We start from the raw sequence: 230,221 nt of genomic DNA on the forward strand, positions 1-230,221 counted from the left end.
CGGTCAGCCCGGCCGCCGACAGTCCGGCGCCCGACACCGACACCGACACGGGCACCGCCGACGACGAAGCGGACGCGGCGGACGAGGAGACCGACGCACCCGACGAGGAGGACGAGGCCGAGAACGACGTCCGGGACCGCCCACACCGGGCGTCCGGCGCCCGCGACGAACCCGAACCCGAACCAGAAGCGGCGGAGGTCGAAGCGGACGAGCCCGAAACGGTCGTCGATGACACCGACGCCCCGCTCGCCGACGACGCACCCGAACCCGCCCCCGCACCCGAGCCTGCTCCTGTTGCCGAGGCGGACGAGGCGTCGGACGAGGCTCCGGCGTCGGCCACGGTGCCGCTGTCGGGCATCGCGGCCCCGCAGCCGGCGCCTACCCACGCCCCCGACGCGCCCGCCGAATCGGCGTTGTGGATGACGGTGACCGGGGCCGCGGTGCGCCGCGAGTCCGACACACCGGCGTCGTCGCCGACCGCCGCACTGCACTCGACACTGCTGACCCCGGCCGAGGTCATCCGGCGCCTGGCCGAGATCCTGCTCCCGGGCGCTCCTACCGACCTCGTGGCCACCGACACCCGCGCCTACGTCGCGCACTCCGGCAGCCGCTCCATCACGATCATCGACACCGTCGGCGGCAGGGTGGTGCAGACCGTCTCGCTGCGTTCGGCACCGAGCGCGCTGGCGATCGCCCCGAACGGCACCCGCCTCTACGTCTCGCACGCCGAGGCCGGCACGGTCTCGGTGATCAGCACCGCGACCAATTCGGTGGTCAGGACGATCCGCGTCGGAGCCGCCCCGACCGGCATCGCGGTGAGCCGCGGCGGTTCCCGGCTGTACGTCGTCAACGGCGACGACGGCACGGTCTCGAAGATCAGCACGCTCACCAACAGGGTCGTCGGCACCGTTTACGGTGTCGGCAAAGGTGTTTCGACGATCGCAGTCAGTCCGGACGGCACGACGGTCTACACCCTCAGCAGCACCACCGGCGAGGTGTCGGCGTTCTCCTCCGCGGCGCTGTTCGCCAAGAAGGTCACCGCGGTCACGCCAGGAGCGCCCGGGATCGCGTTCAGCGCCGACGGTTCCCGGGTGTTCGTGGCCGACGCGGCAGGCAGCGTGCAGGTGGTCGACGCCGCGACACGTCAGCTGGTCGACAGCATCGCCGTGGCCACCGGTGCGCCGTTCGACCTCGCGGTCAGCCCGGACGGCGCGACGCTGCTGGTGGCCCGCGCCGGCGACGGCAAGCTCTCGGTGTTCGACATCGCGAGCGGCACCGAGCGCACCTCGGTCATCGCCGACCCGTACCAGATCACCGGTCCGCCGATGATCACCGTGAGCCCGGACGGCACCCAGCTCTACTGGACCGACTCCGGCAGCGGCCGCATGCAGGTGATCGCGCTGGTCGCCCCCAACGGCAGCCCGACGGCCCAGACGCCGGTCGTCAACTCCCCCAACGCTTCCGGTGTGGTCACCGGTTCGGTGGTCGTCACCGACCCCGAGGGCGCCCCACTGTCCTACAGCGTCAGCGGCCCCGGCAAGGGCAGTGTCACCGTCAGCCGCGCAGCCGACGGCACGTTCGTGTTCACCTACACGCCCACCAAGGCCGCCCGGCACGCCGCCGCCGAGGTGACCGCCACCGCCGCAGCCCGGGTCGACACGTTCACCCTCACGTTCAGCGACGGCCTGCGCGGTACGGTCGCTGTGCCGGTCACCGTGACGATCGCGCCGGCCAACGCGGCGCCGACCGCCACCGCGAGGTCCAGCGTGTCCTGGCTCAGCGCCAAGGTGTACGGCACTGTTACCGCCAAGGATGCCGACAGGGACACGCTGTCCTTCACCGCCTCCCCCACCGCCAAGGGCGGGACCGTCACGATCGGCGCCGACGGCAAGTTCACCTACACCCCCACCGCGGCGGCCCGGCACGCCGCGGCGAACGCCGGCGCCACCCAGGCCGACAAGCAGGACACCTTCACCGTGCTCGTCGACGACGGCCACGGGGGGCTCACCTCGCTCACGGTGACCGTGAAGGTCGAGCCGGGCAACGCCTCTCCGAAAGCCACGGTGCGAACCAATGCGTCGTGGTTCAGCGCCAAGGTGTACGGCACCGTCTCAGCCAGAGACGCCGACAAGGACGCGCTGACGTACTCCGCCTCGGCCACCGACAAGAACGGCGTGGTCACGATGGACGCCCGCGGCCGGTTCACCTACACCCCCACCGACGCGGCCCGGCACGCCGCCGCGTCCGCCGCGGCGACCGACGCCGACCGACAGGACACCTTCGACGTCGTCGTCGACGACGGCCACGGTGGTATCACCCGATTGGCGGTCACGGTGACGATCAAGCCGCTCAACGCGGCGCCGACCCGCGCGTCGGTCGGTGACATGTTCACCAACCCGAACACCGGTCTGACGACGGGCAGGATCACCGCAGTCGATACCGACGGTGACACGCTGAGCTACCAGGTCGCCCCGAACACCGGCAAGGGGTTCGTCACCGTCGGTGCCGATGGCACCTTCAGCTACGTCCCGACCGACCAGGCCCGCGCCGCGGCGGCCAAGCGGTTCGCCCCGTCCTGGGACAGGACCGACCGGTTCCGGGTGACGGTCGACGACGGCCACGGCGGCACCAAGACGCTGACCGTGCGGGTCGCCATCGCCCCCGCCGGGTACACCAACCAGGCCCCAGCGAACGGCAGATACACACTGGCTCAACCAGATCCGGTCAGCGGCAAGGTCACCGGCATCGTGACCGCCACCGACCCGGAACGCGACGCCGTGGTCTTCGTCGGCGCAGGCGACGCAGGCAAGGGCACCGTGATCGTCGACCGGGCGGGCGGTTTCGTCTACACCCCGGGCGACGAAGCGCGGCGCCGGGCCGGCGCCGCCGACGCCACAGCGGCCGACAAGCAGGACATGTTCACCGTCCTGGCGCTGGACACCCACGGTGACGGGACGGCCATCTCGGTGGTCGTGCCAATCGTCGGTGTGCCCACCGTCTAGTCCAGGGCGAGATCCTTACGGAACCGGCGCATCCCGTCGATCTTGTCGGTCAGGGATGCGTCGGGACCGGTGTAGAACATCCACGGCATGGTGATGATCCCGGTGATGCCGCCGGCCTGCGCGCGGTCGTAGTGCTCGGGGGTGAACGCGTCCGTCAGCGGGGTGATCACCTCGAAACCGTCCATGCCGAGCCCGTTCTCGGCCCGCAGCCGGCGCAGCGCGGCGACCCGCTCCAGCGCCTTGTCGGTGGTGATCAGGTCGCCGATCCAGCCGTCGTGGCGGGCGGCGCGGCGCAGGGCGATGTCGGACAGACCGCCGACGTAGACCGGGATGGGTGGCGGGCTGGGCTCCATCTCCAGTTTCGGCGCGGTGTAGAACTCGCCGGCGAACTCCGTCCAGCCGGGTGACCACAATGCCTTCATCAGCTCGAGCATCTCGTCGGTGCGCTTGCCCCGGCGCTCGAACCGCTGTCCCAGCAGCTCGAATTCCTCACGGCACCAACCCACTCCGATGCCCAGTTCCAGGCGGCCGCCGGCCAGCACCGCCGCGGTGCCGATCGCCTTGGCCGCCGAGTACGGGTCCCGCATCGCGGGCAGGTACACCGTGGTGACGAACCGCAGCCGCGTGGTCACCAGCGCGACCGCGCCGATCATCACCCACGGGTCCGGCCAGTCGGTGAACGATTCCCAGCGCCGCTTGCCGTTCCTGGTGTACGGGTACGGGGTCTGCAGCGTCTCCAGGTTGACCACATGGTCCGGGATCGCCATCCCGTCATATCCCAGGTCGTCTGCGGCCCTGGCGATCTCGACGGCCTCCCGGGTGTCCAGGAACGCCGTGCTCACATAGAACCTCATCCGGCGTCACGCGCCCACGCGGGCACGATGAACACCCCGTCGGCCTCGACGGTCGCACCGTCGGCGTCCATCAGGTATCCGCGGGCGTAGGTCTTGGTCCCCTCCGAGCGCTCGACGAACGCCTCGGCGCGCAACGGGCCCAGCGGCGTGCCACGCAGGTAACGCAGGTTGATCGTCCCGGTGAACCTGGGTTTGGTCAGGCCGTCGCTGGCCACCTCGCCGAGCATCTGGTCGAGCACCAGCGCGCAGATACCGCCGTGCACCCACCCCGGCGGTCCTTCATACGCGGGCCCCAGGGTGAACTCACTCCAGCACTTGCCGTCCGCCTCGTGTTCGATGAGCATCGGCGGGGCGATCGCGTTGCGCAGGCCCACAGCCGGATTGGCCCATGCGACGGGCCTGCCGGTCTCGGCGTGCCGCAGCGTCGCCCTGCCCACCCGCTGCCGGTCCCGCAGCAGCGCGGACGCCGTCTCCAGGTGCGTCAGCGCCTGCCGCACGGTGTCGTCGTCGACCTCGGTGTGGATTCCCACGTCGATCAGCGTCCGCAGCGCATCGATCAGCGGCTCGTAGCTCGCCCGCTGTCGTTCGAACTCCTCGGTGCTGATCGCCTCGAATGTGAAATCCACCAACCGTCTCCGCCCCGTTGTCGGCTCAGGCCCCGAACACCCGGAGCACCACCGCTTTGGCCCGTCTCGTCACCCGCAGGTAGTTGTCCAGGAACTCGTTTCCGCCGTCGCCGCCCGGCCAGCCCGCGGCCACCGCGACCGCGTTGAGCAGTTTGCCAGGTCCGGGCAGCTGATCGGTGGGTTTGCCGCGCACCAGCACCAGCGCGTTGCGGGCCCTGGTCGCGGTCAGCCACGCCTCGCGCAGCAGCTCGATGTCTCCCTCGGCGATCAGTTCGGCCGCGCCGATCGCGTTCAGCGTCTCCAGCGTCGAGGTGGTGTGCAGCGCCGGGATCTTGTGCGCGAACCGCAATTGCAGCAGCTGCACCGTCCACTCGATGTCGGTCAGCCCGCCGCGCCCCAGCTTGGTGTTGGTCTTCGGGTCGGCTCCGCGGGGCAGCCGTTCGGCGTCCACCCGCGCCTTGATCCGACGGATCTCCCGGACCGTCTCCGGCGACACCCCGCCCTCCGGATAGCGGGTCTTGTCGATCATCAGCAGGAACCGCTCCCCCAGCTCCATGTCGCCGGCCACCCGGTGCGCCCGCAGCAGCGCCTGGATCTCCCAGGGCTGCGCCCACTGCGCGTAGTAGGCCCGGTAGGACGCCAGCGTCCGCACCAGCGGCCCGCTGCGCCCTTCGGGCCGCAGGTTCGCATCGACCTCCAGCGGAGGGTCCGCTCCCGGGGTGCCCAGCCGGGCCCGCACCTGCTCGGCGACGGTGACCGACCACTTCACCGCGGTCGACTCCTCGAAGCCGTCGTTGGGATCGCACACGAACAGCACGTCGGCATCCGAGCCGTAGCCGAGTTCAGCGCCGCCGAGTCGGCCCATCCCGATGACCGCGATGCGCGCCGGCGCCTTGCCTTGCGGCGCGTTGGCGCGGATGACGGCGTCGAGCGCGGCCTGCAGCACGGCCACCCACATCTGGGTCAGCTGCTCGCACACCGCGGTCACGTCCAACATCCCGAGCAGGTCGGCCGACGCGATGCGGGCGAGCTCCCGCCGCCGCAGCGAGCGGGCGGCGGCGATCGCCCGCGCCGGGTCGGTGTGCCGTGCCGCGGAGGCGACCAGTGACCGGGCCACGCCCTCGGTGTCGACGTCGCACAGCTTCGGTCCGTTCGGCCCGTCGGCGTAGAGCCGGATCACCTCGGGCGCGCGCATCAGCAGTTCCGGCACGTAGGCGGAGGTGCCGAGAATGCGCATCAGCCGCTTGGCGACCGCGCCTTCGTCGCGCAGCGTCGCCAGATACCAGCGCTGCTCGGCGAGTTCGTCGCTGATCCGCCGGTAGGCCAGCAGGCCCGCGTCGGGATCGGGGGTGTCGGACAGCCAGTCCAGCAGCGTCGGCAACAGCACCTGCTGCACCCGGCCGCGGCGCCCCGAGCTGCTGGTGAGCGCCGCCAGATGGGTCAGCGCGCTCTGTGGGCCCTCGTAGCCCAGCGCGGCGAGCTGGCGCTCGGCGGCGTCGGTGCTCATGCCGTCCGAAAGACCAAGGGAGGCTTGCCCCACCGATTCCAGCAGGGGTTGATAGAACAGCTTGGCGTGCAACCGCGACACCCGGTGGTTCTGTCGCTTGAGCTCCTCGCGCAGCACCCCGAGCGCGTCATGCCGCCCGTCGGGGCGCATGTGCGCCGCGCGGGCCAGCCAGCGCATCGACTCCTCGTCGTCGGCCTCGGGCAGCATGTGGGTGCGTTTGAGCCGCTGCAACTGGAGCCGGTGTTCGAGCAGCCGCAGGAATTCGTAGGACGCGGTCATGTTCGCGGCGTCGTCGCGGCCGATGTACCCACCGTCGCCGAGCGCGGCCAGCGCGTTCACCGTCGACGCGACGTGCAGTGACTCGTCGCCGCGGCCGTGCACGAGCTGCAGCAGCTGCACCGCGAACTCGACGTCGCGCAATCCGCCGGTGCCGAGTTTGATCTCCCGGGTCCGGACCCCGGCGGGCACGAGTTCCTCGACGCGCCTGCGCATCGCCTGCACCTCGGGCACGAAGTCCTCACGCTCGCACGCCGTCCACACCATCGGCATCAGCGCCTCGACGTAGCGCCGGCCCAGCTCCATATCGCCGGCGGCCGGGCGCGCCTTGAGCAGTGCCTGGAACTCCCACGTCTTGGCCCACCGCTCGTAGTAGGCGATGTGCGAGTCCAGAGTGCGGACCAGCTGTCCCTGCTTGCCTTCGGGCCGCAGCGCGGCGTCCACCTCGAAGAACGCCTCGGAGGCCAGCCGCATCATCTCGCCTGCGATCCTGGTGGCCAGCGCCAGGCTGCTGTGCGAGCCGTCGTCGGTCACGAAGATCACGTCGACGTCGCTGACGTAGTTGAGTTCCCGCGCACCGCATTTGCCCATGGCGATGACGGTCAGCGCCGGCGGGGTCCGGTCGCCGCACACCGCCGCGGTCACCACCCGCAGCGCCGCGGCCAGCGCGGCGTCGGCGAGATCGGACAGGTGTTCCCCGACCACGGTGAACGGCAGCACCGGCTCGTTCTCCACGGTCGAGGCGACGTCGAGGGCGGCCAGGACGAGCAGCCGGTCGCGGTACAGGGTGCGCAGCGGCGGGATGGCGGCGGTGGCGCCCTCTGTCTGGTCGGCCCGCTCGGCGAACATGTCCCGCAGTTCCTGGCCGGACGGCAGTGTGACGTTGCCCGCCAACAGATGCCACGAGTCGGGGTTGGCGATCAGGTGGTCGCCGAGCGCCAGCGACGACCCGAGCACGGCGAACAGCCGGCCCCGCAGGCTGCGGTCGTGCAGCAGCGCCTTGTCGAGTTCGGCCCACCCGGACCCGAGCGCCTCCGACAGTCGGACTATCGCCTTCAGCGCCGTGTCGGCGTCGGGGGCACGCGACAGCGACCACAGCAGTTCGACATGGGCGTCGGTGTTCCACCCGAGCTGGTCCAGATCGGCCTGCGCCGTGGGCTCGACGAGGCCGAGCCTTCCGACGCCGGGCAGCCGGGGTCGCTGCGTCGCGGGTTTGGCCACGCCATCAAGGTAGCGCGCGGGGACTCCCGTCAGAGCGACAGGTAGTTCTTCAGTTCGAACGGCGTGACATGGCTGCGGTAGTTCTCCCATTCGGCGCGCTTGTTGCGCAGGAAGAAGTCGAACACGTGCTCGCCGAGCGCCTCGGCGACCAGCTCGGAGTTCTCCATCTCCGACAGGGCGACGCCGAGGCTGCCGGGCAGCTCCTTGTAGCCCATGGCGCGGCGTTCCTCGGGGGTGAGGCTCCAGACGTTGTCCTCGGCCTCGGGGCCCAGCACGTAGTTCTTCTCGATGCCGCGCAGGCCGGCGGCCAGCAGCACCGCGAACGTCAGGTACGGGTTGCAGGCCGAGTCGGGGCTGCGCACCTCCACCCGCCGCGACGACACCTTGTGCGGGGTGTACATCGGGACGCGGACCAGCGCGGAGCGGTTGGCCGCACCCCAGGAGGCCGCCGTCGGCGCCTCGCCGCCGTGCACCAGCCGTTTGTAGGAGTTCACCCACTGGTTGGTGACGGCGCTGATCTCGTTGGCGTGCTCGAGAATTCCTGCGATGAAGGACTTTCCGACTTCGGACAGCTGGAGCGGGTCGTCGGGGCTGTGGAAGGCGTTGGAGTCGCCCTCGAACAGGCTCATGTGGGTGTGCATCGCCGAGCCGGGATGCTCGGCGAACGGCTTGGGCATGAACGACGCGCGCACGCCGTCACCGAGCGCGACCTCCTTGACGAGGTAGCGGAACGTCATCACGTTGTCGGCCATGGACAGCGCGTCGGCGTAGCGCAGGTCGATCTCCTGCTGGCCGGGTGCGCCCTCGTGGTGGCTGAACTCGACCGAGATGCCCATCTGCTCGAGGGCGTCGATCGCGTGGCGGCGGAAGTTGGGCGCCGAGTCGTGCACCGCCTGGTCGAAGTAGCCGCCGTTGTCGGCCGGAGTCGGCGGGGTGCCGTCGTCGGGGCCGGGCTTGAGGAGGAAGAACTCGATCTCCGGGTGCACGTAGCAGGAGAATCCGAGATCGCCGGCCTTGGACAGCTGGCGGCGCAGCACGTGGCGCGAGTCCGCCCAGGACGGTGACCCGTCGGGCATGGTGATGTCGCAGAACATCCGCGCCGAGTGGTGCTTGCCGGAGCTGTCGGCCCACGGCAGCACCTGGAACGTGGACGGGTCGGGGCGGGCGACCATGTCGGCTTCGGAGACCCGGGCGAACCCCTCGATGGAGGAGCCGTCGAACCCGATGCCCTCTTCGAAGGCGCCTTCGAGTTCGGCGGGCGCGATCGCGACCGACTTCAGGTATCCGAGCACATCGGTGAACCACAGCCGGACGAAGCGGATGTCGCGTTCCTCCAGCGTGCGCAGCACGAATTCCTTCTGCCGATCCATGCCCGAAGCCTAGGTTCCGGCTGTTAATTCTGTGTTACGGCGCTGCTAGCAGCGCAATCCGGCCGGTGGGAGCGTGGACTCGACGAAGAACTCGACCGCGGCGGTGTCGACGCACGCATCGCCGTTGAACACCACGGTGTGCTGGGTGCCCTCGAAGGTGATCAGCCGGGCGTCCAGCTGCCGGGCCAGGTTCACCCCGGCCTGATACGGCGTGGCCGGGTCTCCGGTCGTGGTCACCACCAGCACCTTGCCCGCCCCCGGCGACGTGGCGGTGCCGACCACCGAGGTCGGCGGCACCGGCCACATCGCGCACGTGTCGCGCGGCGCGTAGCCGGTGAACTGGCCGTAGGACAGGAACGGCGCGATCTCCCGGGAGCGCCGGTCGGCCTCCACCCATGTCGCGGAGTCGGCCGGGAACACCGCGTCGACGCAGCGGATCGCGTTGAACGCGTCCTGCCGGTTCTTGTAGTGGCCGTTGCGGTCACGCTGCTGGTAGTCGTCGGCGAGCAGCAGCAGGTCGCCCGGATCGGTGCCGCGCTGCAGGCCGAGCAGGCCGCTGGTCAGGTAGGGCCAGTAACGCTGGCCGTACAGGCTGCTGACGGTGCCGGTCATCGCGTCCTGATAGCTCAGCCCGCGCGGGTCGGTGGTGGCGGCGGGACGGGCGACCAGCGGGTCGACCAGTTGGTGGAAGCGAGTGACGAACTGTGCCGGGTCGGTGCCCAGCGGGCAGCCCGCCGATCGCGCGCAGTCCGTGGCGTACCGGTTGAACGCCTCCTGGAATCCGGCCATCTGGTTGTGGCTCTCCGAGATCGGATCCAGGCTGATGTCCACGGCGCCGTCGAGGACCATTGCGCGGACCCGCTCCGGGTAGCGCGACGCGTAGACCGCGCCGAGCTGGGTGCCGTACGAGAACCCCAGATAGCTGATCTGGTCCTCGCCGAGCGCGGCGCGCACCACGTCCATGTCCCGGGCGGCGCTCGCGGTGCCGACGCCGGCGAGGAAGTCGGCGCCCATCCGGTTCAGGCACTGCGCGGCGAAGTCGCGCCGCACCTGTTCGATGTGGGCGACCCCGGCCGGGCTGTAGTCGGCCATGGGCTCGGCGCGGTAGGCGTCGAACTCGGCGTCGGTGCGGCAGCGCAGCTGCGGAGTCGAGTACCCGACGCCGCGCGGGTCGATGCCGACGAGGTCGAAGCGCCGGCCGATCTCGGAGCCGGCCAGCGCCGCGCCCATCGAGGCGACGGTGTCGACGGCCGACGCGCCGGGCCCGCCGGGGTTGACGACGAGCGCGCCGATGCGCGGACCCGACGCCGGAACTTTGATGACCGCCAACTGCGCCTGTGGCCCATCGGGTTTCGCATAGTCGACGGGCACCGCCACGGTGCCGCACTGGGCGGCCGGGATCCGGGAGGTGTCGGGAACCCAGGTCGAGCACGAAGTCCACACCGGCGCAGCGGAGTACGGCTGCGCCGAATCGACGGGTGCGGCTGCCGCCGACGGGCTCAGAACCCCCGCTGCCACGGCCAGCGCTGCGGTCAACCGGGCGGCACGCAACATGGCAGCCATCGTCGCACGGCGGCCGGGCAACGTCTGCCTCAGCGGCGCAACGGTGACCGTGCCGTTATCAGCACCTGACGTCGGGGCCAGGCACGGTCACGTCGACGAGGTAGCGGGTGGCGATCTCGTCGATGCACGAATCGCCTTGCAGCGCAACGGTGTGCTGGGTGCCTTCGAAGGTCACCAACGTGCCGTCGAGCTGACGGGCCAGGTCGACTCCGGCCTGGTACGGGGTGGCCGGATCGTTGGTGGTCGAGATGACCAGGATCGGCGGCAGACCGTCGACGTCGAGCTCGTGCGGTGTGCTCGTCGGCGGTATCGGCCAGTACCCGCACGTCGTCATCGGGGCCAACCCGGTGAACTCGCCGTAGGCCATGAACGGCGCGGCCTCGCGGACCCGGCGGTCCTGTTCGACCAGGGTGGCGCGGTCGGTGATCGCCGGCTTGTCGACGCAGTTGACCGCGATGCGTGAGTCGGTGCCGTTGTTGTAATGCCCCTGGGCGTCGCGGCCCATGTACAGGTCGGCCAGCGCGAGCATGGTGTCGCCGCGACCCTTCTTGATCTCGGTGAGCGCCTGGGTCAGGTGGCGCCACAGCCCCGGCGAGTACAGCGGCAGGATGGTGCCGACGACGGCGTCGTTGTAGCTGAGACCGCGCGGATCGGTGGTGTCGGCCGGCTTGTCGACCAGCGGCCACACCAAGGAGTGGTACACCTCGACGGCCTTGTCCGGGTCGGTGCCCAGCGGGCAGTCGGGGTCGATGGCGCAGTCGGTGGCGTAGTCGTCGAACGCCTGCTGGAACGCCGCGGCCTGACGCACGTCGGCCTCGACCGGGTCGGCGTTGGGGTCGATCGCGCCGTCGAGCACCATCGCGCGCACGTTCTGCGGGTAGGTCTCGGCGTAGCCGGCCCCGATGCGGGTGCCGTACGAGTAGCCCAGGAACGTCAGCTTCTCGTCGCCGAGCGCGGCCCGCAGCGCGTCGAGGTCCTTGACCACGCTCTCGGTGCCCACGTTGCCGAGGAATTCCAGGCCCATCTTGTCGACGCAGCGCTGGACGAAGTCCTTGGTGAGCTTCTCCAGGTGCGCCACCCCCTCCGGGGTGTACTCGACGACGTTGTCGGCACGCAGCCGGTCGTGGTCGGCGTCGCTGTTGCACCACACCGCGGGCGTGGACTCGGCGACACCGCGCGGATCGAACCCGACCAGGTCGAACCGCTGCCGCACCTCTTCGGGCAGCGTCGCCGACATCACGGCGGCCGCTTCCTTGCCGGACTTTCCGGGGCCTCCTGGGTTGATGATCAGCGAGCCGATCTTGTCGCCGCTTGCTTTGATCCGCAGCAGCGCGATCTGGGCCACGTCACCGTCGGGGTCGTCCCAGTCGACCGGCACCGAGAGCATGCCGCACTCGGCACCGGGCGGGATCCGCAGTTGATCGGACGGGCCCGGGTCGCAGGGTCCCCATTCGACGGGTGAGCCGGGCGGGGGCACCGCGATCAGCGCCTGCCCGGACACCACCTGGCTGCAACCGCCGGCGAGCAGCACGGTCAGCGTCAGGAGGAGGCCGGATCGCGCGGCCCCGGGCTTGAGCGTCATGGCACCACATGCTGCCATGACCTGGCGTCCCCGCTGGCACGGCGCGTGCGGCGGGGCACTACCGGGTCGCGTCCAGCAGCTCGCGCAGCGCGACGTCGAACGCGTCGGCCATGTCCCACAGGTCGGGCACCAGCTCGGGGCACGACACGATGCCGACGTCGAGATTGCCCGACAGTGACATCACGGTCATGTTCAGTCCGGAGCCGTGGAAGATCGGCCCGAGCGGGTACATCGCCCCGACCTCGCAGCCGAGCATGTACAGCGGGCCCTGTGGGCCGGGCACGTTGGAGATCACCAGGTTGTGCACCGGTCGCGCGCCGCTGAGCCTGCTGCTGGCGTACACCCGCATCGCGGCCCCGAACACCGCGGGCGCGGCGAACTGGGTCCAGTCCTGCAGCAGGGTCGCGGCAATCGCCGAACTATGCTGTTTGGCAACAGAATTGGCTTCCGCGATGGCCTTGAGCCGGGCCACCGGGTCGTCGATGCTGGTCTCCAGGCGGGAGAACATGCCCGACACCTGGTTGCGGCCGGGACGGTCGGACTTGTCGTGCACCGAGACCGGCACCATCGCCACCAGTGAGCTCTCGGGCAGCTCGCCGCGCTCGAGCAGGAACGTGCGCAGCACGCCGGACACCAGTGCCATCACCACGTCGTTGACCTTGACGCCGAAGTGGTTCTTCACCGTCTTGATGTCCTCGAGGTCCAGCTGCGCGAACGCGACATTGCGGCGCCCGGTCACGTTGGCGTTGAACGCGGTCTTGGGCGCGGCGAACGGCGGCGCCATGGTGCGGCCGTTGCGGGCGCGCCGGACGGTGTCGACCACCGTCGACACCGTGTTGGGCAGCACGTTGGCCAGCTTCAGCGGTCTCGTCGCGAACCGCAGCGCGCCGCTGACGGCGATCTCCAGTTCGGTGCCGCCGCCGGGCCCGTCGACCGGATCGGGCGGCGGCGCGTCGGCCTCGGTGGTGCACAGCTTCGACATCAGGTTCGCCCCCGTCACGCCGTCGACCGCGCAGTGGTGCACCTTGGTGAGCACGGCGATGCGGCCGCCCGCGTGCGCGTCGGTGCCCGCGACGTTCTCGATCACCCACATCTCCCACAGCGGACGCGACCGGTCGAGGGTCAGCGAGGCGATGTGGCCACAGATCTCGGCGAGCTCCGCGCGGCCGCCCGGCGCGGGCAGGCCGATTCGGTGTAGGTGGCGGTTGACGTCAAAGTCCTTGTCCTCCACCCAGACTGGGTGATCCAGATTGAACCTGCTGTCGGCGAGGCGCTCCCGGAACTCGGGCATGGCCTTGATGCACAGCTCCAGGCCGTCGCGCAGCCGGTCGAAGGTGTAGCCGCCCGGCATCGTGGAAGTGTCGAGTTCCAGGATCGAGCACACGTGCAGAGGCTGGTCTGCGGTTTCGAGGTACAGGAAGCTGGCGTCGAGTCCGCTGAGCCGTTGCATGCCGCAGATCGTATGCCGGGGCGCGACGGGTGTGAGGTAATCCACTTAACACGCCGTTCAACTTCCGGTGACACAGTGGCAGACTGGGCGGGTCAGCGAAACCCGGGGACCCGGATGGGCCACGAGGATTCACAACGACTCGCCCATTGGGGGACAACGATGTCTGAACAGCCTGTGTACGGTGCTGTCGCCGAGACGCCCAAGCGCGTGAAGGTCCGCACCCACCATCTGCACAAGTGGAAGGCCGAAGGCCACAAGTGGGCCATGCTGACCGCGTACGACTACTCCACCGCCGCGATCTTCGACGAGGCTCAGATCCCGGTGCTCCTGGTCGGCGACTCCGCCGCCAATGTCGTCTACGGCTACGACACCACCGTCCCGGTGACGCTCGACGAGCTGATCCCGCTGGTGCGTGGTGTCGTCCGGGGCGCACCGCACGCGCTGGTCGTCGCCGATCTGCCGTTCGGAAGTTACGAGGCCGGGGCACAACAGGCGCTGGCCACCGCGACGCGGATGCTCAAGGAGACCGGCGCGCACGCCGTCAAGCTGGAGGGCGGTGAGCGCGTGGCCGAGCAGATCGCCGCGATCAGCGCCGCCGGCATCCCGGTGATGGCGCACATCGGCTTCACCCCGCAGAGCGTCAACGGCCTCGGCGGTTTCCGGGTCCAGGGCCGCGGGGACGCGGCCGAGCAGACCATCCACGACGCGATCGCCGTCCAGGAGGCCGGCGCGTTCGCCGTGGTGATGGAGATGGTGCCGGCAGAGCTGGCCACCCAGATCACCGGCAAGCTGACGATCCCCACCGTCGGGATCGGCGCCGGACCGAACTGCGATGCGCAGGTTCTGGTGTGGCAGGACATGGCAGGCATGACCTCGGGCAGGACGGCGAAGTTCGTCAAGCGCTTCGGCGGGGTCGGCGACGAGTTGCGCCGAGCCGCCGCCGACTACGCCCACGAAGTCGCCACGGGCGTGTTCCCCGCCGAGGAGCACTCCTTCTAGCGCGGACCGAACTCCGGCTTGCGCTTGGACAGGAACGCATCGACACCTTCGCGCCCGTCGGCGGATTCGGCGCGCGCCGCGATCAGCCGCGCCTCCAGTTCCATCTGCTGCTCCAGGCCGTTGCCGAAGGTGTCCGACAGCAGCGCCTTGACCCCGCCGTTGGATCCGGCCGAGGTGCGCGCCATCTGCTCGGCGAGCTCGTCGGCGCGCACCCTGAGCTGATCGTCGGCGACGACCTCGCCGACCAGACCCCACTGCGAGGCCTCCTGCGCCGTCAGCGTGCGGTTGGTCAGCATCAGCTGCTTGGTCTTGGCGGTGCCGATGAGTCGCGGCAGGTGGTAGGACGCGCCGCCGTCGGGGCTCAGCCCGACGCGGGTGTAGGCCATCGTGAACGACGCTGATTCTGCGGCCAGCACCAGGTCACCGGCGACTGCCAGCGAGAAGCCGGCACCGGCGGCCGTGCCGTTGACCGCGGTGATCAGCACCGCGTCCATCCGCGCCAGTGTCGAGATAGCCCGGTGCAGGTCGTCGGCGACGCCCTTGACGTGCGCTCCCCTGCTGGGCGCGGACGCGAAGTCCTTCAGATCACCACCGGCGCAGAAGAACCGGCCCGCCCCGGTGAGGACGACGACCTTGGTGGCCGGGCTGTCGCAGCGAGCCGCCGCGACGGCCAGTTCGCGCGTCATCGCACCGTTCATGCCGTTCGCCGCATCCGGGCGGTTCAGCGTGATGCGAGCGATCGAACCGGTCTGTTCGAAGGTGATGGTCTGGAATTCGGTCACCCTCGGACTGTAGCGGTTACAGTTTGCCTTCCAGGTACTCGGCCCGGCAGGCCCGGCGCGCCAGCTTCCCGCTCGTCGTTCGTGGAATCACGCCCGCCGCAACCAGTTTGATCTCCTTGAGCGGCAGCGCGTGCTTGCGCGACACCGCGGCGCGGATCGCCTCCCGGATGGGGCCGGCCTCGGCGCGGCCCGCCCCGGGCGCACGTTCGGCGACGATGACGACCTCTTCGCGGCCGTCGCCGGGCACCGAGAACGCCGCGACGAACCCGGTACGCACGGCGGACGAGGCCTCGGCGACCGTGGCCTCGATGTCCTGCGGGTAGTGGTTGCGCCCGTCCACGATCACCAGGTCCTTGACGCGGCCGGTGATGTAGAGCTGGCCATCGAGGTAGACCCCGAGGTCGCCGGTGCGCAGCCACAGCGCGTCCTCGGCGCAGCCCTCGGCGTGGCTGTGGTAGAGCACGCGGGACTGCAGCTTGTTCTGGAAGGTCAGTTCGGTCTCTTCGCGCCGGCCCCAGTAGCCGCGGCCGATGTTGTCGCCGTGCAGCCAGATCTCCCCGACGCGGCCGTCGGGCAGTTCGGCGTCGGTGGCCGGGTCGACGATCACGGCCCACTGGCTGCGGGCGACGGCGCCACACGGCACCTGCGCCAGCGCGTTGGGGTGGTCGGCGTCGACGCGCACCGCGTTGCCCAGGGACAGTTCGGCGCGGTCCAGGAAGGTCGGCACGGGTCGCGCCCCGGGACCGGTGGTGGACACGAACAGCGTGGCCTCGGCCATCCCGTAGGACGGTTTGACCGCGGCATCGGACAGGCCGTAGGGCGCGAACGCGGCGTGGAACTTGTCGATCGAGGCCACGTTGACCGGCTCGGACCCGTTGATCAGACCCGCGACGTTACTGAGGTCCAGCGTGTCCCCCGCCGGCGGCAGACCGCGCTGGGCCGCCAGTTCGAACGCGAAGTTCGGTGCCGCGGCGAAGGTGGGGGTATCGGACGCGCCGAGCTCCTTGATCCACCGGTACGGGCGGCGCACGAACGCCACCGGCGACATCAGGTTGAGGTGCCCGCCGCACAGCGCCGGGAACATGATCATCAGCAGCCCCATGTCGTGGAACAGCGGGAGCCAGCTGACGCTGCGGATGTTCGGTTCCAGGCCGACGGAGTCGGCCATCTGGACGACGTTGGTGCAGGCCGAGCGGTGGGTGATCTCGACGCCGGCCGGCGCCCGGGTGGAACCGGACGTGTACTGCAGGTAGGCGACGTCGTCGGTGCGCAACGGTGCGGGGACGAACCCCGTACCGACGCTGTCGGGCACCGCGTCGGTGGCGATGATCCTGGGCCGGCGGTCGCGAGGCAGCTTGCGCAGGAAGTCCCGGACGGACGCCGCGGCCGCCGTCGTGGTCAGGACCACCGTCGGCTCGGCGTCGCCGAGCACCGCGTCGAGCCGGTCGGCGTGGCCGGGAAGTTCGGGGGCGAACAGCGGGACCGCGATGGAGCCCGCCATGATCGCCGAGAAGAACGCGACGACGTAGTCGACGCCCTGCGGCGCGAGCACGGCGACCCGGTCTCCGGGTTCGGTCACCTGACGTAGTCGGGCGCCGACGGCGTGCAGCCGGGTCCGCAGCTCCCTCCAGCTCAGCTCGACCGTGCGATCGCGGTCGAAATCGAGATACCGGTAGGCGGGGGTATCACCGAATTCCTCGACGTTGCGGTCGATGAACGCGGTCAGCGTGACGCCGGCCGGGATAGCTATGTTGCCTTCGCGGTCGATGTAGTCGTCGAGCCGCACCACTGGACTCATAAGAGCATCCTAAGAGAACGATCATGAAATGCGCGCACCTACCCTCAGGCGCGCCGAAAGAGATTTTTCACCGACCCCCGCACTCCGGCTTGCGCGTCACCTCGGTGTGGCACGCTGTGGTCCCGCGAACCACCTCAGAGACAGGGTGAAAATGTCGGCCAAATCGCCCGAAACCTCCAGGTACACCGAGACCGAGCGCAAATTCGACGTGGTGCAGGACACCGTCTCGCCGTCCTTCGGCGGGCTGTCGGCGGTCGGCCGGGTGGAGCGCTCACCATCACAGTCACTCGATGCTGTGTACTTCGACACATCGGAACGCGACCTGGCGCGGAACAAGATCACGCTGCGCCGGCGGACGGGCGGCCCGGACGCGGCATGGCATCTGAAGTTGCCGGCGGGGCCCGACAGCCGCACCGAGGTGCACGCCCCGCTCGCCGAGGACGGCTCGGACGAGACCGACGTACCGGAGAGCCTGCGCGACATCGTGCTCGCGATCGTGCGGGACCGGCCGCTGGCACCGGTCGCACGAATCAGCACGACCCGCAACGTCGAACTCCTCTACGGGCCGGACGGCGCCGCGCTGGCCGAGTTCTGCGACGACCAGGTCACGGCGTCGGCGGTCGGCGGCGAGGAACAGCACTGGCGCGAGTGGGAACTCGAGCTGCACGCGGGCACCTCCGCCGACGTGTTCGACCGGCTGACGAACCGGCTCCTCGATGCCGGGGCCGTGCCCGCCGGGCATGGCTCGAAGCTGGCGCGGGTGCTCGCGTCGTCTGATGCCGCCGACGCCCCGGCAGCCGCCGCGACGCCGGCCGACCCGGCCCGGCGTGCGGTGTCCGAGCACCTGGCCGAGCTGATCACCTGGGATCGGGCCGTGCGGGCCGATGCGTGGGATTCGGTGCATCAGATGCGGGTGGCGACGCGCAAGATCCGCAGCCTGCTGCAGTCCTCGGAGGGTTCGTTCGACCTCGAGGGCCGGGAATGGGTCCTCGACGAGTTGCGTGAGCTGGCCGGCGTGCTGGGCGTCGCCCGCGATGCCGAGGTGCTCGCCGAGCGTTACGGGCGGGCCCTCGACGAGCTTCCCGAGGCGAACGTGCGCGGTCCGGTACGCGAACGGCTCGTCGCGGGCGCCGAGAAGCGTTATCGGACGGGGTGGAAGCGGTCGCTGACGGCGATGCGCTCGCCGCGCTATTTCCGGCTGCTCGACGCGCTGGAGGAACTGGTCGCCGAGGACGGCCCGCGATCCGGCCGGGGCGGCGGGAATGCCGAGCTGACGATCGACTCGGCCTACACGCGGGTCCGTAAGGCGGCCAAGGCGGCTCGTCGCGCCACCGACGGCGATTCCGATCCCGACGAGGCGCTGCACCGCATCCGTAAACGGGCCAAGCAGCTGCGCTACACCGCCGCGGCGACCGGGCAGACCAAGGTGGCCCACCGGGCCAAGGCGATCCAGTCCCTGCTCGGCGACCACCAGGACAGTGTGGTCAGCCGGGCGCATCTGAGCCGGCAGGCGCTGGTGGCGTACGCCGCGGGCGAGGACACCTTCACCTACGGGCTGCTGTACCAGCAGGAGGACGACCTCGCCCGCCGCTGCGAGGAGCAGCTCGAGGACGCCCTGCGGCAGCTGGAGAAGGCCGTGGGCCAGTCCTGATCTGGGGCGGATGAGCTGGCCTGTAAGCCGGATTCTGTTCCTCGCCACCGCATGCGGCAGCGAGGCGGCGACCATCCATCTGGACACACCGTTGCCGGGTGCCTCGAGCGGCCTACCCGCAGGCTCGGGCGAGCAACCCTCGAACGCCTGCGCGGCCGCAACCAGGTTGCGGCCTTCTTGGCCTTGCTTCGGGTGGGGTTTACCAAGCCACCCCGGTCACCCGGGATGCTGGTGCGCTCTTACCGCACCTTTTCACCCTTACCGCCCCGGCGCCCGGAGGCACTGGGGTGGCGGTCTGTTTTCTGTGGCACTTTCCCGCGAGTCACCTCGGATTGCCGTTAGCAATCACCCTGCTCTGTGAAGTCCGGACTTTCCTCGACACCGTCGGTGCCGCGGCCGCCCAGCCAGCTCATCCGCCCTAACAAGGTACCGGTCGCGGGGCCATACTGTGACCATGGCTCAGGTTCCGCCTGCCCGCTACCTGATGCGGGCCAAGGATCTGGTGGACGCGCGCTATTCCGAACCGATCACCGTCGACGACCTTGCCGCCGCCGCCGGGCTGTCCCGGGCCCACTTCAGCCGGATGTTCACCAGGACCTTCGGCGAGTCGCCGCGGGCGTACCTGCAGACTCGCCGGCTGGAGCGCGCGGCGGCGCTGTTGCGCCACACCGACAGGTCGGTGGCCGACATCTGCGTGATGGTGGGCCTGCAGAGCGTGGGCTCCTTCACAACGAGCTTCGCCCGCACCTACGGCCTGCCGCCCGCGGCCTACCGCGCATCGATGCCGCCCGCGGCGATCCACGCGAGGATCCCGAGCTGCATCCTGCGGCGCGACACCCGAAAGACAGCACACGGGGAGAAGACGCCCGCACCGGCGCCGTCGTAGCGTCGGGGTCATGATCAAGATCGCCAGCGCCCACTTGTGGGTACACGACCAGGAAGTCGCACTGAAGTTCTGGACCGAGAAGGTGGGTTTGGAAGTGCGCCAGGATGTTTCGCTGCCCGACGGGGACACCCCTTTCCGGTGGCTGACCGTCGGACCGCCCGGCCAGGACGACGTGTCGATCGTGCTGATGGCCGTGCCCGGTGAACCCGTCATGGACGAGTCGACCAGGAAGCAGGTGCTCGACATCACCGCGAAAGGGTTCGCCGGCACCATCTTCTTGACCACCGAGGACTGCCGCGCCAGCTACGAAGACCTGAAGGCGCGCGGCGTCGAGTTCACCGAGGAGCCCCATGAGATGCCCTACGGCATCGACTGCGGGTTCCGGGACCCGTCGGGCAACAGCGTGCGCTTGACCCAGCTCGCCCCGGTCCCGCTGGGCTCTTAGGCGGCGTCGAAGGTGACGAGGTCGATGCTGAGTCGGCCTTCGGCCAGGCTGAGCCGTCGTCGTACCGGCGGCCCGGGCAGTGGGGGTGCGATCGAGGTGTAGGTCGCCCCGGTCGGCGTGACGTACTCGGCCCGATGCTCACCGTTGTCCTCACTGGTGCTGACCTGCCAGCCCGGCGCTTCCTTGGCGTAGTTGCACGCCTCGCACAACCCCAGCCCGTTGCCCGCACTCGTCGGCCCGCCGTCGCGGGCTGGTACGGCGTGGTCGTGGTGGCGGATCGGGGCATTGCAATACGGCGTGCGACACGTCCGATCGCGGCGCTGCAACAACAACGCCAACCCTTTCGGAAACTTCCGGGCCTTCGATTCCATCGCCACCAACTGCCCCGATTCCGGATGCCGATACAGCCGCCGCAGGGTGGCCTTCGGCTCGGCATCCGCAGCCGCATCCCCGGTCAACGCCCGGCAGAACCCGGCCGGGACCGGGCCGTAGCCGTCGAGCCAACCCAGCTCGTCATCGTCACCAGCCAACGTGGTGTCGGCCATCACCAGGCTCAATGCCACCGGCACCGGCCCGTCCGCAGGGTGACCGGTCACCCGCGCATACACCGTCTCAGCCATCACCTGACCCCGCGGCCGCTCGTCAAAGGTGGTGTCGGCGGCCCGTTTACACGCCGCATACAACCCCACCCCCTTCGCCAAGGGCAGCCGCACACTGACACACACCATGGTGTCCGACACCGGCCGCACACTGACCGCGCAATCAGCCACCGCCGCCCGCCCGCGCGCCACCACCGCCGCCGCGTCCAGCCGGGCGGCGATCTTCTTGGCCTCCGCCTCGACCCGGTTGTTCCCCCACCCCGCCAACCTGACGACATCACCGCACAGTTCGGCATCCAACTCCCGCCGCTGCGCCACCGACAAACACGCCGATTCCCGCACGATCAACGTGGCCCGCCACTCCGAGAGCGCCCCACACGCCAACGCGGCCAACGTGCACGGCATCTCGTCCACCAACGCCTGCGCGAACCCCAGATGCCGCCCGCCGCACACCGGGGCGTCATGGCGAGCCAACGCCACCTCCGCACCCAGACCACGCCCGCGCTTGGCGGCCGGCACCCCGGCCGCCTCCTCGGCCGCGTGCCGTTTGGCCGCCCACAACGCCGTCGCCCGCGCCTGCGCCGCCGCAGCCGCGGACTTCAGCGCCTCCAACCGCTCGACGGCCGCCCGCAACTCGGCCTCACCCGAAGCCTCCGAAACATCGAACAAACTTTCGAACATGCACCCGACGCTACCCCGCACCTCCGACAGAACCGCGCCGCAGAACGATCAGATTGTCGATCAGCGGCGCCTGCTTACCGTCCGGCCCCACCGCGTCACGAGTCACCGCCTCGGCCCGCACCTGATCCCACGGCCCCTCACCGAGGTCGATGGACGCAAGTACCTCGTCGACGCTCGGGAACACGTGGTCCTGCACATGCTGCGGAGCCCACGGCGGCGCCGCTCCGTGATCGACCACCACCAGCAGACCACCCGGCTCGACCGCGCGTGCCGCGGCGGCGAAGATCCGCTCCCGGTCCAGGTGCACCATCGATTGCAGGAACTGCGCCGAGACCAGGTCGAAGGTGCCCTCGGGGAACGACTCCGACAGATCCATCTGCACGAGCCGGACCCGGTCGGCGAGCCCGCGCTCCTTCGCCGCCGCGGCGGCCCGCCCGAGCGCGGTCTCGGAGATGTCGACTCCGACCACCTGCCAGCCGTGTTCGGCCAGCCACACCGTGTCACCGCCCTCGCCGCACCCCAGATCCAGGGCCCGGCCAGGCGGCACCTGTGCGGCGACCTCGGCCAGCCACGGGTTCACCCGCCCGCTCCAGATCCGATCCCGCTCGGCGTACCGGCCCTCCCAGTGCTGTTTGACCTCAGATGTCATCGCTCCTCCAAGAAACTCGCCACCACTGATGCTGCCGCCGCCGACCCTGCCGCGATCGCGGCCGCCACCTGCGGTACCTGCGCGCTTGCGTCGCCGGCTGCGAACACGCCGGGAACCGATGTCCGGAACAACCCGTCGACTTCGATCGCGTCGGCCGAAAGCGGCCCCGGCGCAGCCAGCTCCACGCCCAGCTTGCCCGCAAGGGCACTGCGCTGGTGCAGCGTCGTGGCGACCAGCAAGCCTGCACGCGCCATGTCGGTGCCGTCGGCGAACACCACCGCGTCCAGTTCACCACCTGCCGAGGCCACCGACGCGACAACGCGCTCGTCCACCGCCACCCCGGCATCGGCCAGCGTCGACCGGTGCGCATCGGTGAGCGCGGCCGGACCTCCGGTCAGCAGCACGACGTCGTCACTCCACCCGCGCAGCAGCGTCGCCATGTGCACGCCGCGGTCCCCGTCCGCCAGTACGGCGAGCGGCCTGTCGCGCACCTCCCAGCCATGGCAGAACGGGCAGTGGAACACCGACCTTCCCCACAGCTCCGCAATCCCGGGAACCGATGCGAACTCGTAGCGCATCCCGGTCGCCAGCAGCGCGCTCCTGGTCTGCACGGCGCTGCCGTCAGCCAGTTCCACCGTGAAGCCGCCGTCTGTCGCCGCGCCGGTCACCACCTCACCGTCGCGCACCTCGACGCTCGGATAGCCGGCCAGTTCGAGCCGTCCCCTGGCGTACAGCTGCGCCGGCGGCACCCCGTCGAAGCCCAGCAGCCCGCCGATTCCCGGTGCTGCCAGGTTGCTCTGCTCACCGGCGTCGACGAGTAGCGTGTGCCGCCTGGCCCTGCCGAGCACCAGCGCGGCGCTCAGCCCGGCCGCGCCACCGCCGACGACCACGCAATCCCATATTTTCTCCATGACACGACCTTGCACCCACCCCGGAGTACCTGCCAAGGTGAATTGCCATGGAGGCAAATGACGAGAGTGTGGACGTCCGGGTGCGACGACGCCTGCGGGATCTGCGGCTGCAGCGCGGAATGACGCTGGAGGACGTGGCAACCCGGTCGAATATCGACATCTCCACGTTGAGCCGGCTCGAATCCGGCAAGCGCCGACTGGCGCTGGATCACCTGCCGCGGCTGGCGTCCGCGCTGTCGGTCAGCACCGACGAACTGCTGCGCGCCCCCGAGGTCGAGGATCCGCGGGTGCGCGGCGCGTCGCACACGCACAACCAGATCACGTTCTGGCCGTTGACCGGACAGGGACCCGCGGGCGGACTGCACGCGTACAAGATCCGGGTCAGCGCACGCAGGCGCACCCCGCCGGCCGAACTGCCGGTCCATGAGGGCCACGACTGGATGTACGTGCTGTCCGGGCAGCTGCGGCTGATCCTCGGTGACCGTGACTTCACGATCAAACCCGGTGAGGCCGTGGAGTTCTCGACGTGGAACCCACACTGGTTCGGCGTCGTCGACGGACCGGTGGAGGCCATCGCGCTGTTCGGCCTACACGGTGAGCGCGTGCACATGCACGGCGATCACAGATAGGCGGTCTGATTGACCAGTCGCACCGACGCGGCGCCGTCGGGGTAGAACTCGGCGATCGACAGTGACGCCAGATCCAGATGCAGCCGGTACAGGATCGCCGGGCCCGCATCGAGGGCTATCCGCAGCAGCGTCTTGATCGGCGTCACATGGGACACCACCAGGATCGTCTTGCCGCCATGCTCGGTGACGAGCCGCTGCAGCGCCCTGGACACCCGGGCCGCGACGGCGTCGAAGCTCTCCCCGTCCGGCGGCGGAACCGAGGTGTCGCGCAGCCACCGCCGGTGCAGCTCCGGGTCACGTTCGGAGGCCTCCGAGAACGTGAGCCCTTCCCAGGCACCGAAATCCGTCTCGATCAGGTCCTCGTCCACCTCGACGTCCAGTCCGAGCACCTTGGCCGAGGCCGCGGCGGTGTCGTGGGCACGTTGCAGCGGCGAGGACACGACGACGTCGATGCCGCCCTTGCCGCCCAGATAGCGCGCCGCCGCGTCGGCCTGCCGGGCGCCGAGTTCGGTCAACTCGGGGTTGCCGCGGCCGGAGTATCGGCGTTCCACCGACAGCCCGGTCTGACCGTGCCGCAGCAGCAGCAGCCGGGTCGGCGCACCCTGGGCACCGGTCCAGCCGGCCGGGTTGGCAACGACTTCGGTTCTGGCTGCCGGCATTTCGCCGCCGGCCGCCGCATCCATCGCCTCGTTGGCGAGCCGGTCGGCGTGACTGTTCTGCGCGCGTGGAATCCACGCGTAGCTGACCTTCTGGAACCTGCGCGCGAGGTCACTCGCCTGCTGGTGCAGCGGAGCCAGATCCGGGTGCTTGACCCGCCAGCGCCCCGACATCTGCTCGACCACCAGCTTCGAGTCCATGTACACCTCGACCTCGGTGGCGCCGAGGTCGTCGGCGGCGCCGAGACCGGCGACGAGGCCGCGGTATTCGGCCACGTTGTTGGTGGCCCTGCCGATCGACTCCGCGGCCTCGGCGAGCACCGCACCGCGGTCCGCCGACCACACCACCGCGCCGAAGCCCGCGGGACCCGGGTTACCGCGCGACCCGCCGTCGGCTTCGACGATCACCTTCATGCGCGGGATGCCTTGACGCGCAGCAGGATCGCCGAGCACTCAGGGCAACGCAGCACCTCGTCCTCGGCGGCTGCGGCGATCCTCGCGGACTCCCCCTGGTCGATCTCGATCCGGCACGCACCGCACCGGCGGCCCTGCAGCACACCGGCGCCCACACCGCCGCGGGCGCGTTGACGTTCGTAGAGCGTGCCGAGTTCGTCGTCGATCGAGGCGACCAGTTCGCCGCGCCGGGCCGCAGCCTGGTCCTTGGCCTGGGTCAGCTCCTGTCGGGCCAGGTCGCATGCCCGCACCGCGTCGTCCCACGCACTCTGCAGCTCCGCCGCCGCGGCCTGCTCACGCGCCAGCTGATCGGAGAGGTCCTCGCGGCGCTGCATGACCTCCAGCTGGGCGTCCTCCAGGCTGGACTGTCGGCGCTGCAGCGTCTCGAGTTCGTGCTGCAGGTCGGCGAGCTGCTTGGGGTCGACGGTGCCGCCGTCCAGCAGCGCCCGGTCGCGGTCCTCGCGCTGGCGCACGCCGTCGATCTCGGTGTCGAACTTCGCGATCTGCGCGTCGATGTCGTCCAGCGCGATCTGCAGCGCGCCCAGGCGGTCGGCGACCTCGCGGTGGGCGGCCTGGGCCGTCTCGACCGCCTTCTGCTCCGGCAGGTTCTTGGTCCGATGCTCGAGCCGGCTCAGCTCGGCGTCGATCTCGGCCAGCTGGGCGAGCAACTGCTGTTGTGCCACTGAGGCTTTCACGTCAACATCCCTCGACATTCCATGGATCGGTACGCACGTCGGACACCGTGACAGGCAGCGACGCGCCGAAGTGGTTGCGCAGCAACGCTGCGGCTTGATGGCACCAGGGGAACTCGGTGGCCCAATGAGCGGCGTCGACCAGCGCGACGTCGGAGGCGCGCCGGTGTTCGTCGGCGGGGTGGTGGCGCAGATCGGCGGTGACGTAGGCCTGCACCCCGGCGGACGCCACCTCGGCGAGCAGCGAGTCCCCGGCGCCGCCGCACACCGCGACGCGGGACACGGTCGCGTCGGGATCGCCCGACGCGCGCACGCCCCACGTCGTGCTGGGCAGCCCGCCGCGGACCCGGGACACGAACGCCGACAGCGGTTCGGGTTCGGGCAGGGTCGCGATCCGGCCCAGACCGACGTCGCCGGCCGGGGTCTGCAACGCGACCACGTCGAATGCGGGCTCCTCATAGGGATGGGCGGCGCGCAGCCCGGCGTACACCGCGCTGCGGCGGGCGGCCGGGGCCACCATCTCCACCCTGTCCTCGGTGACGTGCTCGACCGTGCCCACCGAACCGATCGCCGGTGCGGCGCCGTCGCCGGGCAGGAACTGACCCGTCCCGGTCACGCTCCAGCTGCACTGCGAGTAGTCACCGAGCTGCCCGGCGCCTGCGACGAACATCGCCGACCGGACCGCGTCGGCGTTCTCGGCCGGCACGAACACCACCCACTTGTCCAGCGCAGGCCCCGCCGGCACCGGCGAGAGGACGTCGCAGACCTCGAGACCGAGCGCGTCGGCGAGTGCGTCGGACACTCCCGGCGAGGCGCTGTCGGCGTTGGTGTGCGCGGTGAACAGCGCGCGGCCGGTGCGGATCAGCGAGTGGATCAGCGCGCCCTTGGCGGTGTCCACCGCCACCGAGTCCACCCCGCGCAACAGCAGCGGATGGTGCGCCAGCAGCAGCCCGCCGTCGGGCACCCCGGCAGCCACCTCGGCGGTGGCGTCGACGGCCACGGTGACCGCGGTCACCGGTTCGGCCGGGTCTCCGCAAACAAGGCCAACGGAGTCCCAGCTCTGCGCCAGGCGGGCAGGGTAGGCCGCTTCGAGCACGTCGATGATGTCGACCAGCCGGACACTTGCCACAGCACGACACTAGTGCGCGCGAAGTCACCCGGAACCGAGCGGCACCCCCGGCCCGGGCTCAGGGACAATGGACGCGTGACAGACATGCTGGACGGCACCCGCCGCGTCGCCCCCGTGCGGCGGGGCGACCTGGTGATCTTCGACCTCGACGGCACCCTGACCGATTCGGCCGAGGGCATCGTCGCCAGCTTCCGTCACGCGCTGGACGCCGTCGGTGCGGACGTCCCGGACGGTGACCTGGTCAGCATGATCGTCGGGCCCCCGATGCCCGACACGTTGCGCAGGCTGGGCCTCGGCGACCGGGCCGACACCGCGATCGCGGCCTACCGCGCGGACTACGTCAGCCGGGGCTGGTCGATGAACCGGCCGTTCGAGGGCATCCCGGCGCTGCTGACCGATCTGCAGGCCGCCGGGGTGCGGCTGGCGGTGGCGACGTCCAAGGTCGAGCCGACCGCGCAGCGCATCCTCGCCCACTTCGGCCTGGACACCTGCTTCGAGGTGATCGCAGGCGCGAGCCCGGACGGCACCCGGTCCGCAAAGGCCGACGTGGTGGCGCGGGCGCTGGAGCACCTGGCTCCGCTGCCCGAACGGGTGGTGATGATCGGCGACCGGTTCCACGACGTGGAGGGGGCCGCGGTGCACGGCATCGGCACGATCGTCGTGGGCTGGGGCTACGGCCACCGCGACTTCGCCGACGGCGACGGTGGCGCGCTGGCGCATGTGAGCGACGTCGACGCGCTGCGCGAGGTGCTCGGTGTCTGAGCTGCTGCACGTCACGTTCGTGTGCTCGGGCAACATCTGCCGGAGCCCGATGGCGGAGAAGATGTTCGCCCACCAGATCGGTGAGCGCGGGCTGGCCGGCGTCGTCCGGGTGACCAGCGCGGGCACCGGGCACTGGCACGAGGGCGAGCCCGCCGACCGCCGCGCCGGCCACGTCCTGCGCGAGCACGGCTACCCGACGGCCCACCGGGCGGCCGAGCTCACCGACGACCACCTGTCCGCCGATCTCGTGGTGGCGCTGGGGCGTAACCATCTGCGGTTTCTGCAGCACGCCGGGGTGCCCGCCGAGCGGCTGCGGATGCTGCGCTCCTTCGACCCGAGATCGGGTGCGCACGTCCCCGACGTCGAGGATCCCTATTACGGCACCCAGGACGACTTCGAGGACGTGTTCGCGGTGATCGACGCCGCGCTGCCCGGGCTGCACCGGTGGGTGGACGAGCAGTTGGCCGACCGGGAAAAGGCGGGCTGATCATGCGCCGGTGGGCATTCCTGTTCCGGCCCCAGTGGCTGGCGCTGTTCGTCGTCGTCCTCGCGTTCGCGTATCTGTGCTTCACCGTGCTCGCGCCGTGGCAGCTCGGCAAGAACACCAAGACGACCCGGGAGAACGCCCAGATCGCCCGGTCCCTGGACGCCGAGCCGGTGCCGGTGAGCAGCGTGCTGCCCCACCAGGATTCGGCCGCCCCGGAGGAGCAGTGGCAGCAGGTCACCGCGACCGGCCGCTATCTGCCCGAGGCCGAGGTGCTGGCCCGGCTGCGGCTGATCGACGGTGACCCCGCGTTCGAGGTGCTGGTGCCGTTCGCCGTGGACGGCGGGCCGACGGTGCTGGTCGACCGTGGCTATGTGAAGCCGATCGAGGGTTCGAAGGTGCCGGAGTTCGACGCTCCCCCGACGGGGACGGTGACGATCACCGGACGGCTGCGTGATACCGAAGGTGTGGCCAGGGACAAGACGCCGTTCGAAGCCGACGGCGTGACGCAGGTGTACTCGATCAACATCCCGCAGATCTCCGAGCTCACCGGGGTGCCGCTGGCGGGTTCGTATCTGCAACTCAATGCCGACCAGCCCGGCGGGCTCGGGGTGATCCCGCTCCCCCATCTCGACTCGGGCCCGTTCCTGTCCTACGGCATCCAGTGGATCGCGTTCGGCATCATCGCCCCGATCGGCGTCGGCTACTTCGTGTACTCCGAGATCAAGGTCCGCCGGCGGGAGAAGGCGCTCGCCGAGGCCGAGGCCGAACACGCCGGCGACGAGCCCATCCCGCTCACCACCGAGCAGAAACTCGCCGACCGCTACGGCAAGCGACGCTGACGGCCACCGCCGCCGCCAGCACCTGCACCGCCCGCGACAAGCGGACCGCCCGGGCCAGGTCGTCGACGTCCGGGTCGCGGCCGTCGCCGAGGGTCGGCCGGATCTCCAGTTCGTGGGCATACTGCGTCGGCCCGCCGAGCCGCACCCCGAGCGCGCCGGCGAACGACGCCTCGGCGACACCGGCGTTGGGGCTGGGGTGTTTGGCCGCGTCCCGGCGCCACGCCCGCCAGGCCGCGGCGGGCGAGCCGCCGACCACCGGGGCGCACACCACCACCAGAAGACCCGTCACCCGCGCCGGGACCAGGTTGACCAGGTCGTCGAATCTGGCTGCCGCCCAGCCGAACCGCGCGTAACGCGGGGACCGGTTGCCGATCATCGCGTCAAGCGTGTTCGCGGCGCGATAAACCAGCACGCCCGGCGTGCCGGCCAGCGCCCCCCACACCAGCGGACCGATCTGGGCGTCCGCGGTGTTCTCGGCGATCGACTCCAGCGCCGCGCGGGTCAGTCCGGCGGTGTCGAGCACCGACGGGTCCCGCCCGCAGAGGGACGGCAGCAGCGCACGCGCCCCGTCGACGTCGCCGGCGGCCAGCAGCCCGGCCATCTGCTCCCCGGTGCGGCTCAGCGTGGTGCCGCCGGCGGCGGCGAACGTCGCGGCGGCCATACATCCGGCCTCGGCCCACCCGCCGCGCCGCCGCGCGAGGCGTTCGACCGCGGCGCCGCCTGCGCCTGCGGCCACCAGCAGCGCGGCGGTGTGCAGCACCCCGGCGTCGCGGCTGTCGGCGTAGGTGCGACGCTCCAAAGCCGCTGCACCGCTTCCGAACAGCGCCACCGGGTGACCGCGGCGGGGATCACCGAACACCGCATCGGCCATGACTCCGGCGACCAGGCCGATACCGCGAGCAAACATGACGGCAGCGTCTCACAGCCCGAATGACCCGAGTCCGCCAGGTCGCGATGACACACTGTGCCGGTGACTGAACTGATCTTGACCGCGAGGACCATCATCACGATGGACGACGGCGCTCCGCGCGCGCAGGCCGTCGCCGTGTCCGGGGACCGGATCGTCGCGGTGGGCAGTGTCGACAACTGCCGCCGTGCACTGCCCGACGCCGTGGTCGTCGACACCGGCGCGGCGGTGCTGGCCCCGGGATTCGTTGAGCCGCATGGTCATCCACTGATCAGCGGGGTGGCCACGCAGGCGCCCGCACGTTCGGTGGCGCCGTGGGACTGCCCCAGCTGGGCCGACGTGCAGCGGGTGTTCGCCGACGCGCTGGCCACCGGCGAACCCGACACCCCGCTGTGGTTCGCCGGTTACGACGCGCTGCTGCACGGTCATCCGGCACCCGACGCCGACGAACTCGACCGGATCTTCGGCGACCGCGTCGCCGTGGTCACCGACAACTCCGGACACGGCGTGTATTTCAACTCCGCGCTGATCCGCAGCTACGGCTGGGATGCCGAGCCACCCGCCGACCCGGTGGCCTCGCACTTCGGCCGCCGCCCGGACGGCTCGCTGAACGGCCAGGGATTCGAGCTGCCGGTGGTGTCCGCGGTGACGATGCCGCTGATCGCGAAGATGGGCGACCCCCTCGTGTCCGCTGCGAGCTATTTCGCGCTGATGGCGCGCGGCGGCTACACCTCGACCTCGGACATGACCTACGACCCGAAGTTCGCCGCAGGGTACGAGGCGCTCGCCGCGGCGCCGTCGTGCCCGCTGCGGATCAGCATGTGGGAGGTGTCGACCACCGACACCTATTGGCAGACCGCCGAGTTCGCGGCCGGGGAGTCCTGGCTGACGAAGGCCGGTGTCAAGCTCTGGACCGACGGCTCGCCGTGGGTCGGCAACATCGCGATCTCGTTCCCGTACCTGGACACCGAGGCCACCCGCACCGCCGGGATCGACCCGGCCACTGCGGGCGGCGCAGGCTCGATGAACTACAGCCGAGCGCAGCTCGACGCGATCCTGGACCGCGCCGCGCAGGCTGGCAGATGGCCTTCCACGCCAACGGCGACCTGGCGCTCGATCTCGCGCTGGACGCCTACGAGGACGCACTGACCCGGCACCACCTGCTGGGCACCGACCACCGCTGGCGGTTGGAGCACTGCGGAGCCGGCACCCGCGCGCATTTCGATCGGGCGGCCCGGCTCGGCGTGCACGTGTCCCTGGCCCCGTTCCAGTACTACTACTGGGGAGATCTGCTCGACGGCGCGATGTTCGAGCCGGCACACGGGGCGCGGTGGGCGGCGTTCGGCGACGCTGTCGCCTCCGGGGCGTGCGTGTCGCTGCACAACGACGGGTCGGTGTCGCCGCCGACGCCGGTGATCAACGTCGCCACCGCCGTCACCCGGCGCACGCGCAACGGCGGTGTGCACCGGCCCGACCAGGCGATCACGCTGGATCAGGCGTGGCGTGCGCAGACCCTCGACGCCGCCCGCACCTTGGGCCGGGACCATCTCGTCGGATCGATCGAGGTCGGCAAGCTGGCCGACTTCGTCGAGCTCAGCGCCGACCCGTGGACCGTCGACCCGCACGAGCTGATCGACGCCGTGCAGGTGACCGGGACCTGGCTGGGCGGGCGCCGGATCGACCTCGACGAATTCCTCGCCGCGGTGGGCGGCGCCGACAACAGCGGGCACGCCCATCTGGCCGAGCGGGACACCAAGGCGTGCTGCTGAAAGAAAGCCGTCAGATTACGGCCGGGCCCCCACCGGGTACTTCTGCGGTCATGTTGGCCAAGATCACCTCCACCGCAACCCAGGTCGTCGAGGGGCTCGGCGGTCTCGTCGGCGTCCGCGCCGGCACCGAAGAGCCGATGTACGTGCAGGAAGCGACCCTCGGCGCCATCGAGATCAGGCGCTACGGGCCGCGTATCGCGGCGCAGACCACCGTCGTCGGCGACGAGGAGATGGCCCGCAGCGCCGGATTCCGCAGGCTCGCCGGGTACATCTTCGGCGGCAACCACCGCAAGACCGAGATCGCGATGACTGCGCCGGTGGCCCAGCAGAACGACAAGATCGCGATGACGGCCCCGGTCGCGCAGACCCGCGACGCCGACGGCCAGTCGGTGATCCGGTTCTTCATGCCGTCGAAGTGGTCGATGGAACTGCTGCCGCAGCCCGACGACGAACGCGTCGAACTGGTCGAGGTACCGAGCGAGACGTATGCGGTGCTGCGCTTCACCGGCGACCGCAGCCCGCAGGCTGTAGGGGCCAGGAGCGACGAACTGCTCGACGGTCTCCGCGGAAGCGGGTACACCCCGCAGGGGCCGGTGGCGTGGTTCTACGACCCGCCGTGGACGCTGCCGTTCCGCCGCCGCAATGAGGTGGCGGTCGAGGTGAGCACGTCCGAAGCGGCCAGGCTGACCCGGATAACCTTGTGCGCGCGGCGAGTTGGCCGCGCGTCGAACGTGTGTTCTAATGCACCGATGAGCGTAGACACCCTGCCGACCGAAGCCCCGATCGACGCCGCTGTCGAGACCGTAGACGCCACTGTCGAGACCGTAGACGCCACTGTCGAGGAGAAGCCCCGCAAGACCCCCGCCAAGCGGGGGCCGGGCAGGAAGACCAAGTCCCTGGAACTGACCATCACGGTCACCGGGTCCGCGGACGGCGATTGGCGCGCGGAACTCAAGCAGGGCAGCACCTTCCTGGTCCGCGACGTCGCCGTAGCCGCTGCCGCCGTGTCCCGCGCAGCCAGGGAACTGCACGAGGATCTGTCCACCCCGATCGACGCAATCATCGAAGAGGCCCGCTCGCAGCAGGCCGCCCGGGTGCTCGCCCTCGAAGCCGAACTGGAAGCCGCGCGCAGGGCTCTGGCCGACCTCGACTGAGGTCAGCGAATACTGCCGTCCTGCGCGTCGACCCTGACCTCGATGGTCGAACCGTCGGCATGCACCAGATCGATCTTCCACACCACCTGGGCGCCGTCGCTGTCGATCTCGAGCTCGTCGAGCAACGTGTCGGGCTCCCGCTCGGCCGCGGTCTGCAACGCGCGCGCCGCGTCCACGGCTGCCGCCTCTGCCCGCCGCGCGTCGTCGTCGGCACCGTCGTCCGGAGCCGACGAGATCACCCGCGTTCCGGCCGCGTCGACGACGACATCGACGGATTGCCCGTTGGACGCCACCGTCACCTCGAACACGCGCTGACCGTCGCGTGTCTCGACCTGCACGTCGTAGGGGCGTCCGTTCGGCACGGCGGCAGCGGACGCCCGCAGCGCCTCTTGTGCGGCCGGCACCGGAAGCCCGGGGCCGGCGGGGCCGGCGGCAGTCCTGAGGCCCCGGTAGGTGCCGGGCTCGCAGGGGTCGTGGTCGGCGCGGAGGTCGTGCCCGTCACCGTCGTCTCGGTCACTGTCGTCTCGGTGACCGTCGACTCGGCCGGCGCGTTCCCGTTCTGCCCGCATCCGGCAAGGGTGCAGACGAGGACGCCCGCGCCGATGCCGGCCAGAATCTCGCTACTGAGTGTCATGGTTCGCGGCTACCCGAGCGGGTCTCCGACAAACCAAACGTGTGGTGGGCGCGGACGGTATCGAACCGCCGACCGCTGGTGTGTAAAACCAGAGCTCTACCACTGAGCTACGCGCCCGATCCCGGGCAGGCTACACGGCAGTGCGGCCCGACCGGAAATTCGTCTAATCGGTGTTCAGCGCGCCGAGCGCCTGCGTCCACACCGCCTGATCCCTGGCCTCGCCGGGCTCCTTGCATTCGGCGAACCGGATGATGCCGTCGCGGTCGATGACGAACGTGCCCCGGTTGGGAAACCCGGACACGTCGTTGAAGACCCCGTAGGCCTGGCTGACCGCGCCGTGCGGCCAGAAGTCCGACAGCACCGGGAACGGGTAACCGCGGTCTTTCGCCCACACCTTGTGCGTCGGCGACGGCCCCACCGACACGGTCAGCGTCGCGGTCTCGTCGTTGACGAAATCGCCGATGTTGTCCCGGATCTCGTCGAGCTCACGCTGACAGACACCGGTGAACGCCAGCGGGAAGAACACCAGCACCACGTTCTTGGCGCCGCGGAACCCCCTCAGCGTCACCGGCTGATTGTTCTGGTCCTTGAGCGTGAAATCCGGCGCGGGCTCGCCGACGGACAGCACTTTCCTGCGCCTATCGCTGCTTGGTGATGGCCTTGGCCTTCGGCTGGACCAGACGACTGGCGATCCAGTCGCCCAGATTCGCCGACGACGTCTGCATCAGCCCCGCGGTGGGCGCCGACTCGGCGATCTCCGCGGGCTGCACATGTCCCGGCTTCCCCGTCTTCGGGGTGACGACCCAGATGACGCCGTCCTCGGCGAGCGGGGTGATGGCGTCCATCAACGTGTCGACGAGGTCACCGTCGCCGTCGCGCCACCACAGCAGCACCACGTCGACGACTTCGTCGGCGTCCTCGTCGAGAAGGTCACCGCCGCTCTCGTCCTCGATGTCGGCTCGGATGTCGTCGTCGGCGTCTTCGTCCCAGCCCAACTCCTGCACAACCTGGTCTTTTTGGATGCCCAGCTTTCGGGCGTAGTTCGGGGGGTCACCCGCCGACACCACGGTCGGTCCTCCTTCAGCCGTATTTGCGCACGTGCGCTCGATCACTTCGGAGTCCTATCGTCGCATGCCCAGCGCAGACAGCAAGCCATCTAGCGGCAGGTTTCACCGATAGGCCGCGTCACAGCGGTCCAGGGCGGTGGTCTTGGCGTCGTTCAACCGCTCGATCGCGGTGTTGAATTCGTCGGTCGAGTAGTTCCCCGCGATCGCCGTGGCCACCCCCCGCGATGCATCGACCCAGCTGGTGAGAGCGTCGCGCAGTTCCGCCGTGAGCGGGTCAGAGATGCTGCCCGCCACCAGGTCGGCGCTGTGATTGAGGGCATCGACGGCAGGTGCGGCGGTGCGTCCGATGTCGGCGGCGTTGTTGAAGGCCTCGACGTAGGTGTTGACCGCGCCGATCGCCTCGGCGCTGCTGGAACTCATCGCCTCGCACGAGGTGCGGACGGCCTCGACGGTCATCGAGGCCTGTCGTTCGGATTCGCGGGCGCTGGAGCTGGCCGCGGCCTCCTCCCGGGACGCCGACACCGACGCCCGGTACAGCGGCGCCTCCCCGTCGGCCACCGAGGCGTCGCCGTCGGTGACGCTGGTGCACCCGACCGCGATCATCGCCAGCACGGCGAACGCGCCGGTCACCGACGCGGCGAGCCGCACGCTGCGGACGCCCCACCGACCGATCAGCACGGTCTGCAGACGTTACCGGGTCGGTTGCCGGTCCACCCGGCACTTTCCCCGGTTGGTGACGCCTGCCCACCCGCTAGTGCGTATCGGGCAGGATTAGACAAGGATGGACGAGACGCGCGCGCGGGACGCAAGGTAACCCACCGAGCCGAAGCGGGCGTGTTTGACCGCCTAACAAGGAGCGGAAGTTGACCACCGAGTTCGTGCGCCAGGACCTGGCCCAAAACTCCGGCAGCACAGCAGAACCCGACCGGGTTCGCGTGATCAGAGAAGGCGTCGCCTCGTACCTGCCGGACATCGACCCTGAAGAGACCGGCGAGTGGCTGGAGTCGTTCGACGACCTGCTCGACCGCTCCGGACCCGCCCGGGCCCGCTACCTGCTGCTGCGGATGCTGGAACGCGCCGGCGAGCAGCGCGTCGCGCTCCCGGCGCTGACGTCCACCGACTACGTCAACACGATCCCGACCGAGCTGGAACCGTGGTTCCCCGGCGACGAGGACGTCGAGCGCCGCTACCGGGCCTGGATCCGGTGGAACGCCGCGATCATGGTGCACCGCGCGCAGCGGCCCGGAGTCGGTGTGGGTGGCCATATTTCGACCTACGCGTCGTCGGCGGCGCTCTACGAGGTCGGCTTCAACCACTTCTTCCGCGGTAAGAGCCATCCCGGCGGCGGCGACCAGATCTTCATCCAGGGCCACGCCTCCCCCGGCATCTACGCCCGCGCCTACCTCGAGGGCCGGCTGACCGCCGACCAGCTCGACGGGTTCCGCCAGGAGCACAGCCATCCCGGCGGCGGCATCCCGTCCTATCCGCACCCCCGGCTGATGCCCGATTTCTGGGAGTTCCCGACGGTGTCGATGGGCCTGGGCCCGATGAACGCCATCTACCAGGCGCGGTTCAACCACTACCTGCAGGACCGGGGCATCAAGGACACGTCCAAGCAGCACGTGTGGGCGTTCCTCGGCGACGGCGAGATGGACGAGCCGGAGAGCCGCGGCCTGGCACATGTCGCCGCGCTCGAAGGACTGGACAACCTGACCTTCGTGGTGAACTGCAACCTGCAGCGCCTCGACGGCCCGGTCCGTGGCAACGGCAAGATCATCCAGGAGCTGGAGTCGTTCTTCCGCGGCGCCGGCTGGAACGTCATCAAGGTGGTGTGGGGTCGCGAGTGGGACGCGCTGCTGCACGCCGACCGCGACGGCGCGCTGGTGAACCTGATGAACACCACCCCGGACGGGGACTACCAGACCTACAAGGCCAACGACGGCGGCTACGTGCGCGACCACTTCTTCGGCCGCGACCCCCGCACCAAGGCGCTGGTGGACCCGATGACCGACGCCGAGATCTGGAATCTCAAGCGCGGCGGCCACGACTACCGCAAGGTCTACGCGGCCTACCACGCCGCGATGGAGCACAAGGGGCAGCCGACGGTCATCCTGGCCAAGACCATCAAGGGCTACACACTGGGCAAGCACTTCGAAGGCCGCAACGCCACGCACCAGATGAAAAAGCTTGCCCTGCAGGACCTCAAGGATTTCCGCGACGTCCAGCGCATCCCGGTGTCGGACGCCCAGCTCGAAGAGGACCCGTACCTGCCGCCGTACTACCACCCCGGTCCGGAGGCTCCCGAGATCCGCTACATGCTCGACCGGCGCCGCGCCCTGGGTGGGTTCCTGCCCGAGCGGCGCACCAAGAGCAAGGCCCTCACGCTGCCGGGCCGCGACGCCTACAAGGCGCTGAAGAAGGGCTCGGGCAAGCAGGAGGTCGCCACCACCATGGCGACCGTGCGCACGTTCAAGGAACTGCTGCGCGACAAGAACATCGGATGGCGGTTCGTCCCGATCATCCCGGACGAGGCGCGCACGTTCGGGATGGACTCGTGGTTCCCGAGCCTGAAGATCTACAACCGCAACGGCCAGCTGTACACGGCCGTCGACGCGGAGCTGATGCTGGCCTACAAGGAGAGCGAAGTCGGCCAGATCCTGCACGAGGGCATCAACGAGGCGGGGTCGACGGCGTCGTTCACCGCGGTGGGCACCTCGTATGCGACCCACAACGAGCCGATGATCCCGATCTACATCTTCTATTCGATGTTCGGGTTCCAGCGCACCGGCGACGGCCTGTGGGCCGCTGCCGACCAGATGGCGCGGGGCTTCCTGCTCGGCGCCACCGCCGGGCGCACCACGCTCGTCGGTGAGGGTCTGCAGCACGCCGACGGCCACTCGCTGCTGCTGGCCTCCACCAATCCCGCGGTGGTGGCCTACGACCCGGCGTTCGCCTACGAGATCGCCTACATCATCGAGAGCGGCCTGAGCCGCATGTACGGCGAGAACCCGGAGAACGTCTACTTCTATATGACGATCTACAACGAGCCCTACGTGCAGCCCGCCGAGCCGGAGGGCGTCGACGTCGAGGGCCTGTTGCGCGGCATGTACCGCTACCAGGCCGCGCCGGAGAAGCGCAGCAACACCGCCCAGATCCTGGTCTCCGGTGTGGCGATGCCGTCGGCGCTCAAGGCCGCCGAACTGCTGGCCAAGGACTGGGACGTCGCCGCCGACGTCTGGTCGGTGACCAGCTGGGGCGAACTCAACCGCGACGGGCTGGCCATCGAGAAGGAGAAGCTGCGCCATCCGGGCCGGCCGGCCGCCACGCCGTACGTCACCCAGGCGCTGGCCGAGGCCACCGGACCGGTGGTCGCGGTGTCGGACTGGATGCGGGCGGTGCCCGAGCAGATCCGGCCGTGGGTGCCGGGCACCTACCTCACGCTCGGCACGGACGGGTTCGGCTTCTCCGACACCCGCCCGGCGGCGCGGCGCTTCTACAACACCGACGCCGAGTCGATCGTGGTCGGTGTGCTCGAAGGGCTGGCACGGGACGGCAACCTCGACATCTCGGTGGCCGTGGAGGCGGCCGAACGGTACGAGATCGACGACGTGATGGCCGCACCGGAGCAGACCTCGGACCCCGGAGTCGCGTAAGCGTTGGAGGTTCTTCCTAAAACTGGGCGTAGATTTTAGGAATGGTTGACAACAACCGGTTCGTGCCGCCGCGCTCGACGGTCGAAGTGCTGGAGAACGTCCCGGAGTCGGCGCTGCGCCGGCTCAAGCAGTACTCGGGCCGGCTGGCCACCGAGGCCGTGCACGTGATGGAGGAACGGCTGCCGTTCTTCGCCGCGCTGGAGGCGTCGCAGCGCGCCAGCGTCCAGCTGGTGGTGCAGACCGCGGTGGTCAACTTCGTGGAGTGGATGCGCGATCCGAACAGCGACGTCAGCTACACCGCGCAGGCCTTCGAGGTGGTGCCGCAGGACCTGCGCAGGCGGGTCGCGCTGCGCCAATCCGTGGAGATGGTGCGGGTGACCATGGAGTTCTTCGAAGAGGTGGTGCCGCTGCTGGCCCGCTCCGAGGAGCAGCTGAGCGCGCTGACCGCGGGCATCCTGCGCTACAGCCGGGATCTGGCGTTCGCGGCGGCCACCGCGTACGCCGACCAGGCCGAGGCGCGCGGCGCGTGGGACACCCGGATGGAGGCCAATCTGGTCGACGCGGTGGTCCGCGGCGGCACCGGACCGGCGCTGCAGTCCCAGGCCGCGGCGCTGAACTGGGACGCGACCGCGCCCGCGACGGTCATCGTGGGCCTGCCGCGCCCGGACCGGATGGAGTTCGCCGGCGACGACATCCGCGAGGTGGCCCGGCGCGGCGAGCGGGCGGCGCTGTCGGATGTGCACGGGACCTGGCTGGTGGCGGTGATCTCGGGGCCGCTGACGCCGACCGATCGGTTCCTGACCGAGCTGATGAAGGTGTTCGCCGACGGCCCCGTGGTGATCGGCCCGACCGTCCCGACGCTGGGCGCGGCCCACCGCAGCGCCACCGAGGCGATCGCCGGGATGAACGCCGTCGCCGGGTGGTCCGCCGCGCCGCGCCCGGTGGCCGCCCGGGAACTGCTGCCCGAGCGCGCACTGCTCGGGGACACGACGGCGGCGGCCGCACTCGAGGCCGAGGTGATGCGGCCGCTGTCGGACGCGGGTCCGGCGCTGGTGGAGACCCTCGACGCCTATCTGGACTCCGGCGGCGCGATCGAAGCTTGCGCGCGCAAATTGTTCGTTCATCCAAATACGGTGCGCTACCGGCTGAAGCGGATCGCCGACTTCACCGGGCGTGACCCGACGGTTCCGCGCGACGCCTATGTGCTGCGGGTGGCCTCGTCGGTGGGCCGACTGAACCGCCAGGCACACATGACAGCCGGGCCGGTGCCAGGATCCGGGCAGGTCATCGGTGTTGGCTCGGTCACAATTAAGCCTGTTTCTTAGAGAGCACACGTTGCGGACAGATCTCGATGCAGTCCCATCACATGCGGTTTTGTGGGAAACCTACAAAAACCTAAGACGAGGTTCATAATCTCTTACACCGTTCAAATCCGACTTCACAATGTTCTCTTAGAGACGTGCCTCAGAAGACTGTGCTCGCATTCCTCGCGCCCGGACAGGGTTCGCAGACACCCGGCATGCTCGCCGAGTGGCTGCAGCTGCCCGGTGCCGCCGAGCGGATCGAGGCGTGGTCGGAGATCAGCGGGCTCGACCTCGCGACTCTGGGCACCACCGCGACGGCCGAGGAGATCACCGACACCGCGGTGACCCAGCCGCTCGTGGTCGCCACCACCCTGCTGGCCTATGAGGAACTGAGCAAGCGCGGCGAGTCGTACGGCCTGGACGGCGACGTCGACGTCGTCGCCGCCGGCCACTCGGTCGGTGAGATCGCCGCCTATGCGATCGCCGGCGTCATCACCTCCGACGAGGCCGTCGCACTCGCGGCGACCCGCGGCAAGGAGATGGCCAAGGCCTGCGCACTGGAGCCCACCGGGATGTCGGCGCTGCTCGGCGGCGACGAGGACGAGGTGCTGGCCCGGCTGGAGGCGCTGGACCTGGTGCCGGCCAACCGCAACGCCGCCGGTCAGATCGTGGCCGCTGGCGCGCGCGCCGCACTGGAGAAGCTCGCCGAGGATCCCCCGGCGCGTGCCCGGGTGCGTCCGCTGGCCACCGCGGGTGCGTTCCACACCCACTACATGAGTTCCGCGCTCGCCGAGTACACCGTCGTCGCCGACCGGATCGATCCGGCCGAGCCCCGCGTCACGCTGCTGTCGAACGCGGACGGCCGGCCGGTGTCCTCGGGCGCCGACGCGATGGCCAAGATCGTGGCCCAACTGACCCGGCCCGTGCGCTGGGACCTGTGCACCGCGTCCATGAAGGAGCTCGGTGTCACCGCGATCGTCGAGTTCCCGCCTGCGGGAGCCCTGACCGGAATCGCCAAACGCGAACTTCGGGGGGTTCCGACGCACGCCGTCAAATCCCCCGCTGACCTGGACGCACTCGCAGCGGCACGCTAGCTTCTGCGCGTCGCCGACCAGTTGTACGAAATACAGAACACATTTCGATCCGTTCCAAGTAACACCCAATAAATAGAAGGAGCCACAGTGGGCGCCAGCCAGGAAGAAATCATCTCGGGTCTCGCAGAGATCATCGAAGAGGTCACCGGTATCGAGCCCTCCGAGGTGACCCCCGAGAAGAGCTTCGTCGACGACCTGGACATCGACTCGCTGTCGATGGTCGAGATCGCCGTGCAGACCGAGGACAAGTACGGCGTGAAGATCCCGGACGAGGATCTCGCCGGCCTGCGCACCGTCGGCGACGTCGTCGCCTACATCCAGAAGCTCGAGGAAGAGAACCCCGAGGCCGCTGCTGCCATCCGGGCCCAGATCACGGGTGACAAGTGACCCGTCCTTCCACTGCTAACGGCGGTTTTCCTAACGTCGTGGTGACCGCCATCGAGGCCACCACGGCACTCGCTGCGGACATCGAAAGCACGTGGAAGGGTCTGCTCGCGGGCGAGAGCGGTATCCGGATCCTCGAAGACGATTTCGTCGACAAGTGGGATCTGCCGGTACGCATCGGCGGCCACCTCGTCGACAACATCGACAGCCACATGACGCGTATCGAGATGCGCCGCATGTCGTACGTGCAGCGGATGTCGAAGCTGCTGGCGCGCCGGCTGTGGGACAACGCGGGCACCCCCGAGGTGGATCCGGACCGCTTCTCGGTCGTCGTCGGCACCGGTCTCGGTGGCGGCGAGAAGATCGTCGAGACCTACGACGCGATGAACGAGGGCGGGCCCCGCAAGGTGTCCCCGCTCGCGGTCCAGATGATCATGCCCAACGGCGCGGCAGCGGTCGCGGGGCTGGAACTGGGCGCCCGCGCCGGGGTCATCACCCCGGTGTCGGCGTGCTCGTCCGGCTCCGAGGCCATCGCCCACGCCTGGCGGCAGATCGTCATGGGTGACGCGGACTTCGCCGTCTGCGGTGGCGTCGAGGGCGGAATCGAAGCGCTGCCGATCGCGGCGTTCTCGATGATGCGTGCGATGTCGACGCGCAACGACGACCCCACCGGGGCGTCGCGGCCGTTCGACAAGAACCGCGACGGCTTCGTGTTCGGCGAGGCCGGCGTGCTGATGATCATCGAGACTGAGGAGCACGCCAAGGCCCGTGGCGCCAAGCCGCTGGCCCGGCTCATGGGTGCGGGCATCACCTCGGACGCGTTCCACATGGTGGCGCCCGACCCGAACGGCCTGCGTGCCGGTCAGGCGATGAAGCGGGCGCTGGAGACCGCCGGGCTGTCCCCCAAGGACATCTCGCACGTCAACGCACACGCCACTGCCACCCCGATTGGTGACACCGCGGAGGCCAACGCCATCCGTGTCGCCGGTGTGGAGCACGCCGCGGTGTACGCGCCGAAGTCCGCGCTGGGCCACTCGATCGGCGCCGTGGGCGCTCTCGAGTCGGCGCTGACGGTGCTGGCACTGCGGGACGGAGTCATCCCGCCGACACTGAACTACGAGACGCCCGACCCCGAGATCGATCTCGATGTCGTCGCGGGCGAGCCTCGATATGGCGACTACCAGTACGCCATCAACAACTCGTTCGGTTTCGGCGGTCACAATGTGGCTCTGGCCTTCGGCCGGTACTAGATAGTCAGAAAGGACTCGCGGCACAGCATGGTTTCGCCGACAACAGGTAACGGGCTGCCCGACGTCGTCGTCACCGGTATCGCGATGTCCACAAGCGTCTCCACCGACGCTGAGGGGACCTGGAAGGCGCTTCTCGACGGCCAGAGCGGAATCCGCAGGCTCGAGGATCCGTTCGTCGAGGAGTTCAACCTTCCGGTCCGCATCGGTGGTCACCTGCTGGAGGACTTCGAGTCCGACCTGAGCAGGGTCGAACTGCGGCGGATGTCCTATCCGCAGCGGATGGCGACCGTGCTCGGCAGGCGGGTGTGGGAGGACGCGGGCAGTCCCGAGGTCGACACCGAGCGGTTGATGGTGTCGATCGGCACCGGGCTCGGCGGCGCCGAGGCACTGGTGTTCGCCTACGACGGCATGCGGGAGAAGGGCCTGGCCGCGGTGAACCCGCTGGCCGTGCAGATGTACATGCCCAACGGACCATCGGCCGTGGTCGGCTTGGATCGCGGCGCCAAAGCCGGTGTGGTGACACCGGTTTCGGCATGTGCGTCCGGATCCGAAGGTATCGCCCAGGCGTGGCGCAACATCATCCTGGGTGAGGCCGACATCGCGATCTGCGGCGGCGTCGAGCAGCGCATCGAGGCGGTGCCGATCGCCGGCTTCGCCCAGATGCGCATCGTGATGTCGACCAACAACGACGACCCCGCGGGCGCGTGCCGGCCGTTCGACAAGGACCGCGACGGGTTCGTGTTCGGCGAGGCCGGCGCGATGATGGTGATCGAGACCGAGGAGCACGCCAAGGCCCGCGGCGCGCGGATCCTGGCCCGGCTGATGGGCGCGAGCATCACCTCCGACGGCTACCACATGGTGGCGCCCGACCCGAACGGCGAACGAGCCGCGTACGCGATGACGCGCGCCATCGAGCTGGCCGGTCTGCAGCCCACCGACATCGACCACGTCAACGCGCACGCCACGGGCACCAGCGTCGGCGACGTGGCCGAGGGCAAGGCCATCAACAACGCGATGGGCGGCCACCAACCGGCCGTCTACGCCCCGAAATCCGCGCTGGGCCACTCGGTCGGCGCGGTCGGCGCGGTCGAGTCGATCCTGACCGTGCAGGCGTTGCGGGACGGGATCATCCCGCCGACGCTGAACCTGAAGAACCTCGATCCCGAGATCGATCTCGACGTGGTCGCGGGTGGACCCCGACCTGGAAACTACGAGTACGCCATCAACAATTCGTTCGGATTCGGCGGGCACAATGTCGCACTCGCCTTCGGCAAGTACTGAACTGACGGAACGCAGGAGACAGCATGACGACAATCGAGAACCCGCCCGCCCCCGAGTCTGTGAACGAGTCACTGGATCCACGCGACCCCCTGTTGCGCCTGTCGGCCTTCTTTGACGACGGCAGCGTCGAGCTGCTGCACGAGCGTGACAAGTCCGGCGTGCTGGCCGCGGCGGGCACCGTCAACGGCGTGCGCACCATCGCGTTCTGCACCGACGGCACCGTGATGGGCGGCGCCATGGGTGTGGACGGCTGCAAGCACATCGTCGACGCCTACGACGTCGCGATCGAGGAGCAGAGCCCGATCATCGGCATCTGGCACTCCGGCGGCGCGCGGCTGGCCGAGGGCGTCAAGGCGCTGCACGCGGTCGGCCTGGTCTTCGAGGCGATGATCCGCGCGTCGGGCTACATCCCGCAGATCTCGGTGGTCGTCGGCTTCGCCGCCGGCGGCGCCGCCTACGGTCCCGCGCTGACCGACGTCATCGTGATGGCTCCCGACAGCAAGGTCTTCGTCACCGGCCCGGACGTGGTGCGCAGCGTCACCGGCGAGGACGTCGACATGGTGTCCCTCGGCGGTCCCGAGGCCCACCACAAGAAGTCCGGCGTGTGCCACATCGTGGCCGACGACGAGCTCGACGCCTACGAGCGCGGCCGTCGTCTGGTCGGCTTGTTCTGCCAGCAGGGCCACTTCGACCGCAGCAAGGCCGAGGCCGGCGACACCGACCTCAAGGCGCTGCTCCCCGAGTCCGCACGGCGCGCCTACGACGTGCACCCGCTGATCGAGGCGCTGCTCGACGAGGGTGTGCCGTTCGAGGAGTTCCAGTCGCGGTGGGCCCCGTCGATCGTGGTCGGCCTGGGTCGGCTGGCCGGTCGCACCGTCGGCGTGATCGCCAACAACCCGCTGCGCCTCGGCGGCTGCCTGAACTCCGAGAGCGCCGAGAAGTCGGCACGTTTCGTGCGGCTGTGCGACGCGTTCGGCATCCCGCTGGTCGTCGTCGTCGACGTCCCCGGCTACCTGCCCGGTGTGGACCAGGAGTGGGGCGGCGTGGTCCGTCGCGGCGCCAAGCTGCTGCACGCGTTCGGCGAGTCGTCGGTCCCGCGCGTCACGCTGGTCACCCGCAAGATCTACGGCGGTGCCTACATCGCGATGAACTCGCGGTCGCTGAACGCCACGAAGGTGTTCGCCTGGCCCGAGGCCGAGGTCGCCGTGATGGGCGCCAAGGCAGCGGTCGGCATCCTGCACAAGAAGAAGCTGGCCGCCGCCGCCCCCGAGGAGCGCGAGTCGCTGCACGAGGCGCTGGCCGTCGAGCACGAGAGGATCGCCGGCGGTGTCGATTCGGCGATCGAGATCGGCGTCGTCGACGAGAAGATCGACCCCGCCCACACCCGCTCGAAGGTGACCCAGGCGCTGGCCGAGGCGCCGATGCGCCGCGGCCGCCACAAGAACATCCCGCTGTAACCCACGCGAATCGGGCGCGCTGAAGCACCCCTGGGGTGCTTCAGCGCGCCGAATTCGCCAGGATCTCGGTGGCGGTGGCCAGCGCGCGCTCGCGGTCCGCGGCGACGAGACCGATCCTGGTGCGACGGTCGAGGATGTCGTCGACGGTCAGCGCACCCTCGTGGGTGACCGCGTACTCGAACTCCGCCCTGAGCACGTCGATGCCGTCGGCGACCGGACCGGTGGGCCGCGCACAGGTCGCCCGCGCGATCACGTTCGGCGCCTCGGCGCCGTACCGGGCCAGCAGTGAACCCGGCAGTTCGGTCGATGACCGCTGTGCCGCAACGGGATTGGCCGCTGCACCGACCAGCGGCAGGTTGCGGGTCCGGCACGGGCCCGCCGGCAGCCCGCGCAACGCCGCAGCTCGGTCGACGACGTCTTCGGCCATGTACCGGTATTCGGTGAGCTTGCCCCCGATCACGGTGAGAACACCCGACGGCGACTCGGTGACCGCATGCTCCCGCGAGATGTCGGCGGTACGGCTCTGGTCCTTCTTGCTCCTCGCGTCCGCGGCCCCATTGTCGATCAGCGGCCGCAGCCCGGCATACGACCCGCGCACATCCGCGGGGCGCAGCGCCGTCTCCAGCGCGGTGTTGACCGTGTCCAGAAGGAACCGCACCTCCCCCGGAGTCGGTTCCGGCACGTCGGGGATCGCGCCGGGCGCGTCCTCGTCGGTCAGCCCCAGGTACACCCGACCCAGCTGCTCGGGCATCGCGAACACGAACCTGTTGATCTCGCCCGGAATCGGCACCGTCAGCGCCGCAACCGGATTGCCGAACGTCGCGGCGTCGAACACCAGATGTGTGCCGCGGCTGGGCCGCAGCCGGATCGAGTCGTCGATCTCCCCCGCCCACACGCCGGACGCGTTGACGACCGCGCGGGCCGACACGCGCAGCGTCTCCCCTGTCATCGCGTCGGTCAACGTGACCGCGTCCCGAGTCGCATCCGAGGCCGCCACCCGGGTCAGCACCCGTGCGCCGTGCTGGGCCGCGGTCCGCGCGACGGCGGTGACCAGCCGGGCGTCGTCGATCACCTGTCCGTCGTAGGCCAGCAGCGCGCCGGCGAGGCCATCGCGGCGCACCGTCGGCGCCAGTGCCGCGGCCCGCCCGGCGTCGATGCGCCGCGACCGGGGCAGCGCGGACGCCGGAGTGCCTGCGAGCCTGCGCAGCCCGTCGCCCGCGGCGAAGCCCACGCGGACCAGCGACCGCGACGCGGTGCTCATGGACGGCAGCAGCGGCACCAGCTGGGGCATCGCCCGCACCAGGTGGGGTGCGTTGCGGGTCATCAGGATTCCGCGCTCGGCGGCGCTGCGCCTGGCGATGCCGACGTTGCCGGTGGCCAGATACCGCAGACCGCCGTGCACCAGCTTCGAACTCCACCGGCTGGTGCCGAACGCCAGATCGTGTTTCTCGGCCAGCACCACCGACAGCCCGCGCGCCGCGGCGTCGAGCGCGATGCCGGCCCCGGTGATACCGCCGCCGATCACCACCAGGTCCACCGTCGCGCCGTCGCCCAGCTCCGCGAGTTCGGCCGCACGCCGCGCTGCGTTCAACGCCGTTGAGCCGCTCATGGTTTCAGGTATCCGTCCAGCGAGATGCCCAGCTCGGTGTTGAGCGCGTCGTTGTCCAGCAGGTCGGCCACCATCTGGGCGGACTGGATCGTCGACTGGGTGATCAGCAGGCACATCGCGGCCATCCCCCGCGGGTCTCCGGCCCGGACACTGCCCTCCTCCTGGCCGCGGCGGATCGCCTCGGCGAGCGCGTCGATCAGGATCTGCTGGCTGGTGCCCAGCCGGTCGGCGATGTAGGTCATCGCCAGGCCCGGCGCGTTGCGGATCACCGCCTGAACGATCTCGTCGGCGCGCAGATGGTCGGCGACCGCGACGACGCGCTCCACCATGGCCTCGCGTGGGACACCGCGGTCCGGTACGTCCTCCAGCACCCCGGCGATGCGCTCGGTGAGCAGTTCGGCGATGACCCAGCGGATGTCGGGCCACCGCCGGTAGATCGTCGGCCGGCTCACCCGAGCGCGGCGGGCGATCTCGGTCATCGTGGTCCGCTCCACGCCGTAGGCGAGAATGCACTCCGCGGCGGCGTCGAGGATTCGACGCTCCACCCCCGCATCTGGGTTACGGATTGACATCATCTGTAATACTGTAACGCATGATGCAGTGGAATGCGTGGGGCGACCCCGCAGCGGCCAAACCCCTGTCACCCGGAATCCGGTCGCTGCTGCGCCAGGCCCTCGGCATCGACGGCGAGCCCATCGAGGAACCCACCCTCGACCAGGTGCGCCTGCGCCCGTCAGCGCTGTCCCCGGCAGACCTCGACGGGCTGACCGCGATCGTCGGCACGGACCACGTCGCCACCGACGACAGGTCCCGGCTCCTGCACGCGGGCGGCAAGTCGACGTTGGACCTGTTGCAGCGCAAAGACTTCGGCGAACAGGACGCCCCGGATGCGGTGCTGCTGCCCGTCAGCGAGGACGAGATCGCCGAGTTGCTGCGGTTCTGCGTCGAGCACCGCATCGCGGTGGTGCCGTTCGGCGGCGGGACGAGTGTGGTCGGCGGCCTCGACCCGATCCGCGGCGACCTTCGGGCGGTGGTGGCGTTGGATCTGCGCCGGCTCGACGCGCTGCACCACTTGGACGAGGTGTCCTGGGAAGCGGAACTGGGCGCCGGTCTGAGCGGCCCCGACGCCGAGCGGCTGCTCGGCGAACGCGGTTTCTCGCTGGGCCACTTCCCGCAGAGCTTCCGCTTCGCGACCATCGGCGGGTTCGCCGCGACCCGTTCGTCGGGCCAGAATTCGGCCGGCTACGGGCGTTTCGACGACATGGTGCGTGGTCTGCGCGCGGTCACCCCCGTCGGTGTGCTGGACCTGGGGCGGGCACCGGCGTCGGCGGCCGGCCCGGACCTGCGTCAGCTGCTGCTCGGCTCGGAGGGCGCCTTCGGGATCATCACCCGCGTCCGGGTCCGCGTCCATCCCGTCCCGGAGGCCACCCGGTTCGAGGCGTGGTCGTTCCCCGACTTCGCCACCGGCGCCGACGCGTTGCGCGCAGTCGTGCAGACGGGCACCGGACCCACCGTGATCCGGCTGTCGGACGAGGCCGAGACGGGGGTCAACCTGGCCACCGCCGACAACATCGGCGAGCAGCAGATCACCGGCGGTTGTCTGGCGATCACCGCGTTCGAGGGCACCGAGGCCCATGTCGCGAGCAGGCACGCCGAGACCCGGGAGTTGCTGGCCGCCAAGGGCGGTACGTCGCTGGGCGACGGCCCGGCGCGGGCCTGGGAGCACGGCCGGTTCAACGCCCCCTACCTGCGGGACGCGCTGCTGTCGGCCGGGGCGCTGTGCGAGACGCTGGAGACCGCGACCACGTGGTCCAACGTGGCGGCGGTGAAAGCGGCCGTGACCGACGCGCTGACGACCTCGCTCGCCGACACCGGGACACCCGCACTGGTGCTGTGCCACATCTCGCACGTGTATCCCACCGGGGCGTCGCTGTACTTCACCGTGGTGGCTGCCCAGCGCGGTAACCCGATAGACCAGTGGCGCAAGGCCAAAGCCGCGGCATCGGACGCCATGGTCCGCACGGGCGCGACCATCACCCATCACCACGCCGTGGGCGCCGACCACCGTCCGTGGATGCGCGACGAGGTCGGCGACCTCGGTGTCACGGTGCTGCGCGCCGTCAAGTCCGCGCTCGATCCGGCGGGAATCCTCAATCCCGGCAAGCTGATTCCGTGACCACGCCTGCGCGCGTGACGGTGCTGACCAATCCGGCGTCGGGACACGGCAACGGATCACACGCCGCCGAGCGCGCGATCACCCGACTGCACCGCCGCGGGGTCGACGTCGTCGCGATCGCCGGCCGCGACGCCGTGCACGCGCGCCAACTCGTTGAAGGTGCCCTCGACCGCGGAATGGACGCCCTCGTGGTGGTCGGCGGCGACGGCATCATCTCGCTGGCTCTGCAGGTGCTCGCCCAGACCGACATCCCGCTGGGCATCGTGCCGGCCGGCACCGGAAACGACCATGCCCGCGAGTTCGGCATCCCGACCAGGGATCCCGAGGCTGCGGCGGACGTGATCGTCGACGGTCTCACCGACACCGTCGACCTGGGTCTGATCCGAGGCGACGACGGCACCCGGCGCTGGTTCGGCACGGTGATGGCGGCGGGATTCGACTCGCTGGTCACCGACCGCACCAACCGCATGCGGTGGCCGCACGGGCGGATGCGCTACAACATCGCGATGCTCGCCGAACTGTCCCAGCTGCGACTGCTGCCGTTCCGGCTGTCCTTCGACGGCCGCGGCCTGGACACCGAACTCACGCTCGCCGCGTTCGGCAACACCCGCAGTTACGGCGGCGGGATGATGATCTGTCCGGACGCCGACCCGCGCGACGGCATGCTCGACGTGACGATGGTGGCCTCGGAATCGCGCAGCCGTCTGGTCCGGCTGTTCCCGACGGTGTTCAAGGGCACGCACGTGAACCTCGACGCGGTGAGCACCGAACGCGCCCGCACCGTCACGGTCGACTGCCCGGTGAATCCGGAGATCACCGCCTACGCAGACGGGGAGTACGTGTGTCCGCTGCCCGTCGAGGTGACGACGGTGCCTGCGGCGTTGAAGTTGCTGCGGCCTGCCTGACGCTGCTAGCCGACGCCTCTGCTCAGCCAGCTGACCTCGGCGCCCTCGCCGCCGTCACGGTAGGCCTCCAGCGCGTCGTCCCATGCCGTGCCCAGCACGGAGTCCAGTTCGGCGGCCAGCACGTCGGCGCCGGCGGCCATCAGGGCGCGCAATCTCATCTCGCCGACCATCACGTCGCCGTTGGCGCTCATCGGGCCGCTCCACAGACCGAGCTGCGGGGTGTGGCACCAGCGGTGGCCGTCGACCCCGTGGCTGGGGTCCTCGGTCACCTCGAAGCGCAGCACCGACCAGGAGCGCAGCGCGTTCGCCAGCGCGGCGCCGGTACCGACGGGTCCGACCCAGTTGGTGACGGCGCGCAGCTGACCGGGCATGGCCGGTTGCGGGGTCCACTTCAGATTCGCCCTCGCATTGAGGGTCGACGACAACGCCCACTCGACATGCGGGCACACCGCCGCGGGCGACGCGTGGATGTACACCACGCCCGTCGTCGCGTCGGCGAATTGGTTCGCTGCACGCATCTGTTGCTCCTTCGGTTCCACGAGGGACGTCTTCCCCAACGACCTGGTGGTTTCCGAACAGCACAGATGATGCCGAAATGAAATTGTTGCTTGCGTGTCTATTGTGCCTTCTGAGGCGGGTGTTGCGCTAGTCGCCCCCAAAGTCTCTTAGGACTTCATCAGACAGGGCGGGCATCACCGAATGCGCCCATTCGCCGAATTTGCGGTCGGTCAGCACGACCAACGCGAGGTCCGCCCGCGGGTCGACCCACAGGAACGTTCCGGACTGGCCGAAATGCCCGAACGTGCGGGTGGAGTTCGCCGTCCCGGTCCAGTGCGGCGACTTCTGCCCCCGGATCTCGAAACCCAGCCCCCAGTCGTTGGGCCGCTGCACGCCGAATCCGGGCAGCACTCCGTCCAGGCCCGGGAACTGAACGTCGGCCGCGTCGCGGTGCATCTGCTCGGACACCAGGGCCGGTGCCAGCAGCTCACCCGCGAAGGACACCAGGTCGTCGACGGTGGACGTCACGCCGTAGCCGGCCGCCTCGGTGCCGCCGTCCAGCGTGGTGTCACCCATCCGCAGCGGCTCCAGCACTGCCTCGGTCAGGTAGGTGCCGAACGGGATCGACGACTGCGCCTCGATGGTCTCGCCGAGCACGGTGAAGCCGTAGTTGGAGTACACCCGTCTGGTGCCGGGTCGTGCGATCACCTTCGCCGAGGTCATCTCGTAGCCGGCGGCGTGGGCGAGCAGGTGACGCACCGTGGCGCCCGGCGGTCCGGCGTCCGCGTCGAGTTCGACGGCGCCCTCCTCGGCGGCGACCTGGGCGGCGCGGGCGACCAGCAGCTTGGTCACCGAAGCGAGCGCGAACCGGCGCCCGGTGTCGCCGTGCGCGGCCAGCACGCCGGATCGCCCCACCACGGCGGCGGCGGCGGTCGGGACAGGCCAGTCGTCGAGAACGTCGAGTGCGGTCACCGTGCCGAGCGTAGCCAGCAGGGCCCGACCGAGCTATTTCGTCGCGACGTAGTAATAGTTGATCGGGTCCGAGTCGATCTCGTGCACCTGCACATCGGCGAACCCGGCGTCGGCGAGCATCTCGGTCGCGAGCTCGCGGCCCCAGCAGGTGCCCAGCCCGTCACCGTCGAGCCCGAGCGACACACTCATACAGTGCATCGTCGACACGGTGTACAGGTAGGCCGCGAACGGCACCCCCACGTTGTCCTCGACCCGACTCGACGACTTGATGTCGACCATTAGGAATGTCCCGCCCGGACGCAGCGCACGGTAGATGTTGCCCAGCACCCGCGCCGGGTGGGCCTGGTCGTGGATCGAGTCGAATGCGGTGATGACGTCGAAGGAGTCGGCCCGGTCGTATCCGGCGACGTCGGCGGCCACGAACGTCGCGTTGGTCAGTCCTCGCCTGTTCGCCTCCGCGGCACCGGCGGCAAGCCCTTCGTCAGAGAAGTCGATGCCGACGAACCGGCCGGCCGGGAATGCCTGCGCCATCACGTTGACGGCGTGGCCGCTGCCGCAACCGAAGTCGGCGACGTCGACACCGGCACGCAGTCGGTCGGGAAGCCCGTCGGCCATCGGCAGGATCGTGTCGAGGAGTGCGGCATCGAAGACCTCCCCGCTCTGTTCGGCCATCAGGGTGTGGAACCGCGGATACTCGGCGTAGGACAGGCCGCCCCCGCCGCGGAAGCAGCCGATCACCTTCTGCTCGACCTCGGCGAGCAACGGGATGAACTGCGCGACGCGCGCGAGATTGTCCGGCCCCGCGGCACGGGTCAGCAACGCGGCCCGGTGCGCCGGAAGCGAGTACGTCTGCCCGGCTGCGTCGTAGTCGACGATCGAGCCGGCCACCGCCCCGCCGAGCCACTCCCGGACGTAGCGTTCGTTGAGCCCGGCCGCGTCGGCGATCTGCGTGCTGGTGGCAGGCGGCAGCTGGACCATGGTGTCGAACAGCGCGGTCTGGTGACCGATCGACAACAGAATCGCGGTGCTGGCGGCGTCGATGGCTCCGACGATGCGTCCGGCGAAATCCTCGCTGGTCTCGTTCAGTGTGGTCATGTCGGGAACGCTAGGCGGCGCGGCGGATTCGGTCATCGGGCATTTGATGTGTCTGCACGGTCGATGCGTTGGTGCAAATGATGCAGATCAGTGGTCGTCGGTCAGCACGCCGTGCTGAAACGCCCAGTTCGCGGCCGCGGTGCGGGTGGACACTGCGAGTTTGACGTAGATGTTGGCCAGGTGCCGGCCCACCGTCTTGTCGGACAGGTGCAGTTGCTCGGCCACCTGCCGGTTGGTGGCGCCGCGGGCGATGCGGGTCAGCACCTCGAGTTCGCGGCGGGTCAGCCCTCCGGGTGTCGGCGCTCCGCAGATGCCCGCCGGTTCGACGCCCAGCTGGGTGTAGATGGCGTCGGCGGTCGCAGCGTCGCCGGCCGCACCGTTCTGGTCGCCGAGGCCGCGCCGCGCCAGCGCCAGCCACTCGTAGGCTTCGGCCGTCTCATAGCGGGATTGCTGAATGCGGTACTCCCGCAACGCGACCTGCAGGAACTGCACGGCGGGCTCGAAGTCCCCGCGGCGCACCGCGACGGCACCGCGGGCGTGCGCGGCCCACGCCCGGAAGCCCGGCGTGCCGAACGCCTCGGCATCCGCCTCCAGTTCCCGGCAGTAACTCTCGGCCTCGTCGAGCGCATCCCGGCCCAGTGCGATCTCGACCGCGGCGCGCAGCAGGCGCACCCGGTCCAACCGGTCGCCGCCGGCCAGCGCGAGCCGCACCGCTGTCCACGCCGCCGCGGCGTCCCCGCGTCGGCACGCCATCAGTGCCTCACCCGGCTGCGGATCCAGACCCAGGCTTCGCGACTGATCGAAAGCCGTTGCCGCACCGTCGAAGTCGCCGATGAGCCGACGGACCTCGCCGAGCTGGTAGAAACCTTCGGCCGCGGCCCAGGTGTTGACCTCGGCGAGTGCCCGGCTCACCGTCAGGAGCCGGTCCTCCAGGCCGCGGTAGTCGTCGGTGGCCATCTGTACCTGCAACCGGTGCACGTCGCACACGCCGCCGTACGGCACCGATCCGGCCACCCCGCACCACCGCTCCATCGACTGCGTCCACGACCGCAGTCGCGGCAGGTCGGCGAGTTTGTGGCAGTGGTGCAACACCATGCAGTAGATGTCGCCGGCCCATTCGATCGGCACCTGGTCTGCCAGCAGCGGGAGCATCGCCTCATCGATCAACGCATAGCCCTCGGCAGTGCGGGCGCGCAGGATCGCGTCGACGCCCGCCGCGATCAGGGCCAGCGCGGTGACCGCGGGCGTATCGAGACGGCCGCTCATCGCCCGGAGCGCACTCACGTGCGCGCCGAGCGCGTCCAGGTCCTGGGACAGCGCCGCGACCGTCGCATCCAGGTAGGCCAGGTAGCCGTGCGCCGGGCTCTCCTCCGCCGAGGCGAGCAACCGGCGCGCCCGGCTCATCCAACCCTGGCCGATGTTGACGTCCCCCCGAACCAACCAGGCCAGAGCCAGATCGTTGGCTTCATCGCCGCAGCGAGCGGATCGGTCCGGGTCAACTCGGCGAACACCCGCTCGGCAGCGCGACTGGCCTCCCTGAGGTGGCCGAGCCGCCAGGCTGCGAACGCGAACGCGTCCAGATCGTCGGTGGGCAGCGGCGCGTACCGGCTCGCCAGGTCGAAGGCCTCGTAGCTCGCGCTCCAGTCTCGCCGCTGGTGCGCTGAGCGGGCGGCGGACAAGAAATCGAGGCGGCTGTCGATAAGCATCGCAGCCTTCACGGTAGACCTGATCAGTCCAGTTCCACGGGGCATTTCGAGGAACATCAGCCCGCAGGCGCGCGGTCGGGCAGGCATCTCCGGCAACCGCCCGACCTATTAGGGTCTAGGCATGACTCAAACGGTGCGCGGTGTGATCTCTCGGGCGAAGGCTCAGCCGGTGGAAGTGGTCGACATTGTCATCCCGGATCCCGGTCCGGGCGAGGTCGTCGTCGACATCCAGGCCTGCGGGGTCTGCCACACGGACCTGCACTACCGCGAGGGCGGCATCAACGACGAGTTCCCGTTCCTACTCGGCCACGAGGCCGCGGGCGTGGTCGAGTCCGTCGGCCCCGGCGTGACCAACGTCGAACCCGGTGACTTCGTGATCCTGAACTGGCGCGCGGTGTGCGGTCAGTGCCGCGCGTGCAAGCGGGGCCGCCCGCACCTCTGCTTCGACACCTTCAATGCCACCCAGAAGATGACGCTGACCGACGGCACGGAGTTGACCCCGGCGCTGGGCATCGGCGCCTTCGCCGACAAGACGCTGGTGCACGAAGGTCAGTGCACCAAGGTCGATCCCGCGGCCGACCCGGCCGCCGCCGGTCTGCTGGGCTGCGGCGTGATGGCGGGTGTGGGCGCGGCGATCAACACCGGCGCGGTGAACCGGGACGACACCGTCGCGGTGATCGGCTGCGGCGGCGTCGGGGATGCCGCGATCGCCGGTGCCCGGCTGGTCGGCGCGAAACAGATCATCGCCGTCGACATGGACAACCGGAAACTGGAGTGGGCGCGCGACTTCGGCGCCACCCACACCATCAACGCCCGCGACCTCGATCCGGTCAAGACCATCCAGGATCTGACCGACGGCTTCGGCGTCGACGTCGTGATCGACGCGGTGGGCCGGCCCGAAACCTGGAAGCAGGCCTTCTACGCCCGCGACCTGGCAGGCACCGTGGTGCTGGTCGGCGTGCCGACACCGGACATGACGCTGGAGATGCCGATGATCGACTTCTTCTCTCGCGGTGGCTCGTTGAAGTCGTCCTGGTACGGCGACTGCCTCCCCGAGCGGGACTTCCCGACGTTGATCTCGCTGTACCTGCAGGGCCGTTTCCCGCTGGACAAGTTCGTCTCCGAACGCATCGGCCTGGACCAGATCGAGGACGCGTTCCACAAGATGCACGCCGGCGAGGTGCTGCGCTCGGTGGTGGTCCTGTAATGAGCAACATCCAGCGCCTGGTCACCCACGGCACGTTCGAACTCGACGGCGGCAGCTGGGAGGTCGACAACAACATCTGGCTGGTCGGCGACGACAAGGAAGTGGTGGTGTTCGACGCCGCCCACACCGCGGACCCGATCATCGAGGCGGTCGGAAACAGGCACGTCGTCGCGGTGGTGTGCACGCACGGCCACAACGACCACGTGACCGTGGCCCCCCAGCTCGGCCAGGCTCTCGATGCGCCGGTGCTGCTGCACCCCGCCGACGAGATGCTGTGGCGAATGACCCACCCGGACAGCGACTTCCGCTCGGTGTCCGACAGCGAGACGTTGCGGGTGGCCGGCACCGAGTTGCGTGCGCTGCACACCCCGGGGCACTCCCCCGGCTCGGTGTGCTGGCATGCGCCGGAGATGAACGCGGTGTTCAGCGGCGACACGCTGTTCCAGGGCGGCCCGGGCGCGACGGGCCGGTCGTTCTCCGACTTCCCGACGATCCTGGAGTCGATCTCGGGCCGGCTCGGCAAGCTGCCCGGCGACACCGTGGTCTACACCGGTCACGGCGACACGACGACGGTCGGCGACGAGATCGTGCACTACGACGAGTGGGTCGCCCGCGGCCACTGACCCCTGGGCGAGGCCGCGGCGCGAGGACTACCGTTCGGGTCATGGCGGAATCCAGCATCGTGGTGCGCCCTGAGCCGATGGACAGCAGTTCCTACAGCGCCGCGTCGCGCCTGCAGGCAGCGGGCCTGCAGGCCGCGACGGCGATCTTCGAGCGCGCAGCCGACGCGGTGCCGCTGCCCGATCCGTCCCAGTCGATCATGATCGCCGATTACGGCGCCGCCAACGGGTACAACTCGCTGCTGCCGATCGGGGCGGCGATCGCGCGTCTGCGGAAACGCACCCGGTCCGAGCATCCGGTGCTGGTCACCCACACCGACCGCCCGGACAACGACTTCAGCGCGTTGTTCCACACCCTGGAGAACGACCCGGACACCTACCTGCGCAAGGACAAGGCCACCTACGCCGCGGCCGTCGGCCGGTCCTTCTACTCGCAGATCCTGCCGTCCAACAGCGTGCACCTGGGGTGGAGTTCGTGGGCGATCCACTGGCTGACCCGGGTGCCGTGCGCCATCGAGGGCCACATCCAGGTGAACTTCTGCACCGACGACGCGGTGCGCTCCGCGTTCGCCCGGCAGGCCGCGGAGGACTGGCACGAGTTCGTCGCGTTCCGGGGCCGCGAGCTGTGTCCCGGTGGGCGGCTGGTGGTGATGACGATGGCGGTCGGGGACGACGACGACTCCGGTTTCCGGCCGCTGATGTCGGCGCTGACCGACACCCTCGGCGAACTGACCGGCGACGGGCTGCTGACCGCCGACGAAACCGGCCGGATGTGCATCCCCACCGTCGCCCGCCGGGCAGCCGATTTCGTCGCGCCGTTCGCGCCGTCGGGCCGCTTCGAGCGGCTGGAGATCGAGCATCTGGAAATCTTCGACGCCACCGACCGGTTCTGGGACCGCTACTGCAAAGACCGTGACGCGCGGGCTTTCGGCGCGAAGTGGGCGGCGTTCGCCCGCGCGTCGGTGTTCCCGGCGCTGGCGCTGGCACTGCACGAAGGCGCCGCGGACTCGCGCACGGCCGAGTTCTTCGACCGACTGGAAAGGGGGGTCGCCGAGCGGATGAGCCGATCCCCCGAACAGACCCGCATTCCGCTGGCCCACGTGGTACTGGTCAAACGGCGTTAGCGGATCGTCCCGGCCCCGGGGATCAGCGGCAGGTCCAGAGCGGTGACCCAGCCGGGCGACAGGTCGTTGACGGCGGGCACCGCGTTGAGCGCACGAAGCCCGGTCGCCAGGCAGCCCGCCGCTGCGGCGTCGCGGCCAGAACCGTCGGTGAACCGGAACGCGGTCTCCTGGAAGATGCTCGGGGTGCCCTCGATGTCGACCCGGTAGACGTCGTTGTCCTTGCCCGACGGCCAGTCCGGCGCGGCGTCGTTGCCGATCCGGTTCACGTGCTCCAGCTGGATGCGGGTCTCCCCCTGGTAGACGCCGTTGATGGTGAACCGCACCGCGGCGACGTTCCCCGGCGCGATCACACCTTTGGCGGTCTTGCGCTCGTCGGGGGTCACCCACTTCTCCCACGTCGTGGTGATGTCGTCGAGCATGATGCCCGCAGCCTCGGCGATCATCGGAACCGTTGCGCCCCAGGCGAACACCAGGATGTCGGGGTTCTCCAGCATCGCGCGGTACTCGGGCGGCCTGCCGATGCCCATCTCGCGGTCGTAGTCACCTTCGTAATTGGTGTAGTCCAGCAGTTCGGAGGCACGCACCCGGCGGACCTCCGAACACAGGCCCATCAGCGTCATCGGGAACAGGTCGTTGGCGAAGCCCGGGTCGATGCCGGTGGTGAAGCACGACGACTCGCCGAGCTCGCAGGCCACGGTGATCGGCTCGATCCAGTTGGGCGGGTTCACATGCATCGTCGGCCAGATCCACGGCGTCATCGCGGTCGAGCACACGTCGATCCCGGCGCGCAGGAACCGGGTGATCAACTCGATGTTGGCCTCGGCGTGCGCGGCGGTCGGGCCGTAGTGCACCAGCGCGTCGGGTTTGAGCGCGATCAGCGCGTCGACGTCATCGGTGGCGGTCAGCCCGATGTCGCGGCCCAGCCCGCAGATGTCACCGACGTCGCGGCCGACCTTGTCGGGATTACTGACCCCGACACCGACGAGTTCGAACCGGGGATGACGGACGATCTCGGGGATCACCATCCGGCCGACGAACCCGGTGCCCCAGACGACCACCCGCTTCACGTCGTCGCGCATCAGAAGCAGCGCCGTAGACCGCCGGGCTCACAGATCAGCGGGTACTGGTCGACAGGGATCGGCAGCGGCTCTTTGAACGACAGCGTGAACGGGATCTCGATGATCCCGGGCGGCAATCCGCAGTTGCCGGAATGGGTGATCTTGCGGGTTCCCGACATGGTGACGTCGTCGAACCGGATCACCTCCACCGTCGGCGCCGTGCTGCCGTCCGGGCACGTCATGCCGTCCTTCTTCGGAGTGCTGAAGCCCCACACGCCGCCCACGAGCATGGCGTCGCCTCCGGTCAACCCGGTCGACGGACCGACATGCAGGCGGCAACCGACCGGCAGATACAACGGTTCGCGCAGGTCACCCACCACCGGCACGCATACCGGGTAGATGGTCCAGGTGCCCGACTGGCCCTCGGCGGTGTAGTTGTAGACACCTTGCATCACCCCGGCCGCCTGGGCCGGGGCGGAGAATCCCACCGATGCACCGGCCAGGGCGACGACCGCGGCGAGGCCGCGCAGCATCTTCATGCTCGCAGTATTTCAGCCACCGCCAGACAAAGTCACGACTTTGTCGACTGCGCGTTTTGTTCGCCGGCGACCCGGGTAGACGACCCACTGCAGACTTCAAGTCCCGGGGTGGTTGCATATGGCGAGAGCGGCGGTGAGGACCGCTGTTCTCGTCATATGTATGTGTATGGCTGCTCTAACCGGTTGCTCGACCGGCGAACGGGTCGATCTGGGCCAGGGCACCTCGGGTGCGCTGGTGGCCGCGATCGCCGGTGAACCCGACCAGCTCGACCCCCACAAGACGACGGCCTACTTCTCGTTCGAGGTGCTGGAGAACGTGTTCGACACCCTCGTCGAACCCGACGAGAACCTGGAGATGCAACCGGCGCTGGCCGAGTCCTGGGAGGTCAGTCCGGACCAGCTCACCTGGACCTTCCGGCTGCGCCCCGGCGTCACGTTCCACGACGGCGCCCCGCTGACCGCCGACGACGTGGTGTTCTCCTACCGGCGCATCATCGACGAGCAGCTGCCCAACTCCGACAAGTTCAGCGCGGTGCAGGCGGTGGAGGCTCCGGACCCGGCCACCGTGGTCATCCGAGTGGATCGGCCGACGCCGAACATGCTGACCAACATCGGCGGGTTCAAAGGCATGGCGATCGTGTCGCGGGCCAACGTCGAGAGCGGGCAGATCGCCACCCATCCGGTCGGAACCGGGCCGTTCAGCTTTCTCGGGCAGAAGAGCGGTGACTCGATCTCGCTGGGCGCCAACCCGGACTACTGGGGCGGCGCTCCCGGCGTCTCGGGGGTCACGTTCCGGTTCATCTCCGAACCGTCGACGGCGATGTCGGCGCTGCAGGCCGGCGAGGTCGACTGGACGGATTCGGTACCGCCGCAACGGGTGACGCAGCTGCACGGCGACGAGTCCGTCGAACTGGCGGTCACCCCCAGCAACGACTACTGGTATCTGGCCCTCAACGAGGCCCGCGAGCCGTGGAACGACGTGCGGGTGCGCCAGGCGATCGCGTACGCCATCGACCGCGACGCGATCGTGCAGGCGACCAGCTACGGCACCGCGGCGGTCAACCAGCTCGCGATACCGGAGGGCAATCCCTGGTTCACCCCGTACGACAGGTACGCCTCGGGCGGGCTGGATCGCGCCCGGGAACTGTTGCAGGAGGCCGGCGCCCAGCCTGGCGAGCTCGACATGCTGGTCACCACCGAGTATCCGGAGACGGTGACGGCGGCCCAGATCATCGCCGACAACCTGGCGCCGCTGGGCATCACGGTGAGCATCCGCACCGTGGACTTCGCGACCTGGCTCGACGAACAGAACTCCGGGAACTTCGACATGCTGATGATGGGCTGGCTGGGCAACATCGACCCGGACGACTTCTACTACGCCCAGCATCACACCGACGGTCCCAACAACGCGCAGAAGTTCTCCGACCCGGAGGTCGACCGCCTGCTCAACGCCGGCCGCGTGGAGACCGACGAGACCGCCCGAAAGGGCGTCTACGCCGACGCCGCCACGCGGATCGCCGACGAGGTCAGCTACATCTACCTGTATAACCCGTCGGTGATTCAGGCCTGGAACCCTGCCCTGTCCGGGTACGACGCCCGCCGCGACGGCGCGGTGCGGTTCCGCACGGCGACGCTCGACGCGGACGGGGGTGTCTGATGATCCTCCGGTTCGTCGCGCGCCGGCTGCTGTACTCGGCGGTGGTGCTGTTCGGTGTCCTCATCGTGGTCTTCGCGCTCGTGCACCTGGTGCCCGGCGATCCGGTGCGCATCGCGCTGGGCACCCGCTACACGCCCGAGGCCTACGAGGCGCTGCGGGCAGCCAGCGGCCTGGACCGCCCGCTCGTGGCGCAGTTCTTCGGCTACATCGGCTCCGCGCTGACCGGCGATCTGGGCGTCAGCTTCCGCAACGGCGACCCCGTGACCGTCACGCTGCTGGAACGGCTGCCCGCGACGCTGTCGCTGGGAATCGTCGGCATCCTGATCGCACTGGTGATCGCGCTGCCCGCCGGCATCTACGCCGCACTGCGGGAGGGCAAGCTCAGCGACGCACTGGTCCGCGTCAGCAGCCAGTTCGGGGTGTCGATCCCGGACTTCTGGATGGCCATCCTGCTGATCGCACTGTTCTCCACGGTGCTGGGCTGGCTACCGACCTCCGGTTACCGGCCGCTGTTCGAGGACCCGGCAGGTTGGCTGCGGCACATCATCCTGCCCGGCCTGACGGTCGGCGTCGTCGCCGCGGCGATCATGACCCGCTATGTGCGCTCGGCGGTGCTGGAGGTCGCCGCAATGGGTTACGTGCGCACCGCCCGCTCCAAGGGGCTGCCCCCGCGCGTCGTCACGTTCCGGCACACGGTGCGCAACGCGCTGGTGCCGATCCTGACCATCACCGGCATCCAGTTGGCCACGCTGCTCGGCGGCGTGATCGTCGTCGAGGTGGTGTTCGCCTGGCCGGGCCTGGGCCGCTTGGTGTTCAACGCGGTGGCGGCCCGCGACTACCCGCTGATCCAGGGCGCCGTGCTGCTCATCGCCGCGCTGTTCCTGGCGATCAACCTTCTCGTCGACGTGCTCTACGCCGTCGTGGACCCGAGGATCCGACTGGGATGACGACCACCGAGCCGGAGAGCACCCGCATCGCGTCGTGGCGGCTGCTCGCACGCAACCCGGTCACCCTGATCAGCGCGCTGGTGCTGGTGATCGTCGCGGTGGTGGCGGTGACGGCGGACTGGATCGCCCCGTACGGCATCAACGACGTCAACGTGCCCAATGCGCTTGCCGCACCGAGTGGTTCGCACTGGTTCGGCACCGATGAGCTGGGCCGTGACGTGCTGTCGCGGGTGCTGGTCGCGGTCCAGGCGTCGATGCGGATCGCGGTGATCAGCGTGGCGCTGGCCGCGGTGGTCGGCGTCGCGGTCGGGGTGGTCGCCGGATACCGCGGCGGCTGGCTGGACACGGTGCTGATGCGGGTGGTGGACGTGATGTTCGCCTTCCCGGTGCTGCTGCTGGCGCTCGCGGTGGTCGCGATCCTCGGCCCGGGCGTGACCACCACGATCCTGGCGATCGGGATCGTCTACACGCCGATCTTCGCGCGGGTGGCACGAGCCAGCACCCTGGGTGTGCGCACTGAACCGTACGTGTCGGCCTCGCGCGCGCTGGGCACCGGCGACCTGTTCATCCTGCGCCGGCACATCCTGCCCAACATCGCGGGTCCGCTGATCGTTCAGACGTCGCTGTCGCTGGCGTTCGCGATCCTGTCCGAGGCTGCGTTGTCGTTCCTGGGCCTGGGAATCCAGCCGCCGCAGCCTTCGCTGGGCCGGATGATCTTCGACTCCCAGGGTTTCGTCACGATGGCGTGGTGGATGGCGGTGTTCCCGGGTGCGGCGATCTTCCTGATCGTGCTGGCGTTCAACCTGTTCGGTGACGGGTTGCGCGACGTGCTGGATCCCAAGCAGCGCACGACGGTCGAGGCACGGAGGAGGGAGCGATGAGTGTCCTGAGCGTGGCCGACCTCGGGGTACGCATCGGCGCCCGCACCATCGTCGACGCAGTGTCCTTCGACGTCGACCGCGAGAAGACGGTCGGCATCGTCGGCGAATCGGGTTCGGGCAAGACGATGACCGCGCTCGCGGCCACCGGCCTGCTGGACGCTCCCGGCGCCCGGGTGTCCGGTTCGAGCCTGTTGGCCGGCGCCGACGCACCGATCCAGTTGGTCGGCGCTTCCCCGCGGGTGCTGCGCAGTGTGCACGGAGCGCGTATCGGTTTCGTCTTCCAGGATCCGGGCACCTCGCTGAACCCGCTGCTGACGCTGGAACGCCAGATCACCGAATCGCTTGAGACGCACCGCCACCTGACCCGGCGCGAGGCCAACGCCCGGGCGCTGGAACTGCTGGAGGCGGTGGGTCTGCCCGAACCGGAGATGCGGCTGCACTCCTACCCGCACCAACTCTCCGGCGGCCAGCGCCAGCGGGTGATGATCGCGATCGCGCTGGCGTGTGACCCCGAGCTGCTGATCGCCGACGAACCCACCACCGCGCTCGACGTCACGACGCAGGCGCAGATCATCGAGTTGGTCCGCGCACTGCAGCGTGACTTCGGCACCGCGGTCGTGTGGATCAGCCATGACCTCGGCGTGATCGGCCAGGTCGCCGACGAGGTGACCGTGATGCAGTCCGGTGTGACCGTGGAGCAGGCGCCGATCCTGGACGTGTTCGACCGGCCCCGCGCCGAGTACACCCGTGACCTGCTGGCCGCCCGGCCCGTGCTGGAGCGCTCTGGTCCGCCGCCGGTCCCCGACGCCGAGCCGCTGCTCGAGGTCGACGGGCTCGACGTCCGGTTCACGGTGTCCACCCCGGTCGGCCGGTCGACGGTGCACGCGGTCAAGGACGTGTCGTTCGTGGTGCGCCGGGGCACGACCCTGGGCCTGGTGGGCGAATCAGGCTCGGGCAAGTCCACAGTGGCGGCGTGCCTGACCGGTCTGGTGCAGCCGGACGCGGGTACCGCGACGTTGGCCGGCGACGACATCCTCGGTGTGAAAGGCGCTGCGGCCAAACGGATGCGGCGCCGCGTCGGCATCGTCTTCCAGGACCCGTTCTCGTCGCTGAATCCCCGCGGCCGGGTGGGTGATTCGATCGCCGAACCGCTGACGGTGCACAAGCTGGCCGACGGCAGGCATGCCCGGCGGCGACGCGCCGAGGAGCTGCTCGACCTGGTCGGCCTGCCGACGGAGTTCGCCCAGCGGTATCCCCATGAGCTCTCCGGCGGGCAGCGCCAGCGCGTAAGCATCGCCCGGGCGCTGGCCGCCGAGCCGGACCTGCTGATCCTCGACGAGGCGACGGCGTCGCTGGACGTGTCGGTGCAGGCGCGGGTGCTGGACCTGCTGTCGCGGCTGCAACGCGAACTGGGGCTTACGTATCTGTTCATCGGGCACGACCTCGCTGTCATCCGGCAGGTCAGCCACGAGGTGCTGGTGATGCGTGACGGCGAGGCGGTGGAGAACAGACCCGCCGACGATCTGTTCGCCTCGCCCCGAGAGGAATACACGCGTGCGCTGCTGGCGGCGGTGCCGCCGGTGAAACCGCGCTCCGCCGTCTGAGGTTCGCCCGGCCCGTGAGAAGGTCGTGGGCATGAGTCAACTCAGCGGCAAGGTCGCGTTGGTCACCGGTGCGTCGGCAGGTCTGGGCGCGGCGACGGCGAAGTTGTTCGCCGAGCGCGGCGCAACGGTCTTCGGCATCGCGCGTGACGCCTCGCGGATGGCCGAGGTGTTCGCCGACATTCCCGGCGGCAGCTTCTCGTCGGTGGACATCACTTCGGCCGAGGCGTGCGCGCAGGCGGTGCAGGACTGTGTCGACCGGTTCGGCCGGATGGACGTGCTGGCCAACATCGCCGGCTTCCATAAGATGCGGCACACGGTGTCGGTGACCGACGCGGACTGGGACGCCGATCTGTCGGTGAACCTGCACGGGCCGTTCTACCTGTGCCGTGCGGCGCTGCCTCATCTGCTCGAGACGGGCGGGAACATCGTCAACGTCGCGTCGATCGCGGGGGTGGAGGGCGAGGTGTACTCGGCCGGGTACTGCGCGGCCAAGCACGGGCTGATCGGGTTGACCCGTGCGCTGGCCGTGGAATTCACCAAGGAACGGTTGCGGGTCAACGCGATCTGCCCCGGTGGCATGCCGACCGCGCAGACCACCGAGTTCGAGGCGCCCGAGAACGCCGATTGGGATCTGATCATGCGGATCGCGTCCCCGCGCGGGTTCATGCAGACCGAGGACGTCGCCAAGACGATCGCGTTCCTGGCCAGTGGCGACGCTGCGGCCATCCACGGCGCGGTGTACCGGGTGGACAACGGAAAGGGCGCCGGCTGACCCGGTAGGTGCTCAGAACGGGGGCGGTTCGTAGGTGGCGGCGAGCCAGGCCTGACGTTCGCGTTCGCGTTCGGCGTCGATCTCGATGCGCTGCCCGCGTTCCCGCGCAATCCGGGCCTGCCGCTGCTGCTCGTATGTTCTGGACCGCCGCGGCATCATCGCCGCCTTGTCGGGCGCTTCGGCGGGCGGCTCAACGTCGGGCAGCGACGCCGTCGGCGTCGCCAGCACCGGAAAGAGCAGCCCGCCAAAGGCTTCGGTGGTGTACACATGCCCGGTCGGGGCCGTCAGCACAATCGTGCCGTCGGGCCGCTGCTCGTCACGCCAGCCGTGAACCCCGGTGAGGAAAGTCTTCAGCACGTGATGGGTACGGCAGTAATGCTTCAGCCCCGACGCATGGGTGACCCCGAACGGCCACCGCGTCGTATGGTCGACGTCGCAGTGCGCCACCGGAGCGTCGCAGCCCGGGAAACGGCATGTGAGATCGCGCCACTGCAGGAAGTCCTTCAGTCCCGCCGACGGCCGGTAGCCCTTCTCCGGCTCGGCGCCCGGCAACCGCACCGGCTTGAGCTTCGCCGTCTTGGCCGCCGCACGCACCTCCTCGGCCGGCAGCACCCCGAAACCCGACAGGTAGCCCGCCTTGTCGCCGGTACCGTCCACGGTGGCCTGCTCGGCCAGGATGTGGATCACCACCTGTGCGGCGGACTCCCGTAGCGTCGCGGCCGGGCAGTCCTGCGTGCCGCACTCACATTGCAGGGCCGACTCCCCTCGCCCGAGCGCCCCCGCCGCGTCGGCCCGCAGATTGTTGTGCGAGCGCGGGTCATTACTGCACACCGTCGCGGCGATCGCCTCCAAGCGCTGGTCCAGGGCCGCGGCATCACGGGCGTTGAGCATCCCGCCGGCGAACGCCATCCCCGGCACATCGGGTGTCACGTCGAAGTACCGGTTGTCCTTGGCGATCGGGGGGACTCGCACCCCTGCCGGGTCGAAGTCCGCCACCCACTGGTCCACCCGGTCGCGAAGCTTGTTCTTGGACAGCCGCATCCATCGGCGCAACCTCGGCGCGATCGCCTTGTCCAGAGCGCCGATCACGTTGACCCCGACGTTCTCCGTGCGCGACAGCACCATCTGCACCATCCGGAAGTCGACCTCGCCGCGCGCGAACGTTTCGGCTACCCGGGGCAGCCGGGTGTACAGCGACACCGCCATCCACACTTGACTTTTCGCCCGCGACCGACTGATGTTCTGCGCCGCGGAGACCTCTGCCGCGACGGCCTCGTACATGTCGGTCTGCCGGTAGCCGGCTTCGGCGTAGGCGCGCCGGCGCCGGTCGAACAGCCCCGCCACCGCCTCGAGCCGCTGGGCGATCGCCGCGGACTCCGCACGCGCCGCCGTACCCATCCCGTCGATGAGATCCTTCGGCTCCGCGCCTTCGAACATACATTCGATTATGCCGAAGGGGTCCGACAAGTCGCCCTGTTATGTCCCAAGACATCGGTGACAGTTCTGCATCAGGACATTCGGTAACACTTCGAGGGGTCTTGGTGGTGACACTTCTGCCTTAAGGCTCGGGTGGTGGCTCCAACGCGGCCCGCACGGCCACGGCCTGTGCTTTGACCGGACCGTCTGACTTGGCACGTTTGCGTAACTCGTAGCGCGAGTCCGTTGTCCGAGAGCAGTCGTTCCGCTACCTCGACAAACAACCACTCGCGGATCGCTGCCCGAACTCCAAAGCCAGGTCGACGCATCCGACCACATCTACAACACCGAGCGCCCCCACCAAGGACTGCCCGGACGCGGTCACACCACTGACGGCATGGGAAGCGACCCCCAGGGCAGATCCACCCCGCCATAGAATCGACCAGCTGGCCTATGCACGGCCTGTCCCGAGGCGATACCAATTTCCCCGAGCGCAGTCGCCCGTGGATCTGCCCTCCAACACCGTCATCCGCACAGCGAGCTCCGTGGGCAACATCGGTCTGGACTCATCCTGGTCGTCAGCGTCGACGACAAAATCATCGTGTCCGATCTGGACGGCGAGGTCCTCATCAAGCACGTTCGACCTGCACCGGGCATCAAATACTTCGGCAACGGACAACCACGCGGCCCACGCCCCAAAACCCGACAACCATCACCGATGTCCTGATACATCACATCCGACAAGTCGCCCCGCTGAGCCTTGCCTACAACTTGAAGCGGCCCGCGAGTCCGCGCAGCGGCAGGTCGGCGGACGTGAGGATGCCCGGCCGCGCCGCCACCACCGACGAGATCGCACTCAGCGCGGGCATGCCGGTGACCGTCATCCCGATGGACGCGAAGTTCGCCGGGTCGGACAGGTCGACGCCGGGTTTCGGGAAGATCATGTGCTTGTTGTAGATGTTCGGGTCACCCTTGATCTGAGTGATGTAGCAGCCCTTGATATCCCAGCTCGGATCCGTGTGCGGCGTCATCTGCCACTCCAGGTGCGTCTCGACACGCGGCACGCCGTCGACCATGCCCTGGTACTTGAGGTAGTTGCCGCCCAGCGAGCCCTTCGGCAGCCGATACCAGCCGAGGTCCACGTCCTTGGTGCACGCCCCCAGCTCGTAGCTGAACTTCACCTCGTCGAGCGTCAGACCGAAGCAGTCGGCCATCATGTAGACGCTGTCGGCGAAGACTCGGGTGTACTTCTCCAGCTTGCCCGGGATCTCCGGATCGTCGACCGGCTGGCCGTACCCGACCTCGATCCAGGTGTCCTTGGAGTGGTGGCAGGACACGTCCACCGACTCGATAGTCGTGACGTTCTCGATCTCGGCGACATCGGCCGAGCACACCACGCCCAGGATCTGGTTCAGTCCCGGGTTCATGCCGGTGCCGTAGAACGTGGATCCGCCCTTCTCGCAGGCCGCTTGGAGCAACTGGGTGACCGGCTTGCCCGACGGGTGCGGGTGATTGTGGTCGCGGTGCCAACCGGTGATCCAGTCGGCGGTGGTCACGATGTCGATGCCTGCTTCGAGCACCTTGACGTAGAGGTCCTCGTCGGGGAAAACCCCGTGGAAGGTCAGGACGTCCGGTCGCGCGGCGATGATCTCGTCGACCGTGCCGGTGGCGATGACCCCGTTGGGGGCCAGCCCGGCGAGCTCACCGGCGTCGCGGCCGACCTTGTCGGGCGAATAGCAGTGCACCCCGATGAGTTCGAGGTCGGGGCGGTCGGCGATGCGCTTGATCATCTCCGAACCCACGTTGCCGGTCGCAACCTGGAAAACCTTGATCGTCATAGGAGCCTTTCGAGGGTCACAGTGCGGATCCGGCGGCCAACTCGGCGGCGCTTCCGCCCTTGCCGTCCGGGTAGAACTTCTTGGCCCACTCGCGGATCGCGGTGAACCCCGCCATCTCGGAGCTCGCCAGCGCCGGCGGATCCGAATACCGTTGGTGCGCCCAGATGTGGATGTCCTGGCGGAACTGACGGATCACCTCGGCACCGAACTCCTCGGCCTTGACCCGCGCCCGCTCCGGATTGCGCACGTCTGCCCCGGGCCTGCCGATGTAGACCATGAACCGGACGTCGGAGGTGGAGTCGTCGACCGGAGTGATCGCCGAGATCGTGCGGTTGTCGATCATCCCCCAGCTCTTGGTCACCGCGATGCCGAGCCCGCCGTTGACGGCCTCCACGCCGCTGTTGACGTCTTCGATGCGCTGGCCGTCGTCGCCTTCGAACGTGATCGTGAAATCGACGTAGGAGATCGGCTCGTCGAAGTCGTGCCGGGTGAAGATCGGGTTGATGGGCGTGCCGTGCACATACTTGAAATGGGCGAAGTCGACGCCGTTTTCGAGCACGTACTGCGGATGCATCTCCAGCCCCTGCTCGAACAGGCGCTGCTGCGGGTAGTAGTCCTCGACACCGGAGCCGTCGCCGAAGCTCGCGAAGATGTCCGGGGCGTCGAAGAACGGTTCGCGGTCCTCGATGTCGTGCCAGATGTAGATCGACTCGTTGCGCTCGATCACCGGATAGGTCTTGATCCGGCGGCCGCGGTTGGGACGGTCCTCGTACGGGATACACACGTTGCGGCCCTGCTGATTCCACTGCCAGCCGTGGAACGGGCACTGCAGGACCTCGCCGTGCACGGTGCCGCCGAACCCGAGGTGGGCGCCGAGGTGTTCACAGTAGGCGTTCATCACCGCGACCTGTCCGGACTCGGACCGCCAGGCCACCATCTCCTGGCCGAAGTACTTCATCGTGTGCACGTGGCCGATCTCGATCTCGTCGGACCAGGCGACCTGAAACCAGCCGGTCGGTTTCATCGACAGGGGCGGTTTGGCCATGCGGTGAGAATAGAACAGCGACCCACAGAAGCATAGTGGGTTCTACGAAAACTTCGGTACCCTCGACGCATGACCGAGGCAGTCCGACGCCCCAACCGGCGTGGTCAGGCCACCCGCGCGAACATGCTTGAGGCGGCGTTGAAGTCGCTGGCCTCCGGCGAGCCCGGCTCGGTCTCGGCGAACCGGATCGCCAAGGACATCGGTGCGACGTGGGGCGCCGTGCAGTACCAGTTCGGCGACGCCGACGGCTTCTGGGCCGCGGTCCTGCACCGCACCGCGGAGCGCCGCGCCGACGTGTTCGCCGCGGTCGACCGGGACGCCCCGTTGCGTGACCGCGTCGCGAGCATCATCGACACGCTTTATGCCGGCCTGGCGGCGCCGGATTCGCGTGCGATCGAGAACCTGCGCGCCGCGCTGCCGCGCGACCCGGCCGAACTGGAGCGGCTGTATCCGCAGACCGCTGCCGAGCTCCACTCGTGGGGGCAGTCCTGGCTGCAGATCTGCCGCACCGCGTTCGCCGGTCTCGGCGTCGATCCCGAGCGGGTGCGCGAGGTCGCCACCCTGATCCCCGGCGCGATGCGCGGTCTGGTCTCCGAGCGCCAGCTGGGCTCCTACGCCGACCTGGACGTCGCCCGTCGCGGGCTGACCAACGCGCTCGTCGCCTACCTACAGGCGCCGGACTGACCTCACCCCCACACCGACATCAACGCCACGTAGCACGTCGTGCCGGCCACGATGCTCAACAGCGCCTGGGCGCGCCACAGATGCAGACCCACGGTGACCGCGACGGCGACCGCGAGCCAGGTCAGCTGCGTCGCGGTATCCCCGGCGACGGTGCGCACGGTGTAGATCGCGAGGATCAGCATCACGCCGACCGGCATGTGCACGCCGAGGTACTTCACGACACGGCTGTGCCGCAACGGCGCCAGCACCGCGAACGGCAGCGCGCGCAACCCCCAGGTCACCGCCGCACTGACCGCGACCAACACGGCGATGTAGGCGTTGTCAGGCATCGTCGTCCCTGCGTCCCAACAACATCCGGACCAGCAGCACCCCGGCGAAGGCCGCGAAGGCGGCCACCAGCATCTGTCCGGGGACCAGCAACCAGGCGGCCACGGCGCACAGCACGGCCACCGCGGCGGTGATCCGGTCGGGTCGCTGCCGGTACGCGTCGATGCCCAGCACGAGGAACAACGCGGTGAGCGCGAAGTCGAGCCCTTCGAGCCGCTCGATGGGCAACGCCTGCCCGACCAGCCCGCCGAGGGTCGCGCCCGCCACCCACAACAGGTGCAGGCACAGTTGCATGAACAGGATCAACCGCGACGGCCACGACCGCGCCTCCGGGCTGACGCCGACCGCGTACGCCTCATCGGACAGCGTGTAGGTGCTGTACAGCTTGCCCGCCACGCCCCGGACCCGGTGCAGCGGGAACGACAGCGCATAGAACACGTGCCGGGAGTTCACCACGAAGGTCGTCAGCGCGACCGTCGCGATCGGCGCCGCCGACGCGGCCAGGTGCACCATCAGGAACTCCAGCGAACCCGCGTAGATCACCGCGGCGAACACCGGCGCCCACCACCACGCCAGCCCGGCGTGCACCACCAGGAAGCCCAGGGCCATGCCCAGCGGGATGAACGCCAGCCCGATCGGCGCCGTCAGCGAGACCACGCTGCGCAGCGAATCGCCGGGCTCGGGACTGGGCGGCACGACAGACACCTCCTGGACGGACACTCCGCCGCCCAGCTTCGCACGTGCGCCGTCCCCGGGGCGCACGCGCTCTCACACAGTCAGACCGCGATGGCCAATGACGGTGCCGCGCCGAAGATCTCGACGGTGTCGAAAGCCTTGCCGATCGCCGCGAGGTGCGCCGGTGACAGGCCCTGCTCGCGGGCGCTGCTCAGTATCGCGGCCCGCCCGTCGACGAATTTGGCGGTGCTGCTGAGCCGCCCGAGCGAATGGTAGAAAACCTTCGCCCAGGTCTCGTCGGTGACGCCGCTGGTGGCGTCGTCGGTCATCATCAGGTACGCGGCGTGGCTGAAGATCGTGCTGTTGACGTGCTCGCCGCGGTCGTCGCCCTCGCCCGTGTACCGCGTGCTGTAGCGGTCGCGGTGCGGACCGTAGGCCGTGCCGATCGAGGTCGGGTCGGCGAGATCGCGCACCGCGCCGAGTGCGGAGTCCTCGCCGACGAGCCAGCGGCCTGCGCCGGTCTTGCCCTCGACCAGCACGCCGAGAATGTCGCTGTACGCCTCATTGAGGGCGCCGGGCTCGGCGAAGTCCAGCACCGGCCCGCCACCGCCGACGACGTAAGACACCACCGCATGGGTGAACTCGTGAGCCACGACGTCCAGGCCGGCCTGGAGGTAGCCGTTGTCCCCGAACGCGAACAGCCGCCGGTTGGGATCCCAGAACGCGTTGGCGTAGCCGCCGGTCGACATCCGCGGGTTGTACCGGATGCTGACCGAGACCAGTGCGCCCTTGCCGTCGAAGGACTTGCGCCCCAGCACGTCGGCGAAGTAGTCGTACACCACGGCCATGTTCGCGTGCGCCGACACCGCGGCGGTGTCCCAGCCGAACAGCCCGCGCTTGACCACCGAACCCGGCAGCAGCGGATTGCCCAGGCCGAACAGCGTGTAGCTGGTCTTGTAGGTGCTGATGTTGCGGGGCGCGTCGATCAGCTGGTAGGTCCGGAACCACCACACCTTGCGGGTGTCGATGGTGAAGAGGCGGGACTCGCCGAGCCAGTCCTTGGCGAAGCTGATCGACGTCGCGGCGTGCGCGTTCGCGGACGCGACGATGACCGAACCCGCCGATGTGCCGTCGGCGTGGATCAGGTAGGTCGCCCCCGACGGCGCCAGCTCCCCGGTGTCACGGACGACCACCGCTACCCGCCACGCCAGATGCGAGGTTCCGTCGTCGTGGGTGTAGACCACCAGCTCCTCGGCGAAAGCGCTTGCGGTGACGAACTTCCGGAGGGCGCGCGCATCGGCGCCGGAACCCAGGTAGGCGGAGCTCGCGATCAGCCGCACCTCGGTGTATTCGTCGACCGAGCTGTCCGGGGTGATGTCGAACGCCTCCCCCAGCCCGCGGTAGTAGTTGAACACGCCGGTCACCTCGCCGGCGGCGTTGGTCACCAGGACCACCTCGCTGCCGAGAACCTTGACCGCGCCGAGCCTTTCGGTGAAGCGGTACAAGTACTCGGCGGCCTCGCCCGTGCCGACCGTGGAGACGGTGATGCCGGCCGGATCGGCGAAGCCCGTCGCCGCGCCCAGGGCCGACGCCACGGAGTTCAGCACCACAGCGGCGTCGGCGGCGTTGACCACCAGGTGATCGGTGAAGCGGCCGTCGATGACAGTGACGCCTCCGTCGCGGCCGGGGGTGACCGCCACCCCGTCCCGCGCCAGCAGCTCGTCGACGCCGAATCCGGACGGAATGCCCTGCCGGTCAGGGGAAGTCGCGCCGATGACCACGGTCACCACGGTCGGCCCGGCGATACCGAGCAGCCCGAGGATGCCGTGCACGTGGAACGGATTGCCCACCGTGTCGTCGATCAGGACCGTGAACCTGTCGGCGCGGCCGGCTGCTGCCGCGCCCGGGAGATAGGTGAATCCGCCGGATGCGTCGAGCACCACGCGCCCGTGCGCCGGCCCCGCCGCAATCACGTAGGTCAGTGCCGCGTCGTCGTAGTCGGTCGCGTTGAGGTTGCCGGTCACCGCGCCGTCGGGTCCGGGACCCGACGTCGTGACATCGGCGGTGGGACGCTGGTTGTTCCAGGTGTACTGCGCCTGGCGCACGCCCAGCCACAGCGATTGCATGAGCGCCGAAACCGGCGTTCCCGGGCCGGGGTCGTGATCGGCCGGTGGCCGCAGACCGACCCAGGTGAGCACGTCGGTGACCATGCTTTCGACCGTGACCGGTCGCGCGGGCGCCGCCTCGGCTTCCGGCACGGCAACGGCTTCGGCTTGGGCTTGGGGGACGGCGTCACCGTCGGCGACGTCTTCGGTTTCGGTGACGTCTTCGGTTTCGGTGACGTCGGTTTCGGTTTCGGTTTCGGTTTCGGTTTCGGTGACGTTGACCGAGACCTGTTCCGCGCGGGTCTTCGACGTGCGGGACGACTCTTCGTCGTCGGGCGCAGGTTCGTCCTCGTCGTCGGCAGGTTCGTCGTCGGCGGGCTGATCGTCGGCAGGTTCGTCGTCGGCAGGCTGGTCGTCTGCAGGTGCGGTGTCACTGGCGGTGTCGGTGGAGTCCGCCGACTGCGACGTGCCCGACTCGGTGCTGTCGGTCGGGCTCGCGGAGGCGACGCCCTGCCCGGTGACCACGCCCAGCCCGACACCGACGAGCAGGACCCCGGAGTACAGACCGCGCAGAGAACTGTTCGGCGACTTCGGGCACCGGTCCACGTTGACCCCCAGCTTTGACGTAGCGAGCCGAACCTACCATTGCGTTAGCAAACTGTTGGACGTTTTCCGACGTCAGCCCGCGGTGGCGGTCACCGGCTCGATGCGTACCGCGACGCCGTTGAGCACCGACATCCCGGCCAGGCGTTCCAGATCGGCTGCGTCATTGGACATCAGCTCGTTGACGTTGGCTCCGCCGGCCCGATTGGCCAGCTGCCAGCCGCCCCGATGCCCCCAGCCGTGGGGAATCGCAACGGTTCCGGGGGCGACCTCGTCGGTGACGAACACCTCGGTCTCGATGGCGCCGTCCCGGGACGTGACACGCACGGTCGCGCCGTTGGTCAGGCCGGCAGCCGCGGCGTCGACGGGATTGACCCTGGCCCGGTGCCGCCGGTCGCCCTTCATCAGCGTCGGGCTGTTGTGCATCCACGAGTTCTGCGAACGAATCTCGCGCATCCCGATGGCCATCAGCGGGAACGCGGGATCGTCGGGGTGACGTTCACCGAGCCGTTCGACCTCGACCAGGATCTCCGCAGGCGCCAGCCGCACCAGACCGTCCGGATGCTTGACCGCCTCGGCGCGGATACCGGTCGGCGCGTGCTCGGACAGCACGATCCCGTGCGGGTTCTCCTGCAGCTTGCGCGGGTTGATCCCGTTGCGGCGCAACCCGAACCGGTCGCCGTACGGGCCGATCCGCATCAGCAGCCCGACCAGCCGGCGCGGCGTCATGCGACCCAGCCCGCGGCGGTCCAGCCAGCTCAGCACCCCGTTGAACCGCTCCAGCGCACCGTTGGCGAACAACGACAGACCCATCCTGCGGGCCAGCTCGTCGAACACCTCCCACTCGTTGCGCGCCTGCCCGTACGCGGGCACGACGGCTTCGGAGGCCTGCGCAAAGACCGTCGTCGAGCAGTTCGCCAGGCTGTAGGGCACGTCGTGGCGTTCCAGGAATGTGGTGGCGGGCAGGATGTAATCGGCGTGGGTGTTGGTCTCGTTGACGTAGAGGTCCAGCGACACCATCAGATCCAGCTCGTCGAGCGCCTTTTCGAGCATCGGGCCGTTCGGCACGGTCAGCACCGGGTTTCCCGCCGTCACGAACAGAGCGCGCAGCTGCCCGTCGCCGGGGGTGATGATCTCCTCGGCCATCAACGCCGCGGGATAGGTGCTGATCACCTCCGGCAGGTTCCCGACCCGGGAGCGCGCCGTGTCGTAGGTCATCTTGCCGGCCTTTTCCGCCAGGTCCTCCAGCGGAATCACCGCGCGGGCGAACAACATTCCGCCGGCCCGGTCCAGGTTCCCGGTCACGATGCTCAGCACGTCGAGCAGGTGGCTCACCAGCGTGCCGTGCCGACCCAGGCACGCACCGGTGCGCCCGTAGGCCACCGCCGTCGGGGCGGTCGCGAAATCGCGTGCCAGCGTGCGCAACACGTCGGGTTCGACACCGGTGCGCACGTGGGTGCGTTCGGGCGGGAAGGCGCGGCTGAGTTCGCGCAGCGTCGACCAGTCCGCGGTCTGGGCGTCGAGTGCGGCGATGTCGGCGAGGTCCTCGTCGAAGATCACGTGCAGCATCGACAACAACAGCCAGGCGTCGGAATCCGGGCGCACGGGCAGATGCTCATAGGCGCGGGCCGTCTCGGTCCGGCGCGGGTCGACGACCACCACGCGCCCGCCGCGCGCGGTGATGCCGGCCAGGTCGTCGCGCACCCGCGGGGTGCGCACCGCACTGCCGTGCGACACCAGCGGGTTGGCGCCGAGCATGAACAGGAAGTCGGTGCGGGCCAGATCCGGGAACGGGATCTGGCTGGCCGCCCCGTACAGGAGTTTGCTTGCGACGAACCGGGAGTTGATGTCCTGGGAGCCCGAGGAGTACTGGTGGTGGCCACCGAGCCGGGTCAGGAACATCCCGGACCAGATGCCGCTGGCATACCCGAACGCGATCGGGTTGCCGAAGTACTGTCCGACCGCGCCACCGCCGTGGGCGGCGACGATCCGGCCGAGGCGGTCCGCGATGTCGTCGAGCGCCGCGTCCCAACCGACCGCCTCGAAGGTGCCGTCCGGGCGGCGCCGCAGCGGGGTCAGCACCCGGTCGGGGTCGTTCTGGATGTCGGTGAACGCGATCCCCTTCGGGCAGGCCCGGCCACGCGACATCGGATTGTCCGGATCGGGCCGCAGCGACTGCAGCCGGCCGTCCTCGACGGTGGCGACCAGCCCGCACAGCGCCTCGCAGATCCGGCAATAGGTGATGCGTTGCTCGACCGCCATCGGATCAGATTAATCCGGTCGGATAAATTCCGGACCGGGTTTCGCGTCAGGACTTCTCGGTGCCGCGCAGCCCGCCGCAGGTGAACTCGATCAGCTGTTCGACCCAGTCCTCGTCCAGCCCGTCCGGCCCGAGCGGGCGCAGATAGGCGGGCAGATCAGCACTGGCCAGCGCGGCGATCATCGAATACATGGCCAGCGCGGCGCGCTGCCGGACCTGCTTGGTGTGCAGACCGGGTATCGCCCGGCCCGCCGCGGCGACGAACAGCTCCGGCAGACCGGGGTCGCCGTCGAGCGCCTCACGCCAGATCGGGTCGTCGTCGAGCGCGAGTTGAGTCATCACCTTCAACCAGGACAGCCCGCGGGCGGGGTCGGTTCGCAGGAGCTGCAGGTGCGGGGTGAGCAGCGCCTCGACGACGTCGCGGACACTCACCGACGCGGCCGAGTCGACCAGCGCGGACAGGTTCCCGGCGATCGCCGGGGTGATGTGAGCCGAGCGGCGGTAGGCGACGGCGGCGATCAGGTCACGTTTGGCCGGGAAGTGGTACATCACCGAACGGTTGGCGACGCCGGCCTCCCGCGCGACGGCGCGCAGCGACACCGAACCGATCGAGGACCGGCCGAACATCGACTCCGCGGTGTCGAGGATCAGCGCGCGGGTGTTCACGTCGCCGCGCGGGCCCCGGCGGCGAGCCGCGGTATCGACCATCGGCCCAGCGTAGCGATACCGCGGGCGCATTCGGTCGAGCTGTCTGCGCGACACCCCTAAGCTGTGTCGGTGACTCTGGTTCTCGGCCCGGTGCTGCGGCACGTCGGCGACACGACTGCCCAGGTGTGGGTGCAGACCGAGGCCCCGGCCGAGGTGGAAGTCCTCGGGTGCTCGACGCGCACCTTCGAGGTCCAGGGTTTCCATTACGCGCTGGTGCCGGTGCACGGCCTGACGCCCGATTCCACGTTCGAGTACGAGGTCCGCGTCGACGGCGAGAAGGTGTGGCCGGAGCCGGACTCGCAGTTCCCGCCCAGCGTCATCCGTACCCGCGGACCCGGCACCGCCGACCGGTTGCGGGTGATCTTCGGGTCGTGCCGCTACCCCAAGACCGGCGATGCCAAGATGGACAAGAGGCTCGGTCTGGACGCCCTCGACTGCTACGCCCACCGGCTCACCGCGCTGGACGCCGACGAGTGGCCGGATGCGCTGCTGCTGCTCGGTGACCAGGTCTACGCCGACGAACTCACTCCGGAGGCCCGGCGCAATCTGGCCGGTCATCGCCGGAGCGGCCGGCGCCCACCCGACGAGGTCGTCACGTTCGCCGAGTACGAGGGCCTGTACCGGCACACCTGGGGCGACCCGGAGATCCGTTGGATCATGTCGACCCTGCCGACGGCGATGATCTTCGACGACCACGACATCCGCGACGACTGGAACACCTCGGGGGCTTGGCGGCGCGAGGTCAACCGCAAGCCCTGGTGGCGGGACCGGATCCGCGCCGGCCTGGGGTCCTACTGGGTGTACCAGCACATCGGGAACCTCAGCCCCGAGCAGCTCGCGGTCGACGAGGACTACCAGAAGATGACGCAGATCGACGGCGACTGCTGGTCGTACCTGGCCGAACTCGCGGACCGGGCCGACAGCGAGGTCGACGGCGACAAGGGGTTGCGGTTCAGTTTCCGCTGGGACCTGGGCCGCAGCCGGCTCATCATGGTGGATTCGCGCAACGCCCGCATCCTCGACAGCGGCGACCGGAAAATGCTGGGCGACAGGGAGTTCCGCTGGCTCGAAGAGCAGGTGGAGGACGGTCTGGCCGGTCTGGACCATCTGCTGATCGGCTCGTCGCTGCCCTGGTTGCTGCCGCCTGCGCTCGGGGATCTGCAGATGATCAACGAGGCCGCCGCCAACCGCAACGGCCTGCGTGGTGCGCTGGCCGAGAAGATCAGGCAGACCGCCGATCTGGAGCACTGGCCGGCGTTCCTGCAGTCGTTTCGGCGGCTGTCCGAGTTGATCTGCAATGCCGCGTCGCACCAGTCGAAGGGTCCCGCGACGGTGTCGGTGCTCTCCGGCGACGTCCACCACAGCTACGCCGCCCGCGCGGACTTCCCCGGCGTCACCGCGTCCCGGGTGCATCAGCTGGTGTGCTCACCGGTGCACAATTTCGTGCCGGCACCGGTGAAACCGGCGTTCAAGCTGGCATGGTCGCCGCGGGCCGCCCGGCTGACCCGGCGGTGGGCCCGGCACTCCGGATCACCGGATCTGCCGATGTCGTGGCGCAACCTCAGCGGACCGCTGTTCGGCAACACCATCGCCAGCTTCGAGAGCAGGCAGCGGGCCGCGCACGTCGTCTTCGAGCAGCCGGGCGACGACGGCGAACTGGCCGAGGTGACCACCGTAGAGCTGACCGACTGACGGCGTCAGTGCACGCCTTCCATCCGCCGGCTGATCCACGGCGAGATCAGGAACACGATCACGCCTGCGACGACTGCCACCGCGCCGAGGATGCCGAAATAGGCCACCTCGCGGGACGGGTCGTAGTAGCCGGCCAGCACGCCCGACATCGAGGTGCCGATGCCGACGGAGAAGAAGTACAGCGCCATCATCTGCGCGCGGAACGCGGTCGGCGCGAGCTTGGTGGTCACCGACAGCCCGATCGGTGACAGCATCAGCTCCGACACCGCGAAGACTCCCAGCACCGCCATCACCAGCAGGGCGGGCACCTTGTCCAACCCGGCGAGCGGCACGAAGCACAGGAACGCCAGGCCCATGCCGATGACGCCGTAGGCGAACTTGCGCGGTGTGGTGGCGGCCTGGTTGCCGAGCCTGGTCCAGATCACGGCGAACACCGGCGACAACACGATGATCCAGATCGGTTCGATCGACCCGATCCAGTTCGACGGTGCAGTCCAGCCGAAGATCGACCAGTTCATCCGTTCGTCGGAGTACACCGCGAGCACGGTGAAGATCTGCTGGAACAGCGACCAGAACACCGCGTTGGCGACGAACAGCGGGATGAAGGCGCGCACCCGCATCCGTTCCTCGGCCCCCACCGTGTCGCTGCGCAGGATCACCACGAAGTACGCGATCGACGCGACCACGATGACACCGGTGGTGACCTGCGACAGGTTGGCCAACGTGATCAGCTTCAGCGCGATCGCCGCCGCGACCACCACCAGGACGACGGCGAACACCCCGATGGTCTTGCCCAAAGCCTTGCGCGGCACCGGGTTCGGCACCTCGCGGCCGTGCTCCCCCAGATTGCGCCGGAACACCACATACTGGATCAGGCCGAAGGCCATCCCGATGGCCGCCGCGCCGAACCCGTAGTGGAAGCCGACCCGAGTCTGGAGCAGTCCGGTGACGATCGGTCCGACGAACGCGCCGAGATTGATCCCGAGATAGAACAGCGTGAACCCGCCGTCGGCGCGTGCGTCGCCCTTGCGGTAGAGCGTGCCGAGCAGTGACGACGCATTCGCCTTCAGCGCGCCCGACCCGAGCCCGACGAGCACCAGGCCGATACCCACCCCGGACAGCCCGGGCAGGATCGCCAGCGCGATATGGCCGAGCATCACCACCACGCCGCCGTAGAAGACCGTGCGTTCCATCCCGAGGATGCGGTCGGCGATCCAGCCGCCCAGCACGGTCGACAGGTACACCAGTCCGCCGTAGGCGCCGACGATGCCGGTGGCGGTGCTCTGCGGCAGTCCCAGACCGCCGTCGGTCACCGAGTAGTAGAGGTAGTACCCGAGGATCGTGAGCATGCCGTAGAAGGAGAATCGCTCCCACAGTTCCACGCCGAACAGATTGGTCAGCCCGATCGGGTGACCGAAGAGGGTGCGGGACGCGGCCCGCTCGCGGGTGGTCATATCGCTACTCTCGGCCTTGTGCCCGTTCCCGACAAACCCGGACCGGACAGGAATCCGTGTGGGACTACCCGCGGCCGCCCCGGCTGGAGGAGTTCCGCGGGTCGATCACGGTGGAATCGGGTGGTCAGACGGTTGCCGCGACCGAGTGGGCGTGGCGGGTGCTGGAGACCAGTCATCCGCCGACCTACTACCTGCCCGCCGATTGTTTCGGCGACGGGGTGCTGCGGCCGGCCGCCGGCTCATCGTGGTGCGAGTGGAAAGGCCAGGCGACGTACTTCGACGTGGTGACGCCTGCGGCGACGGCCACGCGGGCAGCCTGGACGTATCTGCGGCCGACGCGCCCGTTCGCCGCCCTGGCCGGAGCCGTCGCGGTGATGCCCGCGCTGGTGGACCGGTGCACCGTCGACGGTGAGACCGTCACCCCGCAGCCCGGCGGCTTCTACGGCGGCTGGATCACCAGTCGGGTCGCCGGACCCTTCAAGGGCGTGCCTGGTTCGTGGGGTTGGTGACGACTCCCGGACACCCACGACAAATCGTTCGTGAACGGCGCGGCGAACGCGTATTTTGATCATGACGTAGGCCATCGAGGGGGATCCGCATGACCGCTTCAGCACGCGCGGCGCTGGCCGCCGGCGTCGTCGCGTTGACGGGTTCGGCCGTCGCCTTCACCCCGTCGGTGCTGCCGGCGACCATGAGCAGCGTGCAGGTCGTCCGTCCCGTCGCGTTCGTCGCGGGCACCGCACCGACCACACCGGTCGCCGAGGATGTCCGGGCCGCACTGGATTTCATCGGTCAGCTGCGTTCCGCACGCAACCCCGGGATGGTGACCGTCGACCTCGGGGGCGTGCAGCCCAAGACGGGGGTCGAAACGGGCATCGTCGACCTGCGGGACGTCGGCGGCCCAGTCATCGGCGGCCAGGACATCGACCTCCGGGAGGTCGAGGGCCGGGCGCTGGACGGGCCCGTCGCCTTCAACGCCGCCTCCGATCTCATCGACCGCGTCTACTCGATCACCAGGTACTGGGCCAACTACGTGTCACTGGACCTCGGCCCGTGGCTGATCAACTGGATCCCGTTCGGCTACCTGGTCTCCGATCAGATACAGATCTGGTATCCGGCCTTCGTGCTGCCGGTGGTGGACAGCTTCGTCTACGACTTCCTCGATCCGGTGGTCAACGACCCGCTGAACCTGAACGTATGGCTCGACGGCCTCGGCAACATCGTCAACACCGCTCTCACCGGTGTCTACAACGGCATCGTCAGCGAAGTCCGGTACGTGCTGGACTTCGGCTGGTTCCCGATTCCGTTGCCGCCGCTGCCCAACTTCCCGCTTCCGTCCGCGGCCGTATCGGCAGACGGCGTCGACACGCTGTCCTCGGCCGTGGCCGACGAGACCGAGGGCGCGGAGGACGCCGCGGATCAACCGGCGCAGACCGCCGACGACCCCGCCGAGAAGCACGCCGAAGTGCCGGTGCAGGAGGAGACCGCACCGCAGGAGGTGTCGGGCGATGACGGTGAGGGCGAGGGCACCACACCACCGGTCGAGGACGTCGACCCCGACACCGACACCGACACCGACACCGACACCGACACCGAAGCCGAGCCCGAGGAGCCGGCCGAGGACGTCGACACCGGCGCCGAGCTGGACGAGGAGACGGCCGGCGAGGACGTCGATACCGACGCCGGTGCGGAATCGCCGGAGCCGACCGACAGCCCCGACGACGACGGCACCGCCCCAGGCAACGACACCAAGGCCAACGACACCGCGGGCACGGCGCCGTCCGGCGACTGACGAGTTACTCGCTGACGGCGGCCTGCGCCCGCCCGCCCGGGTAGGGCAGGTCGATCCCGTGTTCGTCGTAGGCCCGCAGGATCGCGCGCCGCAGCTTGCGCTGCACCGCCCACTGCGCATTGGGGCGGACCTTCACCGTCATCCGCAGCCTGATCAGGTCCGGCGAGAGTTCCTGCACCCCCAGCATCTCGGGTTCGCCGATCACCTTGCCCGCCAGCGCGGGGTCGGCCACCGCCTCATTGGCGGCGTCCACCGCGACCTGCTCGGCCCGGTCGACGTCGGCGGTCAGCGCCACCGGCAACTCGATCCGGGCGACGGCGTACTCCTGGCTCATGTTGCCGACCCGGGCGATCTCGCCGTTTCGGACGTACCAGAGGGTGCCGTCGATGTCGCGGACCGTGGTGATGCGCAGACCGACGCTCTCCACCTCGCCGACCGCTTCGCCGAGGTCGACGGTGTCGCCAACCCCGTACTGGTCCTCCAGCAGCATGAACACCCCGGTCACGAAGTCGCGGACCAGGTTCTGCGCACCGAAGCCGATCGCCAGCCCGACCACACCGGCCGAGGCGATGAACGGCGCGATGTTCACGCCCAGGACGTTGAGGACGGCCAGCACGACCCAGACCAGCAGCACGATCGACACCGTCGACTTGAGCACCGAGCCGATGGTCTGGGCCCGCTGCTGGCGCCGTGCGATGACCTGCTCGTTGCTGGCCGAGGACGGCACGCGGTCACGCAGATAGCGCACCAGCGGCGGCGTCCTGCCGCGGTCGGTGTCGTCCGCGACGCGCTCCTTGCGTGATCGGGCGGTGGTCGCACGGTCGATCATGCGGTGAACGACGAGCCGGACAATCAGCGCGACGACGAGATAAGCGACGATCCGGATCGGCACCTCGATGAGCCAGTGCCTACTGGTGTCCGTCCATTCGAAAGCCAAAAGGGAGACATCCATGTCTTCCCACCATAGTGACCGGATCCGGCGCCCGACCGCGGCCGGGGTTGCCCCGCGACGTGACAGGATCGCGGTGTGACGGTCGTACTGGCGCTGCGGTGCGCAAATGGAGTCGTTCTCGCCTCGGATTCGCAGATCACCGATCCCGGGCGGGGTCTGACCTTTCCGGCGCAGAAGCTGCACACTCTGGGGAGCCATGCGGCTTGGGGCGGCAGCGGGTCCCGGGCGGTGCTCTACGACGTCGAGCAGGTGTTCAGCGAGGAGCCCGACTCGGTGTTGGAGGCCAGGAACGTCGGGCACGCACTGCAGGCCCGGATACTGCCGATCCTCAAGCACCATTACGCGAACTTCATCGCCGACGTGCCCGGCCAGGAGGCCAGCGGCACCCCGGCGACCTATGTGCTGGCCGCCGGCTACGCGGCCGGCGACCCGTTCATCATCGACATCGACCCCAACGGCCTGATCGGCCACCACGAGGAGACCGGATTTCAGGCCATCGGCAGCGGCGCCGCGATGGCCCAGCAGGCGCATGCGCTGTTGGCGCATTTCGGGATGACCGGACGCGATGTGGACTACGGTGTGGTCGCGGCGCTGCGGGTGCTCGACGCGCTGGATGCGTCCTCACCCAGCGTCGGCGGCCCGATGGACATCTGCCGCATCACTCCCGACGGGGCCGAGCACTTGACCCCCGAGGAAGTCAAAGACCTTCGGGGCCAGGTCGACCGGTGGGTCGAGCTGGAACACCAGGCCCTCGATCAGCTCTTCGATCAGCGCGACTGACCAGCGTCGGCCGACGCGGTCTCGACGCTGACCAGTTCACTGAGCCCGCTGATGGTGAACACCGTGTTCAGCAGCGGGTTGACGATGACGGTGTGGATCCGCTCGGCGCACGCCGACAGCGCGCTGATCACCGCACTGTCCACGTATTCCACCGCCGCGAGGTCGACGACGATGCCGCCATCGCCGCCGGCGGACTCTTCCGTCGCCGTGGCGAGCGCCTGCTTCAACGCATCGACGTTGCTGAGATCGATCTCCCCGGCCGCGACCACGGTGCGGGCCCCGTCCGGTCGGCGGGTGATGTCGAGGTTGAGTTCAGTGGGCATCGATCAGATCCTGCTGTAGAGGCGAACGGTGGTTCCGGCACTGCCGTGGTCGATGGTGACATCCTGCATCAGGCCCCGCATCAACATCAGTCCCCGACCTCGATGCGCGTCCTTGGCGGGCTGGGGACGCTTCCACGATCCCGAATCGGCGATCGTCAGTTGCACCCGATCGACGAGCGCCGTGGCCTTCAGCTTGATCGTGCCCCCGGGGCTGTGCCGGTGGCCGTGCTCGATGGCGTTGGCGACCGCCTCCCCGGCGGCGACCAGCACGTCCATCACCTGACCGGGTTCCAGACGGGCACTGGTCAACCAGCTGCGCAGCGCCTTCCGGGTCGGGGCGAGATGGCTGACGTCGGCCGGGAAGTCCAGTTCCAGCGGAGCCGGGTGCCGGTACAGCAGCAGCGCGACGTCGTCCTGATAACCCGAACCCGGTGCCATCTGCGACATGATGTGGTCGGCCAGCTCCTCCAGCGGGGACGCACGCTGCTCCTCGAGCAGGGCTGCGGCGCGCGCGATCCCGTCTTCCAGGAGCACCCGGCGACGCTCCACCAAACCGTCGGTGTAGAGCAGCAGAGTCGACCCCGCAGGCATCGTGAGTCTGGCCTCGGGGCGGTGCCTGCCGACCCGAAGTCCCAGCGCGATGGTGTGCGCATCGGTGAGTTGCTCGACGGCGCCATCGGCGTGGACCAGGACCGGGGGCGGGTGCCCCGCACTGGAATACACCAGTTCGCCGGTGGCCGGATCGAGCACCACGCACACGGCGGTGGCGCACTGGGCGCCGGGAAGCCGCGCAGCAAAACGATCCATGCCCGCCAATGCGGCGGCGGGACTGGGGTTGTCGAAGAGCAGGGCACGGCACGCGCTGCGCACCTGACCCATCACCGTCGCGGCGGACAGCCCGTGACCGACACAGTCGCCGACGATCATCGCGATGCGTCCGTCGTCCAGGTCCACCACGTCGTACCAGTCGCCGCCGACCTGCAGCGGCAGGCTGGCCGCCTGGTAGCGCACCGCGAACCCGTGCGGAAGATCGGCCGGTCCGAGGATGGCGTGCTGCAGCGCCAACGCCGTCTCACGCTGCTGATCGACCCGGTGCACGCGTTGCAGCCCCTGGCTGAGCCGGCCCGCCAAGACCGTGAGCAGAGTCTGGTCCTCGAGCGTGAACACCCGCTGGTCGGTCAGGTCGATCCAGACCACCAGCACGCCCTCGGGGTGCTGGACCGCGATACCGGCCGTGCCGGCCTGTGACGTGTTGGGGGTCAACAGGTCTGCGTTGCGCAGCGCGTCGAGCGCCTGCCGGGTCTCCGGCGGCAGGTCGGCCCACCGCACATCCTCCCCCACCGACACGACCTTCGGTTCGGCGTCCGGCGCGACGGCGTCAGTGGCGAACGTGACGGCCAGCACGCGGCGCGCCCGCCAGAGCCTGCGCAACTCCTCGGTCGCCGCGATCAGCGCATCGTCCACCGAATCAGCCAGCGCGAGTTCCTGATTGAGTGCGTGTTCGCGACCCGCTGCCAGCGCCAGCGCAATTGCGGCGTGCCGGGCGAAATCGCTGACGAGCTCCAGATAGTCGTTGTCGAATGCCGCCTGACCGGGTCGACGGGCCACTGCGATCACCCCGAGGACCGCCTCGTCGGCGATCAACGGCATCACGATCGCCGAGCGGTCCCCCACATTGGTGAACCCCTCGATCGGATACTGGAAAGAATCGGTGATCAGCGGAAGTCCGCGCCGGGCCACGCCGCCGGTGGTGGAGCCGTCCATCGGGACCTGGCGGCCGATCACCTCGGAGGCGTACCGGCCTGCGGTGGCCGCCACCACGAGGGTGTCGACGTCGCCGGCAGGCACCTCGGGCTCCGCCGGACCAGCAGGATCGCCTGTTCGGCGTCGGCCAACTCCAGCGCCAGATTCACGATGAGCTGCAGCGGCCCGGTCTGCGGGTCGCCGGACAGCAGCGCGGTGGTGATCTCGCGGCTGGCCTTGGTCCACTTCGCCGACTCACGTTCGCGCTCGAAGAGACGGGCGTTGTCGATCGCCGCGGCCGCGGCCGTCGCCAGCGCGCGCACAGCGCCTTCCTGGGAGTCGGAGAACACCCGGCCGGGCCGGTCGTCGCCGAGGTAGAGGACGCCGAAGTCGTTCCCGCGGACGGTGATCGGGATACCGAGCGCGGCGCTCAGCGTGGGGTCCGAATCCGCCTCGATCTGTTCGCCGAGCCGGCGCGCGGAGGCGTCGTCCAATCCCTCGGACACGAAGCTGGCCAGGGAACCGTCAGCGGACCGGATCCCCAGCGCCGCGTACCGGGCGCCGCTCAACTCCATGGCGCCGTGCACGATCCGGTGCAGGGTCACGTCGAGATCCAGGTCGGAACCGATCGCGACGATGACCCGCACCAGACGTTCCATCTGATCCCGGGCGGCGACGACGTCGTCAAGATGTTCACCCACCGGGTTCACCGGCTCCCGCCGGACGACCACGGACATCTTGTTCGCTGCATGGACTAAACCTAGACCTAAACTCTCTTTCGCCGCTGAGACCACCGTCCGACGCGGTAACCAGGCGTCGGATGAAGGCGCCCAGTCGGCTCGTACCTTCGCTTTCTGGATCGCGCGAATCGTTTACCGCATGGGTTCACGCTCGGGCTGATCGGTGATCGGCTGGAGGACAAGCGCCGGGTCGGCCGCCAGCGCGGCGGCCGGGACCGCTGACGCCACGGCCGAGATCAAGCGGTGCAACGCCTGACGGCTCATGGACCGGTGATCCAACCAATCCAGCGTCGCACCCTCCATGAAACTCAAGAAGCCTTCGAACGCGACCCGCAGAGCCGGCGGCTCAGCCTGTCCGGGCATGACCATCTCCGTGAAAAGAGCCCGGTACTGGGCTCGCTGCTCGGCGACGAAGGCGCGGACCTCCGGATCTGCTCCCAGGCCGCCACTCATGATCAGGCGATAGGCCGGTTCCGCGGTCTCTGCGAAGTCCAGGTAGCGGTCGAGCAGATCGGCGATGAGTTCGTGGGCGGGCACGCCGTCACCCGCCCTCGCGTGCTCGAGCAGTTGCCGGTGGAAGTCGGCGATCACCGCCAGATAGCACTGCCGCTTGGAGCCGAAGTAATAGAAGAGCAGGCCTTTGGTGACCCCCGCCCGCGCAGCGATGTCGTCCATGGACACGTCCTCGAACCCGCGGGTCGCGAAACAGTCTGCCGCAGCGGCCAACAACGCGACCCGCCGTGCAGGATCACGATGACGGCGAGCACCGGTCTGCATCGGGACCTCCGGACCTTGACTTTCGGTCAGACTTGGCCCACGGTAGCAGCGGCGGTGAAGTTTGACTCTCGGTCAAACTTTGGAGAAGGGATCCCTGCATGCCCCACAACGATCTGGACGGCGCCGTCGTCGTCATCACCGGCGGAGCCCGCGGCATCGGCCGGGAAACCGCTCACGCGTTCGCCGACCGCGGTGCACGCGTCGTCATCGGCGACCTCGACGGGGCCGCGGCGCTCGCCAGCGCCGAGGCGATCGGGCGCGGCGCGCGGGGGCTGGACCTCGACGTGTCGTCCCAGACGTCCTACGAGCGGTTCCTCGGCACGGTCCGGGACGAGGTCGGCGCCGTCGACATCCTGGTCAACAACGCCGGGATCATGCCGGTGGGCGCGTTCACCCAGAACCAGCTGAAATCCCTTCGCGCCACCATCGACATCAACCTGTGGGGCGTCATCCTCGGCTGTCACCTCGTGCTGCCCGGCATGCTCGAGCACGGACGCGGCCAGGTCGTCAACGTCGCCTCGGTGCTGGGACGCGTCGCCGGTGGCGGTGTCGCGGCGTACAGCGCGAGCAAGTTCGGGGTCGTCGGGTTCACGCACGCGCTGCAGCAGGAGCTGCGCGGCACCGGCGTGACCGCCGCGGTGGTGCTGCCCGGCGTCGTGCGCACCGACCTGTCCAGCGGGGTTTCCGAACGCGGAGTGCCGGTTTCGGGACCAGCGGCGGTCGCCGCGGCGATCGTGAAGACCACCCTCGGCGCCACGCCGGACGCCACCGTCCCCCGCTGGTCGGGAGCGCTGATGCGCACGCTCGCCCTGCTGCCCCCGCGCATCCAGCAGCCGCTGCTGCGGGCCGTCGACTACGACCGGGCGATGCGCGACGTCGACACCGCCGCGCGCGCCGAGTATCGCGACCGGCTCGCCGGCACCGTCGAGGCCGTCGCCCAATGACCCTGGACCGCGTCGCGGCGTTCCGGCGCGAGCGCTGCGAGATGCTGGCCTGGTGTGGCGCGCTGTCCGAGACACAGTGGCGGGCCGACAGCGCGGCCCCGGGCTGGCGGGTTCAAGACGTCGTCGCCCACCTGGGTGCGAGCTGTCGCGCGCTGTTCACACCGGCCGCGCTCACCCTGCTCACCACACGAGACATCGAGCGCGCCAACGACGTACCGGTGGACGCCCGGCGCCACTGGCCGCCGCAGCGGGTACTCGCCGACTACGAACGGTGGAGCGGCCGGGCACTACGGGCCGCCTCGGTGGTCGCCGCCACGCCGGCGCGGTCGCTGCGCACGCGACTCGGCGAACTCGGCACCTTCCGGCTCGATGTCGTGCTGCCCGGCGCGCTGGTGTTCGACCACCACACCCACCTGCGCCACGACCTCGCCCCGGCCGTCGACCGGACCGCACCGGGCACCGACGCCGAGCGCATGGCCACGGTCGTCGAATGGATGACGGCCGTGCTGGCCAACCAGATGAAGGCAGCGCCGCCGGCGTGGCTGGACAGCCCGGTCACCCTCGAACTACACGGCGACGGCGGCGGCAGCTGGCGCATCTCCTCGGACGGCACGGTGGCCGCCGACACCGGCGCGCACCGTGCGGAACGCGTTATCCGCAGCGCGGTCACCACATTTCCGGCCTGGGCTACCAAACGGGTCGACTGGCGCGCCTCGGACGTGGAGATCTCGGGCGATCCCGGCCAGCTGACCACGCTCCTCGACACGATCAATATCGTGTGACCGGGCATCGGCGCAGGCGCCGTTGCAGCTGGGCTCCGACTGCGACCCCAACTACACCGGCGCCTGCGTTCCCATCGCCAGCGACGTGGACTGCGCCGGCGGTAGCGGCAACGGTCCGGCCTACGTATCGGGTCCGGTGACCGTCGTCGGACAGGACATTTACGGCCTGGATCGCGACGGCAACGGCACCGGCTGCGAGTAGGATCGCCAGTGTCGCTGAAAGTCGCTCAGCCGCAGTGTCATTGACTCCTCGGTGCACCACAGGCGGTTTGACGGCGCGCTGACGGGGTACCTGAGCCTGCGAGGAGGCCCCATGAACATCCACTCGTTACTGCGGTCCGCGGAATCGGTCAGTGCAGTCGATCAGCCGGCCGACCGTGCCGCCGACACGGTCGAGCGCATCATCGGCGGTCGTGCGGTCGGGTCGGCGTTGCGCGGATCGTGGCTCGGGCATCCGGTCCACCCGCTGCTCGTCACCCTTCCGCTGGGGTCGTGGATGACGGCCCTGTTGTTCGACGTCGTGTTGAAGGATCGCACCACAGCGCGCCGCTTGCTGGGCGTCGGCCTGCTGGCCACCCCGCCCACCGCGCTCGCAGGCTGGGCGGACTTCCCCCTGCTCAATCGGGAACAGCGGCGGGTCGGCCTGATCCACGCGGCGGTCAACATCGTCGGCGCCACGACGTTCGCGCTGGCCTACCGCGCGCACCGCAAGGAGCACCACCGCCGCGCGACCGTGCTGACGGTCGTCGGGCTGCTCGTCGTCAGTGTCGGTGGCGCCCTCGGCGGACACCTCTCCTACGCACAGGGCGCGGGTGTGCACCGGTGGCAGGCGCCGCATCACGGCGCAGATCTGGTCTCCTACGCGCGCGGCCGGGCGGCCTGATTTTTCGAGGTCTGTGGGGCGGGCGGGGCTCGAACCCGCGACCAGTGGATTCGTCTTTGATGGTTCTTCAGCTTGTCGCGCCGGTCTGGTTAGGCCTCAGTCCTGCACGCACTTTCGCGTTCACAGCATTCTCGGAGCAGTCGGTCGAATCCGACTGGATCTGTAGCGAGTAGCGGCTGCGCGCAAGTTAGCTCGCGACGGCACCCTTCGCAAGTAGCAGAGAAGTCGGACCTTTCGCTGTCGAGTATGCATTTCGTACCCTACAAAGGTACGTTTCACATACTCAAGGAGTGAATGTGGCACTGAAGCGCAGCACTCCGATCCCTGCCGCCCTGGCTCAGGCCCCGCTGAAGACGATCCGGCCGCGCGATGCAGCGACGGTGTACGCCCATCCCCGGTCCCAGCTGGTCCGGCTAGCCGAACAAGGGCTCCTTCACCGTCTCGCCGACGGGTATTACGCCGTTGTCCCGCAGGAGATGTGGGGTCGCAAATGGATACCGAACCTAGAGTCCGCCGCTGCGGGAATCGCGACAGCCATCTACGGCTTCGACAACGTTGCGATCATGGGCATCAGCGCCGCGCGTCTGCATGGCGTGATGCCGCGTGCGCTAGCAACAGCAATCGTGGCCGTGCCGCGCCAGCACCGCCCCATCGAGCTATCTGACCGAACCGCGATCGTGCGGTTCGTCCAGCGTGAGACCGGCAGCTTGGACGCCGAACGCATGGGCACGGAATTGGGGCCGGCGTTGGTGACCACGCCCGAACAGACAGTCCTCGACCTGGCCCACCGCCCAACCCTTGGCGACAACGAATCCGACGTTGCTGACGCGGTCGCCGCCCTTTACTCACGTAGCGACAAGAAACGCCTTCAGCGCCTCGCCGCCGAACAGCGCCGGCTGGCTTCCCTGCGCCGGGCAGAAGACTGGGCGGGGATCGGCCATGGATCCTGACGAATGCGACTCGGTCGCAACACAGCCACTCTCAGTCCCTCATTCAGGGAGTGTCAAGCATCAGCCGAAACACTGTCAAGCATCACCCGAAGTGGAAATGACCAGCATCAACCGACCCAATACAGCCTCTGAAGTGGGGCGGGCGGGGCTCGAACCCGCGACCAATGGATTATGAGTCCACGGCTCTAACCGACTGAGCTACCGCCCCCGGCGCGACGTGCGCGGCCACCATGGTCGCACACCACCGCTCAGGCGAAGATCGTCTGGCCCCGCTCGTCGACCTCGTAGCGTTCCGTGCCGTCGGCCACCCGCGGCGCATCGGCGGCCAGCGCTACCGCGATCTTGTTCGCCGCGTTGCGCATCACGTCCAGTGTCAGTTCGACCATCTGCTTGCCGGAGAAGTGTTTGCGCACGCCGGCGGCGACGTCGGGCTCGATCCGCGACGGCGCCCAGATGAGCGCGTCGACGTAGCGCAGCGCGGCCTTGTGCGCATCGGTCAGGCCGTCGGCGGCCTCGAACTCGGCGATCTGGCTGTACAACTCCTCCGAGCCGCCCGCATCGAGGGCGTGGCCTTCCCGCAGCGACTGACACAGCCGGCAGTGGTGCGCCTGCGCCCCGCGCAGACGCACCACCTCGGTGGTCAACGGGTCCAATTCGCGCAGCCGTGCCACCGCGGGCACGAACCCGCCGAGCAACGTCTCCACCGGATCGGCCGCCGCGTCGATCTCTACGTCCGGCATCCAGCCCGGCCTGCCCAGATCGAGCGCGTCACAACCGGCCCACACCCGGGGCAGGAAGTCGGCGATGAAGACCACGGTGACCACGCGGAAAGCATTGTCCCCGAACGTCTCCCCGAAGCGGTGGCGCAGATTGTCCCCGATGCCGGTGACGTCCACCGCGAACTGCTCGGCGAACGCCGCGAGCACGGCGTCGCGCTCGGTGTGTTCGTCGCGCACGTCGGCCGGGAACGGCAGCGGCGGCAGGGACAGCGTCCGCGCGCAGGTCAGCCGGATCAGGGTGTCGGCGTGCGCATCCCCGGAGGACAACGCGGCCAGGCCGGTCAGCTGCTCGGGCAGCCCACGCTCGGTCACCTCCGCATTATTGCGCCTGACTGACCGAGGACATGTGGAAGTCGGGAATCCGCAGCGACGGCATCTGGGCGCGGGTGGCCCAGTCGCCCCATTCGCGCGGAAGGGTGACCTCGCTGCGCCCGGCCTCGGCGGCCCGGCGCAGCAGATCCAGCGGGCTCTCGTTGAACCGGAAGTTGTTCACCGCAGCGGTGACCTGACCGTCCTCGACCAGATAGACCCCGTCCCGGGTCAGCCCCGTCAGCAGCAGCACCGACGGATCGACCTCACGGATGTACCACAGCGTGGTCAGCAGCAGCCCCCGCTCGGTGCCGGCGATCATCTCCTGCAGGCTCGCCGTCCCACCGGTCATCAGCAGGTTGTCCGCACCCACCGCCACCGGGGCGCCGAACTCCGCGGCGGCCGCTCGCGGATAGGCCAGCGCGTTGATGACGCCGTCGCGGATCCAGTCCACCCGGTCGATGGGCAGGCCGTTGTCGAACACCGACGACCGCTCCGACGAATTCGTCGCCGTGACGAACGGCGCGCACTCCAGCCCCGGCGCACCCGGGTCGGAGTACAGCGTCAGCGGCAGCGAGGTCAGCTTCTCCCCCACCCGGGTGCCGCCGCCGGGCGCAGCCAGCGCGGTCCGGCCTTCCTGGGCTCCGCGGCCACCCATCGTCCACGTCAGATAGATCATCATGTCGGCCACGGTGGACGGCGGCATCAGCGTCTCGTACCGGCCTGCGGGCAGTTCGACGGTGCGCTGCGCCCAAGACAGCCTGGTCGCGAGATCCTCCAGCATCGAATCCGTCGGGACGTCCACGAAATCCGGTGTGCTGACCCCGCTCCAGGCGCTGGCCCCGTCACGCTTGGCGTTGATCTCCACCGAACCGTTCGGCTGGGTGTAGCGCCTGCGCAGGCCGTTCGAGGTCGCGACGAACGTCGTCTCCAGCACGTGCCGTGCGTACCCGAACAGGGTGTCGCGGCCCCGGAAGCCCCGCGCCAAAGTCGTTGCCACGCTGCCGAACACCTGGACCCCGGTCCGCGGGACCTCGGCGTCCCAGTCGGCCGGCGCGTCCCCACCGGGCAGCGCGGGGGCGCTGTCGCGCGCCGGTGGCGCCGCGGCGGCCGCGTTCTGGGACGCGGCCACCAGATCGGTGATGACCGCCGGATCCACCGCGCTGGAGCGCACGGTTCCCACGTGCGCGTCCTCGCCGTTGCGCACCACCGAGATGACGGTGGTGGTGCGGCCGGTCGACTCGCCGTTGGTGGTCATCGTGTTGTTGGCCCACCGCAGCGACGCGTCCACCCGGTCGGTGACCAGCACGATCGTCTCGTCCGCCCGGCCCAGCCGCCGCGCCTCGTTCAGCGCGAGCTCGACCACCAGTTGTGCCCCGATCATCGTCTACCGCCCGCCCTCTTCGCGCGTGTTCAACACGTTGATTCCCCGAAACAGTGCCGACGGGCAGCCGTGACTCACCGCGGCGACCTGACCGGGCTGGGCCTTCCCGCAGTTGAACGCACCGCCGAGCCGCCAGGTGGACTGTCCGCCAACGGCTTCCAGCGCACCCCAGAAATCGGTGGTGGTCGCCTGGTAGGCGACGTCGCGTACCTGGCCGGCGAGCTCGCCGTTGCGGATGCGGAAGAAGCGCTGTCCGGTGAACTGGAAGTTGTACCGCTGCATGTCGATCGACCAGCTCTTGTCGCCGACGATGTAGAGCCCGTCGGACACCCCGGCGATCAGATCCGCGGTGCTGACGTCCTGCGCGGCCGGCTGCAGCGACACGTTGGCCATCCGCTGGATCGGCACGTGGTGGGCGGAGTCCGCGTACGAGCACCCGTTGGACCGTGCCACCCCGAGCCGGGGCGCGAACACACGGTCGAGCTGGTAGCCGACGAACACGCCGTCACGCACCAGGTCCCAGCTCTGCGCGCGCACCCCTTCGTCGTCGAAGCCCACCGTCGCGAGCCCGTGCCGGACCGTGCGATCGGCCGTGACGTTCATCACCGGCGAGCCGTAGCGCATGCGCCCGAGCTTGTCCGGAGTGGCGAACGACGTTCCGGCATAGGCAGCTTCGTAGCCGATCGCCCGGTCGTACTCGGTGGCGTGCCCGATCGACTCGTGGATGGTCAGCCACAGGTTGGTCGGATCGATCACCAGGTCGGTGGGCCCGGCGACCACACTGGGCGCCTTGACCTTCTCGGCCAGCAGCGACGGCATCTCCGCCAACTCGGCGGACCAGTCCCACACCTCGTCACCGGCCACGGCCTCCCAGCCCCTGCCCGTGGGCGGCGCCAGCGTGCTCATGGACTCGAACGACCCGGCCGCCGCGTCGACCGAGACCGCGTCCAGGGTGGGCAGCACCCGCACCCGCTGCTGGGTGATCGACGAGCCGAACGTGTCGGCGTAGAAGGTCTGTTCCTTGGCGGTGTTCAGCCACGCCGAGACGTGGTCGACGCCGTTCCCGGCGGCCAGCAGCCGGCCCGAATAGTCCTCCAGCACCGCGATCTTGTCCTGCGTGGACACGGCGAACGGGTCGATTCGGTAGTCCGACACCCAGGTGACGTCCCGGTAGATCGGCTCGGGGGCGAGCTCGACGCGCTCGGCGTTCAGCGGTGCCAGGGTGGTCGCCACCCGCACGGCGCGGCGGGCGGTGTCGGCGGCGGCCGCGGTGTCCAGCTGCGCGTGCGCGGCGAACCCCCAAGTGCCGTCGACGATGACCCGCACCGCGAGCCCGATCTCGTAGTCGGAGACCGCTGTTTCCAGCGCCCCGTCGCGCAGCTGCACGGATTCGGTGGTGCGGGCGTGGATTCGGAGGTCGGCATAGCTGGCGCGGCCTGGGCGGCCGCGGTCAGCGCCGCGTCAGCGAGGGCGTGGCGCGGCAGCGCAAGGAAGTCCGGATCGACGGTTCGGGCTGTCACGCCTTCACACCGTAGCGGGTTCAGCGTTGGATGCCGCTGGTGCCCAGGATGGTCAGCTCCAGTGCCAGCGCGATGCCGCACACCAGGATCACGACGGCGAACGCCACCCAGTCGCGGCGTTTGGGCCCCGACGGGACCGCCGAGATCTGCCCTGCCCCACCGCGGGCGGTGATCGCGTCGCCCATCTCGTCGGCCCGGCGCAGCGCGACGGTGACCGCGGCCGCGAGCATGTCGATCAGGCCGGACGCCCGTCGGCGCAGCCGCGAGCGCCGGTTACCGTCGACCTCGCGGGGCCGCAGCCGGCGCGCGGCGTAGAGCACACTGAATTCGTCGACCAGCATCGGGAATGCCCTCAGCGCCAACGCCAGCGTCACCGCCCAGTCGTCGACCGGGATGCGCAGCGCGCGCAGCGGACGGCCGAGTTTGGCCACCGCGGGCGCGACCTCGGCGACGTTGGTGGTCCACGACACCATGGCGCCCAGACCCAGCAGCACGATCGACAGCGCGGTGATGCGCAGGAAGTTCAGCAGCCCGCCCAGGCCGATCTCGGCCGACCCGATGCCGACCACCGGGCTGCCCCCGGCGAAGGTCGCGGTGAGCCCGCCCAGCAGCAGCAGGAACCACAGCCAGCCCGGGATCGAGGGCAGCACGCCGCGCGGGATGCGGGCCAGTACCGCGCCGACGACCACCAGCAGCGCCACCGCCCCGATCGGCACCCAGCCCGGGTAGAAGGTGAGCAGCACGCCGATACCGGCCACGATCAACAGCTTCGAGCCCGCCCACAGCCGGTGCATGACGGTGTCGCCGGGCACCGGGCGCAGCAGCACCACCTGCCTGCGCGGCTTGCGGGGCGCGGTGGCGGTCATGATCGACCTCCGGCCGTGGTCGGGGTGGGTGCGAGCCTGCCGTTCTCGAGATGCACCGTGCGCGGGCACAGCCCGTCGAGGCCGGCGAAGTCGTGGGAGATCACCACGACGGTCAACTTCTCGCGGCGGCGTAGGTCCTCCAGCAGCCGCAGCAGTCCCCGCGCGGATTCGGCGTCCAGCCCGGCCAGTGGTTCGTCGAGGATCAGCGCGCGCGGTGAGCGGGCCAGGAGGCCGGCCAGCACCACGCGTCTCATCTGCCCGCCGCTGAGCTGATCGATGCGCCGCGTCGCCAGGGCGGGGTCGAGGCCGACGGTGGCCAGCGCGGCGATCACGCGCTCCCTGTCGCGCACCGAGAACCCGGCCGCCGAGGCGATCTCGTGGGCGACGTGGCTGCGCATCAGCTGCAGCCGGGCGGCCTGGAACGAGATGGCCACCGCACCAACCTGTTCGGAGACGGGCTCCCCGTCGAGCAGACAGCTGCCGGTGGTCGGCACGGTCAGGCCCGCCATGATCCACGCCAGCGTGGACTTGCCGGAACCGTTGAGTCCGTGGATCAACACCCCGTCGCCTTCGTGCACGGTGAGGTCGATGCCGTCCAGCGCGGACTTGGCCCACGGGGTGCCGCTGCCGTACTGGTGGCCGACCCCGACGAGTTCGAGGACGGGCGCGCCGCGGGGCTCGTCGGCGGTCGGCGCAGGCATGGGTACGTCGGCCTGCTCCACCATCTCGGTGTTGTCGGACGCGCCGTTACCGGTGAGCATCACGGTCCGGTCGGCGGCCTCGGCCTCGTTGTTGTAGTGCGTGATGTGCACCAGCGCGGTGCGGTGACGCCTGGTCAGCCCCGACAGCACCGACATCAGCCCCTCGCGCCCGTCCTGGTCGACCATGCTGGTGACCTCGTCGGCGATCAGCAGCGACGGCTCGCGGGCCAGCGCGCCGGCCACGGCCAGGCGCTGCAGTTCGCCGCCGGACAGTCCGCCGGTGTCCCGTTCGGCCAGTCCGTCGAGCCCGACCTCGGCGAGCAGTTGGTCCACGTCGACGGCGGCCCCCGGCGGCAGGCCCCAGACCAGGTCGTCGGCGACCCGGGTGCCCAGGACCTGGCTCTCCGGATGCTGCATCACCACCGCGGTGCCGCCGATCTTGCCCAGGCCGACCGCCCCGGGCCGTTCCACGGTCCCGGACGTGGGTTCGCGGCCCGACAGCACCAGCATCAGCGTCGTCTTGCCCGAGCCGTTGGCTCCGGTGATCGCCAGATGCTCTCCGGGCCGAACGGTCAGCGACACCGGACCGAGCGCGTCGTGCGCGGCGCTCGGGTAGCGGAACCGGATGTCGTGCAGCTGCAACGGGACCGGCGCGATGGCGCCGACGTCGGCGGAGGCTTCCAGTTTGTGCACGTCGGGCACCTCGACCAGCCGGCCGAGCACCCGCGACAGCGCCCACCAGCCGACCAGGCTGACGAAGGTGATGCTGACCACGCCGGTGGCGAAGAAGAGCAACGGCCAGTAGTCCAGCGCGGTGCCGAAGTCGCGGGTGAGCCGTTCGGCGACCGGTTCCATGCCCGGCACGCGTTCGATGACCGCGGCGAGACCGGTGATGTTGGCGGTGACCGAGTCGAACATCAGGTTGCGCAGCCTGCTCAGCACGGCGAGCGCCGCCACGATCACGACCCCGAACAGCGCACCGGCGACCAGCGCGCAGCCGATGACGGTCGGCGTACCGCGGCCGCGCCGTTTGACGATGCCGGTCAGGCCCCCGATGTAGGCACAGTTCACGACGGTCATGAAGCCGCCCATGCCGGCGATGAGGAACGCGACCACGCCGCCGGCCACCGTCGCGGCCAGCAGCACTCGCAGCCGGTAGCGGTAGGCGAGCAGACCCATCGGCACGGTGCCCAGCAGCGACAGGCCCGCCGCGAACGGCACCACGACCGCGATGATCGCGATGGCCGCGCACAGCGCGCCCATCACCGCGGCCTGGGCGAGTTCGACCGGTTGCAGGGGCCCGGAACGTCGGGGGACGCGCTCCGGGCCGGCCGATGTCATCTCACGATTCTGCCAGTGTCCTGTCCGCCGACCGACGGCCCGGCTTGTGACCGACACCACGGCGCGCCTCGATCTGCCCGGTCGGGCTATGTGACCATGGGCGCATGTCGACCACGCTCGGTTCAGACCTGCTCTCGGTGGTGGCCCGCATCAACCGGCTCGCCAATCAGCGGGTCCGGATGCCGGTCCCGTTCGCCCAGGCCCGACTGCTGTCCACGATCGAGGACCGCGGCGAGGCGCGGATCTCGGATCTGGCTGCGCTCGACCACTGCTCGCAACCGACGATGACCATGCAGGTGCGCCGCCTGGAGGACGCCGGACTGGTCACCCGCGCGGCCGACCCGAACGACGCACGCGCGGTGCTGATCCGGATCACCCCGGACGGTGTCGCGGCGCTGCGCCAGGCCCGCGCGGACCGCGGGGCGGCCGTCGCGCCGTACCTGGAACGGCTGAGCGAGGCCGACCGCGCCTGCCTGGAGCAGGCGGTCGAGATCATGCGCAGGATCATCGAGGACGCCACCACCCCGAGTCCGACACCGCGCTGAGCCGGGCGCCTCGCAGGGGTTGAGGCAATGCATAGCTTCTCTATATAGTTCACCAATGCTTCGTTCCCAACCCAAGGCCGTCTGGGCGGTCGCCTTCGCCTCCGTCGTCGCGTTCATGGGCATCGGGCTGGTCGACCCGATCCTCAAACCCATCGCCGACAACCTGGACGCGACCCCGTCACAGGTGTCGCTGCTGTTCACCAGCTACATGGCCGTGATGGGCCTGGCCATGCTGGTCACCGGCGTGGTGTCCAGCCGGATCGGCCCGAAACGCACACTGCTGCTGGGGCTGGCCATCATCATCGCGGGCGCCGGACTGGCCGGCATGAGTGACAGCGTGATGGGCATCGTGGGCTGGCGCGCGCTGTGGGGCCTGGGCAACGCCCTGTTCATCGCGACCGCGCTGGCCACCATCGTCAAGTCCGCCCGCGGCTCGGTGGCGCAGGCGATCATCCTCTACGAAGCCGCGCTCGGCCTCGGGATCGCCGTCGGCCCACTGGTCGGCGGTCTGCTCGGGTCGATCTCGTGGCGTGGCCCGTTCTTCGGCGTCTCCGCGCTGATGGCGCTGGCGCTGGTGGTCACCACCTTCCTGCTGCCCGCCACGCCGCGCGCCGAACGCGCCACCACGCTGGCCGACCCGTTCCGCGCCCTGCGGCACCGCGGGCTGTTCGGCGTCGGGGTCACCGCGCTGCTGTACAACTTCGGGTTCTTCACACTGCTGGCCTTCACGCCGTTCCCGCTGGACATGAACGCCCACGAGATCGGCCTGATCTTCTTCGGATGGGGTGTGGCCCTCGCGTTCACCTCGGTGGTCGTCGCGCCCCGGCTGCAACGCCGGTTCGGCACCGTGCCGGCGCTGCTGGTGAACCTGCTCGCGATGACCGCGACGCTGGCCGTGATGGCGATCGCCACCGACCACAAGGCCGTGCTGGCCGGCGGTGTGGTGGTGGCCGGACTGTGGATCGGCATCAACAACACGCTGATCACCGAGACCGTGATGAAGGCGGCGCCAATCGAGCGCGGAGTCGCGTCGGCGGCCTACAGCTTCATGCGGTTCGGCGGGGCCGCGGTGGCGCCGTGGCTGGCCGGGGTGCTCGGGGAGCGGGTCAGCGTGCACCTGCCGTTCTGGGTGGGTGCCGCCGCGGTCCTACTGGCCGCCGTCGCGCTCGCCGCCACGCGCGGACACCTGACCCACATCGACGACGAGGAAACCGAACTCGACGCACTGACCGATCAGGCCGGCGCAGTCACCGTGGGCAGCGACAGCTGATCAGGTGACCGCGGCCCCGACCAGGTAGCCGACGAAGTAGGTCACCGCGATCGCGGCGCCGCCGAGCAGCAGCTGGCGAATCGCGGCCCACGCCACCGCCTTGCGGGTGAACCGCGCCGCGACACCGCCGACCAGCAGCAGTCCGACGCCGCCGCACGCCAGCCCGGCCCACAGCGAGGCGTATCCGAGCAGGTACGGGATCAGCGGGATCACCGCGCCGATGGCGAACAGGAAGAACGACGAGAACGCCGCCACCCACGGCGACGGCTTCTCCCGCGGGTCCACCCCCAGCTCCTGGACGAGATGGAAGTTCATCGCCTTGCTCTCGTCACGGTGGATCTCCTCGGAGGCCTTGGTCGCCGTATCCGGCGACATCCCCATGTCGGTGAGCATCGCCACCAGTTCCGCTCGCTCGTCGTCGGGATGGCTGCGGAAGGACCGGCGTTCCACCCGCACCTCCGATTCGATCTGCTCGTTGGCCGTCGTCACCGACGTGTACTCCCCCAGCGCCATCGAGAACGCACCGGCCAGCAAGCCGGCAACCCCGCTGATCACCACGGTGTGCGCGTCCGCACTCGCGGCCACGCCCGCGATCAGCGCGGTGTTGCTCACCAGACCGTCCATCGCGCCGAACGTGGCCGCCCGCAGCCAGCCCCCGGTCACGTCGGCGTGACGGTGATACGGCACGTGCGGCATGCCCGTCGGTGACAACGGCTCCCCGGATGGCTGCATGGGCTCGAGTGAACACCCGCCGCCGGTGGAAACACAGGTCAGGTTCCCCTTCGGTTTGCGACATCACAGTTTGCGTGCAGTCTCTGCGGGCTACCGTCGAGGCATGACCACCACTGCCGAGCACTTGCGCAACTCGCTGGACGGTCGCTTCCGGGACGTGAAGAACCGGGTGCGCCACGAGCTGAGCAACGAGATCTTCCGGCCGCACTACACGCCCAACACCGTCATCGCCCGCACCAAAGTGGCCGAGCAGATGAGGATCATGGCCGCCCGGGGCGCGGCCGAGGACGGCTTCAAGAAGGAGCACGGCGGCAACGGCGACGTCGGCGCCGCGGTCACCCAGATCGAGATGCTCGCGATGAGCGACCTGTCGTTGATGGTCAAGGCCGGCGTGCAGTGGGGCCTGTTCGGCGGCGCCATCGAGAATCTCGGCACCGAGCGCCACCACCAGGCCTACGTCAAAAAGCTGATCAACCTCGAGGTGCTCGGCTGTTTCGCGATGACCGAGACCGGTCACGGCAGCGACGTGCAGTCCCTGGAGACCACAGCCACCTACGATCCGGCCACCCAGGAGTTCGTCATCGACTCCCCCACACCGTCGGCCCGCAAGGACTACATCGGCGGTGCGGCCGAAACCGCGCGGGTGGCAGCTGTTTTCGCGCAGCTGATCACCCCGGACGGCGTGACCCACGGCGTGCACTGCTTCGTGGTGCCGATCCGTGACGAGGACGGCAACGACCTGCCCGGCGTGACCACCTCGGACTGCCACTACAAAGGCGGACTGCCCGGGGTCGACAACGGCCGCATCCAGTTCGACAACGTGCGGGTGCCCCGCGAGAACCTGCTCAACAAGTACGCCGACGTCGCACCCGACGGGACGTACAGCTCCCCGATCGAGAACCCCAGCCGCCGGTTCTTCACGATGCTCGGCACTCTGATCCGCGGCCGGGTCACCGTCGGGGGCAGCGCCGGCGCCGCGGCACGCGTCGCACTCGACATCGCGACCCGGTATGCGTTGCAGCGCAGGCAGTTCTCCGACCCCGACGGAGGCGAGGTGCTGCTGATGGACTATCTGGTGCACCAGCGCCGGCTGTTCCCGCTGATCGCCCGGTCGTATGCGCTGCAGTTCGCCCAGAACGAGCTGGTCGCCAAATGCCATGAGCTGCAGACTTCCGACGACCCCGACCCGGAAGAGCAGCGCGAGCTCGAGTCGCGCGCCGCGGGGCTGAAGGCCGCCAACACCTGGCACGCCACCCGGGCCATCCAGGAGGCGCGTGAAGCCTGCGGCGGCGCAGGCTATCTCGCCGAGAACCGGCTGATCGCGCTCAAGGCCGACACCGACGTCTTCACCACCTTCGAGGGCGACAACCATGTGCTGTTCCAGCTCGTGGCCAAGGAACTGCTCACCGCCTACGCCGACGACATCAAAGGCATGAGCCCCGTGGAGTGGGTGCGCTTCGCCGCCAGTTTCGCCGGCGAACGGGTACTCAAACGCACTGCCGCGCAGACGATCATGCAGACCATCCTCGACACCCGCCAGGACAACGAGGAAGAGGGCAGCCTCTTCAACCGCGGCACCCAGGTGCAGATGTTCGAGGACCGCGAGGAGTACATGGTGGCCTCGGTGGCGCGGCGGCTACAGGGCAAGTCCAAGGAGATGAGCGCATTCGAGGCGTTCAACTCGGTGCAGGACCACGTGCTGCACGTGGCCCATGCCCACATCGACCGCATCGTGCTCGAAGCCTTCGTCGCGGGCATCGACTCCTGTGAAGACCGGCAAGCCCGCGAGGTCCTCGGCCTGGTGTGCGACCTGTATGCGCTGTCGGTGATCGAGGAGGACAAGGCCTGGTTCGTCGAGCACCGGTTCCTGTCCACCGAACGCGCCAAGGCCGTCACCCGCGCCATCAACGACCGTTGCCGGCGACTGCGCCCGTACGCCGAGTTGCTCGTCGACGGGTTCGGCATCCCCGAACAGCTGCGCTACGCCGAGATGCTGCATCCCGAGCACATCCCCGACGCCGACGAGCACACCCCTCAAAACGCGACCAGCGCCGGGACCATCTAGCTCCGGACGGTCACTGGTTCGGTATCGGGTCCAGAACCGTGAGCCTGCCCTCTTCGAGCGTGACCCGCGCCGTGCCGACACCGGTGGGGCAGCACGGCTCATCCTGGCCCTGACGCCACTGGTACTGCACGACGGCGTCGTGCTCGCCCTGCGGGGTCACGGTGATATACGGCTTCGGGTCCATCGTCGGCGGGCCGACGGGCTCCGCGTCGTCGAAGAAGAACACCTGCTGCGGGCTGTCGTCCGCGTCGCCGGAGGACACCACGACCCAATGCAGCCGGCAGTCGGCGGCGCTGCCCCGATCGGTCTCGCGCCAGGCGCCCGCAGGCAGCAGTGACAGCTCGGACTCGACAGCCTGCTCCGTCGGGCCCGGGCCGCAGTCGGCGGCCGCACTGGTCGGCGGCGGTGACGGTGGGCTCCAGCCGCATCCGGCGGCGACCGTGGCCGCGGCGGCCAGGACGGCCAGCGTCAGGTGTCTGCCCCGCGGGGGCGCAACTCGCATGCGCCCCAGAATAGGCGGATGCGTCGACGCGGCGTCAAAGCGCTTCCCAGCGTTCGGCTTAACCGCAGCCGCCGCCCCACGGGGTGGCGCCGCACGGCGTCTCAGCGTGGATCTGCGGGCTGAACGACGCGGTCTCCATCGTCGTGGGGTCGGGGGCCGGCTCGACGGTCGCGCCTTCGCCTCCGTCGTGATACGTGCCGGCCTTGGGATAGGTGCCGGCCTGCGCGACGTCGACACCGACGGCGCCCACCAGGGCGGCCGCTCCGACCGCCGCGGCGGTGACCCGGAAAGTGATCGACATGGCGTTCCCCCTCTGCTCGGAAGGACGCGAAACCCGTTGAGCGCCATTGCCTGCAGATCTTGCGTTGGTGGGGAAAGCGTATCCACGCCGGAGCGGCGCCCGCGAGGTGTGCCAGTGGTCTCCCACCAACCCCACAGCAGGCTGGCTGTCCCGCCCGCAATGGGCGGGAACTTCCTGCTCCCCCGGCTGGACTCGAACCAGCAACCCTTCGGTTAACAGCCGAATGCTCTGCCAATTGAGCTACAGGGGATTGCCCTCCCGCGGTCTGCGCCGCGGGCCAGAGAGCACTCTAGCCTACGTCTGCGCGAAGGTGCCAATGTGTTCCCGGCACGGCGCGCGGGGCCCCCGGTGAGGCAGGATGGACACCGACACGTCACCTCACTTCAAGACCTCCGGGAGGAGCCCTGTGATCGGGTATGTCGCAGCTGCGGCCGTCGGCTACGTGATGGGAACCAAGGCCGGTAGGCAGCGTTTCGAGCAGATCTCCGGCACGTACCGCGCGCTCACGGGCAGCCCGGCGGCCAAGGCCGTCATCGATGCCGGACGACGCAAGATCGCCGAGCGGGTGTCCCCCGACCCGGCGCTGGTGAAGTTGACGCGCATCGACTCCGGCACCGAGGTTTTGGAGCCGGAGCAGATGGTGCGGAGAAACCCCTAGCTTCCGCCGATGCCCTGGCTGATCGTGGTGCCGGGCAGCAGCGGTCCGGTGTAGAAGCCGAAGCCGTTCTCACCGAAGCCGAACTGCGGGGTGCCGATCGTGGCGCCGGTGCCGTTGGAGTAGGACAGGCAGTTGCCGTCTTCCTTGTTGCCGAACCAGGCGAGGCAGGCCGGGCCTGCCGTGGCCTGCGGGGCCTCCGCGGCGGCCAGCGACGCGTACATCGGAACGGCGACCGCGGCGGCGGCGATGGCCCCTGCGACCAACCGCATCTTGTTGCTCTGGATCTTGCCCACCATCACAGCTCGCCTTCTCCCCGACGTTCGATAATGCCCACCCTAACCCCCCTATCGGCTTCACGCAGTGAGGTCGTTACCGCTGGCCTGTTCCAACAGACTGCGGCGATACGCCTCCATCGCGACCAGGTCGCCGAACAGGGCGTGGTATTCGTCACTGTGCTCCACCGGTGACATCCGCTGCAGCTTGGATTTGACCTCGGCGATCTGCCTGCCGATCCAGACCTCCTGCAGCCGGGCCAGCACGCCACCGATGTAGCGCGGCAACCGCTCGTCGTCGGCGTTGATCGCCTCCACACCCAGCTCGTTGACCAGATTCGCGGCCTCCGGGGCGGCCAGCTGGTCGCGGACCATCTCGATCCACTGCGCTCCCGTGGCACCCGAGGCGGTGCCGCCTGCGGCTTCGATGGCCGCGCGCACCGCGACATAGCCGGGGTGGGTGAAACTCTCGGCGGCCAGGGAGTCGAACACCGGCCCGGCCAGCGCCGGATACTGCAGCGCGGATTTGAGGGCCTCTCGTTGCGGCCACAACGTCGGATCGGCGGGGTCGGGGCGCAGCATCCGGGGCTCGCCGGAACCGCTCGCCGCGGGCGCCGGCGTCTGCTCCCGGGCGGCGGCGCGCCTGCGGGAGCGCTCGGGCATTCCCCGCCGGGCCGCCTCCTCGCGCACCCGGTTCAGCACCTGGCCCTCGTCCCGCCAGCCCGTCCAGCCGGCCAACCTGCGCGCGTATTCGTCGCGCAGCGCGTAATCGCGGATCCTGGCCACCAGCGGCACGCACTGCCGCAGCGCGTCGACCTGGGCCTGCGGATCGTTGTCCAGGACGTCCCCGCTGGGGATCAGGCTGCGGACCGCGAACTCGAACATCGGGATGCGGCGCGCGACGAGATCGCGCAGCGCACCGTCGCCGGACTTCAGCCGCAGGTCACACGGGTCCATCCCGTCGGCGGCCACCGCGACGAACGACTTGCCCGCCACCTGCTGGTCTCCGTCGAACGCCTTCAGCGCGGCGGCCTGCCCGGCGGCGTCGCCGTCGAACACGAAGATCAGCTCGCCGCGGTACCAGTTGTCGTCCATCATCAGCCGGCGCAGCAGCGCCAGGTGGCTGTCGCCGAACGCGGTGCCGCACGACGCCACGGCCGTGGTCTCGCCGGCCAGGTGCATGGCCATCACGTCGGTGTAGCCCTCGACCACGACGGCGCGGTGCGCCTTGGCGATGTCCCGCCTGGCCAGGTCGAGGCCGAACAGCACCGAGGACTTCTTGTAGAGCACGGTCTCGGGGGTGTTGACGTACTTGGCTTCCATCTGGTCGTCGTCGAAGATCCGGCGCGCCCCGAACCCGATGACCTCGCCGCCGCTGGCCCGGATCGGCCACAGCAACCGGCGGTGGAAGCGGTCCATCGGGCCGCGCCGGCCTTCCCGCGACAGGCCCGCGGCCTCCAGCTCCTTGAACTCGAAGCCCTTGCGCAGCAGATGTTTGGTCAGGGTCTCCCAGCCGGACGGGGCGAACCCGCAGCCGAACCGGGCGGCCGCGGCGGCATCGAAGTTGCGTTCGAGCAGGTACTGACGCGCCGGTGCGGCCTCGTCGCTCTGCAGCTGTTCGGCGTAGAACTCCTGCGCGGCGGCGTTGGCGGCCAGCAGCCTGCTGCGACTGCCGCGGTCGCGCTGGACGTTGGTGGTGGACCCGCCGGTGTAGGTGACGGTGTAGCCGACGCGGTCGGCGAGCAGCTCGACGGCCTCGACGAAGCTGACGTGCTCGATCTTCTGCAGGAACGCGTAGACGTCGCCGCCCTCACCGCAACCGAAGCAGTGGAAGTGGCCGTGGTTGGGCCGCACGTGGAACGACGGGGACTTCTCGTCGTGGAACGGGCACAGCCCCTTCATGGAATCCGCGCCCGCGCGCCGCAGCTGCACGTAGTCGCCGACGACGTCCTCGATGTTGACGCGTTCGCGGATGGCGGCGATGTCCCGATCGGGGATCCTGCCCCGCCCTCGAGTCGCTTCAGCCGCCACGCGGTCAGTCTAGAGGCCGGGGCGACCGCGCCTCGTGCACTCGTTCCAAGCGGCCCTCGGTGTAGGAGGCGATCTGGTCGACGACCACCCGCAGACGCGCGCCGTCGTCGGGGGCGGCGGCGAAATCCGCCGCGAACTGCGGGTCCAGGCTGCCGGGCGCCTGCCCCCACAGGGCCAGCGCGACCTCCTGGACGCGGTTGCGCTGGTCGGCCTGGATCTGCAGGTGCCGGTGATCGGACATGATGAACTGCAGCGCGAGGGTCTTGAGCAGCGCCACCTCGGAGCGCACCAGGCTGGGCACCGCCAGTTCGGCGTCGAAACGGCACAACGGCCCGGGCCCGGCGACGTCCCGGGTCGCGGAGACCGCGGCGTTGGCGAACCTGCCGACCAGCTCGCTGGTCAGCGCCTTGAGAGCCACCGACGCCGCCAGGGTGCCGTCGAACTTGCCCACCGCCGCCACCACCGGCACCTGAGAGAGCCGCTCGGCAGCCGCCAGCAGATCGTCGGGCGTCAGCGACGGGAACGACTTCGCGCCCACGTGGGCCAGCGACGCGGCGGCGTCGGCGTCGGCCAGCACCCGCAGGTCGATGCGGCCGGAGATGACGCCATCCTCGACGTCGTGCACCGAATACGCGACGTCGTCGGCCCAGTCCATCACCTGCGCCTCCAGGCAGGGCCGCTCGGCGGGCGCGCCGTCGCGCACCCACTGCGCCGCGGCCATGTCGTCGCCGTAGAACCCGAACTTGCGCCGGCCCTCCTGCCGCGGCCACGGATACTTCTGGACCGCGTCCAGCGACGCCCTGGTCAGGTTCAGCCCGGCGCTGCGCCCCTGCGCGTCAAGCACTTTGGGTTCGAGGCGGGTCAGGATACGGAAGTTCTGCGCGTTGCCCTCGAACCCGCCGAACGGCTTGACGATCTCGTCGAGCGCGCGTTCCCCGTTGTGCCCGTAGGGCGGGTGGCCGATGTCGTGGGCCAGGCCTGCGAGGTCGACCAGGTCGGGGTCGCAGCCGAGGCTGACCGCCATCCCGCGGCCGATCTGGGCCACCTCCAGCGAATGCGTCAGCCTGGTGCGCGGCGTCTCGCCGTCCCGGGGGCCGACGACCTGGGTCTTGTCGGCCAGCCGTCGCAGCGCCGCGCAGTGCAGCACGCGGGCGCGGTCCCGGGCGAAGTCGGTGCGGGTCTCGTTGCCCGTGCCCGGCAACGCGGCACCCTTGGGCGGTTCGACCACCAGGCGCTGACGGTCGAACTCGCTGTAGGGATCACGCGACGTGAGATCAATGGACACCGACGCACAGTCTGCCAGGGGTGATCGCCCTGTCAGCACAGCCGTGCGGGCGTGCCGCACTACATTGGCGGACATGCGTGTCGCCCGCCTGCTCTCCATGTTGCTCGCCGCCCTGACCGTCGGACTCCTGTGCGCTCCGGGCGCGGCCGCCGAGCCGCCGCTTCGGCTGCCCACCTACATCACCGACAACGCCGGTGCCCTCGACGCGTCCGGCAAGGCCGAGGTGCAGGGCGCGGTCGACCGGCTGTACAACGAGCGGCGGCTGCGGCTGTGGGTGGTGTTCGTCGAGAGCTTCGACGGCCAGAACGCGCAGACGTGGGCGCAATCCACCTACCGGATCAGCGATCTGGGCAGCCAGGACGCGATCCTGGCGGTGGCCACCGTCGACCGCGCCTACGCGCTGCTCGCGCCCACCGAGTCGGTGCGCGGCGTCGACGTCGACAAGGTCCGGCGCGACGACGTCGAACCGCTGCTGCGCACCGGCGACTGGGCCGGTGCGGCGGTCGCGGCGGCCGAGGGACTGGCCGGCGGCAGCAGTGGCGGTGCGGGTTCGGTCAGCTGGGTCGGCATGCTCGTGCTGCTCGGCGTGATCGGGCTGATCCTGGCGGCGCTGGTGGTGTGGCAGCGTCGCCGCAGGCGCAAGCGCCGCGAGGCCGAGTTCGCCGCGGCCCAGCGGCTGGACCCGTCGGACCCGAACGCGCTGGCGTCGGTGTCGCTGGACGCGCTCGACGACCTGTCCCGCAAGATCGTCGTCGACGTCGACAACGAGGTGCGCACCAGCGAGAGTGAATTGGCGCTGGCGGTCGAGGAATTCGGCGAGCAGGACACCGCCGCGTTCACCCGGGCCGTGGCCAACGCCAAAGCCACGCTGGCGCAGGCGCTCAACGTCCGGCACATCCTCGACGACGCGGTGCCCGAGACCCCGCGGCAGCGCCGCGATCTGCTCACCCGCGTGATCGTGTCCGCCGCGAAGGCCGATGAGGAACTCGAAGCGCAGCGGGAGGCGTTCGCCGCACTGCGCGACCTGGTGATCAACGCGCCCAGCCGGCTGGACACGCTGACCCAGAAGATGATCGACCTGACTGCCCGGCTCGTCCCCGCCGAGCAGACGCTGGCGCAGTTGAAGTCCCAGTTCGCCGAGACCGCACTGGTTTCGGTGGCCGACAATGTCGACGAGGCCCGGCAGCGGCTGGCGTTCGCCGACGAGAGCATCGGCACGGCCCGCAGCCTGGTGTCGCGGCCGGCCGACAGCCAGGCCGGACTGGTCGACGCCATCCACGGCGCCGAGGCCGCGCTCGGCCAGGCCCGCACCCTGCTCGACGCGGTGGACAGCGCGTCCACCGACATCAAACGCGCGGTGGCCGGTCTGCCCGCCGTCATCGCCGACATCCAGAACGGCATCAACCAGGCAGGTGCGCAGCTGGCGCAGGGTTCGGTCGCGGTGGCCACCGAGCTCAGCACCGCCAGAGACGCCGCGGTGCAGGCGGTTTCGCTGGCCCAGAGCGAGGGCGGCGCCGACCCGCTGGGCGCCTTCACCCGCCTGACCCAGGCCGACGCGGAGCTGGACCGGCTGCTCGCCGAGGTCGCGCAGGAGCGGGAGACCATGGAACGGCTCAGCCGCACCTACGACCAGGCGCTGTTCAACGCGCAGTCGCGGGTGCGGGCGGTGTCGGACTACATCGACACCCGGCGCGGCGCCGTCGGCCCGGAGGCGCGGACCCGGCTCGCCGAGGCGGTCCGGCAGTTGCAAGCCGCCCGCGACAAGCGCGAGACGAACCTGAACGAGGCCATCGCGCACGCCAACGGCGCCGCGATGCTCGCCACCCAGGCCCAATCCCTGGCCAACGCGGACGTCGCGGCCGCGCAGCGACACTTCAACGGGCCGCGCGGCGGCGGAGGCGGACAGATGGGCGCCATGGTCGGCGGCATCCTGATCGGCAACCTGCTCTCGGGCGCGCTGCGCGGCGGCTTCGGCGGAGGCGGCTTCGGCGGCGGGTTCAGCGGCGGCGGCGGTGGGTTCGGCGGCGGCGGTGGCGGCTTCAGCGGCGGCGGCGGCCGCTTCTAGCCCTCCCCCTTTTCCGCGAGCGTGCGCGTCTGCAGGCGACACGCCGCCACTTTCCCCGACTTCACGCACGCTCGTCGGGTGCCGGTTGTCCCCAACCGCGAGTTCATCCACAGGGTCACCGCCGGCTGCGCGGTGGCGGCAACGCGGCGGCTGACGATCGTGAGCATGATCGAGTTCGACGACCTGTTCCGGGCGCAAGGCGGCGTCGCGACGACGGCTCAGCTCCTGCGGTTCTGCAGCCGCAGCCGCCTCGACATCGAGATCCGGGACGGTCGCCTGATCAAGGTGTGGCCCGGCGTGTACAGCCGGGTCGAGCCGGACATCGTGACGCGGCTGCGTGGCCTCGACCTGCGGGCCGGTGAACCCGTCGCGATATGCCTGGGCACCGCGGCGGCCGCGTACGGCTTCGACACCGAGGACACCCGCGACATCCATGCCCTCAACCCGCCGCGACACCAGCTGCGCAACGGCGACGGCCTCGTCGTGCACCGGCGCGACGGCGCCCCGCTGGGCATGGCGGACGGCCAGGCGACCGCCGCGGCGTGGACCGCCGTCGAGGTTGCACGGTCCCTCCGCCGGCCGCGGGCGTTGGCCACGCTGGACGCTGCGCTGCGCAGCAGGAGCTGTGACCACCGCGAACTGACGATCGCCGCCAAGGCGCAGGCCGGTCGGCGCGGCATCGTGGCGGTACGCGATCTCATCCCGCTGGCCGACCCTCGGGCCGAATCGCCGATGGAGAGCGAGGCCCGGCTGGCCATGCTCGACGGCAAGTTGCCCGCACCGCTGCTGCAGCACGAACTCGTCGACCGTGGTTGGCGGACGTGGCGCGTCGACTTCGCCTGGCCGGACGCCAGTCTCGCCGTGGAGTACGACGGATTCGACTGGCACAGCGACCCGGAGCGGTTCGCCCGGGACCGTCAGAAACGCGCGGCGCTCCAGGAGATCGGCTGGAGCATGCTGTCGGTGGTGTCCGAGGACGTCCGCAAGCACCCCGAGGTCATGGTGCGGCGCATCGCGAACGCGTTGACGCGCCGGATGGCGGCGTGAGCGTGCGTGAACTTCGTGATTCTGACGGCGTGTCCGCCGCAGACGCGCACGCTCGCGCCACAGAGGGAAGAAGGCTCAGCAGCCTTTCAGGCGCACCGCCAGGTAGTCGGACACCGCGTCGATGGCCACGCGCTCCTGGGTCATCGCGTCGCGTTCGCGGATGGTGACCGCGTGGTCGTCCAGCGAGTCGAAGTCGACGGTGATGCAGTACGGGGTGCCGATCTCGTCCTGGCGGCGGTAGCGGCGGCCGATCGCGCCCGCGTCGTCGAACTCGACGTTCCACGCCTTGCGCAGCTCGGCCGCCAGATCGCGCGCCTTCGGCGACAGGTCGGCGTGCCGCGACAGCGGCAGCACCGCGGCCTTGACCGGCGCGAGCCGCGGATCCAGCCGCAGCACCGTGCGCTTGTCGACGCCGCCCTTGGCGTTGGGGGCCTCGTCCTCGGTGTAGGCGTCGACCAGGAACGCCATCAGCGAGCGGGTCAGGCCGGCGGCGGGCTCGATCACGTACGGCACGTAGCGGGTGTCGGTGGCCTGGTCGTAGAACGACAGGTCGACACCGGAATGCTTTGAGTGCGTGGACAAGTCGAAGTTGGTGCGGTTGGCGATACCCTCGAGCTCACCCCACGGGTTGCCGGAGAAACCGAACTTGTACTCGATGTCGGTGGTGCCGTCGGAGTAGTGCGACAACTTCTCCTTCGGATGCTCGTAGAGCCGCAGGTTGTCGCGATCGATGCCGAGGTCGACGTACCACTGCAGCCGGGTGTCGATCCAGTACTGATGCCATTCCGGAGCCGTCGACGGCTCGACGAAGAACTCCATCTCCATCTGCTCGAACTCGCGGGTGCGGAAGATGAAGTTGCCGGGGGTGATCTCGTTGCGGAAGCTCTTACCGATCTGGCCGATGCCGAAGGGCGGCTTCTTGCGCGCGGTGGTGACCACGTTCGCGAAGTTCACGAAGATGCCCTGCGCGGTCTCGGGGCGCAGGTAGTGCAGGCCTTCCTCGGACTCGATCGGGCCGAGGTAGGTCTTGAGCATCATGTTGAAGTCGCGGGGCTCGGTCCACTGCCCCTTGGTGCCGCAGTCCGGGCACACGATCTCGGACATCGGCACCGTGTCGGGGTCGGCGTACCCCTCCTTGGCGCCCTTCTTCTCGAAGAAGGCTTCCTGCATGTGGTCCTGCCGGTGCCGCTTGTGGCAGTTCAGGCACTCCACCAGCGGGTCGTTGAACACCTCGACGTGACCGGAGGCCACCCACACCTGGCGCGGCAGGATGATCGCGCTGTCCAGTCCGACGACGTCGTCGCGGCCGGTGACGACCGAGCGCCACCACTGGCGCTTGATGTTCTCCTTGAGTTCGACCCCGAGTGGACCGTAGTCCCAGGCGGATTTGGTACCGCCGTAGATCTCGCCGGACTGGAACACCAGTCCGCGACGCTTGGCGAGGTTCGCAACGGTGTCGATGATCGAGGAGGCCACGGAGTGACAGCGTAGCGAGGTCGCTATTGCCGCCCGCGTCACATCCCCGATTGACATGCACGGTCGCGCATGTATCGTGACACCTAATGAAAACGATTTCCAGTACAGCGGGTTCGCCGGAGATCCACAACCATGCAGGAACCCCGCCCGCCGAGCTTCCGCAGCGCGCGGTTCTCGACACCGCCGGGGACCTGCTGCGGGCACTGGCCGCCCCGGTGCGGATCGCGATCGTGCTGCAGCTGCGCGAGGAGGCGCGCTGCGTCCACGAGCTCGTCGACGCCCTCGACGTGCCCCAGCCGCTGGTCAGCCAGCACCTGCGCATCCTGAAGTCCGCGGGCGTGGTGGAGGGCGCACGCTCGGGCCGGGAGGTGCTGTACCGCCTGGTCGACAGTCACCTCGCCGAGATCGTGGTCGCCGCGGTCACCCACGCCACCGAGGAACCCCGATGACCGGCGCGGTCCGCTCGACCCGCCAGCGCGCCGCCATCTCCGCACTGCTGGAGAACATCGACGACTTCCGGTCCGCCCAGGAACTGCACGACGAACTGCGCCGCCGCGGTGAAGGCATCGGCCTGACGACGGTGTACCGCACGCTGCAGCAGATGGCCGCCGCCGGGATGGTCGACACCCTGCGCACCGACACCGGCGAATCGGTGTACCGGCGCTGTTCCGAACACCATCACCATCACCTGGTCTGCCGCGCCTGCGGCTGCACCGTGGAGATCCAGGGCGGTCAGGTCGAGGCGTGGGCCGCCGACGTCGCGCACGAACACGGCTTCTCCGACGTCAGCCACACCATCGAGATCTTCGGCATCTGCACCGGCTGCACGGCCGGCGGTTAGCGCTTCCTGCCGCGACGCCAACCCGCAACGGCGATCAGCACGCCGGCGATCGCGATCAGCGGCCCGAGGACCGACCACGTGGTGGTGCCGCTCATGGGGCTGCCCTGCACCGCGCCGAAGCCCTGGAACGCGAACAACGTGCCGACCAGCGCGACCAGCACGCCCACGACGATGAGCAGGATGCGCATTCGGCGACCTTAACCGGTCAGGGCCCGCCGCACGTCGCTCCCGGTGGACAACACCATCAAGACCAGGGTCCGCAGCGCGTCGTCGGTCAGCCCGGCCGCCGGGAAGTTGTACCGCAACAGCACGTCGCCGACCTTCTTGGAGTTCCCCCCGGCCGCACCGGTCTTCTCGACCAGTGACACCGTGCCCAGCAGCGTGTCGTGGGCATGTTGGGCGACCTTGGCGCGAAGATTCTTGTCCAGCAACAGATCCCAGGCGAGCACCTGCGTCAGCGACACCAGGTCGAGGTCCTCGGCGATGGTGACCACCCGCAGCGAGGCGAACGTCTGGTCGTGCTGCACGGTCAGCGCGCCGTCGTCCTCCCGGGTCACCGGCAGGATCTCGGCCAGCACCACCGCCAGACGATCGGACAGTTCCATCATTCGGCCCTGCCGCTGCAGTACATCATTCGGCCCTGCCGAAGCGCCTGTTGCGGCTCACGTACTCCTCGCACGCCGCCCACAGGTCGCGGCGGTCGTAGTCCGGCCACAGCTTGTCCTGGAACACGTACTCGGCATAGGCCGCCTGCCACAGCAGGAAGTTGCTGGCCCGCTGCTCACCTGAGGTCCGGATGAACAGGTCGACGTCAGGAATGTCGGCGCGGTGCAGGTGCTTGGCGAACTGCGCCTCGCTGATGCGGTTCGGCTTGATCTTGCCGTCGACGGCCTCCTGGGCCAGTTCACGTGCCGCCTCGACGATCTCGGTGCGGCCGCCGTAGTTGACGCAGTAGTTGATCGTGATGACGTCGTTGTCGACGGTCATCTGCTCGGCGATGTCGAATTCCTTGATGACGCTGCTCCACATGCGGGGCCGCGAACCGACCCAGCGCATCCGCACGCCCATCTCGTTGAGGTTCTCCCGGCGCCGGCGCACCACCTCCCGGTTGAACCCCATCAGGAAGCGCACCTCCTCGGTGCTGCGCTTCCAGTTCTCGGTGGAGAACGCGTACACGGTGAGGTGTTTGATGCCGATCTCGATGGCCCCGCAGGTGATGTCGATGAGCACCGCCTCGCCCATCTTGTGGCCCTCGGTGCGGCCGAGGCCGCGCTGGGTGGCCCAGCGGCCGTTGCCGTCCATCACGACGGCGACGTGGTTGGGCACCTGACCGGCCGGGATCTTCGGCGCAGCCTCTTTCGAGGTGTGCTGCGGCGGCCGGGAGAACTTGCCGTTGGTCCGCGGCGGAAGTTCAGGGAAGACGACGGGCCAGGTCGACTTGTCCGGGAAGGTCGGGTAGTCGTCAGGCGCCGGGGGCAGCTGCGGGTAACCGGGCTGACCCTTCCGCCGCCCGGTCCGTTCCATTGCCATGCGCAACATCCTGCCTGATGCCTCCGGCAACCATCCGCTCTGCCCTGCGCTCCACGAGTGGCAACGTCCGCAGCTGGCGTTCCAGGTGCCATTGCAGATGCGCGGCCACCAGCCCGCTGGCCTGGCTGCGGTGCGCCGAGGTGGACAGCTGAGCGTGCTCCCAGTCGCCCTCGTACAGGGCGGCCATCAGGTCCAGCACCCCCTGCGGCGGGGTCACCGAGCCGGACGGCCTGCAGTGCACACACACGCTTCCGCCCGCCCCGACGTGGAACGCCCGGTGCGGGCCGGGGGCCGCGCACCGCGCGCACTCGGTCAGCGCCGGCGCCCATCCCGCAACCCCCATCGCGCGCAGCAGATAGGCGTCGAGGACGAGTTCACGGGGACGGGCGGCGTCGGCCACCGCGCGCAGTGCGGCCACGGTGAGCCGGTGCAGCGCAGGCACCGGGGCGCGCTCCTCCCCCGCGATCCGCTCCGCGGTCTCCAGCATCGCGCAGGCACAGGTGTAGCGGCCGTAGTCGCTGACGATGTCCGAGGCGAACGCGTCGATGGCCTGAACCTGGGTGACGATGTCCAGGTTGCGCCCCGGGTGCAGCTGAACGTCGATGTGCGCGAACGGTTCCAGCCGTGCGCCGAACTTGCTGCGGGTGCGCCGCACCCCTTTGGCCACCGCCCGCACCAGACCGTGATCGCGAGTCAGCAGACTCACGATCCGGTCGGCTTCGCCGAGCTTGTGCTGCCGGAGCACCACAGCCCGATCCCGGTACAGACGCATCAGCCCAGTCTCCCACTGCCGGGTGACGATTTTCGGTTCGCAGCGCCGATACTCTCGTACGTGATGGCCGACACCACTTCTTCCCGCAGTTCATCCCTCTCCCGGCGTCACACCCGATTTCCCACGGTGGGCAACCAGTTGTTCCAGCTCGCCGCGGGTACCGCCACGTCCGTCGACCTGGTGACCCGGTCGCTGGCGGCCATCGAGGCGAGCCAGCCGACCCTGAACGCGTTCCGGGTGGTGCTCGCCGAGCAGGCGCTGGCCGACGCCGCCGAGGCCGACCGCAAGCGCGCGGCGGGCGCCGACCCGTGCCGGTACCCGCTGCTGGGCATCCCGATCGCGGTCAAGGACGACGTCGACGTCGCCGGCGTGCCCACCCGGTTCGGCGCCGACGGCGACGTCCGGGTCGCCGATGCCGATGCCGAGGTGGTGCGCCGGCTGCGCGCCGCCGGAGCCGTGATCGTCGGCAAGACCAACACCTGCGAGCTCGGTCAGTGGCCGTTCACCAGCGGGCCCGCATTCGGGCACACCCGCAACCCGTGGTCGCCCGAGCACACGCCCGGGGGTTCCTCGGGCGGCAGCGCCGCGGCCGTGGCCGCCGGGCTGGTCGCCGCCGCGATCGGCTCCGACGGGGCCGGCAGCGTCCGCATCCCGGCGGCGTGGACCCATCTGGTCGGGATCAAGCCGCAACGCGGACGCATCTCGACCTCGCCTCTCCCGGAGGCGTTCAACGGCATCACCGTCAACGGTGTGCTCGCCCGCACCGTGTCCGACGCGGCGCTACTACTCGACGCGGCGTCGGGCAACGCTCCCGGCGATCTGCACACCCCGGCGCCGGTACGGGTGTCCGACTACATCTCCCGGGCGCCCGGTCCGCTGCGCATCGCGAAGTCCACGAAGTTCCCGTTCACCGGGTTCCGCGCGACGCTGCACCCGGAGATCCGCGCGGCCGTGGACGCGGTGGCCGACCAGCTGACCCAGCTCGGCCACACCATCGTGGACGCCGACCCCGACTACAACCTGCGGATGTCGTGGAACTTCCTGGCCCGCTCGACATCCGGGATCCCCGAGTGGATGGACCGGATGGGTTACGGGGTGCGATGGGACGACCGCACCCGGGCCAACGCCCGGATGGGTCGGCTGCTGTCGCAGAACGTGTTGCGCAAGGCCCGCGCGCGGGAGGAGCGGAGCAGGCAGCGCATCGGCTGGGTGTTCAATCTCGCCGACGTCGTGCTGGCCCCGACCACCGCGCTGCCGCCCCCGAAGGTGCACGCGTTCGACAATCTCGGCGGACTGGCCACCGACCGCACGATGATCAAGGCGTGCCCGGTGACGTGGCCGTGGAACCTGCTGGGCTGGCCGTCGATCAACATCCCGGCCGGCTTCACCTCCGACGGCCTGCCGATCGGGGTGCAGCTGATGGGCCCGGCCGACAGCGAGCCGCTGCTGGTGTCACTGGCCGCGGCGCTGGAGGCGTTCAACGGGTGGGCGGCGCACCAGCCCGAGGACTGGTGGACGCCCCGGCCCCCGGCGGAGCCTGCCGAAGTCCCGCGGCCGGCGACTCCGGAACCGGTCGACAATCAGGTCGCGTAATCTGCGGGCTGTGATCAGCCATGTCGTGCGCGCCCTGCCCGCCGTCGTCGTGTTGGGTGCGGCGGTGGCAGGCACGCCCGCAGCCCAGGCGGACAACCGGCGCCTCAACGAGAGCGTCGCGGTGAACGTCTACACGATCCAGCAGCACAACGACTGCGACACCGAAATCAAGGTCAACCCGCAGTTGCAGCTGGCCGCGCAGTGGCACGCCAACGACGTCCTGCGCAACCGGGCGCTGAACGGCGACATCGGCTCCGACGGGTCCACGGTGCAGGACCGCGCGAATCGGGCCGGCTTCGTGGGCACCGTCGCCGAGACGGTCGCGATCAACCCGGCGCTGGCGATCAGCGGCATCGAGATCCTCAACCAGTGGTACCACCGTCCCGACTACATGGCGATCATGAGCAACTGCGCCAACACCCAGATCGGCGTGTGGTCGGAGAACAGCCTGGACCGCACCGTGGTGGTCGCGGTGTACGGCCAGCCCGGCTAACGCGGCCTAGAAGCCCAGCCGGCCAAGCTGTTTCGGGTCGCGCTGCCAGTTCTTGGCGATCTTGACGCGCAGATCCAGATAGACCTTGGTGCCCAGCAGTTTCTCGATCTGGGTGCGCGCGGCCGTCCCGACCTCACGCAGCCGGGCCCCGCCCTTGCCGATGACGATGCCCTTCTGCGAGTCACGTTCGACGTAGAGGATGGCGTGCACGTCCATCAGCGGGTCGTCTTCCGGGCGGTCCGGCCTGAGCTCGACCTCGTCGATCACCACCGCCAGCGAGTGCGGCAGCTCGTCGCGCACCCCTTCGAGCGCGGCCTCCCGGATCAGTTCGGCCATCAGCACTTCTTCGGGTTCGTCGGTGAGTTCACCGTCGGGGTAGAACGCCGGCCCCGGCGGCAGCTTGGCAGCCAGCACCGAAGTCAGCACATCCAGCTGGGTGCCCGAAGTGGCTGAGACAGGCACGATCTCGGTGTCCGGGCCGACCAGTTCGCTGACGGCCAGCAGCTGTTCGCCGACCCGGTCCTTGGACACCTTGTCGATCTTGGTGACGACCACCACCAGCGTGGTCCGCGGCGCGACGGCCCGGATCTGCTCGTAGATCCAGCGGTCCCCCGGGCCGATCTTCTCGTCGGCCGGGATGCACAACCCGATCACGTCGACCTCGGAGTAGGTGCCCTTGACCAGGTCGTTGAGCCGCTGCCCGAGCAGGGTGCGGGGCCGGTGCAGTCCGGGGGTGTCGACGAGCACGATCTGGAACTCGTCGCGATGCACGATGCCGCGGATCGTGTGCCGGGTGGTCTGCGGCCGGTTCGAGGTGATCGCCACCTTCGTGCCGACCAGCGCGTTGGTCAGCGTGGACTTGCCGGTGTTCGGCCTGCCGACGAAACAGACGAAACCGGAACGGAATTCGACGTCATCGGTCACAGCGGGGCACCTGCGCGGTCGGTCACGATGACGGCGGCCCCGGGCGAGAGTTCGCGCACCGCGGCCACTCCGGCGTCGTCGGCCGAACCACCCACCAGCACAGCGGCTTCCAGCCCGGTCGCGCCGCTGGACACCGCGGCCGCGACGGCCGCCTGCAGTGCGGTCAGCGTGAGCGCGGCCAGCTCCACCGGTGCGCCCGCGTAGGTGCGCCCGTCGGTGTCTCGGACCGCGGCCCCGGCGCCGGCCTCGGCACGGCCCATCGCACCTCGGGCCAGCACCACCAGCTTGGTGTCCTCGGGATCGAGCGCGCTCATTCCTGTCCTTCCACGTTCTCCGGCGGTTCGACGGGGCTGACCAGCACGGTGCCGATCCGGACCCGGCCACGCGGGTCCGGCCCGCCCTCGGCGCGCAATCGCAGGCCGTCCCAGGTCACCTCGGCGCCGGGCAGCGGCACGCGGCCGAGCTCCAGCGCGACCAGCCCGCCCACGGTGTCGACGTCGAGGTCCTCGTCGAAGTCTTTGTCGTAGAGCTCGCCGAGGTCTTCGATCGACAGCCGTGCGGAGACCCGGTACTGATGGTCACCGAGGTCCTCGACCGGTGCCACCTCGTCGGTGTCGTACTCGTCGGCGATCTCGCCGACGATCTCCTCCAGCACGTCCTCGATCGTGACGAGCCCGGCGATCGCGCCGTATTCGTCGACCAGCAGGACCATGTGGACCCGGTCGCGCTGCATGTCGCGCAGCAGCGCGTCCAGCGGCTTGGAGTCCGGCACGAACGCCGCGGCGCGCATCACGTCCTTGACCGGGGTGTCACGGCCCCGGTCGGTGGAGTAGTAGGTGCGCTGCACCAGGTCCTTCAGATACACCACACCGATGACGTCGTCGACGTTCTCGCCGATCACCGGGATGCGGGAGTGGCCGCTGCGCACCGCGAGGGATGTGGCCTGGCCTGCGGTCTTGTCGTGCTCGATCCACACCATCTCGGTGCGCGGGACCATCACCTCGCGCGCAGGGGTGTCGCCGAGTTCGAACACCGACTGGATCATCCGGCGTTCGTCGTCGGCCACCACACCGCGCTGCTGGGCCAGGTCGACGACCTCGCGCAGTTCGATCTCGGACGCGAACGGGCCGTTGCGGAAACCGCGCCCGGGTGTCAGCGCATTACCGATCAACACCAGCAGCCGGCTGACCGGGAGCAGCAGCACCGAGATCGCTTGCAGCGGAAGCGCGGTCACCAACGCGATGCTGTAGGCGTTCTGCCTGCCCAGGGTCCGCGGCCCGACGCCGACGAACACGAAGCTGACGACGGCCATGATGGCGGCCGCGGCGGCCAACCCCCACGTGACGCCGAGCCCGCCGTCGAGGAACGCGGCCAGCAGCACCGTGGCGGTCACCTCGCAGGTGATGCGCAGCAACACGATGAGGTTGATGTAGCGGGGGCGCTCGACCATCACCCGGGCCAGGCGCACGGCGCCGGGGCGCTCGTCGCGCACGAGTTCCTCGACCCGGGCCATCGACACGGTGCTCAGCGCCGCGTCGATGGCGGCGAACAACCCACCGAAGAAGATCAGAACGATGGCGGTGAGCAGCTGGCCGATCGGGGTCACGGAGTGTCGCCGGGGGTCAGTTCGTCGCCGTGGTGCAACTCGTCGAAATGTCGCAACCTGTCCACCAGCCGGCGGTCCTTCTCGGTCTGCCGGTCCTGGTGGTAGGCCTCGACCTGCTCGGCGACCCACCCTTCGAGGAGTTCGCGCTGCAGGGCGAACATCTCTTTCTCCTCGTCGGGTTCGGCGTGGTCGTAGCCCAGCAGGTGCAGCACACCGTGCACGGTGAGCAGGGCCAGTTCCTGACCCAGCGTGTGGCCGGCGTCGGCGGCCTGCTTGGCGGCGAACTCCGGGCACAGCACGATGTCGCCGAGCATCGACGGTCCCGGTTCGGGCGCGTCCGGGCGCCCGCCGGGCTCCAGCTCGTCCATCGGGAAGCTCATCACGTCGGTGGGGCCGGGCAGGTCCATCCACCGCATGTGCAGGTCGGCCATCGCCGCGGTGTCGAGCAGCATCATCGACAGCTCGGCCGCAGGGTTGACGTCCATCTTGCGGATGACGAACCGCGCGACGCTGATCAGTTCCTCTTCGGAGACGTCGAACCCGGACTCGTTGGATACCTCGATGCTCATGAAGCCGTTACCGCCGTGGACGTCCGGAGCCGGACGAGCGGCGCTGCGCCCGGTTCGTGGTCGAATCGCCGAGCTTCACCTCGGCCCGTTCGTAGGCGTCCACGATCTCGGACACCAGCCGGTGACGCACCACGTCGGCGCTGGTCAGCTCGGCGAAGTGGATGTCGTCGATGCCGTCGAGGATGCGCATCGCCGCACGCAGTCCCGAGCCCGACCCGTTGGGCAGGTCGACCTGCGTGGCATCGCCGGTCACCACGATCTTCGAGCCGAAACCGAGCCGCGTCAGGAACATCTTCATCTGCTCCGCGGTGGTGTTCTGCGCCTCGTCGAGGATGATGAACGCATCGTTGAGCGTGCGTCCGCGCATGTAGCCCAGCGGCGCGACCTCGATCACGCCTGCGGTCATCAGCTTCGGGATCAGCTCGGGATCCATCATGTCGTGCAGCGCGTCGTAGAGCGGACGCAGGTAGGGGTCGATCTTCTCGCTGAGCGTGCCGGGCAGGAAGCCGAGGCGTTCGCCGGCCTCCACCGCGGGGCGGGTCAGGATGATCCGGCTGACCTGCTTGGTCTGCAGCGCGCTGACCGCCTTGGCCATCGCCAGATACGTCTTGCCGGTGCCGGCCGGGCCGATGCCGAACACGATCGTCTTCGCGTCGATCGCGTCGACGTAGCGCTTCTGGTTCAGCGTCTTGGGCCGGATCGTCTTGCCCCGGCGGGACAGGATGTCCAGTGTCAGGACGTCGGCCGGCGACTCGTCACCGGCCCCGGTCAGCATCGCCACCCCGCGCCGCACGGCGTCAGGGGTCAACCGCTGACCGCTGCCGACGACCTCGACCAGCTCGGAGATGGCCCGTTCGGCCAGTGCCACGTCGGCGGGGTCACCGGAAAGGGTGATCTCGTTGCCGCGGGCGTGGATGTCGGCGGTGAGCAGATCTTCGAGCTCGCGCAGATTCTCGTCGGAGGATCCCAGGAGGCCCATGACGTATTCGGGCGGAACTGTGATGGTGCTGCGGACCGACGTGCCAGAAGATGCTGCTGATGCGGCCGAGCTTGCGTTCTCGCGGGGCGCCACGTGAGGTTTTCTGCCTGCTTCCTGGGTCGTGAACGGGAAACCCCAGTTTAGCGCCGCCCCCCGCGAGCGCCCAAGGTCAGGGCCGCGGAGGCGCGGGCAGCGGTCGGGACCGCACCACCAGCGGCCACCAGAACCAGCGCCCGAGCAGCGTCGCGATCGCGGGCATCATGAACGCGCGCACCACGAACGTGTCGAACAGCAGCCCCAGCCCGATCGTCGTGCCGACCTGCGCCATCACCCGCAGGTCGCTGACCACCATCGACGCCATGGTCAGCGCGAACACCACCCCGGCCACGGTCACGACGCTGCCGGTGCCGCCGATCGCCCGGATCATTCCGGTCTTGATCCCGGCCGGGATCTCCTCCTTGAACCGGGACACCAGCAGCAGGTTGTAGTCGGAGCCGACCGCGATCAGCGCGATGATCGACAGCGCCAGCACCATCCAGTGCAGTTCGATGCCGACGATGTGCTGCCAGATCAGGATCGAGATGCCGAACGACGCGCCCAGCGACAGCGTCACGGTGCCGACGATCACCAGCGCGGCGACCAGGCTGCGGGTGAGCACCAGCATGATCATCAGCACCAGGCACATCGCCGAGATCACCGCGATGAGCAGGTCGTAGCGGGATCCGTCGGACATGTCCTTGAACGTCGCGGCGGTGCCGCCGAGCTGGATCGTGGCGTTCTCCAGTGGGGTGCCTTTGAGCGCCTCGATCGCCGCGATCTTGATCGGTTCGACGCGCTGCAGCGCCTCTTCGGTGGTCGGGTTGCCGCGGTGGGCGATCAGCATCCGCACGGTCTTGCCGTCGGGCGAGAAGAAGCTCTCCATCGCCCGCTTGAAGTCCTCGTTCTCGAACACCTCGGGCGGCAGGTAGAACGAGTCGTCGTTCTTCGCCGCGTCGAACGCCTTGCCCATCTCGGTGGAGTCGCGGGTCAGCTCGTCCATCTGGTCGTAGAAGCCGCCCATGGTGGCGTAGGTGGACAGCATCATCTGACGCATGCTCTCCATGGTCTCGATCATCGGCGGGAACGTCGCGAGCATCTCGGGCAGCAGCGCCTTCATCTCGTCCATGTTGACCACGGCCTTGTCGAAGGTGTCGGTCATCGTGCCGATGCCGTCCATCGAGTCGAACAGCGACCGGAACGACCAGCACAGCGGGATGTTGTAGCAGTGCGGTTCCCAGTAGAAGTAGTTGCGGATCGGCCGGAACTGGTCGTCGAAATCGGCGACCATGTCGCGCAACAGGTGGACGGTGTCGCGCATGTCGGTCATGTCGTCGATCATCACGGTGGTGATGCCGGAGAACTTCGTCATCAGCCCGTACATCTTCTTCATCGTCGCGATGGTCTCGCCGATGTCGTCGGCCTGGGTCCGCATGTCGGCGATGCGGTCCTTCATCAGCTTCATGTTCTGCTGCTGGCCGACGCCCTGCATGCTGATCAGGAACGGGATCGAGGTGTGCGCGATCGGCGCGCCGTCGGGGCGGCTCGGCGCCTGCACCCGGGCCACGCCTTCGACGTTGAAGACCCGCTTGGCCAACCGGTCCAGGATCAGGAAGTCCGACGAGTTGCGCAGGTCGCGGTCGGTCTCGACGATGAGCACCTCCGGGCTCATCCGCGACAGCGAGAAGTACTCGGTGGCGGCCTGCAGGCCGGCGTTGGCCGGGATGGACTCCGGGATGTAGCGGGTGTCGTCGTAGCTGGTCTGGTAGCCCGGCAGCGCGGCGAGCCCGATCAGTGCCAGCGCCAGCGATGCGACCAGGATCGGTCCGGGCCAGCGCACGACGGTGGCGCCGACCCGGCGCCAGGCCCGGATCCGCATGGCGCGCTTGGGCTCCAGCAGGCCGAAACGGCTGCCGACGGCGACGATCGCGGGCCCCAGCGTCAGCGCCACGGCGACCCCGGCGAGGATGCCGACCGCGCACGGCACGCCCATGCTCTGGAAGTACGGCATCCGGGTGAACGACAGGCAGTACATCGCCCCGGCGATGGTCAGGCCGGAGCCCAGCACCACATGCGCTGTGCCGTGGAACATCTCGTAGTAGGCGGCTTCGTGGTCGGCCCCGGACGCGCGGGCCTCCTGGTAGCGGCCGACAAGGAAGATCGCGTAGTCGGTGCCTGCCGCGACGGCCAGTGAGATCAGCAGGTTCACCGCGAACGTCGACAGCCCGATGACCTGGAAGTGGCCCAGCGCGGCCACCACACCGCGGGCGATCGACATCTGGACGCCGACCATGATCAGCAGCAGCACGACCGTGGTGACCGACCGGTAGAAGAACAGCAGCAGCACGATGATCACGGCGAAGGTGACCAGCAGGATCAACGCCATGCTGCTCTCGCCGGCGATGTTGACGTCGGCGGTCAGTGCCGCGGGACCGGTGACGTGTACCTGCACCCCGGGTGGCGGGGGCGAGTTGGCGACGATGTCGCGGACGGCGGCGACCGACTCGTTGGACTTCGTCTCGCCCATGTTCCCGGCCAGGTTCAGCGCGACGTAGGCGGCGCGCCCGTCGGAGCTCTGCGCGGCGGCCTCGGTCAGCGGGTCGCCCCACATGTCCTGGATGTTGCGGACGTGCTCGGGTGCGGCTTCGAGTTTCTCGATGAGCCCGTCGTAGTAGGCGTGCGCGTCGTCGCCGAGCGGTTCCTCGCCTTCGAGGACCACCATCGCGACGGAGTCGGAGTCGGATTCGCCGAAGAGCCGGCCCATGTCGGACATCGCCCGCATCGCCGGCGCATCGCTGGGGCTCATCGACACGGCGTTCTGGGCGGCCACCACTTCCAACTGCGGCACCAGCAGGTTCAGCGCCGCGACCAGCAGCACCCAGCCGAGGATGATCGGCACGGCCAGCCGGCGGATCCACCGGGCCAGGGTCGTCGGGTCCTGCAGGGACCTGTTCGGGGACCGGGTCATGCGGACTTGGTGAAGCAGTAGACGTAGGCGGTGACGTTGTGGGCGGTGCGTTCGTCCTTGACGACGTCGTCGGCCAGGATGCGGCAGCCGAGGAAGTCGCCGTCACCCTGGGCCACCACGTTTCCGACCATCGCCGGGGAGTTCGACTCCACTTCGATCGACCACGGCAGCGCGGCGCCGACGACCTGGTTCGGGTCCCCTTCGGCGTCGATGTAATTGATGTCGGCGGTGGCGCCGGGCTCGCCGAAGATCTCGTAGCGCACGACCTTCGGGTCCGACTTGTTGGAATCCTCGGACATGTTCCCCGCGTAGGTCGGCAGTTGATGGGAGCCGAAGATGCCGCGGATCCGCCACACCGCGAAACCCCCGACGACGAGCACGATCACCAAGAGGAGCGGTATCCACGCTCGCGTCAGACGGGTGAGAATCGGGAGTCCTTCGAGAGATCGGCGCAGCCTCGGGCCTTTACGGTCAGAGGGAAGGCTAACCTATCTAAATGTCCCGTGGGAAACTACCCCCCGGGGGTTTCTACGACCAGCGCGGGGTGAGTACTCCCAGTGCCCCCAGCGCGACCGCGGCGGCCGTCGACGTGCGCAGCACGGTCGGTCCCAGCCGCACGGCGACGGCCCCGGCGTCCACCAGCGCGGCCAGCTCCTCGTCGGCGACGCCGCCTTCGGGCCCGACGATCAGGGTCAGAGACTCTGCCTGCGGCACAACCGTTTCGGCGAAGGGCCGGGTGGCCGACTCGTGCAGCACCAGCACCGTGCCCGCCGGCGCGGACCGTGTCGTGGCGACCAGGTCGCGGGTGGACACCAGCCCGTCGACGGTCGGGATGTAGGGGCGCCGCGACTGCCGCGCCGCCGAGCGCGCCACCGCGCGCCATCGCCGCAAACCCTTGTCCACCTTGGCCGCACCGTCCCAGCGCGCCACGCAGCGCGACGCCTGCCAGGCCACGAACGCGTCCGCGCCGGCCTCGGTGGCCAGGTCGATCGCGAGTTCGGAGCGGTCGGATTTGGGCAGCGCCTGCACCACGGTCACCGACGGTGCCGGCGGCGCGAGGACGCGGCGGTCCAGGACCCGGGCGCTGAGCCGGCCCTTCGCGACGTCCTCGACGACACAGTGGGCGATCGTCCCGGCACCGTCGGCGAGGTCGAGTTCCTCCCCCGCCCGGGTCCGGCACACGGTGGCCGCGTGGTGGCCCTCCTCGCCGTCGACGACGGCCGACTCACCTGTGCCCGGCACGGCGTCGACGTAGAACAGCGAGCGCATCGGGACGGCAGCGTCCGGGCTAGCGGCCGGTGAACGTCTCGCGCAGGCGCGAGAACAGCCCGCCCCCGTGCGCGGACGCGTTGCCGTTCTGCGCCGAGCGCACCTCGGCGGTGCCCTTGGTGCGCTCCTTGAACGCGCGGAGCAACTCGATGTCCTCGTGGTCGAGCCGCGACGGCACCACGACGTCGATGTGGGCGTGCAGATCTCCGCGCACCCCGGAGCGCAGGTGCGGCATGCCGTGCCCGCGCAGCGTGGTCACCGAGCCGGGCTGGGTACCGGCGGCGATGGTGATCTCGGTCGGCCCGTCCAGGATCGCGTCGACGGTCACTGTCGTGCCGAGCGCGGCGTCGACCATCGGGACCGACACCGTGCAGTGCAGATCGTCGCCGTCACGGACGAACACCGGGTGCGGCTTCTCGTGCACCTCGACGTAGAGGTCACCGGCCAGGCCCGCCGCCGGGCCCGACCTCCCCCTGGGCGGCCAGCCGCACCCGCATACCGTCGCCGACACCGGCCGGGATCTTCACACTGATCTCGCGGCGGGCCCGCACCCGGCCGTCGCCGGAGCACCGGTTGCACGGGTTCGGGATGACCTCGCCGACGCCGCCGCAGACCGGGCACGGCCGCGAGGTCATCACCTGTCCGAGCAGGGACCGCTGCACGGTCTGGATCTCGCCGCGGCCGCCGCACGTGTCGCAGGTGACCGGTGAGGAGTCGCCGTGCGTGCCCTTGCCGTGGCACAGATCGCACAGGATCGCCGTGTCGACGGTGACCTGCTTGGTGACGCCCGTGGCGCATTCCTCGAGATCGAGTCGCATCCGCAGCAGCGAGTCCGAGCCGGGCCGCACGCGTCCCACCGGGCCGCGTGAGGCGCCGCCGCCACCGAAGAAGGCCTCGAAGACGTCGCCGAGACCGCCGAACCCGGAGAAGCCGCCGCCTGCGGCCGCCGCGGACTCCAGCGGGTCGCCGCCGAGGTCGACGATGCGCCGCTTCTCGGGATCGCTGAGCACCTCGTAGGCGGCGCTGATCTCCTGGAAGCGCGCCTGGGCGCCCTCGTCCGGATTGACGTCCGGATGTAGTTCGCGGGCGAGCTTTCGGTACGCGCGCTTGATCTCCGAATCACTCGCGCCCTTGCTCACTCCGAGCAGCCCGTAATAGTCGCGTGCCACGCTCAACCTTTCCCACCCGACCGATCCGCTCAAACCCCTGCGGGGAACGCGGTCAGCGGTTTCCTAAGACTTCGCCAATATAGAGAGCAACTGCGGCGACGTTCGCGATGGTTCCCGGATAGTCCATCCGTGTGGGCCCCAACACACCCATGCCGCCGAAGACTTTGCCCGAACTGCCGTACGCGGTGCTGATCACCGAGGTGCCCGCCATCTCCTCGGCCTCGGTCTCGTGACCGATCCGCACGGTGACCTTGCCCGCCTCCTGCTGTTTCGCCAGCAGCCGCAGCACCACCACCTGTTCCTCCAGCGCTTCGAGCACCGAGCGCAGCGACCCGCCGAAGTCCGCGGTGTTGCGGGTCAGGTTCGCGGTGCCGCCCAGCAGCAAGCGCTCCTCGGTGTGCTCGACCAGCGTCTCGACCAGCACCGTCGCCGATCTGCCGACCGCATTGGCCAGACTGCCCTGCCCGTTGAGGTGCGACGCCAGGTCCGACACCGCCACCGAGGCCGCCGACAGCGGTTTACCTTCCAGCGCCTGGCCCAGCAGGTCACGCAGCTGCGCCAGCTGGGCGTCGTCGATCGGGTCGCCGAGTTCGACGATGCGCTGATCGACGCGCCCGGTGTCGGTGATCACCACCAGCAGCAGCCGCGCCGGGGTCAGCGCCACCACTTCGAGGCGGCGGACGGACGAGGTGGTCAGGGTCGGGTACTGGACGACCGCGACCTGACGGGTCAGCTGCGCGAGAAGCCGCACCGCGCGCCTGAGTACGTCGTCGAGGTCGACCCCGGACTCCAGGAAGGTCAGGATCGCGCGCCGCTCGGCGCCCGACATCGGCTTGACCTCCTGAAGCCGGTCGACGAACTCGCGGTAGCCCTTCTCGGTCGGCACCCGCCCTGAGCTGGTGTGCGGCTGTGCGATGTAGCCCTCGGCCTCCAGCACCGCCATGTCGTTGCGCACGGTCGCACTCGACACACCGAGGTTGTGCCGCTCGACCAGAGCCTTGGATCCGATCGGCTCCTTCGTGGCGACGAAGTCGGCGACGATGGCACGGAGAACCTCGAAACGACGGTCGTCGGCGCTGCCCATAGATCACCACCTGAAGAAGACATGTAACTGGCCGTATTCATTTTACTGGGACCGCGGGATACAGCATCGCAGACAGGGCCGGCAGAGACACGGCGCGCGCGGCGCGGGCAGGCTACCCTCACGAACGAGACAACAGTATGCGGGGGCAACGGGCAGCAAAGGCGCGTCGATGATCTTCAAAGGGGTTCGCGATGGCAGGCCCTACCCTGACCACGGGCTGTCCCACCGGCAGTGGGCCCAGATCCCGCCGAGGCAGATCCGGCTCGACGAACTCGTCATGACCACCACCGTGCTCGCGCTGGACCGGCTGCTGTCCGAGGACTCGACGTTCTACGGCGACCTGTTCCCGCACGCGGTCAGATGGCGCGGGAACGTCTACCTGGAGGACGGGCTGCACCGGGCGGTGCGCGCCGCCCTGCGCAACCGCACGGTGCTGCATGCCCGGGTGTTCGACATGGACGGCGCTGCCCAGGGCGCCTGAGTCACGCCCGGTCCATGGCCTCACGCAGGCTGCGTGGCCGCAGATCCGTCCAGACCTCTTCGACGTAGGCCAGACAGTCGGCCCTGGTGCTCTCGCCGAAAACCACGCGCCAGCCTGCGGGCACCTCGGCGAACACGGGCCACAGGCTGTACTGCTCCTCGTCGTTGACCAGCACGTAGAACGTGCCGGCGTCATCGTCGAACGGGTTGGTGCTCATCGGTTCTCCTAGTCGAAAGATGATGTGCCGCATCCGGATAGTGGGCGCCGAGGACACGGTCGGACAGCAGCCCGAGGCAACTGAGGTTCGGGAAGCCCGGGCCCTGCATCAGCCCGGACAGGCCGGGCAGGAACAACTTCGGGGTCAGCGCGGCGATCGACAGGTCGTGGCCGATGGCCTCCTGCAGCGAGTCACCGGTCAGCGGGGCGCCCAGCGTCAGCTCGATCAGGTCGCGGGCGTCCGGGCTGAACAGCGGTTCGAACCACATGGAGTCCGCGCCGGAACCGTCGATCACCAGGTCGAATCCGTGCACGGTCTCCAGTGCCTCGCCGCCGCGCCTGGCGCTCAGCGTCAGCCGGATCCGCTCGTCGCGGGCCACCGCGTGGGCGACCCGGCCGCGCAGATGCCTGATCCGGTCGTCGGCCAGCAGCGCGTCCTGCACCCGCGCCGAGAACACGCCCCGGTCGGTGCGGGCCAGCGCGTCACGGCGTTCGGCCATCGTCAGGCTCGCCCAGTCCGTCGGGTCGGAGAACAGCGAGTTCTCGAAGAAGCTCTCCCCACGGGTGAACAGGGTGACCTGTGGCGAGATGACCGTGATGGTCGAGACCCGGTGCCGGAACAGCTCGTTGAGCATGGATGCGGCCGTCTCGCCGCCGCCGATCACCGCGACGCGCTCGGCGGCGATCAACTCCTGCCGGGCTGCGCGCTCCCAGAACTGCGCGATCGAGAGCACCCGCGGGTCGTGCGGCAGGATCGACCGGGCGGCCTGACCGGGTCCGGTAATCATCACGCCGTCGGCGTGCACACTCTGCTCGGGGGTGATCAGCTCCCACCGCCGGCCGTCGGTGGAGATCCGTTGCACCTCACCGGTGATCACGGTCATGCCGATGTTGTCGGCGACCCAGCGCAGGTAGCGGCTCCACCCCGCGTGCGTCGGCGAGGGCCTGCCGCGGTCGATCCATTCCGCGAACTGCGCACTGGCCACCAGATAGGACTGCCAGCTGTGCCGCATCATCCGCTCGTCGAGCTCGGCGTTGCGCCGCGGCACCAGCGCCGACCGGTACGGGAAACCGACGTCCTTCTCCGGGCTGGTACCCAGCCGGTGCTGACCGTCGGTCCAGCCGCCGACGGCCTGCCAGTTGGCGCCGACCACACTGCGTTCGACGGCCACCACCTCGGGCGCCTCGACGCCCATCGCGCGCAGTTCGGCGGCCTTGGCGGCCACCGCGATCGCTTTCGGCCCGGCCCCGACGACGGCGAGGGTGGGGGTGGGACGTGATGTCATAGCGCCTCTCCGAGCACGGCGACGGCCTGCTGCCAGATCGTGGTGAGCCGGTCGACCTCGGCCGGTTGCGACAGCGCGGTGCTCCACCGCCAGCTGGTGCGAAGTGCCGGGCCGTCGGCTCCGCCGGAGACCACTGCGATGACGTCGAAGGTGTAGCGCAGCGGCAGGTCCGGTTCGGCCGCCGCAGGCATGTGCGCGTTCAGGGCCTCGTCGGTGATCAGGGACCAGGGTTGGCCCGTCTGGTCGGCGCTGAGGTCGTAGCGACCGATGTAGTTGAATTCGACCTGCGGCTGCGGCATTTCGACGAGCGCGTCGTCGCGCCGGGTGTAGCGCAGCAGACCGTAGTCGAGTCCGCGGCCGGGCACCGCGGCCAGCTGCTCGACGACGGCGCGCAGCAGCGTCCGGGCCGCGGCCGGATTTCGGTCCGCGGTGTGCACGTCGATGGCGGCCTCCCCGGCGCCGAGACGTACCGGGAACACCGAGGTGAACCATCCGACGGTGGCCGAGGTGTCCGCACCGGCGAACAGGCTGTCCTCGCGGCCGTGCCCCTCCAGTGCGACGAGCGCGCCGTGGTGGGCGGGCTGGCCCCGCTCGATCCGCCACGAGGCCAGCGTCAACGTCAGTGCGGCGAGCAGGAAGTCACGCATCTCGATCCCGGCGCGCTCGAGCCGGCCCAGCAGTGCGCGGGTGGCGGCGGCGTCGGTGACGACGTCGGTCGACTGCAGCGACGCCCAGGTGTCGCGGCGCGGGTCGGGCCTGCGCCCGCCCAGCACCGGATCGGGGGCGGCGAGTTGCCCGACCCAGTATTCGCGCTGGTCGTCGACGGTGTCGGTGCGGCTGCGCTGGTGCAGCTGCCGCGTCCAGTCCCGGTAGGTGGTGTATTCGGCGGCCTCGTCCGGGGTGCGGCCGGCGGCCAGTTCGGCGTCGAGCTGGGCCAGCGCGCCGAGCACGATGTACCAGGACACCACGTCGGTGGCCAGGTGATGCACACACAGCAGTAGCACCGGCGGTCCCTGCCGGAACCACACCGCCTGCACCATCGCACCCGCCGCCGGGTCGATACGGTCCACTGCGGCAGGGACTTCGGCGGCCAGTGCGGTGTCGGCGGCGGCGTCCACCGTGTGCAGCACGTCGGCCGCGCGCACCGTGCCGGGCGGGCGGGTGACCAGCCGCCCGGTGTCGTCGAGGGTCGAGCGCAGCATGTCGTGGCGGTCGAGCAGCGCCTGCAGGATCTGCGTCAGACGCTGACCGGTGATGCCGGCGGGCAGTGAGACGAGCACGTTCTGGGTGAACCGGCGGAAGTTCCCGTACTCGTACATCCAGGACATGACCGGGGCCGGCGCCACCTCGCCGAAGCGGGCCTCGGTCACCGGGGCGGGTGCGTGGTCGTGCCCGCCGGAGTCGATCGCGGCGGCCAGCTCACGGATGTTGTCGCACTCCAGCATCAGCCTGGCGCGCATCTCGATGCCACGCCGGCGGGCGGCCTGCACCAACGTCAACGCCACGATGCTGTCCAGGCCCATCTCCAGGAAGTCGGCCTCGACGTCGACGGTATCGGCGGCGAGCACCTCCGCCATCAGCTCGGCCAGTGCGGTCTCGGTCGGCGTCTCCGGCGCGGCCGACGGGCCGTCCTCGACCGTGAGCCCGGCCAGTGCGGCCTCGTCGATCTTGCCGTGCGAGGTCAGCGGCAGCTCCCCGAGGACGACCACTCGCTGCGGAACCATGTAGCGGGGCAGGCGTTTGGCCATCAGCGTACGCAGCTCCGCGACGGCAGGTGGGGCCGCGCCTGCGGCCACATACGCCGTCAGCCGGGTCTGCGGGCCGCGCCGGTCGACGACGACGTGGGCGTCGGTCACGGCCGGATGCGCGCTCAGCACCGCGGCGATCTCCCCGGGCTCCACCCGGAACCCGCGGATCTTGACCTGGTCGTCGGCCCGGCCGAGGAACTGCAGGCCGCCGTCGGCGCCGCGCCGCACCACATCGCCGGTGCGGTACATGCGCTGCCCGGGGGTGAACGGGTCGGCGACGAACCGGCCCGCGGTCTCGGCGGCCCGGCCGAGGTAGCCCCGGGTGAGCTGGCGGCCCGACAGGTACAGCTCGCCGGCGACGCCGTCGGGAACCGGCCGCAGCCACGCGTCGAGCACGTAGGCACTCATGGTCCGCGTCGGGCTGCCGATCGAGGGTCGTGGATACCGGTCGATCGGCGCGACGACCGCTTCGACGGTGGTCTCGGTCGGCCCGTAACAGTTGAACGCGGTCATCCCGGTGCGGCCGCACTCGTCGCCGATCAGCCGCCAGGTCGCGGGGCTCACCGCCTCGCCGCCGAGCGCGAGTACCGCGAGGGGGACGGTGCTGAGCAGGCCGACGTCGTGCAGCTGGGCGAACATCGACGGCGTGGTGTCGAGCATGTCGATGCCGAACCGCCCGATCTGGTACACCAAAGCCTCTGCGTCGCGCTGGGATTCGTCACCGACGAGGTGCACTGAGTGGCCGTCGAGCAGCGCCGCGAGGGGCTGCCAGGCGGCGTCGAAGGTGAACGACCAGGCGTGGCCGACCCGCAATGGGCGGCCGAGCCGCGCGGCGGCCAGGCCGCAGCACATGCGCGGCGTGGTCCTCGGCGTAGGCCAGCACGGCGCCGTGGGTGCCCACCACACCCTTGGGTCTGCCGGTGGTGCCCGAGGTGAACACGATGTAGGCCGCGCGCTCGGCCGTCACCCGGGCGGGCCGGTATCCGGCGGGCGGCTCGGCGGCAGGCATCGCGGCCAGGAACGCCGCGTCGATCACCAGGGTCGCGCCGGACTGGTCGAGGATGTCGGTGATGCGTTCGGCGGGCATCGCCGGGTCCAGCGGGACGATCACCGCGCCGGCCTTGAGCACCCCGAACATCGCCACGACGTAATCGGGGCCACGGGCCAGCAGCACCGCGACCGGTGTCTCGGCGCCCGCTCCGGCGGCGATCAGCGCCGCGGCGACCCGGTCGGCGGCCTCGTCGAGTTCCCGGTAGGTCAGCGTCCCGCTGTCTCCCCCGGCCTCCCAGGTCAGCGCCACCGACCCCAGTCGGCTGCCGGCGACCCGGGTAAACCTGTCATGGATGCTGTTGTCGTCCAACGGTTCCCATCCGGGCGGCACCGGCGCGTGCTCGGCGGGCAGCAGCACCCCGGCGGTGCGCAGCGGCCGGTCCCAGCAGTCGATCAGGCGTTGTGCGACGTGCAGCACCCGCCGGCCGAGCTCGTCCGGGCGCAGTGCCCCGAGTGCCCCGTCGATCGTCTCGACGAACACCGTGAGGCGTTCGTCGGCCAGATGAGCCGCGATGGTCACCGGGAAGTGCGACAGGCTCTCCAGCGCCGACGGCACGAAGGTGGCGCCGTCGGCCTCGAACCGGGTCTGACCGACCAGTCCGCCGGGCGGGAAGTTCTCGTACACCAGCAGCGTGTCGAACATCTCGCCGATACCGCCGAGGGCCCGCAGTTCGGAATGGCTGAGATACCCGTGGTCGCGCAGCGTCGCGGCCTCACGCTGCAGCGCCAGGCACTGTGCACCGGTGGGCCCCGCAGGGTCGAGGCGCACCCGCAGCGGCACCGTGTTGATGAACAACCCGACCATCCGCTCGACCCCGGCCAGCTCGGCAGGCCGCCCCGACACGGTCACGCCGAACACCACGTCGGCGCGGTCGGTGACCACCGACAGGATTGTCGCCCAGGCCATCTGGACGAGCGTGTTGATCGTGACGCCGCGATTCCTGGCGGCCTCGGCGAGCGCGCGGGTGGATTCCGGGTCCAGCCGCACCTCGGTGAGCCGGGGCCCGGTTTCGGGGCCGTCGACGTCAGCGCCGGGGTGAGCAGCGTCGGGCCGTCGACACCGGCCAGGTGCCTGCGCCACAACGCGCGGCCCGCCTCGTCGTTGCGGCGGCCAGCCAGCCGATGTAGTCGCGGTAGGGCCGCGGCGCATCGGGCAGCGCGGCGACGTCCCCGCCGGCCCGGTACAGGGTCAGCAGTTCGCCCATGAACAGCGGTAGCGACCAGCCGTCGATCAGGATGTGGTGCGCGGTCACCACGAACCGCATCCGCTGGGGCGCCTCGATCAGCAGGAACCGGATCACCGGTCCCCGGTCGAGGGTGAACGGCCTTGTCCGCTCGGCGTTCTCGATCGCCTCCAGGTCGTCGTCGTCGGCGGCGGTGACGTGCCGCCACGGCACCTCGACCGCGGTCGGGATCACCTGCACGGCGCGGCTCAGATCGCCCTTGATGAAGCTGGCCCGCAGGTTGGCGTGCCGGACCAGCAGCGCGGCCGCACACCGCCGCAGCAGTTCGGCGTCCAGGTCGCCGGTCACGTCGGCGGCCATCGCGATGACGTACGGGTCGTCGTCACGCGCGCCGGACAGCGTCGCCATCGAGAACAGCCCCTGTTGCAGCGGGCTGAGCGCCAGGACGTCCTCGATGACCGGCGGCTCGACGCCCGCCCTGATCTGGATCATTGCCTGCTGCCCCACGATTCGGACAGCGCGGCGAGCTCGGCGTCGGCGAGCCCGGACACCGACATCGGCGCGTGGTGGGTGTCCTGTTGTTCGGGCACCGGCCCGCTGCCCTCGTCGAGCGCGGCTGCCAGCTCGGCGAGCTCGGGATGTTCGAACACCATCCGCGCGGTCAGGTCGAGTCCCGCGTCGCGGGCGCGGGCGGCGAGCTGCACGGCCAGCACGCTGTCGCCGCCCAGGCCGAAGAAGTCGTCGCGACGGCCGACCTCCTCGGCCGAGAGCAGCTCGGAAAGCAGTGCGGCGAGGGCTCGTTCGGTGTCGGTCTGTGGCGCCTCGAACTGCACGGGCGGGGCGTCAGCGGCGGCTTCGACGACCGGGCCACTCCCGACGGGGGCACCCGCGACGATGTCGAGCCGGCCGTCGTCGGTCCACCTGGCCCGGTCCCCGGTGCGGTAGCGCTCGGTCCCGGTGAACGGACCGCCGCTCAGATACAGGTCGCCGAGCACCCCGACCGGGACCGGGGCGAGGTCGGCGTCGAGCACCTGCACGCGGGCGCCTGCGCTCCATTCGCCGGTGATGCGGCGCCGCTCCTCGGCGGACAGGATGTCGACGTCGCGCAGCGTGCGTCCCGGGTTGTCGACGAACGCCGTCACCACCCGGGTCAGCCACTGGCCGAGGCGTTCGACGCTGCGCCGGGTGTACAGCTCGGGACGGTAGATCAGGTAGCCGCGGTAACCGGCGCCGTCGGAGCCGGTCTCGGCCAGGAAGTTCAGCGACAGATCGGCCTGGGCGATGTCGAACGTCGGTTCCAGCGCGGTGAACTCGGTGTCGGTGTCGATCATCTGGCGTTGCGGCAGTTGTTCCCGAACGTGTACCACGACCTGGAACAGCGGATTGCGCGCCAGCGTGCGTGGCGGGTTCACCGCGTCGACGACCTGCTCGAACGGCACGTCCTGGTTGGAGTACGCCGACAGCGCCATGTCGCGGGCCCGGGTCAGCACCTCGCGCAGCGTCGGGTTGCCGCGCAGGTCGTTGCGCAACACCACGAAGTTCACGAAGAACCCGACCAACTGCTCGAGCTCGGCTTCGGAGCGGCCGGCCACCGGGGTGCCGAGCGGGACGTCGAGGCCGCCGCCGGCCTTGGCGAGCGTGACCGCGACCGCGGCCTGCAGCAGCATGAACTCGGTGATGCCGAGTTCGCGGCACAGCTCGGCGATCCTGCTGCGGACCTGTCCGTCGATGGCGAACTCGACGGCGTCGCCCTTGCCGCTGGGCAGCCGGGGCCGCGGGAAGTCCAGCGGCAGGCCCGCTTCGGCCGGGGCGTCGGCGAGCTGGCGGGTCCAGTACTCGCGCTGCGGGCCTGCGATCCCGGTGTCGTCGCTGAGCAGCTGCGCCTGCCACGCGCCGTAATCGGTGTACTGCACGGGCAGCGGCGCCCAGGTCGGCCGTTCACCGGCGGTCCTGGCACGGTAGGCGGTCACCAGGTCGCTGAACAGCACACCGCCCGACCAGTGGTCGCCGGCGATGTGGTGGATCACCACCGACACCACGTGGTCGTCGCCGACGCCGAGCACCGCCGCTCGGATGGGCCACTCCTCTTCCAGGTCGAAGGTGTGCTTGCGTTCGCGGTCCAGTTCGGCCTGCAGCCACTGCTCGCCGTCGCCGCGGGCCCGGCGAACCCGGATGTCGCCGGCCGGGTTGACGATCTGGTAGGGCACACCGTCGATCTCGCGGTAGGTGGTGCGCAGGATGGCATGCCGGTCGACGACATCGCGGATCGCCGCGACGAACCCGTCGGCGTCGCAGGGTCCGGTGAGCCGCGCGGCGAACGGGATGTTGTTGATCGGGCTGCGGCCCTCGATGCGGTAGCCGAACCAGGAACGCAGCTGTGACGAGGACAGCGGTGCGGGTCCGTCGTGCGGCACCGCGACCAGCCGGGGCCGGCGGGGAGCGTCGCCCTGTGCGCCGGCCAGCGTGTCGAGGTGCGCGGCCAGGCGGGCGACGGTGGCGTTCTCGAAGACGTCGCGCACGTCGACGTCGACACCGAACCGGGTCCGCAGTTCGGCGACCAGCCGGGTGGCCAGCAGCGAGTGCCCGCCCAGGTCGAAGAACGAGTCGTCGGCGCCGACGCGTTCGTGGCCGAGCAGATCGACGAACACCTGCGCGAGTTCGCGTTCGGTGCCTGCCGCGGGTTCGCGGAACGCGTTGACCGCCGAGATCTGCGGCTCGGGCAGCGCGGCGCGGTCGATCTTGCCGTGCGCGGTGATCGGGATCGAGTCCACGACCACATACGCCGCCGGGGTCATGTACTCGGGCAGGGCCGCGGCGACCCGGGCCCGGATCCGGTCGACGTCGACCGTCGCACCGTCGGCCGGGGTGAGGTAACCGACCAGGCTCTTGCCGAGGCTGGGCAGGTCGCTGACGACGACCACGGCCTGCCCGACGCTCGGATCGACGGTGATCGCCGCGGCGACGTCGCCCAGTTCGATGCGGAAGCCGCGGATCTTGACCTGTTCGTCGGCGCGGCCGACGAACTCGATGTCGCCGTCGGCGTTGCGCCGCGCCAGGTCGCCGGAGCGGTACATCCGCGCACCGGGGGTGAACGGATCGGCGACGAAGCGTTCGGCGGTCAGCGCCGGCCGGTGGTGGTAGCCGTGCGCCACATGCGTTCCGCCGATGTAGATCTCGCCGATGGAGCCGACCGGCACGGGCTGCAGCGCATCGTCGAGCAGGTGGATCTGGGTGTTGATCTTGGGCTTGCCGATCGGGACGATCCGGGTGCCCTGCCTGCCCTCGACCTTGAACCGGGTCGCGTTGATCACGGTCTCGGTCGGGCCGTAGAAGTTGTGCAGCAGCGCGTCGAAGGTGGCGTGGAACTTGTCGGCCACTTCGCCGGGCAGCGCCTCGCCCCCGATCGGGACCCGCTGCAGGGTGCGCCACTGGTTGACCCCGGGCAGCGACAGGAACAGCCCGAGCAGCGACGGCACGAAGTGCATCGCGGTGATGCCCTCCTCGCGCAGCAGCGCGGTCAGGTAGCCGATGTCGTTCAGCCCGCCGGGGCGGTGAATGACCAGTCGCGCACCGCAGGCCAGCGTGCCGAACACCTCGGCGATGGACACGTCGAAGCTCGGCGAGGCGACCTGCAGCAGACGGTCGCGCGCGTCGACCCGGTATTCGTCGGCGAACCAGACGAAGTACTCCGCGACCGGCCGGTGCGGCACCGGGACACCCTTGGGCAGACCCGTGGAGCCGGAGGTGTAGATCAGGTAGGCGGTGTTGGCCGGACCGACCGGGCGCACCCGGTCGGCGTCGCCCGGGTTGTCGGCTCGGCACCCGTCGGCGTCGGCGATGAGTTCCCGGACGACGACTTTCGCGTCACAGTCACCGAGGATGAAATCCAGCCGGTCCTGCGGGTAGGTGGGGTCGACGGGCACGTAGACCGCGCCGGCCTTGAGCACGCCCACTGCGGTCACCACCAGCTCGGGAGACTTGTCCAGCAGGACCGCGACCCGGTCCTCGGCGCCGACCCCCCGGCCGATCAGCCAGTGCGCGACCCGGTTCGCCGCCTCGTTGATCTCGCGGTAGCTGTAGTGGCGGCCTTCGTAGACCACGGCGGTGCCGTCCGGGCTGCGCCGGGCCTGATCCTCGATGAGGTCGGTGATGGTGGCGGCCGGGGTGTCGAACCGCGGCCCCGCCGACTGCGCGCGCAGCCACGCCAGGTCGTCGTCGCCCATCAGCTGCAGGGCGCTCAGCGTGGTGTCGGGCGCGTCCAGCGCGCTGCGCAGAAGCACCGCGTAGTGGTCCAGGAGCTGCCCGGCCAGCGCGGGTTCGATGATCTCCACCAGGTGTTCGAGTTCCACCACGACCTCGTCGGCGTCGAACTCGACCATGATGCCCAGCGGCAGATGCGTCAGATGCGAACGCAGGTCCGCTCTTTCGCACGTGACGCCGGGCGGGGTGAAACCGAACCGGTCACGGCCGCGGAAGCCGAAGCTGACCCGCGTCATCCGCTCGGCGCCGTGCCTGCGGTCCGGGTTGAGCTCGCGGACCATCCGGTCCAGGCCGACGCGCTGGTGGGCGAACGCGCCGAGGGCGGTGTCCCGGGTCTGGGTCAGCAACTCGCGGAACGTCATCGGCGGACGCGGTCGCAGCCGCATCGCGACGGTGTTGCCGAAGTAGCCGATGACGTCGTCGGTGTCACCGGTGCGGTTGAGCACCGGGGTGGCGACCAGGAAGTCGTCGACGTGGCTGTACCGGTGCACCAGCACGCCGAACACCGCGAGCAGCACCGCGTACGGGGTCGCGCCGGTCTCATCGGCCAGGGCCGTGACGCGCCCGGCGATCTCGCGGTCCAGCCGCACAGTGGCGCGTTGGGAACGCCAACTGGTCGGGACGGCCGAGCCGGTCGGGCCGGGCAGCTCGAGCGGTTCGGGCGGATCGGCCATCACCGCCCGCCAGTACGCGACGTCCTCCTCGTCCGACCCCGAGGGCGTGACGGCCGCACGGCGCGCCGGCGCCAGCGTCTCACCGACGTAGGCGCGGGTCAGGTCGGCGAAGAACACCTCCCACGACGCGTCGTCCCACGCGATGTGATGGGCGACCAGGAGCAGCACGAATTCCGTTGCCCCGGTGCGGATCACGGTGATCCGCAGCGGCGAGTCGGCGCCGAGGTCGAACGGTCTGGCGAATTCCCGCTGGGCGAGCACCTCGAGCCGCAGCCGGCGTGCACGCTCGGACAGCTCGGACAGGTCGTGCTCGGCCCAGCCGGGCATCAGGTCGTCGTGGACGGTGGGCTCCGGCATCCCGGTGGCACCCGCGTCGGTGGTCTCGGCGCGGTAGGTGGTCCGCAGCACCCGGTGGCGGCGCGCCACCGCGTCGACGGCGTCGTGCAGCCGCGCAAGGTCGATCTCACCGGTCAGGCGATAGGACAGGCACACGTTGAGCAGCGCACCGCTGGGATCGGCGGCGTGCACGAACCACATCCGCAGCTGTCCCTCGGTCAGCGCGTCCAGGTCACCCGCGGGCTCGGCGGTGTCGGTGCCTGCGCTCAGCCCGCGCTCCTGCATCCGGCGTCGCAGCAGCTCCAGCCGACGGTCGTCGAGCTGCGCCGCGGTGTCGATGTCAGTCACTCGAAGAGTCCACTTTCTCTGATAGCCCGGCGATCAGGTCCGTGCCGGTGATCCCGCCGAGCAGGAGCGCCAGCGGGACCGTCTGCCCGGTCAGGCGTTTCAGCCGTTTGCGCAGGTCCAGCGCGAGCAGCGAGTCGACGCCGAGGTCGAACAGCGACGAGTCGAGGTCCAGGGTCGCGGCCTCCACGTCCAGCACCGCCGCCAGCTGGGTCCGCACCGCGTCCGGTGGCGCCATCGATTCGGACACGGCGCCGCGGGCGGGTTCCGGTGTGGTCTCGGACGGTTTCTCGCCGAAGAAGACCCGCATCCGCCCGGGGTCGGCCGACAGCACCAGCGGGTCGCCGGGCAGCTCGGCCAGGCTCGCCTCCACCGCGAGTTCGGGTTTCATCTGCCGCAGACCCGTGCGTTCCACGCGGGCGATCTCCGCGGCGTCGACGATGCCGCTGCCCTCCCACAGGCCGAAACGCACCGCCGTGCAGCGGCGCCCGTCGGCACGCAGTCGGGCCGCCATCGCGTCGAGCATCCGGTTCGCGGCCGCGTAGCCGCCGACGCCTTTGCCGCCCCACACGCCGGTCACCGAAGAGCACAACAGGATTCGCGCGTCGGACCGGATCGGCCAGAGCCGGGTCAGTGCCTCCAGGCCGACGACCTTGGCTCCGGCCATGCCGGCGAGGTCGGCGCCGGTGGTGTGGGCGCGGTCGGCGAACGTCGCCGTCCCCGCGGCGTGGATGACCAGCGACGCCGGTCTGTCGGCGTGGCGGGCGGCGGCCGCGAGCTGTTCGGTGTCGCGCAGATCGCAGGTGGGCGCCCAGATCTCGGCGCCGATCCCGTCCAGTGCGGCCGGCTCGACTCCGTGGCGGCTCAGCAGCACGATCCGGCGCGCCCCGTGGGCCGCCAGGAACCGGGCGTAGCTGAGCCCGATGGCACCCGATCCCCCGGTGATCACCACCTCGTCGAGGGCTTCGGGGTCCGGCGCCCACATCGTCGTGGGCGCCTCGGCGCCGAGTATCCGTCGATAGACGGCGTTCTCGCCGCGCAGGGCCAGTTCGCCGGCGCCGTCGAGCATCGCCTCGAGCGCGGCCCGCGCCACGTCCGGCGTGCCTGTGGGCACGTCCAGGTGATGGAAACCCTGGTCGGCGTGCTCGAACCCGATGCAGCGGTGCATCGCGGCCAGCCCGGCCTGGGCCAGATCGGGGGCCGGATCGCCGGCGGTGACGGTCTCGGCGCCAGTGGTCACCAGCCAGACGTCGCGGCAGCGCGGCCCGAACGCGTCGGCGTAGCCGAGCAGGCCCGCGTCGACGGCGGCGGCCAGCGCGCCGACGCCGGCGGCGGCTCCGGCATGGTCGGCGGGGTCGAGCCCAGCTGCGACCGCAATCACCAGGTCGGCGTCGGCCGCGGTGGTCGGGGTCGCGCGGTCGTGCCGGTCCACCGCCTCCCGCAATGCCGCGGTCAGCGGTGCGGCACCGCCGGTCGCGACGACAGCCACCCGGCGGGGCGGCCCGACGGACGCGCCGAGGGGTTCGCACGTCCGCCAGGTCTCGGCGGTCACCGTCAGCCCGGCCACCGGCGGCAGCGGCTCGGGTGCGGCCCACAGGTGCTCGGCGCGCATCGGTGCGCCCGGGAAGCCGTACCGCGGTTCCGGTTCACCGGTCAGCAGATCGGCCCACCGGTACGCGGGATCGGCGGCCGCAGCGGCGACGATGTTGGCGGACAGGCGGTCCCGCGTCGGCTCGTCGCGGTGTCCGGAGCCGACAAGCGCCGCGGCGGCGCCGCCGGAACGCTCGATGCCGTCCTCGACGGCGAACAGCAGCGACGGGTGCGCGGACAGCTCGACGTAGCGGACGGCGCCGAGTCCGATGGCTGTCTGCACGGCCCGGTCGAAACGGATCGTGTTGCGCAGGTTGGCATACCAGTAGTCGGCGAACTCGGTGCCCGGGGCGACGAGCTGCCCGGTCGCGGACCCGACGAACTGCACCGGCGAGTCGCCGAAGACCGACGCAGGCAGTCGCCGCCGCAGGTCTGTGCGCTGGGATTCCATCGCGGTGGTGTGCGCCGGGAAACTCATCGCCAGTTCCCGGGCGAAGCGGCCGCGTGATCGGGCTGCCGCGGCGACCGCCGCCACCGCGGTCCGCTCCCCCGACACCGCCACCGATGTCTGCGCGTTGACCGCGGACAGTTCCAGCCAGCCGCCGGTGGCCGCGATCAGCTCGGCAGCCTCGGCGGTGTCCACACCCAGCACCGCGACGCCGTTGTCTCCCGGGATCGCCGTGATCGCCGCGGCCCGGGCCGCCAGCACGGCGACGGCGTCGTCGAGGGTGATGGTGTCGGCGACGTAGGCCGCGGCCACCTCGCCGAGGCTGTGCCCGACCGTCACGTCCGGCACGATGCCGCAGGAGCGCCACACCGCGGTCAGCGCGACCGAGTGCACGAACTGCGCCGCCTGAAGTTCCAGGTGCGACACCGCGTCCGGGTCGGTATCGGTGCCGGTGAGAAAGGCCAGCGGGGACGGCGAGCCGGCCGCCAGGAACGCCGCGGCCAGGCGGTCGGCTTCGGCGCGGTAGACCGGGAGCTCCCGGTAGGCCTGCGCCCCCATCGCCGGCCACTGCCCGCCCTGGCCCGGGAAGACGAACGCGGTCCTGCCGGACCGTGCTGCTGACCGGGTGACCAGCGGATGGTCCCGCCCGTCGGCCACCGCCTGCAGCCCGGTGGTGAGCTCGTCGAGGTCGGCGGCGCGCACGATCACCCGGTGGCGGCGCAGCCGCCGTGTCGCGACGATCGTGCCCGCGACCTGTGCCGGGTCGCACGGATGGCGTTGCAGGTGGTCGAGGATGGCGCGCGCGTCGGCGGGCACCAGCGCCTCGTCGTGCGTGCTCAGCGGGACGGCGGTGCGCCCGTCGGGCAGCGGCCGGCCATCACGCCGCCCTGCCCTGCGGCGGGTCGGGCACCGTGACCACGAGGTGGGTGTTGGTGCCGCTCATCCCGAATGCCGACACCGCGGCCGTCCGCCTGCCTGCCACCGGCTGCCACGGGGTCAGCTTGGCGGCCAGCCGTAAACCGGTTTTCTCCCAGTCGATCTCGCGGCTGGGCTCGTCGACGTGCAGGGTGGCGGGCACTGCGGCGTGCTCGGCGGCCAGCAGCACCTTGGCCAGCCCGAGCGCGCCGGCGGCTGCCTGGGTGTGCCCGAGGTTGGACTTGACCGAGCCCAGCAGCGGGCCGCGCCCCGGCGCGCCGGTGCCGTACGTCGCGACGAGAGCGGTGAGTTCGGTGCGGTCCCCGAGTCGGGTGCCGGTGCCGTGGCCTTCCAGCATGCCGATGTCGTCGACGCCGACGCCCGCGGTGGCCAGCGCGCGTGCGAAGAGCCGGGTCTGGGCCCGGCCGCTGGGCGCGGTGAGCCCGACCGACCGGCCGTCGGAGTTCGCGCAACTGGCCAGCACCTCGGCCAGGATCCGGCGGCGGTCGCGCAGCGCGGCGGATCTGCGCTGCAGCACGAACATCCCGGCGCCCTCGGCCCACACCGTGCCGCTGGCGTGCGCGCTGTAGGGCCTGCAGTGCCCGTCGTCGGACAGTGCGTGCTGCTTGGCGAACTCGACGAAATAGCCCGGCGATCCCATCACGCACACTCCCCCGGCCAGCGCGAGGTCACAGTCCCCGGAGCGCAGCGCCTGCACAGCGACGTGCACCGCGGACAGCGCCGACGAGCACGAGGTGTCGACGGTCATCGCCGGGCCTGCCAGGCCCAGCGTGTAGGCGATGCGGCCGGAGATGACGCCCAGCGACGTCCCGGTGATCAGATGTCCGCTGTGGTGCGAGAACTCGTCCATGGCAGGCCCGTACCGCATGTCCGAGGCGCCGACGTAGCAGCCCACGTCGTGCCCGGCGAGGTCGTCCGGGTTGATGAGCGCACTCTCCAGCGCCCGCCACGCGACTCGCAGCGCGACCCGCTGCTGCGGATCCATCGCGACCGCCTCGCGGGGTGAGATCCCGAAGAACTCGGGATCGAAATGTGCTGCGCCGGTGAGGAACCCGCCGAGATTGCGGATCGGCTTGAAGCCGTCGCGGCGGGAGCCCTCCAGCAGAGCCCGCAGCGGCCAGCCACGGTCTTCGGGGAACGGGGTCAGCGCTTCACGCTGCTCGGCCAACAGCGCCCAGTAGCCGTCGGTGTCGTCCACCCCGCCGGGCGCCTCGACCGCCATCCCGACGATCACGACGGGATCGTCGGTCATGTGCAGCTCACCAGCTCGGCGACCTCGTCGAGGTGATCGTCGAGGTAGAAGTGACCACCGTCGAACATCGTGAAGGTGTACGCGGCGTCGGTGTGGAACTCCCACTGCCGCAGCAGTTCCTGCTCGACGCGATGGTCGGCCAGGCCGCCGAGCACATGGATGTCGGCGCCGATGCGGACTTCGCGGCCGCAGTCGTAGCGGTTGAACGCCTGGTAGTCGGCGCGTACCGCGGGCAGCAGCAGCTCCAGGAAGTCCTCGTCCTCGAGCAGTCGGGCGTCGGTGCCGCCGAGGTCGGCGATGTCGGCCAGCATCTCCCGGTCGGTGGTCGGCACAGGCCGCGACCCGGCCACCGTCGACGGCGCCTGGCTCGCCGAGGCCCACAGCTCGCGGACGGTGACGCCCCGCTGTGTCGCCAGCCGGGCGAACTCGAAGCCGACCAGCGCCCCCATGCAGTGCCCGAACAACCGCACCGGCCCGAGCCGGGCCCAGGCGGCGGCCTCCAGCATCTGCGCGGCCAGCTCGGTGATGGTCTCGGGGGCCGGATGGGCCAGCCGTTCACCGCGCTGCGGGTACTGCATCAGGAACGTGTCGACGCCCTGATCCGACAGCGCCGAGGCGAATCCGCGGTAGGCCGCCGCCGCGCCGCCGGCGTGCGGGAACACGATCGTCGACGTGCCCGGCCGCCCCGGGAACCTCTTGATCCACGGCGCGAGTGCGAGTTGGTCCTGCTCGCCGATCATCGCCGGGAATCCAGCGCGGAGAGCACCTCGGCACCGTCCATCCCGGAGACCTCCAGGTACAGCTCGGCCACCTCGGTCAGCCTCGTGCCGTCGGACTCGGCGGCGACCAGCCTGGCCGCCAGCGCCGCTGCAGTGCGGGCCGCGAAGATGTCGGCCACCGCGACCGACGGCGTGTCCAGCCACGTGCGCACCCGCGCGACCACCTGGGTGGCCAGCACGGAGTCACCGCCGGAGGCGAAGAAGTCGTCGTCGGCGCCCAGGGTGTCGCGGCCGAGGATCGCCCCGATGATCGCGCACAGTGCCGCTTCCAGCGGGGTGGCCGGCGCCCGGAACGCGTTGCCGCCCAGCACGTCGGCCGCGCCGAGCCGCCGCGCCACCGCGGCGCGGTCGATCTTGCCGCCGAGCGTGTACGGGATCTGGTCGGTGCCGACCACGATCTGCGGGATCATGTGCGGCGGAACGAGTTCGGCCATCGACGCGACGACCTTGTCCGGGTCCGGCGCGGCACGGCCCGCCTCGGGGCTGACGAGTGCGGCGAGCACGTCACGGCCGCCGTCTGCAGTGACGACCGCCGCCACCGCGGAGTCGACGCCGGGGATGCGGCGCAGCGCGGATTCCACCTCGCCGAGCTCGACCCGGTAGCCGCTGATCTTGATCCGGTGGTCGGCGCGGCCGACGAACTCGATGGCCCCGTCCGGCCGGTACCGGACCAGATCACCGGTGCGGTACCACGTCTCGCCGTCGTGGTGGACGAACCGCTCGGCGGTCAGGTCGGGACGCGCGCTGTAGCCGCGGGCGACGCCGCGCCCGCCCACCCACAGCTCGCCGGGCACCCAGTCCGGGGAGTCCAGGCCGTCCGGTCCGACGACGCGACACAGGTTGTTGGGCAGCGGCACCCCGAGCGGCACCGAGGTCCAGTCCGCGGGGATGTCGCCGACGATCTCGCAGATCGTGTTGTGCGTGGCCGTCTCGGTGGCGCCGCCGAGACCGGCGAACCGCATGCGCGGGGCCCGCGTACGCAGCGCGCGAACCAGTTGGGGACGCACCCAGTCTCCGCCGGTAGGCACCACCCGCACCGAGGACAGGTCGCCGTCGACTTCGGAGAGCATCTCCAGCCAGCCTGGCATGAAGTGCAGCACCGTGACGCCGTGCCTCTCGATGAGGCGGGCCCACGAGTCGGGATCGCGGCGCTGCTCCTCGTCGACGACCACGATCGACGCACCGGCACGCAGCATGCCGAACACGTCGAGCACGGACAGATCGCATTCCAGGGTGGACAGCGCCAGGCAGCGGTCGTCGGGGCCGATCTCGAAGTGGCCGTTGATGAATTCGACGGTGTTCATCGCCGCGTCGTGGCTCATCTCGACGCCCTTGGGTTCACCGGTGGAACCGGAGGTGAACAGGATGTAGGCCAGTTCGGTCGGCTCGACCGCGGGCGGGGTGAAACCGCTCTCCCTGCGGCCCACCCGCAGCGCTTCCGCGACCGTCAGACCCGGAAGCGTGGTGGGCGGTTCGTCGCCACACACCAGTGCCATCCGCACCTTGCCGTTGGCCAGCATCCGCGCGGCGCGATCGGCCGGATGGTCCACGCCGACCGGGACGTACACCGCACCGGCCGTCGAGATCGCAAGCAGTGCGATGACCTGTTCGTAGTTCTTCGGCCCCATCACCGCGACGCTGTCGCCGCGCCGGACGCCGGCGACGTGCAGGGCGGCTGCGACGGCGAGCACCTGCTCGCGCAGCTGTCCGTAGGTGAGGTCGCCGTCGCGGGTCCAGACCGCGGGCGCATCCGGCTGCGCCTCGGCGCGGCGGAAGAAACCCTCGTGCAACACATCCCCGCTCGGGGCGGCCTTCACTCCGTTCACCGCGTCGCGCACGAACCGCTGCTCCGGCGTCACCGCGGCGGAATCGACTGCGTCCCAGGCGGACTCGTCGGTGGCCAATCGCTCCAGCTCGGCGAGATGGTGGGCGAACATCGCGTCGGCCACGCCCGGGCGGAACGCGTCCTCGCGGGTGTCCCAGTTGATCATCAGCCCTTCGGCGACCGGGGTGGCCTGGGCGTCGAGCAGCACCTGCGGGCCCTGCGAGATGGTCCACACCGGGGTGCCGAAGTGTTCGGTCACCTTGCCGGCGAACAGGTCTCCGAGGCCGATGGCGCTGGTGTAGACGATCGGGGCCAACACCGGCGTGCCGTGGTGGCGGGTCAGGTCGCGCAGCACCGACAGCCCCGAGTAGCCGGAATGGCGAGCGGCGGTGTGCAACGTCTCCTGCAGCACCCGGCAGCGCGCGAGAGGTGTGTCGGCGCCGGTGAGGTCGACGTCGAGCATCAGCGAAGAGGTGAAGTCACCGACCAGTTTGTCGACGTCGGGGTGGAACTGCTCGCGGCCGAACATCGGCAGGTTCAGCAGGAAGCGCCGGTTCGTCGACCACCGTGCGAGGGTGCCGGCGTAGGACGCGGCCACCGCCATCGCCGGGGTGATACCGCGCCGGTGCGCGGCGGCGAACAGCGCGTCGCGCGTGGCGACGTCGAAGATGTGCCAGCGCCGTTTGGCGCGCTTCGGATCCGCCTGCTCGGCGCGCGGCACCAGCGGCAGCGCGGGGCCCTCCGGAAGCTCGGGCACCCGCTCGGCCCACCACTGGCGGTCCTGCTCGGACTCCGTGGTCGTCGCGGTGAGCGCCGCGCGGTATTCCCGATAGGTATAGCCGAGTTCGGGAAGTGTTGCACCGCCGTAGAACTCGGCAAGATCGGCCATGAAGTTGCGGTAGCTCACCGCGTCGGCGGCCTGCATGTCCATGTCGACGTGCAGCCGGGTCCGGCCATCGGGCAGCAGCGACAACGCGAACTGAAGTACCTCGCCGTGCATCATCTGGTGGGACTTCTCGTCGCGGATCTCCTCCAGGCGTTGCGCAGCCGCAGCCGAGTCGAGCTCCCGAAGGTCGTACACCGTGACCGGCAGGCCACGGTCGCCGATGCGCTGGGTGCCGTCGGGCAGGATCTCCACGCGCAGCATCGGGTGGCGCGCCGCGAGCTGTGTCGCCGCGTCCTGAAGCCGCCCGGGATCCACACCCGCACCGTCGAATTCGACGTAGAGGTGGCCCGCGACGCCGCCGAGTTGCTGGTCGTCGTTGCGGCCCACCCACATCGCGTGCTGGATCGGAGCGAGCGGAAAAGTGTCGTCCTGCTCAGTGTGGTCCCGCTCGGCGGCGCGCTGCTCGGCCGGCGGCACGTCCGGTTCGGTGGTCACGTCGCCGCCGGTCACCAGGTCGGCCCACGCGGACACCGTCGGGTTCGCTGCCAGTGCCGCGAAGCCGACGTCGATCCCCTCCCGGCGCCAGCGGCCGGACAGTGACATCATCCGGATCGAGTCGAGGCCGGCGGCGATCAGGTCAGCCTCCGGGTCGAGTTCGGCCGGGTCCACGCCGAGCAGCTCGGCAACCTGGTCGCGGACCGACTGCGCAGTCGTCGACGCCACACCCACGAAGCCTCCCGCGATTAGTACAGGCTGTCCTAACTTTAGGGAGGCTACCCTATATTCAGGTCACCGAGAACTCCTACCCAGAGCGGCGATTTTTACTGATGAGCATTGGATTCCCGACCGAGCAGGCCGATGACCTGGCACGTGGGTTCGTCCCCTTTCCCCAGGACCGGGCCGAGGTGTACCGCCAGGCCGGTTACTGGACCGACCGGCCCCTCGACTCGATCCTGACGGACGCGGCCGCCGCGTGGCCCGACAGACCGGCAATCATCGACGCCACGCAGAGCTACACGTTCGCGGAGTTGGCGTTGGCGGCCGACCGGGCGGCTGCCGGACTGGCCGAGCTGGGCGTCCGACCGGGTGACCGGGTGCTGCTGCAGCTGCCCAATTCGTGCCAGTTCGCGGTTGCCCTGTTCGGGCTGTTGCGCGCCGGCGCGGTACCGGTGATGTGTCTGACCGGACACCGGACCGCCGAACTCGGCCACTTCGCCGAAGTCAGCGGTGCCACGGCGCTGATCGTCCCCGACCGGGCCGCCGGGTTCGACTACCGCGAGATGGCCGCATCGGTGGCGGCCGAGCATCCGGCGCTGCGCCATGTGATCGTCGACGGCGAACCCGGGCCGTTCGTCGCGTGGTCGTCGGTCCGCGACGCTGAGAGCCCGCCTGTGGAGCGCGCGCCGGTCGATCCCTCGCTGCCCGCGCTGCTGTTGGTGTCCGGCGGCACCACCGGCCTGCCGAAGCTGATCGCGCGCACCCACAACGATTATCTGTACAACGCCGTCACCTGCGCGCAGGCGTGCGGCATGACCGGTGACGACGCGTACCTGGTCGCGCTGCCGGCCGGGCACAACTTCCCGCTGGGCTGCCCGGGGCTGCTCGGTTCGATGACGGTCGGGGCACCGACGGTGTTCACCGCCGACCCCAGCCCCGAGAATGCGTTCGCGTTGATCGACAAGCACCGGATCACGGTCACCGGGCTGGTGAACGCTCTGGCCAAGGTGTGGGCGCAGGCCTGCGAGTGGGAGCCGGTGCTGCCGACATCGTTGCGGTTCGTCCAGGTCGGCGGCTCGCGGATGAGCCCCGAGGAGGCACGCTTCATCCTGGAGCGCCTGACCCCGGGCATGTCGCAGATCTTCGGGATGGCCGAGGGGATGCTGAACTTCACCCGCCCCGGCGACCCCGAGGACGTCGTCGTACACACCCAGGGACGCCCGATGTCGCCTCTCGACGAGATGCGCGTGGTCGACGAGAACGGCGACGAGGTGGCGCCCGGTCAGGAGGGTGAGCTGCTGGTGCGTGGGCCCTACACCCTCAACGGTTACTACCGGGCCGACGACGCCAATGCCCGCTCCTTCTCCCCCGACGGCTTCTACCGCACCGGTGATCGGGTGCGCATCTTCGCCGACGGCCCACGCGCCGGGTACGTGGAGGTGACCGGACGGATCAAGGACGTGATCCACCGCGGCGGCGAAACCGTGTCGGCGACCGACCTGGAAGATCATCTGCACACCCATCCGGCGATCTACGCAGCCGCGGCCGTCGCACTCCCCGATGACTACCTGGGTGAGAAGATCTGCGCCGCAGTGGTTTTCCGGGGTAAACCGATCACCCTGACCGAGCTGAACGCTTTCCTCGACGAGCGTGGCGCCTCTACTCACGCCCGGCCCGACGTGCTCACCCCGGTGCGGTCGCTGCCGACGACGGCTGTGGGCAAGGTCGACAAGAAGCAGTTGGTCGCACAGCTCACGTCCTGAGCGGGATGTCCGGCAGGTCGTGCTCGGGGTAGGCTGGCCCGGTCGGGACCAACCGGTCCCCTCAGCGAGGGGTTGGCAATGTGCTCGATGAACCGGGCATCCGATGCCCCACCGCCCCCCTCGTCCCTGAGACGGCTTTGATGACCGGACGCACTGAGACAGAACGACTTTCGATCGGCGTCCTGGCGGGCTCCCGCAAGCCCGACGAGTACCGGCTGCCCATCCACCCCGCTCATTTCAGCCGGCTCGGTCCCCAGGTGCGCCCCAAGGTGTTCCTCGAGCACGGATACGGAGCCCGGTTCGGCGCGACAGACGACGGGCTGTCGGAGTTCGTCGGTGGAATCCGCACCCGCGAGCAACTGATCGCCGAGTGCGATGTGATCCTGCTGCCCAAAGTGCAGGCCGCAGACCTCGCCGAATGCGCTGTCGGACAGATCGTCTGGGGCTGGCCGCACTGCGTGCAGGACCGTGAGCTCACCCAGGTGGCGATCGACCGGAAACTGACCCTCGTCGCTTTCGAGGCAATGAACCACTGGCGGCCCGACGGCGGCTTCGGCCTGCATGTCTTCCACAAGAACAACGAGCTGGCCGGGTACTGCTCCGTGCTGCACGCGATGCAGCTGGCCGGCATCACCGGCAGCTACGGCCGTCGGCTCAGCGCCGCCATCCTGGGGTTCGGTGCGACGGCCCGTGGGGCGGTCACCGCGCTCAACGCCCACGGCGTCGACGATGTCCACGTCCTCACCAACCGCGACGTCGCCGCCGTCGGATCACCGATCCCCTCCACGCAGATTTCGCAGATGGGCGGTGACTCGGACACCCCCGGGGGGATCTGGGCGGACGTGCCGGACGGGCGCGTTCCGATCGCGGAGTTCCTCGCCGCCAAAGACATCGTCGTCAACTGTGTGCTTCAGGATCCGAACGCGCCGCTGATCTTCGCCTCCGAGGACGACCTGCCCTCGTTCGCACCGCGGAGTCTCATCGTCGACGTCTCCTGCGATGTGGGCATGGGCTTCACCTGGGCCCGACCCACCTCGTTCGTCGAGCCGATGATCGCGCTGGCCAACGACGTGCTCTACTACGCGGTCGACCACAGCCCGTCGTATCTATGGGACTCGGCGACGTGGGAGATCAGTGAAGCATTGCTGCCTCACCTGGAAGCACTGCTGGAGGGCCCCGCGACGTGGGACCGCACGCCCACCATCGCCCGCGCGATCGAGATCCGCGACGGCGTCGTCCTCAACGAGAGCATCCTGGCGTTCCAACACCGCGACCACGCGTATCCCCACGTGGTCAGGTGACCCGCTGGCTGGCGGTCGGCGCCGTCGGTCCCCATGCGGCGATGTGAGCAGGATCGGGCGGAATCGCCCCTTCCGAATCGGACGGCCAGGCAGTTCGGCATCACCCCGGCGACGATCCGGATTTGTCAGACCTTCGAACTAGTGTTCGAGGTATGGAGTTGGTGGCCGAGGCGGTGGGGACGATCGCCGAACAGGTCGCCGTGCTGTCCAAGGCCGCCGACGAGGTGTCCCACCGCGAGCTGATCGGGCTGCTGGCCGAATTGACGACGGTGTTGCGGTCCATTCCGGCGGTGGAGCACAAAGTGCTGAGCCGATTGATGGAGGAGACCGAGCCGTGCCGGTTGGGTGAGGCGACGTGGAAGAAAGTCCTCACCACGTCGTTGCGGGTCTCCGGCGCCGAGGCGGCACGCCGGCTGGCGCGCGCGAAGACGTTGGGGCCGCGACGTGCGATGACCGGGGAACCGTTGCCGCCGGCGTGGGAGGCCACCGCGGCGGCGCAAGCCGAGGGGCTGCTCGATGAGGAGCATGTCGCGGTGATCGCGAAGTTCCACAAGAAGCTGCCCGCCTGGGTCGATGTCGATACCCGTGCGGCCGCGGATCGGCAGCTGGCCCACAACGGCTCGGGGCTGGATCCGGAGAACCTGGCCGCCGCGGCGGCGAGATTGTTGACGAAGATCGATCAGGATGGTCCCGAACCGTCAGACCAGGAGCGGGCCCGCCGGCGTGGCATCACGATCAGCAAGCAGGGGTGCGACGGCACCGCCGCCATCTCCGGAACACTGACCCCCGAGGCGCTGGCGGTCTGGGAGGCGATCTTGGCCAAAGAAGCCGCCCCCGGAGCCAACACCGACGGCCCCGATACCCGCACCCCGGCCCAGCGCCGCCACGACGCGTTTTTGGCCGTGGGGCGCCGGGCACTTGAATCCGGCGAACTGGGCACCCACAACGGACTGCCGACCACGGTGATCGTGTCCACCACCCTCCAGGAACTCCAGAAAGGCGCCGGGGGCTCGGTCACCGGCGGCGGATCACTGTTGCCCATGCGGGATCTGATCCGGATGGCCGCCAACGCCCACCACTACCTGTATGTCTACGACCAACACAGCGGCCAATCCCTGTACCTGGGCCGCTCCAAAAGACTGGCCACCGCGGCGCAGCGGATCGTGTTGCATGCGCGCGACCGCGGCTGCACCCGGCCCGGGTGCAGCGCCCCCGGCTACTGGTGCCAGGTCCACCACGCCACCACCGACTGGAAAGACGGCGGCCACACCGACATCGATGAGCTGACCTTCGCCTGCCCGTCAGATCACCGCATGCTCGACAAGACGGGCTGGAGCACCACCCGCAACACCAAGAACCAGACCGAATGGCACCCGCCACCAGAGCTGGATACCGGCCAACACCGCATCAACGGCTACCACCACCCCGACCGCTATCTCCTCCCCGAAGACGACCAAGGCCCGTAACCCGAATGCTTAACTGATGTCAGCCTTTTCGGACTGCGGCGTGAGCATCTCGACCATCCGGTCGATCACCGCTGCGGCGGTCGGGTGCTCCCACAACAGTGTCGGCGGCAGCGACAGACCCGTGCGCTTCTCCAGCGCACGCCGTAGCGCGACCGTCATGATCGAGTCGACACCGGCCTCGACCAACGGAACCCGCAGATCCACCTCGCTGTCGGACAGGCCGAGTTCGGCGGCCACCGCCTCGACCACCTGCTGCGCCACCCACTCGCCGAGGTCGGCATCGCCGGGACCGACCGGTGCGGTATCGCCGGTGTCGACATCGGCGCTCGGTGCCACGTCGGCCAGGATCGGCACCGCGGCCGCCTCCGGAAGCAGCGGCAGCACCACGACGTTCGGCTCGTCACCGCGCATGGCGGAGTCGAGCGCGCGCATCGCATCGTCGGCCCCGACGGTGCCCATCCCGAGTGCTTCCAGCTGCGCCGCGACGTAATCCGACGTCGACCCCATGCCCAGACCACGCCACGCGGTCCACGCGACGCTGACCGTGCGGTCACCGAGATCGCGCCGGTGCCGCGCCGTGGCGTCCAGGAACGCGTTGGCGCACGCGTACGCCCCCTGCCCCGGGAAGCCCGCGAGGTAGCCGCACGACGAGAACAGCACCATCCAGTCCAACTGCTCGGGTGGGAACAACTCGTGCAAGGTGAGCGTGCCCGCCACCTTCGGACGCATCGCGGCCCGAATGTCAGATTCCGACGTGTTCACCAGCAGCGCACCGGCTTCCACCCCGGCGGCGTGCACCACACCGCGCACCGGCGGCAGATCGTCGAGCACCGCCCGCAGTCGCTCGCCCGCATCCGCGGCCCCGATGTCGATCGCCGCGACGTGCACGGACACCCCGCGCTCCTCCAGCGCCGACACTGCGCGGGTCGCCTCGGTCGGCGCCTCGGCCCACCGCCCCCGGGGCGGCATTCCCGACCGGGACAGCAACACCAACCGTCGGGCGCCGAGGTCGGCGAGCCGGTGCGCGATCCGCAACCCCAGCACGCCGGTACCGCCGGTGACCAGATACGTGCCGGCCGGTGAGCACGTCATCGGTGCGCCGGCGCCGGGGCGCGCATGCGTCAGTCGCGCGGTCAGCGCGACCCCGTCACGGGCCACCACCACACCGTGGCCGGACAGCGACGCGAGCACCCCGACCGGCACCGTACCGGCCACATCGAGCACACCGCCCCACAGCTGCGGGTGTTCGGCCGCGGCGACGCGCGCCATCCCCCACAGCGGCGCATGCACCAGGTTCTCCCCCTCGTGCACCTTGCGCGTCAGCACCCAGAGACGGGCTTGAGAGTTGTTGTCGGCGAGGTGTTTCAGCGTGTCCAACGTCTGCAGGACGGCGGCTTCCGGCGAGTCGTCGCGGGGCACCAGCAGCACCACCGAGCCATCTCCGGTGTCGACCGGCACCTGCTGCGGGCTGCCGTACACCCGGTGCGGCACCCCCGATTCGGTCAACTCCCGCACTACCGCCTCGAGCCCAACGCCGGCGCCGATCACCGCGACCTCGCTCGGCCGGGCGTCGCCGTCGAACTCCGTCTCGTGCCACGCCACATGGTGCAGCATCCGGGACGCGTCGGTCCCGGTGGCGCTCTCCAGTTCCTCGAACGTCATCGCGGTGAGGGAGGCGAGCGCCGCTCCCGACTCGTCGGCGATCACCACGTCGGTGGTGGTGCCCGCGCGGCGCCGGACGTGCACCACCGCGACCGCCGGTGGCGCACCGCACACGTGCACGCGCTCGACGCGGGCGGGCATCCGCAGCCGCGGTGGTCCGTCGAACACCGTGGACGCCGCCGAGGTCGCCGCGTCCAGCAGGGTGGCCCAGCTGGGCGGCACCGAACCGTCGGCCTCGGCGCGGACACGGACCAGCAGTTCGTCTGCGCCGCGCCGGATCTCGAGGACCTGCCAGCCGAAGCCCATCGCCGCCACACCCAGCGTGGCGAGAGTGTCGACGACGTGGTCGGGCGGCAATGGCTCGGTGCACCGGTCCCAGGTGGCCGCGTCGACGCCGCCACCCATCAGCTCGGTGAGCTCGCCTTCGAAGTCCTGGCCGGTCGCGACGACGGCACTGCTGTGGGTCAGCCATCCGGACTCGTCGGCACCGTCGGTGTCGGCCAGCCGTGAGGAGATCCGCACCGAGCGGTCCTGCAGCACCACCTGGATGTCGCGGGCCCGGCCGGGTGGCACCGGTGTGCGCAGCCGCACATCGGTCAGGCCGCCCGATCCGGCCACGGTCAGGAAAGTGTTCAACAGCACTGCGGCAGGGACGATCTCGGTGCCCTGCACGGGATGGTCGCCGGGATAGGGCCGATTGCCCATGTCGAGGCCGGTCTGCCACACGCGCGCCGGCACCTCGCCGGTCACGTCGACGACGCCGCCGAGCAGCGTGTGGGACGCGGGATCGTGCAGCGCGCGGGTGTTGGGCGGCGGCGTCGGGGTGCGCCAGAACCGGCGGTGTTGCCACTGCGTGCCCGGGAGCTCGGCCCACGGCATCGTCGGGGTGAACCCGTGTGCAACCGGCGCGCCGTGGCAGTACAGCGAGCCGACCGCGGCGGCGACGGCACGCCCCTCCGGGTGGTCGCGGCGCAGCACCGGCACCACGGCGTGGTCGTCCATGCCGAGTGCGGTCAGCGTCTCGACGATCGAATGCGACACCACGGGATGGGCGGACACCTCGAGGAACAGCCGGTGCCCGTCCTGCCCGGCGGCCTGCACGGCCTCGGCGAAGCGCACCCGGCCGCGCAGGTTGGCCACCCAGTAGTCCGGGTCGCGGGCGGCGCCGGACCGGGGATCCTGCAGCGCCGTCGTGTAGAGCGGCACCCGGGCCCGGCCCGGAGCGGGCAGGGTCGCGACGAGCCGCGCGAGTTCACCGGTCAGTGCGTCCATCGCCGGACTGTGGAAGGCCACGTCGGTGTTCACCCGGCGCACCATGATCCCGGCGGCCGTCCACGCCTCGACGACGTCGTCGACCGCGGCCACCGTGCCGGACACCACCGTGGATTCGGTCGACGCGCTGATCGCCGCGACCACGTCGGTGCGGTCGCCCAGTCGGCACTCGGCCTCGTCGAACGGCAGGCGCACCAACGCCATTGCGCCGTCGCCGGCCACCGCCCGGAACCCGCGGGCCCGGTAGCACGCGATGGACGCGCCGTGCGCCAGGTCGAACACCCCGGCGACGACGCAGGCGGCGACCTCGCCGACCGAGTGCCCGATCACCGCGGCAGGTTCCACTCCGCGCTCTCTGAGCACCGCGGCGAGACCGACCTGCATCGCGAAGGTGAGCGCCTGCACCCGGTCGGTACCGCCGAGCAACCCGGTGGCCAGCGCCTCACGCGCGGAGAAGCCCAGTTCGGGCCCGAACACCCGGTCCACCTCGTCGACGGTGGCCGCGAACGCCGGCTCTACGGCGAGCAGCTCGCCGCCCATCCCGGCCCAGTGCGAACCGTGTCCGGAGAACACCCACACCGCGCCCGCGTCGGCACCGGGAACGACGGTTCCGGTCACCACCCGCGGGTCCCGTTGCCCGCCGGCCAGAGCGTCCAGCGCGTCGACGTCATCGGTGAGCACCGCGGCCCTGACCGGTTCGTGGGCTCGGCGCGTCCACAGTGTGGCGGCGACCTCGCCGGTCGGGATCTGCGCGGTGCGCAGGTGATCGGCCAGGGCTGCGGCCTGCGTGTGCAGGCGCGACTCCGAGCGCGCCGACAGTGGAAGGAATTCCGCTCTGCCACAACCGGTCTCGACATCGGGGGTGGGCGGTGCCTCTTCGAGCAGCACGTGCGCGATGGTGCCGCCGTAGCCGTAGCTGCACACCGCGGCACGGCGCGGGCCGTCGCGCTGCGGCCACGGTTCCCGCTCGACTGGCACCCGCAGTCCGCTGTTCTCCCAATCCACGGCGGTGGTCAGCGTGCGCACGCCCGCGGTGGGCGGCAGCTCGCGGTGGTGCAGGGCCAGGGCCGCCTTGATCAGGCCGATGACACCGGCACCGCCTTCGAGATGCCCGGTGTTCGGCTTGACCGACCCGACCGCACACGGGTTGTCGGCCCGGCCTGCCCCGTAGACCGCCGAGAGCGCGCCGATCTCGACGGGATCGCCCGTGGGCGTTCCGGTTCCGTGCGCCTCCAGGTAGTCGACGCCGGCCGGCGCGATACCGGATACGCGGCAGACGAGCCGGAACAGATCCTCCTGGGCCTGCCCGTTGGGCGACATGATGCCGACGGTCCTGCCGTCCTGCGCGACCGCGCCGCCCCGCACGACCGCGAGCACGCGGTCACCGTCGCGGACCGCGTCGGCCAGGCGTTTGAGCACGACGACCCCGGCGCCCTCGCCACGGCCGTAACCGTCCGCTGCGTCGTCGAAGGTCTTGCAGCGGCCGTCGGGCGCCGTCGCGCCGGCGACGTCGAGCACCCGTGTCAGGCCGGGGCCGATCAGCGCGCTGACCCCGCCCGCGAGCGCCAGCGACGTCTCACCGTCGCGCAGCAGCTGACAGGCCTGGTGCACCGCCACCAGCGAGGCCGCGCACGCGGCGTCCAGCGCGACGCTGGGTCCGCGCAGATCGAGCAGATGCGACACCCGGTTGGCCACGCCGCACAGCGAGGTGCCGATCCCGGTCCAGGCCTCGATGCCTGCGATGTCCTCCATGAGGAGCTTGCCGTAGTCGTCGGAGTTCACGCCCATCAGCACCGCGGTGTCGCTGCCGGCCAGCGACCGCGGCGAGATGCCCGCGTGTTCCAGCGCCTCCCAGGACACTTCGAGCGCCATCCGCTGTTGCGGGTCCATCAGCTCGGCCTCGCGGGGCGAGACGCCGAAGAACTCGGCATCGAAGCCGGGCAGGTCGTCCAGGAAGGTCCCCCACCGGGTGGTCTGGCGCAGCAGTGCGGCGTTGCGCGGATCCCGGTGCAGGTAGGGCTCCCAGCGCTCGGCCGGCACCTCGGTGACCTTGCTGCCCCCGGCGAGCAGGAACGACCAGAAGTCCCGGGGTGTGCGGATGTCGCCCGCGAGCCGGCAGCCGATACCGACGATCGCGATCGGCGCGGCGGGCGAGCCAGTGTGGATAGCCTTCCCTAACCCTGGCTTCGACATGCCGGACATCCTGGCACAACGCGTTTGCTCGCGCGGAGGTACCCGGGTGCGGGGCGCTCAGCGGTGTGGCGGCGGCTGCGCTCCCGGGTCCTCGGGATCGACCTCGACCGCGTACGACGTGATCGTGGTGACCTCGTCGCCGTCGAACTCGTAGAAGGCACAACTGGCGACGGCGGTCACCCCGTCGGGCCGCACGTAGCGGACGACGGTGTCCACCGCGACCACGTCACCGCCGCCGGCGACGACCCGCCGGTCGAATTCCACCGTGGTGCCCTTCAGGCTCTCCAGCGTGTCCTGACACGTGCGCCGGACCGCGTCGGCGCCTTCGAGCACCATGCCGCCGACGATCGTCCACCGGACGTCGCGGGCGAGGTGGTCGAGCGCGTCCTCGAAGCGGTGCTCGGAGAACGCGCGGGCCACCGCGGCCGGGTCGAATGCCATGGGCCGACCGTAGCGTCCCGGACGTCCGGCACGGTATGAGTAGACGTATGAATCTGTCCGGCGTCGGCCTGTGGAGTTCTCAACTGCGATATGGAAATCCGGAGGAAGCGGCCGAAGCCGCCGCCGAACTGGACGGGCTCGGCTACACCGCCCTGTGGATCCCCGACGTCGGCGGACCGGTGCTGGACTCGGTGGACAACCTGTTGTCGGCCACCGAGAAGACGACGATCGCGACGGGCATCCTGAACCTGTGGATGCACGATCCGGCCGAGGTCGCGGCCCGCTACGCCACGCTGACCGAGGCGCACGGCGAGCGGTTCCTGCTCGGCATCGGGTGCAGCCACGCGCCGCTGATCGACTCGCAGGAGCCGGGGCGCTACCGCAAGCCGCTGGCCGCCACCAAAGCGTTCCTGGACGGCATCGACGCGTCCCCGCAGCCGGTGCCGACCGGCAACCGGGTGCTGGCCGCGCTGGGCCCGAAGATGCTGCAGTTGTCGGCGACGCGTGCGGGCGGCGCGCACCCGTACCTGACCACCCCCGAGCACACCCACCAGGCCCGCGAGGTGCTCGGCGCAGGGCCTATGTTGCTGCCCGAGCAGACCGTGATGCTCACCGACGACCGGGACCTGGCCCGCGAGGTGGGCACCCAGTGGCTGCAGTCCTACCTGGCGCTGCCCAACTACGCGAACAACCTGCTGCGGCTCGGCTTCACGGAGGAGGACCTGAGCACGGTCAGTGACCGGGTGTTCGACGCGCTGATCGCGTGGGGCGACGAGGACGCGGTCGCCCGGCGCGTGCAGGATCATCTCGACGCCGGCGCCGACCACGTCTGCGTCCAGGTCCTGACCGCCGATCCGCGCGAGTTCCCGCGCGAACAGTGGCGCAGGCTGGCCGCGGCGCTGCTGTAGACCGCGGCGGTCAGCTCAGCAGGTCGCGCACCACCGCGTCGGCGAGCAGCCGCCCGCGGTCGGTGAGCACCAACCGGTCCCCCTCGGCGCGCAGCAGGCCGTCGGCGACGGCGCGGTCGGCGCGGGCCCGTTCGACCGCCGACAGCACCTGCACGGGCAGACCGCTGCGCAACCGCGCCCGCAGCATCACGTCCTCGACGTGCGAGGTCTGCGCGTCCAGCTCCTCGTAGTCGGCGACGGGCAGCGCACCGCCCTCGAGGGCGGCCGCATACGCGTTGGGGTGCTTGACGTTCCACCACCGGATCGAGTCGACGTAGCCGTGCGCGCCCGGCCCGGCGCCCCACCACTGGCCGCCGTCCCAGTAGCCGATGTTGTGTCTGCACTCCCCGCCCGGGCGGCTCCAGTTCGACACCTCGTACCAGTCGAAGCCGGCCTCGGCCAGGCGCCGGTCGAGCAGTTCGTAGCGACGGGCGAGCACGTCGTCGTCGGGAGCCGGAAGCTCACCGCGGCGTACCCGGCGGGCCAGCGCGGTGCCGTCCTCGACGATCAGCGCGTAGGCCGACACGTGGTCGACGCCGGCCTGCACTGCCGCGTCCACCGACGCCATCAGGTCGGCGTCGGTCTCGCCGGGGGTGCCGTAGATCAGGTCGAGGTTGACGTGGTCGAAGCCAGCCGCCCTGGCCTCCCGGGCCGCATCGAGCGCCCGACCCGGCGAGTGCACGCGGTCCAGCGCCGCGAGCACGTGCGGCGCGGTCGACTGCATGCCCAGCGAGATCCGGGTGTAGCCGGCGCGGCGCAGCGCGGCGAAGAACGCCGGCGACGTGGACTCGGGGTTGGACTCGGTGGTCACCTCGGCGCCGGGGGCCAGCGCGAAGTGGTCGCGGATCGCGTCGAGCACGGCGGTCAGCCCCGCCGCGCCGAGCAGCGACGGCGTCCCGCCGCCGACGAACACGGTCTCGACGGCCGGCGGTTGCGCCAGGTGCGCCGCGGCCAACCGCAGTTCCGTGCGCAGCGCGGCCAGCCAGCCGTCGGGGTTGGCGCCGCCCAACTCGGCGGGGGTGTAGGTGTTGAAGTCGCAGTATCCGCAGCGGGTGGCGCAGAACGGCACGTGGATGTACAGACCGAACGGACGGCCGGCCCGGACCGTCATATCGGGCAGCAGGGCTCGCTGCGCAGTGTCCGGCGGTGAAGTCACCTGCCCAGTCTTCCAGAGCGGACTTTCGCGCACCGTGAGCGCAAGTATCGCCCGGTTTAGTGCCGGTGTGGGTGTCCGTGGCACAATGGCCGGCGTGACTGCCCACAGCTTCCCTCGCCGGGTCTCGCTCGTGGTGCGCCGTCATGTCGACTTCAAGCGTGTTTGCACCTGTTGTTGTCTGCCGTAGTCAGCGGATCTAGGACCCAGCCCACACCAATCTCAGCTGGCCGACGGATCTGCGCCGCCGGACAGCCCCCGGTCAGAAGCGCGATCTGAACGCCGGCTCCGAACAGGAGCCAGTAATGACCACAGCCACACCCAAGCCCGCCAAGCGCCCCCGCGGCGAGGGCCAGTGGGCGCTCGGCTACCGCGAGCCGCTCAACCCCAACGAGCAGTCCAAGAAGGACGACAACCCGCTCAACGTGCGGGCGCGCATCGAGAACATCTACGCCCTGAACGGTTTCGACAGCATCGACAAGGGCGATCTGCGCGGCCGGTTCCGCTGGTGGGGCCTCTACACCCAGCGCAAGCCGGGCTACGACGGCACCTGGACCGGCGACGAGAACACCGACATGCTCGAGGACTCGTACTTCATGCTGCGGGTGCGCTGCGACGGCGGCGCCCTGAGCACCGACGCACTGCGCACCCTGGGGACGATTTCGACCGAATTCGCCAGGGACACCGCCGACATCTCCGACCGGCAGAACGTCCAGTACCACTGGATCCAGGTCGAGAACATGCCCGAGATCTGGCGCCGCCTCGACGAGGTGGGCCTGCAGACCACCGAGGCGTGCGGCGACTGCCCGCGCATCGTGCTGGGCTCGCCGCTGGCCGGTGAGCACCCTGACGAGGTGATCGACGGCACGCCGGCGATCGACGAGATCGTCAAGCGCTACATCGGCAAGCCGGAGTACTCCAACCTGCCGCGCAAGTTCAAGACCGCGATCTCCGGGATGCAGGACGTCGTGCACGAGGTCAACGACGTCGCGTTCATCGGCGTCAACCATCCCGAGCACGGCCCCGGATTCGACCTGTGGGTCGGCGGCGGCCTGTCGACCAACCCGATGCTCGGCCAGCGGGTCGGCGCGTGGGTGCCGCTCGACGAGGTGCCCGACGTGTGGGAGGGCGTGGTCAGCGTCTTCCGCGACTACGGCTACCGCCGCCTGCGGTCCAAGGCCCGGCTGAAGTTCCTGATCAAGGACTGGGGTGTCCAGAAGTTCCGTGAGGTCCTGGAGACCGAGTACCTCAAGCGTCCGCTGATCGACGGCCCGGCGCCCGACCCGGTGACCCGGCCGATCGACCACGTCGGGGTGACGAGGCTCAAGAACGGTCTGAACGCCGTCGGTGTCGCCCCGATCGCGGGCCGCGTCTCGGGCACCATCCTGTCCAAGGTGGCCGACCTGGCCGAGGCCGCCGGTTCCAACCGGATCCGGTTCACGCCGTACCAGAAGCTGATCGTGCTCGACGTGCCCGATGACAAGCTCGACGAGCTGCGCGCCGGGCTGGACGCGCTGGGCCTGCCGTCGACGCCGTCGCACTGGCGGCGCAACCTGATGGCCTGCACCGGCATCGAGTTCTGCAAGCTGAGCTTCGCCGAGACCCGCAAGCGCTCGCAGGTGCTGGTCCCCGAGCTGGAGAAGCGGCTTGAGGACATCAACGCCGAGCTCGACGTGCCGGTGACGATCAACCTCAACGGTTGCCCCAACTCGTGCGCACGCATCCAGGTCGCCGACATCGGATTCAAGGGCCAGATGGTCGACGAGGGCGACGGGCCGGAAGAGGGCTTCCAGGTGCACCTGGGCGGCAGCCTGGGCCTGGACAGCGGTTTCGGCCGCAAGCTGCGCCAGCACAAGGTGCTCTCCAGCGAGCTCGGCGACTACATCGAGCGGGTGGTTCGCAACTTCGTGAAACAACGCGAGCAGGGTGAGCGTTTCGCTACGTGGGCGCTGAGAGCCGACGACGCTGATCTTCGATGAGCGCTCGCGCGAAGAGCGGAAACTGAGGTAGGACATGACTGACACGATGAGCGAGACCGACCTGCAGCAGCTGGCCGAACGCGGAGCAGCCGAGCTCGGCCCGGACGCCACCGCACAAGAGCTACTGGCCTGGACCGACGAGAATTTCGCGGGCAACTACATCGTGGCGTCCAACATGCAGGACGCCGTGCTGGTGGATCTGGCGGCCAAGGTACGTCCGGGCGTGGACGTGTTGTTCCTCGACACCGGCTACCACTTCGTCGAGACGATCGGCACCCGCGATGCGGTCGAGGCGGTCTACGACGTCAATGTCGTCAACGTCCGCCCCGAGCACTCGGTGGCCGAACAGGATGCGCTGCTGGGCAAGAACCTGTTCGAGCGCAATGCCAACGAGTGCTGCCGGCTGCGCAAGGTGGTGCCGTTGTCCAAGTCGCTGAGCGGCTACTCGGCGTGGGTGACGGGCATCCGCCGGGTCGAGGCACCGACGCGGGCCAACGCTCCGCTGATCAGCTGGGACAAGGCTTTCGGGCTGGTGAAGATCAACCCGCTGGCGGCATGGACCGACGAGGACATGCAGGCCTACATCGACGCCAACGGCATCCTGGTGAACCCGCTCGTCGACGAGGGTTACCCGTCGATCGGTTGCGCGCCGTGCACCAACAAGCCCGTCGAGGGCGCGGACCCGCGCAGCGGTCGGTGGCTCGGACAGTCCAAGACGGAATGCGGGCTGCACGCCTCGTGACGCTCGTGCTCACCGCACACGGCAGCGCCGACCCCCGGTCGGCCGCCACCGCACGGTCCATCGTGGCGTGCATCCGGTCGCTGCGACCGGGCCTGGATGCGCGTATCGCCTTCTGCGAGCAGAACGACCCGAATCTGCGGGACGTGCTGGCCGACCTGCCGCGCGGGCTCGGAGTCGTCGTGCCGCTGCTGCTGGCCGACGCGTACCACGCGCGGGTCGACATCCCGGAGATGATCGCCGAGTCCGGCGCCGACGTCCGGCAGGCCGCGGTGCTCGGTGAGGACGACCGGCTGATCCACGTGCTGCGGCAGCGACTCGAGCACGCGGGCGTGTCCCGGCTGGATCCGGGCGTCGGCGTACTGGTGACCGCGGTGGGATCGTCGCGCCCGGCAGCCAACGCCCGCACTGCCGCGGTCGCCCGCGAGCTGACGCTGACCACCCGCTGGAGCGCCACCACCGCATTCGCGACCGGCCCGCAGCCCACGCTCGCCGAGGCGGCCGACGAACTCCGGCGGCGCGGCGCCACCCGGCTGGTCATTGCGCCCTGGTTCCTCGCACCCGGCAGGATCACCGATCGGGTGGCCAACTTCGCCGTGGCACAGGGCATCCCGATGTCGGCGCCGCTGGGCGCGCACCGGCAGGTCGCCGAGACGGTGCTGGATCGTTTCGACGCCGCCCAGACCGTCCACGCAGCCGCCTGAGACCCAGACCACTGCGCCGGCGCCGGTACGCTGGACAGCGTCACTCTCTCGAGACAAGGACTCGATGCAACCTCATAGACCCACGGCGGTCGCATGCTGACCGCCGTTCTCGGTATTTTCATCGGCTTTCTCGTGGTCCTGGCGATCACCGCGCTCACCGGATACTTCGTCGCGCAGGAATTCGCCTACATGGCCGTCGACAGGTCTCGGCTCAAGGCTCGCGCCGAGGCGGGTGACGGCGCTTCTGCCCGTGCGCTGACCGTCACCCGGCGCACGTCGTTCATGCTCTCCGGCGCGCAACTGGGCATCACCGTCACCGGCCTGCTGGTCGGCTATGTGGCCGAACCGCTGATCGGCCGCGGACTGGAGGTGCTGCTCGGCGGCGCCGGGATACCGACCGCGATCGCCGTGGCCGTCGGCGGCCTGTTCGCGATCGCGGTGTCGACCGTGGTGCAGATGCTGTTCGGCGAGCTGTTCCCGAAGAACCTCGCGATCTCCCGCCCCGAGCCTCTGGCGCGCGCCCTGGCCCTGTCCACCACGCTGTACCTGAAGGTGTTCGGTTGGCTCATCTGGCTTTTCGACCAGTCGTCGAACCTGTTGCTGCGAGCGCTGCGCATCGAACCGGTGCACGACGTCGAGCACTCGGCCACCCCGCGCGACCTCGAACACATCGTGGCCGCATCGCGTGACGCAGGCGAGATCCCCGCCGAGCTGTCGGCACTGCTCGACCGGATCCTCGACTTCCCCACCAGCACAGCCGAACACGCGATGATCCCGCGGTCCCGGGTGGACACCGTGTCGGCCGACGACTCGGTGGCCGCGGTGCGCGGGCGCATGGCCGCCGGCCACACCCGCTACCCCGTCACCGGGCCGAGTCCCGACGACGTGGTGGGCGTCATCGAACTCCACGACCTGCTGGGTTCGGTGCCCGACACCGACTCCGCGGGCGCGCACTGCCGCCCGGCGCTGGTGGTTCCCGAGACTTTGCCGCTGCCCAACGTGGTGCACGACCTGCAACAGGCCGGCGAGGAGATGGCGATCGTCATCGACGAGTACGGCGGGTTCGCCGGCATCGTCACGATCGAGGATCTCGCCGAGGAACTGGTCGGCGAGATCGACGACGAGCACGACGACCAGCAGACCGTCGCCGACGCGGTCGCCGAGGGCGACGGCTGGCTGCTCGCCGGCGATCTACCCCTCGACGAGGCCGAGCGCGCCCTGGACCTGACGTTGCCGCCCGGTGACTACGAGACGGTGGCGGGCCTCGTCATCGCCCACGCATTGGGCCTGCCCCAGGTCGGGGACGAGGTCGCCGTCGCGCTGCCCTCGGACCGCGCCGACCTGCTGGCCGACGGTGAGATGCCGACGCGGTCCCTGATCGCCCAGGTCCGCTCGATCGAGCGCCGGGTTCCGGCAAGCGTGTTCGTGACGATCTCCGAGGCGGCCGACGATGAGTAACCCGTGGGCGCTGGCCGCCATCACCGCTGCGCTGATCGGACTGAGCGCGTTCTTCGTGGCGGTCGAGTTCGCGCTGATCGCCGCGCGCCGCAACCGACTGGAGGATGCCGCCGCCACCAGCGCCGCGGCCCGCGCCGCGCTGCGCAGCGCGAGCGAGCTGTCACTGCTGCTGGCCGGCGCCCAGCTCGGCATCACGGTGTGCACGCTGCTCCTCGGCGCCATCACCAAACCCGCTGTGCACCATGCCCTCACGCCGTTCATCAGCGGTCTGGTCGCCCCGGGCTGGGTGGCCGACGTCGGCGGCTTCGTGCTGGCGCTGATCATCGTGACGTTCCTGCACCTGGTGGTCGGCGAGATGGCGCCGAAGTCGTGGGCCATCGCCCACCCCGAGCGGTCGGCGATCCTGCTCGCGCTGCCGATGCGTGGCTTCATGTTCCTGACCCGGCCGCTGCTGCGCGCGCTGAACCGCGCCGCGAACTGGTGTCTGCGCCGCGTCGGGGTGACACCGGTCGACGAACTGGCCGACACCCAGGATCCCGACACGCTGCGGCAGCTCGTCGAACACTCGGCAACGGTCGGCACGCTCGACGAGCGCTATCACGCCAACCTGACCAGCGCGCTGGAGCTCGAAGCCCTGACCGTCGGCCAGCTGGCCCGCCGCGACGAGCACTACAGCGACGTGCCCAGTGACGCGACACCGGCCGAGATCCAGCAGACCGCCAAGGCGACCGGGCATCTGCGGCTGCTCGTGCACGACGGCGGACGGGACGGAGCGATCGTCGGCGTGGTGCACGTCCGCGACAGCCTGTCGGCCGGCACGTCGGCGACCGCGCGACAGCTGATGCGCCCGGTGCTCTTCCTGCCCGAGACCACCCCGGTCTACGAGGCGCTGCGCCTCATGCGGGAGACGCGAAACCACCTCGTCGTCGTCGACGGCCCGTCCGGGCGCGGATTGCTGACGCTGACAGACCTGTTGTACCGGCTGCTCCCGACCGAAGCGGCGTGACTCAGGCGACCGGCACCGGGACGTCGGACGGCAGCGACGGCACCCGGGTGGCGCGCACGTAGACCGTGTCGCCTTCCTTGAGGCCCAGCGCCTCGGCGTCACCGCGGGTGATCTGGGCGGTGAACGGCGCGTGGGTCGCGGCGTTGGTGAGCTCGACACGGACCTCGAAGCCCAGCACCACGATGCGGTCGATCGTGGCCCGGGTGACACCGGTGGCCTGCACGGAGTCGTCCGAGGACGCGATCGCCATCTCCGGATTGCGGCCCACCCGGATGTCGTGTGGGCGCACCAGCACACCGTTGAGTGAGGACACCGCGCCCAGGAACGACATCACGAACGCGTTGGCCGGGGTGTCGTAGACCTGGCTCGGTGTGCCGACCTGTTCGATGCGGCCCTTGTTGAGCACCGCGATCCGGTCGGCGACGTCGAGCGCCTCCTGCTGGTCGTGGGTCACCAGCACCGTGGTCACGTGCACCTCGTCGTGCAGGCGGCGCAACCACGCCCGGAGGTCCTCGCGGACCTTGGCGTCCAGCGCGCCGAACGGCTCGTCGAGCAGCAGCACCTCGGGATCGACGGCCAGCGCACGCGCCAGCGCCATCCGCTGGCGCTGGCCGCCGGAGAGCTGATTGGGGAAGCGGCCCTGAAATCCGGCCAGCCCCACCACTTCCAGCAGGTTGTCGACCCGTTCGGCGATCTCGGCCTTGGGCTTCTTGCGGATCTTCAGCCCGAAGGCGACGTTGTCGCGCACCGTCATGTGCTTGAACGCGGCGTAATGCTGGAACACGAAACCGATCCCGCGCTTCTGCGGCGGCACCCGCGTCACGTCCCGGCCGTTGATGGTGATCGTGCCGGTGTCGGGCTCGTCGAGTCCGGCGATGGCGCGCAGCAGCGTCGACTTCCCGGATCCGCTGGGCCCCAGCAGCGCTGTCAAGGATCCCGCCGGCACGGCGAAGTCGATGTTGTCGAGCGCGGCGAAGTCGCCGTAGCGCTTGTTGGCGCCGTTGACGGTGATCGCGTAGGTCATGGTGTCAGCTCCTATGGGCCTATTTTGCGGCGCGCGTGCGGCGGGCGTCGAGGATCACCTGGGCGATGAGGACCAGGACGGCGACGGTCATCAACAACGTCGAGATGGCGTAGGCGCCGTATTCGGCGCCGCGCGTGTACCGGTCGTGGACCAGCAGGGTCAGCGTCTGGGACGAGCCGGGCAGGTTGGCCGCCACCATCAGCACCGCGCCGAACTCGCCCAGGGTCCGGGCGATCGTCAACACGATGCCGTAGGTCAGCCCCCACCGGATCGACGGCAGCGTGATCCGCCAGAACGTCTGCCACCACTGCGCGCCCAGGGTGGCCGAGGCCTCCTCCTGGTCGGTGCCCAGCTCGTGCAGCACCGGTTCGACCTCGCGGATCACGAACGGCACCGTGACGAAGATGCTGGCCAGCACGATGCCGGGGAAACCGAAGATGATCTTCAGGCCGAAGTCGTTCTCGAGGAAGCCGAACAGTCCCGCCGAGCCCCACAGCAGGATCAGCGCGACACCCACCACGACCGGCGACACCGCGAACGGCAGGTCGATGACGGCCTGCAGCACGCTCTTGCCGCGGAACCTGTTGCGCGCCAGCACCAGTGCGGTCGGCACGCCGAACAGCACGTTGAGCGGCACCACGATCGCGACGACGAGCAGGGACAGCTGCAGCGCCGAGATCGCCGCGGGCGTGCCGATCGAGGCGACGAACTCGCCCACCCCGGGCGAGAAGGTCCGCCACAGGATCAACCCGACCGGAACCACCACCAGCACGGCAACGTAGAGCAGCGCGACCCAGCGCAACAGGTGACGCACCACCGGCGACAGCGTCATGCCTGGAGTTCCTCCCGCTTGGCCGCCCGGGCGCCGATGGCCCGCAGGACGAACAGGATCACGAACGAGATCGCGAGCAACACGATCGAGATCGCGGCCGCACCGACCCTGTCGTCGTTCTCGATCAGGGTGCGGATCCACTGCGAGGACACCTCGGTCTCGCCGGGGACCGCGCCGCCGATCAGCACCACCGAGCCGAACTCGCCGATCGCGCGCGAGAACGCCAGCCCGGCGCCCGACAGCAGCGACGGCAGCAGCGCGGGCAGGATCACCTTGGTCAGGATCGTGAAGTTGTTGGCGCCCAACGACGCCGCGGCCTCCTCGACCTCACGGTCGAGTTCGAGAAGCACCGGCTGCACCGAACGCACCACGAACGGCAGGGTGACGAACAGCAGCGCGATGCCGACGCCCCACTTGGTGTGCTGCAGATGGATGCCCACCGGGCTGGCCGGCCCGTACAGCGCCAGCATCACCAGGCTGGCCACGATGGTGGGCAGCGCGAACGGCAGGTCGATCACGGCGTCGACCAGACGCTTGCCGGGGAAGTCGTCGCGGGTCAGCACCCACGCGACGATCAGGCCGAAGAAGGAGTTCACCACGGTGACGCCGATCGAGATGGTCACCGTGACCCGCAGCGACGCGACCGCGGCAGGCGAACTGACCGCCGACCAGAACGCCCCGACGCCGCCCTCGGCGGACTGCCACAGGATCGCGGCCAGCGGCAGCAGCACGATCAGCGACAGCCACATGGTGGCGGCCCCGACGCGCAGCGACGTCGAACCGTGCCTGGGGTAGAGAAACCGCGAGGGACCGCCCGAGCCACCGTCGCCGGTGAGCTCAGGGCGGATCGCCTCGGGGTTCGGATCGAGCATCCCGGAGGATGTCGTCATCCAGTGGCCTGCTTGTAGATCTTGGTGATGGTGCCGTTGTCCTTGTCGAACAGCTCGGCGTCGACCTTGGACCAGCCACCGAGGTCGGCGATGGTCCACAACTTCTCCGGAGCCGGGAACTTGTCGGCGTACTCGGCGAGCACCCCTGGGTCCACCGGCCGGAAGTTGGCCTCAGCCCACAGCTTCTGCCCCTCCGGGGTGAACTGGAAGTCCACGAACGCCTGCGCCTGCTCCACGTGCTTGCTGGTGTTGACCACCGCGGTCGGATTCTCGATCTTGAAGGTCTGCGCTGGGTTCACGTGCTCCAGATCGAAGTTCAGCGCCTCGTTCTCGTAGGCCAGCAGCACGTCGCCGCTGCCCTGGCGGAACACGTCGGTGGCCTCCCGGCCGGAGCCCGGGCGCAGCCTCACGTGCTCGGTGACCAGCTTGTCGACGAACTCGATGCCGGCCTGGGGATCCTGGCCGCCGTTGCTGGCGTAGGCGTACGGCGCGAGCAGGTTCCACTTGGCCGCGCCCGAGCTCAGCGGGCTGGGCGTGATGACCTCGATACCGGGCTTCAGCAGGTCGTCCCAGGTGCGGATGTTCTTGGGGTTGCCCGGGCGCACCGCGAAGCTGACCACCGAACCGAACGCGATGCCCTTGTTGGGGCCGGCGTTCCAGGTTTCGTCCACCTTGCCGGCCTTGACCAGGCGGGTGATGTCGGGCTCGACGGAGAAGTTCACGATGTCGGCGGGCTTGCCGGCCTCGACCGCACGCGACTGGTCGCCGGAGGCGCCGTAGGACCCGGTGACCGCGACACCCTTGCCCGCCTCGGTGGCTCCGAACGCGGGCGAGACCTTCGACCAGCCCGGCTCCGGAACGGCGAACGCCACCAGGGTCAGCGTGGTGTCGGCGTTGGTGTCGCCACCCTCACCGCCGGCCACGTCGCTGGCGCCGCCACCGCAGGCGGCCAGTACCGTCGCCGACACCGCCAGCGCGGCGGCGGTACGCCACCGCCTCGGGGATTTCAGGATGTTCTGCATGGATGACCTTTCCGGATTCGGATTTCGGTGGTGAGGACCGTTCCGGAAAGGCAGGTTCAGCGCTGAGGCAGATATGCCGCAGCCGTCACCGACACCGAGCCGTGAACGGGCAGGGAGTCAGCGACAACAACAGACATCAGCAACGGCGCACAGACCCACGGCAATGAGGGCCACGATGTGGCCGCTCTTGTTGCCGGACGCCGTTTGCATGGCGCGAAGCGTAACAGAGTTGCTGAGAATCGACGCTGGGGGTATGTGCGGCGGTCAGCAGGGAGTCACCGGGTGAAGTACCACATCACGATGACGAACAGGATCAACGCCACCAGCACGAGGGTGACCCGGGAACGGGGCATGCTGCTCATCGGTCGCCCTCTCTGTCGTCGTCCACGTGCCGGATCCGGTGCAGAATCCGGATGCCGTTTCCCAGCAGGCCGTCCAGCACCACCGCGGTCAGGTAGGCCAGCGTCAGCACCACCGGCATCACCACCACCGTCTGCACGACGAACGGCAGGCCGGTCAGCCACAGCTCCACTCCATCCCACCAGTTGAGGAAGCCGTCCACTCCGCCAGACTATGCGCCCGGCGCCCCTGCGGACCACCGGGTGTCGAGTAGACGCCGGGGTGCCCGGCAGTCGATGATGAGCAAATGGTTTTGCAGCAGTCCGAGACCTCCGACCGCAAGTCGAACAACGGCGACACGGGCCCGTTCTCGCTGGCGACGCCGACGGCCTATCCCCACCCCGGACCGCTGCGCAATCCGTTCCCGCCGATCGCCGACTACGCGTTCCTGTCCGACTGCGAGACACAGTGCCTGATCTCGTCCGCAGGGTCGGTGGAGTGGTTGTGCGTGCCGCGGCCCGACTCCCCCAGCGTGTTCGGCGCGATCCTGGATCGCGGCGCGGGGCATTTCCGGCTCGGCCCCTACGGCGTCTCGGTGCCCGCGGCGCGGCGCTATCTGCCGGGCAGCCTGATCCTGGAGACCACGTGGCAGACCCACACCGGCTGGGTGATCGTGCGCGACGCGCTGGTGATGGGTCCATGGCACGACCTGGAGACCCGCTCACGCACCCACCGGCGCACCCCGATGGACTGGGACGCCGAACACATCCTGTTGCGCACCGTGCGCTGTGTCAGCGGCACCGTCGAGCTGGTGATGAGCTGCGAGCCGTCGTTCGACTACCACCGCACCAGCGCGCACTGGGAGTACTCGGCCCAGGCCTACGGCGAGGCGATCGCGCGGGCGACCAAGGACCCGGACTCGCATCCGACGCTGCGGCTCACCACGAACCTGCGGATCGGTCTGGAGGGCCGCGAGGCCCGCGCCCGCACCCGGCTCAAGGAAGGCGACAACGTCTTCGTCGCACTGAGCTGGTCGAAGCACCCGGCGCCGCAGAACTACGAAGAGGCCGCCGACAAGATGTGGAAGACCAGCGAATGCTGGCGGCAGTGGATCAACGTCGGTGACTTCCCCGACCACCCGTGGCGGTCCTACCTGCAGCGCAGCGCGCTGACGCTGAAGGGCCTGACGTACTCGCCGACCGGCGCGCTGCTGGCCGCGCCGACCACGTCGCTGCCGGAAACCCCGCACGGCGAACGCAATTGGGACTACCGCTACGCGTGGGTGCGGGACTCGACGTTCGCGCTGTGGGGGCTCTACACGCTGGGCCTGGACCGGGAGGCCGACGACTTCTTCGCCTTCATCGCCGACGTGTCGGGCGCCAACAACGGCGAGCGACATCCGCTGCAGGTGATGTACGGGGTCGGCGGGGAACGCAGCCTGGTCGAGGAGGAGCTCAACCACCTGTCCGGGTACGACAACGCGCGGCCGGTGCGTATCGGCAACGGCGCCTACAACCAGATGCAGCACGACATCTGGGGCACGATGCTCGATTCGGTGTATCTGCACACCAAGTCGCGCGAGCAGATCCCCGAGACCCTGTGGCCGGTGCTCAAGGAGCAGGTCGAGGAGGCCATCAAGCACTGGCGGCTGCCCGACCGCGGCATCTGGGAGGTGCGCGGCGAACCGCAGCACTTCACCTCCAGCAAGATCATGTGCTGGGTGGCCCTCGACCGCGGCGCCAAACTCGCCGAGTTCGAAGGCGAGAAGGCCTACGCCCAGCAGTGGCGGGTGATCGCCGAGGAGATCAAGGCCGACATCCTCGAGCACGGCGTCGACGAGCGCGGCGTGCTGACCCAACGCTACGGGCATCCGGCGCTGGACGCGTCGCTGCTGCTGGCGGTGCTGACCCGGTTCCTGCCGCCGGACGATCCGCGGATCCGGGCCACCGTGCTGGCCATCGCCGACGAGCTGACCGAGGAAGGCCTGGTGCTGCGTTACCGGGTGGAGGAGACCGACGACGGGCTCTCCGGCGAGGAGGGCACCTTCACGATCTGCTCATTCTGGCTGGTGTCGGCGCTGGTCGAGATCGGCGAGATCGACCGGGCCCGGCATCTGTGCGAGCGGCTGCTGTCGTTCGCCAGCCCGTTGCACCTGTACGCCGAGGAGATCGAGCCGAGCACCGGGCGGCACCTGGGTAACTTCCCGCAGGCGTTCACCCACCTGGCGTTGATCAACGCGGTGGTGCACGTGATCCGCGCCGAGGAGGAGGCCGACGCGTCCGGCACCTTCCAGCCGGCCAACGCGCCCGTGTAACGACGGCGTCCCGGTTTTGCGTCTGCCCGCGCAGAAGGCTGCCGCAGGCACCCGGTGCGGAGGACCATCGGGTCCATGGGTTCACGTGTGGCAGAAGACACATCCCGTCAGGTCATCGACGTCGCCGTCGGCATCCTGATCGGGCTGCGCGGCTATTCGCGCAAGGACGCGTTCGACGAGCTGGTGCGCGTGGTGCACCAGACCGGGATCGGCCTCGGGTCCGTCGCGTCCGGGCTGGTCGCGGTCGCCAGCGGTTCAGCCTCGGCCGAGCATGCCGAGGCGTTCAACGCCTGGGGCGAGCTGATCCGGCACGGCCGGTCGGCGGTCGCGGTCAGCTGACCGCGGCGATCTTGTCGAGGATCACGTCGGCGACCGCGACGGCCTGCCGGGCGTCCGCCGGGGCGCGCGGATCGACGAGCTCGACCTCGACGATGCAGTCGTCCGCCAGGCCGACCGCGCGTATGCCGGTCGGCGACCCGGTGCCCGCCGAAGCGTGCAGCACGCTGGCCGAGACCACCCGCGCGTCGAACGCGACCCCGGTGATCCGGCTGATCTCGCCGGCCCCGGACACGGCAGGCCGCAGCGCGACGGTCTGGCCGTTGCACCGCTGCCACTGACCGGTGAGCGAGGCGAAGAAGTCTTGTGCGACAACGGGATCGGCCATCTGCACCACCCCGAAAAAGCCGGTCACCGGCGGACCGTCGAAGCTGCCGCCTGCCCAGTTGCTGCTGGCCACCGACCGCACCGGGGTGGTGTCGTAGACGATCTCCTGCATGCGGTAGGCAGCGCTGACGCATTCGGCCGGGGTCACCTGCGTGTCGGCCACGCTGCGCAACAACACGTCGGCGTCGCCTTCGACGGGTGGGGCGAGCAGCCCGTTCGGCCCGGTCGCCAGGATCGTGGACAACTCCTGCGCGGTGGGCAGGAACAGCCCGAGCGGGACCACCTGCAGGGGCTGGGCGGCCTCGGCGATCCGCACCACCGGGCGGTCGTCGACCGGCGCGCCGGCACAGCCCGACAGCACCGCACCCACACACGCCACCGCCAGCGCTGTGACCGCCCGCTTCGACATACCCCTTCGATAGCACGCCCGGCCCGGGCGCGCGACCGGTTCGGCGCTCAAACCGGCCGCCGCACCCTGCTATTTCCGCTCACCGCGATCTGAAATCGCCGATCCCGGACCGCGGTGGCGCATTGGCCTCGCACACCGAGGTCTGCCCAGGTCAGCGCCGCAGCGAGGCGGCGCAATACCGCCGCCCGCGCGACGTCCGCACGGCGGCCCGTTCGTCGGTGCGGCCGCACCGATCTACCGTCCCCATCACCCCATTTCCCGCGATGTTGCAGCCCCAGCCCTCCCGAGTCGAACGAGGTGACACCGGTGGCCGATGCCACTCCCCTGCGCCGGCCGCGTGCCGACCAGGCGCGCCTGGTCGCCGACATCCTGCGTCACCAGATCCACGCAGGCGGCTACAAGGACGGGCTGCCGGCCGAGTCCGACCTGGCCGCGGAGTTCCTGGTATCACGCAACGCCGTGCGGGAGGCGCTGGCGGTGCTCAAATCCGAGGGCCTGATCGACCGCGAACCCAAGGTCGGCACCCACGTCGCCATCCGCAAGTACGACCACGGCCTCGACGCGCTCGTCGGGCTCAAGGAGACGTTCAAGGAGTACGGTCAGATCCGCAACGAGGTGCGTGCGGCGATGACGGTGTCGGCGCCACCCTCGGTGGCCGCCAGACTGCAGCTGCCGCCGGGCGAACCGGTGGTGTTCGTCGAGCGCCTGCGTTACCTCGGTGATCTGCCGCTGAGCCTCGACATGACCTACCTCGCACGCGATATCGGTGAGGCGGTGATCGAGCACCCGCTGGAGCACCATGACGTGTTCTCGCTCATCGAACTGGTCACCGGCCGGCGACTCGGACACGCCGCGGTGGCGGTCGAGGCCGTCGCCACCGATCCCCATTCCGCGGCGATCCTGCAGGTGCCCGACAACGCTGCCCTGCTGCTGATGGAACGACTGACCCACCTCGACGACGGACGACCCGTCGACCTCGAGTACATCCGGATGCGCGGCGACCGAATCACGCTGCGCAGCAACTTGATCAGAGGATGACATGGCCCAGGTGAACCAACGCGTCGACGTACCGGTGACCATCGACGAATCGCTGTGCATCGAGGGATGCACGCTCTGCGTGGAGATCTGCCCACTGGACTCGCTGGCCATCAACCCGGAGAACGGAAAGGCGTTCATGCATGTCGACGAGTGTTGGTACTGCGGGCCGTGCGCTGCCCGCTGCCCCACCGGCGCCGTCACCGTGAACATGCCCTACCTCATCCGCTGACCCCGACAGGACCCGCACATGAAACGCGCACTCGCCGCACTCCTGGCCGCCGCGACCGCGACGTCGCTGGCCTCCTGCTCGCTGGACTCCCAGACCGGCTCCACCGACACCGTCCGGGTGGTGGTCGGTTACCAGTCCAAGACCATCAACACCGTCACCGCGGGTACGCTGCTGCGCGCCAAGGGATTCCTGGAGCAGCGCCTCGACGACATCACCAAGAGCACCGGTGTCGACTACTCCGTGGAGTGGCAGGACTACGACACCGGCGCGCCGATCACGGCCCAGATGGTCGCCGAGAAGATCGACATCGGCTCGATGGGCGACTACCCGCTGCTGATCAACGGCTCGAAGACCCAGGCCAACGAGCGCGCACGCACCGAGCTGGTGTCCGTGACCGGATACAGCCCGACCGGCGCGCTGAACATGATCGTCGTCCCGCCGGACTCACCGGCCCGCACGGTCGGCGACCTGCGGGGCCAGAAGGTCTCGGCAAGTGTGGGATCGGCGGGCCACGGCACCCTGGTGCGCGCGCTGGACAACGCCGGCATCGATCCGGCCTCCGGCGTCGAAGTGCTCAACCAGCAGCCGCAGGTCGGAGCTTCCGCGCTGGAATCCGGCCAGGTGCAAGCACTCTCGCAGTTCGTCGCGTGGCCCGGCCTGCTCGCGTTCCAGGACAAGGCCAAGCTGCTCTACGACGGGGCCGAGGGTGACTACCCCACCTTCCACGGTGTGGTGGTCCGTCGCGACTACGCCGGCAGCCACCCCGAGGTGCTCGACGCGTTCCTGCAGGCCCAGCTCGACGCGACCGAGTTCCTCAATGACAACCCGCTGGACGCCGCCGAACTGGTCGCCGAGAGCAGCGGGTTGCCGCCGGAGGTGGTCTACCTCTACAACGGCCCCGGCGGCACCGCCTTCGATCCCACGCTCAAACCCTCACTGGTGCAGGCGCTCAAGGGCGACGTGCCGTACCTGCAGTCCATCGGTGAGTTCGCGCCGCTGGACATCGACGGCTTCGTCTCCGACACCGCGCTGCGCAAGACGTACGCGGACCGCGGCCTCGACTACCAGGCCACCCTGGACAGCACCGCGAACCCGTCGGCGCTGAGCGGGCGTGATCCGATCTGCGACGTGGAAGTCACCGACGCCACCCCGGCCGGCGAACTGTGGATCGAGGGCACCGAGAGCACCCAGCCGGCCGCTGGCCCGGACTGCCTGCTCAAGGCCGTGCGCGCCGCGGAGGCCGACGGCCGAACCGTGCGCGCGGCCTACATCCCCGACACCGAGTTCGGCACCCGCTGGTTCGCCGACAAGTCGTTGTGGGTGCGCGACGGTGGCCGGCATCTGCCGTTCGCCACGGCCGCAGGCGCCGACCGCTACCTCGCCGCCCACCCCGCGGCCACCGTCGTGGACTACCGGCAGGCTTTGGCGGGGGCAGTATGACCACCCCGCCGGCGGTGCTTTCCGCCGAGGCGCCGATCGCGGCCGCCCGCCCGCGGGTGGCGACCACGCCCGCGCGCCGCCCGCCCTGGCGGTCGTGGCTGATCCGGCTGGCGTCGGTCGCCGCGGCCATCCTGCTGTGGCAGGTGCTGACCGCCAACGAGGTTCGGGCCTGGCTGCGGTTCGACACGTTGCCGACCGTCACCGAGATCGTCGGCGCGTTCGGCCATCGGGCGCAGACCCCCGAGTACTGGCTGGACCTGGGACAGTCCCTGGTCCGGATCCTCACCGGGTTCGCGATCGCCGCGGTCGCCGGTGTCGTCACCGGGATCCTGCTGGGCCGTTCGGCGAAGTTCGCCAACGTCTTCGGGCCGCTCACCGAACTCGCGCGGCCCATCCCGGCGATCGCCATCGTGCCCGTCGCGATCCTGCTGTTCCCGACCGACGAGGCGGGGATCGTGTTCATCACGTTCCTGGCCGCGTACTTCCCGATCATGGTCAGCACCCGGCACGCCGTGCGGGCCCTCCCGACGCTGTGGGAGGACTCCGTGCGCACCCTCGGCGGCAGCCGCTGGGACGTGATCCTGCGGGTGGTGTTGCCGGGCATCCTCCCCGGCGTGTTCGGCGGGCTGTCGGTCGGGATCGGGGTGGCCTGGATCTGCGTGATCTCGGCCGAGATGATCTCCGGGCGCCTCGGCGTCGGATACCGGACCTGGCAGGCCTACACCGTGCTCGCCTACCCCGACGTGTTCGTCGGCATCATCACCATCGGCGTGCTCGGCTTCGTCACCTCCGCGGCCGTCGAACTCGTCGGCCGCAGGGTCACCCGCTGGCTGCCCCGCGGTGAGGAGAACTCCCGATGAACGGCATGAAGCTGACGCTGCGCGACCTGGTGCTCAGTTACGGCGGGTCACCGGTGGTCGACGGGCTCGACCTCGACGTCGCGCCCGGGGAAATCCTGGTGCTCACCGGCCCGTCCGGCTGCGGCAAGTCCACGGTGCTGCGCGCACTGGCCGGTCTGCTCGCCCCGGACGCCGGCGAGGTGCTGGCCGACGGCGTGCGTGTCACCACCACCTCCAGGGACCGGGCCATGGTGTTCCAGGACAACGCGCTGTTGCCCTGGCGCACAGTGCGATCCAACGTCGAACTGGCCCTCAAGCTGGCCGGTCGGCCCCGACAGGGTCGCCGCGAGGAGGCGCTGAAGTGGATCGCCGACGTCGGGCTGACCGGGTTCGAGGACTACCTGCCCAAGAGCCTGTCCGGCGGCATGCGGCAACGGGTGCAGCTGGCCCGCGGACTGGCCGGGGCCCCGCGCGCGGTGATGATGGACGAACCGTTCGGCGCCCTGGACACCCAGACCCGCGCCACCATGCAGCGCCTGCTCATCGACACCTGGCGGGCACACCCGACCACCGTGGTGTTCGTCACCCACGACGTCGACGAGGCACTGCTGATCGGTGACCGCATCGCCGTCCTCGGGCGCGCAGGCCGGCCGCTGCGCGCGCTGCTCGACGTCCCGTCACCGCGTGACCCGTCTCTGGTGCGCACCGCATTGCGTGCCGAAGTGATTGCCGCCCTAGATGATTCGGAGCTCGTTTCCTGATGCAGATCCCCCCTCTCACCGACGCCGTCCGCCTCGACTGCGACGTGCTGGTCATCGGCGGCGGCACCGCGGGCACCATGGCCGCACTGACCGCCGCCGAGCACGGCGCACAGGTGCTGCTGCTGGAGAAGGCCCATGTGCGGCACTCCGGGGCGCTGGCCATGGGGATGGACGGCGTGAACAACGCCGTCATCCCGGGCAAGGCCACCCCGGAGGACTACGTCGCCGAGATCACCCGCGCCAACGACGGAATCGTCAACCAGCGCACCATCTATCAGACCGCCACCCGTGGCTTCGCGATGGTGCAGCGGCTGGAACGCTACGGCGTGAAGTTCGAGAAGGACGAGCACGGCGAGTACGCGGTGCGCCGCGTGCACCGCTCCGGTTCCTATGTGCTGCCGATGCCCGAGGGCAAGGACGTCAAGAAGGCCCTCTACCGGGTGCTGCGGCAGCGCGCCATGCGCGAGAAGATCCGCATCGAGAACCGACTGGTGCCGGTGCGGGTGCTCACCGACGACACGGGCAGAGCAGTCGGCGCAGCGGCGCTCAACAGCCGAACCGGCGAGTTCGTCGTCGTCGGCGCCAAGACCGTCATCCTGGCCACCGGCGCGTGCGGGCGGCTCGGGTTGCCCGCCTCGGGGTACCTGTACGGGACCTACGAGAACCCGACCAACGCCGGCGACGGCTACTCGATGGCCTTCCACGCCGGCGCCGAACTCTCCGGTATCGAGTGCTTCCAGATCAACCCGCTGATCAAGGATTACAACGGGCCCGCGTGCGCGTACGTGGCCAACCCGTTCGGCGGCTACCAGGTCAACGCGCACGGCGAGCGGTTCGTCGACTCCGACTACTGGTCCGGCCAGATGATGGCCGAGGTCAAGAACGAGATCGAGTCCGCACGCGGACCGATCTACCTCAAGGTCAGTCACCTGCCCGACGAGACCCTCACCGCGCTGGAGAACATCCTGCACACCACCGAGCGGCCCACCCGCGGCACGTTCCACGCCAACCGCGGCCACGACTACCGCACCCACGACATCGAGATGCACATCTCCGAGATCGGTTTGTGCAGTGGGCATTCGGCGTCCGGGGTGTGGGTGGACGAGAACGCCCGCACCACGGTTCCCGGCCTGTACGCCGCGGGCGACCTGGCCTGTGTGCCGCACAACTACATGATCGGCGCGTTCGTCTACGGCGACCTGGCGGGGGCGCACGCCGCCGAGACCTCCGCCGATCTCCCTGCACCGCAGCAACTTCCGGAAGATCAGCTGGCGGCCGCGCACGAGCTGATCTACCGGCCGCTGCGCAACCCGGAAGGCCCGCCGCAGCCGCAGGTGGAGTACAAGCTGCGCCGGTTCGTCAACGACTACGTGGCACCGCCGAAGACCGCGACGAAGTTGTCGCTGGCGGTCGAGGCGTTCGACCGGATGCGCGAGGAAGTCGCCGGTATCGGCGCCACCACCCCGCACGAACTGATGCGCGCGGTCGAGGTGGCGTTCATCCGCGACTGCGCCGAGATGGCCGCGCGGTCGTCGCTGACCCGCACGGAATCCCGCTGGGGTCTCTACCACGACCGCAGCGACCTGCCCGAGCGCGACGACGTCGAGTGGCGCTACCACCTGAACCTGCGCAAGACCGCCGACGGCGACATGGAGTTCCTCAAGCGTCCGGTCGCGCCGTACTTCGTGCCGGTTCCCGGCCTCGACGGGTTGCCCAGCGGGGAGACCGAACCCGTGCCCGTCGCCGAGCCCGGTCTGGTGGGCGGGCGTCCGCCGGTCTCGGAGATCTCGCGGGTGGCCGCGCCCGCCACCCAGCCGCCGTCGCCGCGGATCGCGTCGGTGCTGGCCCTCGACGAGCCGTCGGTGCAGGATCTGGCGCCGTTCCTGCGCGACGACGACGCCGGGGTGCGCCGCACCGCGGTCGACGTGCTCACCGAGCACCTGTGTGACGGTTACTCCGGTCCCCTCGTCGCGGCCCTCGGTGATCCCGACGTCGAGGTGCGTCACGTCGCCGCCGACGGGATCCGTGAACTCGTCGAGGTGCTGCCGGACCCGGAGACCATTCGGCCCTATGTGGATTCGGCCGACCCGGTGGTGCGGGGTGCGGCCACCTACGTGCTGGCCGCGCGCCGTGCCGGTGACCGTGACCGCTACCGGGTGCTCAGCGAGGACCCCGATCACCGGGTGCGGATCGAGGCGGTGCGGGCGCTGGTGTCGGTCGACGACGTCGACGGTGTCGCCGCTGCGCACACCGACGCCAACCGCGAGGTGCGCATCGCCGTCGCCAACGGCCTGGGCGTGCTGGGGGCCGGCGCGCCGACGGTGCGCGTGCTGATCGACGACGCCGATCCGCTGGTGCGGGCTGCCGCGCTGGCGGCGATGGGCGAGATCGGCTGGGACGACAGCGACGGCGCGGTGGTGGAGAAGGCGCTCGCGGCCTCGGCGTGGCAGATCAGGCAGGGCGCGGCCCGGGCGCTGGCCGGTGCCCCGTCTCCCGCGGCCGCGGTGCCGCCGCTGTCGCAGGCGCTGGCCGACCCGCACCTCGACGTCCGCAAGGCGGCGGTGCTGAGCCTGACCCGGTGGGCGTCCTCGGAGGACGCCGCCCGCGAGGCACTGGCCGGTGCGCTCGACGACGGTGACGCCGACGTGCGCGCCTATGCGCGGCGGGCGTTGGAGTCGGCCCACTAGCGGCTACCGGGCAGACGCCTTCTCGATCATCTCGGTCAGCAGCGCGGTGGCCTCAGCGTCGATGCGCTCGGCACACACCGACGCCTCGACGACCATGTTCGCCGCGGCGGCCATGGTGTGCTGACACTGCCACTGGGCCGATTCCAGCGCCGTCGAGGACTGGCTCACGACACCGCCGTCACGGACCACCTCGCCCAGTGACCAGTCGAACCATTGCTCGCCGTCGCTGATCGAGACCTCGCGGTCAGCGCAGGCGTCCCAGTCCCGGCCCGAGCGTTCGACGAACTCCTCGGCGTCCGCGGCCGAGGGCATCAGCACCACCGTCTCCTCCACCCAGTGGTCGTAGACGTCGCCCGGCTCACTGGCCAGGCGGGTGAGCACGGCGGTGTAGCCGCTGTCGGCGTACACCGGTTCCTCCGCGCTGTAGAGCGCCCCGAGACATTCCGGGTCGGAGACGTCGACCGAGTCGTCGGTCATCTCGGCGACCTCGTCCACGACCTCGATGTCAGGGCTGTCCAGCAGCCCGGCCAGTTCGGCGCCGTCCAGCAGAACCGCGGACAGGTCCTGTTCGGTCAGCGCCCCGGCGGCCAGCGGTGAGCCCGCCTCCGGACGCACCGCCGCGCCGTCCACGGTCGCGGTGCACGCCCCGGTGCACAGTGACAGCACCATCACGGCCAGAGCCGATCCGGTGCGCCACCCGGGGGTCATTTCTTCGGCTTGTCCGCGACGGACTCGGTGGACAGTGCGGCGACGAACGCCTCCTGCGGGACCTCGACCCGACCGATGGTCTTCATCCGCTTCTTGCCTTCCTTCTGCTTCTCCAGCAGCTTGCGCTTACGGGTGATGTCACCGCCGTAGCACTTGGAAAGCACGTCCTTGCGGATGGCCCGGATGTTCTCGCGGGCAATGATTCTCGAGCCGATCGCGGCCTGCACCGGCACCTCGAACTGCTGGCGCGGGATCAGCTCCTTGAGCTTGGTGGTCATCTTGTTGCCGTAGGCCGACGCGCTGTCCTTGTGGACGATGGCCGAGAACGCGTCGACGGCCTCGCCCTGCAGCAGGATGTCGACCTTGACCAGATCGGCCTCCTGCTCGCCCGCCTCCTCGTAGTCCAGGCTGGCGTAGCCGCGGGTGCGGGACTTCAGCGAGTCGAAGAAGTCGAAGATGATCTCGCCCAACGGCATCGTGTAGCGCAGTTCGACACGTTCCGGGGACAGGTAGTCCATGCCGCCGAGTTCGCCACGCCGGGACTGGCACAGCTCCATGATGGTGCCGATGAACTCGCTGGGCGCGATCACCGTGGTCTTCACGATCGGCTCGAAGACGCTGCGCACCTTGCCTTCCGGCCAGTCCGACGGGTTGGTCACGACCAGTTCGGTGCCGTCGTCCTTCACCACCCGGTAGACGACGTTCGGCGCGGTCGAGATCAGGTCGAGGTTGAACTCGCGCTCGAGACGTTCACGGGTGATCTCCATGTGCAGCAACCCCAGGAACCCGCAGCGGAACCCGAATCCGAGCGCCACCGACGTCTCGGGCTCGTAGGTCAGCGCGGCGTCGTTGAGTTGCAGCTTGTCCAGCGCCTCGCGCAGCACCGGGTAGTCCGACCCGTCGACCGGGTAGAGACCCGAGTACACCATCGGCCTGGGCTCGCGGTAACCGGTCAGCGCCTCCTTGGCGCCGTGCCGGGCGGTCGTCACCGTGTCGCCGACCTTGGACTGACGCACGTCCTTCACGCCGGTGATGAGGTAGCCGACCTCGCCGACACCGAGACCGACAGAGGGCTTGGGGTCGGGCGAGACGATGCCCACCTCGAGCAGTTCGTGGGTGGCGCCGGTCGACATCATCGCGATGCGCTCGCGCGGGGTGATCTTGCCGTCGACCACGCGCACGTACGTCACGACGCCGCGGTAGATGTCGTAGACCGAGTCGAAGATCATCGCCCGCGCCGGCGCGTCCGGGTCACCCTGCGGCGCCGGGATCAGCTTCACCACCTGGTCGAGGAGCTCGGTCACCCCGACCCCGGTCTTGCCGGACACCCGCAGCACGTCCTCGGGTTCGCAGCCGATGATGTGGGCGATCTCGGCGGCGTACCGGTCAGGGTCGGCGGCGGGCAGGTCGATCTTGTTCAGCACCGGGATGATCGTCAGATCGCGGTCCAGCGCCAGGTACAGGTTGGCCAGCGTCTGGGCCTCGATGCCCTGGGCGGCGTCGACCAGCAGCACCGCGCCCTCGCAGGCCTCCAGCGCGCGGGACACCTCGTAGGTGAAATCAACGTGGCCAGGCGTGTCGATCAGGTGCAGGACGAACTCCTCGTCCCCCACTTTCCAGGGCAACCGGACGTTCTGCGCCTTGATCGTGATGCCGCGCTCGCGCTCGATGTCCATCCGGTCCAGGTACTGCGCCCGCATATCCCTGTCCGCGACCACGCCGGTGAGCTGCAGCATCCGATCGGCCAGGGTGGACTTGCCGTGGTCGATGTGAGCGATGATGCAGAAGTTCCGTATCTGCGCCGGCGCGGTGAAGGTCTTGTCGGCGAAACTGCTGATGGGAATCTCCTGGTGAACGGGGTGTGGCTGCCGAAACAGGCCCCTCCAGAGTATCGAGACCCGACCTCCCCGACACAATCGAGCCACCATCGAGCCGACTTCGGGGCACCCGGCACCGCCTATGCTTGGCGGGTATGGCGTCCTCGTCGTCGTATGTGAAGGCGTTTCAGCGCCTCTTGGTGAAAGGCACCGAGAACCTCGTGTTCAACGAGGCCCCCAAGCTCGTGCGCCAGCTGCAGAAGTCGGACGTCCTGCAGCGCGGCATCCAACAGGGCATCCGCATCGGTCTCGACGTGCTGTCCGGCCGGCGGAGACGGCCGCCCCCGCGCTGCCCGCGGGCCGGCCGGTGTCGAGTCGCTTCGTCCCGACGGCCCACCGGGCCCGCAGGGTTTCCTACGCACCCGACCTGGACGGCCGGGCCGACCCCGGTGAGATCGTGTGGACCTGGGTGGCGTTCGAGGACGACCCGACCCGCGGCAAGGACCGTCCGGTGCTGGTCGTCGGGCGCGACCGCAGCATCCTGCTGGGGCTGATGCTGTCCAGCCGGGACCACCACCGCGACGACGAGAACTGGGTCGGCATCGGCAGCGGCAGCTGGGACTACGACGGCCGGGCCAGCTGGGTCCGGCTCGACCGCGTCCTCGACGTGCCCGAGGAGGGCATCAGGCGCGAGGGCGCCGTGCTGGACCGCGAGGTCTTCGACGTCGTGGCGGCACGGCTGCGCGCCGACTACTCCTGGAGCTGAGCGGCGGCCCAGCAAGCCGCCTGCGCGTTGGAAGCGCAACGTTTCCGTTCCTTCGCGAACGCACCCGTACGCCCCTTATCGAGACGTTTAGCCATTCACCAGCCGTAGCCTGCATGCCAAGTGGAGCGGTGCGCGCGCGAGCAACCTGACAGCAAAAGTGGTGAGCTTGTTTCGTTGTGGGTGACATCGCCGCATCTGTTCCTAGCGCCAAGCGCACGCCATGCGGTCAGGTTCTCGTTAGCCTCAGAGAAGATCAGCCAGCAAGACGGCAGTTCGACCTCGTAACTCGGCATTTCGCCGATGCCCGGACAGCGAAGGTGGTTTTTCTCCGCGAGTCAACCAGGGCCCCGTAAAGGCGGCGGCGCGGAGAATGTTGTTCACGAGGGGGAATCCGGGAGAGACCTCGCCGCCATAGGCTGCTGGTAGCAAATTAACGGTGCTTGCTATTCTCAGTCATCGCGGCATACCATCTTGGCCGGGATGAGTTAGCTGACTGGGGGAAGTCCATGATCTTGCGGTTTCTATTCGTGGTTGCTGCAACCGGCGCCATTGCTCTTGGGGCACCGGCCACCGCGGGCGCGGTGCCGTTCTCTAACTGCACCGCTGCTCGCGATGCGGGCTATGAGGACATTCCTCGGGGCTCCGAGTTCTACGGTCCGCATCTCGACCGCGACAACGACGGCATCGGCTGCGAGAGCTAGATGAAGCGCACCATCCTTGGCGTTGCGGTTTGCACACTGGCGCTGGGCAGCATGGTCAACGCGGCCATCGCCGGCGCCGACCAATACATCGACTTCGGGACCAATCAGGCGGCATGCAAGGCTGCGGCCCAGCAAGCGAATGCGTCGCGCGCGCCAGGGGCCAGTGCGTCCTTCTGCTATCAGACCGGACCGGGGCACTACTCCCTTTTCTACGGCGACTGACCCATGGTCTGGAGTCCAAATACTTACCCGGGTGGGGATCACCGCTACGCGCACCAGGTCTTTCGGTGGCTAGACAGTGGCACGGATCCCTATCCGGTGGCCAACGGGTGCTCGCAGACACGCCGAACTTCTACAGCAATTTGGACCGCGCCCGCCCGTGGCACCGGTCGTGCCAACGAGGGGAGAAAGCACATGACCCGTACCTACCTAATTCTCGGATTCTCAGCTCTGAGCCTCACCGCGTGCAGCGGGAGCCAGGAGGCAACGCCGACGACAGTGACTGTGACCGACACGAGCACGGCCACTCGGGCGCAGGCACCAGTGGCACCCCCGGCGCCGTCATCATGGCCAATGCCTGACCTCATCGGTCGGGACCTCCAGGCGGCGCAAGACACCATCCAGGCATTGACCAACTTCGAGATTCCGCTCAGTACGTCGACCGACCTCACCGGCCAAGGTCGCATGCAGGTCATGGATCGCAACTGGCAAGTCTGCTCGTCGACTCCCGCCCCCGGCGAGTCATTGACGACAAATACGCCAGTCGATTTCGGCGTGGTGCGCGATTCGGAAGTCTGCCCCTGATCCCAACCCCTGCCTTATCGCACCGGTTGCATCGGAACCTCAAGTCGTGCCAAAACCCTACCGGGAGCGAAACTTTCGGTGGGCGAGCAGCTTCCCGACAAGATGGATACGGCAAACTCATGCGAACGTTCAGAGTGTCGGGCTTCATCACCCGCCGGGAGGTTGCTCTGCCAGGGCGCCTCAGCCGGGGGTCCGCCACATCGGCCATATCTGCGGCCCGCCACCGGGAATCGTGAGCTCTCCGGTGACTTCGAAGCCGAACCGCAGGTAGTACGGCAGGTTCGACTCCTTGGTGGACTCCAGGTAGGCGGGCGCCCGCGCCGCGTCGCAGCGGTCCAGCCGCGACCGCATCAGCGCGTGCGCCAGCCCGGTGCCGCGCATGTCGGGGTCGGAGCCGATCACCCCCAGATACCAGTGCGGCTCCTCCGGGTGGTGCTGTTTCATCAGTTCGACCATCTCCTGGCCGCGGCCGAGGTGGCGGCCGACAGCCAGCAGCATCGCCGGCATCATCCGCAGTTCCTCACGCGGTGTCTGCTTCCACCGCCCCGGCGGATCCCACAGTGCCGCGGCGCCCACCGTGCCGTCCCGGGCCGCGATCTCGACCGCCTCACCGGCCAGGAAGTGGTACCGGGTCATCGCGGCGAAGATGCGGGGCAGCGCCCTGGCGCGACGGGCCTCGTTGGGGATCATCCACGCCATCACCGGGTCGTCGCGGAACGCGCGGCCCAACACCCGCGCCAGCGGCTTCACGTCCGCCTTCCGGGCGGAGCGGACCTGGACGTCTGCCGACATCAACCCTGGGTGATGTAGGCCTGGAGGTGCTCGTGGTCGCGCTCGAGTTCCTCCATCCGGGTCTTGACGACGTCGCCGATGCTGACGATCCCGGCCAGCCTGCCGTCGACCACGACCGGGACGTGCCGAACCCGGTTGTTGGTCATCAACGCGCTGAGGCTGTCCACCGAGTCCTCCGGGGTGCAGGTGGCGACCAGCGTCGTCATGATCTCCGACACCGGCCGGTGCAACAGGTCGGCACCGACGTCGTGGAGCTTACGCACGACGTCACGCTCGGACACGATACCGAGCAGACCGTCGGGCGAGACCACCACCATCGCGCCGATGTTGTGCACGGTCAGTTCGGTCAGCAGGCCGGCCACCGACGTCTCAGGCGTGATGGTGGCGACCGCCGCGCCCTTGTTTCGCAGCACGTCGGAAATCCGCATCGACTACCTCCTGGTGATGTAGCTCACACCCAGGCTACCCGCTGGCGCGCGCTTTCGAAGCGGTTCCGCGCGTCCCGTCCGGGCCGTCTTTGCCATATCCGAATGCATTCGCAGGCAAAGTGTTTCATCGCGGATCTGCGATTGCCGACCGTCCGCCACGGACCGCGGGTAGGTTCTGGCGGCATGATCGAAGTCACGCTGCTGGGCACCGGAAGCCCCATCCCCGACGCCCGGCGTGCCGGACCGTCGACATTGGTCCGCGCGGGCGGGCAAACATTCCTCGTCGACTGCGGCCGCGGCGTGCTGCAGCGCACCGCCGCCGTCGGGCTCGGGGCCGACCAGATCACGGCCCTACTTCTGACCCATCTGCACAGCGACCACATCACCGATCTGGGCGACGTGCTGATCACCCGCTGGGTGTCGAACTTCGCCCCTGACCTGCCGCCGCTGCCGATCATCGGGCCGCCCGGGACCGCCGAGGTGGTCGACCACGTGCTCTGGTCGCTGCGCCTCGACATCGGGTACCGCATGGCCCATCACGCCGATCTCACCGAACCACCACAGGTCGAGGTCGAGGAGGTGACCGCGGGCGTGGTCTGGGGTCGCGACGAGGTCCGGGTCAGCGTCGGTCCGACCAACCACCGGCCGGTGGCGCCGACCATCTGCTTCCGGGTCGAACACCACGGCGCCTCGGTGGTGCTGGCCGGCGACACGGTGCCCTGTGTGGGCCTCGACGAACTGGCCGCCGGCGCAGGGGCGTTGGTGCACACCGTGGTTCGCCCCGATTTGATCCACGCCCTGCCAGTGCAGCGCATCCGGGACATCTGCGGGTACCACTCCTCGGTGGAGGAGGCCGCCGAGACCGCGACGCGCGCCGGCGTCGGCATCCTGATCCTCACCCACTACGTGCCGGCACTGCAGCCCGGCCAGGAGGACGAGTGGCGCGCGCTGGCCGCCACCAAGTTCGACCGGCAGATCGAACTCGGCGACGACCTGCACCGGGTGGAGGTCCACCCCGGCGTGTGCGCTAAGCCAGCCGGGTGATCTCGACGATGACGTCCAGATCGGTGGAGCCCTCCCCCGAGTAGATGCCCTTGAGCGGCGTGACGTCGGCGTAGTCGCGGCCGACGCCGACGCTGATGTACTGCTCGTTGATCTGGGCGTCGTTGGTGGGGTCGTAGTGCCACCACTCCCCCGTCCAGGCCTGCACCCAGGCGTGACTCTGCCCGTCCACGGTGACACCGACCTCCGCGTCGCGGTGGGGATGCAGGTAACCCGACACGTACCGGGACGGAATTCGCATGCTGCGCAACAACATCAACGTCAAATGGGCGAAGTCCTGGCACACGCCCTTACCCTCACGCAGCGCATCGACCCCCGAGGAGTGCACCCCGGTGGTCCCCGGGACGTACTGCAACTCGCCCTGCACCCAGCGGGCGGCCTCGATGACCGCCTCGGCCGGTTCGTAGTACTTCGCGATGCGCCGCCCGACCCGTTCAATGCGCTTGCTCGCGGGCACGTAGTGCGTCGGGGCGACCATCTCGTCGTACTTGTCGATCACCGCCTCCGACACCAGATCGGCCCACGTGACCTTGGTCTGGGGTTCCTCCGGGATGTCCGTCTCGACCACCGAGGACGCGGTGACTTCCAGCTCGGTGTGCGGGGCGTGCAGATCGAACGCCGTCACCGCGGTGCCCCAGTAGTCGACGTAGCGGTAGGACCGGGTGGCGGGGACGGTTTCGACCCGGTTGAGGATCACGTTCTGCCGGGAATCCGAGCGCGGCGTCAGCCGGGCCTCGTTGAACGACGCCGTCACCGGTGACTTGTAGGCATAGCCCGTCGAGTGCACCACGCGCATGCGCCACATCTAGATCTCCCCCTCTTCGATCACCAACGAATTGCGCCCGGCGTCCGTCCACGCTACCCACGGTGCGGAGTGGAAGTACTGCAGCGCCAACGCTTCTCCGACGTCGAAGCACGTCTTCTGCAGGTCGGCCAGCCGCTCCTCCAGCGAGTCCAGCAGCACCCCGGGCTGGAGGAACTCCAGCTCGCTGCGCGCCCGGCCGAGTAGGCGCTGCGCCTCGGCGGTGGCGCCGAGACGGCTGTGCGGACGGTTCATCAGCTCGTCGAGGCTGTGCTCGGCCAGCCGCAGCGAGAAGAAGATCGACCGCGGGAACAGCCGGTCCAGCAGCATGAACTCGACCACCCGGCCCGCGTCGAGCACGCCGCGGTAGGTCCTCAGGTAGGTGTCGTGGGCGCCCGCCGAGCGCAGCAGCGTGACCCACGCCGGCGACGACGCGCTGTCACCCACCCGCGACAGCAGCAGCCGCACGGTCATGTCCACCCGCTCCAGCGCACGCCCGAGCACCATGAACCGGTATCCGTCGTCGCGGCTGAGGGTGGAGTCGGCAAGCCCCGCGAACATCGCCGCGCGGCCCTCTACGAAGGACAGGAACTCGTGCGGCCCCAGACGCTTGGCGGCGCGTTCCCGCTCGGCCAGCGCGTTGTAGGTGGTGTTCAGGCATTCCCAGATCTCGGTCGATGTGACTTCCCTTGCGCCACGGGCATTTTCCCGTGCCGCTGAGATCGCCTCGACGATCGAACCCTCGGTGCCGCGGCTGAACGCGACGATGTCGGTCAGTGACCACACGTCCAGCGGCACGTCGGGCGGCTCCATGCCCAGCACCCGCAGCAGGGTGCGCGAGGCCTGATCGGGGTCCACACTCGATTCTTCGAGAAGCTGGTGCACCGTCACGTCCAGGATCCGGGCCGTGTCATCGGCCCGCTCGACGTAGCGGCCGATCCAGTACAGCGATTCCGCGTTCCGCGCCAACATTTCGGATCGCCCCCCTACTGCTGCTGCTGGTCTTGGGTGTGCTCGGCTTTGCCGTTCTTGGTGGCGTTCTTGCTCGCGGCCGCCTTCGGCAGCGAGCGCACCACCTCGGCCGCCCCGAGTTCGCGGTCGGCCACCGACGTGCGCGACGCCAGCACCCAGGTGTCCTTCGACCCGCCGCCCTGGCTGGAGTTCACCACCAAGGAACCGTCGGGCAGCGCGACGCGGGTCAGCCCGCCCGGCAGCACCCACACGTCGTCGCCGTCGTTGACGGCGAACGGACGCAGGTCGACGTGGCGGGGCGCCAGTTTGTCGCCGATCTGGGTGGGCACCGTGGACAGCTGCATCACCGGCTGCGCGATCCAGCCGCGCGGGTCGGCGACGATCTTCTTGGTGATCGTGGCCAGCTCCTTCTCGGAAGCCTCCGGGCCGAACACGATGCCGTAGCCGCCCGAACCCTCCACCGGTTTGATCACCAGTTCGTCGATGCGGTCGAGCACCTCCTCGCGTTCCTCGTCGAGCCAGCAGCGGAACGTGTCGACGTTGGCCAGCAGCGGCTTCTCGCCCAGGTAGTACTCGATGATCGTCGGCACGTAGGTGTAGACGAGCTTGTCGTCGCCGACGCCGTTGCCGACCGCGCTGGAGATCACCACGTTGCCGGCGCGCGCGGCGTTGAGGATCCCGGCGACCCCGAGCACCGAATCCGGCTTGAACTGCATCGGGTCCAGGTAGTCGTCGTCGATGCGTCGGTAGATCACGTCGACCTGACGCTCGCCCTCGGTGGTGCGCATGTAGACGGCGTTGTCGCGGCAGAACAGGTCGCGGCCCTCGACCAGCTCGACGCCCATCTGCCGGGCCAGCAGCGAATGCTCGAAGTAGGCCGAGTTGTAGACCCCCGGTGTCAGCACGACGACCGTCGGGTCGGCGACGTTGTTGGCCGCGGCGTTGCGCAGGGCCCGCAGCAGGTGCGATGAGTAGTCCCCGACCGAGCGCACCCGGTGGGTGGCGAACAGGTTCGGGAACACGCGCGCCATGGTGCGGCGGTTCTCCATCACGTAGGAGACCCCCGAAGGTGAGCGCAGGTTGTCCTCCAGCACCCGGAAGCTGCCCTGTTCGTCGCGGATCAGGTCGATGCCGGCGACGTGGATGCGCACCCCGTTGGGAGGGACGATCCCGACGGCCTCGCGATGGAAGTGCTCACACGACGTGACCAGGCGGCGTGGGATGACCCCGTCTCGCAGGATCTCCTGGTCGCCGTAGATGTCATGGAGATACATCTCCAGCGCCTGCACGCGCTGCCGGATGCCGCGCTCCAGCCGGGTCCACTCCGCGGCCGAGATCACCCGCGGCACCAGGTCCAGAGGGAACGGCCGCTCCTGTCCCGACAGCGAGAACGTGATGCCCTGGTCGATGAACGCCCGGTCCAGCGCCTCGGACCGGGCCTGCAGGTCGCTGACGTCGGCCGGCGCGAGCTCCTTGTGGATGCCCTTGTAGGGGCCGCGGACGTTGCCCTGCGCGTCGAACATCTCGTCGAACGCCTTGGCATACGAGCCGAGCTTGTTGTAGCCACCGAAGATGCCGTCGTGCCGCTTCGCCGGTTTCGTGGCGCCACGGGTCGTTCGCAGCGTTTCGGTCGCCAAGGTGTCACCTGTTCTTTCCCTATGTGAGCATTCGATTGTCATGCTGCAGCATCGCGGCCGTTTCGGCAGGCCAGCAGAGCTCGCTTTGGGACATCTACCCGCTCGCTGCTACCCTGAACAGTCGCTGCCCCAGGACGGGCGCCCCCAGACTCAGAAGTAACCCCGTCGAGATTTAGAAGGAATAACACGCGTGGCCAACATCAAGTCGCAGGAGAAGCGCAACCGCACCAACGAGCGCCGCAGGTTGCGCAACAAGTCGGTGAAGTCGTCGCTCCACACCGCGGTCCGCGGATTCCGCGCGGCTGTCGATTCGGGCGACAAGGAGAAGGCCGGCGAGCTGCTGACGGCCACCAACCGCAAGCTGGACAAGGCTGCCAGCAAGGGCGTGATCCACAAGAACCAGGCCGCCAACCGCAAGTCGGCGCTGGCCCGGGCCCTCAACAAGATCTGACGGTCCCAGCTCCACCCTCTGGCGACTGACCGGTCTCGACCGGTCAGTCGCTGATCCATATCTCGACCGTCAGGCGCTGACCAGTCCTCAGCATTCAGTCGCTGACCAGCCCTCGGCATCAGTCGCTGACCAGCTCTCGGCATCAGTCGCTGACCAGCTCCGCTACCCGCCGGACCGCGTTCTCCAACGCGTAGTCCGCGTCGGCGGCGGCGCCTTTGACGTCGGCGTTCAGCGCCGCCACCAACCGCATCGCCTCGGCCACCGTGTCGCGCGACCATCGTCGCGCCTGCTTCTGGGCCTTCTGCACCCGCCACGGCGGCATCCCGATTTCACCGGCGATCTGGAAGTGATTGCCCGACATCGGCCCCACCCGTGCGATCGTGTGCACGGCCTCGGCCAGCGCGTCGGCCAGCACCACGTGCGGCTCCCCGGCGATCATCGCCCAGCGCAGCGCCTCGGCGGCACCCGCCACGTCCCCGGCGACCGCCTTGTCGGCGATGTCGAACCCCTTCACCTCGGCCTTACCCGAGTGGTAGCGGCGCACCGCGGCCGCGTCGATGGCGCCGCCGGTGTCGGCAACCAGCTGCGAGCACGCCGCGGCCAGCTCCCGGATGTCGGAACCGATGGCGTCGAGCACCGCGGTGACGGTGTCGTCGTCGACCTTGACGCGCAGCGCCTTGAACTCACGGCGGACGAAGTCGGCCCGCTCGGCCGGCTTGGCGATGCGCGTGCACGGGTGCACCTGCGCACCCAGCTTCTTCAGGTGATCGGCCAGGGCCTTGGCCCGCCCACCGCCGGAGTGCACCACCACCAGCAGCGTGCCGGCGGGCAGATCGGCGGCAGCGTCCTGGATCAGCGCCACCGCGTCCTTGCCGGCCTCGGCAGCGGACTCGAGCACCACGACCCGCTCGTCGGCGAACAGCGACGGGCTGAGCAGTTCGGCGAGTTCGCTGACGCTGACCTCACCGGCCCGGAGCCGGTCCACCGGCACGTCGGCGGTGCCCGCCGCGGTCCGGGCCGCGCGCAGCACCCCGGCGACGGCCCGTTCGACCAGAAGTTCCTCGTCACCCAGAACCAGGTGCACGCCCGTCATCTGACTCACCGCACGATGGTGCCACGTCGCCCCGACACCACCCAATGCCACACCAGGGCGACCACGGCAGCGGCCACCGCCACGCTCAGCACCCCGGCGGCGCCGGACGGCACGGTCACCGCGGCGGCGGGCAACTGCGCGGAACGCCGGGCCACCTCCAGCAGCCACCACACCTCCGGCCCGGTGAAGCGGATCAACAACTCCGCCCCCGCGGGCCACAGCGCGCTCAGCGCCGCCGCCGCGGTACCCAGCACGGTGATCGACGGAATCACCGGTGCCACCAGAAGATTCGCGATCACCGCGACCAGGCTCACCGAACCTGAGACGCCGGCCACCAACGGCGCGGTGACCAGCTGCGCGGCCAGCGCCACACTGACCGCGGCGGCCAGCGGCCGCGGCCAGCCCCGATCGGTCAGCCGCTTCGACCACGCCGGGGCCAGCACCACGAGGGCCGCGGTGGCCGACGCCGACAGCGCGAACCCGACGTCGACGGCGAGCCTCGGGGCGCCGATCATCAACCCGATCACCGTGGCCGCCAGCGCGGGCAGGGCCTGGCGACGCCGGTGCGTCAGCACCGCCAATAGCGTGATGGCGCCCATCACCGCGGCCCGCAGCACGCTGGGCGACGGTTGCACGACCACCACGAACGCCACCAGCGTCAGCGCTGCCAGCCCGACCGCGGCCCGCGGCCCGATCAGCACCGCCGACAGCAGCACCGCCCCGCACACGATCGTCACGTTCGCCCCCGACACCGCCGTCAGGTGGGCCAGCCCGGACGCGCGGAAGTCGGCCGCCGTCTGCGCCGGGACCGCGGACATGTCGCCGAGCACCAACGCGGGCAGCATCGCCGCCTGGCCGGGCGGCAGCGCCAGCCGCGCCGCGTCGGCGAACCCGGCGCGCAGACGGTGCGCCGACCGGTGGATGGGCGCGGCCTCCCCGCGGACCGGCGCGCCGCGCGCCGACAGCACCGCGACGGTCAGGTCGCGCCGCGTCGGCCGCCCCACCCGCGCCCGGAACCGCGCGGGCTGCCCGGCCGTCAGCCCCGCGTAGTCGGCACCGGACGCGAAGACCACCACGTCTCCCGACGACGGCGCGCCGTCGAGCTCCACCAGCGGGCCGCGGAACATGGTGCGGCCGCCCTCGAGCAGCCGCGGCGTCTCCGACGGGCTGACGACCACCGTGACCTCCGCGCCGACGCGGCCGGTGATCGGGTGCCCGGCCACCGCGTCGACCCGCACCGCGACCGCCACCGCGAACCCGCACGCGACCAGCGCGACCGCGGCCACCCCGGCCCGGACCGCCTTCGGGTCGCTGCCGGCACGACGGGCGCCCCACCAGCCGGCGAGCGCGGTCACGGCGATCGCCGTCACCGTCGCGGCCACCGCACCCGCTGCCTGCCACGCGATCCCCGCCGCGGTGACCGCCCAGCTGGTCAGCGCGGCGGGCACCAGGCGCAGGTCCACGACCTCACACCCGCACCAGCGCGCGTAACTTGTCCAGCCGGGCCGGCCCGATCCCGTCGACGTCGCCGAGCTGGTCCACGCTGTCGAACCGGCCGTTGGCGTCCCGCCAGGCGATGATCGCCGCGGCGGTGACCGGTCCGACACCGGGCAGCGTGTCCAGCTGCGCCTCGGTGGCCGTGTTCAGGTCGACCAGCCCTGCCTGGCCCGGAGACGGCCCGCCGGTCGCGGGCCCGCCGGATCCGGTCGGCTCGGACACCACCGCGCTGCCCATCTCGGCAGGCTGCCCGGGGGCGGCGGCGATCCCGACCACGATCTGTTCGCCGTCGGTGACCCTGCGCGCCATGTTCAGCCCCAGCACGTCGGCGCCGTCGAGCGCCCCGCCCGCCGCCTGCAGCGCATCGGCGATCCTGGCCCCGGGCGTGAGGGTGACCAGCCCGGGCGTGTGCACCAGCCCGACCACGCTGACCACCACGGGTTCCGCAGGCCCCGGGGTCGCCGGACCAGCCGCCGGCGCCGCCGAGGACACCATCTCGACCGGTGGCAGTTTCGCGGCCACCACCGCCGGCGGGCTGTCCCGGATCAGGCTGACCACCGTGACCAACACCGCGACGAGGCCGACGATGCCGAGCGCGACCACGCCGGCTCGGCCCGGGTCGGCCCGGATCCGGGCCAGCAGCGGCGACGAACCGGTCGGTGGGGCCGCGGGCAGCCAGCGCGACAGCAGCGTGTCGGGCGGATCGTCGTCGTCCTCGGCGGCCGCGTCACCGGCCGGCGCGAGCCGCCGACGCAGCCGGTCGGCGGGCAGTTCGGTGGACATGCCGCGACGCTATGCCCGGCCGGCGACGGCGCCGCGCCGATGCGGAGACCGCGTACCGAACCTGGGGATGAACTCCGCTCTGGGGACAACGGTGGCTAGCATGCTGACTGATATGAATCGCCGAGCCCCGTTGATCGCAGGTGTGGCGTTCGCGGTGCTCTACGCGACAGCTGTGCTGCTGCTCCCGTCGTTTCCCGGCCCCGATTCCGGGATTGCCCGCGTCCAGGCCCTGCTGTTGGCGTCCGCAGCGCTCGCGTTGGTCGTGGTGCTCGCGTTCGCCCGGGACCGGCTGGCCGGGCCACCGGCGCATCTGTTCGCGATCGGCTCGGCCCTGCTGGCCGCGCAGCTGTGTGTGGCGGCCTGGTTCGCCGCAGGCACCGAGCTGCGTCCCGGTCAGGTCACCGCCGGAACCGAGCGCGCGCTCGACGACATCGCCGCGATGTGGCTGCCCGTCAGCACCGTCGCCAACGTGCTGGTGGCCGTCCCGATCCTGTTGACCGCCAACGAGGGCCGGTTGCCGCGCTGGCTGGGCACGGCCGCGGCGGTGTTCACGGTGGAGCAGCTGATCGAGACGATCACGATCATCGGCCCACCGGGCAGCTTCATCTCCCCCGGCGGTCCGATGAACCAGTACCTGGGCGGGACCCTGACGGCGGCCTTCTTCTTCGCGCTCGGTATCGCGTTGGTGCTGCCCGGCGACCCGCCTGCCGCCCGCGACGACGAACCCGTCCCGGAGTCCGCGCCGGCCGACGAATCGCCGGTGGACTGATGGCCCCGCCCCGGCTGGTGCCACCGTGCACCGCGTCGACCTCCGAGGCGGACGGTCTGCGCGCCGAGGTCCGCCGGTTCCTGGCCGAACTGCGCGCGGCCGGCACGTTCACGCCGACACCGGACGCATGGCTGTGCGCGTGGGACGAGGACTTCACCGCCGCGCTGGCCGAACGCGGATGGCTCGGGATGACGGTGCCGGTCGCCTACGGCGGCCACGGCCGCTCGTTCCTGGAACGGTTCGTCGTGACCGAGGAACTGCTCGCCGCGGGTGCGCCGGTGGCCGCACACTGGATCGCCGACCGGCAGATCGTGCCGTCGCTGCTCAAGTACGGGACCGAGGCCCAGAAGACCGAGTTCCTGCCCAGGATCGCGCGCGGTCAGTGCTTCTTCGGCATCGGGATGAGCGAACCGGACGCCGGCTCCGACCTTGCCGCGGTGCGCACCCGCGCCGACCGGGTCGACGGCGGGTGGCAGCTGACGGGCACGAAGGTGTGGACCTCCGGCGCGCACCTCGCGCACGCGTTCATCGCGCTGGCACGCACCGCACCGCTTGACCCGCAGCACCGCCACGACGGCCTGAGCCAGTTCCTGGTGAACCTGCGCGGTCCCGGGGTGGAGGTGCGCCCGATCGTGTCGATGAACGGCTCCCACCACTTCAACGAGGTGATCCTCGACGGCGCGTTCGTGCCCGACGACATGGTGTTCGGCACCCTCGGCGAGGGCTGGACCCAGGTGACCTCGGAACTGGCCTTCGAACGCAGCGGGCCCGAACGGTTCCTGTCGACCTTCGTGCTGCTCGACGCGTGTGCCGAAACCGCGGCGGCACAACCCGATTCGCGCGATGTGGAGCTGGGGCGGCTGGTCGCCCGGGTCGCCGGACTGCACCAGATGTCCTCGGCGATCGCCGGCGCGCTGGAACGCCACGAGCCCGCGGATGTGGCGGCGGCGGTGGTGAAGGTCCTGGGCACCGCCACCGAGGGCGACGTCGCCGAGTTCGCCCATCTGTCGGTCGGCCCCGATGCGCCGCAGCGTTTTACGGAGATGGCGGACTTGGCCGTCGACCAGCGCCCCGGCTTCACGCTGCGCGGCGGCACCAACGAGATTCTGCGCGGGGTCATCGCGCGCGGACTGGGGATCCGATGACGATGCCGGGGGTCGAGCCTGCGCTGGCCGAGATGATGGACGCGGTGTTCGCCGAGCACGGCGGGGACGACGATCTGTGGGATCGACTGGACGCACTCGGTCTGGTGCGCCTCACCGGCCCCGAAGCAACCGGTGGCAGCGGGGCAGGCTGGTACGAGGCGGCCGAACTGATCTCGGCCGCGGTGCGCCACGGTGTCCGGGCCCCGCTGGCCGAGAACGATCTTCTGGCCGGCTGGTTCCTCGACGCGGCCGGGATACGGCACGACGCCGCGGTGCGCACCGTGTGCCTGCTGGACGCCGACGGAGCCGCCGACGCGGTGCCGTGGGCGTCGCGTGCCGAGCGGATCGTCGCGATCTGGCCGCACGACACCGGCTACCTCGCCGCAGACCTGGCCGCCGCCGCGGCGGCGATCACCCCCGGAACGAACATGATCGGCGAGCCCAGAGATCGGGTGCAGGTGGATGTCGGATCCCTGCCGGGCATCTCCGTCGGCGCCGAACTGGTCACCCGGCTGGCACTGAAATCCGCACTGACCCGGGCGATCCAGGTGTGTGCGGCACTCGACGGTGCGTTGGAGCTGTCGATCGAGCACGCCGCCTCCCGGGTTCAGTTCGGCCGTCCGCTGGCGAAATTCCAAGCGGTGCAACACCTGATCTCCGACATCGCGGCCGAGGCCGCGCTGGCCCGATCGGCCACCGAGGCGGCGCTGTCGGCCGCGGTGGACAGCGACTGGTCCTCCCCCAGACTGGAATTCCTCGTCGCCGCGGCGCGGTCGTGCGCCGGACACGCCGCATCGGTGGTGGTGCGCGACGCACATCAGGTGCTCGGCGCGATCGGCACGACCAGCGAGCACTCGCTGCACCTGTTCACCCGCGCCGCGCTGGCATGGCGGTCGGAGTACGGATCGGTGCGACACTGGGACACCGTGCTCACCGACATGGCCGCCGGGGCGGGGGCACACCGGTTGTGGGACCTGATCTGCCCGTGACGGGTCAGCGCACGATCACCGTGCTGGGTTCTCTTGGCGCCCCGAGCATCTCGCGGTGCGACGGGGGCCGCCGGCCGTCCTGGTCGGTGATGCCGTAGTCGGCGGCCACCTCCGCGGCGATCAGCGTGCGGCCGCTGAGCGAGGCCAGTTCCGGGTCGCGGTACAGCGCATCGATCACATGCCCGGTGAACTCGGGCGTCTCGGCGTGCTCGGCGAAACCCGCCAGCGCGTCGGCATCGCCGCCGAACGCCGACCGCAGCTTCTCGGTCAGCAGGATCCCCATCCACACCGACACCGTCGCGACCCCGGTGTCACGGAAGTCCACCGCCATGTCGGCGGCCATCTTGTCGATCCCGGCCTTCTGCGCCCCATACGCGGGACCGTGCATGTAGCAGACCGATCCGGGCGAGGACGTGAACGCGATCAGCGCGTGCTGCTGCGCGGTCAGCAGCGGCGCGGCGTACCAGGCGGCGATGTAGGCCGAGCGCAGACCGACGTCGAGCACGTCGGCCAGTTCCCGCGGTAGCTGCCAGAAGGGCCGTCGGCCGACCAGATCGTCGGAGATCGCCGCGGCGTTGTTGACCAGCAGGTCCAACCGCCCGGCCTCGGCGCCGACCCGGTCGAAGAGCGCACCGACGGCGTCGTCGTCGCGGTGATCAAGCCGAACCCCGGTGCCCCACGGCTGGTCGTCGCTGACGCCGCGTCCGGTGCCGTAGACCTGCCAGCCACGACCGGCGAGCGCCGTCGCGATACCCAGTCCCGCGCCGCGGCTGGCGCCCGTCACCACAGCTACCGGCGCGATCTCACCCATGCGGCCACCCTAGAGCCACTAGCTTGAGGCGATGACCACCACCACCAACGGGCGCCCGCTTCGCGTCATCCAATGGACCACCGGAAACATCGGACGGCGGTCGCTGCACGCGATCATCGGCCGCGAAGACATGGAACTGGTCGGGGTGTACGCCCACGGCACGGACAAGATCGGGGTGGACGCCGCCGAGCTCGCCGGGTGGCCGGAGCCGACCGGTGTGTCGGCCACCGGCGACATCGAGGAGCTGGTGGCGCTGAAGCCGGACGCGTGCTGCTACAACCCGTTGTGGCCCGACATCGACGAACTGGTCCGGCTGTTGGAGTCCGGTGTCAACGTGTGCTCCAGCGCCGCCTGGATCACCGGCGGCAAGCAGTCACCGGAAGATCTGGAACGCATCCGAAACGCCTGCACAACAGGTAATTCCACGATCTTCGGCAGCGGGGCCCACCCCGGGATGAGCAACCTGGTCGGGATGGTGCTGTCCGGTGCGTGCGAGCGGGTCGACGAGATCCGCATCACCGAGTCGGTCGACTGCTCCACCTATGAGTCGGCGGGCACGCAGACCGCGATGGGCTTCTCCCAGGATCCCGACACCCCGGGCCTGGCCGAGAGCGTGCGCCGCGAGAGCGAGGTCTTCGCCGAGTCCGCCGCGATGATGGCCGACGCGATCGGCGCCACCCTCGACCGGATCACGTTCGACGTCACGTTCACCGCGGCCACCGGGGACAGTGATCTGGGGTTCATGAAGATCCCGGCAGGCACGGTGGCCGGGGTGCACGGCTATCACCGCGGCTGGGTCGGCGACCACAACATCGTCAGCGTCGGATTCAACTGGACCATGGGTGAGCACGTCACTCCGCCCAAACCTCTCGAACACGGCCATGTGGTGCAGGTTTTCGGGCTGCCCAACATGCGCACCGTGCTGCACTGCCTGCCGCCGAAGGACTGGACCGAGCCGGGTTTCATGGGTCTGGGGATGATCTACACGGCGATGCCGGTGACCAACGCAGTGCCCGCGGTGGTGGCCGCTCCGCCGGGGATCGTCACGTTGGCCGACCTTCCGCCGATCACCGGTCGGTCGGCGGTCTGACCTCGCGCGGAGCTCAGGAGACCTGGACGGCCACGCCCACCGCGCCGCCACCCACGTGGATCGACAGCAGGGGACCCATGTCGGCGACGGTGAGCGACGAGATCTGCGGAAGTCGTTGCGTCAGTGCGGCGCCGAGTTCATCGGCGGCGTCGTGATTGTCGACGTGGTGCACGACGACGGCGGCGCTGCGGTCACCCATCACCTCGGCCACCCGGTCCACCATCGCCGCGTGTGCCTTGGTGACCGTGCGGATCCGCTGGTCGAGCACCAACCGGCCGTCGACGTCCAGGCACAGCAGGGGTTTGAGCGCCAGCGCGGTGCCCAGCCAGGATGCGGTGGTGCGGATCCGTCCGCTGCGCCGCAGGTTGTCCAACCGGTGCACGACCAGGAACACGTGCGAACGCGGCAGTGCCGAGCGCGCGGCGGCTTCGACGTCGTCGAGGTCGCCGCCGGCACGTGCACACTCGGCGGCAGCCAGCGCGACGAAGCCGACGCCCATCGCCGCCGACCGCGAGTTCACCACCCGCACCGCCGGGCCGAACGCCCGGGCCGCCGTCGCCGCAGCGCTGTAGGTACCGGACAGCGCGGCCGAAAGATGCACGGCCACAACGCCGTCACCGTTACTGTCGTCGAGGGCTTGGCGATAGGTCTCGACCAGTTCGGCCGGTGTCGCGCCGGCGGTCGTGACCTTCGGCCGGTCGTGGATGTCGTACGGGATGTCGTCGATCCCGTCGCGCAGGTCCACCCCGTCGACCAGCACGTGCAGCGGCACCTCACGGATGTCCCAGCGTGCGCGCTCGTCGGGCTGCAGGCGCGACGACGAGTCGCTGACGATCACTACCGGCATCGACTCTCAGCCACCTGCCGACGGGACGTGGACACCGGCCTCGGCCAGGCCCTTGAGCATCAGCTCGGCGACGGCCTGGTGGGCTTCGAAGTTCCAGTGGATGCCGTCAGGATTGCCGCGCCCGCTGAGCACTTCCTCCCCGACGGCGGCCTTCAGGTCGACCAGCGGCAACCGGTGTTCGGTCGCCCACCCGGTGATCGCGGTGACGGTGCCCGGCCGGCCGTGGTGGGCCATACCGTAGGTCGGGGCGATGTGCACCGACGGCAGCGATGCCACCATCGGGATCCCGGGACGGTTGAAGTCGATTGCCGCCCTTGTCATCTCCAGGTACTCGACGGTCAGGTGCGGGGGCAGGGCGGGCCGCGCGATCGGCGACAGTCGCGGCTGCACCCAGCCGTATCCGTCACGCACCCAGCGCCGCACCCTGGGTGGGCGGACGTAGCGGATCAGCTCGCGCAGTGCGGTCGGCAGTGGCGAGGGCAACGAGTCCATGCCCGAGGTCGCGAAGACGACCGCGCCCGCCTTCGGCAGCGCCGCCCACGACCGTGGGTCCTGGGTCGCCGCCCACCACACGTCGCGGCTGGTCCACCCGATCCGGCCGATCAGCTCCACATCCCAGTCCAGTTGCCCGGCAACGATGTTGGGCCAGATCCGGGGGTCGTCGGAGGGCAGCCCGCCGGTCGGCCCGTAGTAGGACAGCGAGTCACAGAAGACCAGTAGCGTCCTGCGACCGGTCCCGGGCTCAGAGGACATCGTTGGCGACCTGCGCCGAGGCGTTCCACACGTCGAGACGCCACCGGATGGCGGAGAACTCGGCCGGGTCGCCGTCCGGCCGGGTGTGCCCGGCCAGCTGGACCCAGCTGGCGTTACCCATGCCGCCGAGCATCGGCCAGTTCTCCGGCGGCAGCCCGAGCAACTCGGCGGTCAGCGCGGCGATCAGCCCGCCGTGTGCGACGAGTACGACCGGCCGCTCGGAGCCGGCCGTTCCCCATTCGGTCTGCTGGGCCACCAGCTCCTGCACCAGCGGCAGTGAGCGTTCGGCGACATCGATGCGGCTCTCGCCGCCGTGCGGGGCCCAGCGCGCGTCGTCGCGCCAGGCCAGCCTGGCCCCGGGAGCCACCGCGTCGACCTCGAGATGGGTCATCCCCTGCCAGTCGCCGAGATGGGTCTCCCGCAGGCGGGTGTCGATGCTCACCGGCTGGCCGCTGCGCTCGCCCAGGGCGACCGCGGTGTCCAGCGCGCGCCGCAGATCCGAGGACACGATCAGCAGCGGCTGCCGTTTGGCGAGTACCTCGGCCGCGGCGACGGCCTGCTCGCGGCCCAGATCGCTGAGGTCGGTGTCAAGCTGGCCCTGCATGCGGCTGCTCGCGTTGTACTCCGTCTGCCCGTGCCGCAGCATGACCAGGCGGCGAACTCTCATTCACCGTCTCCGGGAGCGTCCTTCTGCACGTCCTCGAGATCCACCGGAATGATCGGGCAGTCGCGCCAGAGGCGGTCGAGCGCATAGAAATTGCGCTCGTCCTCGTGCTGGACATGCACGACGATGTCGATGTAGTCGAGTAGCGTCCAGCGTCCCTCGCGGGTGCCCTCCCGTCGCGCCGGTTTGTAGCCGGCGCGGCGCATCTTCTCCTCGACCTCGTCGACGATCGCATTGACCTGACGGTCGTTGGAACCGGACGCGATGACGAAGCAGTCGGTGATGACGAGTTGACCGGAGACGTCGATCACCACGACGTCCTCGGCGAGTTTGGCCGCCGCCGCTTTCGCGGCGATGGTGGCCATTTCGATGGCTTCAGCTGTGGCGGTCAGGGCAGCTCTCCTTCACCTGCAAGGACGTGAGTCCGATAGAGATTTCGTTTGGCGACGTACTGCACCACGCCGTCGGGCACGAGGTACCAGATCGGCCGAGACTGTTCGGCGCGGCGCCGGCAGTCGGTCGACGAGATGGCCAGGGCGGGCACCTCGATCAGGTTCAGCGCATCGTCGGGCAGTTCGGCCATGGCCGCCGAGATGTGTTTGCCGTCAAGTTCATAACCGGGCCTGCTCACCCCGACGAACCGGGCGATGGAGAACATCTGCTCCCAGTTCTGCCACGACAGGATCGACGCCAGCGCGTCGGCACCGGTGATGAAGTACAGATCCGCATCCGGGTTCTGTGCGCGCAGATCCCGCAGCGTGTCCTTGGTGTAGGTGGGACCTCCGCGGTCGATGTCCACCCGGCTGACGGTGAACCTCGGGTTGGCTGCCGTGGCGATCACCGTCATCAGGTAGCGGTCCTCGGCCGCGGTCACCGGCCGTGCGCGTTTCTGCCAGGGCTGGCCGGTCGGGACGAACACCACCTCGTCGAGGTCGAACCGGTCGGCGACCTCGCTGGCCGCGACGAGGTGGCCGTTGTGGATGGGATCGAACGTCCCGCCCATCACGCCCAGCCTTCTCCGCCGACGGCTGCCTGCTTGCACGAATAGCGAGCTTACGGGAGTGCGTGCTCAGACCGCCGAGAGGCGATGGGAGTGCATCGCCTCGGAGACCTCGAACGCGACGCGGTCGGCGCGGTACACGTCGCGTGCGTACTCGACGCACCGCCCGTCGCTGTCCACCGTATTGCGGGTGAGCAGGGTGCCTGCCGAGCCGGCACGGACGCCCAGCTGCGCGCTGGTGGCGTCGTCGAGGACGATCGATTCCAGCACCGCCGTCGAGCGGGCCAGGTCGATGCCGTAGCGCGCACGCAGCATCGCCCACAGCGATCCGTCGTCGGTGATATCGAGGATGCCGGGGGTGAGGTCGGCGGGCAGATAGGTCGTCTCGATCGCGAACGGGACGCCGTCGACGCTGCGCAACCGGTGGAAGACGTGCACCGCGGCGCCGTCGTCGAGCCCGAGAGCACGGCGCACGGCGGGGCTGGCGATCTGGTGCTCGGCCCACAGCAGTCGGGCGGCGGGACTGCGGCCCATCCGCGCGACCTCTTCGGAGAAGCTGCCGACGTGGAAGCGGACCCGTGGCTCGGCGACGAACGTGCCGCGCGGCGGCTTCCGGTAGACCACGCCCTCGCTCTCCAGCAGGGACAACGCCTGGCGGGCGGTCATCCGGCTGACGCCGTGCTGTTCGGCGAGCTCGCGTTCGGACGGCAGCAGCGTGTGCGGCCCCAGCTGTTCGGTGGCGATCAGGTCGCGGACGTCGGCGGCGATCGACATGTACAGAGGTGTGCCAGAGGGCATCTACGCAGCGTAGCCACGTAAGTCGACTTCGGTCGTCAGCATGTCTGTGTAAACACTTCGTGACTTCGTTGACGCGAAGGGCGCCACACCCGATACTTTGGTTCAACCACATGGTCTATACCAAGCCTCGGGACAATGGAGTAGGGATGTCAGAAGCGTCTTCGGATCGCGATTCCGCCGACCTCGCGCAGTTCGGCTACAAGCAGTCGCTGGAACGCCGGACCGGGAAGTTCGCGTCGTTCGCGGTGGCCTTCGCGTTCGTGTCGATCGCCACCGGCATCTTCACCACCTACGGGTCGGTGCTCAACAGCTCTGGCCCGGTCGGCATCTGGACCTGGCCGATCGCGGTCATCGGGCAACTCGCGGTCGCGTTCGTGCTCGGCGCGCTGGCCTCCCGGATCCCGGTGACCGGCTACCACTACCAATGGATGTCCAGGCTGGCCAACCCGGTGCTGGGCTGGATCATCGGCTGGATCTCGTTCACGTTCCTGGCCGTCGTGGTCTGCGCCGTGGACTACACGATCGCCTCGACGATCCTGCCCGTGCTGCTGAACTACGAGAGCACACCCACGATCGCCTGGGTGATGACCGCGGTGGTGCTGCTGCTGCAGGCCCTGCTCGTCGCGTTCTCCACGCCGTGGGCCGAGCGGGTCAACAACGGCCTGGTGACCCTGGAGCTGATCGGCATGGTCGCGCTGACCGCGCTGCTGCTGGTCGTCGCCGCGGTGCGCGGGGACATGGACTTCTCGAACCTGTTCAGCAAGGGCGCCGTGTCGACCGAGGGATTCTGGAGCTTCGGTGACTGGACGTCGGCCGGGCCGTGGATGATGGGCTTCCTGCTCGGCGCGTTCACCATCGTCGGGTTCGAGTCCGCGGCCAACCTCGCCGAGGAGACCCACGACCCGGAGCGGGTCGTTCCGCGCGCGATGTGGCAGGCCGTCCTGGCCTCCGGCGTGCTCGGCTTCGTGTTCCTGGTCGCGGTGACGCTGGCCGCCGGCGACCCGGTCGCGCTGGCCGAATCCGGTACTCCGATCGCCGATGTCATCGACACGACCCTGGGTTCGGTGGTCGCCACGCTGTTGCTGCTGATGGTGGTGCTGGCCATCTTCGCGTGCGGGCTGGTCATCATGATCACCGGCGTGCGGGTGACCTGGGCGATGTCGCGCGACCGGCGCTTCCCCGGCTGGCAGCAGTGGAATCAGATCTCGCCCCGGTTCCACACCCCGCTCAAGGCCACGGTGCTGTACTTCTGCCTCGCTCAGCTGATCCTGGCGATCTTCGCGCACTCGGAGACGGCGCTGTTCACGCTGTTCGGCGCCGCGACCCTGCTGCCGGCGGTGATGTACGCGTCCACGGTGGTGCTCTACCTCGTCAAGCGCAAGCAACTGCCGAGCAACGGCAAGTTCGACCTCGGAGTCTGGGAGGCGCCCATCCTGGTGGTGGCCGTGGTCTGGCTGGCGTTCGAGCTGGCGCTGTTCCGCGACGCGTCTTTCAAGGAAGCCTGGGCGTACGTCATCGTGATGGTCGCGATCGGGGCCGCCTACCTGGCCTACCTGCTGATCCGCCACGGCAGCAAGAGCCTGTCGATGCCGGACATGCACTCGATCGACGCTGAACTGCGGGAGTGACGGACCAACCGATGCACCACATCCTGGCCATCGATCAGGGCACGTCGGGCACCAAGGCCGTCGTCGTCGACCTCCGGGACGACGCGACGCCCCGCGTGCTGTCCATCGCCGAGGTACCGCTGCGTCCCCAGTATCTGCCCGGCGGCGGCGTCGAACAGGATCCCGAGGCGCTGTTCGACTCCGTCGTCACCGCCGGGCGCCGCGCGCTCGAGCAGGCGGGGGTGCCCGTCGCCGCGGTCGCACTGGCCAACCAGGGCGAGACGGTGCTGGCCTGGGACCGCGCGACCGGCCGGCCCCTGACCCCGGCGATCGTATGGCAGGACAGACGCGCCGAATCCTTGTGCGCCGCACTGTCCGAGCACGCCGAGGAGGTCGCGCGCCGCACCGGGCTGGTGCTCGACCCCTACTTCTCCGCCCCGAAGCTGGCCTGGGTGCGCAAGCACCTGACCCGCGACGGTGTGGTGACCACGACCGACACCTGGCTGCTGCACCGGCTGTGCGGGGCGTTCGTCACCGACGCGTCCACCGCCAGCCGCTCGCTGCTGATGTCGCTGGACGGCGTGAAATGGGACGACGACCTCGTCGCGCTGTTCGGCATGGACGGCGAGGCACTGCCCGAGATCGTCGGCTGCGACGAGATCGTCGGCGCCACCGGCGTGTTCGGCGGCAGTCTGCCCGTCGCCGGGCTGATCGTCGATCAGCAGGCAGCACTGCTGGCCGAGAGCTGCCTGGAGGCCGGGTCGGCGAAATGTACCTACGGCACAGGCGCTTTCCTGCTCGCGCAGCTCGGTCCCGACCCGGTGCGGTCGACGTCGGGGCTGACGACGTCGGTGGCGTGGCGGCTGCGCGACCAGACCCACTACTGCACCGACGGCCAGGTCTACACCGCCGCCTCGGCGATCCGATGGGCCGTGGACCTCGGTCTGGTTCCGGCTGCTGATCAGATCGATTCCGCCGCAGCAGAATCCAGCGACGGCGTGCTGTGCGTTCCGGCGCTGGCCGGCCTTGCCGCGCCGTGGTGGGATTCCGGGGCCACCGCGTCGTTCTCGGGGATGACACTGTCCAGCGGCCGTGGCCAGTTGGTGCGCTCCCTGATCGAGGGTATCGCCGCCCAGGTGACCGCGCTGACCGACCTGGTGGCGGCGGATCTCGGCCGGCCGTTGACGCGGCTGCGGGTGGACGGCGGCCTGACCCGGTCCGCGGCGCTGATGCAGGCCCAGGCCGATCTGGCCCGGATGCCGGTCGACGTGTATCCGTCCCTGCACGCCACCGCGCTCGGTGCGGCGGCGTGCGCGCGGCTCGCGCTGGAACCGGGGACTTCTGTCGCCGATGCGGTGGGAAGCTGGGCCCCGGAGCACACCTACGCACCGCAGTGGTCGGCCGACCGCGCGGCGGACTACCTGCACCGCTGGCGGCAAGCCGCTGATATGGCTGCAGCTCAACACAATTCATTTGAGGAGAACCCATGATGAGCGGCGAAGCCGTCTCCGACGTCGTCGTGGTCGGCGCCGGGATCGTCGGCTCGGCGATCGCGCGGGCGCTGGCGGGAACACGGTTGTCCGTGACGCTGGTGGAGGGGCGCGACGACGTCGGCGACGGCACCAGCAAGGCCAACACCGCGTTGCTGCACACCGGATTCGACGCCACCCCGGGCACCCTGGAGTCCCGCCTGGTCGCCCGCGGCTACCAGCTCCTCGGCGACTACGCCCAGCAGACCGGCATCCCGGTGGAACGCACCGGCGCGATGCTGGTGGCCTGGACCGAGGAGGAGTCCGCCGCCCTCGCCGGCCTGGTGGTCAAGGCCGAACGCAACGGCTACCGCGAGTGCGGTGTGGTCTCGGCCGACGAGGTGTACCGGCGGGTGCCCGATCTCGGGCCGGGCGCACTGGCCGGGCTGACCGTGCCGGGCGAGTCGATCATCTGCACCTGGACCACCAATCTGGCGCTGGCCACCGACGCCGTGGCGCGGGGCGCGCGGCTGCTGCGCGGGGCACGGGTCACCGGCGTCGAGGTCGGCGCCGAGCACACGACGCTACGCACCACCGCCGGTGAGGTCCGCGGCCGGTGGATCGTCAACGCCGCCGGGCTGGGCGCCGACACCCTCGACGCCGAGTTCGGGTATCAGCGCTTCACCGTGGTGCCGCGCCGCGGCGAGCTGCTGGTGTTCGACAAGCTGACCCGGCCGATGGTGCCGCTGATCGTGCTCGCGGTGCCGTCGTCGCGCGGCAAGGGAGTGCTGGTCAGCCCGACCATCTACGGCAACGTGATGGTCGGCCCCACCTCGGAGAACCTGCAGGACCGCACGGCCACCGGCACTTCCGAAAAGGGCTTCGACTTCCTGGTGTCGAAGGGGCGGGCGCTGATGCCGTCGCTGTTCGACGAGGAGGTCACCGCCAGTTACGCAGGGCTGCGCGCCGCGACCGAGCACGACGACTACCTCATCGACCTCGACGCCGCACAGCGCTACGTGCTGGTCGGCGGGATCCGGTCCACCGGGCTGACGTCGGGGATGGCGGTCGCCGAACACGTCGCCGGCCTGCTCGACGACGCCGGGGTCGACGTCACCGAACGTGACGGCCTGCCACCGCCACCGCAGATGCCCAACATCGGGGAGGCCGGGCTGCGCCCCTACCAGGACGGCGAGCGCATCGCCGCCGACCCGGAGTACGGCAGGATCGTCTGCTTCTGCGAGCGGGTCAGCGCCGGGGAGATTCGCGACGCGTTCGACTCCCCCATCCCACCTGCCGATCTCGACGGGCTGCGCCGCCGCACCCGCGTGATGAACGGCCGCTGCCAGGGCTTCTACTGCGGCGCGCACACCGAGGCGCTGCTGCAGGCAGGGGCGGCGCGATGAACCACGTCGCAGTAGCCGTCATCGGCGGCGGGCCGTCGGGTCTGACCGCGGCGGCCACACTGGCACCCTCGGTCGACGGTGAGGTGCTGGTGCTCGAACGCGAGGCGCAGACCGGCGGAATCCCCCGGCACAGCGACCATCTCGGTTACGGCATGCGCGATCTGCACCGGTTCGTCTCCGGGCCCGCCTACGCTCGGCGGCTCACCGAGACGGCCGCGGACGCGGGCGCGGTCCTGGAGACCGAGGCGATGGTCACCGGCTGGGCCGGTGAGCGCACCTTGCAGGTCACCTCGCCGCGCGGGGTGCGCACCGTCACCGCCGATGCGGTGATCCTGGCCACCGGCGCCCGCGAACGGCCCCGGCCCGCCCGGCTGGTGCCCGGCGACCGGCCCGACGGCGTGTACACCACCGGTCAGCTGCAGAACCTGGTGCACGTGCAGCACGCGCCGGTGGGTCGGCGCGCGGTGATCGTCGGCGCCGAGCTGGTCAGCTGGTCGGCGGTGCTGACCCTGCGCGAGGCCGGGTGCACCACCGCGGCGATGGTCAGCTCCTACCCGCGGGCCGAGGCGTACACGGCGTTCCGCTCGGCCGGCCGGTTGCTGCTCGACGGTCCGGTGCTGACCGGCAGCCGGGTGGTCGGCATCCACGGCAAGAACCGTGTCCGCTCGGTCACCGTCGAACACACGGTCACCGGCAGGCGGCACGAGATCGACTGTGACACCGTCGTGTTCACCGGCGACTGGATCCCAGACCACGAACTGGCCCGCACCGCCGGGCTGGACATGGACCGCGGCACCCGCGGCCCCGTGGTGGACCCGTCGCTGCGGACCAGCAGGCCGGGGGTGTTCGCCGTCGGCAACCTGCTGCACCCGGTGGACACCGCGGACGGCGCCGCGCTCGACGGACGTCACGTCGCCACCGCGGTGCAGAGCTGGCTGCGCCGCAACGACGACGCCGCCCCGGTGTCCGCGGCGACCCCGATCCGTGTCGAGGCGCCGTTCCGCTGGGTCGCGCCGCAGTTGGTCACGGCCGACGGCGGCGTGCCCTCGCGGGGTGATCTGCTGCTGTGGACCGACGAATTCCGGCGGCTGCCGAGGCTGCGCGCGATGCAGGACGGCCGACTGCTGGGCAGCAGGCGCACGCCGTGGCCTGCCGCTCCCGGCCGCGTCTACCGGGCGCCGTGGTCCCTGGTGGCCGGCGCGGACCCCAAGGGCGGCCCGGTCACCCTCTCGCTCGCCTGACCGGCGAAATTGCATTCCACGCGGCGCTTCTCGTCGAGAGGCCGCGTGGAATGCAATTTCGGCAGGGGTCAGACGGGAAGCAGCGCGTCGATGACCGAGGCGAGCTGCTTGGCCGAGCGGCACTCGTGCATCGTGATGATGTCCTGATAGCGCGGCACGGCCGAATCGCCGCTGCCCCACAGGTGCTTCGGCTCGGGGTTGAGCCAGTGCGCGTGCCTGCTGGCGTTGACCATGTGGGCGAGCAGATCGGTCTCGGGGTTGCGGTAGTTGTTCCGGCCGTCGCCGAGCACCAGCAGTGAACTGCGCGGCGACAGCACGCTCGGGAACTTGTCGAGGAACGACACGAACGCGTGGCCGTAGTCGGAGTGCCCGTCGCGGGTGTAGACCGCGGCCTCACGGGTGATCCGCTGCACGGCCACGGCCAGATCGGCGTCGGGGCCGAACAACTCGGTGACCTCGTCGGTGGTGTCGATGAACGCGAAGACGCGCACCCGGCTGAACTGCTGGCGCAGCGCGTGCACCAACAGCAGCGTGAAGTGACTGAACCCGGCAACCGACCCGGACACGTCGCACAGCACCACCAGCTCGGGACGGGCAGGATGCGGCTTCTTGAGCACCACGTCGATCGGCACGCCGCCGGTGGACATCGACTTGCGCAGCGTCTTGCGCAGATCGATCTCGCCGGCGCGGGAGCGTCGCCGCCGGGCCGCCAGCCGGGTGGCCAGTTGGCGCGCCAACGGGCCCACCACCCGGCGCATCTGGCGCAACTGCTCCCCCGACGCCCGCAGGAACTCGACGTTCTCCGCCAGCTGCGGGACGCCGTACATCTGCACGTGGTCGCGGCCCAGCTGCTCGGCCGTGCGCCGCTTGGTCTCGGATTCCACCATCTTGCGCAGCTGGCTGATCCGTTGGGCGGCAAGCGCTTTGGCGATCTGCTCCTGGGTCGGGGTGGGCTCCTCGCCATACGGGGCCAGCAGACCGGCCAGCAACCGGCCCTCCAGGTCGTCCAGGTTCATCGCCTTGAGCGCCTGATACGACGAGTACGACGGCCCGCGGCTGGAGTCGTAGCGGCCGTAGGCCTCCACGATCTGGGCGATCATCGCCGCCAGGCGCTCGTCGAGGCTGGTCGGTTCCTCGCCGTCGTTGTTGTTGCGCCAGTCGGTGAGCATGTCGAGAAGGGCCTGGCGCATCGCCTCGATGTCCTCGGGCGGCAGCCCCGACTCACCGTCGGAGTCGTCGTCGAGCACGGTCCTGGCGCCCAGCGCCGCCGGGAAGTACAGGTCGAACAGCGCGTCGTAGGTCTCGCGGTGATCGGGTCTGCGCAGCACCGCGCACGCCAGCCCTTCGCGCAGCACGGCGCGGTCGGCCAGCCCGAGCGCGGCCATCACCTGGCCGGCGTCCACCGTCTCCGACGGACCCACCGAGATGCCCTGCGCGCGCAGCGCTTCCACGAACTCGACCAGATGGCCGGGAATTCCGTGCGGCGCCAGCGGCTGGGGCGGGCGGGTGCGTCGGGGCGGCATCAGTTGAGCCTCAGCTCCCCGGCCGCCTTGATCTGGTCGGACTGGTGTTTGAGCACCACACCCAGCGTCGCCGCGATCACCTCGTCGTCGACGGTGTCCATGCCCAGCGCCAGCAGGGTGCGTCCCCAGTCGATGGTCTCGGCGACCGAGGGCACCTTCTTGAGCGCCATCCCCCGCATCACGCCGATGATCCGGACCAGCTCCTCGGCCAGGCGTTCAGGTAGCTCGGGCACCCGCGACAGCAGGATGCGCCGCTCCAGCTCGGGGTCGGGGAAGTCGATGTGCAGGAACAGACACCGCCGCTTGAGCGCTTCGGAGAGCTCACGGGTCGCGTTCGAGGTCAGCACCACCAGCGGACGCCGCTCGGCGGTGATGGTGCCCAGTTCGGGCACCGTCACCGCGAAGTCGCTGAGCACCTCCAGCAGCAGGCCTTCGATCTCGATGTCGGCCTTGTCGGTCTCGTCGATCAACAGCACCGTGGGTTCGGTGCGCCGGATCGCCGTGAGCAGCGGGCGGGTCAGCAGGAACTCTTCGGAGAACACGTCGTCGCGGGTCTTGTCCCAGGCGCCGTCCGCGCCGGCGGACGCATTGCCGGCCTGGATGCGCAGGATCTGCTTGGCGTGGTTCCACTCGTAGAGCGCGCGGGCCTCGTCGACGCCCTCGTAGCACTGCAGGCGCACCAGTCCGGAGCCGGTGGACTGCGCGATCGCGCGGGCCAGTTCGGTCTTGCCGACGCCGGCGGGCCCCTCCACCAGCAGCGGCTTGCCCAGCCGGTCGGCGAGGAACACCGCGGTGGCGGTGGCGGTGTCGGGCAGGTAGCCGGTTTCGGCCAGCCGCTTGGCGACGTCGTCGATGTCGGCGAACATCGGCACGATCTGTGCGGGAACGGTCACGGGCGCTTCTCTCCTCGGGGCTCAGGCCGGACGGGTGTGGCCGTCGCCCCACACGATCCATTTGGTGGACGTCAGCTCGGGCAGCCCCATCGGTCCCCGCGCGTGCAGTTTCTGGGTGGAGATGCCGATCTCGGCGCCGAAACCGAACTGCTCGCCGTCGGTGAACGACGTCGAGGCGTTCACCATCACCGCAGCGGCGTCCACCCGTTCGCTGAACCGCTGGGCGGCAGCCAGATCCGAGGTGACGATGGCCTCGGTGTGGCCGGTGCCGTACTCGTTGATGTGGTCGATCGCGGCGTCCAGACCGTCGACGACCGCCAGCGCGATGTCCATCGACAGGAACTCGGCGCGCAGGTCGTCCTCGGACGGGTCGGCGTGCACCGTGACGCCCGCCGCGGTCAGCGCGCCGGTCAGCCGCGGCACCGCGACGTCGGCGATCGCCGCGTCGATCAACAGCGACTCGGCCGCGTTGCAGACGCTGGGCCAGGCGCGTCTTCGCGTTCAGCACGATGGTCTCGGCCATGTCGAGGTCGGCCGAGGAGTGAACGTAGACATGGCAGTTGCCGACGCCGGTCTCGATCGTGGGCACCTGCGCATCGCGCACGACCGCGTCGATCAGCCCGGCTCCGCCGCGCGGGATCACCACGTCGACGAGGCCGCGGGCCTGGATCAGATGGGTGACGCTGGCGCGGTCCTCACTGGGCAGCAGCTGCACTGCGTCGACGTCGAGCCCTTCGGTGGCCAGCGCCGCGCGCAGTGCGTTCACCAGCGCGGCGTTGGACTGCGCGGCCGACGAACTTCCGCGCAGCAAAACGGCGTTGCCCGATTTCAGGGTGAGGCCGAATGCGTCGACGGTGACGTTGGGCCTGCCCTCGTAGACGATGCCGACCACACCGAGCGGGACCCGCTGCTGGCGCAGCTGCAGACCGTTGGGCAGGGTGCGGCCGCGCAGCACCTCACCGATCGGATCGGGCAGGCCCGCCACCTGACGCAGGCCGTCGGCGATGCCCTCGACCCGGGTGGGATCCAGCGCCAGCCGGTCGAGCATGGCGGCCGGGGTGCCCGACGCCCGCGCCGTCTCGAGGTCGGCCTCGTTGGCCTCCAGGATCGTGCGGGTGTTCATCAGGACATGGTCGGCGGCCACGCGCAGCGCCCGGTTCTTGGTGTCGGTGCTGAGAGTCGCCAGCGTCCTGGCCGCGCCCCGGGCCCGGCGGGCGGCGTCGTGCACCTGCTGCCGCAGGTCGGGGACAGAGGGGGCCTGCACACTCATCTGGCCAGGGTATCGGACGTGTCTGCGGCTTTCGACACGCGTCGACCCGGTCGGCGGCTAGCTTGGCGCTCATGGTGACGCGGGTCTGTGTGGTGGGCAGTGTCAACGCCGATCTCACGTTCGGCGTCGACGCGCTTCCCGGGGCCGGACAGACCGTCCTGGCGTCGGCGCTGTCGACCACGCCGGGCGGCAAGGGCGGCAATCAGGCGGTCGCGGCGGCGCGTTCCGGCGCGGTGGTGCAGCTCGTCGCCGCGCTGGGCACCGACGCCGCCGCCGGGGATCTGCGGGCGCACCTGAGCGCCAACTCCGTCGGCACCGACGGCGTGACGACGGTGCCCGGTCCGAGCGGCACGGCCGCGATCGTGGTCGACGGCACCGCCGAGAACTTCATCGTGGTCGCGCCCGGAGCCAACGCGCATCTGAGCCTGAGCTCACCGGCCGTGCGGGACGTCGTCGCCGCCGCCGAGGTGGTGCTGGTGTCGCTGGAGATCCCGGTGGACACCGCACTGACCGCGGCCCGGGTCGGGCGCGCAGCCGGGGCGACCGTGATGCTCAACGCGTCGCCGACCCCGGACGACGTCGCCACGCTGGCCGAGGTCGTCGACGTGGTGGTGGTCAACGAGACCGAGGCCGAGGGTTGGTTCGACGGCGAGCGGCCGCGGGTGCCGCACGTGATCGTCACCCGGGGTGGGCGCGGTGCCACCTACTTCGGGCCGGACCGCCTGGACGTGCCTGCGCCGTCCGTCGAGGCGGTGGACACCACCGGCGCCGGCGACGTGTTCGCCGGCGTGCTCGCCGCGCACTGGCCGCGCGGGGTCGACTACGCGCTGCCGCGCGCCTGTGCCGCCGGAGCGTTGGCGACGCTGGTGCACGGTGCCGGGGACTGTGCCCCTTACAGTGAGGCTGTCGAGGACGTCCTGGAGGCGTCCTGACCCGACGGAAGGACCTCGCGATGACCACCGGACCCCGGCCGCCAGAAGGCGACTGGCTCGGCACGCCGTACCTCCACTTCACCCGCGAAGGGGCGTTCGGCGTCTGCAGGCTCGACCGGCCAGAGGCGCGCAACGCGATGACCCCGGCGATGTACTTCGGCATCAAGTACGCGGTCAAGCACGTCGAGCGCGACCCGGACCTGGCCGGGCTGCTGCTGACCGGCACCGGCGACGTGTTTGCTCCGGGCGGCGACATGGGCGGCGGTGGGGCCGACAACTGGATGACGTTCGGCGCGACGCTCGGGATGGACGCATTGCCGTTCGACACGCTGCGCCAGTCGGCCAAGCCGGTGGTGGCCGCGGTGAACGGGCTGTGCCAGGGCGGTGGGATGCAGATCGCGCTGTGCGCCGACATCGCCGTGGTCAGTGACCGGGCCACGTTCCGGGTCCCCGAGCTGTACCGGGGCATCGCCGACACCTACTACAGCCACATGCTGGCCCGGCTGATCGGGCCTGTGCGCACCCGAGACCTGATGTTCACCGGACGCACCCTGACCGCCGAGGAGGCGCACGACTGGGGGCTGGTCGCCCGCGTGGTGCCGCACGACGACCTCGCCGAGGCCGCGCGGGAGGTCCTGGCACAGTGCTGCCGGACCGCGCCGACGGCCAGGACGGTGATCAAGTCCAGTCTGGACAACTACATCGGGCTCTACGACCGCATCGGCATGCAGGCCAGCCTCGGCGCGCCGGAGTCCATCGAGGGCTTCATGGCCTTCAAGGAGCGCCGGTCACCGGAATGGGTGCACCCCGAGCTGCGCGTCGACGGCAGGCTCTAGACAGGTCGGCGCGCGGGGCTACTCGGCGGGGATCGAGCGCTCGATCTCGTCGAGCCAGGTCCGCGCCGACATGTCCGACGGTGCCCGCCAGTCGCCCCGCGGCGACAGCGACCCGCCGTGGGAGACCTTGGGACCGTTCGGCAACGCCGACCGCTTGAACTGTGAGAACGAGTAGAAACGCTGCGCGAAGACCTGCAGCCAGTGCCGGATCTCCTTCAGCGAGTACTCCGGTCGCTTGTCGTCCGGGTAGCCGGGCGGCCAGTCGCCGCTGGACGCGTCGCTCCAGGCGTGCCAGGCCAGGAAGGCCACCTTCGACGGGCGGAACCCGAACCGCAACACCTGGAACAGCGAGAAGTCCTGCAGCACATAGGGACCCACCTTGCCCTCGGTGGACTGGATCTCCTCGTCCTCGCCCGCCGGGACCAGTTCCGGGCTGATCTCGGTATCGAGCACGTCGAACAACACTTCGTTGACCGCGTCGTCGAACTGACCGGACGTCGCCACCCACCGGATGAGGTGCTGGATCAGGGTTTTCGGCACCCCGCCGTTCACGTTGTAATGCGACATCTGGTCGCCGACACCGTATGTCGACCAGCCCAGTGCCAGCTCGGACAGATCACCGGTGCCCAGCACGATCCCGCCGCGCTGATTCGCCAGCCGGAACAGGTAATCGGTGCGCAGACCGGCCTGCACGTTCTCGAACGTGACGTCGTACACCTTCTCGCCGCGGGCGAACGGGTGGTCGATCTCGGTCAGCATCAGCTCGGCGGTCTTGCGGATGTCGATCTCCGAGAACGTGACACCGAGTGCTTCCCCGAGTCGGACCGCGTTGCTCTTGGTGCGGTCGCCGGTCGCGAAGCCGGGCAGCGTGAACGCCAGGATGTCGCTGCGCGGCAGGCCCAGCCGGTCCATCGCGCGGGCGGCCACGATCAGCGCGTGCGTGGAGTCCAGACCACCCGACACCCCGATGACCACCTTCGGCGACCCGATCGCGCGCAACCGCTGTTCCAGGCCCGACACCTGGATGTTGTAAGCCTCGTAGCAGTCCTGTTCCAGCCGAGCCGCATTCGAGGGCACGAACGGGAACCGTTCGATCTTGCGTCGCAATCCGATGTCGCCGGTCGGCGGGTCGAGCCGGAACGGGATGCGCCGGTACCTGTCGGCGGCGATGCCGTGGTGCACGCGGTTGTCGTCGAAGGTGCCCATCCGCGTGCGTTCGGCGCGCAACAGCTCGAGGTCGACGTCGGCCACCGAGCGGCGGACCCCGGCCGGGAAGCGTTCGGACTCGGCCAGGCAGTTGCCGTTCTCCCACACCATCGTCTGGCCGTCCCATGCCAGGTCGGTGGTGGACTCGCCCTCTCCCGCGGCCGCGTACACGTAGGCGGCCAGGCAGCGCGCCGACGCCGAGCGGGCCAGCAGCGCGCGGTCCTCGGCTCGGCCGATGGTGATCGGGCTGCCCGACAGGTTGGCCAGCACCGTCGCCCCGGCCAGCGCGGCCTCGGCGCTCGGTGGGATCGGCACGAACATGTCCTCGCAGATCTCCACGTGCAGCACGAACCCGGGCAGGTCGGTGGCGGCGAACAACAGGTCGGGACCGAACGGGACGTCCTCGTCGCCGATCCGGATGGTTCCGTGCACATCGTCGCCTGCGGCCATCTGACGACTCTCGTAGAACTCCCGGTAGGTCGGCAGGTACGACTTCGGCACGACACCGAGCACCCGGCCCCGGTGGATGACGACGGCGGTGTTGTAGACCCGGTGACCGAAGCGCAGCGGTGCGCCGATCACCAGTACCGGCATCAGCGCGGCCGACCCGGCGGCCACCTCGAGCACCGCCTCGTGCACGGCCTCCAGCAACGCGTCCTGGAGCAGGATGTCCTCGATCGAATAGCCCGACAGCGTCAGCTCGGGATAGACCGCCAGCGCCACGCTGTCGGCGTCACACTCGCGGGCCACCTCCAGCACCTGCTCCGCGTTCGCGACAGGGTCGGCGATGGCCACCGGCTGGGTGCAGGCGGCGACACGGACGAAACCCTGCTGATAGGCCGAGTAGAAATCCATGCCTCATTGTTGCCCGTCACCGTCACGGATATGCATCGCCCCGCCCTGCGGGGCTGATCAGCGCGAATGCCGCGTGCCGGAGCGATCGCCTACATTCGGTGTGGTGGAAGCACCGGAACTCGTCGCACTACTGCAGGGTCGGCGCGTCACGGTGCTCACCGGGGCCGGCATGTCGACCGATTCGGGGATCCCCGACTACCGAGGCCCGGATTCCCCGCCCAGCAACCCGATGACGATCCGCCAGTTCACCTCCGACCCCGAATTCCGGCAGCGCTACTGGGCGCGCAATCACCTCGGGTGGCGGCACATGGATCGGACGCTGCCCAATGCCGGGCACCGGGCGCTGGCCGCGCTCGAACGCGCCGGGGTGGTCACCGGGGTGATCACCCAGAACGTGGACCTGCTGCACTCGAAGGCGGGCAGCCGGCGCGTCATCGATCTGCACGGCTCCTATGCCCGGGTGATCTGCCTGGACTGCGGGTACTCGATGTCGCGCGCTGCGCTGGCCGACCTGCTCGAAGCCGCCAATCCTGGTTTCGCGGCGAAAGCGGCCGCCGTCGGCGGCATCGCGGTGGCCCCGGACGCCGACGCCGTGGTGTCCGATACCGCGTCGTTCACCGTGGTGGACTGCCCCCGGTGTGCGGGCATGCTCAAGCCCGACATCGTGTACTTCGGCGAGAATGTGCCGAAAGAGCGTGTGGAACAGGCATATTCGCTGGTCGATGAGGCCGATGCGCTGCTGGTCGCCGGGTCCTCGCTGACCGTCTATTCCGGCTACCGGTTCGTCCGGCACGCCGCCGCGGCGGGTATGCCGATCGCGATCATCAACAGGGGTCGCACCCGCGGCGACGATCTGGCCGACGTCAAGATCGACAACGGATGCTCGCCGATGCTGGCCCTGCTCGCCGACGAACTGCCGACCGCCGGGGCGGTCCTCACCAGGTGACGGGCATCCTGCGGACGGCATGGATGAAATTGCCTGCCACGTAGGACGGCTCACCGGCCTGCAGGCCCGGGATCTGCGTGAGCAGCTCTCCGAGGATCGCCCGGAGCTGGGCCCGCGCCACATGGGCCCCGAGGCAGAAGTGTCGCCCGCCGCCCCCGAATCCGAGGTGAGGATTGGGGTCGCGGCCCAGATCCAAGCATTCCGGACGATCGAACACGCTCGTGTCCCGGTTGCCGGACGAGTAGAACATGACCACCTTCTCGCCGGCCGAGATGTGCTGCCCGTTCAGCTCGTAATCGCTTGCCGCCGTGCGCCGGAACGTCATCACCGGGCTCGCCCACCGGATGAACTCCTCGACGGCGCCGCCGATCCGCTGCTCGAAGGCCGCCGTCAGCCAGGCCCGTTGGTCGGGGAAGTCGGTGAGCGCCTTCATCGCGTGGCTGGTGGTCTGCCGGGTGGTGTCGTTGCCTGCCACCGCGAGCAGGACGAAGAACGCGGCGATCTCCGAGTCGGTGAGCCTGGCCCCTTCCACCTCGGCGTGCACCAGCGGACTGAACAGGTCGTCACCGGGGTCGGCCCGGCGCTCGGCGGCCAGTCCCAGAGCGACCTGATGCAGGTACATCTGGCTGGTGAACAGCACCTCCAACGGGTTTCGGCCGTCGAGGAACTCCGGGTCCCCCCAGCTCACCATCGCGTCGGCGGCGTCGGCCACCGCGTGGCGCTCGGAATCGGGGATGCCGACCATGTCCGACAGCGTGCGCACCGGCAGTTCCTTGGCGCAGTGGGCGACGAAATCGACCCCGCTTCCGGCCGCCCGCAACTCGGCGACGATATCGCGGGCGTTCGCTTTGATCGAGTCCTCGATCCGGCGCACCTGGCGTGGCGTGAACGCCGCGTGCACGACCTTGCGGATCAGCGTGTGCCGGGGTGGATCCATCGCCAGGAACGACTGAGAGGCCTCCAGCAGCTCCTCGGGGACGTTCTCGAAGAGCACGCCCTTGCCGGACAGGAAAACCTCGCTGTTGCGGCTCACCTCCACGATGTCGGCGTGCCGGGTGACGGCCCAGTAGCCGAGGTCGCTGGGATCGGGCATCAGCGCGTCCTCGACCGGCGGGTGCCAGCTGACCGGACGCGCCGCCCTGAGCTGAGCGAATACCTGTTCCCGCTGGTCTGCGGTGGTGGACCAGAAAGCCCGCGAGGACAGATCTATCGGGTCGTACGTCCGCGCCGGCGGGTCGGCAGGAAGTGTGTTCGGGGTCACAGCCATAGTTTGACGATACGACTAGACATAATGTCTAGTCAATGTGCCCAGGAGCTCGGATAAGCTCGATGCGTGCCGTCGGTAACCAGAAAGCCGCAGGCCGGTCGTCAGGAGCGGCGCGAGCAGATCGAGCGCCGACTACTCGAAGCGACCGACCGGCTGATGGCCGAGGGTGCGAGCTTCACCGAGCTCAGCGTCGACCGCCTCGCCACCGAAGCGGGGATCTCCCGGGCGAGCTTCTACATCTACTTCGAGGACAAGGGCCACCTGCTGCGCCGGCTGGCATCCCAGGTTTTCGGTGATCTCTCCGCGGCTGCAGCGCGCTGGTGGTCGGTGACGGCCCGCCGCGATCCCGCCGACGTCCATGCCGCAATGACTGCGATCATCGCCGCTTATCGCCGACATCAGCCGGTACTCGTCGCCCTCAACGAGATGGCGCCGTACGACTCGGCGGTCGGCCAGACCTATCGCGAACTGCTCGCGGAGGTGAGTGAGAGTTTCCAGGCCGTGATCGTCGAAGGCCAGGCCGCGGGAACCATTCGGCGCCAACTCTCCCCGGAGACGACCGCCCACACTCTCGTGTTGATGGTGGAGCGGTCCTGTCAGCAGAATCTGCCGTCGAAGCCCTCGTCGTTCGACGCCGAGCTCGCTGCTGTTCTGACCGAGATCGTCTGGGGCGCACTGTATCTGACTCCCGCATTGCCCTAGACCGCGACGAGGTCGTCGGCGTGCACGGCGGGCCTGCGCATCTCGGCAGGCAGATCCGAGGTGGACCGGCCCAGCATGGTCGCCAACTCGGCGGCGTCATAGGCCACCACACCGCGGGCGACCATCGTGCCGTCCTGGTTGCGGAGCTCGACGACGTCGCCCCCGTAGAACCGGCCGGACACCGCCGTGATGCCGGCAGGAAGAAGCGAACGGCGCTGCCGCACCACGGCTCTCACCGCTCCGTCATCCAGGGTCAACGCGCCGGCGGCCTCCGCGGCGTAGCGCACCCAGAACCGCCGCGCCGACATCCGCTCCTGACGCGGCGCGAACACCGTGCCCACCGACGCGTCGTCGAGTGCGACGGCGGCGTCGGAGGCCGCGGCCAGCAACACCGGCACCCCGGCATCGGCGGCCAACAGGGCCGAGGACAGCTTCGACACCATGCCGCCGGTGCCCAGATCACTGCCGCGGCCCGCTGTCACGCCTTCGAGGTCGTCGGGCCCGGCTACCTCGGGGATGAACCGCGCCGGGTTGTCCTTGGCCGCCTTGCGGGGATCACCGTCGTAGAGACCGTCGATGTCCGACAGCAGGATCAGCGCGTCGGCGCCGACGAGGTGGGCCACCAGCCCCGAGAGCCGGTCGTTGTCGCCGAACCGGATCTCGTTGGTGGCCACGGTGTCGTTCTCGTTGACGATGGCGACCGCGTGCAGCGCACGCAACCGGTCCAGGGTGCGCTGGGCGTTGTTGTGCTGCACGCGCATCGAGATGTCGTGAGCGGTCAGCAGCACCTGCCCCACGGTGCGCTCATACCTGCCGAACGCCGCGCTCCACGAGTTGATGAGGGCCACCTGCCCGACGCTGGCCGCGGCCTGCTTGGTGGCCAGGTCGGTCGGCCGTCGGGACAGACCGAGCGGCTCGATGCCCGCCGCGATCGCGCCCGAGGAAACGATCACCACATCCGAACCGGCCCGCATTCTCGCCTCGATGGCATCGGCCAGTGACTGCAGCCGGTTGGTGTCGAACTCCCCCGACGGCGTCGTCAGCCCGGTGGTGCCGATCTTGACCACCACCGAGCGCGCCTTACGGATCGCCTCCCGGTGGGCGCTCATTCTTCGGGTTCGCTCTGCCTGCGCGCCTTCCGTGCGGCCTTGCGCTCGTCGGCCCCGACCCGGTCGGTCTGCTCCAGACGGATGTCGGTGCCGCGTCCCGACAGGTACACGTCGACACCGGCCGGGGTCTGCGGCTCCCAGTCGAAGGTCATGTCGCCGATGGTCACCGCGCATCCGGGTTTGGCGCCGAGCTTGATCAGCTCGTCCTCGACGCCGAGGCGAGCCAGCCGGTCCCCGAGGTAGCCGACGGCTTCGTCGTTCTCGAAATTGGTCTGGGCGACCCAGCGTTGCGGCCGGGTGCCCTTGACCACGAAGCCGCCTTGACCGTCGGGTTCGACGGAGAACGCGGTCTCGTCGACCGGGACCGGCCGGATCACCGGTCGGCGCGGCACCACGGCGGGCTGGCTGGCCCGGTAGGCGGCCACCATGTCCCACAGCGCGAACGTCAACGGCCGCAACCCTTCCCGGGCGACGGTCGAGATCTCGAACACCGGCCAACCGAATTTGGTGGCGATGTCCTCGCGCACGAAGTCCGCCAGTTCGCGGGCGTCGGGAACGTCGATCTTGTTCAGCACCACCGCGCGGGGGCGCTCGGCGAGATCACCCAGGATCGAATCACCCTGCAGCGTCGGCGTGTACGCCGCGATCTCGGCCTCCAGCGCCTCGATGTCGGAGACGGGATCGCGGCCGGGCTCCAGGGTCGCGCAATCGACGACGTGCACGAGCACCGCGCAGCGTTCGATGTGCCGCAGGAAATCCAGTCCGAGGCCGCGGCCTTCCGAGGCGCCGGGAATCAGTCCCGGAACGTCGGCGACGGTGTAGGTGTGTTCGCCGGCGGAGACGACACCGAGATTGGGGGCCAGCGTGGTGAACGGGTAGTCGGCGATCTTCGGCTTGGCGGCCGAGATCGCGGACACCAGTGAAGACTTGCCTGCCGACGGGAAACCCACCAGGCCCACGTCGGCGACGGTCTTGAGCTCCAGCGTGAGATCGCGGGCCTCACCCTTCTCGCCGAGAAGCGCGAAGCCGGGCGCCTTGCGCGCCCGCGAGGCCAGGGCCGCGTTACCGAGTCCGCCGCGGCCGCCTGCAGCGGCTTCGAAGCGGGTGCCGGCACCGACCAGATCCGCGAGGATCTGGCCGTGTTCGTCGAGTACGACGGTGCCGTCGGGGACCTTGACCTCCAGATCGGCGCCCGCGGCGCCGTCCCGGTTGCTGCCCGCGCCCTGCTTGCCGCTGGGCGCGGCCACGTGCGGGTGGAAGTGGAAGTCGAGCAGCGTGTGCACCTGGGGGTCCACGACGAAAACGACGCTGCCGCCGCGTCCGCCGTTACCGCCGTCGGGGCCGCCGAGCGGCTTGAACTTCTCGCGGTGAACGGAGGCGCACCCGTTGCCGCCGTTACCGGCCCGCGCGTGGATGACGACGCGGTCGATGAACCGGGGCATTGGAGGTCCTTTCCATGACGAAATCTACGTTCTGTCGGCCTGCCGCGAAGCCCGCCGCGAACGTGGATCTCGCGTGAAGGTCAGGCCTCGGGAGCCGCTCCGGCGGCGACGTCGACCGACGGGCGGATGACGCGAACAACGTTGACGGTCTTGCGACCGCGCTTGCTGCCGAACTCGACGGCGCCGGGGGCCGTGGCGAACAGCGTGTCGTCGCCGCCGCGGCCGACGTTCACGCCGGGGTGGAAGTGAGTGCCGCGCTGGCGGACCAGGATCTCGCCGGCCTTGACGACCTGGCCGCCGAACCGCTTGACGCCGAGCCGCTGCGCGTTCGAGTCACGACCGTTGCGTGAGCTCGAGGCGCCCTTCTTGTGTGCCATGTCTGTCGCTCCCGTCGTTACTTAATGCCGGTGACTTTGAGGACCGTCAACTGCTGACGGTGACCCTGCCGCTTGTGGTAGCCGGTCTTGTTCTTGAACTTGTGGATGCGGATCTTGGGGCCCTTGGTGTGCTCGAGGACCTCGCCGGTGACCGCGACCTTCTCCAGCGCCTTCGCGTCGGTGGTCACGTTCGCACCGTCGACGACCAGCGCGACCGGCAGCGAGACCGAGGCGCCGGGCTCCACGTCGAGCTTCTCCACCTTGACGATGTCGCCGGCCGCGACCTTGTACTGCTTGCCACCGGTCTTGACGATCGCGTACGTGGCTGTTTTGGCTGCCATCGCTAGGTATCTCCTGCTTTGCGTGCGGGCGCGCATCACCCGGGGTGTGCGTGCGGGTCTGGGTGGGATCTGATCCCGTCTCCGGCCCGCCGTGGCGGGCCCTGGAGACAACTGGTCAAGGGTACGTGACCAGCGGGTAGAGAATCAAACCGCGTCAGTCGGCACTGGGCGGACCAGCGGGTCGAGCGGCGGCGCGGCGCCGCTGCCTGCGGACAGGACGAGCTGTGACGACCGGTTCCGGCTCCTCGTCCTCGTCGTCGGAGTCCTCGTCATCGGAGTCCTCGTCGTCTTCATCGTCGGAATCCTCGTCGTCCGAGTCGTCGTCGTCCGAGTCGTCCTCATCGTCCGAGTCGTCCTCGTCGAGCGGATCGATTTCGTCGTCGTCATCGTCGTCGTCGTCTTCGTCGTCATCGAGGTCGATCTCGTCCTCGTCGGAGTCTTCGTCGTCGGCATCCTCGTCATCGGAGTCCTCGTCGTCGAAGTCTTCGTCGTCGAGGTCTTCGTCGGTGCCGCGGCCGGTCACCGTCGCTGCGGCGACGATGTCGATCTCGGCGACCTCCTCCGGCGCCACGCCGGTGTCGTCGTCCTCGTCCTCGTCCTTGCCGTTGGCTGCGGCCATCGCCTTGAACATCGGGTGTTCACCGGGCGAATGCGCCGGCACCTTGGGCACCTGGACTTCCTGCTCGGGCCGTGCGCCGCGCTTGCCCCGCTTGCTGCGGCGCCCGCCCCCGGCGGATTCGGTCTTGCGGTTGCCCGCGGAGCCCGACGACGAGTCCACCGGGTCGCCGTGCAGCACGATGCCGCGGCCTGCGCAGTGGCTGCACGTCGTCGAGAAGGCCTCGATCAGGCCGGTGCCGAGCTTCTTGCGGGTCAGCTGCACGAGGCCCAGCGAGGTGACCTCCGAGACCTGGTGGCGGGTGCGGTCGCGGGCCAGCGCCTCGGTGAGGCGGCGCAGCACCAGGTCGCGGTTGGACTCGAGCACCATGTCGATGAAGTCGATGACGATGATGCCGCCGATGTCGCGCAACCGCAGCTGCCGGACGATCTCCTCGGCGGCCTCGAGGTTGTTGCGGGTGACGGTCTGTTCGAGGTTGCCGCCGGAGCCGGTGAACTTGCCGGTGTTGACGTCGACGACCGTCATGGCCTCGGTGCGGTCGATCACCAGGGTGCCGCCCGAGGGCAACCACACCTTGCGGTCCATCGCCTTCGCGAGCTGCTCGTCGATGCGGTGTACGGCGAACACGTCGGGACCGTCGGGTGAGGCGGGCTCGTACTTCGTCATCCGCGGGAGCAGCTCGGGGGCGACGGCGTTCACGTAGTCGGTGATGGTCTTCCAGGCGTCCTCGCCGGAGACGGTCAAGCCGGTGAAGTCCTCGTTGAACAGGTCGCGGATCACCTTGACCAGCACGTCGGGCTCTTCGTAGAGCGCGACCGCGGCGCCGGCCTTCTTCTTGGTGATCTCGGCGGCCTTGGCCTCGATCTCGGTCCAGCGCTTCTGCAGACGCTCGACGTCGGAGCGGATGTCCTCTTCCTTGACGCCTTCGGAAGCCGTCCGGATGATCACCCCGGCGTCGGACGGGACGACCTCGCGCAGGATCTCCTTGAGGCGCTGGCGCTCGGTGTCGGGAAGCTTGCGGCTGATACCGGTCGACGATGCACCCGGCACGTAGACGAGGTAGCGGCCGGCCAGCGACACCTGAGTGGTCAGCCGGGCGCCCTTGTGCCCGACCGGGTCCTTGCTGACCTGGACGACGACGTAGTCGCCCGGCTTGAGGGCCTGCTCGATCTTGCGCTGCGCGCCGCCGAGGCCTGCGGCCTCCCAGTTGACCTCACCGGCGTAGAGCACACCGTTGCGGCCGCGGCCGATATCGACGAACGCCGCCTCCATCGAGGGCAGCACGTTCTGCACGATGCCGAGGTAGATGTTGCCGACCAGCGACGCCGAGGCCGCCGAGGTGACGAAGTGTTCGACGACGACGCCGTCTTCGAGCACCGCGATCTGCGTGTAGCGCGCACCTTCGTGCGGCGGTTCGCTGCGGACCTTGTCGCGGACCACCATCATCCGCTCCACCGCTTCCCGGCGGGCCAGGAACTCGGCCTCGCTCAGGATCGGGGGACGACGCCGCCCCGCATCGCGCCCGTCCCTGCGCCTCTGCCGTTTGGCTTCCAGCCGGGTCGAGCCGCTGATCCCCTGGATCTCGGAGTCCGAGGACGGCTTGTCGCCGCCCCGGTTCGACTTCCGCGGTTCGCGTTCGTGGACGACGGTGTTCGGCGGGTCGTCGGGCGACCCGTTGCCGTCGCCGTCATCGTCGGAGCCGGACTTGCGGCGGCGGCGACGGCGACGGCGACGGGTGGTGCCGTCACCACCGGAGCCGTCGTCGTCGCTGCTGTCGTCGTCGGAGTCCTCGTCGGTCTCGGACTTGTCGGTGTCGGTGTCGCCGTCGGCGTCCGAGTCCGCGGATTCGTCGCCGTTCTGCTCACCGCGACCGCGTCCCCGACCGCGCCGCCCACGCCTGCGGCGTTTGGCGGCAGGCCGGCCTGCTCGTCGTCGGTGTCCGAGCCGGAGTCGTCGTCGGAATCCTCGTCGGAGTCGTCGGCCTCGTCGTCGCTGTCGTCGAAGTGGTCGTCGAAGCGCACCGGCTTGGGCGCGACGAACAACGGCAGATAGTCGGCGGGCTCGCCTGCCGGTGCGGCCGGGATCTCCAGGATCAGCCGCGACTCGGGCTCTTCTTCGACAGCCTGCTCGGGCTCGGGGGTCACAGCCTCAGGCTCGGGCGTCACAGCCTCAGCCTCGGGCTGTGCGACCTCGGCCTGCGTGACCTGCGGAGCCTCGGGTTCGGCGGCTTCGGCCTGCGGGGCCTCGGGCTCGACAACCTCGGGCTCGGGGGCGGCAAGCACCTCCCGCACCCGGTCGGCCTCCTCGCGGCCGATGGTCGAGTGAGCGCTGCGGGCGCGGCCGTCGAGTTCGATCAGCGCATCGATGATCCGCCTGCTGGTGGTGCCGAGCACCCGGGCCAGCGAATGGACCCTCAAGCGCTCAGGCGTCGGCGCGTCCTTGGTAGCCCCGGACGAGTCTGCGGCGAGCCGGGGCTCTTCCGCGGGGTCGTGGGTCGGTGCCTGAAGATTTTCATTGTCGGCCACGTATTCTCCTCAAGCCCCCGGGCGCGTCATCTGGTGACGCGGCCACGCGAGGGCTTTTTGATTTTGTATCCGGGCTAGCTGCTCCCGAACGTCCTATGGTCTTGCTCCGAGCGATCCCGAAGGAACGAACTCGGCGCCGGTCTGAATGATGGCTGGACGGTCCGCGCCCTCCCGCGGGTAAGCGGTGGTCGCGCTGTCGAAGTCTTCATTCGGATGCTCAGCCCGGGTTGTAAGGCCGATCACCCGCGACCAGTATCCCACACGTCGGAGAGTGCCCCGCGAACGCGGGGCGACCCGGGCGGGGCGGCCGCTAGCGGCCGGGGAACCAGAGGTCGATCTCGCGGGCGGCCGAATCCGCCGAATCCGACCCGTGCACCAGGTTGAACTGGGTCTCCAGGCCGAGGTCGCCGCGGATGGTGCCGGGCGTGGCCTTCTCCACGGGATCGGTCCCGCCGGCCAGCTGCCGGAACGCCGCGATGGCCCGCGGGCCCTCCAGGATGGCCGCGACGACGGGCCCCGAGGTGATGAACTCCAGCAGCGACGGGAAGAACGGCTTCCCTTCGTGTTCGGCGTAGTGCGCGCGGGCAAGGTCGTCGCTGACGTTCTTCAGCTCCAGGGCTGCGACGGTCAGGCCTTTTGCTTCGATCCGGCCGATGATCTCGCCGATGAGGCGGCGTTGCACACCGTCGGGCTTGATCAGGACGAGAGTTCGCTCAGTCACGACGAACAGACTAGTCGTCGCCCCGCTGCTGCCCGGGAAGCAGGCCTCGCTTCTGCCGGCGCAGCACCTCCGCGCGCAGGTAGGCGATCAGCAGCCACACCACCAGGAACAGCACGCCGATGAAACCCACACCCGGATAGAGCAGCCACCCGGCGACGAGGATGAGCTGTACGCCCAGGTTGGCCCAGATCGCCCACGGACGTCCCTGGATGCCCGCCATGAGCACCAGCAGCACCGCGAATCCGACGACGTAGCCCGTCGAGACCGGGGTGAGCCCGGGCCCGACCGCGCCGACGACGGGCAGCGCGAGCAGCACGACGATGGCCTCCAGGATCAGCGTCCCGGCCATCACCCCCCGGAAGCTCTTCCACGGATCGGGCGGCTGCTGCGTCATGCGGGGTCCTTTCCGAACAAGGTCCGCGCGGCACCCGCGGTGACGACAGAGCCGGTGATCACGATGCCGGCGCCGCTGAGGCCGGCGGCGTCGCCGTCGCTGCCGGAATCCTCGACCAGTGCGGTCGCGGTCTCGATCGCGTCGGGCAGGGTCGAGGCGGTGATCACTCGTTCGGGACCGAAGATCTCCTCGGCCTTGACCGCCAGCGCGGCCACCTCCAGCGCCCGCGGTGAACCGTTGTGCGTGACCACGATCTGGTCGAGCACGGGCTCCAGGGCGGCCAAGATGCCGTCGACGTCCTTGTCCCCCATCACCGAGACGACGCCGACGAGATACCGGAAGTCGAACTCGTCGCGCAATGCCTCGGCGAGCGCCAGCGCGCCACCGGGATTGTGCGCGGCGTCGATGAACACGGTTGGCGCACTGCGCATCCGCTCCAGCCGCCCAGGCGAGGTGACGGCCGCGAAACCCGCCCGCACCGCATCGATGTCGAGTTGGCGGTCGGCGCCGGCGCCGAAGAACGCCTCGACCGCCGCCAGCGCCAGCACGGCGTTGTGCGCCTGATGCTCACCGTGCAAGGGAAGGAAGATCTCGTCGTAGACGCCGCCGAGCCCCTGCAGCCGGAGCATCTGTCCGCCGATGGCGACCTGGCGGCCCAGCACCGCGAACTCCGAATCCTCGCGCGCCACAGCCGCATCCGAGCGCACCGCCTGAGCCAGCAGCACCTCCATGGCCTCGGGAACCTGTCGCGCCAGCACCGCGACGGTGTCGGTCGGCACCAGGTCGTCGGCTTGGCGGGTGATGATTCCGGCCTTCTCCCCGGCGATCTCGGCGATCGTGTCACCGAGGTAGTCGGTGTGATCGACCCCGATCGGGGTGACGACCGCCACCGGTGCGTTCACCACGTTCGTGGCGTCCCAGCGGCCGCCGAGGCCGACCTCGACGACGGCGACGTCGATGGGCGCATCGGCGAACGCCGCGAAGGCCATCGCGGTGACGACTTCGAACTTGCTCATCCTCGGGCCCGGTCCGTCACCGAGAACCCCCGCCTCGGACTGCTGGTCGACGAGTTCGACGAACGGCTCGACCTCCCGGTAGGTCTCGACGTAGGTGGCCGGGCTGATCGGCTTGCCGTCGATCGAGATGCGCTCGACCGCGGACTGCAGGTGCGGGCTGGTGGTGCGTCCGGTGCGCCGGTGCAGCGCGGTCAGCAACGCGTCGACCATCCTGGCGACCGAGGTCTTGCCGTTGGTCCCGGCGATGTGGATCGACGGATACCCCCGCTGGGGCGACCCGAGCAGTTCCAGCAGCGCCGAGATCCGCGCCGTGCTCGGTTCGATCTTGGTCTCCGGCCAGCGCTGGTCGAGCAGGTGCTCGACCTGGAGCAGCGCGGCGACCTCGTCGGGCGTCGGCTCGGCGGGGCTCATCGTCGCCGCCCCTGCCCGCGGGCGGTCATCGGGGCAGTCCGGCCAGGCGGGCGGTGATCCGCTCGACTTCCTCGCGCGCCACCTGCTGGCGTCCCCGGATCTTGTCGACCACCTCCGCGGGCGCCTTGGCCAGGAACGCGTCGTTGCCCAGCTTGGCGGTGGTGCCCGCCAGCTCCTTCTCGGCGGCCGCCAGATCCTTCTCCAGGCGGCGGCGTTCGGCGGCCACGTCGACGGTGCCCGAGGTGTCGACCTCGACCACCACGGTGCCACCCGACAGCCGCACCTCGACCGACGCGGACGCGGTGAAGTTCTCGTCCCCCTCGGTCAGCCAGGCCAGCGCGCGCACCGCCGGGACGTGGGCGTCCATACCCGCGGTGTCGATGCCAGACAGCCGGGCAGGCACCCGCTGCCGGTCGGCCAGCCCCTGGTCACTGCGGAACCGGCGCACCTCGGTGATCAACTTCTGGGCGTCGGCGATCCGCTGGGCGGCAGCCTGATCCAGCGCGTATCCGGTGGGGGTGGGCCAGTCCGCGACGACCAGCGACTCCACATTTCCCGTCGCTTCGCTCGCCCCGGCCCGCCCGGTCAGCGTCTTCCACAGCACCTCGGTGACGAACGGCATCACCGGGTGTAGGAGTTTGAGCAGCACGTCGAGCACCGTGGCCAGCACCGCCGTGGTGTGCGAGACACCTTCGCCCAGCTGCACTTTGGCGAGCTCGACATACCAGTCGCAGAACTCGTCCCAGGCGAAGTGGTACAGCGCCTCGCAGGCTCGGCTGAACTCGTAGGCATCCAGCGCCGCGTCCACCTCGGTGCGGACCTCTTCGAGCCGGCCGAGGATCCACCGGTCGGCGTCGGTCAGTTCGGGCGTAGGCGGCAGCGGCGCGGGGCTGGCGCCGTTGAGCAGCGCGAAGCGGGTCGCGTTGAACAGCTTGGTCGCGAAGTTACGCGACGCGCGGGCGTGGTCCTCGCCGATGGCCAGGTCGCCGCCCGGGCTGGCGCCGCGGGCCAGTGTGAAACGCAGCGCGTCGGCGCCGAACTTCTCCACCCAGTCCAGTGGGTCGATGCCGTTGCCGCGGGACTTGCTCATCTTGCGGCCGAACTCGTCGCGGATCAGGCCGTGCAGGAACACGTTCTCGAACGGCACCTGAGGGCGCTCGTCTTTCCTGGCCGCGTCACCGGTGATGGCGGGGTCGTCACCGACGAAGGTGCCGAACATCATCATCCGGGCCACCCAGAAGAACAGGATGTCGTAGCCGGTGACCAGCACGGACGTCGGATAGAACTTGGCCAGGTCGGGGGTACGGTCCGGCCAGCCCATCGTCGAGAAGGGCCACAGCGCCGAACTGAACCAGGTGTCCAGCACGTCCGGGTCCTGCTCCCAGCCCTCCGGCGGCGTCTCGTCGGGCCCGACGCAGACCGTCTCGCCGTCGGGGCCGTGCCAGATCGGGATGCGGTGGCCCCACCACAGCTGGCGCGAGATGCACCAGTCGTGCATGTTGTCGACCCAGGAGAACCACCGCGGCTCCAGGCTTGCCGGATGAATCACGGTGTCCCCGTGACGAACTGCGTCGCCGGCCGCCTTGGCCAGGGACTCCACCTTGACCCACCACTGCAGGCTGAGCCGGGGCTCGATCGGTTCGCCACTGCGTTCGGAGTGTCCGACGCTGTGCAGATAGGGCCGCTTCTCGGCGACGATGCGGCCCTGCTCGGCGAGCGCCTCGCGGACCGCGACTCGCGCCTCGAAGCGGTCCATTCCGTCGAACTGGGTTCCGGTGTCGCAGATCCGGCCCTTGGTGTCGAGGATGGACGGCATCGGCAGCTGGTGCCGCAGACCGATCTCGAAGTCGTTGGGATCGTGTGCGGGTGTGACTTTGACTGCGCCGGTGCCGAACTCGGGATCGACGTGGGAGTCGGCGACGACGACGATGTCCCGGTCCAGGAACGGGTGGGCCAGCGTCTTGCCGACCAGCGACCGGTACCGCTCGTCGTCGGGGTGCACCGCGATCGCGGTGTCGCCGAGCATCGTCTCCAATCGGGTGGTGGCCACCACGATGTGCGGTTGCGCGTCGTCCATCGAGCCGTACCGGAAGCTCACCAGTTCGCCCTCGACGTCCTCGTACTTCACCTCGAGGTCGGAGATCGCGGTCTCCAGCACCGGTGACCAGTTCACCAGCCGCTCAGCCTGGTAGATCAGGCCGGCGTCGAAGAGCCGTTTGAAGATGGTGCGCACCGCGCGGGACAGGCCCTCGTCCATCGTGAAGCGGTCGCGGCTCCAGTCGACGCCGTCGCCGAGCCTGCGCATCTGGGCTCCGATGGTGCCGCCCGACTCGCGCTTCCAGTCCCAAACCTTCTCGATGAACTGTTCGCGACCGAGGTCCTCCTTGCTGGTCCCGGCCGCGGCGAGCTGCTTCTCGACCAGGGTCTGGGTGGCGATGCCTGCGTGGTCCATGCCGGGCAGCCACAGCACCTCGTAGCCCTGCATGCGTTTGCGGCGGGTCAGCGCGTCCATCAGCGTGTGGTCCAGCGCGTGACCCATGTGCAGGCTGCCGGTCACATTCGGTGGCGGCAGCACGATCGAGTACGGCGGCTTGTCGCTGGCGGGATCGGCGGTGAAGTAGCCCGCCTCGACCCAGCCGTCGTAGAGGTCGGCCTCGACCGCCCCCGGATCCCAGGACTTGGGCAGGGCGTCGAGCTCGGGGAGGCGCCGGGTGTCGTCGGCGGCATCGGGCTGGGAGGTCACCGAGCCATTCTAGGAAGCGTCCGCGAACAGGTTCGTGCCGCCCGACGGGCGCAGGCCGGATCGTGGGGGCCCGGTGCGGTCAGTTCAGCCGCGACACGTCCAGCGTCACCCCTGCGGCGGGCAGCCGGGCCAGCAGCGCGTCGCCGATGGCCGCCGCCGGGGTGAGCACCCCGTGCAGGTCAGAGAGCTTGTCGCGGTCCAGCGCGAGGGCCAGCCCGCTCTCGCCGAGCAGCACCGAGGTCGCCTTGTAGCCGGGGTCGCCCTGCTGGGACATCCGCGCGACGTAGCGGGCGCCGGTCGAGGTCGTGGCGTAGGTCTCGACGGTGTAGTGA

193 protein-coding genes, 3 tRNA genes, 1 other RNA gene and 10 pseudogenes (2 of these 207 cut by a window edge) are annotated in these 230,221 nt (G+C 69.8%); 85 read left to right on the top strand and 122 right to left on the bottom strand.

What is annotated here, in order from left to right; translation table 11 throughout:
- Positions 1–3,002, top strand: the 3' portion of a protein-coding gene (locus C6A87_RS17165) for an Ig-like domain-containing protein (RefSeq protein ID WP_311113394.1). It extends 112 nt beyond the left edge of the window; the window shows 3,002 of its 3,114 coding nt (coding positions 113–3,114); the start codon falls outside the window, past its left edge; its stop codon occupies positions 3,000–3,002.
- Here the strand turns inward: C6A87_RS17165 and C6A87_RS17170 are convergent.
- The 7 genes from C6A87_RS17170 to C6A87_RS17200 are packed head-to-tail and all read right to left on the bottom strand — an operon-like array spanning position 2,999 to position 13,451.
- The gene (locus tag C6A87_RS17170; protein ID WP_311113395.1) at positions 2,999–3,856 is read right to left on the bottom strand and encodes a TIGR03619 family F420-dependent LLM class oxidoreductase; all 858 of its coding nucleotides are present in this window, start codon (positions 3,854–3,856) and stop codon (positions 2,999–3,001) included. The two genes, C6A87_RS17165 and C6A87_RS17170, sit on opposite strands and share 4 nt — an antisense overlap.
- Positions 3,853–4,482: a PaaI family thioesterase gene (locus tag C6A87_RS17175; protein ID WP_311113396.1), complete on the bottom strand. Its 630-nt coding sequence runs from the start codon at positions 4,480–4,482 to the stop codon at positions 3,853–3,855. Before C6A87_RS17175 ends, C6A87_RS17170 begins: the two co-directional genes overlap by 4 nt.
- Before the next feature lie 25 nt (positions 4,483–4,507).
- Positions 4,508–7,486, bottom strand: a complete 2,979-nt coding sequence (locus tag C6A87_RS17180) for a bifunctional [glutamine synthetase] adenylyltransferase/[glutamine synthetase]-adenylyl-L-tyrosine phosphorylase (RefSeq protein WP_311113397.1) — start codon at positions 7,484–7,486, stop codon at positions 4,508–4,510.
- Positions 7,487–7,515: 29 nt separating this feature from the next.
- Positions 7,516–8,856: a type I glutamate--ammonia ligase gene (gene glnA / locus C6A87_RS17185; protein WP_311113398.1), complete on the bottom strand. Its 1,341-nt coding sequence runs from the start codon at positions 8,854–8,856 to the stop codon at positions 7,516–7,518.
- Positions 8,857–8,901: 45 nt separating this feature from the next.
- The gene (locus C6A87_RS17190) at positions 8,902–10,419 is read right to left on the bottom strand and encodes an alpha/beta hydrolase (protein WP_311113399.1); all 1,518 of its coding nucleotides are present in this window, start codon (positions 10,417–10,419) and stop codon (positions 8,902–8,904) included.
- Between the two features lie 58 nt (positions 10,420–10,477).
- On the bottom strand, positions 10,478–12,001 hold the full coding sequence (locus C6A87_RS17195) for an alpha/beta hydrolase (RefSeq protein WP_311113400.1): 1,524 nt from the start codon (positions 11,999–12,001) through the stop codon (positions 10,478–10,480).
- Between the two features lie 58 nt (positions 12,002–12,059).
- Positions 12,060–13,451 carry a wax ester/triacylglycerol synthase family O-acyltransferase gene (locus C6A87_RS17200; protein ID WP_311113401.1) on the bottom strand — a complete coding sequence of 464 codons (1,392 nt, stop codon included), beginning with the start codon at positions 13,449–13,451 and terminating at the stop codon, positions 12,060–12,062.
- 159 nt (positions 13,452–13,610) lie between these two features.
- Here C6A87_RS17200 and panB point away from each other — a divergent pair, with 159 nt between their 5' ends.
- Positions 13,611–14,450 carry a 3-methyl-2-oxobutanoate hydroxymethyltransferase gene (gene panB, locus C6A87_RS17205; protein WP_311113402.1) on the top strand — a complete coding sequence of 280 codons (840 nt, stop codon included), beginning with the start codon at positions 13,611–13,613 and terminating at the stop codon, positions 14,448–14,450.
- On the opposite strand, the gene C6A87_RS17210 is transcribed toward panB, so the two are convergent.
- Positions 14,447–15,232, bottom strand: coding sequence for an enoyl-CoA hydratase-related protein (locus tag C6A87_RS17210; RefSeq protein WP_311113403.1), 786 nt, complete (start codon positions 15,230–15,232; stop codon positions 14,447–14,449). The two genes, panB and C6A87_RS17210, sit on opposite strands and share 4 nt — an antisense overlap.
- A gap of 16 nt (positions 15,233–15,248) precedes the next feature.
- Positions 15,249–17,030, bottom strand: a complete 1,782-nt coding sequence (locus tag C6A87_RS17215; protein ID WP_311113404.1) for a fatty acyl-AMP ligase — start codon at positions 17,028–17,030, stop codon at positions 15,249–15,251.
- 151 nt (positions 17,031–17,181) lie between these two features.
- Here C6A87_RS17215 and C6A87_RS17220 point away from each other — a divergent pair, with 151 nt between their 5' ends.
- Positions 17,182–18,681 (top strand): CYTH and CHAD domain-containing protein, encoded by a 1,500-nt coding sequence (locus C6A87_RS17220; protein WP_311113405.1) that lies wholly within the window; start codon positions 17,182–17,184, stop codon positions 18,679–18,681.
- 7 nt (positions 18,682–18,688) lie between these two features.
- Here the strand turns inward: C6A87_RS17220 and rnpB are convergent.
- Positions 18,689–19,093: RNase P RNA component class A (gene rnpB / locus C6A87_RS17225), an RNA gene on the bottom strand.
- Between the two features lie 42 nt (positions 19,094–19,135).
- Here rnpB and C6A87_RS17230 point away from each other — a divergent pair.
- Together C6A87_RS17230 and C6A87_RS17235 are read left to right on the top strand one after the other, a co-directional pair.
- Positions 19,136–19,567, top strand: a complete 432-nt coding sequence (locus C6A87_RS17230; protein ID WP_311113406.1) for a helix-turn-helix transcriptional regulator — start codon at positions 19,136–19,138, stop codon at positions 19,565–19,567.
- 10 nt (positions 19,568–19,577) lie between these two features.
- The gene (locus C6A87_RS17235; protein ID WP_311113407.1) at positions 19,578–20,012 is read left to right on the top strand and encodes a VOC family protein; all 435 of its coding nucleotides are present in this window, start codon (positions 19,578–19,580) and stop codon (positions 20,010–20,012) included.
- Here C6A87_RS17235 and C6A87_RS17240 read toward each other — a convergent pair.
- From C6A87_RS17240 to C6A87_RS17250, 3 genes are read right to left on the bottom strand one after another with little or no spacing between them, the layout of a single operon-like run.
- On the bottom strand, positions 20,009–21,292 hold the full coding sequence (locus tag C6A87_RS17240; RefSeq protein WP_311113408.1) for an HNH endonuclease signature motif containing protein: 1,284 nt from the start codon (positions 21,290–21,292) through the stop codon (positions 20,009–20,011). The two genes, C6A87_RS17235 and C6A87_RS17240, sit on opposite strands and share 4 nt — an antisense overlap.
- 10 nt (positions 21,293–21,302) lie before the next feature.
- Entirely contained in the window at positions 21,303–21,941 is a 639-nt protein-coding gene (locus tag C6A87_RS17245; RefSeq protein ID WP_311113409.1) for a class I SAM-dependent methyltransferase, read from the bottom strand.
- Positions 21,938–22,852 carry an NAD(P)/FAD-dependent oxidoreductase gene (locus C6A87_RS17250; protein WP_311113410.1) on the bottom strand — a complete coding sequence of 305 codons (915 nt, stop codon included), beginning with the start codon at positions 22,850–22,852 and terminating at the stop codon, positions 21,938–21,940. The genes C6A87_RS17245 and C6A87_RS17250 overlap by 4 nt, the downstream gene beginning before the upstream one ends.
- A gap of 47 nt (positions 22,853–22,899) precedes the next feature.
- On the opposite strand from C6A87_RS17250, the gene C6A87_RS17255 reads away from it, so the two are divergent.
- Complete coding sequence (locus tag C6A87_RS17255; protein WP_311113411.1) at positions 22,900–23,481, top strand: XRE family transcriptional regulator; 582 nt, start codon at positions 22,900–22,902, stop codon at positions 23,479–23,481.
- Here the strand turns inward: C6A87_RS17255 and C6A87_RS17260 are convergent.
- From C6A87_RS17260 to C6A87_RS17270, 3 genes are read right to left on the bottom strand one after another with little or no spacing between them, the layout of a single operon-like run.
- Complete coding sequence (locus C6A87_RS17260; protein ID WP_311113412.1) at positions 23,472–24,551, bottom strand: bifunctional RNase H/acid phosphatase; 1,080 nt, start codon at positions 24,549–24,551, stop codon at positions 23,472–23,474. The two genes, C6A87_RS17255 and C6A87_RS17260, sit on opposite strands and share 10 nt — an antisense overlap.
- Positions 24,548–25,285 (bottom strand): C4-type zinc ribbon domain-containing protein, encoded by a 738-nt coding sequence (locus tag C6A87_RS17265; protein WP_311113413.1) that lies wholly within the window; start codon positions 25,283–25,285, stop codon positions 24,548–24,550. Before C6A87_RS17265 ends, C6A87_RS17260 begins: the two co-directional genes overlap by 4 nt.
- Position 25,286: 1 nt before the next feature.
- Positions 25,287–26,411 (bottom strand): Nif3-like dinuclear metal center hexameric protein, encoded by a 1,125-nt coding sequence (locus tag C6A87_RS17270; RefSeq protein WP_311113414.1) that lies wholly within the window; start codon positions 26,409–26,411, stop codon positions 25,287–25,289.
- Between the two features lie 84 nt (positions 26,412–26,495).
- On the opposite strand from C6A87_RS17270, the gene C6A87_RS17275 reads away from it, so the two are divergent.
- Genes C6A87_RS17275 through C6A87_RS17285 form a run of 3 tightly spaced genes read left to right on the top strand, consistent with a single transcriptional unit; the run spans position 26,496 to position 28,499 of the window.
- Complete coding sequence (locus C6A87_RS17275; RefSeq protein ID WP_311117967.1) at positions 26,496–27,173, top strand: HAD hydrolase-like protein; 678 nt, start codon at positions 26,496–26,498, stop codon at positions 27,171–27,173.
- The gene (locus C6A87_RS17280) at positions 27,166–27,660 is read left to right on the top strand and encodes a low molecular weight protein-tyrosine-phosphatase (RefSeq protein ID WP_311113415.1); all 495 of its coding nucleotides are present in this window, start codon (positions 27,166–27,168) and stop codon (positions 27,658–27,660) included. The genes C6A87_RS17275 and C6A87_RS17280 overlap by 8 nt, the downstream gene beginning before the upstream one ends.
- 2 nt (positions 27,661–27,662) lie before the next feature.
- Positions 27,663–28,499, top strand: coding sequence for an SURF1 family protein (locus C6A87_RS17285; protein WP_311113416.1), 837 nt, complete (start codon positions 27,663–27,665; stop codon positions 28,497–28,499).
- Here C6A87_RS17285 and C6A87_RS17290 read toward each other — a convergent pair.
- Positions 28,453–29,406 (bottom strand): cobalamin biosynthesis protein, encoded by a 954-nt coding sequence (locus C6A87_RS17290; RefSeq protein WP_311113417.1) that lies wholly within the window; start codon positions 29,404–29,406, stop codon positions 28,453–28,455. The genes C6A87_RS17285 and C6A87_RS17290 overlap by 47 nt on opposite strands.
- A 102-nt stretch (positions 29,407–29,508) precedes the next feature.
- On the opposite strand from C6A87_RS17290, the pseudogene C6A87_RS17295 reads away from it, so the two are divergent.
- The 3 genes and pseudogenes from C6A87_RS17295 (at position 29,509) to C6A87_RS17305 (ending at position 32,329) form a co-directional block, all read left to right on the top strand.
- Positions 29,509–31,175: pseudogene (locus C6A87_RS17295) on the top strand (amidohydrolase).
- A gap of 50 nt (positions 31,176–31,225) precedes the next feature.
- A pseudogene (locus tag C6A87_RS17300) lies at positions 31,226–31,843 on the top strand (SOUL family heme-binding protein); the annotation flags it as partial.
- A gap of 81 nt (positions 31,844–31,924) precedes the next feature.
- On the top strand, positions 31,925–32,329 hold the full coding sequence (locus tag C6A87_RS17305; protein WP_311117968.1) for a DUF6319 family protein: 405 nt from the start codon (positions 31,925–31,927) through the stop codon (positions 32,327–32,329).
- A 2-nt stretch (positions 32,330–32,331) separates the two neighbouring features.
- Here the strand turns inward: C6A87_RS17305 and C6A87_RS17310 are convergent, their stop codons facing one another.
- From C6A87_RS17310 to C6A87_RS17330, 5 genes are all read right to left on the bottom strand, one after another.
- A complete protein-coding gene (locus C6A87_RS17310; protein ID WP_311113418.1) occupies positions 32,332–32,898 on the bottom strand; it encodes a PepSY domain-containing protein in 567 nt (188 codons plus the stop codon).
- A 107-nt stretch (positions 32,899–33,005) separates the two neighbouring features.
- Positions 33,006–33,080: transfer RNA gene (locus C6A87_RS17315), tRNA-Val, on the bottom strand.
- 46 nt (positions 33,081–33,126) lie between these two features.
- Positions 33,127–33,591: a peroxiredoxin gene (locus C6A87_RS17320; RefSeq protein WP_311113419.1), complete on the bottom strand. Its 465-nt coding sequence runs from the start codon at positions 33,589–33,591 to the stop codon at positions 33,127–33,129.
- Positions 33,592–33,601: 10 nt separating this feature from the next.
- The gene (locus C6A87_RS17325) at positions 33,602–34,030 is read right to left on the bottom strand and encodes a DUF3052 domain-containing protein (protein WP_311113420.1); all 429 of its coding nucleotides are present in this window, start codon (positions 34,028–34,030) and stop codon (positions 33,602–33,604) included.
- Between the two features lie 102 nt (positions 34,031–34,132).
- Positions 34,133–34,708 (bottom strand): hypothetical protein, encoded by a 576-nt coding sequence (locus C6A87_RS17330; protein ID WP_396836887.1) that lies wholly within the window; start codon positions 34,706–34,708, stop codon positions 34,133–34,135.
- Positions 34,709–34,893: 185 nt separating this feature from the next.
- Between C6A87_RS17330 and aceE the strand changes: the two genes are divergently transcribed.
- The 7 genes from aceE (at position 34,894) to C6A87_RS17365 (ending at position 44,453) form a co-directional block, all read left to right on the top strand.
- Positions 34,894–37,683, top strand: coding sequence for a pyruvate dehydrogenase (acetyl-transferring), homodimeric type (gene aceE, locus C6A87_RS17335; RefSeq protein ID WP_311113421.1), 2,790 nt, complete (start codon positions 34,894–34,896; stop codon positions 37,681–37,683).
- A 41-nt stretch (positions 37,684–37,724) separates the two neighbouring features.
- On the top strand, positions 37,725–39,008 hold the full coding sequence (locus tag C6A87_RS17340; protein ID WP_311113422.1) for a PucR family transcriptional regulator: 1,284 nt from the start codon (positions 37,725–37,727) through the stop codon (positions 39,006–39,008).
- A 149-nt stretch (positions 39,009–39,157) separates the two neighbouring features.
- Complete coding sequence (locus C6A87_RS17345; RefSeq protein ID WP_311117970.1) at positions 39,158–40,081, top strand: ACP S-malonyltransferase; 924 nt, start codon at positions 39,158–39,160, stop codon at positions 40,079–40,081.
- 87 nt (positions 40,082–40,168) lie between these two features.
- Positions 40,169–40,468 carry a meromycolate extension acyl carrier protein AcpM gene (gene acpM, locus C6A87_RS17350; RefSeq protein ID WP_003933335.1) on the top strand — a complete coding sequence of 100 codons (300 nt, stop codon included), beginning with the start codon at positions 40,169–40,171 and terminating at the stop codon, positions 40,466–40,468.
- Complete coding sequence (gene kasA / locus C6A87_RS17355; RefSeq protein WP_311113423.1) at positions 40,465–41,715, top strand: 3-oxoacyl-ACP synthase KasA; 1,251 nt, start codon at positions 40,465–40,467, stop codon at positions 41,713–41,715. The genes acpM and kasA overlap by 4 nt, the downstream gene beginning before the upstream one ends.
- A gap of 27 nt (positions 41,716–41,742) precedes the next feature.
- The gene (gene kasB / locus C6A87_RS17360; RefSeq protein WP_311113424.1) at positions 41,743–42,996 is read left to right on the top strand and encodes a 3-oxoacyl-ACP synthase KasB; all 1,254 of its coding nucleotides are present in this window, start codon (positions 41,743–41,745) and stop codon (positions 42,994–42,996) included.
- 23 nt (positions 42,997–43,019) lie between these two features.
- Positions 43,020–44,453: an acyl-CoA carboxylase subunit beta gene (locus C6A87_RS17365; RefSeq protein WP_311113425.1), complete on the top strand. Its 1,434-nt coding sequence runs from the start codon at positions 43,020–43,022 to the stop codon at positions 44,451–44,453.
- A 40-nt stretch (positions 44,454–44,493) separates the two neighbouring features.
- Here C6A87_RS17365 and C6A87_RS17370 read toward each other — a convergent pair whose 3' ends face one another.
- Positions 44,494–46,062, bottom strand: coding sequence for a glycerol-3-phosphate dehydrogenase/oxidase (locus C6A87_RS17370; protein WP_311113426.1), 1,569 nt, complete (start codon positions 46,060–46,062; stop codon positions 44,494–44,496).
- Complete coding sequence (locus C6A87_RS17375; RefSeq protein ID WP_311113427.1) at positions 46,059–46,637, bottom strand: TetR/AcrR family transcriptional regulator; 579 nt, start codon at positions 46,635–46,637, stop codon at positions 46,059–46,061. Before C6A87_RS17375 ends, C6A87_RS17370 begins: the two co-directional genes overlap by 4 nt.
- A 20-nt stretch (positions 46,638–46,657) precedes the next feature.
- Here C6A87_RS17375 and C6A87_RS17380 point away from each other — a divergent pair, with 20 nt between their 5' ends.
- A complete protein-coding gene (locus tag C6A87_RS17380; protein WP_311117971.1) occupies positions 46,658–48,238 on the top strand; it encodes an FAD-binding oxidoreductase in 1,581 nt (526 codons plus the stop codon).
- A complete protein-coding gene (locus C6A87_RS17385) occupies positions 48,235–49,143 on the top strand; it encodes a diacylglycerol kinase (protein ID WP_311113428.1) in 909 nt (302 codons plus the stop codon). The genes C6A87_RS17380 and C6A87_RS17385 overlap by 4 nt, the downstream gene beginning before the upstream one ends.
- Positions 49,144–49,148: 5 nt before the next feature.
- On the opposite strand, the gene C6A87_RS17390 is transcribed toward C6A87_RS17385, so the two are convergent.
- The 5 genes from C6A87_RS17390 to C6A87_RS17410 all read right to left on the bottom strand — a co-directional run bounded on the left by C6A87_RS17390 (position 49,149) and on the right by C6A87_RS17410 (position 53,426).
- The gene (locus C6A87_RS17390; protein ID WP_311113429.1) at positions 49,149–49,661 is read right to left on the bottom strand and encodes a DUF3145 domain-containing protein; all 513 of its coding nucleotides are present in this window, start codon (positions 49,659–49,661) and stop codon (positions 49,149–49,151) included.
- A gap of 127 nt (positions 49,662–49,788) precedes the next feature.
- Positions 49,789–50,613 carry a serine hydrolase domain-containing protein gene (locus tag C6A87_RS17395; protein ID WP_311113430.1) on the bottom strand — a complete coding sequence of 275 codons (825 nt, stop codon included), beginning with the start codon at positions 50,611–50,613 and terminating at the stop codon, positions 49,789–49,791.
- A gap of 33 nt (positions 50,614–50,646) precedes the next feature.
- Positions 50,647–51,708 carry a class I SAM-dependent methyltransferase gene (locus tag C6A87_RS17400; protein ID WP_311113431.1) on the bottom strand — a complete coding sequence of 354 codons (1,062 nt, stop codon included), beginning with the start codon at positions 51,706–51,708 and terminating at the stop codon, positions 50,647–50,649.
- A gap of 87 nt (positions 51,709–51,795) precedes the next feature.
- Positions 51,796–53,112: a LuxR C-terminal-related transcriptional regulator gene (locus tag C6A87_RS17405; RefSeq protein ID WP_311113432.1), complete on the bottom strand. Its 1,317-nt coding sequence runs from the start codon at positions 53,110–53,112 to the stop codon at positions 51,796–51,798.
- Entirely contained in the window at positions 53,109–53,426 is a 318-nt protein-coding gene (locus C6A87_RS17410) for a hypothetical protein (RefSeq protein ID WP_311113433.1), read from the bottom strand. Before C6A87_RS17410 ends, C6A87_RS17405 begins: the two co-directional genes overlap by 4 nt.
- Before the next feature lie 109 nt (positions 53,427–53,535).
- Here C6A87_RS17410 and C6A87_RS17415 point away from each other — a divergent pair, with 109 nt between their 5' ends.
- The 3 genes from C6A87_RS17415 to C6A87_RS17425 are packed head-to-tail and all read left to right on the top strand — an operon-like array spanning position 53,536 to position 56,365.
- Complete coding sequence (locus C6A87_RS17415) at positions 53,536–54,621, top strand: S-(hydroxymethyl)mycothiol dehydrogenase (RefSeq protein ID WP_311113434.1); 1,086 nt, start codon at positions 53,536–53,538, stop codon at positions 54,619–54,621.
- Positions 54,621–55,244, top strand: a complete 624-nt coding sequence (locus C6A87_RS17420) for an MBL fold metallo-hydrolase (RefSeq protein ID WP_311113435.1) — start codon at positions 54,621–54,623, stop codon at positions 55,242–55,244. Before C6A87_RS17415 ends, C6A87_RS17420 begins: the two co-directional genes overlap by 1 nt.
- A 41-nt stretch (positions 55,245–55,285) precedes the next feature.
- Positions 55,286–56,365: an SAM-dependent methyltransferase gene (locus C6A87_RS17425; RefSeq protein WP_311113436.1), complete on the top strand. Its 1,080-nt coding sequence runs from the start codon at positions 55,286–55,288 to the stop codon at positions 56,363–56,365.
- Here C6A87_RS17425 and C6A87_RS17430 read toward each other — a convergent pair.
- Entirely contained in the window at positions 56,362–57,444 is a 1,083-nt protein-coding gene (locus C6A87_RS17430) for a dihydrodipicolinate reductase (protein WP_311113437.1), read from the bottom strand. The two genes, C6A87_RS17425 and C6A87_RS17430, sit on opposite strands and share 4 nt — an antisense overlap.
- Positions 57,444–57,962 carry a hypothetical protein gene (locus tag C6A87_RS17435; RefSeq protein WP_311113438.1) on the bottom strand — a complete coding sequence of 173 codons (519 nt, stop codon included), beginning with the start codon at positions 57,960–57,962 and terminating at the stop codon, positions 57,444–57,446. The genes C6A87_RS17430 and C6A87_RS17435 overlap by 1 nt, the downstream gene beginning before the upstream one ends.
- Before the next feature lie 118 nt (positions 57,963–58,080).
- On the opposite strand from C6A87_RS17435, the gene C6A87_RS17440 reads away from it, so the two are divergent.
- Genes C6A87_RS17440 through C6A87_RS17460 form a run of 5 tightly spaced genes read left to right on the top strand, consistent with a single transcriptional unit; the run spans position 58,081 to position 63,823 of the window.
- The gene (locus C6A87_RS17440; RefSeq protein WP_396836888.1) at positions 58,081–59,619 is read left to right on the top strand and encodes an ABC transporter substrate-binding protein; all 1,539 of its coding nucleotides are present in this window, start codon (positions 58,081–58,083) and stop codon (positions 59,617–59,619) included.
- On the top strand, positions 59,619–60,566 hold the full coding sequence (locus tag C6A87_RS17445) for an ABC transporter permease (protein ID WP_311113440.1): 948 nt from the start codon (positions 59,619–59,621) through the stop codon (positions 60,564–60,566). The genes C6A87_RS17440 and C6A87_RS17445 overlap by 1 nt, the downstream gene beginning before the upstream one ends.
- Positions 60,563–61,447, top strand: a complete 885-nt coding sequence (locus C6A87_RS17450) for an ABC transporter permease (RefSeq protein ID WP_311113441.1) — start codon at positions 60,563–60,565, stop codon at positions 61,445–61,447. The genes C6A87_RS17445 and C6A87_RS17450 overlap by 4 nt, the downstream gene beginning before the upstream one ends.
- On the top strand, positions 61,444–63,051 hold the full coding sequence (locus C6A87_RS17455; RefSeq protein ID WP_311113442.1) for an ABC transporter ATP-binding protein: 1,608 nt from the start codon (positions 61,444–61,446) through the stop codon (positions 63,049–63,051). Before C6A87_RS17450 ends, C6A87_RS17455 begins: the two co-directional genes overlap by 4 nt.
- A gap of 31 nt (positions 63,052–63,082) precedes the next feature.
- The gene (locus tag C6A87_RS17460) at positions 63,083–63,823 is read left to right on the top strand and encodes an SDR family NAD(P)-dependent oxidoreductase (RefSeq protein WP_311113443.1); all 741 of its coding nucleotides are present in this window, start codon (positions 63,083–63,085) and stop codon (positions 63,821–63,823) included.
- A gap of 12 nt (positions 63,824–63,835) precedes the next feature.
- Here the strand turns inward: C6A87_RS17460 and C6A87_RS17465 are convergent, their stop codons facing one another.
- The 3 genes from C6A87_RS17465 to C6A87_RS17475 form a co-directional block, all read right to left on the bottom strand.
- A complete protein-coding gene (locus tag C6A87_RS17465) occupies positions 63,836–65,260 on the bottom strand; it encodes an HNH endonuclease signature motif containing protein (RefSeq protein WP_311113444.1) in 1,425 nt (474 codons plus the stop codon).
- Between the two features lie 743 nt (positions 65,261–66,003).
- Positions 66,004–67,077, bottom strand: coding sequence for a dihydrodipicolinate reductase (locus tag C6A87_RS17470; RefSeq protein ID WP_311113445.1), 1,074 nt, complete (start codon positions 67,075–67,077; stop codon positions 66,004–66,006).
- 16 nt (positions 67,078–67,093) lie between these two features.
- A complete protein-coding gene (locus C6A87_RS17475; protein ID WP_311113446.1) occupies positions 67,094–68,122 on the bottom strand; it encodes a Rieske 2Fe-2S domain-containing protein in 1,029 nt (342 codons plus the stop codon).
- A 69-nt stretch (positions 68,123–68,191) separates the two neighbouring features.
- Between C6A87_RS17475 and C6A87_RS17480 the strand changes: the two genes are divergently transcribed.
- Positions 68,192–68,806 (top strand): TetR/AcrR family transcriptional regulator, encoded by a 615-nt coding sequence (locus tag C6A87_RS17480; RefSeq protein ID WP_311113447.1) that lies wholly within the window; start codon positions 68,192–68,194, stop codon positions 68,804–68,806.
- Between the two features lie 2 nt (positions 68,807–68,808).
- Here C6A87_RS17480 and C6A87_RS17485 read toward each other — a convergent pair whose 3' ends face one another.
- From C6A87_RS17485 to C6A87_RS17505, 5 genes are all read right to left on the bottom strand, one after another.
- Entirely contained in the window at positions 68,809–69,135 is a 327-nt protein-coding gene (locus C6A87_RS17485; protein ID WP_311113448.1) for an AzlD domain-containing protein, read from the bottom strand.
- The gene (locus tag C6A87_RS17490; RefSeq protein WP_311113449.1) at positions 69,128–69,829 is read right to left on the bottom strand and encodes an AzlC family ABC transporter permease; all 702 of its coding nucleotides are present in this window, start codon (positions 69,827–69,829) and stop codon (positions 69,128–69,130) included. Before C6A87_RS17490 ends, C6A87_RS17485 begins: the two co-directional genes overlap by 8 nt.
- Positions 69,830–69,909: 80 nt before the next feature.
- On the bottom strand, positions 69,910–72,519 hold the full coding sequence (locus tag C6A87_RS17495) for a M4 family metallopeptidase (protein ID WP_311113450.1): 2,610 nt from the start codon (positions 72,517–72,519) through the stop codon (positions 69,910–69,912).
- Positions 72,520–72,591: 72 nt separating this feature from the next.
- On the bottom strand, positions 72,592–74,778 hold the full coding sequence (locus C6A87_RS17500; protein ID WP_311113451.1) for a molybdopterin-dependent oxidoreductase: 2,187 nt from the start codon (positions 74,776–74,778) through the stop codon (positions 72,592–72,594).
- A gap of 46 nt (positions 74,779–74,824) precedes the next feature.
- Entirely contained in the window at positions 74,825–75,484 is a 660-nt protein-coding gene (locus C6A87_RS17505; RefSeq protein ID WP_311113452.1) for a TetR family transcriptional regulator, read from the bottom strand.
- A 69-nt stretch (positions 75,485–75,553) separates the two neighbouring features.
- On the opposite strand from C6A87_RS17505, the gene C6A87_RS17510 reads away from it, so the two are divergent.
- The gene (locus C6A87_RS17510; RefSeq protein ID WP_311113453.1) at positions 75,554–77,176 is read left to right on the top strand and encodes an alkaline phosphatase D family protein; all 1,623 of its coding nucleotides are present in this window, start codon (positions 75,554–75,556) and stop codon (positions 77,174–77,176) included.
- Positions 77,177–77,181: 5 nt separating this feature from the next.
- Here C6A87_RS17510 and C6A87_RS17515 read toward each other — a convergent pair whose 3' ends face one another.
- Entirely contained in the window at positions 77,182–78,630 is a 1,449-nt protein-coding gene (locus C6A87_RS17515; RefSeq protein ID WP_311113454.1) for an oligopeptide:H+ symporter, read from the bottom strand.
- 18 nt (positions 78,631–78,648) lie between these two features.
- On the opposite strand from C6A87_RS17515, the pseudogene C6A87_RS17520 reads away from it, so the two are divergent.
- Both C6A87_RS17520 and C6A87_RS17525 read left to right on the top strand, forming a co-directional pair.
- Positions 78,649–79,139 (top strand): annotated as a pseudogene (locus C6A87_RS17520) (DUF427 domain-containing protein).
- An 89-nt stretch (positions 79,140–79,228) separates the two neighbouring features.
- Positions 79,229–80,422, top strand: coding sequence for a hypothetical protein (locus C6A87_RS17525; RefSeq protein WP_311113455.1), 1,194 nt, complete (start codon positions 79,229–79,231; stop codon positions 80,420–80,422).
- Between the two features lie 4 nt (positions 80,423–80,426).
- On the opposite strand, the gene C6A87_RS17530 is transcribed toward C6A87_RS17525, so the two are convergent.
- Complete coding sequence (locus tag C6A87_RS17530; protein WP_311113456.1) at positions 80,427–81,374, bottom strand: mechanosensitive ion channel domain-containing protein; 948 nt, start codon at positions 81,372–81,374, stop codon at positions 80,427–80,429.
- Between the two features lie 75 nt (positions 81,375–81,449).
- Between C6A87_RS17530 and C6A87_RS17535 the strand changes: the two genes are divergently transcribed.
- Entirely contained in the window at positions 81,450–82,154 is a 705-nt protein-coding gene (locus C6A87_RS17535; protein ID WP_311113457.1) for a proteasome protein, read from the top strand.
- Here C6A87_RS17535 and C6A87_RS17540 read toward each other — a convergent pair.
- The 3 genes and pseudogenes from C6A87_RS17540 to C6A87_RS17550 all read right to left on the bottom strand — a co-directional run bounded on the left by C6A87_RS17540 (position 82,142) and on the right by C6A87_RS17550 (position 85,635).
- Positions 82,142–82,477 (bottom strand): STAS domain-containing protein, encoded by a 336-nt coding sequence (locus C6A87_RS17540; protein WP_311113458.1) that lies wholly within the window; start codon positions 82,475–82,477, stop codon positions 82,142–82,144. The two genes, C6A87_RS17535 and C6A87_RS17540, sit on opposite strands and share 13 nt — an antisense overlap.
- Positions 82,478–82,480: 3 nt before the next feature.
- Positions 82,481–84,957: pseudogene (locus C6A87_RS17545) on the bottom strand (SpoIIE family protein phosphatase).
- Positions 84,958–85,092: 135 nt separating this feature from the next.
- Entirely contained in the window at positions 85,093–85,635 is a 543-nt protein-coding gene (locus tag C6A87_RS17550) for a TetR/AcrR family transcriptional regulator (RefSeq protein ID WP_396836889.1), read from the bottom strand.
- A gap of 200 nt (positions 85,636–85,835) precedes the next feature.
- On the opposite strand from C6A87_RS17550, the gene C6A87_RS17555 reads away from it, so the two are divergent.
- The 5 genes from C6A87_RS17555 to C6A87_RS17575 all read left to right on the top strand — a co-directional run bounded on the left by C6A87_RS17555 (position 85,836) and on the right by C6A87_RS17575 (position 89,296).
- Positions 85,836–86,681 carry an SDR family NAD(P)-dependent oxidoreductase gene (locus tag C6A87_RS17555; protein WP_311113460.1) on the top strand — a complete coding sequence of 282 codons (846 nt, stop codon included), beginning with the start codon at positions 85,836–85,838 and terminating at the stop codon, positions 86,679–86,681.
- Positions 86,678–87,463, top strand: coding sequence for a maleylpyruvate isomerase N-terminal domain-containing protein (locus C6A87_RS17560; protein WP_311113461.1), 786 nt, complete (start codon positions 86,678–86,680; stop codon positions 87,461–87,463). Before C6A87_RS17555 ends, C6A87_RS17560 begins: the two co-directional genes overlap by 4 nt.
- Positions 87,453–87,665, top strand: a complete 213-nt coding sequence (locus C6A87_RS17565) for a hypothetical protein (RefSeq protein ID WP_311117972.1) — start codon at positions 87,453–87,455, stop codon at positions 87,663–87,665. Before C6A87_RS17560 ends, C6A87_RS17565 begins: the two co-directional genes overlap by 11 nt.
- A gap of 111 nt (positions 87,666–87,776) precedes the next feature.
- Positions 87,777–88,346: a DUF2231 domain-containing protein gene (locus C6A87_RS17570; protein WP_311113462.1), complete on the top strand. Its 570-nt coding sequence runs from the start codon at positions 87,777–87,779 to the stop codon at positions 88,344–88,346.
- A gap of 296 nt (positions 88,347–88,642) precedes the next feature.
- A complete protein-coding gene (locus tag C6A87_RS17575; protein WP_311113463.1) occupies positions 88,643–89,296 on the top strand; it encodes a type IV toxin-antitoxin system AbiEi family antitoxin in 654 nt (217 codons plus the stop codon).
- Between the two features lie 134 nt (positions 89,297–89,430).
- Here the strand turns inward: C6A87_RS17575 and C6A87_RS17580 are convergent.
- From C6A87_RS17580 to C6A87_RS17605, 6 genes and pseudogenes are all read right to left on the bottom strand, one after another.
- Positions 89,431–89,504: transfer RNA gene (locus C6A87_RS17580), tRNA-Ile, on the bottom strand.
- Between the two features lie 40 nt (positions 89,505–89,544).
- A complete protein-coding gene (locus C6A87_RS17585; protein ID WP_311113464.1) occupies positions 89,545–90,387 on the bottom strand; it encodes a carboxymuconolactone decarboxylase family protein in 843 nt (280 codons plus the stop codon).
- A 7-nt stretch (positions 90,388–90,394) separates the two neighbouring features.
- On the bottom strand, positions 90,395–91,768 hold the full coding sequence (locus C6A87_RS17590) for a metallopeptidase TldD-related protein (RefSeq protein ID WP_311113465.1): 1,374 nt from the start codon (positions 91,766–91,768) through the stop codon (positions 90,395–90,397).
- A 3-nt stretch (positions 91,769–91,771) separates the two neighbouring features.
- Positions 91,772–93,288, bottom strand: a pseudogene (locus tag C6A87_RS17595) (TldD/PmbA family protein).
- A 20-nt stretch (positions 93,289–93,308) separates the two neighbouring features.
- Positions 93,309–94,154 (bottom strand): energy-coupling factor transporter transmembrane protein EcfT, encoded by an 846-nt coding sequence (locus C6A87_RS17600; protein WP_311113466.1) that lies wholly within the window; start codon positions 94,152–94,154, stop codon positions 93,309–93,311.
- Positions 94,151–96,196: a DUF2232 domain-containing protein gene (locus C6A87_RS17605; RefSeq protein ID WP_311113467.1), complete on the bottom strand. Its 2,046-nt coding sequence runs from the start codon at positions 96,194–96,196 to the stop codon at positions 94,151–94,153. The genes C6A87_RS17600 and C6A87_RS17605 overlap by 4 nt, the downstream gene beginning before the upstream one ends.
- Positions 96,197–96,300: 104 nt before the next feature.
- On the opposite strand from C6A87_RS17605, the gene C6A87_RS17610 reads away from it, so the two are divergent.
- A complete protein-coding gene (locus C6A87_RS17610) occupies positions 96,301–96,741 on the top strand; it encodes a MarR family transcriptional regulator (protein ID WP_311113468.1) in 441 nt (146 codons plus the stop codon).
- Between the two features lie 55 nt (positions 96,742–96,796).
- Positions 96,797–98,011 (top strand): MFS transporter, encoded by a 1,215-nt coding sequence (locus C6A87_RS17615; RefSeq protein ID WP_311113469.1) that lies wholly within the window; start codon positions 96,797–96,799, stop codon positions 98,009–98,011.
- On the opposite strand, the gene C6A87_RS17620 is transcribed toward C6A87_RS17615, so the two are convergent.
- Positions 98,012–98,743, bottom strand: coding sequence for a VIT1/CCC1 transporter family protein (locus C6A87_RS17620; RefSeq protein WP_311113470.1), 732 nt, complete (start codon positions 98,741–98,743; stop codon positions 98,012–98,014).
- 103 nt (positions 98,744–98,846) lie between these two features.
- Here C6A87_RS17620 and C6A87_RS17625 point away from each other — a divergent pair, with 103 nt between their 5' ends.
- Complete coding sequence (locus tag C6A87_RS17625; RefSeq protein WP_311113471.1) at positions 98,847–100,808, top strand: acyl-CoA dehydrogenase; 1,962 nt, start codon at positions 98,847–98,849, stop codon at positions 100,806–100,808.
- A 10-nt stretch (positions 100,809–100,818) separates the two neighbouring features.
- Here the strand turns inward: C6A87_RS17625 and C6A87_RS17630 are convergent, their stop codons facing one another.
- The 3 genes from C6A87_RS17630 to C6A87_RS17640 form a co-directional block, all read right to left on the bottom strand.
- Positions 100,819–101,310, bottom strand: a complete 492-nt coding sequence (locus C6A87_RS17630; RefSeq protein WP_311113472.1) for an LppP/LprE family lipoprotein — start codon at positions 101,308–101,310, stop codon at positions 100,819–100,821.
- Between the two features lie 58 nt (positions 101,311–101,368).
- Positions 101,369–101,611, bottom strand: coding sequence for a hypothetical protein (locus tag C6A87_RS17635; RefSeq protein ID WP_311113473.1), 243 nt, complete (start codon positions 101,609–101,611; stop codon positions 101,369–101,371).
- 177 nt (positions 101,612–101,788) lie between these two features.
- Positions 101,789–101,861: transfer RNA gene (locus C6A87_RS17640), tRNA-Asn, on the bottom strand.
- A 156-nt stretch (positions 101,862–102,017) separates the two neighbouring features.
- Here C6A87_RS17640 and C6A87_RS17645 point away from each other — a divergent pair.
- Positions 102,018–102,269, top strand: a complete 252-nt coding sequence (locus C6A87_RS17645; protein ID WP_311117973.1) for a hypothetical protein — start codon at positions 102,018–102,020, stop codon at positions 102,267–102,269.
- On the opposite strand, the gene C6A87_RS17650 is transcribed toward C6A87_RS17645, so the two are convergent.
- The 3 genes from C6A87_RS17650 to C6A87_RS17660 are packed head-to-tail and all read right to left on the bottom strand — an operon-like array spanning position 102,266 to position 105,932.
- Positions 102,266–102,565, bottom strand: coding sequence for a hypothetical protein (locus C6A87_RS17650; RefSeq protein WP_311113474.1), 300 nt, complete (start codon positions 102,563–102,565; stop codon positions 102,266–102,268). The genes C6A87_RS17645 and C6A87_RS17650 overlap by 4 nt on opposite strands.
- A gap of 57 nt (positions 102,566–102,622) precedes the next feature.
- Complete coding sequence (gene dnaG, locus C6A87_RS17655; RefSeq protein ID WP_311113475.1) at positions 102,623–104,572, bottom strand: DNA primase; 1,950 nt, start codon at positions 104,570–104,572, stop codon at positions 102,623–102,625.
- A 4-nt stretch (positions 104,573–104,576) separates the two neighbouring features.
- Entirely contained in the window at positions 104,577–105,932 is a 1,356-nt protein-coding gene (locus tag C6A87_RS17660; RefSeq protein ID WP_396836891.1) for a deoxyguanosinetriphosphate triphosphohydrolase, read from the bottom strand.
- Here C6A87_RS17660 and C6A87_RS17665 point away from each other — a divergent pair.
- Both C6A87_RS17665 and C6A87_RS17670 read left to right on the top strand, forming a co-directional pair.
- Entirely contained in the window at positions 105,931–107,922 is a 1,992-nt protein-coding gene (locus C6A87_RS17665; protein WP_311113476.1) for a TPM domain-containing protein, read from the top strand. The two genes, C6A87_RS17660 and C6A87_RS17665, sit on opposite strands and share 2 nt — an antisense overlap.
- A 165-nt stretch (positions 107,923–108,087) precedes the next feature.
- On the top strand, positions 108,088–108,969 hold the full coding sequence (locus C6A87_RS17670) for a DUF559 domain-containing protein (RefSeq protein ID WP_311117975.1): 882 nt from the start codon (positions 108,088–108,090) through the stop codon (positions 108,967–108,969).
- 75 nt (positions 108,970–109,044) lie between these two features.
- Here C6A87_RS17670 and C6A87_RS17675 read toward each other — a convergent pair whose 3' ends face one another.
- Positions 109,045–110,502: a glycine--tRNA ligase gene (locus C6A87_RS17675; RefSeq protein WP_311113477.1), complete on the bottom strand. Its 1,458-nt coding sequence runs from the start codon at positions 110,500–110,502 to the stop codon at positions 109,045–109,047.
- Positions 110,503–110,531: 29 nt separating this feature from the next.
- On the opposite strand from C6A87_RS17675, the gene C6A87_RS17680 reads away from it, so the two are divergent.
- Positions 110,532–110,894: a metalloregulator ArsR/SmtB family transcription factor gene (locus C6A87_RS17680; protein ID WP_311113478.1), complete on the top strand. Its 363-nt coding sequence runs from the start codon at positions 110,532–110,534 to the stop codon at positions 110,892–110,894.
- Positions 110,891–111,286, top strand: a complete 396-nt coding sequence (locus C6A87_RS17685) for a Fur family transcriptional regulator (protein WP_311113479.1) — start codon at positions 110,891–110,893, stop codon at positions 111,284–111,286. Before C6A87_RS17680 ends, C6A87_RS17685 begins: the two co-directional genes overlap by 4 nt.
- Here C6A87_RS17685 and C6A87_RS17690 read toward each other — a convergent pair.
- Genes C6A87_RS17690 through recO form a run of 4 tightly spaced genes read right to left on the bottom strand, consistent with a single transcriptional unit; the run spans position 111,283 to position 113,588 of the window.
- Entirely contained in the window at positions 111,283–111,474 is a 192-nt protein-coding gene (locus C6A87_RS17690) for a hypothetical protein (protein ID WP_311113480.1), read from the bottom strand. The two genes, C6A87_RS17685 and C6A87_RS17690, sit on opposite strands and share 4 nt — an antisense overlap.
- A 9-nt stretch (positions 111,475–111,483) precedes the next feature.
- On the bottom strand, positions 111,484–111,891 hold the full coding sequence (locus tag C6A87_RS17695) for a hypothetical protein (protein ID WP_311113481.1): 408 nt from the start codon (positions 111,889–111,891) through the stop codon (positions 111,484–111,486).
- A gap of 25 nt (positions 111,892–111,916) precedes the next feature.
- Positions 111,917–112,810 (bottom strand): decaprenyl diphosphate synthase, encoded by an 894-nt coding sequence (locus C6A87_RS17700; protein ID WP_311117976.1) that lies wholly within the window; start codon positions 112,808–112,810, stop codon positions 111,917–111,919.
- Positions 112,749–113,588, bottom strand: coding sequence for a DNA repair protein RecO (recO, locus tag C6A87_RS17705; RefSeq protein ID WP_311113482.1), 840 nt, complete (start codon positions 113,586–113,588; stop codon positions 112,749–112,751). The genes C6A87_RS17700 and recO overlap by 62 nt, the downstream gene beginning before the upstream one ends.
- Positions 113,589–113,651: 63 nt before the next feature.
- Here recO and C6A87_RS17710 point away from each other — a divergent pair, with 63 nt between their 5' ends.
- The gene (locus C6A87_RS17710) at positions 113,652–115,181 is read left to right on the top strand and encodes an amidase (RefSeq protein WP_311113483.1); all 1,530 of its coding nucleotides are present in this window, start codon (positions 113,652–113,654) and stop codon (positions 115,179–115,181) included.
- Between the two features lie 10 nt (positions 115,182–115,191).
- Entirely contained in the window at positions 115,192–115,674 is a 483-nt protein-coding gene (locus C6A87_RS17715) for a CAP domain-containing protein (protein WP_311113484.1), read from the top strand.
- A 6-nt stretch (positions 115,675–115,680) separates the two neighbouring features.
- Here C6A87_RS17715 and era read toward each other — a convergent pair whose 3' ends face one another.
- The 10 genes and pseudogenes from era to hrcA all read right to left on the bottom strand — a co-directional run bounded on the left by era (position 115,681) and on the right by hrcA (position 126,278).
- Entirely contained in the window at positions 115,681–116,598 is a 918-nt protein-coding gene (era, locus tag C6A87_RS17720) for a GTPase Era (protein ID WP_311113485.1), read from the bottom strand.
- A complete protein-coding gene (locus C6A87_RS17725; protein ID WP_311113486.1) occupies positions 116,595–116,912 on the bottom strand; it encodes a cytidine deaminase in 318 nt (105 codons plus the stop codon). Before C6A87_RS17725 ends, era begins: the two co-directional genes overlap by 4 nt.
- Positions 116,909–118,204 carry a hemolysin family protein gene (locus C6A87_RS17730; RefSeq protein ID WP_311113487.1) on the bottom strand — a complete coding sequence of 432 codons (1,296 nt, stop codon included), beginning with the start codon at positions 118,202–118,204 and terminating at the stop codon, positions 116,909–116,911. The genes C6A87_RS17725 and C6A87_RS17730 overlap by 4 nt, the downstream gene beginning before the upstream one ends.
- A complete protein-coding gene (ybeY, locus tag C6A87_RS17735; RefSeq protein WP_311113488.1) occupies positions 118,201–118,773 on the bottom strand; it encodes an rRNA maturation RNase YbeY in 573 nt (190 codons plus the stop codon). The genes C6A87_RS17730 and ybeY overlap by 4 nt, the downstream gene beginning before the upstream one ends.
- Positions 118,774–118,780: 7 nt before the next feature.
- On the bottom strand, positions 118,781–119,845 hold the full coding sequence (locus C6A87_RS17740) for a PhoH family protein (RefSeq protein ID WP_311113489.1): 1,065 nt from the start codon (positions 119,843–119,845) through the stop codon (positions 118,781–118,783).
- Positions 119,846–119,921: 76 nt separating this feature from the next.
- Entirely contained in the window at positions 119,922–122,756 is a 2,835-nt protein-coding gene (locus C6A87_RS17745) for an RND family transporter (protein ID WP_311113490.1), read from the bottom strand.
- Positions 122,753–123,172: an MmpS family transport accessory protein gene (locus tag C6A87_RS17750; protein WP_311117977.1), complete on the bottom strand. Its 420-nt coding sequence runs from the start codon at positions 123,170–123,172 to the stop codon at positions 122,753–122,755. Before C6A87_RS17750 ends, C6A87_RS17745 begins: the two co-directional genes overlap by 4 nt.
- 112 nt (positions 123,173–123,284) lie before the next feature.
- Positions 123,285–124,025 (bottom strand): 16S rRNA (uracil(1498)-N(3))-methyltransferase, encoded by a 741-nt coding sequence (locus C6A87_RS17755; protein WP_311113491.1) that lies wholly within the window; start codon positions 124,023–124,025, stop codon positions 123,285–123,287.
- A gap of 19 nt (positions 124,026–124,044) precedes the next feature.
- Positions 124,045–125,194: pseudogene (gene dnaJ / locus C6A87_RS17760) on the bottom strand (molecular chaperone DnaJ).
- A 52-nt stretch (positions 125,195–125,246) separates the two neighbouring features.
- Positions 125,247–126,278, bottom strand: a complete 1,032-nt coding sequence (hrcA, locus tag C6A87_RS17765; protein WP_311113492.1) for a heat-inducible transcriptional repressor HrcA — start codon at positions 126,276–126,278, stop codon at positions 125,247–125,249.
- A 169-nt stretch (positions 126,279–126,447) separates the two neighbouring features.
- On the opposite strand from hrcA, the gene C6A87_RS17770 reads away from it, so the two are divergent.
- On the top strand, positions 126,448–126,759 hold the full coding sequence (locus tag C6A87_RS17770; RefSeq protein ID WP_311113493.1) for a type II toxin-antitoxin system VapB family antitoxin: 312 nt from the start codon (positions 126,448–126,450) through the stop codon (positions 126,757–126,759).
- A gap of 1 nt (position 126,760) precedes the next feature.
- Here the strand turns inward: C6A87_RS17770 and C6A87_RS17775 are convergent, their stop codons facing one another.
- The 8 genes and pseudogenes from C6A87_RS17775 to C6A87_RS17810 form a co-directional block, all read right to left on the bottom strand.
- Positions 126,761–126,976: an MbtH family protein gene (locus C6A87_RS17775; protein WP_311113494.1), complete on the bottom strand. Its 216-nt coding sequence runs from the start codon at positions 126,974–126,976 to the stop codon at positions 126,761–126,763.
- Positions 126,951–128,261 (bottom strand): NADPH-dependent L-lysine N(6)-monooxygenase MbtG, encoded by a 1,311-nt coding sequence (gene mbtG / locus C6A87_RS17780; RefSeq protein ID WP_311113495.1) that lies wholly within the window; start codon positions 128,259–128,261, stop codon positions 126,951–126,953. The genes C6A87_RS17775 and mbtG overlap by 26 nt, the downstream gene beginning before the upstream one ends.
- Positions 128,258–132,735, bottom strand: a pseudogene (locus C6A87_RS17785) (amino acid adenylation domain-containing protein). The gene mbtG and the pseudogene C6A87_RS17785 overlap by 4 nt, the downstream one beginning before the upstream one ends.
- Positions 132,732–137,861, bottom strand: a complete 5,130-nt coding sequence (locus C6A87_RS17790) for a non-ribosomal peptide synthetase (protein ID WP_311113496.1) — start codon at positions 137,859–137,861, stop codon at positions 132,732–132,734. Before C6A87_RS17790 ends, C6A87_RS17785 begins: the two are co-directional and overlap by 4 nt.
- Positions 137,854–140,712 carry a mycobactin polyketide synthase MbtD gene (gene mbtD / locus C6A87_RS17795; protein ID WP_396836892.1) on the bottom strand — a complete coding sequence of 953 codons (2,859 nt, stop codon included), beginning with the start codon at positions 140,710–140,712 and terminating at the stop codon, positions 137,854–137,856. The genes C6A87_RS17790 and mbtD overlap by 8 nt, the downstream gene beginning before the upstream one ends.
- A 61-nt stretch (positions 140,713–140,773) precedes the next feature.
- A complete protein-coding gene (locus C6A87_RS17800; RefSeq protein ID WP_311113497.1) occupies positions 140,774–142,084 on the bottom strand; it encodes a polyketide synthase in 1,311 nt (436 codons plus the stop codon).
- Positions 142,081–142,824, bottom strand: a complete 744-nt coding sequence (locus C6A87_RS17805) for an alpha/beta fold hydrolase (RefSeq protein ID WP_311113498.1) — start codon at positions 142,822–142,824, stop codon at positions 142,081–142,083. The genes C6A87_RS17800 and C6A87_RS17805 overlap by 4 nt, the downstream gene beginning before the upstream one ends.
- Complete coding sequence (locus C6A87_RS17810; protein ID WP_311113499.1) at positions 142,821–146,303, bottom strand: amino acid adenylation domain-containing protein; 3,483 nt, start codon at positions 146,301–146,303, stop codon at positions 142,821–142,823. Before C6A87_RS17810 ends, C6A87_RS17805 begins: the two co-directional genes overlap by 4 nt.
- Positions 146,304–146,401: 98 nt before the next feature.
- Here C6A87_RS17810 and C6A87_RS17815 point away from each other — a divergent pair, with 98 nt between their 5' ends.
- The 3 genes from C6A87_RS17815 to C6A87_RS17825 all read left to right on the top strand — a co-directional run bounded on the left by C6A87_RS17815 (position 146,402) and on the right by C6A87_RS17825 (position 150,821).
- Positions 146,402–148,054, top strand: coding sequence for an AMP-binding protein (locus C6A87_RS17815; RefSeq protein ID WP_311113500.1), 1,653 nt, complete (start codon positions 146,402–146,404; stop codon positions 148,052–148,054).
- A 140-nt stretch (positions 148,055–148,194) separates the two neighbouring features.
- Positions 148,195–149,355 (top strand): N(5)-(carboxyethyl)ornithine synthase, encoded by a 1,161-nt coding sequence (locus tag C6A87_RS17820; RefSeq protein WP_311113501.1) that lies wholly within the window; start codon positions 148,195–148,197, stop codon positions 149,353–149,355.
- A gap of 152 nt (positions 149,356–149,507) precedes the next feature.
- Positions 149,508–150,821 (top strand): HNH endonuclease signature motif containing protein, encoded by a 1,314-nt coding sequence (locus tag C6A87_RS17825; RefSeq protein WP_311113502.1) that lies wholly within the window; start codon positions 149,508–149,510, stop codon positions 150,819–150,821.
- Between the two features lie 9 nt (positions 150,822–150,830).
- On the opposite strand, the gene C6A87_RS17830 is transcribed toward C6A87_RS17825, so the two are convergent.
- A complete protein-coding gene (locus C6A87_RS17830; RefSeq protein WP_311113503.1) occupies positions 150,831–155,948 on the bottom strand; it encodes an SDR family NAD(P)-dependent oxidoreductase in 5,118 nt (1,705 codons plus the stop codon).
- A 57-nt stretch (positions 155,949–156,005) separates the two neighbouring features.
- The gene (locus C6A87_RS17835) at positions 156,006–156,389 is read right to left on the bottom strand and encodes a nuclear transport factor 2 family protein (protein ID WP_311113504.1); all 384 of its coding nucleotides are present in this window, start codon (positions 156,387–156,389) and stop codon (positions 156,006–156,008) included.
- A gap of 47 nt (positions 156,390–156,436) precedes the next feature.
- On the opposite strand from C6A87_RS17835, the gene C6A87_RS17840 reads away from it, so the two are divergent.
- Entirely contained in the window at positions 156,437–157,297 is an 861-nt protein-coding gene (locus C6A87_RS17840) for an LLM class F420-dependent oxidoreductase (RefSeq protein WP_311113505.1), read from the top strand.
- Positions 157,298–157,307: 10 nt separating this feature from the next.
- Here C6A87_RS17840 and hemW read toward each other — a convergent pair whose 3' ends face one another.
- Positions 157,308–158,447 carry a radical SAM family heme chaperone HemW gene (hemW, locus tag C6A87_RS17845; RefSeq protein WP_311117979.1) on the bottom strand — a complete coding sequence of 380 codons (1,140 nt, stop codon included), beginning with the start codon at positions 158,445–158,447 and terminating at the stop codon, positions 157,308–157,310.
- Positions 158,448–158,794: 347 nt separating this feature from the next.
- On the opposite strand from hemW, the gene C6A87_RS17850 reads away from it, so the two are divergent.
- The 5 genes from C6A87_RS17850 to C6A87_RS17870 all read left to right on the top strand — a co-directional run bounded on the left by C6A87_RS17850 (position 158,795) and on the right by C6A87_RS17870 (position 164,375).
- On the top strand, positions 158,795–160,468 hold the full coding sequence (locus C6A87_RS17850; protein ID WP_311113506.1) for a nitrite/sulfite reductase: 1,674 nt from the start codon (positions 158,795–158,797) through the stop codon (positions 160,466–160,468).
- Positions 160,469–160,502: 34 nt separating this feature from the next.
- A complete protein-coding gene (locus tag C6A87_RS17855; protein ID WP_311113507.1) occupies positions 160,503–161,210 on the top strand; it encodes a phosphoadenylyl-sulfate reductase in 708 nt (235 codons plus the stop codon).
- Complete coding sequence (locus tag C6A87_RS17860) at positions 161,189–161,911, top strand: sirohydrochlorin chelatase (RefSeq protein WP_311113508.1); 723 nt, start codon at positions 161,189–161,191, stop codon at positions 161,909–161,911. The genes C6A87_RS17855 and C6A87_RS17860 overlap by 22 nt, the downstream gene beginning before the upstream one ends.
- Positions 161,912–162,004: 93 nt before the next feature.
- Complete coding sequence (locus tag C6A87_RS17865; protein ID WP_311113509.1) at positions 162,005–163,369, top strand: hemolysin family protein; 1,365 nt, start codon at positions 162,005–162,007, stop codon at positions 163,367–163,369.
- The gene (locus C6A87_RS17870; RefSeq protein ID WP_311113510.1) at positions 163,362–164,375 is read left to right on the top strand and encodes a hemolysin family protein; all 1,014 of its coding nucleotides are present in this window, start codon (positions 163,362–163,364) and stop codon (positions 164,373–164,375) included. The genes C6A87_RS17865 and C6A87_RS17870 overlap by 8 nt, the downstream gene beginning before the upstream one ends.
- A 1-nt stretch (position 164,376) precedes the next feature.
- Here the strand turns inward: C6A87_RS17870 and C6A87_RS17875 are convergent, their stop codons facing one another.
- The 6 genes from C6A87_RS17875 to C6A87_RS17895 all read right to left on the bottom strand — a co-directional run bounded on the left by C6A87_RS17875 (position 164,377) and on the right by C6A87_RS17895 (position 168,705).
- Complete coding sequence (locus C6A87_RS17875) at positions 164,377–165,399, bottom strand: TOBE-like domain-containing protein (RefSeq protein ID WP_311113511.1); 1,023 nt, start codon at positions 165,397–165,399, stop codon at positions 164,377–164,379.
- A gap of 19 nt (positions 165,400–165,418) precedes the next feature.
- Positions 165,419–166,231 (bottom strand): sulfate ABC transporter permease subunit CysW, encoded by an 813-nt coding sequence (gene cysW, locus C6A87_RS17880; protein ID WP_311113512.1) that lies wholly within the window; start codon positions 166,229–166,231, stop codon positions 165,419–165,421.
- On the bottom strand, positions 166,228–167,103 hold the full coding sequence (gene cysT / locus C6A87_RS17885) for a sulfate ABC transporter permease subunit CysT (RefSeq protein ID WP_396837106.1): 876 nt from the start codon (positions 167,101–167,103) through the stop codon (positions 166,228–166,230). The genes cysW and cysT overlap by 4 nt, the downstream gene beginning before the upstream one ends.
- A gap of 14 nt (positions 167,104–167,117) precedes the next feature.
- A complete protein-coding gene (locus C6A87_RS17890) occupies positions 167,118–168,143 on the bottom strand; it encodes a sulfate ABC transporter substrate-binding protein (protein ID WP_311113514.1) in 1,026 nt (341 codons plus the stop codon).
- Positions 168,144–168,260: 117 nt separating this feature from the next.
- Positions 168,261–168,353, bottom strand: coding sequence for an Ms4533A family Cys-rich leader peptide (locus tag C6A87_RS29205; RefSeq protein ID WP_353961403.1), 93 nt, complete (start codon positions 168,351–168,353; stop codon positions 168,261–168,263).
- A gap of 148 nt (positions 168,354–168,501) precedes the next feature.
- Positions 168,502–168,705: a hypothetical protein gene (locus tag C6A87_RS17895; RefSeq protein ID WP_311113515.1), complete on the bottom strand. Its 204-nt coding sequence runs from the start codon at positions 168,703–168,705 to the stop codon at positions 168,502–168,504.
- 84 nt (positions 168,706–168,789) lie between these two features.
- Between C6A87_RS17895 and C6A87_RS17900 the strand changes: the two genes are divergently transcribed.
- On the top strand, positions 168,790–170,796 hold the full coding sequence (locus C6A87_RS17900) for a glycoside hydrolase family 15 protein (RefSeq protein WP_311113516.1): 2,007 nt from the start codon (positions 168,790–168,792) through the stop codon (positions 170,794–170,796).
- A gap of 75 nt (positions 170,797–170,871) precedes the next feature.
- A complete protein-coding gene (locus tag C6A87_RS17905; protein ID WP_311113517.1) occupies positions 170,872–171,135 on the top strand; it encodes an ANTAR domain-containing protein in 264 nt (87 codons plus the stop codon).
- On the opposite strand, the gene C6A87_RS17910 is transcribed toward C6A87_RS17905, so the two are convergent.
- The gene (locus C6A87_RS17910; RefSeq protein WP_311113518.1) at positions 171,128–171,868 is read right to left on the bottom strand and encodes a sensor domain-containing protein; all 741 of its coding nucleotides are present in this window, start codon (positions 171,866–171,868) and stop codon (positions 171,128–171,130) included. The genes C6A87_RS17905 and C6A87_RS17910 overlap by 8 nt on opposite strands.
- A gap of 297 nt (positions 171,869–172,165) precedes the next feature.
- Here C6A87_RS17910 and C6A87_RS17915 point away from each other — a divergent pair, with 297 nt between their 5' ends.
- The 6 genes from C6A87_RS17915 to C6A87_RS17940 are packed head-to-tail and all read left to right on the top strand — an operon-like array spanning position 172,166 to position 178,862.
- Positions 172,166–172,906: a GntR family transcriptional regulator gene (locus C6A87_RS17915; protein WP_311113519.1), complete on the top strand. Its 741-nt coding sequence runs from the start codon at positions 172,166–172,168 to the stop codon at positions 172,904–172,906.
- Position 172,907: 1 nt separating this feature from the next.
- Positions 172,908–173,135, top strand: a complete 228-nt coding sequence (locus tag C6A87_RS17920) for a ferredoxin family protein (protein ID WP_003928504.1) — start codon at positions 172,908–172,910, stop codon at positions 173,133–173,135.
- A gap of 18 nt (positions 173,136–173,153) precedes the next feature.
- Positions 173,154–174,575: an ABC transporter substrate-binding protein gene (locus C6A87_RS17925; RefSeq protein WP_311113520.1), complete on the top strand. Its 1,422-nt coding sequence runs from the start codon at positions 173,154–173,156 to the stop codon at positions 174,573–174,575.
- Complete coding sequence (locus tag C6A87_RS17930; RefSeq protein ID WP_311113521.1) at positions 174,572–175,435, top strand: ABC transporter permease; 864 nt, start codon at positions 174,572–174,574, stop codon at positions 175,433–175,435. The genes C6A87_RS17925 and C6A87_RS17930 overlap by 4 nt, the downstream gene beginning before the upstream one ends.
- A complete protein-coding gene (locus tag C6A87_RS17935) occupies positions 175,432–176,175 on the top strand; it encodes an ABC transporter ATP-binding protein (RefSeq protein ID WP_311113522.1) in 744 nt (247 codons plus the stop codon). Before C6A87_RS17930 ends, C6A87_RS17935 begins: the two co-directional genes overlap by 4 nt.
- Positions 176,175–178,862 (top strand): fumarate reductase/succinate dehydrogenase flavoprotein subunit, encoded by a 2,688-nt coding sequence (locus C6A87_RS17940; protein WP_311113523.1) that lies wholly within the window; start codon positions 176,175–176,177, stop codon positions 178,860–178,862. Before C6A87_RS17935 ends, C6A87_RS17940 begins: the two co-directional genes overlap by 1 nt.
- A 3-nt stretch (positions 178,863–178,865) precedes the next feature.
- Here C6A87_RS17940 and C6A87_RS17945 read toward each other — a convergent pair whose 3' ends face one another.
- Together C6A87_RS17945 and lepA are read right to left on the bottom strand one after the other, a co-directional pair.
- Positions 178,866–179,570, bottom strand: coding sequence for a sensor domain-containing protein (locus C6A87_RS17945; protein ID WP_311113524.1), 705 nt, complete (start codon positions 179,568–179,570; stop codon positions 178,866–178,868).
- On the bottom strand, positions 179,567–181,498 hold the full coding sequence (gene lepA / locus C6A87_RS17950) for a translation elongation factor 4 (protein ID WP_311113525.1): 1,932 nt from the start codon (positions 181,496–181,498) through the stop codon (positions 179,567–179,569). The genes C6A87_RS17945 and lepA overlap by 4 nt, the downstream gene beginning before the upstream one ends.
- 44 nt (positions 181,499–181,542) lie before the next feature.
- On the opposite strand from lepA, the pseudogene C6A87_RS17955 reads away from it, so the two are divergent.
- From C6A87_RS17955 to C6A87_RS17970, 4 genes and pseudogenes are all read left to right on the top strand, one after another.
- Positions 181,543–182,153: pseudogene (locus C6A87_RS17955) on the top strand (type II toxin-antitoxin system PemK/MazF family toxin).
- Positions 182,154–182,659: 506 nt separating this feature from the next.
- Positions 182,660–182,854, top strand: coding sequence for an excalibur calcium-binding domain-containing protein (locus C6A87_RS17960; RefSeq protein ID WP_311113526.1), 195 nt, complete (start codon positions 182,660–182,662; stop codon positions 182,852–182,854).
- On the top strand, positions 182,855–183,076 hold the full coding sequence (locus tag C6A87_RS17965; RefSeq protein WP_311113527.1) for a hypothetical protein: 222 nt from the start codon (positions 182,855–182,857) through the stop codon (positions 183,074–183,076).
- A gap of 351 nt (positions 183,077–183,427) precedes the next feature.
- Entirely contained in the window at positions 183,428–183,658 is a 231-nt protein-coding gene (locus C6A87_RS17970) for a hypothetical protein (protein ID WP_311113528.1), read from the top strand.
- Positions 183,659–183,838: 180 nt separating this feature from the next.
- Here the strand turns inward: C6A87_RS17970 and C6A87_RS17975 are convergent, their stop codons facing one another.
- Together C6A87_RS17975 and C6A87_RS17980 are read right to left on the bottom strand one after the other, a co-directional pair.
- Positions 183,839–184,450 (bottom strand): GNAT family N-acetyltransferase, encoded by a 612-nt coding sequence (locus C6A87_RS17975; protein ID WP_311113529.1) that lies wholly within the window; start codon positions 184,448–184,450, stop codon positions 183,839–183,841.
- A complete protein-coding gene (locus C6A87_RS17980) occupies positions 184,450–184,878 on the bottom strand; it encodes a CBS domain-containing protein (protein WP_311113530.1) in 429 nt (142 codons plus the stop codon). Before C6A87_RS17980 ends, C6A87_RS17975 begins: the two co-directional genes overlap by 1 nt.
- A 183-nt stretch (positions 184,879–185,061) precedes the next feature.
- Between C6A87_RS17980 and C6A87_RS17985 the strand changes: the two genes are divergently transcribed.
- Positions 185,062–185,922 (top strand): ribonuclease Z, encoded by an 861-nt coding sequence (locus C6A87_RS17985; protein WP_311113531.1) that lies wholly within the window; start codon positions 185,062–185,064, stop codon positions 185,920–185,922.
- Here the strand turns inward: C6A87_RS17985 and C6A87_RS17990 are convergent.
- The 3 genes from C6A87_RS17990 to C6A87_RS18000 are packed head-to-tail and all read right to left on the bottom strand — an operon-like array spanning position 185,906 to position 189,393.
- Positions 185,906–186,745: a transglutaminase family protein gene (locus tag C6A87_RS17990; protein ID WP_311113532.1), complete on the bottom strand. Its 840-nt coding sequence runs from the start codon at positions 186,743–186,745 to the stop codon at positions 185,906–185,908. The genes C6A87_RS17985 and C6A87_RS17990 overlap by 17 nt on opposite strands.
- Positions 186,746–187,714: an alpha-E domain-containing protein gene (locus C6A87_RS17995; RefSeq protein ID WP_311113533.1), complete on the bottom strand. Its 969-nt coding sequence runs from the start codon at positions 187,712–187,714 to the stop codon at positions 186,746–186,748.
- A 14-nt stretch (positions 187,715–187,728) separates the two neighbouring features.
- Entirely contained in the window at positions 187,729–189,393 is a 1,665-nt protein-coding gene (locus C6A87_RS18000) for a circularly permuted type 2 ATP-grasp protein (protein WP_311113534.1), read from the bottom strand.
- Positions 189,394–189,541: 148 nt separating this feature from the next.
- Between C6A87_RS18000 and rpsT the strand changes: the two genes are divergently transcribed.
- Complete coding sequence (gene rpsT / locus C6A87_RS18005; RefSeq protein WP_311113535.1) at positions 189,542–189,802, top strand: 30S ribosomal protein S20; 261 nt, start codon at positions 189,542–189,544, stop codon at positions 189,800–189,802.
- Positions 189,803–189,944: 142 nt separating this feature from the next.
- On the opposite strand, the gene holA is transcribed toward rpsT, so the two are convergent.
- From holA to C6A87_RS18020, 3 genes are read right to left on the bottom strand one after another with little or no spacing between them, the layout of a single operon-like run.
- Positions 189,945–190,886, bottom strand: coding sequence for a DNA polymerase III subunit delta (holA, locus tag C6A87_RS18010; RefSeq protein WP_396837107.1), 942 nt, complete (start codon positions 190,884–190,886; stop codon positions 189,945–189,947).
- Between the two features lie 14 nt (positions 190,887–190,900).
- Positions 190,901–192,358, bottom strand: coding sequence for a ComEC/Rec2 family competence protein (locus tag C6A87_RS18015; RefSeq protein WP_311113536.1), 1,458 nt, complete (start codon positions 192,356–192,358; stop codon positions 190,901–190,903).
- A gap of 4 nt (positions 192,359–192,362) precedes the next feature.
- Positions 192,363–193,175 carry a ComEA family DNA-binding protein gene (locus C6A87_RS18020; protein ID WP_311113537.1) on the bottom strand — a complete coding sequence of 271 codons (813 nt, stop codon included), beginning with the start codon at positions 193,173–193,175 and terminating at the stop codon, positions 192,363–192,365.
- A 112-nt stretch (positions 193,176–193,287) separates the two neighbouring features.
- Between C6A87_RS18020 and C6A87_RS18025 the strand changes: the two genes are divergently transcribed.
- The 3 genes from C6A87_RS18025 to C6A87_RS18035 are packed head-to-tail and all read left to right on the top strand — an operon-like array spanning position 193,288 to position 196,078.
- A complete protein-coding gene (locus tag C6A87_RS18025) occupies positions 193,288–193,944 on the top strand; it encodes a hypothetical protein (protein WP_311113538.1) in 657 nt (218 codons plus the stop codon).
- Positions 193,944–195,089, top strand: a complete 1,146-nt coding sequence (locus tag C6A87_RS18030) for an acyl-CoA dehydrogenase family protein (RefSeq protein WP_311113539.1) — start codon at positions 193,944–193,946, stop codon at positions 195,087–195,089. The genes C6A87_RS18025 and C6A87_RS18030 overlap by 1 nt, the downstream gene beginning before the upstream one ends.
- Entirely contained in the window at positions 195,086–196,078 is a 993-nt protein-coding gene (locus C6A87_RS18035) for an acyl-CoA dehydrogenase family protein (protein WP_311113540.1), read from the top strand. Before C6A87_RS18030 ends, C6A87_RS18035 begins: the two co-directional genes overlap by 4 nt.
- A 4-nt stretch (positions 196,079–196,082) precedes the next feature.
- Here C6A87_RS18035 and C6A87_RS18040 read toward each other — a convergent pair whose 3' ends face one another.
- The gene (locus C6A87_RS18040; protein WP_311113541.1) at positions 196,083–196,889 is read right to left on the bottom strand and encodes an SDR family NAD(P)-dependent oxidoreductase; all 807 of its coding nucleotides are present in this window, start codon (positions 196,887–196,889) and stop codon (positions 196,083–196,085) included.
- 31 nt (positions 196,890–196,920) lie between these two features.
- Between C6A87_RS18040 and C6A87_RS18045 the strand changes: the two genes are divergently transcribed.
- The gene (locus tag C6A87_RS18045) at positions 196,921–197,979 is read left to right on the top strand and encodes a dihydrodipicolinate reductase (protein WP_311113542.1); all 1,059 of its coding nucleotides are present in this window, start codon (positions 196,921–196,923) and stop codon (positions 197,977–197,979) included.
- Between the two features lie 13 nt (positions 197,980–197,992).
- Here the strand turns inward: C6A87_RS18045 and C6A87_RS18050 are convergent, their stop codons facing one another.
- The 6 genes from C6A87_RS18050 to C6A87_RS18075 form a co-directional block, all read right to left on the bottom strand.
- Complete coding sequence (locus C6A87_RS18050) at positions 197,993–198,826, bottom strand: DegV family protein (protein ID WP_311113543.1); 834 nt, start codon at positions 198,824–198,826, stop codon at positions 197,993–197,995.
- A gap of 6 nt (positions 198,827–198,832) precedes the next feature.
- Positions 198,833–199,579, bottom strand: coding sequence for a diglucosylglycerate octanoyltransferase (octT, locus tag C6A87_RS18055; protein WP_311113544.1), 747 nt, complete (start codon positions 199,577–199,579; stop codon positions 198,833–198,835).
- Entirely contained in the window at positions 199,569–200,246 is a 678-nt protein-coding gene (gene gpgP / locus C6A87_RS18060; RefSeq protein WP_311113545.1) for a glucosyl-3-phosphoglycerate phosphatase, read from the bottom strand. The genes octT and gpgP overlap by 11 nt, the downstream gene beginning before the upstream one ends.
- A complete protein-coding gene (gene rsfS, locus C6A87_RS18065; RefSeq protein ID WP_311117981.1) occupies positions 200,243–200,635 on the bottom strand; it encodes a ribosome silencing factor in 393 nt (130 codons plus the stop codon). Before rsfS ends, gpgP begins: the two co-directional genes overlap by 4 nt.
- Positions 200,632–201,246, bottom strand: a complete 615-nt coding sequence (gene nadD, locus C6A87_RS18070; RefSeq protein WP_396836895.1) for a nicotinate-nucleotide adenylyltransferase — start codon at positions 201,244–201,246, stop codon at positions 200,632–200,634. The genes rsfS and nadD overlap by 4 nt, the downstream gene beginning before the upstream one ends.
- Positions 201,247–201,312: 66 nt before the next feature.
- Positions 201,313–202,041: a GntR family transcriptional regulator gene (locus tag C6A87_RS18075; protein WP_311113547.1), complete on the bottom strand. Its 729-nt coding sequence runs from the start codon at positions 202,039–202,041 to the stop codon at positions 201,313–201,315.
- Between the two features lie 146 nt (positions 202,042–202,187).
- Between C6A87_RS18075 and C6A87_RS18080 the strand changes: the two genes are divergently transcribed.
- Genes C6A87_RS18080 through C6A87_RS18095 form a run of 4 tightly spaced genes read left to right on the top strand, consistent with a single transcriptional unit; the run spans position 202,188 to position 207,764 of the window.
- Positions 202,188–203,669 carry an amino acid permease gene (locus tag C6A87_RS18080; protein WP_311113548.1) on the top strand — a complete coding sequence of 494 codons (1,482 nt, stop codon included), beginning with the start codon at positions 202,188–202,190 and terminating at the stop codon, positions 203,667–203,669.
- Positions 203,670–203,680: 11 nt separating this feature from the next.
- Entirely contained in the window at positions 203,681–205,138 is a 1,458-nt protein-coding gene (locus C6A87_RS18085; protein ID WP_311117982.1) for an FGGY family carbohydrate kinase, read from the top strand.
- Positions 205,138–206,523: an FAD-dependent oxidoreductase gene (locus C6A87_RS18090; protein ID WP_311117983.1), complete on the top strand. Its 1,386-nt coding sequence runs from the start codon at positions 205,138–205,140 to the stop codon at positions 206,521–206,523. Before C6A87_RS18085 ends, C6A87_RS18090 begins: the two co-directional genes overlap by 1 nt.
- Positions 206,520–207,764, top strand: a complete 1,245-nt coding sequence (locus C6A87_RS18095; RefSeq protein WP_311113549.1) for an FAD-dependent oxidoreductase — start codon at positions 206,520–206,522, stop codon at positions 207,762–207,764. The genes C6A87_RS18090 and C6A87_RS18095 overlap by 4 nt, the downstream gene beginning before the upstream one ends.
- Before the next feature lie 68 nt (positions 207,765–207,832).
- On the opposite strand, the gene C6A87_RS18100 is transcribed toward C6A87_RS18095, so the two are convergent.
- The 3 genes and pseudogenes from C6A87_RS18100 to C6A87_RS18110 form a co-directional block, all read right to left on the bottom strand.
- Positions 207,833–209,287 (bottom strand): VWA domain-containing protein, encoded by a 1,455-nt coding sequence (locus C6A87_RS18100; RefSeq protein WP_311113550.1) that lies wholly within the window; start codon positions 209,285–209,287, stop codon positions 207,833–207,835.
- Positions 209,287–210,180, bottom strand: coding sequence for a MoxR family ATPase (locus C6A87_RS18105; protein ID WP_311113551.1), 894 nt, complete (start codon positions 210,178–210,180; stop codon positions 209,287–209,289). The genes C6A87_RS18100 and C6A87_RS18105 overlap by 1 nt, the downstream gene beginning before the upstream one ends.
- A 21-nt stretch (positions 210,181–210,201) precedes the next feature.
- Positions 210,202–211,450 (bottom strand): annotated as a pseudogene (locus tag C6A87_RS18110) (glutamate-5-semialdehyde dehydrogenase).
- 71 nt (positions 211,451–211,521) lie between these two features.
- Here C6A87_RS18110 and C6A87_RS18115 point away from each other — a divergent pair.
- Together C6A87_RS18115 and C6A87_RS18120 are read left to right on the top strand one after the other, a co-directional pair.
- Positions 211,522–212,382 (top strand): ribokinase, encoded by an 861-nt coding sequence (locus C6A87_RS18115; RefSeq protein WP_311113552.1) that lies wholly within the window; start codon positions 211,522–211,524, stop codon positions 212,380–212,382.
- Positions 212,383–212,402: 20 nt separating this feature from the next.
- Positions 212,403–213,218 carry an enoyl-CoA hydratase/isomerase family protein gene (locus C6A87_RS18120; protein WP_311113553.1) on the top strand — a complete coding sequence of 272 codons (816 nt, stop codon included), beginning with the start codon at positions 212,403–212,405 and terminating at the stop codon, positions 213,216–213,218.
- An 18-nt stretch (positions 213,219–213,236) separates the two neighbouring features.
- Here the strand turns inward: C6A87_RS18120 and C6A87_RS18125 are convergent, their stop codons facing one another.
- Positions 213,237–215,279 carry an NAD(+) synthase gene (locus tag C6A87_RS18125; protein ID WP_311113554.1) on the bottom strand — a complete coding sequence of 681 codons (2,043 nt, stop codon included), beginning with the start codon at positions 215,277–215,279 and terminating at the stop codon, positions 213,237–213,239.
- A 103-nt stretch (positions 215,280–215,382) separates the two neighbouring features.
- Between C6A87_RS18125 and C6A87_RS18130 the strand changes: the two genes are divergently transcribed.
- Entirely contained in the window at positions 215,383–216,225 is an 843-nt protein-coding gene (locus tag C6A87_RS18130; protein WP_311113555.1) for an NAD-dependent protein deacetylase, read from the top strand.
- Here C6A87_RS18130 and C6A87_RS18135 read toward each other — a convergent pair.
- Entirely contained in the window at positions 216,215–217,492 is a 1,278-nt protein-coding gene (locus C6A87_RS18135) for a cytochrome P450 (protein WP_311113556.1), read from the bottom strand. The two genes, C6A87_RS18130 and C6A87_RS18135, sit on opposite strands and share 11 nt — an antisense overlap.
- A gap of 66 nt (positions 217,493–217,558) precedes the next feature.
- Between C6A87_RS18135 and C6A87_RS18140 the strand changes: the two genes are divergently transcribed.
- A complete protein-coding gene (locus C6A87_RS18140; protein ID WP_311113557.1) occupies positions 217,559–218,194 on the top strand; it encodes a TetR/AcrR family transcriptional regulator in 636 nt (211 codons plus the stop codon).
- On the opposite strand, the gene proB is transcribed toward C6A87_RS18140, so the two are convergent.
- The 10 genes and pseudogenes from proB to C6A87_RS18190 all read right to left on the bottom strand — a co-directional run.
- Entirely contained in the window at positions 218,191–219,303 is a 1,113-nt protein-coding gene (gene proB, locus C6A87_RS18145; protein ID WP_311113558.1) for a glutamate 5-kinase, read from the bottom strand. The two genes, C6A87_RS18140 and proB, sit on opposite strands and share 4 nt — an antisense overlap.
- On the bottom strand, positions 219,300–220,745 hold the full coding sequence (gene obgE / locus C6A87_RS18150) for a GTPase ObgE (protein ID WP_311113559.1): 1,446 nt from the start codon (positions 220,743–220,745) through the stop codon (positions 219,300–219,302). The genes proB and obgE overlap by 4 nt, the downstream gene beginning before the upstream one ends.
- 80 nt (positions 220,746–220,825) lie before the next feature.
- Positions 220,826–221,122, bottom strand: a complete 297-nt coding sequence (gene rpmA / locus C6A87_RS18155; RefSeq protein ID WP_311113560.1) for a 50S ribosomal protein L27 — start codon at positions 221,120–221,122, stop codon at positions 220,826–220,828.
- A gap of 17 nt (positions 221,123–221,139) precedes the next feature.
- Entirely contained in the window at positions 221,140–221,463 is a 324-nt protein-coding gene (rplU, locus tag C6A87_RS18160; RefSeq protein WP_003928426.1) for a 50S ribosomal protein L21, read from the bottom strand.
- Positions 221,464–221,617: 154 nt separating this feature from the next.
- A pseudogene (locus tag C6A87_RS18165) lies at positions 221,618–224,604 on the bottom strand (Rne/Rng family ribonuclease).
- 310 nt (positions 224,605–224,914) lie between these two features.
- Positions 224,915–225,325 (bottom strand): nucleoside-diphosphate kinase, encoded by a 411-nt coding sequence (gene ndk / locus C6A87_RS18170; protein WP_311113561.1) that lies wholly within the window; start codon positions 225,323–225,325, stop codon positions 224,915–224,917.
- A 10-nt stretch (positions 225,326–225,335) separates the two neighbouring features.
- Positions 225,336–225,719, bottom strand: a complete 384-nt coding sequence (locus tag C6A87_RS18175; RefSeq protein ID WP_311113562.1) for a DUF4233 domain-containing protein — start codon at positions 225,717–225,719, stop codon at positions 225,336–225,338.
- Positions 225,716–227,146, bottom strand: coding sequence for a folylpolyglutamate synthase/dihydrofolate synthase family protein (locus C6A87_RS18180; protein WP_311113563.1), 1,431 nt, complete (start codon positions 227,144–227,146; stop codon positions 225,716–225,718). Before C6A87_RS18180 ends, C6A87_RS18175 begins: the two co-directional genes overlap by 4 nt.
- Positions 227,147–227,171: 25 nt before the next feature.
- A complete protein-coding gene (locus C6A87_RS18185; protein ID WP_311113564.1) occupies positions 227,172–229,889 on the bottom strand; it encodes a valine--tRNA ligase in 2,718 nt (905 codons plus the stop codon).
- Between the two features lie 79 nt (positions 229,890–229,968).
- Positions 229,969–230,221 carry the 3' portion of a trans-acting enoyl reductase family protein gene (locus C6A87_RS18190; RefSeq protein WP_311113565.1) on the bottom strand. Its footprint extends 1,010 nt past the window's final position, so the window shows 253 of its 1,263 coding nt (coding positions 1,011–1,263); its start codon lies beyond the right edge, outside the window — the gene reads right to left on this strand; the stop codon is at positions 229,969–229,971.

The organism is Mycobacterium sp. ITM-2016-00317, assembly GCF_002968295.1.
GTDB lineage: Bacteria > Actinomycetota > Actinomycetes > Mycobacteriales > Mycobacteriaceae > Mycobacterium.

What these genes read in the sequence shown, in the direction of transcription:
- C6A87_RS17390 (WP_311113429.1), bottom strand. Translation starts at nt 49,661, where the DNA reads ATGCGTGCAGCGAACCAATTCGCCGACGCGACGACGGGCGTGGTGTAC.
- C6A87_RS17940 (WP_311113523.1), top strand. Translation starts at nt 176,175, where the DNA reads ATGCAGATCCCCCCTCTCACCGACGCCGTCCGCCTCGACTGCGACGTG.
- C6A87_RS17430 (WP_311113437.1), bottom strand. Translation starts at nt 57,444, where the DNA reads ATGCGCGACGACGTGAAGCGGGTGGTCGTCTGGGGCACCGGGTTCGTC.
- C6A87_RS17875 (WP_311113511.1), bottom strand. Translation starts at nt 165,399, where the DNA reads ATGACCTACGCGATCACCGTCAACGGCGCCAACAAGCGCTACGGCGAC.
- C6A87_RS17850 (WP_311113506.1), top strand. Translation starts at nt 158,795, where the DNA reads ATGACCACAGCCACACCCAAGCCCGCCAAGCGCCCCCGCGGCGAGGGC.
- C6A87_RS17230 (WP_311113406.1), top strand. Translation starts at nt 19,136, where the DNA reads ATGGCTCAGGTTCCGCCTGCCCGCTACCTGATGCGGGCCAAGGATCTG.
- C6A87_RS17860 (WP_311113508.1), top strand. Translation starts at nt 161,189, where the DNA reads ATGCGGGCTGCACGCCTCGTGACGCTCGTGCTCACCGCACACGGCAGC.
- C6A87_RS17310 (WP_311113418.1), bottom strand. Translation starts at nt 32,898, where the DNA reads ATGCGGGCAGAACGGGAACGCGCCGGCCGAGTCGACGGTCACCGAGAC.
- C6A87_RS17365 (WP_311113425.1), top strand. Translation starts at nt 43,020, where the DNA reads ATGACGACAATCGAGAACCCGCCCGCCCCCGAGTCTGTGAACGAGTCA.
- C6A87_RS17755 (WP_311113491.1), bottom strand. Translation starts at nt 124,025, where the DNA reads ATGCGCTCGCTGTTCTACGTCGACGCCGTGCCGGGCACAGGTGAGTCG.
- C6A87_RS18095 (WP_311113549.1), top strand. Translation starts at nt 206,520, where the DNA reads ATGAACCACGTCGCAGTAGCCGTCATCGGCGGCGGGCCGTCGGGTCTG.
- C6A87_RS17340 (WP_311113422.1), top strand. Translation starts at nt 37,725, where the DNA reads ATGGTTGACAACAACCGGTTCGTGCCGCCGCGCTCGACGGTCGAAGTG.
- C6A87_RS17815 (WP_311113500.1), top strand. Translation starts at nt 146,402, where the DNA reads ATGAGCATTGGATTCCCGACCGAGCAGGCCGATGACCTGGCACGTGGG.
- C6A87_RS17605 (WP_311113467.1), bottom strand. Translation starts at nt 96,196, where the DNA reads ATGACATCGGCCGGCCCGGAGCGCGTCCCCCGACGTTCCGGGCCCCTG.
- C6A87_RS17485 (WP_311113448.1), bottom strand. Translation starts at nt 69,135, where the DNA reads ATGCCTGACAACGCCTACATCGCCGTGTTGGTCGCGGTCAGTGCGGCG.
- gpgP (WP_311113545.1), bottom strand. Translation starts at nt 200,246, where the DNA reads ATGAGAGTTCGCCGCCTGGTCATGCTGCGGCACGGGCAGACGGAGTAC.
- C6A87_RS17700 (WP_311117976.1), bottom strand. Translation starts at nt 112,810, where the DNA reads ATGGAACGGACCGGGCGGCGGAAGGGTCAGCCCGGTTACCCGCAGCTG.
- C6A87_RS17835 (WP_311113504.1), bottom strand. Translation starts at nt 156,389, where the DNA reads ATGGCATTCGACCCGGCCGCGGTGGCCCGCGCGTTCTCCGAGCACCGC.
- cysT (WP_396837106.1), bottom strand. Translation starts at nt 167,103, where the DNA reads ATGCTCGATCCGAACCCCGAGGCGATCCGCCCTGAGCTCACCGGCGAC.
- C6A87_RS17425 (WP_311113436.1), top strand. Translation starts at nt 55,286, where the DNA reads ATGGCGGAATCCAGCATCGTGGTGCGCCCTGAGCCGATGGACAGCAGT.
- C6A87_RS18045 (WP_311113542.1), top strand. Translation starts at nt 196,921, where the DNA reads ATGACCACCACCACCAACGGGCGCCCGCTTCGCGTCATCCAATGGACC.
- C6A87_RS17920 (WP_003928504.1), top strand. Translation starts at nt 172,908, where the DNA reads ATGGCCCAGGTGAACCAACGCGTCGACGTACCGGTGACCATCGACGAA.
- recO (WP_311113482.1), bottom strand. Translation starts at nt 113,588, where the DNA reads ATGCGTCTGTACCGGGATCGGGCTGTGGTGCTCCGGCAGCACAAGCTC.
- C6A87_RS17930 (WP_311113521.1), top strand. Translation starts at nt 174,572, where the DNA reads ATGACCACCCCGCCGGCGGTGCTTTCCGCCGAGGCGCCGATCGCGGCC.
- C6A87_RS17840 (WP_311113505.1), top strand. Translation starts at nt 156,437, where the DNA reads ATGAATCTGTCCGGCGTCGGCCTGTGGAGTTCTCAACTGCGATATGGA.
- C6A87_RS17290 (WP_311113417.1), bottom strand. Translation starts at nt 29,406, where the DNA reads ATGTTTGCTCGCGGTATCGGCCTGGTCGCCGGAGTCATGGCCGATGCG.
- panB (WP_311113402.1), top strand. Translation starts at nt 13,611, where the DNA reads ATGTCTGAACAGCCTGTGTACGGTGCTGTCGCCGAGACGCCCAAGCGC.
- C6A87_RS17635 (WP_311113473.1), bottom strand. Translation starts at nt 101,611, where the DNA reads ATGTCGATCACTTTCCGGGTCACCGCCGCGGCGGTCGGAGCGGCCGCC.
- C6A87_RS17995 (WP_311113533.1), bottom strand. Translation starts at nt 187,714, where the DNA reads ATGTTGGCGCGGAACGCGGAATCGCTGTACTGGATCGGCCGCTACGTC.
- C6A87_RS17945 (WP_311113524.1), bottom strand. Translation starts at nt 179,570, where the DNA reads ATGACCCCCGGGTGGCGCACCGGATCGGCTCTGGCCGTGATGGTGCTG.
- C6A87_RS17965 (WP_311113527.1), top strand. Translation starts at nt 182,855, where the DNA reads ATGAAGCGCACCATCCTTGGCGTTGCGGTTTGCACACTGGCGCTGGGC.
- C6A87_RS18080 (WP_311113548.1), top strand. Translation starts at nt 202,188, where the DNA reads ATGTCAGAAGCGTCTTCGGATCGCGATTCCGCCGACCTCGCGCAGTTC.
- C6A87_RS17745 (WP_311113490.1), bottom strand. Translation starts at nt 122,756, where the DNA reads ATGACCCGGTCCCCGAACAGGTCCCTGCAGGACCCGACGACCCTGGCC.
- C6A87_RS17695 (WP_311113481.1), bottom strand. Translation starts at nt 111,891, where the DNA reads ATGGAACTGTCCGATCGTCTGGCGGTGGTGCTGGCCGAGATCCTGCCG.
- C6A87_RS17475 (WP_311113446.1), bottom strand. Translation starts at nt 68,122, where the DNA reads ATGGCCAAACCGCCCCTGTCGATGAAACCGACCGGCTGGTTTCAGGTC.
- C6A87_RS18125 (WP_311113554.1), bottom strand. Translation starts at nt 215,279, where the DNA reads ATGGATTTCTACTCGGCCTATCAGCAGGGTTTCGTCCGTGTCGCCGCC.
- C6A87_RS18100 (WP_311113550.1), bottom strand. Translation starts at nt 209,287, where the DNA reads ATGCCGCCCCGACGCACCCGCCCGCCCCAGCCGCTGGCGCCGCACGGA.
- C6A87_RS17685 (WP_311113479.1), top strand. Translation starts at nt 110,891, where the DNA reads ATGACCGGCGCGGTCCGCTCGACCCGCCAGCGCGCCGCCATCTCCGCA.
- obgE (WP_311113559.1), bottom strand. Translation starts at nt 220,745, where the DNA reads ATGCCCCGGTTCATCGACCGCGTCGTCATCCACGCGCGGGCCGGTAAC.
- C6A87_RS17630 (WP_311113472.1), bottom strand. Translation starts at nt 101,310, where the DNA reads ATGCGAGTTGCGCCCCCGCGGGGCAGACACCTGACGCTGGCCGTCCTG.
- C6A87_RS17610 (WP_311113468.1), top strand. Translation starts at nt 96,301, where the DNA reads ATGTCGACCACGCTCGGTTCAGACCTGCTCTCGGTGGTGGCCCGCATC.
- C6A87_RS17275 (WP_311117967.1), top strand. Translation starts at nt 26,496, where the DNA reads ATGCTGGACGGCACCCGCCGCGTCGCCCCCGTGCGGCGGGGCGACCTG.
- kasB (WP_311113424.1), top strand. Translation starts at nt 41,743, where the DNA reads ATGGTTTCGCCGACAACAGGTAACGGGCTGCCCGACGTCGTCGTCACC.
- C6A87_RS18025 (WP_311113538.1), top strand. Translation starts at nt 193,288, where the DNA reads ATGAATCGCCGAGCCCCGTTGATCGCAGGTGTGGCGTTCGCGGTGCTC.
- C6A87_RS17665 (WP_311113476.1), top strand. Translation starts at nt 105,931, where the DNA reads ATGCGTGTCGCCCGCCTGCTCTCCATGTTGCTCGCCGCCCTGACCGTC.
- C6A87_RS18030 (WP_311113539.1), top strand. Translation starts at nt 193,944, where the DNA reads ATGGCCCCGCCCCGGCTGGTGCCACCGTGCACCGCGTCGACCTCCGAG.
- C6A87_RS29205 (WP_353961403.1), bottom strand. Translation starts at nt 168,353, where the DNA reads ATGCAAACGGCGTCCGGCAACAAGAGCGGCCACATCGTGGCCCTCATT.
- cysW (WP_311113512.1), bottom strand. Translation starts at nt 166,231, where the DNA reads ATGACGCTGTCGCCGGTGGTGCGTCACCTGTTGCGCTGGGTCGCGCTG.
- C6A87_RS17970 (WP_311113528.1), top strand. Translation starts at nt 183,428, where the DNA reads ATGCCTGACCTCATCGGTCGGGACCTCCAGGCGGCGCAAGACACCATC.
- C6A87_RS17615 (WP_311113469.1), top strand. Translation starts at nt 96,797, where the DNA reads ATGCTTCGTTCCCAACCCAAGGCCGTCTGGGCGGTCGCCTTCGCCTCC.
- C6A87_RS17220 (WP_311113405.1), top strand. Translation starts at nt 17,182, where the DNA reads ATGTCGGCCAAATCGCCCGAAACCTCCAGGTACACCGAGACCGAGCGC.
- octT (WP_311113544.1), bottom strand. Translation starts at nt 199,579, where the DNA reads ATGTCCTCTGAGCCCGGGACCGGTCGCAGGACGCTACTGGTCTTCTGT.
- C6A87_RS17500 (WP_311113451.1), bottom strand. Translation starts at nt 74,778, where the DNA reads ATGGCGGTCGAGCAACGCATCACCTATTGCCGGATCTGCGAGGCGCTG.
- C6A87_RS17905 (WP_311113517.1), top strand. Translation starts at nt 170,872, where the DNA reads ATGGGTTCACGTGTGGCAGAAGACACATCCCGTCAGGTCATCGACGTC.
- C6A87_RS17380 (WP_311117971.1), top strand. Translation starts at nt 46,658, where the DNA reads ATGCAGTGGAATGCGTGGGGCGACCCCGCAGCGGCCAAACCCCTGTCA.
- C6A87_RS18135 (WP_311113556.1), bottom strand. Translation starts at nt 217,492, where the DNA reads ATGGCTGTGACCCCGAACACACTTCCTGCCGACCCGCCGGCGCGGACG.
- C6A87_RS17400 (WP_311113431.1), bottom strand. Translation starts at nt 51,708, where the DNA reads ATGACCACACTGAACGAGACCAGCGAGGATTTCGCCGGACGCATCGTC.
- C6A87_RS18085 (WP_311117982.1), top strand. Translation starts at nt 203,681, where the DNA reads ATGCACCACATCCTGGCCATCGATCAGGGCACGTCGGGCACCAAGGCC.
- C6A87_RS18120 (WP_311113553.1), top strand. Translation starts at nt 212,403, where the DNA reads ATGACCACCGGACCCCGGCCGCCAGAAGGCGACTGGCTCGGCACGCCG.
- C6A87_RS18020 (WP_311113537.1), bottom strand. Translation starts at nt 193,175, where the DNA reads ATGTCCACCGAACTGCCCGCCGACCGGCTGCGTCGGCGGCTCGCGCCG.
- C6A87_RS18050 (WP_311113543.1), bottom strand. Translation starts at nt 198,826, where the DNA reads ATGCCGGTAGTGATCGTCAGCGACTCGTCGTCGCGCCTGCAGCCCGAC.
- C6A87_RS17435 (WP_311113438.1), bottom strand. Translation starts at nt 57,962, where the DNA reads ATGAAGATGCTGCGCGGCCTCGCCGCGGTCGTCGCCCTGGCCGGTGCA.
- C6A87_RS17660 (WP_396836891.1), bottom strand. Translation starts at nt 105,932, where the DNA reads ATGTCCGCCAATGTAGTGCGGCACGCCCGCACGGCTGTGCTGACAGGG.
- C6A87_RS17250 (WP_311113410.1), bottom strand. Translation starts at nt 22,852, where the DNA reads ATGGAGAAAATATGGGATTGCGTGGTCGTCGGCGGTGGCGCGGCCGGG.
- C6A87_RS17910 (WP_311113518.1), bottom strand. Translation starts at nt 171,868, where the DNA reads ATGTCGAAGCGGGCGGTCACAGCGCTGGCGGTGGCGTGTGTGGGTGCG.
- hemW (WP_311117979.1), bottom strand. Translation starts at nt 158,447, where the DNA reads ATGACGGTCCGGGCCGGCCGTCCGTTCGGTCTGTACATCCACGTGCCG.
- C6A87_RS17515 (WP_311113454.1), bottom strand. Translation starts at nt 78,630, where the DNA reads ATGACCACCCGCGAGCGGGCCGCGTCCCGCACCCTCTTCGGTCACCCG.
- C6A87_RS18115 (WP_311113552.1), top strand. Translation starts at nt 211,522, where the DNA reads ATGGTGACGCGGGTCTGTGTGGTGGGCAGTGTCAACGCCGATCTCACG.
- C6A87_RS17450 (WP_311113441.1), top strand. Translation starts at nt 60,563, where the DNA reads ATGACGACCACCGAGCCGGAGAGCACCCGCATCGCGTCGTGGCGGCTG.
- C6A87_RS18180 (WP_311113563.1), bottom strand. Translation starts at nt 227,146, where the DNA reads ATGAGCCCCGCCGAGCCGACGCCCGACGAGGTCGCCGCGCTGCTCCAG.
- lepA (WP_311113525.1), bottom strand. Translation starts at nt 181,498, where the DNA reads ATGGTGGCTCGATTGTGTCGGGGAGGTCGGGTCTCGATACTCTGGAGG.
- C6A87_RS17555 (WP_311113460.1), top strand. Translation starts at nt 85,836, where the DNA reads ATGCCCCACAACGATCTGGACGGCGCCGTCGTCGTCATCACCGGCGGA.
- C6A87_RS17560 (WP_311113461.1), top strand. Translation starts at nt 86,678, where the DNA reads ATGACCCTGGACCGCGTCGCGGCGTTCCGGCGCGAGCGCTGCGAGATG.
- C6A87_RS17255 (WP_311113411.1), top strand. Translation starts at nt 22,900, where the DNA reads ATGGAGGCAAATGACGAGAGTGTGGACGTCCGGGTGCGACGACGCCTG.
- mbtG (WP_311113495.1), bottom strand. Translation starts at nt 128,261, where the DNA reads ATGACATCACGTCCCACCCCCACCCTCGCCGTCGTCGGGGCCGGGCCG.
- C6A87_RS17200 (WP_311113401.1), bottom strand. Translation starts at nt 13,451, where the DNA reads ATGCAACGGCTCAGCGGACTCGACGCCAGCTTCCTGTACCTCGAAACC.
- C6A87_RS17900 (WP_311113516.1), top strand. Translation starts at nt 168,790, where the DNA reads ATGGTTTTGCAGCAGTCCGAGACCTCCGACCGCAAGTCGAACAACGGC.
- C6A87_RS17725 (WP_311113486.1), bottom strand. Translation starts at nt 116,912, where the DNA reads ATGAGCGCGCTCGATCCCGAGGACACCAAGCTGGTGGTGCTGGCCCGA.
- C6A87_RS17830 (WP_311113503.1), bottom strand. Translation starts at nt 155,948, where the DNA reads ATGTCGAAGCCAGGGTTAGGGAAGGCTATCCACACTGGCTCGCCCGCC.
- C6A87_RS17405 (WP_311113432.1), bottom strand. Translation starts at nt 53,112, where the DNA reads ATGAGCCGGGCGCGCCGGTTGCTCGCCTCGGCGGAGGAGAGCCCGGCG.
- C6A87_RS17890 (WP_311113514.1), bottom strand. Translation starts at nt 168,143, where the DNA reads ATGCAGAACATCCTGAAATCCCCGAGGCGGTGGCGTACCGCCGCCGCG.
- C6A87_RS18075 (WP_311113547.1), bottom strand. Translation starts at nt 202,041, where the DNA reads ATGCCCTCTGGCACACCTCTGTACATGTCGATCGCCGCCGACGTCCGC.
- C6A87_RS17650 (WP_311113474.1), bottom strand. Translation starts at nt 102,565, where the DNA reads ATGGTGGGCAAGATCCAGAGCAACAAGATGCGGTTGGTCGCAGGGGCC.
- C6A87_RS17805 (WP_311113498.1), bottom strand. Translation starts at nt 142,824, where the DNA reads ATGATCGGCGAGCAGGACCAACTCGCACTCGCGCCGTGGATCAAGAGG.
- C6A87_RS17305 (WP_311117968.1), top strand. Translation starts at nt 31,925, where the DNA reads ATGAGCGTAGACACCCTGCCGACCGAAGCCCCGATCGACGCCGCTGTC.
- C6A87_RS17285 (WP_311113416.1), top strand. Translation starts at nt 27,663, where the DNA reads ATGCGCCGGTGGGCATTCCTGTTCCGGCCCCAGTGGCTGGCGCTGTTC.
- nadD (WP_396836895.1), bottom strand. Translation starts at nt 201,246, where the DNA reads ATGGGCGGGACGTTCGATCCCATCCACAACGGCCACCTCGTCGCGGCC.
- C6A87_RS18035 (WP_311113540.1), top strand. Translation starts at nt 195,086, where the DNA reads ATGACGATGCCGGGGGTCGAGCCTGCGCTGGCCGAGATGATGGACGCG.
- hrcA (WP_311113492.1), bottom strand. Translation starts at nt 126,278, where the DNA reads ATGGGCAGCGCCGACGACCGTCGTTTCGAGGTTCTCCGTGCCATCGTC.
- C6A87_RS17590 (WP_311113465.1), bottom strand. Translation starts at nt 91,768, where the DNA reads ATGATCGGGGCACAACTGGTGGTCGAGCTCGCGCTGAACGAGGCGCGG.
- C6A87_RS17935 (WP_311113522.1), top strand. Translation starts at nt 175,432, where the DNA reads ATGAACGGCATGAAGCTGACGCTGCGCGACCTGGTGCTCAGTTACGGC.
- C6A87_RS17480 (WP_311113447.1), top strand. Translation starts at nt 68,192, where the DNA reads ATGACCGAGGCAGTCCGACGCCCCAACCGGCGTGGTCAGGCCACCCGC.
- C6A87_RS17975 (WP_311113529.1), bottom strand. Translation starts at nt 184,450, where the DNA reads ATGTCGGCAGACGTCCAGGTCCGCTCCGCCCGGAAGGCGGACGTGAAG.
- C6A87_RS17620 (WP_311113470.1), bottom strand. Translation starts at nt 98,743, where the DNA reads ATGCAGCCATCCGGGGAGCCGTTGTCACCGACGGGCATGCCGCACGTG.
- C6A87_RS17240 (WP_311113408.1), bottom strand. Translation starts at nt 21,292, where the DNA reads ATGTTCGAAAGTTTGTTCGATGTTTCGGAGGCTTCGGGTGAGGCCGAG.
- C6A87_RS17530 (WP_311113456.1), bottom strand. Translation starts at nt 81,374, where the DNA reads ATGGATGTCTCCCTTTTGGCTTTCGAATGGACGGACACCAGTAGGCAC.
- C6A87_RS17690 (WP_311113480.1), bottom strand. Translation starts at nt 111,474, where the DNA reads ATGCGCATCCTGCTCATCGTCGTGGGCGTGCTGGTCGCGCTGGTCGGC.
- C6A87_RS17445 (WP_311113440.1), top strand. Translation starts at nt 59,619, where the DNA reads ATGATCCTCCGGTTCGTCGCGCGCCGGCTGCTGTACTCGGCGGTGGTG.
- C6A87_RS17440 (WP_396836888.1), top strand. Translation starts at nt 58,081, where the DNA reads ATGGCGAGAGCGGCGGTGAGGACCGCTGTTCTCGTCATATGTATGTGT.
- C6A87_RS18175 (WP_311113562.1), bottom strand. Translation starts at nt 225,719, where the DNA reads ATGACGCAGCAGCCGCCCGATCCGTGGAAGAGCTTCCGGGGGGTGATG.
- C6A87_RS17675 (WP_311113477.1), bottom strand. Translation starts at nt 110,502, where the DNA reads ATGTCAATCGGGGATGTGACGCGGGCGGCAATAGCGACCTCGCTACGC.
- C6A87_RS17600 (WP_311113466.1), bottom strand. Translation starts at nt 94,154, where the DNA reads ATGACCGCCACCGCGCCCCGCAAGCCGCGCAGGCAGGTGGTGCTGCTG.
- C6A87_RS17625 (WP_311113471.1), top strand. Translation starts at nt 98,847, where the DNA reads ATGACCACCACTGCCGAGCACTTGCGCAACTCGCTGGACGGTCGCTTC.
- C6A87_RS17370 (WP_311113426.1), bottom strand. Translation starts at nt 46,062, where the DNA reads ATGAGCGGCTCAACGGCGTTGAACGCAGCGCGGCGTGCGGCCGAACTC.
- C6A87_RS17775 (WP_311113494.1), bottom strand. Translation starts at nt 126,976, where the DNA reads ATGAGCACCAACCCGTTCGACGATGACGCCGGCACGTTCTACGTGCTG.
- proB (WP_311113558.1), bottom strand. Translation starts at nt 219,303, where the DNA reads ATGAGCGCCCACCGGGAGGCGATCCGTAAGGCGCGCTCGGTGGTGGTC.
- C6A87_RS17375 (WP_311113427.1), bottom strand. Translation starts at nt 46,637, where the DNA reads ATGATGTCAATCCGTAACCCAGATGCGGGGGTGGAGCGTCGAATCCTC.
- C6A87_RS18040 (WP_311113541.1), bottom strand. Translation starts at nt 196,889, where the DNA reads ATGGGTGAGATCGCGCCGGTAGCTGTGGTGACGGGCGCCAGCCGCGGC.
- C6A87_RS17525 (WP_311113455.1), top strand. Translation starts at nt 79,229, where the DNA reads ATGACCGCTTCAGCACGCGCGGCGCTGGCCGCCGGCGTCGTCGCGTTG.
- C6A87_RS18090 (WP_311117983.1), top strand. Translation starts at nt 205,138, where the DNA reads ATGAGCGGCGAAGCCGTCTCCGACGTCGTCGTGGTCGGCGCCGGGATC.
- C6A87_RS17550 (WP_396836889.1), bottom strand. Translation starts at nt 85,635, where the DNA reads ATGGACGACATCGCTGCGCGGGCGGGGGTCACCAAAGGCCTGCTCTTC.
- C6A87_RS17465 (WP_311113444.1), bottom strand. Translation starts at nt 65,260, where the DNA reads ATGTTCGAAGGCGCGGAGCCGAAGGATCTCATCGACGGGATGGGTACG.
- ybeY (WP_311113488.1), bottom strand. Translation starts at nt 118,773, where the DNA reads ATGAGCATCGAGGTATCCAACGAGTCCGGGTTCGACGTCTCCGAAGAG.
- C6A87_RS17870 (WP_311113510.1), top strand. Translation starts at nt 163,362, where the DNA reads ATGAGTAACCCGTGGGCGCTGGCCGCCATCACCGCTGCGCTGATCGGA.
- C6A87_RS17855 (WP_311113507.1), top strand. Translation starts at nt 160,503, where the DNA reads ATGACTGACACGATGAGCGAGACCGACCTGCAGCAGCTGGCCGAACGC.
- C6A87_RS18000 (WP_311113534.1), bottom strand. Translation starts at nt 189,393, where the DNA reads ATGACAATCGAATGCTCACATAGGGAAAGAACAGGTGACACCTTGGCG.
- C6A87_RS17800 (WP_311113497.1), bottom strand. Translation starts at nt 142,084, where the DNA reads ATGACCGACGATCCCGTCGTGATCGTCGGGATGGCGGTCGAGGCGCCC.
- C6A87_RS17195 (WP_311113400.1), bottom strand. Translation starts at nt 12,001, where the DNA reads ATGACGCTCAAGCCCGGGGCCGCGCGATCCGGCCTCCTCCTGACGCTG.
- C6A87_RS17245 (WP_311113409.1), bottom strand. Translation starts at nt 21,941, where the DNA reads ATGACATCTGAGGTCAAACAGCACTGGGAGGGCCGGTACGCCGAGCGG.
- rpmA (WP_311113560.1), bottom strand. Translation starts at nt 221,122, where the DNA reads ATGGCACACAAGAAGGGCGCCTCGAGCTCACGCAACGGTCGTGACTCG.
- C6A87_RS17670 (WP_311117975.1), top strand. Translation starts at nt 108,088, where the DNA reads ATGATCGAGTTCGACGACCTGTTCCGGGCGCAAGGCGGCGTCGCGACG.
- rplU (WP_003928426.1), bottom strand. Translation starts at nt 221,463, where the DNA reads ATGGCAGCCAAAACAGCCACGTACGCGATCGTCAAGACCGGTGGCAAG.
- C6A87_RS17980 (WP_311113530.1), bottom strand. Translation starts at nt 184,878, where the DNA reads ATGCGGATTTCCGACGTGCTGCGAAACAAGGGCGCGGCGGTCGCCACC.
- C6A87_RS17420 (WP_311113435.1), top strand. Translation starts at nt 54,621, where the DNA reads ATGAGCAACATCCAGCGCCTGGTCACCCACGGCACGTTCGAACTCGAC.
- glnA (WP_311113398.1), bottom strand. Translation starts at nt 8,856, where the DNA reads ATGGATCGGCAGAAGGAATTCGTGCTGCGCACGCTGGAGGAACGCGAC.
- C6A87_RS17215 (WP_311113404.1), bottom strand. Translation starts at nt 17,030, where the DNA reads ATGAGTCCAGTGGTGCGGCTCGACGACTACATCGACCGCGAAGGCAAC.
- C6A87_RS17710 (WP_311113483.1), top strand. Translation starts at nt 113,652, where the DNA reads ATGGCCGACACCACTTCTTCCCGCAGTTCATCCCTCTCCCGGCGTCAC.
- C6A87_RS17460 (WP_311113443.1), top strand. Translation starts at nt 63,083, where the DNA reads ATGAGTCAACTCAGCGGCAAGGTCGCGTTGGTCACCGGTGCGTCGGCA.
- C6A87_RS17455 (WP_311113442.1), top strand. Translation starts at nt 61,444, where the DNA reads ATGAGTGTCCTGAGCGTGGCCGACCTCGGGGTACGCATCGGCGCCCGC.
- C6A87_RS17960 (WP_311113526.1), top strand. Translation starts at nt 182,660, where the DNA reads ATGATCTTGCGGTTTCTATTCGTGGTTGCTGCAACCGGCGCCATTGCT.
- C6A87_RS17260 (WP_311113412.1), bottom strand. Translation starts at nt 24,551, where the DNA reads ATGAAGGTGATCGTCGAAGCCGACGGCGGGTCGCGCGGTAACCCGGGT.
- C6A87_RS17770 (WP_311113493.1), top strand. Translation starts at nt 126,448, where the DNA reads ATGATCTTCAAAGGGGTTCGCGATGGCAGGCCCTACCCTGACCACGGG.
- C6A87_RS17985 (WP_311113531.1), top strand. Translation starts at nt 185,062, where the DNA reads ATGATCGAAGTCACGCTGCTGGGCACCGGAAGCCCCATCCCCGACGCC.
- C6A87_RS17825 (WP_311113502.1), top strand. Translation starts at nt 149,508, where the DNA reads ATGGAGTTGGTGGCCGAGGCGGTGGGGACGATCGCCGAACAGGTCGCC.
- C6A87_RS17925 (WP_311113520.1), top strand. Translation starts at nt 173,154, where the DNA reads ATGAAACGCGCACTCGCCGCACTCCTGGCCGCCGCGACCGCGACGTCG.
- C6A87_RS17170 (WP_311113395.1), bottom strand. Translation starts at nt 3,856, where the DNA reads ATGAGGTTCTATGTGAGCACGGCGTTCCTGGACACCCGGGAGGCCGTC.
- C6A87_RS17570 (WP_311113462.1), top strand. Translation starts at nt 87,777, where the DNA reads ATGAACATCCACTCGTTACTGCGGTCCGCGGAATCGGTCAGTGCAGTC.
- C6A87_RS17235 (WP_311113407.1), top strand. Translation starts at nt 19,578, where the DNA reads ATGATCAAGATCGCCAGCGCCCACTTGTGGGTACACGACCAGGAAGTC.
- C6A87_RS17190 (WP_311113399.1), bottom strand. Translation starts at nt 10,419, where the DNA reads ATGGCTGCCATGTTGCGTGCCGCCCGGTTGACCGCAGCGCTGGCCGTG.
- C6A87_RS17865 (WP_311113509.1), top strand. Translation starts at nt 162,005, where the DNA reads ATGCTGACCGCCGTTCTCGGTATTTTCATCGGCTTTCTCGTGGTCCTG.
- C6A87_RS17505 (WP_311113452.1), bottom strand. Translation starts at nt 75,484, where the DNA reads ATGGTCGATACCGCGGCTCGCCGCCGGGGCCCGCGCGGCGACGTGAAC.
- C6A87_RS17470 (WP_311113445.1), bottom strand. Translation starts at nt 67,077, where the DNA reads ATGACGATCAAGGTTTTCCAGGTTGCGACCGGCAACGTGGGTTCGGAG.
- C6A87_RS17680 (WP_311113478.1), top strand. Translation starts at nt 110,532, where the DNA reads ATGAAAACGATTTCCAGTACAGCGGGTTCGCCGGAGATCCACAACCAT.
- C6A87_RS17990 (WP_311113532.1), bottom strand. Translation starts at nt 186,745, where the DNA reads ATGTGGCGCATGCGCGTGGTGCACTCGACGGGCTATGCCTACAAGTCA.
- C6A87_RS17415 (WP_311113434.1), top strand. Translation starts at nt 53,536, where the DNA reads ATGACTCAAACGGTGCGCGGTGTGATCTCTCGGGCGAAGGCTCAGCCG.
- C6A87_RS17540 (WP_311113458.1), bottom strand. Translation starts at nt 82,477, where the DNA reads ATGCCCACTGAACTCAACCTCGACATCACCCGCCGACCGGACGGGGCC.
- C6A87_RS17820 (WP_311113501.1), top strand. Translation starts at nt 148,195, where the DNA reads ATGACCGGACGCACTGAGACAGAACGACTTTCGATCGGCGTCCTGGCG.